Source organism: Acinetobacter lwoffii (assembly GCF_024129355.1).
GTDB classification, from domain to species: domain Bacteria; phylum Pseudomonadota; class Gammaproteobacteria; order Pseudomonadales; family Moraxellaceae; genus Acinetobacter; species Acinetobacter lwoffii_I.
This window is the reverse complement of sequence record NZ_JAMXXP010000002.1, coordinates 1-230,686: the sequence shown is the minus strand read 5'-3', so window position 1 is coordinate 230,686 and position 230,686 is coordinate 1. Positions and strand designations below refer to the sequence as shown.

General features: G+C 42.7%; 223 protein-coding genes, 1 tRNA gene, 1 other RNA gene and 4 pseudogenes. 136 read left to right on the top strand and 93 right to left on the bottom strand.

The annotated features are described in order from the left end of the window. Positions 1-144: 144 nt before the first annotated feature. Positions 145-834: a hypothetical protein gene (locus tag NI468_RS02570; RefSeq protein ID WP_253099653.1), complete on the bottom strand. Its 690-nt coding sequence runs from the start codon at positions 832-834 to the stop codon at positions 145-147. Between the two features lie 233 nt (positions 835-1,067). Between NI468_RS02570 and NI468_RS02565 the strand changes: the two genes are divergently transcribed. The 5 genes from NI468_RS02565 (at position 1,068) to NI468_RS02545 (ending at position 6,883) form a co-directional block, all read left to right on the top strand. Then, positions 1,068-1,775: a phosphopantetheine-binding protein gene (locus tag NI468_RS02565; protein ID WP_253099649.1), complete on the top strand. Its 708-nt coding sequence runs from the start codon at positions 1,068-1,070 to the stop codon at positions 1,773-1,775. Positions 1,776-1,908: 133 nt separating this feature from the next. After that, on the top strand, positions 1,909-2,553 hold the full coding sequence (locus NI468_RS02560; protein ID WP_253099646.1) for an RluA family pseudouridine synthase: 645 nt from the start codon (positions 1,909-1,911) through the stop codon (positions 2,551-2,553). Positions 2,554-2,696: 143 nt separating this feature from the next. Continuing rightward, the gene (rapA, locus tag NI468_RS02555) at positions 2,697-5,534 is read left to right on the top strand and encodes an RNA polymerase-associated protein RapA (protein WP_253099643.1); all 2,838 of its coding nucleotides are present in this window, start codon (positions 2,697-2,699) and stop codon (positions 5,532-5,534) included. 145 nt (positions 5,535-5,679) lie between these two features. Beyond that, on the top strand, positions 5,680-5,946 hold the full coding sequence (locus tag NI468_RS02550; RefSeq protein ID WP_004646645.1) for a PAAR domain-containing protein: 267 nt from the start codon (positions 5,680-5,682) through the stop codon (positions 5,944-5,946). A 136-nt stretch (positions 5,947-6,082) separates the two neighbouring features. After that, on the top strand, positions 6,083-6,883 hold the full coding sequence (locus tag NI468_RS02545; protein WP_253099640.1) for an alpha/beta fold hydrolase: 801 nt from the start codon (positions 6,083-6,085) through the stop codon (positions 6,881-6,883). A 62-nt stretch (positions 6,884-6,945) separates the two neighbouring features. Here the strand turns inward: NI468_RS02545 and fabR are convergent, their stop codons facing one another. Continuing rightward, complete coding sequence (fabR, locus tag NI468_RS02540) at positions 6,946-7,626, bottom strand: HTH-type transcriptional repressor FabR (protein WP_004729898.1); 681 nt, start codon at positions 7,624-7,626, stop codon at positions 6,946-6,948. 152 nt (positions 7,627-7,778) lie between these two features. Here fabR and NI468_RS02535 point away from each other — a divergent pair, with 152 nt between their 5' ends. Together NI468_RS02535 and NI468_RS02530 are read left to right on the top strand one after the other, a co-directional pair. Further along, positions 7,779-8,843, top strand: coding sequence for a flavin reductase family protein (locus tag NI468_RS02535; protein WP_253099703.1), 1,065 nt, complete (start codon positions 7,779-7,781; stop codon positions 8,841-8,843). Positions 8,844-8,857: 14 nt separating this feature from the next. Beyond that, entirely contained in the window at positions 8,858-9,952 is a 1,095-nt protein-coding gene (locus NI468_RS02530) for a fatty acid desaturase family protein (protein ID WP_004646650.1), read from the top strand. A 193-nt stretch (positions 9,953-10,145) separates the two neighbouring features. Here NI468_RS02530 and NI468_RS02525 read toward each other — a convergent pair whose 3' ends face one another. Continuing rightward, a complete protein-coding gene (locus NI468_RS02525) occupies positions 10,146-10,799 on the bottom strand; it encodes an HAD-IB family hydrolase (RefSeq protein WP_004729896.1) in 654 nt (217 codons plus the stop codon). Beyond that, positions 10,766-11,974 (bottom strand): DUF1615 family protein, encoded by a 1,209-nt coding sequence (locus NI468_RS02520; RefSeq protein WP_004646653.1) that lies wholly within the window; start codon positions 11,972-11,974, stop codon positions 10,766-10,768. Before NI468_RS02520 ends, NI468_RS02525 begins: the two co-directional genes overlap by 34 nt. A gap of 80 nt (positions 11,975-12,054) precedes the next feature. On the opposite strand from NI468_RS02520, the gene dusB reads away from it, so the two are divergent. After that, positions 12,055-13,080 (top strand): tRNA dihydrouridine synthase DusB, encoded by a 1,026-nt coding sequence (gene dusB, locus NI468_RS02515; protein ID WP_253099637.1) that lies wholly within the window; start codon positions 12,055-12,057, stop codon positions 13,078-13,080. 249 nt (positions 13,081-13,329) lie between these two features. Then, positions 13,330-14,007: a hypothetical protein gene (locus NI468_RS02510; RefSeq protein ID WP_253099633.1), complete on the top strand. Its 678-nt coding sequence runs from the start codon at positions 13,330-13,332 to the stop codon at positions 14,005-14,007. A gap of 54 nt (positions 14,008-14,061) precedes the next feature. Here the strand turns inward: NI468_RS02510 and NI468_RS02505 are convergent, their stop codons facing one another. Beyond that, complete coding sequence (locus tag NI468_RS02505) at positions 14,062-15,105, bottom strand: NAD(P)H-dependent flavin oxidoreductase (protein ID WP_253099620.1); 1,044 nt, start codon at positions 15,103-15,105, stop codon at positions 14,062-14,064. 207 nt (positions 15,106-15,312) lie between these two features. On the opposite strand from NI468_RS02505, the gene NI468_RS02500 reads away from it, so the two are divergent. The 3 genes from NI468_RS02500 (at position 15,313) to NI468_RS02490 (ending at position 17,924) form a co-directional block, all read left to right on the top strand. Then, on the top strand, positions 15,313-16,572 hold the full coding sequence (locus NI468_RS02500) for a putative DNA modification/repair radical SAM protein (RefSeq protein ID WP_253099618.1): 1,260 nt from the start codon (positions 15,313-15,315) through the stop codon (positions 16,570-16,572). Continuing rightward, on the top strand, positions 16,572-17,351 hold the full coding sequence (locus tag NI468_RS02495; protein ID WP_004279976.1) for a TIGR03915 family putative DNA repair protein: 780 nt from the start codon (positions 16,572-16,574) through the stop codon (positions 17,349-17,351). Before NI468_RS02500 ends, NI468_RS02495 begins: the two co-directional genes overlap by 1 nt. Before the next feature lie 63 nt (positions 17,352-17,414). After that, positions 17,415-17,924: a hypothetical protein gene (locus NI468_RS02490; protein ID WP_253099615.1), complete on the top strand. Its 510-nt coding sequence runs from the start codon at positions 17,415-17,417 to the stop codon at positions 17,922-17,924. A gap of 53 nt (positions 17,925-17,977) precedes the next feature. On the opposite strand, the gene NI468_RS02485 is transcribed toward NI468_RS02490, so the two are convergent. The 3 genes from NI468_RS02485 to metK form a co-directional block, all read right to left on the bottom strand. Continuing rightward, entirely contained in the window at positions 17,978-19,189 is a 1,212-nt protein-coding gene (locus tag NI468_RS02485) for a YeeE/YedE family protein (protein ID WP_253099612.1), read from the bottom strand. Between the two features lie 267 nt (positions 19,190-19,456). After that, a complete protein-coding gene (locus tag NI468_RS02480; RefSeq protein WP_005104359.1) occupies positions 19,457-19,801 on the bottom strand; it encodes a hypothetical protein in 345 nt (114 codons plus the stop codon). A 331-nt stretch (positions 19,802-20,132) separates the two neighbouring features. Continuing rightward, entirely contained in the window at positions 20,133-21,299 is a 1,167-nt protein-coding gene (metK, locus tag NI468_RS02475; RefSeq protein ID WP_004646663.1) for a methionine adenosyltransferase, read from the bottom strand. A gap of 472 nt (positions 21,300-21,771) precedes the next feature. On the opposite strand from metK, the gene NI468_RS02470 reads away from it, so the two are divergent. The 5 genes from NI468_RS02470 (at position 21,772) to NI468_RS02450 (ending at position 26,275) form a co-directional block, all read left to right on the top strand. Continuing rightward, positions 21,772-22,155 (top strand): pilin, encoded by a 384-nt coding sequence (locus tag NI468_RS02470; RefSeq protein ID WP_253099609.1) that lies wholly within the window; start codon positions 21,772-21,774, stop codon positions 22,153-22,155. Positions 22,156-22,588: 433 nt separating this feature from the next. After that, the gene (gene tkt / locus NI468_RS02465; protein ID WP_253099606.1) at positions 22,589-24,577 is read left to right on the top strand and encodes a transketolase; all 1,989 of its coding nucleotides are present in this window, start codon (positions 22,589-22,591) and stop codon (positions 24,575-24,577) included. 134 nt (positions 24,578-24,711) lie between these two features. Continuing rightward, a complete protein-coding gene (locus NI468_RS02460) occupies positions 24,712-24,927 on the top strand; it encodes a hypothetical protein (RefSeq protein WP_004729883.1) in 216 nt (71 codons plus the stop codon). A 175-nt stretch (positions 24,928-25,102) separates the two neighbouring features. Next, positions 25,103-25,558, top strand: a complete 456-nt coding sequence (locus NI468_RS02455) for a GNAT family N-acetyltransferase (protein ID WP_253099603.1) — start codon at positions 25,103-25,105, stop codon at positions 25,556-25,558. 129 nt (positions 25,559-25,687) lie between these two features. Next, the gene (locus tag NI468_RS02450) at positions 25,688-26,275 is read left to right on the top strand and encodes a YceI family protein (RefSeq protein WP_004646669.1); all 588 of its coding nucleotides are present in this window, start codon (positions 25,688-25,690) and stop codon (positions 26,273-26,275) included. A gap of 47 nt (positions 26,276-26,322) precedes the next feature. On the opposite strand, the gene NI468_RS02445 is transcribed toward NI468_RS02450, so the two are convergent. Next, positions 26,323-27,039, bottom strand: a complete 717-nt coding sequence (locus NI468_RS02445) for a glutamine amidotransferase (protein ID WP_253099600.1) — start codon at positions 27,037-27,039, stop codon at positions 26,323-26,325. A 241-nt stretch (positions 27,040-27,280) separates the two neighbouring features. On the opposite strand from NI468_RS02445, the gene yfcF reads away from it, so the two are divergent. Together yfcF and NI468_RS02435 are read left to right on the top strand one after the other, a co-directional pair. Then, the gene (gene yfcF / locus NI468_RS02440; protein ID WP_253099597.1) at positions 27,281-27,922 is read left to right on the top strand and encodes a glutathione transferase; all 642 of its coding nucleotides are present in this window, start codon (positions 27,281-27,283) and stop codon (positions 27,920-27,922) included. 131 nt (positions 27,923-28,053) lie between these two features. Next, entirely contained in the window at positions 28,054-28,995 is a 942-nt protein-coding gene (locus NI468_RS02435; RefSeq protein ID WP_253099594.1) for a cation diffusion facilitator family transporter, read from the top strand. Positions 28,996-29,013: 18 nt separating this feature from the next. Here the strand turns inward: NI468_RS02435 and NI468_RS02430 are convergent, their stop codons facing one another. From NI468_RS02430 to cysS, 4 genes are all read right to left on the bottom strand, one after another. Then, positions 29,014-30,003, bottom strand: a complete 990-nt coding sequence (locus tag NI468_RS02430; protein ID WP_005107238.1) for a fatty acid desaturase family protein — start codon at positions 30,001-30,003, stop codon at positions 29,014-29,016. 93 nt (positions 30,004-30,096) lie between these two features. Next, positions 30,097-30,885: a hypothetical protein gene (locus tag NI468_RS02425; RefSeq protein WP_004279961.1), complete on the bottom strand. Its 789-nt coding sequence runs from the start codon at positions 30,883-30,885 to the stop codon at positions 30,097-30,099. A gap of 190 nt (positions 30,886-31,075) precedes the next feature. Continuing rightward, a tRNA-Gly gene (locus NI468_RS02420) sits at positions 31,076-31,151 on the bottom strand. A gap of 62 nt (positions 31,152-31,213) precedes the next feature. Then, positions 31,214-32,635 (bottom strand): cysteine--tRNA ligase, encoded by a 1,422-nt coding sequence (gene cysS, locus NI468_RS02415; protein WP_253099591.1) that lies wholly within the window; start codon positions 32,633-32,635, stop codon positions 31,214-31,216. Between the two features lie 433 nt (positions 32,636-33,068). Here cysS and NI468_RS02410 point away from each other — a divergent pair, with 433 nt between their 5' ends. The 11 genes and pseudogenes from NI468_RS02410 (at position 33,069) to NI468_RS02360 (ending at position 43,903) form a co-directional block, all read left to right on the top strand. Further along, positions 33,069-34,112 carry a KpsF/GutQ family sugar-phosphate isomerase gene (locus NI468_RS02410; RefSeq protein ID WP_004279959.1) on the top strand — a complete coding sequence of 348 codons (1,044 nt, stop codon included), beginning with the start codon at positions 33,069-33,071 and terminating at the stop codon, positions 34,110-34,112. A gap of 3 nt (positions 34,113-34,115) precedes the next feature. Beyond that, positions 34,116-34,655 (top strand): KdsC family phosphatase, encoded by a 540-nt coding sequence (locus NI468_RS02405; protein WP_004279958.1) that lies wholly within the window; start codon positions 34,116-34,118, stop codon positions 34,653-34,655. Positions 34,656-34,688: 33 nt separating this feature from the next. Beyond that, positions 34,689-35,237: an LPS export ABC transporter periplasmic protein LptC gene (gene lptC, locus NI468_RS02400; protein ID WP_004646678.1), complete on the top strand. Its 549-nt coding sequence runs from the start codon at positions 34,689-34,691 to the stop codon at positions 35,235-35,237. Beyond that, on the top strand, positions 35,221-35,787 hold the full coding sequence (gene lptA, locus NI468_RS02395; RefSeq protein WP_195724842.1) for a lipopolysaccharide transport periplasmic protein LptA: 567 nt from the start codon (positions 35,221-35,223) through the stop codon (positions 35,785-35,787). The genes lptC and lptA overlap by 17 nt, the downstream gene beginning before the upstream one ends. Continuing rightward, complete coding sequence (gene lptB, locus NI468_RS02390) at positions 35,787-36,530, top strand: LPS export ABC transporter ATP-binding protein (protein ID WP_005107230.1); 744 nt, start codon at positions 35,787-35,789, stop codon at positions 36,528-36,530. The genes lptA and lptB overlap by 1 nt, the downstream gene beginning before the upstream one ends. Before the next feature lie 220 nt (positions 36,531-36,750). Beyond that, positions 36,751-38,217 (top strand): annotated as a pseudogene (locus NI468_RS02385) (TolC family outer membrane protein). Next, positions 38,214-40,355: a type I secretion system permease/ATPase gene (locus NI468_RS02380; protein WP_253099588.1), complete on the top strand. Its 2,142-nt coding sequence runs from the start codon at positions 38,214-38,216 to the stop codon at positions 40,353-40,355. The pseudogene NI468_RS02385 and the gene NI468_RS02380 overlap by 4 nt, the downstream one beginning before the upstream one ends. After that, positions 40,352-41,538 (top strand): annotated as a pseudogene (locus NI468_RS02375) (beta-barrel domain-containing protein). The gene NI468_RS02380 and the pseudogene NI468_RS02375 overlap by 4 nt, the downstream one beginning before the upstream one ends. A 119-nt stretch (positions 41,539-41,657) precedes the next feature. Further along, on the top strand, positions 41,658-42,257 hold the full coding sequence (locus NI468_RS02370) for an IMPACT family protein (protein WP_253099586.1): 600 nt from the start codon (positions 41,658-41,660) through the stop codon (positions 42,255-42,257). Continuing rightward, a complete protein-coding gene (locus NI468_RS02365) occupies positions 42,250-42,867 on the top strand; it encodes a DapH/DapD/GlmU-related protein (protein ID WP_253099584.1) in 618 nt (205 codons plus the stop codon). The genes NI468_RS02370 and NI468_RS02365 overlap by 8 nt, the downstream gene beginning before the upstream one ends. A gap of 193 nt (positions 42,868-43,060) precedes the next feature. Further along, positions 43,061-43,903 (top strand): universal stress protein, encoded by an 843-nt coding sequence (locus tag NI468_RS02360; RefSeq protein WP_004279943.1) that lies wholly within the window; start codon positions 43,061-43,063, stop codon positions 43,901-43,903. A 168-nt stretch (positions 43,904-44,071) separates the two neighbouring features. Here the strand turns inward: NI468_RS02360 and NI468_RS02355 are convergent, their stop codons facing one another. From NI468_RS02355 to mutS, 4 genes are all read right to left on the bottom strand, one after another. Beyond that, positions 44,072-44,737, bottom strand: a complete 666-nt coding sequence (locus tag NI468_RS02355; protein ID WP_004646686.1) for an O-methyltransferase — start codon at positions 44,735-44,737, stop codon at positions 44,072-44,074. Between the two features lie 132 nt (positions 44,738-44,869). Further along, complete coding sequence (locus tag NI468_RS02350) at positions 44,870-45,589, bottom strand: D-Ala-D-Ala carboxypeptidase family metallohydrolase (RefSeq protein ID WP_004279938.1); 720 nt, start codon at positions 45,587-45,589, stop codon at positions 44,870-44,872. Positions 45,590-45,726: 137 nt separating this feature from the next. Then, on the bottom strand, positions 45,727-46,050 hold the full coding sequence (gene fdxA, locus NI468_RS02345) for a ferredoxin FdxA (RefSeq protein WP_004279936.1): 324 nt from the start codon (positions 46,048-46,050) through the stop codon (positions 45,727-45,729). A 204-nt stretch (positions 46,051-46,254) separates the two neighbouring features. Then, a complete protein-coding gene (mutS, locus tag NI468_RS02340) occupies positions 46,255-48,888 on the bottom strand; it encodes a DNA mismatch repair protein MutS (protein ID WP_253099581.1) in 2,634 nt (877 codons plus the stop codon). A 233-nt stretch (positions 48,889-49,121) separates the two neighbouring features. On the opposite strand from mutS, the gene NI468_RS02335 reads away from it, so the two are divergent. Beyond that, positions 49,122-50,459 carry a tyrosine-type recombinase/integrase gene (locus NI468_RS02335; protein WP_253099576.1) on the top strand — a complete coding sequence of 446 codons (1,338 nt, stop codon included), beginning with the start codon at positions 49,122-49,124 and terminating at the stop codon, positions 50,457-50,459. Between the two features lie 45 nt (positions 50,460-50,504). Here the strand turns inward: NI468_RS02335 and NI468_RS02330 are convergent, their stop codons facing one another. Further along, positions 50,505-50,921: a hypothetical protein gene (locus tag NI468_RS02330; RefSeq protein WP_253099574.1), complete on the bottom strand. Its 417-nt coding sequence runs from the start codon at positions 50,919-50,921 to the stop codon at positions 50,505-50,507. 111 nt (positions 50,922-51,032) lie between these two features. On the opposite strand from NI468_RS02330, the gene NI468_RS02325 reads away from it, so the two are divergent. Continuing rightward, positions 51,033-51,977, top strand: coding sequence for a hypothetical protein (locus NI468_RS02325; RefSeq protein ID WP_253099571.1), 945 nt, complete (start codon positions 51,033-51,035; stop codon positions 51,975-51,977). Positions 51,978-52,048: 71 nt separating this feature from the next. Here NI468_RS02325 and NI468_RS02320 read toward each other — a convergent pair whose 3' ends face one another. The 5 genes from NI468_RS02320 to NI468_RS02300 all read right to left on the bottom strand — a co-directional run bounded on the left by NI468_RS02320 (position 52,049) and on the right by NI468_RS02300 (position 57,176). Next, positions 52,049-52,930: a recombination directionality factor gene (locus tag NI468_RS02320; RefSeq protein ID WP_253099568.1), complete on the bottom strand. Its 882-nt coding sequence runs from the start codon at positions 52,928-52,930 to the stop codon at positions 52,049-52,051. 176 nt (positions 52,931-53,106) lie between these two features. Beyond that, positions 53,107-54,171, bottom strand: coding sequence for a YqaJ viral recombinase family nuclease (locus NI468_RS02315; protein WP_253099565.1), 1,065 nt, complete (start codon positions 54,169-54,171; stop codon positions 53,107-53,109). A gap of 150 nt (positions 54,172-54,321) precedes the next feature. After that, the gene (locus NI468_RS02310) at positions 54,322-55,356 is read right to left on the bottom strand and encodes a DUF932 domain-containing protein (RefSeq protein WP_253099562.1); all 1,035 of its coding nucleotides are present in this window, start codon (positions 55,354-55,356) and stop codon (positions 54,322-54,324) included. 11 nt (positions 55,357-55,367) lie between these two features. Then, on the bottom strand, positions 55,368-55,661 hold the full coding sequence (locus NI468_RS02305) for a hypothetical protein (protein ID WP_253099559.1): 294 nt from the start codon (positions 55,659-55,661) through the stop codon (positions 55,368-55,370). Positions 55,662-55,751: 90 nt separating this feature from the next. Next, positions 55,752-57,176 (bottom strand): hypothetical protein, encoded by a 1,425-nt coding sequence (locus NI468_RS02300; RefSeq protein ID WP_253099556.1) that lies wholly within the window; start codon positions 57,174-57,176, stop codon positions 55,752-55,754. A gap of 107 nt (positions 57,177-57,283) precedes the next feature. Here NI468_RS02300 and NI468_RS02295 point away from each other — a divergent pair, with 107 nt between their 5' ends. From NI468_RS02295 to NI468_RS02240, 12 genes are all read left to right on the top strand, one after another. Beyond that, complete coding sequence (locus tag NI468_RS02295) at positions 57,284-57,499, top strand: AlpA family phage regulatory protein (RefSeq protein ID WP_253099553.1); 216 nt, start codon at positions 57,284-57,286, stop codon at positions 57,497-57,499. A gap of 228 nt (positions 57,500-57,727) precedes the next feature. Beyond that, positions 57,728-58,765 carry a YagK/YfjJ domain-containing protein gene (locus tag NI468_RS02290; protein WP_253099550.1) on the top strand — a complete coding sequence of 346 codons (1,038 nt, stop codon included), beginning with the start codon at positions 57,728-57,730 and terminating at the stop codon, positions 58,763-58,765. A gap of 79 nt (positions 58,766-58,844) precedes the next feature. Next, the gene (locus NI468_RS02285; RefSeq protein ID WP_253099547.1) at positions 58,845-59,849 is read left to right on the top strand and encodes a hypothetical protein; all 1,005 of its coding nucleotides are present in this window, start codon (positions 58,845-58,847) and stop codon (positions 59,847-59,849) included. A 191-nt stretch (positions 59,850-60,040) separates the two neighbouring features. Beyond that, positions 60,041-61,609, top strand: coding sequence for a type I restriction-modification system subunit M (locus tag NI468_RS02280; protein WP_253099545.1), 1,569 nt, complete (start codon positions 60,041-60,043; stop codon positions 61,607-61,609). After that, entirely contained in the window at positions 61,609-62,853 is a 1,245-nt protein-coding gene (locus NI468_RS02275; RefSeq protein ID WP_253099542.1) for a restriction endonuclease subunit S, read from the top strand. Before NI468_RS02280 ends, NI468_RS02275 begins: the two co-directional genes overlap by 1 nt. A 9-nt stretch (positions 62,854-62,862) precedes the next feature. Further along, positions 62,863-63,714 (top strand): HNH endonuclease, encoded by an 852-nt coding sequence (locus NI468_RS02270; RefSeq protein ID WP_253099539.1) that lies wholly within the window; start codon positions 62,863-62,865, stop codon positions 63,712-63,714. 17 nt (positions 63,715-63,731) lie between these two features. Beyond that, positions 63,732-64,643 carry a DUF5655 domain-containing protein gene (locus NI468_RS02265; RefSeq protein ID WP_100329890.1) on the top strand — a complete coding sequence of 304 codons (912 nt, stop codon included), beginning with the start codon at positions 63,732-63,734 and terminating at the stop codon, positions 64,641-64,643. A gap of 29 nt (positions 64,644-64,672) precedes the next feature. Continuing rightward, a complete protein-coding gene (locus tag NI468_RS02260; RefSeq protein WP_253099536.1) occupies positions 64,673-67,549 on the top strand; it encodes a type I restriction endonuclease subunit R in 2,877 nt (958 codons plus the stop codon). Positions 67,550-67,731: 182 nt separating this feature from the next. Next, the gene (gene zorA / locus NI468_RS02255; RefSeq protein ID WP_253099532.1) at positions 67,732-69,798 is read left to right on the top strand and encodes an anti-phage ZorAB system protein ZorA; all 2,067 of its coding nucleotides are present in this window, start codon (positions 67,732-67,734) and stop codon (positions 69,796-69,798) included. An 18-nt stretch (positions 69,799-69,816) separates the two neighbouring features. Then, a complete protein-coding gene (gene zorB1 / locus NI468_RS02250) occupies positions 69,817-70,548 on the top strand; it encodes a type I Zorya anti-phage system protein ZorB1 (RefSeq protein ID WP_253099529.1) in 732 nt (243 codons plus the stop codon). Positions 70,549-70,553: 5 nt separating this feature from the next. Further along, positions 70,554-71,957 (top strand): EH signature domain-containing protein, encoded by a 1,404-nt coding sequence (locus NI468_RS02245; protein ID WP_253099512.1) that lies wholly within the window; start codon positions 70,554-70,556, stop codon positions 71,955-71,957. A gap of 9 nt (positions 71,958-71,966) precedes the next feature. Then, the gene (locus NI468_RS02240; RefSeq protein ID WP_253099509.1) at positions 71,967-75,173 is read left to right on the top strand and encodes an SNF2-related protein; all 3,207 of its coding nucleotides are present in this window, start codon (positions 71,967-71,969) and stop codon (positions 75,171-75,173) included. 859 nt (positions 75,174-76,032) lie between these two features. Here NI468_RS02240 and NI468_RS02235 read toward each other — a convergent pair. The 9 genes from NI468_RS02235 to NI468_RS02195 all read right to left on the bottom strand — a co-directional run bounded on the left by NI468_RS02235 (position 76,033) and on the right by NI468_RS02195 (position 88,684). Then, a complete protein-coding gene (locus tag NI468_RS02235) occupies positions 76,033-78,039 on the bottom strand; it encodes an esterase/lipase family protein (protein WP_253099506.1) in 2,007 nt (668 codons plus the stop codon). A 120-nt stretch (positions 78,040-78,159) separates the two neighbouring features. Beyond that, the gene (locus tag NI468_RS02230) at positions 78,160-79,110 is read right to left on the bottom strand and encodes an ABUW_2363 family tetratricopeptide repeat lipoprotein (RefSeq protein WP_004646689.1); all 951 of its coding nucleotides are present in this window, start codon (positions 79,108-79,110) and stop codon (positions 78,160-78,162) included. 117 nt (positions 79,111-79,227) lie between these two features. After that, the gene (gene cysE / locus NI468_RS02225) at positions 79,228-80,037 is read right to left on the bottom strand and encodes a serine O-acetyltransferase (protein ID WP_004279928.1); all 810 of its coding nucleotides are present in this window, start codon (positions 80,035-80,037) and stop codon (positions 79,228-79,230) included. Next, the gene (locus NI468_RS02220) at positions 80,037-80,885 is read right to left on the bottom strand and encodes an RNA methyltransferase (protein ID WP_253099503.1); all 849 of its coding nucleotides are present in this window, start codon (positions 80,883-80,885) and stop codon (positions 80,037-80,039) included. The genes cysE and NI468_RS02220 overlap by 1 nt, the downstream gene beginning before the upstream one ends. Before the next feature lie 37 nt (positions 80,886-80,922). Further along, positions 80,923-84,495: a DNA polymerase III subunit alpha gene (dnaE, locus tag NI468_RS02215; RefSeq protein WP_253099499.1), complete on the bottom strand. Its 3,573-nt coding sequence runs from the start codon at positions 84,493-84,495 to the stop codon at positions 80,923-80,925. 357 nt (positions 84,496-84,852) lie between these two features. Beyond that, complete coding sequence (locus NI468_RS02210; RefSeq protein ID WP_004279923.1) at positions 84,853-85,548, bottom strand: methionine ABC transporter permease; 696 nt, start codon at positions 85,546-85,548, stop codon at positions 84,853-84,855. Continuing rightward, positions 85,545-86,570 (bottom strand): methionine ABC transporter ATP-binding protein, encoded by a 1,026-nt coding sequence (locus NI468_RS02205; protein ID WP_222112111.1) that lies wholly within the window; start codon positions 86,568-86,570, stop codon positions 85,545-85,547. The genes NI468_RS02210 and NI468_RS02205 overlap by 4 nt, the downstream gene beginning before the upstream one ends. A 76-nt stretch (positions 86,571-86,646) precedes the next feature. Next, positions 86,647-87,522: a MetQ/NlpA family ABC transporter substrate-binding protein gene (locus tag NI468_RS02200; protein ID WP_005100876.1), complete on the bottom strand. Its 876-nt coding sequence runs from the start codon at positions 87,520-87,522 to the stop codon at positions 86,647-86,649. 601 nt (positions 87,523-88,123) lie between these two features. Continuing rightward, positions 88,124-88,684, bottom strand: a complete 561-nt coding sequence (locus NI468_RS02195) for a GNAT family N-acetyltransferase (RefSeq protein WP_253099496.1) — start codon at positions 88,682-88,684, stop codon at positions 88,124-88,126. 67 nt (positions 88,685-88,751) lie between these two features. Between NI468_RS02195 and NI468_RS02190 the strand changes: the two genes are divergently transcribed. Next, on the top strand, positions 88,752-89,792 hold the full coding sequence (locus tag NI468_RS02190) for a hypothetical protein (protein WP_005246647.1): 1,041 nt from the start codon (positions 88,752-88,754) through the stop codon (positions 89,790-89,792). 57 nt (positions 89,793-89,849) lie between these two features. On the opposite strand, the gene purD is transcribed toward NI468_RS02190, so the two are convergent. From purD to NI468_RS02150, 8 genes are all read right to left on the bottom strand, one after another. Next, positions 89,850-91,133 carry a phosphoribosylamine--glycine ligase gene (gene purD / locus NI468_RS02185; RefSeq protein ID WP_253099492.1) on the bottom strand — a complete coding sequence of 428 codons (1,284 nt, stop codon included), beginning with the start codon at positions 91,131-91,133 and terminating at the stop codon, positions 89,850-89,852. Between the two features lie 127 nt (positions 91,134-91,260). Continuing rightward, positions 91,261-92,835, bottom strand: a complete 1,575-nt coding sequence (gene purH / locus NI468_RS02180; protein ID WP_004646700.1) for a bifunctional phosphoribosylaminoimidazolecarboxamide formyltransferase/IMP cyclohydrolase — start codon at positions 92,833-92,835, stop codon at positions 91,261-91,263. A 95-nt stretch (positions 92,836-92,930) separates the two neighbouring features. Further along, entirely contained in the window at positions 92,931-93,200 is a 270-nt protein-coding gene (fis, locus tag NI468_RS02175; protein ID WP_001086304.1) for a DNA-binding transcriptional regulator Fis, read from the bottom strand. A gap of 398 nt (positions 93,201-93,598) precedes the next feature. After that, a complete protein-coding gene (locus NI468_RS02170) occupies positions 93,599-94,474 on the bottom strand; it encodes a DUF3426 domain-containing protein (RefSeq protein WP_253099489.1) in 876 nt (291 codons plus the stop codon). Positions 94,475-94,489: 15 nt separating this feature from the next. Further along, entirely contained in the window at positions 94,490-95,395 is a 906-nt protein-coding gene (gene prmA / locus NI468_RS02165; RefSeq protein ID WP_004646702.1) for a 50S ribosomal protein L11 methyltransferase, read from the bottom strand. A gap of 131 nt (positions 95,396-95,526) precedes the next feature. Next, positions 95,527-96,414 carry a bile acid:sodium symporter family protein gene (locus tag NI468_RS02160; RefSeq protein WP_004646703.1) on the bottom strand — a complete coding sequence of 296 codons (888 nt, stop codon included), beginning with the start codon at positions 96,412-96,414 and terminating at the stop codon, positions 95,527-95,529. Positions 96,415-96,501: 87 nt separating this feature from the next. Further along, positions 96,502-97,389, bottom strand: coding sequence for a bile acid:sodium symporter family protein (locus NI468_RS02155; RefSeq protein ID WP_253099486.1), 888 nt, complete (start codon positions 97,387-97,389; stop codon positions 96,502-96,504). 144 nt (positions 97,390-97,533) lie between these two features. Beyond that, positions 97,534-98,001 carry a hypothetical protein gene (locus NI468_RS02150; RefSeq protein WP_253099483.1) on the bottom strand — a complete coding sequence of 156 codons (468 nt, stop codon included), beginning with the start codon at positions 97,999-98,001 and terminating at the stop codon, positions 97,534-97,536. Between the two features lie 254 nt (positions 98,002-98,255). Between NI468_RS02150 and mnmG the strand changes: the two genes are divergently transcribed. From mnmG to NI468_RS02130, 3 genes and pseudogenes are all read left to right on the top strand, one after another. Next, a complete protein-coding gene (gene mnmG, locus NI468_RS02145) occupies positions 98,256-100,136 on the top strand; it encodes a tRNA uridine-5-carboxymethylaminomethyl(34) synthesis enzyme MnmG (RefSeq protein WP_044110212.1) in 1,881 nt (626 codons plus the stop codon). A gap of 314 nt (positions 100,137-100,450) precedes the next feature. Then, positions 100,451-101,657 (top strand): annotated as a pseudogene (gene mhpT, locus NI468_RS16380) (3-(3-hydroxy-phenyl)propionate transporter MhpT). Positions 101,658-101,790: 133 nt separating this feature from the next. Continuing rightward, positions 101,791-102,117 (top strand): hypothetical protein, encoded by a 327-nt coding sequence (locus NI468_RS02130; RefSeq protein WP_005100855.1) that lies wholly within the window; start codon positions 101,791-101,793, stop codon positions 102,115-102,117. 49 nt (positions 102,118-102,166) lie between these two features. On the opposite strand, the gene glnG is transcribed toward NI468_RS02130, so the two are convergent. Then, the gene (gene glnG / locus NI468_RS02125; RefSeq protein WP_004279889.1) at positions 102,167-103,642 is read right to left on the bottom strand and encodes a nitrogen regulation protein NR(I); all 1,476 of its coding nucleotides are present in this window, start codon (positions 103,640-103,642) and stop codon (positions 102,167-102,169) included. Next, positions 103,629-104,738 (bottom strand): nitrogen regulation protein NR(II), encoded by a 1,110-nt coding sequence (gene glnL / locus NI468_RS02120; protein ID WP_253099465.1) that lies wholly within the window; start codon positions 104,736-104,738, stop codon positions 103,629-103,631. Before glnL ends, glnG begins: the two co-directional genes overlap by 14 nt. 341 nt (positions 104,739-105,079) lie before the next feature. Here glnL and rimO point away from each other — a divergent pair, with 341 nt between their 5' ends. The 12 genes from rimO to lpxA all read left to right on the top strand — a co-directional run bounded on the left by rimO (position 105,080) and on the right by lpxA (position 117,449). Continuing rightward, positions 105,080-106,423 carry a 30S ribosomal protein S12 methylthiotransferase RimO gene (gene rimO, locus NI468_RS02115; protein ID WP_253099463.1) on the top strand — a complete coding sequence of 448 codons (1,344 nt, stop codon included), beginning with the start codon at positions 105,080-105,082 and terminating at the stop codon, positions 106,421-106,423. Positions 106,424-106,469: 46 nt separating this feature from the next. Beyond that, positions 106,470-107,198 carry a UMP kinase gene (pyrH, locus tag NI468_RS02110; protein ID WP_004279886.1) on the top strand — a complete coding sequence of 243 codons (729 nt, stop codon included), beginning with the start codon at positions 106,470-106,472 and terminating at the stop codon, positions 107,196-107,198. Between the two features lie 80 nt (positions 107,199-107,278). Beyond that, complete coding sequence (gene frr / locus NI468_RS02105) at positions 107,279-107,833, top strand: ribosome recycling factor (protein WP_004279885.1); 555 nt, start codon at positions 107,279-107,281, stop codon at positions 107,831-107,833. A gap of 7 nt (positions 107,834-107,840) precedes the next feature. After that, complete coding sequence (gene uppS / locus NI468_RS02100) at positions 107,841-108,593, top strand: polyprenyl diphosphate synthase (protein WP_005107199.1); 753 nt, start codon at positions 107,841-107,843, stop codon at positions 108,591-108,593. Positions 108,594-108,596: 3 nt separating this feature from the next. Continuing rightward, positions 108,597-109,421, top strand: a complete 825-nt coding sequence (locus NI468_RS02095) for a phosphatidate cytidylyltransferase (RefSeq protein WP_004646715.1) — start codon at positions 108,597-108,599, stop codon at positions 109,419-109,421. Further along, positions 109,422-110,618, top strand: a complete 1,197-nt coding sequence (gene ispC, locus NI468_RS02090) for a 1-deoxy-D-xylulose-5-phosphate reductoisomerase (protein WP_253099459.1) — start codon at positions 109,422-109,424, stop codon at positions 110,616-110,618. A 3-nt stretch (positions 110,619-110,621) separates the two neighbouring features. Beyond that, positions 110,622-111,977, top strand: coding sequence for an RIP metalloprotease RseP (gene rseP / locus NI468_RS02085; protein WP_195724819.1), 1,356 nt, complete (start codon positions 110,622-110,624; stop codon positions 111,975-111,977). Positions 111,978-112,016: 39 nt separating this feature from the next. After that, positions 112,017-114,521, top strand: coding sequence for an outer membrane protein assembly factor BamA (gene bamA, locus NI468_RS02080; RefSeq protein WP_253099455.1), 2,505 nt, complete (start codon positions 112,017-112,019; stop codon positions 114,519-114,521). Positions 114,522-114,601: 80 nt separating this feature from the next. Next, positions 114,602-115,099 carry an OmpH/Skp family outer membrane protein gene (locus tag NI468_RS02075; RefSeq protein WP_253099452.1) on the top strand — a complete coding sequence of 166 codons (498 nt, stop codon included), beginning with the start codon at positions 114,602-114,604 and terminating at the stop codon, positions 115,097-115,099. Positions 115,100-115,102: 3 nt separating this feature from the next. Further along, complete coding sequence (gene lpxD / locus NI468_RS02070; protein WP_253099449.1) at positions 115,103-116,173, top strand: UDP-3-O-(3-hydroxymyristoyl)glucosamine N-acyltransferase; 1,071 nt, start codon at positions 115,103-115,105, stop codon at positions 116,171-116,173. A gap of 5 nt (positions 116,174-116,178) precedes the next feature. Next, complete coding sequence (fabZ, locus tag NI468_RS02065) at positions 116,179-116,664, top strand: 3-hydroxyacyl-ACP dehydratase FabZ (RefSeq protein ID WP_026055766.1); 486 nt, start codon at positions 116,179-116,181, stop codon at positions 116,662-116,664. After that, positions 116,661-117,449 (top strand): acyl-ACP--UDP-N-acetylglucosamine O-acyltransferase, encoded by a 789-nt coding sequence (gene lpxA / locus NI468_RS02060; protein WP_253099446.1) that lies wholly within the window; start codon positions 116,661-116,663, stop codon positions 117,447-117,449. The genes fabZ and lpxA overlap by 4 nt, the downstream gene beginning before the upstream one ends. 60 nt (positions 117,450-117,509) lie before the next feature. Here lpxA and NI468_RS02055 read toward each other — a convergent pair whose 3' ends face one another. Next, entirely contained in the window at positions 117,510-118,307 is a 798-nt protein-coding gene (locus tag NI468_RS02055; RefSeq protein WP_253099443.1) for a YbgF trimerization domain-containing protein, read from the bottom strand. Positions 118,308-118,600: 293 nt separating this feature from the next. Here NI468_RS02055 and ffs point away from each other — a divergent pair. After that, positions 118,601-118,697: signal recognition particle sRNA small type (ffs, locus tag NI468_RS02050), an RNA gene on the top strand. A gap of 192 nt (positions 118,698-118,889) precedes the next feature. Here ffs and NI468_RS02045 read toward each other — a convergent pair. From NI468_RS02045 to NI468_RS02030, 4 genes are all read right to left on the bottom strand, one after another. Then, positions 118,890-119,501, bottom strand: a complete 612-nt coding sequence (locus NI468_RS02045) for a regulatory protein RecX (protein WP_159138162.1) — start codon at positions 119,499-119,501, stop codon at positions 118,890-118,892. A 93-nt stretch (positions 119,502-119,594) separates the two neighbouring features. Next, positions 119,595-120,635, bottom strand: coding sequence for a recombinase RecA (recA, locus tag NI468_RS02040; RefSeq protein ID WP_005096717.1), 1,041 nt, complete (start codon positions 120,633-120,635; stop codon positions 119,595-119,597). A gap of 145 nt (positions 120,636-120,780) precedes the next feature. Beyond that, positions 120,781-121,221 (bottom strand): RNA-binding S4 domain-containing protein, encoded by a 441-nt coding sequence (locus tag NI468_RS02035; RefSeq protein WP_005096718.1) that lies wholly within the window; start codon positions 121,219-121,221, stop codon positions 120,781-120,783. Continuing rightward, the gene (locus NI468_RS02030) at positions 121,214-121,888 is read right to left on the bottom strand and encodes an HAD-IA family hydrolase (RefSeq protein ID WP_253099441.1); all 675 of its coding nucleotides are present in this window, start codon (positions 121,886-121,888) and stop codon (positions 121,214-121,216) included. Before NI468_RS02030 ends, NI468_RS02035 begins: the two co-directional genes overlap by 8 nt. Before the next feature lie 221 nt (positions 121,889-122,109). On the opposite strand from NI468_RS02030, the gene NI468_RS02025 reads away from it, so the two are divergent. Next, positions 122,110-123,411 (top strand): tyrosine-type recombinase/integrase, encoded by a 1,302-nt coding sequence (locus tag NI468_RS02025; protein WP_044110199.1) that lies wholly within the window; start codon positions 122,110-122,112, stop codon positions 123,409-123,411. Here NI468_RS02025 and NI468_RS02020 read toward each other — a convergent pair. From NI468_RS02020 to NI468_RS01975, 11 genes are all read right to left on the bottom strand, one after another. Further along, positions 123,321-123,542 carry a hypothetical protein gene (locus NI468_RS02020; protein WP_044110197.1) on the bottom strand — a complete coding sequence of 74 codons (222 nt, stop codon included), beginning with the start codon at positions 123,540-123,542 and terminating at the stop codon, positions 123,321-123,323. The two genes, NI468_RS02025 and NI468_RS02020, sit on opposite strands and share 91 nt — an antisense overlap. Continuing rightward, positions 123,542-123,673, bottom strand: a complete 132-nt coding sequence (locus NI468_RS16250) for a hypothetical protein (RefSeq protein WP_276534233.1) — start codon at positions 123,671-123,673, stop codon at positions 123,542-123,544. Before NI468_RS16250 ends, NI468_RS02020 begins: the two co-directional genes overlap by 1 nt. After that, positions 123,663-123,863, bottom strand: a complete 201-nt coding sequence (locus NI468_RS02015) for a hypothetical protein (protein WP_253099438.1) — start codon at positions 123,861-123,863, stop codon at positions 123,663-123,665. The genes NI468_RS16250 and NI468_RS02015 overlap by 11 nt, the downstream gene beginning before the upstream one ends. Beyond that, positions 123,860-124,249, bottom strand: coding sequence for a hypothetical protein (locus NI468_RS02010; RefSeq protein ID WP_253099435.1), 390 nt, complete (start codon positions 124,247-124,249; stop codon positions 123,860-123,862). Before NI468_RS02010 ends, NI468_RS02015 begins: the two co-directional genes overlap by 4 nt. After that, a complete protein-coding gene (locus NI468_RS02005) occupies positions 124,249-124,473 on the bottom strand; it encodes a hypothetical protein (protein ID WP_253099432.1) in 225 nt (74 codons plus the stop codon). Before NI468_RS02005 ends, NI468_RS02010 begins: the two co-directional genes overlap by 1 nt. Positions 124,474-124,518: 45 nt before the next feature. Continuing rightward, on the bottom strand, positions 124,519-125,928 hold the full coding sequence (locus tag NI468_RS02000; RefSeq protein WP_253099429.1) for a recombinase RecT: 1,410 nt from the start codon (positions 125,926-125,928) through the stop codon (positions 124,519-124,521). 28 nt (positions 125,929-125,956) lie between these two features. Beyond that, positions 125,957-126,775, bottom strand: a complete 819-nt coding sequence (locus NI468_RS01995) for a RecB family exonuclease (protein ID WP_253099425.1) — start codon at positions 126,773-126,775, stop codon at positions 125,957-125,959. A gap of 4 nt (positions 126,776-126,779) precedes the next feature. Further along, positions 126,780-127,055 carry a hypothetical protein gene (locus NI468_RS01990; RefSeq protein ID WP_253099422.1) on the bottom strand — a complete coding sequence of 92 codons (276 nt, stop codon included), beginning with the start codon at positions 127,053-127,055 and terminating at the stop codon, positions 126,780-126,782. Further along, the gene (locus NI468_RS01985) at positions 127,052-127,294 is read right to left on the bottom strand and encodes a hypothetical protein (RefSeq protein WP_253099411.1); all 243 of its coding nucleotides are present in this window, start codon (positions 127,292-127,294) and stop codon (positions 127,052-127,054) included. Before NI468_RS01985 ends, NI468_RS01990 begins: the two co-directional genes overlap by 4 nt. A gap of 319 nt (positions 127,295-127,613) precedes the next feature. Continuing rightward, positions 127,614-127,979, bottom strand: coding sequence for a hypothetical protein (locus NI468_RS01980; protein WP_253099409.1), 366 nt, complete (start codon positions 127,977-127,979; stop codon positions 127,614-127,616). A 193-nt stretch (positions 127,980-128,172) separates the two neighbouring features. Then, complete coding sequence (locus NI468_RS01975) at positions 128,173-128,853, bottom strand: LexA family protein (protein ID WP_253099407.1); 681 nt, start codon at positions 128,851-128,853, stop codon at positions 128,173-128,175. A 90-nt stretch (positions 128,854-128,943) separates the two neighbouring features. On the opposite strand from NI468_RS01975, the gene NI468_RS01970 reads away from it, so the two are divergent. The 34 genes from NI468_RS01970 (at position 128,944) to NI468_RS01805 (ending at position 156,264) form a co-directional block, all read left to right on the top strand. After that, a complete protein-coding gene (locus NI468_RS01970) occupies positions 128,944-129,165 on the top strand; it encodes a Cro/CI family transcriptional regulator (protein ID WP_064096023.1) in 222 nt (73 codons plus the stop codon). 10 nt (positions 129,166-129,175) lie between these two features. Continuing rightward, on the top strand, positions 129,176-129,502 hold the full coding sequence (locus tag NI468_RS01965) for a hypothetical protein (RefSeq protein ID WP_253099405.1): 327 nt from the start codon (positions 129,176-129,178) through the stop codon (positions 129,500-129,502). Continuing rightward, complete coding sequence (locus NI468_RS01960; protein WP_253099403.1) at positions 129,496-130,431, top strand: hypothetical protein; 936 nt, start codon at positions 129,496-129,498, stop codon at positions 130,429-130,431. The genes NI468_RS01965 and NI468_RS01960 overlap by 7 nt, the downstream gene beginning before the upstream one ends. Further along, positions 130,428-131,033, top strand: coding sequence for a restriction endonuclease (locus NI468_RS01955; RefSeq protein ID WP_253099401.1), 606 nt, complete (start codon positions 130,428-130,430; stop codon positions 131,031-131,033). Before NI468_RS01960 ends, NI468_RS01955 begins: the two co-directional genes overlap by 4 nt. Beyond that, positions 131,030-131,278, top strand: coding sequence for a hypothetical protein (locus NI468_RS01950; protein WP_253099399.1), 249 nt, complete (start codon positions 131,030-131,032; stop codon positions 131,276-131,278). Before NI468_RS01955 ends, NI468_RS01950 begins: the two co-directional genes overlap by 4 nt. After that, a complete protein-coding gene (locus NI468_RS01945) occupies positions 131,275-131,790 on the top strand; it encodes a RusA family crossover junction endodeoxyribonuclease (protein ID WP_253099396.1) in 516 nt (171 codons plus the stop codon). Before NI468_RS01950 ends, NI468_RS01945 begins: the two co-directional genes overlap by 4 nt. Before the next feature lie 19 nt (positions 131,791-131,809). Next, positions 131,810-132,262 (top strand): hypothetical protein, encoded by a 453-nt coding sequence (locus NI468_RS01940; protein WP_253099394.1) that lies wholly within the window; start codon positions 131,810-131,812, stop codon positions 132,260-132,262. After that, entirely contained in the window at positions 132,259-132,537 is a 279-nt protein-coding gene (locus tag NI468_RS01935; protein ID WP_253099392.1) for a hypothetical protein, read from the top strand. The genes NI468_RS01940 and NI468_RS01935 overlap by 4 nt, the downstream gene beginning before the upstream one ends. Positions 132,538-132,626: 89 nt before the next feature. After that, positions 132,627-132,806 carry a hypothetical protein gene (locus NI468_RS01930; RefSeq protein WP_017397829.1) on the top strand — a complete coding sequence of 60 codons (180 nt, stop codon included), beginning with the start codon at positions 132,627-132,629 and terminating at the stop codon, positions 132,804-132,806. 17 nt (positions 132,807-132,823) lie between these two features. Beyond that, entirely contained in the window at positions 132,824-133,231 is a 408-nt protein-coding gene (locus NI468_RS01925) for a hypothetical protein (protein ID WP_253099390.1), read from the top strand. An 87-nt stretch (positions 133,232-133,318) separates the two neighbouring features. After that, on the top strand, positions 133,319-133,669 hold the full coding sequence (locus NI468_RS01920) for a hypothetical protein (protein ID WP_253099388.1): 351 nt from the start codon (positions 133,319-133,321) through the stop codon (positions 133,667-133,669). Positions 133,670-133,671: 2 nt separating this feature from the next. Beyond that, positions 133,672-133,902, top strand: coding sequence for a hypothetical protein (locus NI468_RS01915; protein ID WP_253099386.1), 231 nt, complete (start codon positions 133,672-133,674; stop codon positions 133,900-133,902). Position 133,903: 1 nt separating this feature from the next. Beyond that, on the top strand, positions 133,904-134,116 hold the full coding sequence (locus tag NI468_RS01910; protein WP_174893646.1) for a hypothetical protein: 213 nt from the start codon (positions 133,904-133,906) through the stop codon (positions 134,114-134,116). Between the two features lie 3 nt (positions 134,117-134,119). Further along, complete coding sequence (locus NI468_RS01905) at positions 134,120-135,778, top strand: portal protein (RefSeq protein WP_253099384.1); 1,659 nt, start codon at positions 134,120-134,122, stop codon at positions 135,776-135,778. A 110-nt stretch (positions 135,779-135,888) separates the two neighbouring features. Continuing rightward, positions 135,889-136,278 carry a Bbp19 family protein gene (locus NI468_RS01900; RefSeq protein WP_253099382.1) on the top strand — a complete coding sequence of 130 codons (390 nt, stop codon included), beginning with the start codon at positions 135,889-135,891 and terminating at the stop codon, positions 136,276-136,278. Next, entirely contained in the window at positions 136,271-136,909 is a 639-nt protein-coding gene (locus NI468_RS01895; RefSeq protein WP_253099380.1) for a hypothetical protein, read from the top strand. The genes NI468_RS01900 and NI468_RS01895 overlap by 8 nt, the downstream gene beginning before the upstream one ends. Positions 136,910-136,923: 14 nt before the next feature. Further along, a complete protein-coding gene (locus NI468_RS01890) occupies positions 136,924-137,823 on the top strand; it encodes a phage capsid protein (protein WP_253099378.1) in 900 nt (299 codons plus the stop codon). A gap of 179 nt (positions 137,824-138,002) precedes the next feature. Continuing rightward, positions 138,003-138,395: an Acb2/Tad1 domain-containing protein gene (locus NI468_RS01885; protein WP_253099376.1), complete on the top strand. Its 393-nt coding sequence runs from the start codon at positions 138,003-138,005 to the stop codon at positions 138,393-138,395. 58 nt (positions 138,396-138,453) lie between these two features. Then, positions 138,454-139,017, top strand: coding sequence for a phage connector family protein (locus NI468_RS01880; RefSeq protein ID WP_253099374.1), 564 nt, complete (start codon positions 138,454-138,456; stop codon positions 139,015-139,017). Further along, positions 139,017-141,041, top strand: coding sequence for a phage tail protein (locus NI468_RS01875; protein WP_253099372.1), 2,025 nt, complete (start codon positions 139,017-139,019; stop codon positions 141,039-141,041). Before NI468_RS01880 ends, NI468_RS01875 begins: the two co-directional genes overlap by 1 nt. A 2-nt stretch (positions 141,042-141,043) precedes the next feature. After that, entirely contained in the window at positions 141,044-141,496 is a 453-nt protein-coding gene (locus NI468_RS01870) for a GNAT family N-acetyltransferase (protein ID WP_253099371.1), read from the top strand. Positions 141,497-141,498: 2 nt separating this feature from the next. Further along, on the top strand, positions 141,499-141,882 hold the full coding sequence (locus tag NI468_RS01865; RefSeq protein WP_253099369.1) for a hypothetical protein: 384 nt from the start codon (positions 141,499-141,501) through the stop codon (positions 141,880-141,882). Then, positions 141,882-143,897 carry a methyl-coenzyme M reductase gene (locus tag NI468_RS01860; RefSeq protein ID WP_253099361.1) on the top strand — a complete coding sequence of 672 codons (2,016 nt, stop codon included), beginning with the start codon at positions 141,882-141,884 and terminating at the stop codon, positions 143,895-143,897. The genes NI468_RS01865 and NI468_RS01860 overlap by 1 nt, the downstream gene beginning before the upstream one ends. Continuing rightward, entirely contained in the window at positions 143,897-146,722 is a 2,826-nt protein-coding gene (locus tag NI468_RS01855) for a lytic transglycosylase domain-containing protein (protein WP_253099359.1), read from the top strand. The genes NI468_RS01860 and NI468_RS01855 overlap by 1 nt, the downstream gene beginning before the upstream one ends. A gap of 102 nt (positions 146,723-146,824) precedes the next feature. Further along, positions 146,825-147,085, top strand: a complete 261-nt coding sequence (locus tag NI468_RS01850) for a hypothetical protein (protein WP_253099356.1) — start codon at positions 146,825-146,827, stop codon at positions 147,083-147,085. Between the two features lie 66 nt (positions 147,086-147,151). Then, positions 147,152-149,692 (top strand): hypothetical protein, encoded by a 2,541-nt coding sequence (locus tag NI468_RS01845; RefSeq protein WP_253099355.1) that lies wholly within the window; start codon positions 147,152-147,154, stop codon positions 149,690-149,692. Continuing rightward, a complete protein-coding gene (locus NI468_RS01840; RefSeq protein WP_253099352.1) occupies positions 149,689-149,961 on the top strand; it encodes a hypothetical protein in 273 nt (90 codons plus the stop codon). The genes NI468_RS01845 and NI468_RS01840 overlap by 4 nt, the downstream gene beginning before the upstream one ends. Further along, the gene (locus NI468_RS01835; RefSeq protein ID WP_253099350.1) at positions 149,958-150,254 is read left to right on the top strand and encodes a DUF6804 family protein; all 297 of its coding nucleotides are present in this window, start codon (positions 149,958-149,960) and stop codon (positions 150,252-150,254) included. The genes NI468_RS01840 and NI468_RS01835 overlap by 4 nt, the downstream gene beginning before the upstream one ends. Positions 150,255-150,320: 66 nt before the next feature. Then, a complete protein-coding gene (locus tag NI468_RS01830; protein WP_253099347.1) occupies positions 150,321-150,656 on the top strand; it encodes a hypothetical protein in 336 nt (111 codons plus the stop codon). 3 nt (positions 150,657-150,659) lie between these two features. Continuing rightward, positions 150,660-152,309: a phage terminase large subunit gene (gene terL, locus NI468_RS01825; RefSeq protein WP_253099345.1), complete on the top strand. Its 1,650-nt coding sequence runs from the start codon at positions 150,660-150,662 to the stop codon at positions 152,307-152,309. A gap of 9 nt (positions 152,310-152,318) precedes the next feature. Then, positions 152,319-155,003 carry a hypothetical protein gene (locus NI468_RS01820; protein ID WP_253099343.1) on the top strand — a complete coding sequence of 895 codons (2,685 nt, stop codon included), beginning with the start codon at positions 152,319-152,321 and terminating at the stop codon, positions 155,001-155,003. A gap of 99 nt (positions 155,004-155,102) precedes the next feature. After that, positions 155,103-155,366, top strand: a complete 264-nt coding sequence (locus NI468_RS01815) for a holin (protein WP_253099341.1) — start codon at positions 155,103-155,105, stop codon at positions 155,364-155,366. Beyond that, entirely contained in the window at positions 155,350-155,892 is a 543-nt protein-coding gene (locus tag NI468_RS01810; RefSeq protein WP_253099338.1) for a glycoside hydrolase family protein, read from the top strand. Before NI468_RS01815 ends, NI468_RS01810 begins: the two co-directional genes overlap by 17 nt. Then, positions 155,893-156,264 (top strand): hypothetical protein, encoded by a 372-nt coding sequence (locus NI468_RS01805; protein WP_253099330.1) that lies wholly within the window; start codon positions 155,893-155,895, stop codon positions 156,262-156,264. A 155-nt stretch (positions 156,265-156,419) separates the two neighbouring features. Here NI468_RS01805 and NI468_RS01800 read toward each other — a convergent pair whose 3' ends face one another. Then, entirely contained in the window at positions 156,420-156,665 is a 246-nt protein-coding gene (locus NI468_RS01800; RefSeq protein ID WP_253099328.1) for a hypothetical protein, read from the bottom strand. 202 nt (positions 156,666-156,867) lie between these two features. On the opposite strand from NI468_RS01800, the gene NI468_RS01795 reads away from it, so the two are divergent. The 3 genes from NI468_RS01795 to NI468_RS16245 all read left to right on the top strand — a co-directional run bounded on the left by NI468_RS01795 (position 156,868) and on the right by NI468_RS16245 (position 158,887). Next, a complete protein-coding gene (locus NI468_RS01795) occupies positions 156,868-157,719 on the top strand; it encodes a 3'(2'),5'-bisphosphate nucleotidase CysQ family protein (protein WP_005246616.1) in 852 nt (283 codons plus the stop codon). 63 nt (positions 157,720-157,782) lie between these two features. Next, complete coding sequence (locus NI468_RS01790; RefSeq protein ID WP_004646730.1) at positions 157,783-158,523, top strand: histidine phosphatase family protein; 741 nt, start codon at positions 157,783-157,785, stop codon at positions 158,521-158,523. Between the two features lie 238 nt (positions 158,524-158,761). Continuing rightward, positions 158,762-158,887 carry a hypothetical protein gene (locus tag NI468_RS16245; protein WP_004646731.1) on the top strand — a complete coding sequence of 42 codons (126 nt, stop codon included), beginning with the start codon at positions 158,762-158,764 and terminating at the stop codon, positions 158,885-158,887. 161 nt (positions 158,888-159,048) lie between these two features. Here NI468_RS16245 and rpsT read toward each other — a convergent pair whose 3' ends face one another. After that, the gene (gene rpsT / locus NI468_RS01785; RefSeq protein WP_004279868.1) at positions 159,049-159,318 is read right to left on the bottom strand and encodes a 30S ribosomal protein S20; all 270 of its coding nucleotides are present in this window, start codon (positions 159,316-159,318) and stop codon (positions 159,049-159,051) included. Between the two features lie 214 nt (positions 159,319-159,532). On the opposite strand from rpsT, the gene NI468_RS01780 reads away from it, so the two are divergent. From NI468_RS01780 to NI468_RS01760, 5 genes are all read left to right on the top strand, one after another. Further along, positions 159,533-160,198 carry an NAD(P)H-binding protein gene (locus NI468_RS01780; RefSeq protein WP_213687187.1) on the top strand — a complete coding sequence of 222 codons (666 nt, stop codon included), beginning with the start codon at positions 159,533-159,535 and terminating at the stop codon, positions 160,196-160,198. A 12-nt stretch (positions 160,199-160,210) separates the two neighbouring features. Next, positions 160,211-160,720, top strand: a complete 510-nt coding sequence (gene rraA, locus NI468_RS01775; protein WP_253099326.1) for a ribonuclease E activity regulator RraA — start codon at positions 160,211-160,213, stop codon at positions 160,718-160,720. 117 nt (positions 160,721-160,837) lie between these two features. Further along, the gene (locus NI468_RS01770) at positions 160,838-161,620 is read left to right on the top strand and encodes a glutathione S-transferase N-terminal domain-containing protein (RefSeq protein ID WP_253099324.1); all 783 of its coding nucleotides are present in this window, start codon (positions 160,838-160,840) and stop codon (positions 161,618-161,620) included. A 221-nt stretch (positions 161,621-161,841) separates the two neighbouring features. Then, on the top strand, positions 161,842-162,525 hold the full coding sequence (locus NI468_RS01765; protein WP_253099322.1) for a response regulator: 684 nt from the start codon (positions 161,842-161,844) through the stop codon (positions 162,523-162,525). Beyond that, positions 162,525-164,447 (top strand): sensor histidine kinase, encoded by a 1,923-nt coding sequence (locus NI468_RS01760; RefSeq protein ID WP_338149768.1) that lies wholly within the window; start codon positions 162,525-162,527, stop codon positions 164,445-164,447. The genes NI468_RS01765 and NI468_RS01760 overlap by 1 nt, the downstream gene beginning before the upstream one ends. A gap of 85 nt (positions 164,448-164,532) precedes the next feature. On the opposite strand, the gene NI468_RS01755 is transcribed toward NI468_RS01760, so the two are convergent. From NI468_RS01755 to NI468_RS01745, 3 genes are read right to left on the bottom strand one after another with little or no spacing between them, the layout of a single operon-like run. Further along, on the bottom strand, positions 164,533-165,702 hold the full coding sequence (locus tag NI468_RS01755) for a ribosomal protein uL16 3-hydroxylase (RefSeq protein ID WP_253099319.1): 1,170 nt from the start codon (positions 165,700-165,702) through the stop codon (positions 164,533-164,535). A 29-nt stretch (positions 165,703-165,731) separates the two neighbouring features. Next, on the bottom strand, positions 165,732-166,325 hold the full coding sequence (locus NI468_RS01750; RefSeq protein WP_247143560.1) for a Maf family protein: 594 nt from the start codon (positions 166,323-166,325) through the stop codon (positions 165,732-165,734). After that, positions 166,325-166,708 carry a DUF2237 family protein gene (locus NI468_RS01745; RefSeq protein ID WP_004279857.1) on the bottom strand — a complete coding sequence of 128 codons (384 nt, stop codon included), beginning with the start codon at positions 166,706-166,708 and terminating at the stop codon, positions 166,325-166,327. Before NI468_RS01745 ends, NI468_RS01750 begins: the two co-directional genes overlap by 1 nt. 139 nt (positions 166,709-166,847) lie before the next feature. On the opposite strand from NI468_RS01745, the gene NI468_RS01740 reads away from it, so the two are divergent. The 4 genes from NI468_RS01740 to NI468_RS01725 all read left to right on the top strand — a co-directional run bounded on the left by NI468_RS01740 (position 166,848) and on the right by NI468_RS01725 (position 170,566). After that, entirely contained in the window at positions 166,848-168,035 is a 1,188-nt protein-coding gene (locus tag NI468_RS01740) for a phosphoglycerate kinase (RefSeq protein WP_253099316.1), read from the top strand. Positions 168,036-168,190: 155 nt separating this feature from the next. Next, positions 168,191-168,469: a hypothetical protein gene (locus NI468_RS01735; protein ID WP_085064666.1), complete on the top strand. Its 279-nt coding sequence runs from the start codon at positions 168,191-168,193 to the stop codon at positions 168,467-168,469. Between the two features lie 119 nt (positions 168,470-168,588). Next, positions 168,589-169,626 (top strand): class II fructose-bisphosphate aldolase, encoded by a 1,038-nt coding sequence (gene fba / locus NI468_RS01730; protein ID WP_253099314.1) that lies wholly within the window; start codon positions 168,589-168,591, stop codon positions 169,624-169,626. An 85-nt stretch (positions 169,627-169,711) separates the two neighbouring features. After that, entirely contained in the window at positions 169,712-170,566 is an 855-nt protein-coding gene (locus tag NI468_RS01725; protein ID WP_253099312.1) for a DMT family transporter, read from the top strand. On the opposite strand, the gene NI468_RS01720 is transcribed toward NI468_RS01725, so the two are convergent. Together NI468_RS01720 and nfsB are read right to left on the bottom strand one after the other, a co-directional pair. Beyond that, on the bottom strand, positions 170,529-170,756 hold the full coding sequence (locus NI468_RS01720; protein ID WP_004646744.1) for a hypothetical protein: 228 nt from the start codon (positions 170,754-170,756) through the stop codon (positions 170,529-170,531). The genes NI468_RS01725 and NI468_RS01720 overlap by 38 nt on opposite strands. A gap of 106 nt (positions 170,757-170,862) precedes the next feature. After that, a complete protein-coding gene (gene nfsB / locus NI468_RS01715) occupies positions 170,863-171,516 on the bottom strand; it encodes an oxygen-insensitive NAD(P)H nitroreductase (protein WP_253099310.1) in 654 nt (217 codons plus the stop codon). A 243-nt stretch (positions 171,517-171,759) separates the two neighbouring features. Here nfsB and hpaI point away from each other — a divergent pair, with 243 nt between their 5' ends. Continuing rightward, positions 171,760-172,554, top strand: a complete 795-nt coding sequence (gene hpaI, locus NI468_RS01710; RefSeq protein WP_004279848.1) for a 4-hydroxy-2-oxoheptanedioate aldolase — start codon at positions 171,760-171,762, stop codon at positions 172,552-172,554. A gap of 681 nt (positions 172,555-173,235) precedes the next feature. Continuing rightward, a complete protein-coding gene (locus tag NI468_RS01705; protein WP_004279847.1) occupies positions 173,236-173,454 on the top strand; it encodes a hypothetical protein in 219 nt (72 codons plus the stop codon). Positions 173,455-173,482: 28 nt separating this feature from the next. Here NI468_RS01705 and NI468_RS01700 read toward each other — a convergent pair whose 3' ends face one another. Together NI468_RS01700 and NI468_RS01695 are read right to left on the bottom strand one after the other, a co-directional pair. Continuing rightward, complete coding sequence (locus tag NI468_RS01700; protein ID WP_253099308.1) at positions 173,483-174,202, bottom strand: UDP-2,3-diacylglucosamine diphosphatase; 720 nt, start codon at positions 174,200-174,202, stop codon at positions 173,483-173,485. Between the two features lie 120 nt (positions 174,203-174,322). Next, positions 174,323-174,832, bottom strand: a complete 510-nt coding sequence (locus tag NI468_RS01695; protein WP_004279844.1) for a peptidylprolyl isomerase — start codon at positions 174,830-174,832, stop codon at positions 174,323-174,325. 423 nt (positions 174,833-175,255) lie between these two features. Here NI468_RS01695 and NI468_RS01690 point away from each other — a divergent pair, with 423 nt between their 5' ends. Together NI468_RS01690 and NI468_RS01685 are read left to right on the top strand one after the other, a co-directional pair. Next, the gene (locus NI468_RS01690) at positions 175,256-176,983 is read left to right on the top strand and encodes a glutamine--tRNA ligase/YqeY domain fusion protein (RefSeq protein ID WP_253099306.1); all 1,728 of its coding nucleotides are present in this window, start codon (positions 175,256-175,258) and stop codon (positions 176,981-176,983) included. 69 nt (positions 176,984-177,052) lie between these two features. Further along, complete coding sequence (locus tag NI468_RS01685; protein WP_253099304.1) at positions 177,053-177,964, top strand: bestrophin family protein; 912 nt, start codon at positions 177,053-177,055, stop codon at positions 177,962-177,964. A gap of 79 nt (positions 177,965-178,043) precedes the next feature. Here the strand turns inward: NI468_RS01685 and NI468_RS01680 are convergent, their stop codons facing one another. The 4 genes from NI468_RS01680 to putA all read right to left on the bottom strand — a co-directional run bounded on the left by NI468_RS01680 (position 178,044) and on the right by putA (position 184,483). Further along, positions 178,044-178,604 (bottom strand): lecithin retinol acyltransferase family protein, encoded by a 561-nt coding sequence (locus NI468_RS01680; protein ID WP_004279839.1) that lies wholly within the window; start codon positions 178,602-178,604, stop codon positions 178,044-178,046. A 388-nt stretch (positions 178,605-178,992) separates the two neighbouring features. Continuing rightward, positions 178,993-179,217, bottom strand: a complete 225-nt coding sequence (locus NI468_RS01675) for a hypothetical protein (protein WP_034436106.1) — start codon at positions 179,215-179,217, stop codon at positions 178,993-178,995. A 243-nt stretch (positions 179,218-179,460) separates the two neighbouring features. Then, positions 179,461-180,543, bottom strand: coding sequence for a tRNA (uridine(54)-C5)-methyltransferase TrmA (gene trmA, locus NI468_RS01670; RefSeq protein WP_253099302.1), 1,083 nt, complete (start codon positions 180,541-180,543; stop codon positions 179,461-179,463). 184 nt (positions 180,544-180,727) lie between these two features. After that, positions 180,728-184,483, bottom strand: coding sequence for a trifunctional transcriptional regulator/proline dehydrogenase/L-glutamate gamma-semialdehyde dehydrogenase (gene putA, locus NI468_RS01665; RefSeq protein WP_253099299.1), 3,756 nt, complete (start codon positions 184,481-184,483; stop codon positions 180,728-180,730). Positions 184,484-184,601: 118 nt separating this feature from the next. Between putA and NI468_RS01660 the strand changes: the two genes are divergently transcribed. Beyond that, positions 184,602-185,096: an Lrp/AsnC ligand binding domain-containing protein gene (locus tag NI468_RS01660; protein WP_253099297.1), complete on the top strand. Its 495-nt coding sequence runs from the start codon at positions 184,602-184,604 to the stop codon at positions 185,094-185,096. 78 nt (positions 185,097-185,174) lie between these two features. Here NI468_RS01660 and putP read toward each other — a convergent pair whose 3' ends face one another. Next, positions 185,175-186,683, bottom strand: a complete 1,509-nt coding sequence (gene putP, locus NI468_RS01655; RefSeq protein ID WP_253099295.1) for a sodium/proline symporter PutP — start codon at positions 186,681-186,683, stop codon at positions 185,175-185,177. Between the two features lie 421 nt (positions 186,684-187,104). On the opposite strand from putP, the gene NI468_RS01650 reads away from it, so the two are divergent. The 5 genes from NI468_RS01650 to NI468_RS01630 all read left to right on the top strand — a co-directional run bounded on the left by NI468_RS01650 (position 187,105) and on the right by NI468_RS01630 (position 194,789). Continuing rightward, positions 187,105-188,547, top strand: a complete 1,443-nt coding sequence (locus tag NI468_RS01650) for an aspartate ammonia-lyase (RefSeq protein WP_253099700.1) — start codon at positions 187,105-187,107, stop codon at positions 188,545-188,547. Positions 188,548-188,676: 129 nt separating this feature from the next. Then, positions 188,677-189,042 (top strand): hypothetical protein, encoded by a 366-nt coding sequence (locus tag NI468_RS01645; protein ID WP_253099293.1) that lies wholly within the window; start codon positions 188,677-188,679, stop codon positions 189,040-189,042. Positions 189,043-189,165: 123 nt separating this feature from the next. Beyond that, positions 189,166-192,624, top strand: a complete 3,459-nt coding sequence (gene mfd, locus NI468_RS01640) for a transcription-repair coupling factor (protein ID WP_253099292.1) — start codon at positions 189,166-189,168, stop codon at positions 192,622-192,624. Between the two features lie 229 nt (positions 192,625-192,853). Beyond that, positions 192,854-193,288 carry an HIT domain-containing protein gene (locus NI468_RS01635; RefSeq protein WP_004646760.1) on the top strand — a complete coding sequence of 145 codons (435 nt, stop codon included), beginning with the start codon at positions 192,854-192,856 and terminating at the stop codon, positions 193,286-193,288. A 55-nt stretch (positions 193,289-193,343) separates the two neighbouring features. Then, positions 193,344-194,789, top strand: coding sequence for an adenylate/guanylate cyclase domain-containing protein (locus NI468_RS01630; RefSeq protein ID WP_253099282.1), 1,446 nt, complete (start codon positions 193,344-193,346; stop codon positions 194,787-194,789). A 90-nt stretch (positions 194,790-194,879) separates the two neighbouring features. Here the strand turns inward: NI468_RS01630 and fdx are convergent, their stop codons facing one another. From fdx to NI468_RS01590, 8 genes are all read right to left on the bottom strand, one after another. Continuing rightward, entirely contained in the window at positions 194,880-195,218 is a 339-nt protein-coding gene (gene fdx / locus NI468_RS01625; RefSeq protein ID WP_004279821.1) for an ISC system 2Fe-2S type ferredoxin, read from the bottom strand. A gap of 15 nt (positions 195,219-195,233) precedes the next feature. Further along, the gene (gene hscA, locus NI468_RS01620; RefSeq protein WP_253099280.1) at positions 195,234-197,093 is read right to left on the bottom strand and encodes a Fe-S protein assembly chaperone HscA; all 1,860 of its coding nucleotides are present in this window, start codon (positions 197,091-197,093) and stop codon (positions 195,234-195,236) included. Positions 197,094-197,134: 41 nt separating this feature from the next. Then, positions 197,135-197,650 (bottom strand): Fe-S protein assembly co-chaperone HscB, encoded by a 516-nt coding sequence (hscB, locus tag NI468_RS01615; protein ID WP_004646764.1) that lies wholly within the window; start codon positions 197,648-197,650, stop codon positions 197,135-197,137. A gap of 103 nt (positions 197,651-197,753) precedes the next feature. Then, positions 197,754-198,074 carry an iron-sulfur cluster assembly protein IscA gene (iscA, locus tag NI468_RS01610; protein WP_004279817.1) on the bottom strand — a complete coding sequence of 107 codons (321 nt, stop codon included), beginning with the start codon at positions 198,072-198,074 and terminating at the stop codon, positions 197,754-197,756. A 34-nt stretch (positions 198,075-198,108) separates the two neighbouring features. Continuing rightward, positions 198,109-198,495, bottom strand: coding sequence for a Fe-S cluster assembly scaffold IscU (iscU, locus tag NI468_RS01605; RefSeq protein ID WP_004279815.1), 387 nt, complete (start codon positions 198,493-198,495; stop codon positions 198,109-198,111). 104 nt (positions 198,496-198,599) lie between these two features. After that, positions 198,600-199,817, bottom strand: a complete 1,218-nt coding sequence (locus NI468_RS01600; RefSeq protein WP_004279813.1) for an IscS subfamily cysteine desulfurase — start codon at positions 199,815-199,817, stop codon at positions 198,600-198,602. A 1-nt stretch (position 199,818) separates the two neighbouring features. After that, positions 199,819-200,292 carry an Rrf2 family transcriptional regulator gene (locus NI468_RS01595; RefSeq protein WP_004279811.1) on the bottom strand — a complete coding sequence of 158 codons (474 nt, stop codon included), beginning with the start codon at positions 200,290-200,292 and terminating at the stop codon, positions 199,819-199,821. Positions 200,293-200,404: 112 nt separating this feature from the next. Further along, positions 200,405-201,055, bottom strand: coding sequence for a hypothetical protein (locus NI468_RS01590; protein WP_253099278.1), 651 nt, complete (start codon positions 201,053-201,055; stop codon positions 200,405-200,407). A gap of 203 nt (positions 201,056-201,258) precedes the next feature. On the opposite strand from NI468_RS01590, the gene NI468_RS01585 reads away from it, so the two are divergent. The 3 genes from NI468_RS01585 (at position 201,259) to NI468_RS01575 (ending at position 204,163) form a co-directional block, all read left to right on the top strand. Beyond that, the gene (locus tag NI468_RS01585) at positions 201,259-201,732 is read left to right on the top strand and encodes a phasin family protein (protein WP_184413218.1); all 474 of its coding nucleotides are present in this window, start codon (positions 201,259-201,261) and stop codon (positions 201,730-201,732) included. Positions 201,733-201,894: 162 nt separating this feature from the next. Continuing rightward, positions 201,895-202,167 (top strand): HU family DNA-binding protein, encoded by a 273-nt coding sequence (locus NI468_RS01580; RefSeq protein WP_004279807.1) that lies wholly within the window; start codon positions 201,895-201,897, stop codon positions 202,165-202,167. 130 nt (positions 202,168-202,297) lie between these two features. Then, positions 202,298-204,163 carry a SurA N-terminal domain-containing protein gene (locus NI468_RS01575; protein ID WP_253099276.1) on the top strand — a complete coding sequence of 622 codons (1,866 nt, stop codon included), beginning with the start codon at positions 202,298-202,300 and terminating at the stop codon, positions 204,161-204,163. 62 nt (positions 204,164-204,225) lie between these two features. On the opposite strand, the gene NI468_RS01570 is transcribed toward NI468_RS01575, so the two are convergent. Continuing rightward, positions 204,226-205,095 (bottom strand): DUF2797 domain-containing protein, encoded by an 870-nt coding sequence (locus NI468_RS01570; RefSeq protein ID WP_213687207.1) that lies wholly within the window; start codon positions 205,093-205,095, stop codon positions 204,226-204,228. A gap of 34 nt (positions 205,096-205,129) precedes the next feature. Here NI468_RS01570 and NI468_RS01565 point away from each other — a divergent pair, with 34 nt between their 5' ends. Together NI468_RS01565 and NI468_RS01560 are read left to right on the top strand one after the other, a co-directional pair. Continuing rightward, positions 205,130-205,600, top strand: a complete 471-nt coding sequence (locus tag NI468_RS01565; protein ID WP_213687208.1) for a DUF6231 family protein — start codon at positions 205,130-205,132, stop codon at positions 205,598-205,600. A 105-nt stretch (positions 205,601-205,705) separates the two neighbouring features. Next, on the top strand, positions 205,706-206,377 hold the full coding sequence (locus NI468_RS01560; protein WP_184413211.1) for a YidB family protein: 672 nt from the start codon (positions 205,706-205,708) through the stop codon (positions 206,375-206,377). A gap of 66 nt (positions 206,378-206,443) precedes the next feature. On the opposite strand, the gene NI468_RS01555 is transcribed toward NI468_RS01560, so the two are convergent. From NI468_RS01555 to NI468_RS01545, 3 genes are read right to left on the bottom strand one after another with little or no spacing between them, the layout of a single operon-like run. Beyond that, entirely contained in the window at positions 206,444-207,058 is a 615-nt protein-coding gene (locus tag NI468_RS01555; protein ID WP_004279798.1) for an OB-fold-containig protein, read from the bottom strand. 19 nt (positions 207,059-207,077) lie between these two features. Then, positions 207,078-207,386, bottom strand: a complete 309-nt coding sequence (locus NI468_RS01550; RefSeq protein ID WP_004279797.1) for a Rieske (2Fe-2S) protein — start codon at positions 207,384-207,386, stop codon at positions 207,078-207,080. 14 nt (positions 207,387-207,400) lie between these two features. Continuing rightward, positions 207,401-208,405 (bottom strand): adenosine kinase, encoded by a 1,005-nt coding sequence (locus tag NI468_RS01545; RefSeq protein WP_004646774.1) that lies wholly within the window; start codon positions 208,403-208,405, stop codon positions 207,401-207,403. Between the two features lie 276 nt (positions 208,406-208,681). On the opposite strand from NI468_RS01545, the gene NI468_RS01540 reads away from it, so the two are divergent. The 3 genes from NI468_RS01540 (at position 208,682) to NI468_RS01530 (ending at position 213,400) form a co-directional block, all read left to right on the top strand. Next, positions 208,682-209,134 carry a GNAT family N-acetyltransferase gene (locus tag NI468_RS01540; protein WP_005107150.1) on the top strand — a complete coding sequence of 151 codons (453 nt, stop codon included), beginning with the start codon at positions 208,682-208,684 and terminating at the stop codon, positions 209,132-209,134. A 165-nt stretch (positions 209,135-209,299) separates the two neighbouring features. Further along, the gene (locus tag NI468_RS01535) at positions 209,300-212,239 is read left to right on the top strand and encodes an insulinase family protein (protein WP_253099274.1); all 2,940 of its coding nucleotides are present in this window, start codon (positions 209,300-209,302) and stop codon (positions 212,237-212,239) included. A gap of 21 nt (positions 212,240-212,260) precedes the next feature. Next, the gene (locus tag NI468_RS01530) at positions 212,261-213,400 is read left to right on the top strand and encodes a phospholipase A (protein WP_253099272.1); all 1,140 of its coding nucleotides are present in this window, start codon (positions 212,261-212,263) and stop codon (positions 213,398-213,400) included. Positions 213,401-213,469: 69 nt separating this feature from the next. Here NI468_RS01530 and NI468_RS01525 read toward each other — a convergent pair whose 3' ends face one another. From NI468_RS01525 to ilvA, 4 genes are all read right to left on the bottom strand, one after another. Further along, positions 213,470-214,810: a TrkH family potassium uptake protein gene (locus tag NI468_RS01525; RefSeq protein WP_253099270.1), complete on the bottom strand. Its 1,341-nt coding sequence runs from the start codon at positions 214,808-214,810 to the stop codon at positions 213,470-213,472. Continuing rightward, positions 214,807-215,463, bottom strand: coding sequence for a potassium channel family protein (locus NI468_RS01520; RefSeq protein ID WP_253099268.1), 657 nt, complete (start codon positions 215,461-215,463; stop codon positions 214,807-214,809). Before NI468_RS01520 ends, NI468_RS01525 begins: the two co-directional genes overlap by 4 nt. 109 nt (positions 215,464-215,572) lie before the next feature. Further along, complete coding sequence (locus tag NI468_RS01515) at positions 215,573-216,040, bottom strand: hypothetical protein (protein WP_253099266.1); 468 nt, start codon at positions 216,038-216,040, stop codon at positions 215,573-215,575. A 151-nt stretch (positions 216,041-216,191) separates the two neighbouring features. Then, the gene (ilvA, locus tag NI468_RS01510) at positions 216,192-217,730 is read right to left on the bottom strand and encodes a threonine ammonia-lyase, biosynthetic (protein ID WP_253099264.1); all 1,539 of its coding nucleotides are present in this window, start codon (positions 217,728-217,730) and stop codon (positions 216,192-216,194) included. A 104-nt stretch (positions 217,731-217,834) separates the two neighbouring features. On the opposite strand from ilvA, the gene rpiA reads away from it, so the two are divergent. The 7 genes from rpiA (at position 217,835) to NI468_RS01475 (ending at position 224,526) form a co-directional block, all read left to right on the top strand. Continuing rightward, positions 217,835-218,506 carry a ribose-5-phosphate isomerase RpiA gene (gene rpiA / locus NI468_RS01505; protein ID WP_004279784.1) on the top strand — a complete coding sequence of 224 codons (672 nt, stop codon included), beginning with the start codon at positions 217,835-217,837 and terminating at the stop codon, positions 218,504-218,506. Positions 218,507-218,616: 110 nt separating this feature from the next. Beyond that, a complete protein-coding gene (locus NI468_RS01500; protein WP_253099262.1) occupies positions 218,617-219,297 on the top strand; it encodes a M48 family metallopeptidase in 681 nt (226 codons plus the stop codon). A 183-nt stretch (positions 219,298-219,480) separates the two neighbouring features. Next, positions 219,481-220,536: an N-acetyl-gamma-glutamyl-phosphate reductase gene (gene argC / locus NI468_RS01495; RefSeq protein ID WP_253099684.1), complete on the top strand. Its 1,056-nt coding sequence runs from the start codon at positions 219,481-219,483 to the stop codon at positions 220,534-220,536. A 77-nt stretch (positions 220,537-220,613) separates the two neighbouring features. Then, the gene (locus NI468_RS01490) at positions 220,614-221,363 is read left to right on the top strand and encodes a DUF6776 family protein (RefSeq protein ID WP_004279781.1); all 750 of its coding nucleotides are present in this window, start codon (positions 220,614-220,616) and stop codon (positions 221,361-221,363) included. A gap of 18 nt (positions 221,364-221,381) precedes the next feature. Further along, positions 221,382-221,795, top strand: coding sequence for an ATP-dependent Clp protease adapter ClpS (gene clpS, locus NI468_RS01485; RefSeq protein ID WP_253099260.1), 414 nt, complete (start codon positions 221,382-221,384; stop codon positions 221,793-221,795). A 9-nt stretch (positions 221,796-221,804) separates the two neighbouring features. Next, complete coding sequence (gene clpA / locus NI468_RS01480) at positions 221,805-224,081, top strand: ATP-dependent Clp protease ATP-binding subunit ClpA (RefSeq protein WP_253099258.1); 2,277 nt, start codon at positions 221,805-221,807, stop codon at positions 224,079-224,081. Between the two features lie 91 nt (positions 224,082-224,172). Continuing rightward, positions 224,173-224,526 carry a YnfA family protein gene (locus NI468_RS01475; protein ID WP_004646786.1) on the top strand — a complete coding sequence of 118 codons (354 nt, stop codon included), beginning with the start codon at positions 224,173-224,175 and terminating at the stop codon, positions 224,524-224,526. 104 nt (positions 224,527-224,630) lie between these two features. Here the strand turns inward: NI468_RS01475 and NI468_RS01470 are convergent, their stop codons facing one another. From NI468_RS01470 to NI468_RS01460, 3 genes are all read right to left on the bottom strand, one after another. Then, a complete protein-coding gene (locus tag NI468_RS01470; protein ID WP_253099256.1) occupies positions 224,631-225,104 on the bottom strand; it encodes a hypothetical protein in 474 nt (157 codons plus the stop codon). 102 nt (positions 225,105-225,206) lie between these two features. Next, a complete protein-coding gene (gene argF / locus NI468_RS01465; protein WP_004280178.1) occupies positions 225,207-226,127 on the bottom strand; it encodes an ornithine carbamoyltransferase in 921 nt (306 codons plus the stop codon). Between the two features lie 113 nt (positions 226,128-226,240). Further along, positions 226,241-226,888, bottom strand: coding sequence for a TetR/AcrR family transcriptional regulator (locus tag NI468_RS01460; protein ID WP_004646788.1), 648 nt, complete (start codon positions 226,886-226,888; stop codon positions 226,241-226,243). Between the two features lie 231 nt (positions 226,889-227,119). Here NI468_RS01460 and prpB point away from each other — a divergent pair, with 231 nt between their 5' ends. Both prpB and prpC read left to right on the top strand, forming a co-directional pair. Next, entirely contained in the window at positions 227,120-228,004 is an 885-nt protein-coding gene (gene prpB / locus NI468_RS01455; protein WP_004280180.1) for a methylisocitrate lyase, read from the top strand. Positions 228,005-228,008: 4 nt separating this feature from the next. After that, a complete protein-coding gene (prpC, locus tag NI468_RS01450; RefSeq protein ID WP_044110021.1) occupies positions 228,009-229,148 on the top strand; it encodes a bifunctional 2-methylcitrate synthase/citrate synthase in 1,140 nt (379 codons plus the stop codon). A 65-nt stretch (positions 229,149-229,213) separates the two neighbouring features. On the opposite strand, the gene NI468_RS01445 is transcribed toward prpC, so the two are convergent. Both NI468_RS01445 and NI468_RS01440 read right to left on the bottom strand, forming a co-directional pair. Then, the gene (locus NI468_RS01445) at positions 229,214-229,834 is read right to left on the bottom strand and encodes an aminotransferase (protein ID WP_253099682.1); all 621 of its coding nucleotides are present in this window, start codon (positions 229,832-229,834) and stop codon (positions 229,214-229,216) included. A 102-nt stretch (positions 229,835-229,936) separates the two neighbouring features. Then, positions 229,937-230,413, bottom strand: coding sequence for a CinA family protein (locus NI468_RS01440; RefSeq protein WP_253099254.1), 477 nt, complete (start codon positions 230,411-230,413; stop codon positions 229,937-229,939). A 195-nt stretch (positions 230,414-230,608) separates the two neighbouring features. Here NI468_RS01440 and NI468_RS01435 point away from each other — a divergent pair. Further along, positions 230,609-230,686, top strand: a pseudogene (locus NI468_RS01435) (IS5/IS1182 family transposase); the annotation flags it as partial.

Here is a 230,686-nt window from a genome sequence, read left to right as displayed (position 1 = left end):
ATAAAGTTATGATTTAAAAAGGAAATCAAAATAATTTCGTATAACGTGTATTATGTTAATTTTAGATAGACTTACAGCTATAATCCAAAAATAAAATTCAAGGGTATAGAGTTAACCTCTTAACAAATTCGTATAACAGTAATTCTAATTGTTAACTAAATTACATACTTCATTTTTTGTTGTGTTCAAAATAAGGCTAAAATCACTACTAGAACCACCTGAACCTGTACTCATTGAATGAATAGCATAAGTTGGTTTTTTCCCATTTGCTGTTAACAAATAAGCTTTTTTATAATTTGAACCACTTCCAGTATCATCTCGGCAAATCATTTTACTATTAACACCAACATTTTTTAATGATCTTATTGGATTGAAATCACAATTGTCGTAACTTATTCCAAAGCATTGGTATGAATCGATAATATCAATATCTGGTAAGTTTGGATGAAATTGTATTTCTGTTACACCAAATTTAGCCATTTTACCTAAGTAAATAACTGACCAAGGCAATTCATATTTTCTATCTTGTAAATAGGTTGTTTGTACCCCTAACACATTTGATCTAAAAACACCTTTACGTACAGTCTCAATAGAGCCATCTTCAAATTGTTTTTCGGTATAGGGTTTATGAAGCCAAATTATAGATGGATTGTTAGATTTATAGTCCCACCATATCGCAGATATATTTGAGTTAGGTAAAAAGCTCTTTATAACAGATCCAATTTCTTGCATTTTCAATTTTTCTAACCCTTTATGAGTTAGTGGTAAATTATCTATTGCAAATGCAGAACTAGAACTACACAGTGTCATTAGGAAAATATATTGCTGTTTCATTATTATCTAAAACCTAAGGAGTAGAAAACTATTATATCCTTTAAAAATTAATACTCAGCTGTTTTATATAAATAATTATTTGAAATTTCATCAAACTCTAAGCCTATTTAACATACTGGCCATTATGCGGAATTGACACGATAAACATTGGTGAAATCAAAGTGTTTTTCAAATCGATGCTAAACTAAAATAGCATGAATCATCATGCTATTTTGTATTTATAAGAGCCTCCCATGCTGTACTCTATGCCCAAAAAAATCCAACTCGCACCCTCCCAAGCCAAATGGCAGCTTGCATCAAATGAATCTGTTTTGGTTTTAGTGGGATTACAAAATTTAAGGATGATGGCAGGAATACAAGACAGCGACCTAATGAGTCATCTGATCCAGATCAACAATAAAGCCAAAGCACTCGATATTCCGATTGTTGACTTATATGGTGATGACCTGATGCAAGGCATGCAGCAATTGGGAGAATATGCCTCAACGCATCCGCAGCTAATTTTTGCCGGGCAGGTCACACCAATGCTGAAACAGATTTTACCGCATCTGCAAAGTGTCACCGAGCAAATCTGTGTAGTTGATGATGCAATTTTATTATCAAATCAAGATCAGCATATTCAGTGGATTGAAAATATTTCGGCACAGGGGATACATCACTTAAATACCTATAGCCTGACTCGCTTATGGGATTTAAGCGCACCTTCCGAATATGTCTTATCGAGCAAAGGTATCATGCTGGCGGTCGCTGAACAGCTGGATATGGATGCCTTGGAAATTGATCCCTATGTCGACTTAAAAAACTATGGATTGGACTCCGTAGCCGTAGTGAGTCTAGTCGGTATATGGCGTGCACATGGTGCCAATATCCGTTATGAAGATGTGCTAAAACATCCGTCTTTGCACGAATTGGCAAGCTTCATTTTAAAATCCTCAGGTTGATGCGCTGCGATTGAGCAATTTTATGCGCTAAATCGGAAATTTCATCGTCATTTACATAAATGCGCATTGTAATTATTGGCTAAGCTTTTTATCATTGCCGCCTTGTTTTTCACGATCAGCCTGGGATTGAACTTTGAGTAATTTTCTAACCGAACATCTGATACATCGTGATGACGATTTCATGGTCATCCACAAACCTGCAGGTTTACTCACAGTTCCCGGTAAAACAGAAGACTTACAAGATTGCCTGATCAACCGTCTGGTCAAATTAGAACCCAAAACTTTACTGATTCATCGACTGGATCGCGATACATCCGGCATTTTGGCCTTTGGTCTGAGCAAATGGGGACAAAAAACCATTTCCCGTCAGTTTCAGGAGCGCCAGACCGATAAAACCTATCAGGCTGTGGTTGCCGGTACACTCGAAGGTGAAGGTACTATTGAAGTGCCAGTCGTGTATGATCCAAGCCGTCCCCCCTTACATATCGCAGATCCCGCACATAATAAGCCGGCCATCACGCATTGGCAGGCGATCGAACATTTTAATATTCAGGGACAGCCTGTGACTCGGGTAAAACTGACCCCAATTACCGGCCGTTCACATCAGCTACGGGTGCATATGCAATATCTCGGACATCCGATTATTGGCGATACCTTATATGCGACATCCGAACAGCAACAGCTCAGCTCGCGTTTATGTTTACACGCGGAACGTTTGAGTTTTTATCATCCTCAAACAGAGCAGTTGGTCGAATTTTATTGTCCGGCGCCGTTCTAGGAAATACTTCTTTAATCGGCGTGAACTATGCTCACTTTTTAGTGGGCTTTATGTCAAAATACATTGCTTGAAGGTGTGGAATTTTGCTCCAATGACGTTTCGTGATTGAGCCTAATATTCATAATCTTGTACTTAAGATAAAGGTGGAAAAATTGCAGCAATTTGCTATTGGTCAACGTTGGTTATCAGATACTGAAACAGAACTCGGTTTAGGCGTTCTTATTGATGTTGATGAGCGGTCGGTCAGCATTTTATTCCCGAAAAGCGATGAAACCCGCGTCTATGCACGCAGCAATGCACCCTTATCTCGTATCGTATTTAATGTGAAAGATGAATTACAGGATCAGGAAGGGACCAAGTGGATTGTAGAATCCGTTGAAGACCGGAATGGCGTGGTGCGTTATCATGTTGTTCGTACTCTGGAAGATAGAACTGAAGAACGTAAATCGCTGAATGAAACCCGTATTGGTGCAACCATCCAGCTGTCTAAGCCTTTAGACCGTTTATTGGCCAGTCAGGTCGATTATAAAGAATGGTATGACCTGCGTATTGAAGCACTGCTGATGCAGGCCAATATGCAAAGCAGTCCACTGCGTGGTCTGGTGGGTTCACGTGTCGGTCTGATTCCGCATCAGCTTTATATTGCGCATGAAGTTGGTCAGCGTTTTGCACCGCGTGTATTACTGGCCGATGAAGTGGGTCTAGGTAAAACTATTGAAGCGGGTCTGATCATCCATCAACAGCTGAAAACCGGCCGTTCTGAACGCATCCTGATTTTAGTACCGGATTCACTGCAATATCAGTGGATGATCGAAATGCGCCGTCGTTTTAATCTTGAGTTTTCGCTGTTTGACTTGACCCGTACTGCATCGATCAAAGAACATGATCCTGAACAAAACCCATTCCTGACCGAACAAAAAATTATTGCCTCTGTCGATTTGATGGTCGACCATGAAGATCTGCGTGAACAGGCACTTGAAGCAGGTTTCGACTTGCTGGTGGTCGATGAAGCACATCATTTGATGTGGAGCGAAGAAGATGGCGGCAATGACCGTTATGATCTGGTCGAAGAGCTGGCTGAACATACGTCGGGTGTATTGTTATTGACGGCGACACCTGAACAGCTCGGTGTAGAAAGTCACTTTGCACGCCTGCGTTTGCTTGATCCGCAACGTTTTAATTCACTGGATCGTTTCCTCGATGAAGAAGCGCAATATCAGCATACGGCTAAAATTGCAGAAGTGCTGATGTCAGACATGCCGCTAGAAGCTGAACATTTCACTGCGATTGAGGGCTTGTTAGGTCATCCGATTGAAGACCATCCTGAGCAGCGTTTCCGTGCCATTCATGAGCTTTTAGACCGTCATGGTACAGGCCGTATCCTGTTCCGTAATACGCGTGAAGCGATTCAAGGTTTCCCGGGCCGTGACTGTCAGCCAGCGCCATTACCGGCACCAGAACATTGGTCGAAAGACGGTAAATTACGTGAGCAAATGTGGCCTGAAGAAGCTCAGCTCGATGGCGCATGGATGGAAACTGATCCACGCGTGATGTGGCTGATGGAACGTTTGCGTACCGATCTCAAACACAAAAAAGTCCTACTGATTGCGCGTAGCGGGCCAGTAGTAGAAGCACTGGAAAATGTACTTCGCTTACATGCCGGTATTCGTACCGCAATGTTCCATGAAGGCATGAGCTTATTAGAACGTGACCAGGCCGCAGCTTATTTTGCTGAAGATTCGTATGGCGCGCAGATTCTGCTTTGTTCGGAAATCGGTTCAGAAGGACGTAACTTCCAGTTTGCCTCTGATCTGATTCTGTTCGATTTACCTGCGAACCCGGATGTGCTGGAACAGCGTATTGGTCGTCTGGATCGTATCGGTCAGGAAAACCGCATTCAGATTCACGTGCCTTATCTGGTGGGAACTGCACAAGAACGTATGTTCCGCTGGTATAACGAAGCTTTGAATATTTTCAGCAATATTTCTCCAACTGCACAGACCTTGCAAGAAAATTTTATTGTTCGCTTAAAAGACTGTCTATTGGCAGACAAAGGTCAAGAGTTTGAAGACCTGCTGGAAGAAGTCAGCGTGCAACGTGAAGCGCTGGAAGCTGAATTGCAGGAAGGTCGAGACCGTTTGCTTGAGTACAACTCTTGTCGTCCGGTGGTGGCACAGGAAATTGTTAACGCGCTTGAAGACTATGATGACAATACCACTTTGCCAATGTTCATGAAGCGCTTTATGGCGTCTACGAATATCGACTTTGATGAGCAAAGTAACGGTACAGTGATCATCAAGCCAACCGATCAAATGCAGGTTCAAGGTTTGACGTTGGATGAAGAAGGGATTACAGCGACTTTCTATCGTGATCAGGCACAAATCCGCGAAGATGCGCAATACCTGACACTGGAACATCCATTCACTGAAAGTGTGATGGAAATGATCAATACGCAAGGCTTTGGTAGCACTAACGTTGCGGTACTAAAATCTGCAGCACTGCCACAGGGTTCGGTATTACTTGAAGTATGGTTCAAGGTCGATGTGGTGGCTCCGAAAGCATTGAACTTGCCGTCTAGCTTGCCGCAACAGTTGATTCGTGTCTTGCTCAGTGAAAAAGGTCAGGATCTATCACAAAAGATTGCACCAGAAATCCTGAAACCGTACTTGCATCATTTAGATGGCAATAGTTGCCGTCAGGTGGTGAAAGCACGTCGTGATGTGATTGAAGCACGTTATCAGCAAGCGCTTGAACTGGCACGCAGTGCATTGCCTGGCTTCAAGCAGCAAGCCAAAGAAGTGTATGGCAATAAATGGCAATATGAAATTGATCGCCTGACCTATCTGAAACAGTTCAATCCAAGTATCCGTGAAGATGAAATTGCACGTTTACAAAAGTTGCAGAAAGAAGGTTTAAGCCTGCTGGATGGTCTATCGGTAACACCGGAAGCAATTCAGGTGATGGTCGTGGTCAAGCCTTAAGCTTTAAATCATTAAAAAATGCAGCTTTCGGGCTGCTTTTTTTATGGGCAAAATCCGGGTTTATTATTTTTTTGGTCGGAGAATGCTGGTCTGTTATTTTCCTCCTGTTTAAAATTAGGCTACTGAATAATAAGAATGACAAAGTATGTCAAAAGCACTGATTACCCTTGGCACAAAGACCAGTCATGGCGGCATGGTGACTGAATGTGAACTCTCTTTTTTGATCAATGGTATTGCCGTGCATTTAAATGGTATGAAGCATTATTGTCCCAAATGTCAGACTATGGTCACCGCAATTTCCAGCAATTTGTCTATTACTGTCAAAGGACGGGCAGTGGTCATCGCGGGGGATAAGGCCAGTTGCGGCGCGACTTTTCTACCGATGCAACATTTGACTGTATCGCAGAAATAGACTTTAAATTCTGAAGGAATACAGAGAAATGACTTTGAGGTCATGCTTTGAGCATTTTTGCGCTGCCGAATAAATCTTTAAAGCGGTAAGCTCATCTTACGATTTCAGGATGAATACGCACTGCGTTTAAAAAATAGTGAAGCAAGCCTTACATTTTACTCATGCCAATGGTATCCCTTCGGCAACTTATCAAAAGTTTTTGCATTGTTTTCAGCAAGATTATGAGGTCAAAGCGATTCCATTTATCGGCATGAATCAGCAATATCCAATTACGCGAGACTGGCGCTATCTGGTCGATGAAGTTATTGCAGATATCGAGCAGCAGTTTCCTCAGCAACAGGTGATTGGTTTAGGGCATTCCTTTGGTGGTCTGGTGACCCTTATGGCGGCGTATCGACGTCCCGAACTGTTTTCCAAGCTGATCATTATGGATCCACCGTTTGTGATTGGAAAAAACAGCGCCATGTTCGAACTGATTAAAAAGCTGAATCTAAAAAGTGTCGATCGTTATACACCCGCAGGAATTACGCTAAAACGCAAAGATTATTGGTCATCAAAACAGGTCGCTATTGAAGCACTCCGGTTTAACCGCTTATTTAAAAATTTCGATGAGCAGTGTTTTGCTGATTATATCGAGAGCGGTATTCAGCCAGAACCTGAACGCGGTGGGGTGACGTTAACTATTCCAAAACAGATAGAAGCGGAAATCTTCCGGACTGTACCCGCGTGGTGGTGGAGAACACCACGCCGACCGCCTGAAGTGCCGATGCATCTGATGACTGCAGAGCAAAGCCAGTTTTATCAGCAGGGTTTGCCACAAGGTATGCAGAAGATTTATCGGATTAATTATTCTGTGGTTGAGGGCGGGCATATGTTCCCGCTTGAGTATCCGGAAGCCACTGCAAAGGCGGTCAAAGCCCAACTCGCACTTTTGTAATCATCATAAAAAAGAGACGTTGATTACGTCTCTTTTTATACTACTTCATACAGGTCGGAAAATTAACGTAGCTGAGAATCTTCCAGATGACGTGCACCTTCCAGAATCATCCGGATCATGATCATGGTCTGTTCGGCAATTTCTTTGCGGTCTTCGGCAGGCATATCAATCACATTGGCGCCCATGTTGAAGACCAGTTGGGTAATGGCTTTGGCGGCAATATCCGGATGAAATAACTTCTTGTTGTTTAGGCGTTCTAGACGAATCAAATCATCCTGAAGTTCTTGCTGAAAATAATTTAACTGGCGTTCTACCGCCTGTTTATAAGACTTGGAGCCAGTATAGCCTTCACGTAATAACAGGCTCAGATTGCCTTCATCGGCATCCAGCTGGGCAATAAAGACTTCTACAGAACTGCGGATGATGCTGTTCTGGCGAGAAGCTTGCAGACGTGCTTCATGCAAAATCTGACGCAATACAATTCCGGCACGATCAATCAGCTCAATGGCCAGTTCATCAATATCTTTAAAATGACGATAGAAGCTGTTCGGTGCAATACCAGCTTCACGCGCGACTTCACGTAGACTTAATGAGGAAATACTTTTTTGTGGCCCAATCAGATTCAACGCAGCCTGAAACAGTTCTTCCTTGGTAATGGTGGCCTTGCGACCGACACTCCGTACGATAATCGGCTCATCAATGCTTTTCGATTGTAATAAAGATGCGTCACTGCTTATTTTCATTGAAGGCTCGTTCATCGATAGGTTCATGCATGAATCATTTTATTATAACCGAGCCAGTCAAGCTTGTGAAATGATTAGAAACAATACGGTTGTATATACAAATATATATACATGTGTATAATAATTAAAAACCCAAGGTGATGTCACAAACGATGCATGTACTGCAAAAACTTAAAATGCCATTGAATGCACTGTCTGATAGTGTAGTTGATCAGCATGCAATTAATTTCTGGATTCAGAAACTCAATCCTGTATGGTCGTTGAATCAGCCATTAGGCAAGATCGTGCATATAGAAAATGCAGCACAGGATATGCTGAGTCTGAAAATTCAGGTGAATCGCTTATTTAAGTTTGGTGAAGCAGGGCAGCATCATCCGGTCTATGTGGTAGTGAATGGCATTCGTTATGAACGTAGCTATAGCTTGACTCGTGTCGATTCTCAGCATGTATTGCTGAGCGTGAAAAAAGTCGATGCTGGTAAAGTCAGCACATGGTTTGCAGAACAGGCACAAGTGGGTGATGTGATCGAATTTGGTCACCCTTATGGTGATATGACCTTGCCTGCGCAGACGAGTCCATTGATTTTGCTTGCAGCAGGGAGTGGTATTACCCCAATGCTCAGTATGCTGGAAAGCTTGAGCAAAAAAGGTGAACTATCTGCACCGGTTACTCTCTGGTACTGGGTTAAAAAAGATCAGGATGCCGTATTTAAAGCACGGTTTGAAGAACTTGCTCAAAAACATGCAAATTTCTCATTTCATGTGTATGCCACTCAAGAACAGCCAGCTGCTGCACGTCTTGATGAAACCTATCTGACCGATCTGCAAAATCTGGAAAATAGCATCGTATATTGCTGTGGCCCTTCAGGTTTTGTATCTAAAGCAGAACAGCTTTTTGCTCAGGCAAAACAGTTTAAAGGTGAAGCATTTAGCATGAGCTTGGCGGATCAATCGGATACCGGCTTTATTAATGTCACCCTGACCCAGTCGAAAAAAATTGTCAGCATTCCAAAAGGCCAGTCCATTCTGGTGAGTCTGGAACAGCAAAATATTAAACCGACCCATGGTTGCCGTATGGGCATTTGTAATAAATGTGCCTGCAATAAAGTAGAAGGTTCGACCAAGAATTTGGTCAACGGTGCGCAAAATACCGAACCCGGTAACCTGCTCAAAATTTGTATTAACTCAGCGCAGACTGACCTTGTCATCGACTTATAAGCGAGTTTTATCCTATGAATATGCCAGTAAAATTACAGTATTTTAAAAATCCTAAAAACCGTGAATTAACCCAGTTTGAACTTGATGAACTTGCACGTGAACTTGATGCAATTAAACAAGAAGTGCTAGATGATCTGGGTGAAAAAGACGCCAAATATATCCGCCGTGTCTATTCAACTATTCGTTATTCGTCGATTGCCGGTCGCGCCTTATTGTTTGCAGGCTGGTTCCCGCCAGCATGGTTATTGGGTACAGGCTTATTAGGCTTTGCCAAAATTATGGAAAATATGGAACTGGGTCATAATGTCATGCATGGTCAGTATGACTGGATGAATGATCCTAAACTCAATGGTCAGACCTATGAATGGGATATCGTAGGGACTTCAGACAACTGGCGTCAAACCCATAACTTCAAGCATCATACTTATACCAATATTAAAGGTATGGATGATGATATCGGTTATGGTTTATTACGCCTCTTCCCGGAACAGCGCTGGAAACCGGGTTATTTACTACAACCAATTTATGCAGTGCCATTCTGTTTATTGTTCCAGTGGGGTGTTGCGATTCAGAATCTTGAATTGGGTAAATACTTCAAAGGCCGTAAAAGCAAAGAGCAGACCAAAGAAGAATGGCGTCCAATGCAGAGCAAAATTGGTAAACAGTTGTTTAAGGATTATGTATTCTTTCCATTGATAGCAGGTCCTGCGGCTTTACCGGTTTTGACCGGCAATATGGTGGCCAATGGTCTGCGTAATATCTGGACATTCAGTATCATTTTCTGTGGTCACTTTACCAAAGATGTGGAAGTATTCCCGAAATCGGTACTGCAAAATGAAAGTCGTGGTCACTGGTATATGCGCCAGATTCGTGGTTCATCCAATCTGACTGGTTCTGAGGCTTTCCATATTTTAACCGGCCATTTAAGTCATCAGATTGAACATCATCTGTATCCTGATGTGCCTGCACGTCGCTATCGTCAAATGGCACCAAAAGTCCAAGCTGTTTGTGAAAAATATGGTTTGAACTATAACAATGCCAGCTTGGTAAAACAGTACGGTAGTGTGATCAAACGTATTGTGAAATATGCATTTCCGTTTAAGAAATAATTTTTCTTAAAGCTAAAAAAACCACTTCAAATGAAGTGGTTTTTTTAGCTAGGAGGCGAATACTTCAGGAAGTAAAAATCCTGATTACGAAGCTATTTAAGATGATTTCAAGGCATAAAGTAAAAAAGTTAATCTGCCATTTATAGCGTTGTCTAAAGGTGTTTAGTAGGTTAACCCGATAGAATGGAAAGGACTAATATGGCATCGAATGAGCTGAAATATTAATTTTTGGAAGCTGTTGATCTTGACCCTCAAAATAGCTTTGCTGCGCCAGACTGAGCATTTCTATATCTTCCTTGCTATTCCCATAAGCATAAATTTCAGCATAATTATCCAGATTATATTTTTCTAGAATTCTAATTTTCTTTTGTGTGTTACTACAGTCAGGAGTTTGATAAAACCCTGTCAATTTCCCAGCTTTGATTTCAACTTCGCTACAGATTAAATCGATATTTAAATAACTGCACACCGGTTTAAGATACAAATCCAATGAGGCTGATACCAGCACGACTTCATGTCCTAATTGTTGATGCTGTTTAAGTTGTTCTAATAATTTCGGATTCAACTTGAATATTAGTTGTTGTGCATAATCCTGAGCTAATTGCAGAATTTCCTCTGCATCACTGTTTTTAAACATGCTGGCATACAATTTGGGTCGCATGCGGTGTGCCGGATAGAAATTTAAATAATAGGCCTGTATCCATGGCAAAATTTGCATGCCGCGTTTCACAATATGCCGTTTTCTTAAGGCATGGAAAATGAACCCGGTAAAGCTATCATGTAGATACAGGGTTCCATCAAAATCAAATAAGGCTAGAGTTTTAGATTTTTGATTTTGCGCATGCATGTTTGATATCGACCATCGACGCGGGTAGCAAACCAGTTAGTATTATAATCACGACTTAATTTTGGTCCGGAAATGACCACTTCAGGCATAATGGCATAGATAGGATCTTTACCCGTTTTTTCCTGATAAAGCTTGCTGACACCACGATAAGTCATCGTATCTTCAAAGTCTTTATCTTTTTCTTTCTTTAAATCAGCTCGGATTTGACGTTCAGTGATAATAAAATTATTTTTGGCAAAAACACTGATTAACTCACGCTCAGATTGACTCTTCTGCGAACGGATCGCGCCATCTTTAGTATAGAGCAATAAGTCGCCATCCAGATCAAGTTCGGCTTCAGTTAAATCATTTAACATGCTCTGAAAAGCGGCATTTCGACTGGAATACATGCCCGAGTTATAGTCCGCAAAACGATAAATTGGCTTGTCATAATCCGCCGGATACATCATCAGGCGATGAATCCCATAATACAGACCGCCATATTGACTGTAGAGATCGGTACGTAACTCTGCGATATTGCCGCCTTGGCGTTTATGTTCTTTCGCATAGCTGATATGTACCTGCATTGAACCCAAGGTGGTAATTGGATTCATTTTCTCGCCAATATTCTGGCCGACCAGTTTGGCAGCACCAGTCAGGGCGCTAACATGATAATGCTTTGACATATAATCAAATATTTCACGATATAATTCGTCGAGTTCACGTTCGGTTTTGACCCGGCGCATCTGGCTTAAGTAGTTGTCTTCAGGACTCGGATGGTTCTTGAGAACTTCCTGGAAATATCCTGCAACTGTGCCACCAATTGCTTGACCAAGCTTATCTTTGAATTTTTCATCAAGGCGACCTTGGACTTCCTTAACCGCCTTTTCACCCAAACCCGGAACAGTAGGATCTGCAACAAAGTTAGATTCCTGATCAACCACTGCCACAATCGTACAAACATTTTCCTTGGTCTGAGGAATGCCGAGCTGTTCGGTAATGTCATAAATATCTTGTGCCCAAGACTCACGTTGGTTGACACGGTTTGGAATAGCTTTGCGAATATGTTCAACTTCAAGTGTCGGTTCATCATCTTTTGACCACCATGAACCATTGCCACAACCGGCAAGACCCAGAGAAAGTACAAGTACAGACAATGACTTAAAAGAAAAACAAGAAGCGAAAGTTTTATTCATGGTGTCGTAAATTAATTGAAAAGATGAGCGAATAAGGCAGATGCAGTATACTATGCCCATCAAAAAAGTGATGAATTTATATGTATATTGGTCCATATCAACTGTCAAACAATTTGATTGTCGCTCCCATGGCAGGTGTGACCGATCGTCCGTTTAGAACCTTGTGCAAATACTTTGGTGCAGGCCATGCGGTCAGTGAAATGATGACATCTGACAAAACTTTGCGCATGAGTAAAAAGAGCTTATATCGTGCCAATTTTGATGGAGAGCTGGCACCGATTTCAGCGCAGATTGCTGGTTCAGATCCCCATGATCTGGCTGAAGCGGCACGTTATCAGGTGGCCAATGGTGCGCAAATTGTTGATATTAATATGGGCTGCCCAGCCAAAAAGGTCTGTAACCGACTCGCCGGTTCTGCTTTATTGCAGGATGAAGATCTAGTTGCGCGTATTCTGGATGCAGTTGTGGCTGCAGTTGATGTGCCAGTGACCTTAAAAACCCGTCTTGGTTATTTGAACGGCCAGGAAAATATTATACGGGTCGCCAAACGTGCTGAACAAGCCGGAATTGCGGCACTGGCTTTACATGGCCGTACCCGTGAAGATATGTACCTGAATACCGCGCGTTATTCTTTAATCAAAGACGTAAAGGAAATGTTGAAGATTCCCGTGATTGCTAACGGTGATATCGACAGTCCGGAAAAAGCCAAATATGTGCTGGATTATACTGGTGCAGACGCAATTATGATTGGTCGTGCAGCACAAGGTCGGCCCTGGATTTTTCGTGAAATTGCTCATTATTTGAAAACCGGTCAACATCTTGATACACCGAGTATTACAGAAGTTAAAGATGTGCTACTGGGACATTTGACAGAATTATACGAATTTTACGGCGAGTATTCCGGCTGCCGGATTTCCCGTAAACATATTGCCTGGTACACCAAAGGACTGCGTTCCAGTAACGAGTTTCGTCAAAGCATGTATCAGGTAGAAAATACCGCTGACCAGTATCGTGTGGTAGAAGATTATTTTAATGCACTGCTAGAACATGGTTTAACCATGAATGATGTACAGGTCGAGCAGGTGAATTTACTGGAAACCAAGTAATGGCGGGTAAAATTCAGCGAATCATGTAATATTTTTTGCATGAAATCCCTACCTTTTTTATCTTGAGCAGGCGGATTTTTGCATTCTGTTTACACTTCAGCCTGTCTAATACATAGCAGCACAGTTTGTTCACTTAAACTGGACAGGACTTGGACATTGCTTACTCAAGCTTCCTCTATGATGAACCTATCCAGATATAAACCAGATGTGATCCATCTTGTTTATCGTCATCATTGAGGGAGATCTGTAATGACAAATACCAATCGTCCAGTCACAGAGTTTAGCCATAAAACGTCAACGGAATTGCCACAAGAACGCAGTGAAGGCCTGAATATCAATCCGACTGATACTAACGCGCGTCCAGATTTGAATACACCCGTGAAAGATAATCCTCGTGTTCCAAACATGAATGAAGGTGAGGATAATCTGGCTGCGACCAGTGCCGGTACTTTGGGTGGAGCTGCGGTAGGCGCAGTTGCAGGTCTGGTAGGTGGCCCTCCAGGTGCAGTGGTGGGTGGTATTATCGGTGGTGTCGTTGGTGGAATTGCAGGTAATGACATTGCAACACCTGATCATGAGAAACAGGTAGATAATTACCAGCATCCAGAGAACTTGCCTGAGGCAGATAATTATCGACATCCAGATCATTTGAGTGCAGAAGATAATTACTGGAGAGATGAGTATCATAATCGCCCGTATTTCAATGAAACGCGTAGCACATATGGCGATCTAGATTATGATCGTGATTATCGCGGTGCTTATCGGGTCGGTTATGAAAACCGTCCGATGTATGAGCATGATACGGATTTTGATCGTGCCGAACCTGAACTGCGTACCAAGTGGGAACAGTTAAAAGGTGAGTCCCGCCTCAATTGGGAAGAAGCTAAATTTGCAGTTAAAGATGCCTGGCATCGTGTCACACGCTAATTCTAAATAAACTAAAAACCTCTCCATGTGAGAGGTTTTCTTATGATTCAATGATTAAAGATGCTTCATTTCCAGTACGAGCTGGTTAATCAAATCGGAAGCTTCCATTTCACGAATCTGCGCCACATTTGAACCTGCCCAGAATGCGCCATACCCTTGATCCCCATGTTTGGCAGCAGCAGCATGTAATTGCTTGGCCAGATCATAAGTATATGGATAGGCTGGCACGTCCCGACGGTCTGGAGTATCGACCTCCATATGCCAGTGATTGATGATGCCACGTGCAGGACGACCAGAAATACTGGCACTCACTTGAGTGAGTGGCTTTGAAAATAGTGCTTTACGATAGGCATCATTGGCATTGGAGGATTTGCATTGCACAAATGCAGTCCCAAGTTGCACGGCATCTGCACCGAAATCCATCATTTGACGGGCTTGTTCACCCGTCATAATCCCGCCGGCCGCTACAATCGGCAGGGAAGAATGCTGTTTGATTAGCTTGACCAGATTGGAGGTTTTGACTGAAGCATCAAACTTGGTCGAGAAAATCCCGCGATGGCCACCAGCCTCAATACCTTGTGCAATAATAATATCGATTCCGGCTGCTTCAATGGCTTTAGCTTCGGCAAAATTGGTGGCAGACACCATGGTCAGAATCCCGGCCTGTTTTAGGGCTTGAATCTGATGTGGATGCGGAATCCCAAAATGAAAGCTGACTGCTCGCGGTTTGGTTTCCAATACCAGATTCAGGAAGTCATCATTGTCTTTAAAACTCGGATAAATACATTCCAAATGATCCGGTGCCTGAGCGCCATATTCGGCAAATTTATCTTTAAACTGGGCGATCCATGCCTGCGCTACAGCTTCATCTACAGGAACAGTGTCATGACAGAAAAAATTAACCTGAAAAGGGCAATCTGTCAGTTCTTGAGTCTTTAAAATCTGTTGCCGAGCTGCATCAATACTGCTGGCCCCCAGACCCAGTGAACCCAAGCCGCCCTGATTGGACACTTCGGCAGCAAGCTCGGGCGTAGAGACACCTGCCATCGGTGCCAAGAAAATAGGATGTTTAATTCCGAGATTTTCTAATAAAGACATAGATTTGCTCCTTGTTATGCTTTTACTTTGCCTTTGAGCACAAAATTAAGCAAATCATATTGGTTATTTTATTTTGAAATACTGCAGCATGGGTTACGTATTATTTACATTTCTTGCGACACGCTACGTCGCCAAGAAGATATAACTCTTATTAGCCTAGAATTGAACACTTTATAATAGCTTTTTGGTCACATATTCTCTGAGCTCATGTCTGATCGTATCCGTGAAAAACTGCAAATTTTAGCCGATGCTGCCAAGTATGATGTGTCTTGTTCATCTAGTGGTAGCACCCGTAAAAATAAAGACAAGGGCGTGGGCAATACCGGGAATGGTATCTGTCATAGTTATACCGAAGATGGCCGCTGTGTGTCCTTATTGAAAATTCTGTTCTCTAATGTCTGTATTTTTGACTGTTCCTATTGTGTTTCGCGCCGTTCCAATGATGTCCAGCGTGCAGCATTTACCGTGCAGGAAGTCGTCGATCTGACCATGAACTTTTATCGGCGTAATTATATTGAGGGTTTGTTTCTCAGTTCGGGGATTTTTAAATCGGCCGATCACACCATGGAACGGATGCTACAGGTGGTCAAAAAACTTAGACTCGAAGAAAACTTTAATGGCTATATCCATCTGAAAACCATTCCGGGTGCGTCACAGGAGATCATTACCGAAGCCGGACTGTATGTCGACCGTATGAGTATTAATCTGGAAATGCCGACGGAAGCGGGACTGCAAAAATTTGCGCCTGAAAAAACCCATGCTGAAGTACAAAAAGACTTAGGCATTGTGCGTGATCGGTTGATCCAGCTCAAAGATGAACGCAAGCTGATCAAGTCAGTCCCCAAGTTTGTACCTGCCGGACAAACTACACAGATGGTGGTGGGCGCGCATAGTGAAACCGATCAGGACATTATTTTGATGGCTGACCAGCATTACAAGGAATTCAAATTGAAAAGGGTGTATTTCTCTGGTTATATTCCGATTAACCCTGAAGAGAAAGCCTTACCCGCCATCGGCTCAGCACCACCATTATTAAGAGAAAATCGTCTGTATCAATCCGACTGGCTAATGCGTTTTTATGGCTTTGCTGCTGATGAAATTGTCGATGAGCAGCATCCGAATCTGGAGCTGGATATTGATCCCAAACTCAGTTGGGCCTTGCGTCATTCTGAAGCCTTTCCAGTCGATATTAACCGTGCCGACTATAAAATGATTCTACGGGTACCCGGCATAGGCGTGCGTTCTGCCCAGAAAATTGTACAGGCACGCCGTTTTGGACAGATTCATATTGACCAGCTAAGGCGCATGGGCGTGGCTTATAACCGGGCGCAGCATTTTATCCGCTGTGCAGATACACCGAAATTTAAGAAAGATCAGCACGCCCATCAGATTCGCCAGCAAATTTTGATGTCAGGGCAATCCAAATATCAGCAGCAACTTTCACCTCAATTAGGATTTGGTTTCTAGTGGCAAGTTACTGTTTTGATGGCAGCATGACTGGTCTGCTCAGTTGTGTATTTCGTGCTTTCGAGTTTAAAGAATTTAACGTGATAGTGACGGCCAATCCTCAAGCACAAACAGGTTTATTTGATGAATTTATCCATGTGGCCTCTAATGATCAGCATGGGCAGCGGGTGTGGCAGGGATTAAAGCAGAAAGTATCTTCCAGCAGTTTGCGTGCTTTTTACTATACGTTTTTGTCAGAGCAGGAAGCAGCGTTCCAGACTCTTTTTGATTTTGCAGTCTATGTCTTTCAAAACCAGCGTCCAGTCGATAAAGATTATGGTCATACTGCGGTGATCGGCATGTCGCAATGGGCCAAGCAAGTGGGGCGGGAAAAGCATCGTATGGAGGCTTTTGTACGCTTTAAAAAAGCCAAAGATGGTTTGTTTCTTAGTCTGGTCAGACCGGATTTTAATGTCTTGCCGATTATTTCCCGACATTTTCAGGAGCGTTATCAGGATCAAAGCTGGCTGATTTATGACGAGCAGCGTAATTACGGTATTTATTATGATTTAAGGCAGATGCATCAGGTCGAGATGAACGCTGAAATAATCGATCCACAAATCCGGATTGGTCATAGTCAATCATTCAGTATTGAACTGGATGATCAAGAGCTGCTATATGATCAGCTCTGGAAAGACTATTTTAACAGTGTGAATATTCAGGCGCGCAAGAACATGAAATTGCATATTCAATATGTGCCAAAGCGCTACTGGCGTTATATGAATGAGAAATTACTTTAAACAGTACATCAAGCTGCTTTCAGGCATAATAAGCATTGGTATATTTAAATTGAGTGTATAAACATGAAGGTATGGCTAACGTCATTAGCGCTGCTCACTGGATTAACTGCATGTTCGGAACAACCACAAAAACCGGTCGTAGATCCAGCCAAATATCAGGTTCAGACCGCACAGGAACTGCAGCAACGTTTTGATGCACTCAATGTCCAGTTAGCCCAAGACTTTCAGGAATTTAAGAAAGTCGAAAGCATTGCTTTCGCACACCAGTTTCCTTTAGATGTCAATAATCTGCAAAGCTTGAACCAGCATCTCGTTAGCAGTACCGCATTAAAACCTAGTAAAATCGCCTATTGCGATATGATGAATAGTTATTTTGCCGATATGTTCCGTTTGGGACATTACAATCTGGAACTGGTCGATGACATTAAATTGCCCAATGCCAAGAATGAAAATTTAAAAGCTAATTTCTCTGATGCTGATCATTTTTATACCTTTATTCTGGATCGTTATACGACTTATCGTCAGGTTCAGCAGACCATGGGTTATGGCTGTAATTTAAAAGCTGCGCTGTAAATCCTAAAGCCAGAAAAAAGCCCATCACAGATGGGCTTTTTTGATTTTAAGCATTAGCAACCGGTCAGTTTTTCAGACTGCGGTTTTTCATCCGAGAAGAAAATCGGACGAAGTTTTACCCCGATCCCGTTACCAATAAAAGCGAAGACCAGCCATAACCAGCCATGCAGACTACCCGACGCAATTCCACTGAAATATGCACCGATATTACAACCATAAGCTAAGCGTGCGCCGTAGCCCAGCATTATGCCACCTACAACAGCAGCAATCAGTGAACGTTTTGGAATATTGAAATTCGGCGCAAATTTACCTGCCAAACTCGCCGCCAACAAAGCACCTAGCATAATGCCGAAGTTCATCATTGAGGTAATATCAAACCATAATGATTCTGCCAGCGCTTTTGCATTACCCGCCTGTTGCCAATAATCCCATGATGCAACGTCTATACCTACAAGACTTGCACCTTTGGCCCCCCACACAGCCAGTGCAGAGGTCACGCCCCAAGGACGACCTGCCAATGCCAGAGTTGCAAAGTTGAGTAAGGTCAGGATAATACCACCCCAAATAAGAGGCCATGGACCACGGATAAAGCGCTTCCAGCCTTGATGTTTACTACTAGGCTCAATTTCGAGACTACCGTGACGTTTCTTTTCGAAATAAACTGTTGCTGCAGCAATGATGGCAAAAACGATAAAGCTCAACAGCAATCCAGGGAGAACGCCTAAACTTTCTACCAGTGAAATCGGTTCAAGATGTGGCAGGGCAAACCACCAGTCAAGGTGCGAGGTGGCAATCACAGACCCGATACAGAAGAACAAGAGCGTCACCAGCATACGTGCGCTACCGCCACCTACAGTATACAACGTACCTGATGCACAGCCGCCACCAAGTTGCATGCCGATACCGAAAATAAAGGCACCAATCATGACTGACATGGAAACAGGATTAACGTTACCTTTAACTGGGTTGCCGAATAATTCACCTGCACCTAAAGCCGGGAAGAACAGCAAGACCGCCAGAGCGAGCATAATCATTTGTGCACGTAAACCACGGCCGCGACGTTCCTTGATAAAGACACGCCAGCTCGAAGTAAAACCAAATGAAGCATGGTACAGGGTCATGCCTAGTGCACCACCAATCAAGAATAATAGAGCCTGATTTAAGCCTACGATTTGATAGGCACCGATTGTACCTATGATAAGCAAGATAAAAGCTGCCCAGACCGAAATATTCGACCGTTGGGAAGCAGCAACAATGACTGACATGGGAGATTAAATTTTAAAAATAAAGGCTGGTATTCTACTGAATTTCAGTTTAAATGCAGCCCATTTTACCGAGTGAATTACAATTAAGTCATTCTAATACTTGATAAGTTTTATCAGTTTATCTGATTTTATCCACTCACTTAGATAAAAAATTGATCCTATCAAGAAATAATGCAATTTCAATTTAGATCATTCGCTATTTAAAATCATCTCTGATAAAAAAAGCCTGCAATCGCAGGCTTTTAAACGTCAAACTGAATGCTAAAATCAGTTTTCAGCTTTTTCCCGAACTTCTCCGGCACCTTCTTCAACTGCCGCAGCAGTTGCTGCAGTTGCTTTACGTGCTGCTTCCGCAGTGGCATCTGCTGCTCTAGACGTTGCAGCAGCAGCTTCGTCCGCTGCCTGAGCAGTATTTTCTGCGGCATTATCCATTGCTCGTTCGGTTTCTACCGCAGCCTCACGGCTGGCATCTTCCATATCATGACCGGCTTGATTGGCTGCATTTTCTAAATGCTCACCTGTGGTTGCACCAGTTTCAGGCGCTTCTTCTTTACTACAGCCGACTAAGGCAACAGTGGTCGCCAAACCTAAAGCAATTAGTAATTTATTCATCGAGTAATATCCTTTTGTTGTTGTAGAGCTGCAATCTAATTTAGCAGCCATTTATTTAGATTTATGCTAGCAAATAGATCAACATTTGTTGATTAACTGTAACTTTTTTCGATACTTATACTGTAATGGCTTAGTCTGAAGTTATTTTAAGTTTCATGGAATAGCGATATTCAAAGAGAGGGGAGTTTCAAAAGTATCATTCTAAAGGCAGGTTATAGTATGAAGCTTGGCATTTAAATATTTGTCATCAGGACCTAGAGATAATTCTAAAAATGAAAAAATAAAAGACATAAAAAAAGCCTGCATGATGCAGGCTTTTTTTAAGAAAAACTTATAGACCAGCAGAGGCTTTAAGCGCTTCCACTTTGTCAGTTTTTTCCCAGGTAAAGGCAGTATCAGAACCTTCACGACCGAAGTGACCATAAGCAGCAGTTTGCTTATACATCGGCTGGATCAGGTCAAGCATACGGGTAATGCCATATGGACGTAAGTCGAAATGTTCACGAACCAGTGCAATAATCAATTCTTCAGAGACTTTTGCAGTATTGAAGGTATTGATTGAAATTGAAGTTGGCTCAGCAACACCAATTGCATAAGACACCTGAATTTCACACTTGTCAGCCAGGCCAGCAGCAACGATGTTTTTCGCCACATAACGACCTGCGTACGCAGCAGAACGGTCAACTTTAGATGGATCTTTACCAGAGAAAGCACCACCACCGTGACGTGCCATACCACCGTAGGTATCTACGATAATTTTACGGCCAGTCAAACCACAGTCACCCACAGGACCACCGATCACAAACATACCCGTTGGGTTGATGTGGAATTTGGTGTCTGCATGGAACATGTCAGCAGGAATGATTTTCTTCACAATCTCTTCAATCACAGCTTCTTTCAGGTTCGCTTGAGTGATCTCAGGATCATGTTGAGTCGAAAGAACGACTGCATCTAAACGAACTGGTACGCCATTTTCATAAGCAAACGTTACCTGGCTTTTTGCATCTGGGCGTAACCATGGCAAGGTGCCATTACGGCGTAATTCAGCCTGCTTTTCCATCAAGCGATGCGCATATGAAATCGGCGCAGGCATTAATACATCAGTCTCGCGGCTGGCGTAACCGAACATTAAACCTTGGTCGCCGGCACCCTGATCTTCAGGTTTCTGGCGGTCGACACCTTGAGCAATTTCAGGTGACTGTTTACCAATCATGTTGATCACGGCACAGGTTGAACCATCAAAACCAAGATCAGAATGGTGATAACCAATTCCGTTTACGGTATGACGTACAATTGCCTCAAAATCAACATTTGCTGTCGTTGTGATTTCACCGGCAAGTACAACCGCACCTGTTTTTACAAGCGTTTCACAAGCAACCCGTGCATATGGGTCTTCTTTTAAGATTGCATCCAAAATAGCGTCACTGATTTGGTCAGCCATTTTATCTGGATGGCCTTCGCTTACAGATTCCGAAGTAAATACAGCGTACTCGCGCATAGTCCTATCACAGTTAATTTTAAAGACACGATATGTTACATCGAGTTGCGCTCTAGGACTAGCTTAACACGACAAAATTGGTCGAAATTGTTTCAAATTATTGTGTTTTTAATTGATTAATAGAATTAAAAAAATTGATATGTCTATTTAGGCAGCATTATTGATTGGGGAATAGGAAGCAATAATATTTTAATCCCTCAGACTGTCATAAAATTAAATGCTTAGATTTCCGATTAAATCTTAAAAAAATAGATGATAGAAAAAATACAAAGCTCAAAATTCAAAATTTACTTAAGCAAGTGATCATTACATCAATAAAGCAGATTCAGACAGTGCGCCTTACGACCAACTGTCTTGTCGATGTTCGGGTATATCTTCATATTAGCCTAAGTCTTTCACATTAGCTGGTTAGGAATGTCGACATCTTTTGCTATGGACTTCTTGGAGCAAGACTATACGGAGATCAGAAATCATGTATCAAAAGGCATTTACCCTGATTGAAGTGCTGATCGTGTTCATCATCATCGCGATTTTAGTGACGATGGTTTTTATGAGTTATCAAGCTTATGTCGTGCGGAATCAATTGGCCGAAGTGTTTGAACAGGCTGGAGCATATCGAACCCAGTTTATTGCTTCGGATCAGCACTGTGATGCCGGACGCCAGATTGGTGGGCATGGTCAATATATCGAAAAAGTCATTATTAATGCCGCTTGCCGGATAGAGTTCAAGATACGAGAGCAGGGAGTCGATATGGCCATTCGCGGGAAATCAGTCGCTTTTGATGTTCATAGTGACAAATGTTATTCCACTGATATTCAGCAACGCTATTTGCCTAAAGATTGTCAAGGGCAATAAGTCTGCCGAGGTTGGAAATTAGCCTAAGCAAATTAAATTTCACCTGTATATCAAACAATCCTGCCAATATTTTATAAAATTTAATACAAATTACATTATGAATAGATCAGAGAATTGTATAGATTTTTTTTAAAAATAATGATGTGAGACATATAAAATAGAAATAAAATCAGCATAAATTCAATCCTGTTTATCAGCTTAGAATCCAGATACAGACAAGAAAGTTAATTAGAAAATGCGGGATAATTCAATCTGAAGAACCGAAGCCGAAGAAGAAATGTGGAATAATTGTACGATAAGGCAAGAGACACTCAATAAACTGATAAATATTGTTGGTTAGTCTTTACCCCTCGCTGTTTTTTTAAGACAATAGACAACAGTTTTGAAAGTCTTTTCATCATTTCCTATTTCTGAATATTTTGGACTCTGATTTATGACAACCCCGCTTAATGAACGTCGTATTGCAAACGCAATTCGTGTATTGGCAATGGATGCTGTGCAAAAAGCAAACTCAGGACATCCAGGTGCTCCAATGGGGATGGCAGATATCGCTGATGTGGTTTGGCGTGAATTCATGAACCACAACCCGACCAACCCGAATTGGGCAAACCGTGACCGTTTTGTATTGTCAAATGGCCATGGCTCTATGCTTCAATATGCGCTTCTTCATTTAACGGGCTACGATCTTTCGATTGAGGATCTTAAAGCATTCCGTCAACTTCATTCTAAAACACCTGGCCACCCGGAATTGGGTTATGCACCAGGGATTGAAACGACGACTGGTCCTTTAGGTCAAGGCATCGCGAATGCTGTTGGTTTTGCACTGGCTGAAAAAACCCTAGCTGCACAATTTAACAAAGACGACATCCAAGTTGTAGATCACTTCACTTACTGCTTCCTTGGCGATGGCTGTTTGATGGAAGGTGTTTCTCACGAAGCATGTTCTTTGGCAGGAACATTGGGTCTAGGCAAACTGATTGCTTACTATGATGACAATGGCATCTCGATTGATGGCGAAGTGGAAGGCTGGTTCTCTGACGATACAGAACAACGTTTCCTGGCATACGGCTGGCAAGTGATTAAAGTTGATGGCCACGATGCAGATGCAATCCGTCAGGCAACTTTAGAAGCTAAAGCTGAAACTGCTAAACCAACCATCATTATTTGTAAAACTGTGATTGGTCTAGGTTCACCAAACAAGCAAGGTAAAGAAGACAGTCATGGTGCACCACTCGGTCATGACGAAATCGTCTTGACTCGTGAAGCACTAGGCTGGACTGATGAAGCATTTGTAATTCCTGAAGATGTTTACGCAGCTTGGGATGCGAAAGCTAAAGGTGCTGAATCAGAAGCAGCTTGGAACGAAACATTTGCTGCTTATGCTGCAAAATATCCAACTGAAGCCGCTGAATTTAAACGTCGTTTATCTGGTGAATTACCGGCTGACTTCGTTGCAAAAGCGGATGCCTATATTGCAGAAGTGAATGCCAAAGCTGAAACAATTGCAACGCGTAAAGCCAGCCAAAATGCATTGCAAGCACTTGTTCCATTATTGCCAGAAGTTCTAGGTGGTTCTGCGGATCTTGCAGGTTCTAACCTGACCCTTTGGAAAGGCGCGCAAGGCGTACAGGACAATCCGGCAGGTAACTACGTACACTATGGCGTACGTGAATTCGGTATGACTGCAATCGCGAATGGTGTTGCACTGCATGGCGGGTTCATCCCTTATGTAGCAACATTCCTGATGTTTATGGAATATGCACGTAATGCGGTACGTATGTCTGCATTAATGAAACAGCGCGTGATCCATGTGTATACGCATGACTCAATTGGTCTGGGTGAAGATGGCCCAACGCATCAACCTGTTGAGCAGATCGCATCACTTCGTGGTACACCAAACCTGAATACATGGCGTCCATGTGACACCGTTGAAGCAGCAATTTCCTGGAAATCTGCATTAACGCGTGCTGAAGGTCCGACCGCATTGATTTTCTCTCGTCAGAACTTGCCATTCCAAACCCGTACTCAAGCTCAAATTGAGAACGCTGCGAAAGGTGGTTATGTACTGGCTGAAGAAAAAGGCGAATTGAAAGCCATCATTATCGCAACTGGTTCTGAAGTATCTCTGGCAATGGAAGCTTATGCACAGCTTGAAGGCGTGCGTGTAGTATCTATGCCATGTGCTGAAGAATTCATGAAGCAGGATGCAGCTTATCGTGAAGCGGTTCTGCCATCAAATATTCGTGCACGTGTTGCTGTTGAAGCTGCACATGTAGATTACTGGTGGAAATTTGTGGGTCTTGATGGTCGCGTCATCGGTATGACCACTTATGGTGAATCTGCACCTGCAAAAGATCTGTTCCAGTTCTTCGGGATTACCACTGAAGCAGTGGTTGCAGCTGTAAAAGAGATTACTGCATAATCAACTGATTAGGCGGTTTATTAAAAGGCGCTCCAATTTTGGGGCGTCTTTTATTTTTTCGCTTTTTAGCGTTGTTTTCATGTGGCAATCGTTAGAAAGTTCTCCCATAGTCGAAATGAAAGAGTGAGATGAACATGAGCTTGTATGAACAAATTAACGATGAAATTACTTTAATGGATGCAGGCGAACTCAAGTGGATCGGACAGGAATTACCTCTTGAAGCGATGGTTGCAGTTGATTTAATGCTGCAAGAATTAGCCGAAGAAAAGGTCATTAAAGTGCGTCGTAAAAATCATGAAAAGACGACTGGCCTAAAACAGGTTGATCGTATTCTGGTTGAAAAACTTTAAACATAATGCATGAAAAGTCCCTGATTGGGACTTTTTTTATGCCGGATGATTTTCATCTGACAGGTTGCTTATGAGCACCAGATGAGATAAAGCTAAGTTTAGGCCGCTATAAAAATTCAGCGACCACTATTGAAACGACTTAAATTAAAGAAATAAGCCAAAGAAGCAGTTAAACATGAATATACAGTGCCAGATCCAGATCAAATCTCTAGAGCAAATATCACAGCCGGAATGGCTATTTTTATGGCAAGACTATCAACGCTTTTATCAGACCCAAATTTCGGATGAGGTAAGTAAAAATACCTGGGATAAATTAACTAATTATGAGTTAGATTCAATGTACGGTTTTGCGGCCTTGATTGATGGAGAGGTCGTAGGGATTGTGCATGTCATCGAACATAACAGTAGCTGGACAGTAAGACCCTATGCCTATTTGCAGGATCTATTTACCCATCCTGATTATCGCGGACAGGGCGTGGCGCGCAAGCTGATTCAGCATGTCTATCAGGTCGCGCAGCAGCGTAATTGCGACCGGGTTTACTGGCTGACTCATGAATTAAACCATCAGGCACAAGCGTTGTATAACAAAGTCGCCAAGAAAACTGGATTCATCCAGTACCGTATGGATTAAAGCTCAAAAATTAAAAAAATAACTTACAATTTTATCGTTTCATCGCTGCAACAAAACGTTTTATCTTTAGGGCTGTAAACGGTTCCAGATTCTATACACTTAATAACATCCAAAACGTGAGATAAAAACATGAATTTCAAAACATTAGCATTAGGCTTGGCGGTCGCATCTGTAGCAACAGTTTCTATGGCAAAACCAGTGGCCTATACGATTGACCCGACTCATTCAGCAACGGTGTTCTCTTGGAGCCACTTTGGTTTCTCTACACCATCTGCAAACTTCAGTGACATCCAGGGTACGATTAATGTTGATAATGCAAAACCTGCGAATTCTTCGGTCAATGTGAATATCCCGGTTGCAAGCATTAATACGAATGTGAAAGCGCTGGATGACCATATTAAGACAGCAGAATTTTTTGATGCTGCCAAATATCCGAATATCACTTTTAAAAGTACTAAAGTTCAGGCTTTAGGCAAAAACAAATACAAAATCACCGGTAACTTAACCGTAAAAGATGTCACTAAACCTGTGGTACTGGACGCAGTTTTAAATAAACAAGGCGTGCACCCAATGACAAAATTACAAACGATTGGTTTCAATGCAACCACTTCATTTAACCGTTCAGCCTTTGGGGTAGGCGGTTATGTTCCAAATGTGGGCGATAAAATTACAGTGAACATTACTACCGAGGCTTCTGTTCCTGCTCCGAAAAAATAAGCATGACAAATTAAAAAAGCACCCAACTGGGTGCTTTTTTATTACGGTTATTTAAGTTGCAAGTTTTCTAAATAATGCAGCAATACCGAACTGGCGGCCTGTTCAAGCGCGGGTGCATAGCTTTGATGATCTGCCCGCAGTGCAGGGATATTGATCTGGGCTTTGCGTAACTCACAGGTATGTCCAATCAGCCATTTCTCTAAACTTTCACTGACCACTTCAGCATGGAATTGTAGTGCTAGAATATTCTGTCCTACCTGAAAGGCCTGATTTGGATAAAGGTCAGAGCTGGCCAGTAACTCTGCCTGTTCAGGTAGATCAAAGGTATCACCATGCCAATGCAGGACGTCGATATCTTCGAGAGCTTGCAGCGGATTATTTTCAACAGAAGCAAGACTGAGTTTAGACCAGCCAATTTCCTTCACATCTCCTGAATACACTTTAGCATTCAATGCAGCAGCAATTAACTGCGCACCTAAACAGATGCCTAAAGTCGGTAAATTCTTTTCCAGTCGAACTTTAAGTAAGTCTATTTCTTGTTGTAAGAAAGGGTAATCCTCAGTTTCATAGACTGCAATCGGGCCACCGAGAATAATTGTTAATCCAGGATGTTTAAAAGCCTTGGTAAGATCATCGATGCCAGCTTCGAAATAACGCACACGTAAGCCGAGCTGATAAAAAATATCTTCCCAAGCACCTAAGTCTTCAAAAGCCAAATGTTGAATGGCATACACGGTATCGGAGAGGTGGGCTAAGTTCAGCATAGTTTTTTGATATCAAGAGAATGATTTAATTTAACGTGAATCAAAAGCAAAATAAAAGGCTTTATGCCCCACATCATGTGCAAAATAGAAAATAATGAACATCGCTGCGCTATCGGCAACTGTGTAAACATTTTCGTGTGATCGCTACATGAAGCAGTTCATTTTTCCTTTTATATAGGAAAGGGAGTAGAGTAAGGCTGCCGTACTGAATAAAAATAACAAGACCATCAGGATCAAGGATATGCAAAATATACGTTTATATGTCGATAAAAATAGAATCAGCTCTTATGCCATGTCGGTCTATGTTGCCTTAAAAGAAAAGGGTTTAGATTTTCAGGAAATCGTGATTGATTTAGATCAGCAGCAACAGAAATCTGCGGCTTATCAAGCCATTTGTCCAAGTGCTAAAGTTCCGTGTTTAATAGTAGATAACTTTAGCCTGTTTGAATCATGGGCGATCACTGAATACTTGGAAGATGCCTTTCCGGCTCCAAGTTATCCGGCCTTATATCCTAAGGAAGTTCAGGCCAGAGCCAAATGTCGCGCCATACAAGCTTTGGTCAAAACCGATTTTATGCAAATCCGCCAGCAGATGCCTTCCGATTCGGTATTTCACCCAGCAAAAATATCTACACCTCTTACAGCTCCGATCACTGAAGAAATTCAGCGCTTGGTGAATGTGGCAGAATATATGCTGGAGGACATATGGTTGACTGAACACTGGTCCATTGCAGACTTTGATCTGGCCTTTATGTTGCATCGTTTGCTGAGCCATCAGGTGAAACTTCCTGTGAAAATAATAGAATATGTCGAGCGTAATTTTAAGTGTGCTTCGGTACAGGCCTGGCTGGCAGAACATGAAAAAGCTAAAACTTTAATCTAATGTCGACTGATAAAACAGTTCATAAAAAACCTACTTAAATAGGTAAAATTCAAGCGTAATATGAATCAGAACAAAACTTGAAAAGATGCTGAGGATACAGTCCTCGTTGAATAAGAAGGAGGGAGGGGCCGGTGGGGAATTCACATCATCATGAACATAGTCATGTCGCCGTGACTGCAAAAAATGCCAGAAAATTATCAATAGCGCTGGGATTAACCACCACTTTTTTAATTGTGGAAGTGATTGCTGGTTTTCTAACTCAAAGTTTGGCCTTACTTTCTGATGCTGCGCATATGTTTACCGATGCTGCTGCACTGGCTATCGCTTTAGTCGCTATCAAAATTGGACAAAAACCGGCAGACAATAAACGGACATTTGGTTATCAGCGCTTTGAGATTTTGGCTGCCCTGTTTAATGCCGTGATGCTGTTTGTGGTTGCGATTTATATTTTGTTTGAAGCTTATCAGCGTTTGAGTTATCCGCCAGAAATCCAGAGCTTGGGCATGATGATCGTGGCCACCTTGGGGCTGTTCATTAACCTGATTTCCATGAAAATTCTGGTGTCTAGCAGTCAAGAAAGTCTCAATGTCAAAGGCGCTTATCTGGAAGTGCTCAGTGATGCACTGGGATCAGTCGGGGTGATCATTGGGGCGCTGGTGATTTATTTGACTGGCTGGATGTGGGTGGATACGCTGATTGCGGTATTGATCGGATTTTGGGTGTTGCCAAGAACCTGGATTTTGCTGAAACAGAGCATCAATATTCTGCTTGAAGGTGTGCCGGATGAAATTGATATTGAAAAATTACGCCACGATCTTTTGGCGCTCGAAGGGGTTCAGGACATTCATCAGCTCAAGGTTTGGGCAATTACCTCCAAAAAAGTCATGCTGACTGTGCATCTGGTTGCACCGAATGTGGATTATCAGAAACTGCGTCATCAGGCCTTTGAGATGCTCCACCATGAGCATCATATTACCGAGATGACCTTGCAGATCGAAGCGGAAGATTGTCCGCCGGAACATCGGGGACAATCCTCACATCCGCATTCACATGCCGAAAACCATCAGCATTGAAATTGAATAATCTAAGCATCAGGAAAATTGATTATTTTTTAAAAGTGAGCGAATCACATCCAGATAACTTGGCGGAGCATCGACATACTGACGCTCTCTTAACATCTGGTGCATTTTTGCCAGCTTTTGATGCGGAACAGAGGCCATTAAATGATGTTCAATATGATAGTTCACATGAATTGGTGCAACAAAAGCACGTGCCAGCCAGCCTGCACGGGTAGTTCGAGTATTGCTCAGGGCAGAATGACTGGTTTCTAGGCCCGCATGCTCAGCCATGGCGCGGATGCGGATGAACAAGGGGAATGGAGTGATATAGGCAAGAGGCCATAATAAATATAGTTTAGGATGTCCGCTGGCCCACAGTGCAGAAAAAATTGCTGCATTTGAGATGAGCATACCGGAACTATTTTTCAGCAAGTTTTTCGCTAACTCTAGATTGCTGCGATCACCACGCGGAATTGGCTTGGGGTCGTTGGAAACACTCCATTCCAGTAATTCAAGATCCATTAATACTCGACCTGCAAGGAACTTAAGTCCAGATTGCCCATTCAGATCACGAAAGAATTTCCTGAATAGTGAGCTTTGAGTAATGGGAAAATTTTTTACCAACCCCAAGTCAGGATCATCTGGCTGCGAGGTTTTAGCATGATGTTTCAGATGATAGGGACGATACTTGCCGACATCATTCCAGATCGGGCGTGCACAGAGCCAGTCAGTCAAATGAGTGTTCAACCATTTGGTTTTAAAAAGACTATGGTGCGAGGCATCATGCATCAAAATAGCCATGGCAAGCTGGCGTCCAGCAAGAATGGCCAATGCCAGCGCGCACATCAGGACTTTCCCCCACGTAGGTAAATATTCCCAGCTATAGGCTACCGTGCCAAAGGTCATGACAATTACGGTCCATGTCGAACCTACTGCCCAGGCACCGTGCAAGTCTGAGGTCGTGGTGAGTTCTTTAATTTCATCACGACTAAAAAGTTCTGTGACACTAACCTTGCTGTTCATTCTTCTGCCTATATTTAGTTCTTATTGCTGTATTCAATATATTTGGATGAAATATTACAGTCAATTTATTTTTGTGTATAAAATAGAAATAAATTAGACCCCTTGGTCTTTAAAATAATGTTGCCATAAAAGTTGACCCTGTTTTTCTATTTTGCGGACTGCGAGCTCAAATTGTTGTCGGGCATCGGTGTCTATCCATTCTGCAGGAAGCAAAGGATCAGCACGTAAACTAAACAGGGCAGATTTACCTAGATAAAAGGCACTTTTTGCAGCATCTGCTAAAGTCAGATTTTGGTAATTCTCAAACCAGTCATTGATATCATGCTGTACTGCATGATAGGTCTGATGTAGCGCTTCGATATCCCATAAATCACGAACTTCGGTTTCACTTTCCAGTTGACTGATTTGGAAAAAACGTGCGTCAGGATCTAATCCAAACTGGATTACAGCTGTTTTTAATGGACTTAGGTTTAGTGTTAAATTATCGGGACGAATAAAAACATTTTGCTCTAGTTCCTGAAAACCATAATAACGTAGCGCTTTTTCTCTTTTAGATAAGGCAGTACGGTCTACACGTCCCAAAGTGCCGGTATAGACCAATACATATTTTCCGTTCCATGTGGTCGCCGTTTGCATATCAGGGTGTTTGTTTAAGCTGATAAAAGAAGTATCGAATTTTTTCTCTAGCAATTGATATACGCCGCGCTCTACAGCTTGAATCACATTTTCCTGATTTAATCGGGCCACAGCGACACGGATCCCATTGTCAGATATACCCAATAATTCAGCAGCAGTTAATATCCGCTTAATAGACAGGGTGGAGTTTTTAGAGGCATATAAAAGATCTAGAATTAGATGACGAGCATTTAATTTATAAGTCATAAAACGATATCGTTATGAAAGGGATTGAAGTTTTAAAGTTTATCCACAATAGCACTTTGTCATAAATAACCCAAAAAAATTGTCAGGGTAAAAGAGGATGAATAAGTGATTTGAGATATGCATTTTATTAATAAATTTTTTTCAAACACAATAAAAAACCCTTATCTTTCGATAAGGGTTTTTCGTATTCTGGAGCGGGAAAGGAGACTCGAACTCCCGACCCCAACCTTGGCAAGGTTATGCTCTACCAACTGAGCTATTCCCGCAATGAGGTGAATTATAGAGAATTCCACAGCAGTGTCAACTCTCTATAAATCTGTTTGATTAATTAATCAGCACGGCGCCAAACCGTACCTTGACGGGTATCCTCAAGAACAACACCTTGATCAAGTAAAGATTGACGAATCTCATCCGCACGTGCGAATTCTTTGGCTTTCTTGGCATCCTGACGCTGTTGAATTAAATCTTCAATTTGTTCAGGTGACAACCCTAGAGCTTCCTGACCAATGTCAGACTTGAGGAACTCTTCTACATCCTGCTGTACCAGACCGAGAATATTGGTCAGGTGACGTAAAGTTGCATAATAAATCGCTGCCTGTTCCGCATTTTCTTCTTTCACGGCACGATTCAGTTCTTTATTGATTTCGAACAATACCGCAATCGCTTCAGGCGTATTGAAATCATCACACATAGCGGTATTAAAACGTTCAACCAAAGCCTCATCCAGAGTTTCAATCAGATGATCACCATAAACCGCCTGATAGGTTTTAAACGAGTGATAGAAACGAGACAAGGTATTTTTTGCTTCTTTTAAGGCAACATCCGAGTAATTCACCGGGCTACGATAATGGGAAGAGACAATGAAATAACGCACCACTTCCGGATGGAATTTTTCAATCACGTCGCGAATAGTGAAGAAATTGCCTAAAGACTTCGACATTTTCTCGCCATCGACATTAATAAATCCGGCATGCATCCAGTAATTGACATACTGTTCGCCAGTAGAAGCTTCAGATTGTGCAATTTCATTTTCATGGTGCGGGAAGGTTAAATCGGCACCGCCGCCATGAATATCGAAATGATTACCCAGGCAGCAGGTCGACATTGCTGAACATTCAATATGCCAGCCTGGACGACCATTACCCCAAGGAGATGCCCATGACGGTTCATTTTCTTTGGCGTGTTTCCAGAGGACAAAGTCAAACGGATGTTTCTTTTCGACTTCAACATCGACACGTTCAGAGGCACCGGCTTGCATATCTTCTAGTTTACGGCCAGAAAGACGACCATATTTGGCAAACTTCTCGACCTCAAAGTAGACATCACCATTATTGGATGGATAAGCCGTACCTTTGTCGACCAGGTTGCTGATCATATCCTGCATCTGATCGATGTAATCTGTGGCTTTAGGTGCTACATCAGGTGCAAGGCAGCCCAGTTTGGCAAAATCCTCATTCATCGCATCAATAAAGCGGCTGGTTAGCTCTGAGATACTTTCGCCATTTTCATTGGCACGTTTAATAATTTTGTCGTCAATATCCGTAATATTACGCACATATTTGACTTTCCAGCCTTGGCTACGCAGGAAACGGATAATATAGTCAAATGCAACCACTGTACGTGCATGTCCAATATGACAGTAGTCATAAACCGTCATACCACAGACATACAGATCAATTTGACCTTCAACACGAGGTACGAATTCTACTTTTTTGCGTTGCTCTGAGTTATATAGAACAAATGGTTGCATAGCTGTTCAAAAGACTTCAAATAAAAGGATGAATCATCTTAACCTAAGCATAATTATTCATAAAGATAAAAGCGTAAAAAGCCTCAGTTATTTAGGGTAGTTAGGTGATGAGAGTGATTTATAAAAAAGAGGTTTAGGAAGTGAAATGGGGGGATATTAGGTTCACATTTTTAGAGATAATGTCTGCCAGTGTGCTTAAGTTGTATTTGGATGAGTAAGATTTTATTTGAACCCAACCTATTTCGAATAGTGTAATTATATTTCTATAAAAATAAAAACAAGCGCATTTAACCAATTTAAAAATGGAGCGAATGTAGAGATGGAGATACCAGATTGTGCAAGTTGAATACAATCTGAATATATTAAAAATCCGTCGAATCTTCTATATTTAGAAAGCTTACAATTGCATAGCTATGCTAAAATTGCGAAAATTATGCCCATCAAACCAGAGTTTTTCTCTGTCCTTAGCGTAGGTAAACAGGCTTTGAATCCACAAAAAACAGCGAATCAACTAGATTTCCAGAAAGTCGCACTTGAAACACTGCGCATTGAAGAAAATGCACTACAGATTTTAGCAACACAGATTGATGACCGTTTTAGCCGGGCATGTGAAATTATTCTACAGTGTACTGGTCGTCTGGTGATTACCGGAATGGGCAAGTCAGGTCATATTGGCCGTAAAATGGCGGCGACCTTTGCTTCGACCGGAACTCCCTCATTCTTTATGCATCCAGGTGAAGCCGGTCATGGTGACTTAGGGATGCTGGTGGCTGGTGATGTGCTGATTGCAATTTCAAACTCGGGCAAGAGTGATGAAATCATGATGCTGATGCCGCTGATCAAGCATCTGGAAATTCCGCTGATTACCATCAGTGGTGATGATCGTGGTCCAATGCCACAAAATGCTGATGTAGCTTTAACGCTGGGTAATATTCAGGAGGCTTGTCCACTGGGTTTAGCGCCGACATCGTCAACGACGGCAACATTGGCTTTGGGCGATGCTTTGGCGGTAGCTTTATTGGATGCTCGCGGCTTTACCTCGGATGATTTTGCACGCTCACATCCTGCAGGTGCGCTGGGTAAGCGTCTGTTATTGCATGTGAAGCATCTGATGCGTACTGGCGCAGATTTACCTAAAGTCTCGCCAGATACCGCCATGAATAAAGTATTGTACGAAATTTCCAACAAGCGCTTGGGCTTAACCACAGTCGTCGATGAAAATGATGTGTTGCTGGGGATTTTTACCGATGGTGACTTGCGTCGCTTGATTGATAAGCAGCAAGGTTTTGATGTCAATCTGGCTATTCAGGACGTGATGACCAAAAATCCGTTGACCATTTCTCAGGAAGCACGTGCAGTGGTGGCACTGGAACGTATGAATGAGCATAAAATTAATCAATTTGTAGTTGTTGATGATGCCAATAAAGTCATTGGTGTGATTAGTATGCATGACCTGATTCAGGCTGGGGTAAATTAATAAATGGCATCTTATGTATTATTAGAGCAGGCACGTCATATTGCAGCACTGGTGCTTGATGTAGATGGTATTTTAAGTGATGGCTTTGTAACGCTGACTAATACTGGCGATGAGATCAAATCCTTTGATATTCGTGACGGTCTGGGCATGAAACTGGTTCAGCAAGCAGGGATCAAGGTGATTATTATCACCGGACGTAAAAGCAATATCGTAGAAAAGCGTATGTCGGATCTGGGTGTTGATCTGGTCTATCAGGGCCGTGAAGACAAAGGTACAGCACTTCGTGAAGCCTGCGCACAGCTCAACATTGATCCTGAAGATTGCCTGTACATGGGCGATGACTGGCCTGATCTGTCTGCTTTTGCCATTGCCGGCATGAAAGTGACCGTGCCTAATGGTCATGTTGAAGTTCGCCGCCGTGCCGATCTGGTGACTCAGGCGCAGGGTGGACGTGGTGCGGTGCGTGAAATCTGCGATATGTTGTTAATGTCCAAAGGCATGTACCAAGAGTTACTTGAAAAATATACTCGTGCGCCTTATTAATAAGTCATATCTTTTGGATTAAGTACACCGCTTATGGATACTAAAGTTTTATATATTACGGCTGTGATTATTGCCGCAATAAGTGGTGGTTATTACTATTACAGCGGCAAGGGCAACAAGCTGCAGGCAGACTCTGCGCGCAGCATGACCTATTCCGCTCAAAATATTAACTTAACCCAGACGGATGAAGCAGGCCAGGTGTCGGTTCGTGCCCAAGTGGACCGACTCGAGCAGAACCTGCAGCTAGAAACCTCAAAGCTGGAAAATCTGCGAGCATCGACCTATGACAATGGTAAAGTCGATGCGACTTTCTTTGCCAAAATGGCGCATGGTTATGATGACAATACAAAAGTTGTACTCTCTCAAGAAGTGCTCGCCACCAAAATCATGCAAAATGGAAAAATGCAGTTTCGTACTGAAGAACTGACTGCTTTTCCGAAAACACGTGAAATTGAAACAGACAAGACAGTGATTGTGGAATCTCCACAGGCTGAATTTGTCAGCCAGGGTCTTAAAGCCAATCTTAATGATGGTCAATACGAATTCTTTAATATTCGAGGAAAGTATGAACCAAACTCCTAAAGCCAAAATGATGCACACTTTCCTGAAGCGTATGACGCTGGCGACTGTGGTTGGACTCGGTTCAATCACTGCTTTTGCCCTGCCATCTGACCGTAACCAGCCAATTACCTTGCTGGCTGACCGGGCGACTTTCAATGAGCGGACGGGTGTGACGACGTATTCGGGCAATGTCATCATTGAACAGGGCACTATGAAGCTGCAAGCCAATTCAATTGTGGCCAATCTGAACAATAAGCGTCAGATCAGCCTGATTACAGCGACAGGCAGCCCGGCACAGTTCCAGCAAAAAGTGGATCCGGCCAAAGGTCTTGCCAAAGGCCAGGCGCAGAAAATTGTCTATAATGCTGAAACTGGCATTATTACCCTGTCAGGTAATGCACTGTTGCAGCAGAATGGTGCCAGTATTCGTGGTGCGACTTTAAAATACAGCATGAATAAGGGTGATGTTGAAGCCATCGGTACACCGAATAAAACCGGTTCAGCTGAAGGTCGCGTAAAAATTGTGATTCCACCATCTAGTTCAACATCCTTCCCGGGAGCGCGTGATTAATGGAGCAATCGCAGCAGGTTCAAACCCTCACCATTAAACATCTGGCGAAAAATTATAATAAACGCTGGGTAGTGAAAGATGTGTCGTTCAGCATGGAAAGTGGTCAGATTGTCGGGTTGCTGGGACCGAATGGCGCCGGTAAAACCACCAGTTTCTATATGGTGGTCGGTCTGGTGCGGATGGATAAGGGGGAAATCTATCTGGATGATCTGGATCTTTCCGACCTCGCAATGCATGAGCGGGCACGTAAGGGAATTGGTTATTTGCCGCAGGAAGCTTCGATTTTCCGAAAACTGACGATTTCTGAAAATATTATGGCGATTCTGGAAACCCGTAAAGATATGACCAAGGCACAACGTCAGCAACGTCTGGCGGAGCTATTGGCAGACTTTAAAATCACCCATATCAAAGATTCTTTGGGCATGAGCGTATCTGGTGGGGAACGACGTCGTGCTGAGATTGCGCGTGCACTTGCGGCTGACCCAAAATTTATGCTACTCGATGAGCCTTTTGCCGGTGTCGATCCGATTTCGGTTGGAGATATTAAGGATATTATTACGAACTTGAAAGATCGCGGAATTGGGGTACTGATTACCGATCATAACGTGCGTGAAACGCTGGCGATTTGTGAGCATGCCTATATTGTCAGTGAAGGCGCATTGCTTGCTGAAGGCACACCAGAAGAAATTCTGGCAAATGAGACTGTGAGAAAAGTTTATCTGGGTGATGATTTCACTGTTTAAATAATCCTGCTTTCTATAAAAACCCTGCATCAGGCGCCAGTTGTCGGATGCAGGGTTTTTTTTGCTCAAATCAAAGTGAAAAAGATTTCTTTTAAAAGGATTTGTTATATTGTTAGGCTAAAACAAGAAACATTACATAATTATGCGATTTAGGGCAGAACACTTTAAAAAAAATCAGGGGAAAACAGATCAAAAAAGAAAGAGATTGATACTTCTTCTTTTGCCTTTATCTGTGTCTTTGGGGCATGCAGAAAACTCACCCCATTATTTTTCCAATCTCAAGAATGGCTTGGGCCAGCTGATTGCACCCAAACCGACACGGTCAGCGCATAGCATTGATATCACGTCGCTTGGTCATTATTCATTAGATACATCAAAAGTAGCTGAGCTGCCGTAAATTACCCGACCACAGTCAGGACAGTCAGCTTTAAGTCCTACGATCACAGGTGGCATTCCACAAAAAATGAATCTGGTGGAAGCCGTACACCGGGCAGTGCAACGACGTCCTGAAATCACCCAGAGTATTTCGACATTATCTGCGCAGGCAGCCAATATTGATGTAGCGAGAGCGGGTTATTATCCGCAGGTGTCCGGTGGTATCGGGACAGGGGATCTCACTTCCGGTGAACGTGGACGACAAATGGTTTCTTTGAATGCCACCCAGATGCTGTATGACTTTGGCAAAATTAAAACCAATATCAGTGTGGAAGAAGCCCGCTTGGCAGAAGAACAGGCAAGAGTGCTGGTTAGTTTGGATCAGATTGCATTTGAAGTAGCAGATGCAATAGTGAATATCAAACGTTATCAGCAAATCACCCAGATTGCCCAACAGCAGATTCAGGGCATTGGACGGATTGCAGAAATTGCCAATTTGCGTGCCCGCGCCGGAATCAGCAGTCAGGCCGACCCGATTCAGGCCCAGTCCAATCTGGAAGCAGCGCAATCGAATCTGATTGTTCAGCAGACCCAACTCAGACAATATCAACAACGCTTGCGTACCTTGCTAGGATTTGATGTATCAGCTATTGAATGGGATATTCCTGATCGTATTGTGGCACAGGCCGATCTTTATCAGGATCCGGAATTTACCCAGATTCCGAACATGATTCTGGCCCATGCCGGGGTCAATGTTGCCCGTTTGCAAAAAGATCAGGCGCGGCTAAGCCCTTATCCGACCATTAGTGTTAAAGGTAGTCTAAGTCAGGCGATGAATGGACGGAATCCAAATAATAATGAAGATGATGGCTTTTATAATTCAGTCATGATTGAAGCCAGCAGTAATTTGTATCAGGGTGGTGCAACGCGTTCACAGACCCGTGCCGCAAGCTATGCCGAAGAAGCTGCACGCGCACAGGTTAATACGGTCTATCTGGATGTGCTAGATCAGGTGCGCTTGATCCGCGAGCAAATTGAAAATAAACAAAAACAAATGGGGGTTTTATCCCAGCGCCGCGCAACCACGGTACGCACCAAAGAGCTGTATCAAGAACAATATAAATTGGGTACCCGAACCGTAGTGGATTTGCTGAATGCAGAGCAAGCCATTCATAGTGCCGCGCAGGAAATTGAATCGGCACGCTATGACATTTACTCGGCGATCGTACAGTACATTCAGGTCACGGGCCGTACACGGGATATTTACGCGCTTAACAGCATTTCTATTCAGGGGTTTGAAGTTCAGCCATGAGTACTACAATAATAAATTATCAACCTTGGCTTCAGGCAGTTTTAAATATTGCCCGGCATTACCGGATCGAGCCTTCTGAGGAGCGGATACGCCTGCAACTGGACTGGAACCAGCATCATGACATCGATGACATGCTCAAAATTGTCAGTCGTCAGATGGGTTTAAATGTCCGTAAAAATAAATTTGAGCGCAGCCTGCTGAATCCATGGCGTTTACCTTTACTGGTTGAATTCGATAGTGGTGATGTGGGGGTGATTGAACGCATCGACACACAGGGCAATGTCAGCATCCAGCTCAGTGGTGATGAAGGTTTATCTCAAAGTTTCACGATTGAACAGTTAGAGGTTGGCATAAAGCATCTTTATGTGCTGCGTCCTGAATCTTCAGTTCCAGATGCGCGGGTGGATGAATATATCAAACCCTTTGAGAAAAACTGGTTCTGGTCAATTGTCCTGAATGACTGGAAGCGCTATATCGATGTGATGTTTGCGTCTTTAATTGCCAATATTCTGGCACTGGCCACGATAGTTTTCTCGATGAATGTCTATGACCGTGTCATTCCATCGCAATCTATTCCGACGTTATGGGTGTTGGCCGGTGGCGTGCTGATCGCTGCGATTTTTGAATTTGTATTACGTGTCTCGCGGATCTATCTATCAGACATTATTGGTAAACGCGCGGATTTAAAAATTTCTGACCGGGTTTTTGGTCATTCCTTGCGGATTAAAAACAGTGAACGTTCCAAATCAACAGGAACCTTCATTTCACAAATTCGTGAGCTGGAAGGCGTCCGCGAACTGGTGACTTCAACCACAGTTACGGCCATTGCCGATCTGCCATTCTTCTTCCTGTTCTTAGGGATATTCTGGGTCATTGGGGGAAATCTGTTCTGGGTCATGTTACTCGTTGTGCCTTTAATGATTCTTCCGGGAATTCTGGCGCAGAAAAAACTGGCACAACTGGCCCAGTTGGGGATGCGTGAATCTGCCATCCGCAATGCCTTGCTGGTAGAAGCCGTACAAGGCATTGGAGACATCAAGCTGTTAAGGGCTGAAACGCGCTTCCAGAATCAGTGGAATCATATGAATGAAGTGTCAGCCGATGTCAGCATGCAGCAACGTAAAATTGTCGGCTTGATGACCGCCTGGACCCAAAAAATTCAGGGACTAACCTTTGCGATTGTGGTTTTAGTCGGGGCTTTTGCGGTGATGGAAGGTGACATGACCACGGGTGCTTTGGTGGCCTGTTCGATTCTTTCTTCACGCATGCTGGCACCAATTTCACAAATTACGGGTGTGCTGGGGCGCTTGCAACAGGCTAAAGTCGCGAAATCCGGTCTGGATGAACTCATGAAAAAACCGGTGGACCAGCCGGACTATTCGCACCTGATTCATCGTCCGGCACTAGATGGGCATTATGAGCTCAACGGTGTGGTGTTTAAATATGGCGATGATGATCCGAAACCGAGTTTGATGATTCCCAAGCTAGAGATCAAGCCCGGGGAGAAAATTGCAATTCTGGGCCGTAATGGTGCAGGAAAATCGACCTTGTTGCAGCTCTTGTCTGGGATGCAGACACCGTTACAGGGCAAGGTCAAGCTGGATGGGATTGATCTGACCCTGATTGATCCGTCAGATGTGCGGCGTGATATGAGTTTGCTAAATCAGAACTCGCAGTTATTTTATGGTTCAATTCGTGAAAACCTGACTTTGGGTGCACCTTTGGCCACCGATCAGCAAATTCTGGAAGCCTTACAAATTACCGGTGCACTGGGATTTGTACAGGAGAAAAAAGAAGGGCTGGATCATATCATTTTAGAGGGTGGTGTCGGCTTTTCTGGTGGACAGCGCCAAGCCTTGTTATTGGCGCGGTTGTTGATTCGTCAACCAAAGATTTTGCTACTGGATGAACCGACCGCTGCCATTGATGATGTGTCAGAAAAACAGTTGATTGATCATCTTAAAGGGTATTTAACCCATCGTACGATGATCGTCGCCACTCATCGCCGTGCGGTATTGGAACTGGTGGATCGTATTCTGGTGGTCAATGATGGCAAGATTGTGATGGATGGGCCACGGGATCAGATCCTGAATCAGTCGCAGGGTGGTAATAAGCGGGTTGTGGGAGCAAGTGCATGAGTGAACTACAGCAACTAAAACGTTCCAGCAAGGTCAGCTTTCAGGAACCGCCATTACCGAAATCAAGTGTCATCATCTGGATTATCGGCATTGGCCTATTGGTATTACTGACCTGGGCCTGGTTATTCAAATTGGAAGAAGTGTCTACCGGTACCGGGAAAATAATTCCATCATCCAAAGAGCAGGTGATTCAGTCTCTGGATGGCGGTATTCTGACCACACTCAACGTCAAAGAAGGTGAAATTGTCGAGCGTGGGCAAGTATTGGCCCAGCTTGATCCGACCCGCTTTGAATCCAATGTCGGTGAATCAGAATCCTTGCTGGTGTCGTCACGTGCCACTTCAGCCCGTTTACGTGCGGAAGTCACCGGCGCACCGTTGGTCTTTCCTGAAGAAGTGTTGAAATACCCCAAATTGGTTAAAGAAGAAACGGCCCTGTATCAGTCGCGTCGAGCCAATTTGCAAGAATCTGTTGCAGGCCTGGAACAGGCTTTGTTACTGGTGCAGCAAGAACTAGAAATGACCGCACCATTAGTTGCCAAAGGGGCAGCCAGTGAAGTTGAAGTGTTGCGTCTAAAACGTGAAGCCAACGATTTGCGTAATCAAATGAATGATATCCGTAATCAATATTATGTAAATGCGCGGCAAGAGCTGTCCAAAGCCAATACCGATGTGGAAACTCAGCAACAGGTGGTACGTGGCAAGTCGGATACTTTGAGCCGAACTGTTTTTAAATCACCGGTTCGCGGTGTAGTCAAAGAGATTGATGTGATGACGCTGGGCGGCGTGATTCCACAAAATGGCAAGTTGATAACCATCGTGCCACTGGATGAAAAATTACTGGTTGAAGCACGAATCTCGCCGCGTGATATTGCCTTTATTCGCCCTGATCAGGAAGCATTGGTTAAAATTACAGCTTATGATTATTCGATCTATGATGGGTTGAATGGTAAAGTTGCGATGATTTCACCGGATACCTTGCGTGATGAAGTCAAGCAGGATCAATTTTATTATCGGGTGTATATCCGTACCGATAGCGACAAGCTCAGCAATAATGCCGGGCAGGAGTTCAATATTACTCCGGGGATGGTGGCCACCGTGGATATTCGCACAGGTTCAAAAACCGTGATGGATTATCTGATCAAGCCATTTAACAAGCCAAAGAAGCCTTGCGTGAACGATAATATTTGCCAAGAAGTTGAGTAAAACAATCGATTAAAATCAGGCCTCTCCGTGGAGAGGCTTTTTATTTGTCTGTGCAAAGCAGGTATACTGCAGCAGTGAGAGTTTAAAGTCTGAAGTTATGCCATTTACCATTGCCAGCCTGGTCAGTTTTGAGGAAGACATCAAAAAAAGCCGCTTTCAGGCCTTTGCCACCCCTGTTGAAAATGAGCAGGACGTCAAAGATTTTCTGGAGGCTTATCGCGATCCAAGTACCACCCATCAATGCTGGGCCTGGAAAATTGGCCATCAGGTACGCTTTAATGATGATGGTGAACCTTCAGGCACAGCGGGACGCCCGATTCTGGCGACCATTGAAGGCAATGAGCTGACCAATGTGCTGGTACTGGTCAATCGCTGGTATGGCGGGATCAAGCTGGGAACAGGGGGCTTGGTACGTGCCTATGGCGGTTGCGCTGGACAATGTTTGTTGTTGGCAGAAAAAATTGAACTGATTGAAAAGAAGAAGGTGCAATTTTCCTGTCAATTCAATGAATGGGCCATCTTTCAATATGAATTGAATCAGCAGCAAATCGATTATCAGGAAGAATATACAGCCGAAGGGGTGCAGATCAGCGCCTTATTTCACTTACATCAAATTCAACCTTTTGCCTTAAAAATTCAAGATGTGACCCGCGGCCGTGAACAGCTCAAAATCATAGAAGAAGCGACAGATGACTGACGTAGATCCATTACTGAAATATCGTGAGCAGCATAAACATCGCCTGAATTACATGCCTTGGCTGTACTGGTCTTTAAAGCCAAAAAATCGCGGTTGGGCAGAAGCGTGGCAAAAGGACTATCAGGCTTACTTGATGGAAATGGAAACCGTCGAGATTGGTGAAAACTGTTTTATTTCACCTCTTGCACATATTTTCGCGGAGCCGGGACGCAAAATCATTATTGGTGATAATAGCTTTATTGCTGCAGATTGCACCTTACATGGCCCCCTAGAGATCGGTAATGAAGTGGCGATCAATCATCACTGTATTCTGGATGGTGGCCGGGTGGGGATTAAACTGCATGATCAGGTGCGTATCGCCGCTTATTGTCATCTTTATGCCTTTGATCATGGCATGGATCTGGAGCAGCCGATTTATCAGCAGCCAGTACGATCGCAAGGCATCGAGATCGGTCGGGATGTATGGCTAGGTGCGCATGTCGGTATCAAGGATGGAATTAAAATCGCAGATCAGGCCGTGGTGGGAATGAACAGTATGGTGACCAAGAATGTTGAGGAACGCGCGATTGTCGCCGGTAATCCGGCTCAATTCATTCGCTATCGTGAATAAGCTTTTGGAAGTCAATTGCTTGATACAACAGCCTGACTCAGCAAATAGATCGATATGTTGATCTATATTTGTTCACATAAAAGTTAACATATTTCAATTCAAGCCTTACAGATTTTGCTGCACATTTTTGAATGCTTATGCTAAGTTAAAAATAACTAAGAAATTTTTATCATAAATAGAAGAGAGGCTAAACATGAAACGTGTCATTGCCTGCATCGACTCATCACCATGTATAAACGCGCTGGCAGACGCGGCGGCATGGATTGCCAAACAGACTGGGCGTGAACTGGTCCTGTTACAGGTTTTGGATTATTACCCGGCCAGTTATCATCTGGGGGAAATCAGCGGAGTGATCGGCTTTGAAAGCAATGCCATGTTACTCAAAGAACTGGCTGAGCTTGAACAAAAACAAAGTGAAATTGCGCTGGATTATAGCAATAACCTGCTGCAACACATTTCCGAGCGGATTCTGGCAGAACACGGTATTCAAACCACACATATTCAGGAAAAGGGTGATTTTCTGGAGCAAAGCTTCCAGATCCTGCAGCCTGATGATATTGCAGTGATTGGATTACTCGGTGAACGCTCGGCTGAAAAAAACAAACCGATTGGTACCAATGTCGAAAATTTTATTCGTGGGGCAAACTGTACCGTGATGACAGTCGGGGAACAGTTTAAGCCACCGACACGATTTATTTTTGCCTATGAATATTCACCAACCTGTATCAAGATGATGAAACGGATTGCGGAAAGTGATCTGCTGCGCTTATTGCAATGCCATCTGTTATATATCGGTGATCATGCTGAGATTCTGAATGAGCCTTTGCAATATTTAAATCAGGCTGGTTTAGATGTGGTGCCACAATACCGCTATGGCGATGTCGCAGAAAATATTTTGACCTATCAGCAGGAACTCGGAATTCAGCTGATCGTGTTGGGTGCATTTAGTCACAGTAAAATTCACCAGTTCTTTTTGGGCAGTATTGCGACTACGATTTTCCGGAATTCAAAAGTGCCTTTACTGGTTGCGAAGTGAGAATTGCATATAATAGCCAAGCGCGAAGTCTAATCGTAAATTGTTACAGCTTGATTTAAAAATGACCAGAGTTATCCTCATATATTGTGGATAACTCTGTGGTTAATATTTATAAGTTAATGTTATTTATGGTAAATATGTCATTGGGTGATTTTTGTTCTTCTTGTTTTATTTCACAATCGCGAGTGCAAAACCATCATGTCCTTTGCTGCCAACCGTTTGTAAAGCAGTGCATGACAAGATACGTGGATGATTTTGAAGCGCTTTAAACATGTCACGAATGCCTTCAATACTTGGTTTATTATTGTCCGGGTTAATGATTTCGCCAGCACGAATCACATTGTCCAGAAAAATAAGTGTACCTGAGTGCGACAGGTTTAAACTGAGTTCCAGATATTCCGGATAACTCTGTTTGTCTGCATCAATAAAGATGAAATCGAAAGCTTCCGTATCTTCAGGCAGGGCTTTAAGCACATCTGCTGCACGGCCGCATTTCAGTTCAACGGTCTGTTTAAGCTGCGCGCGATCAATATTTTCCTGACCCATCGCTGCATGGGTATCACGTCCTTCAATGGTCAGGATATAGCCATCATCCGGCAAAGCACGTGCCAGCCACATGGTGCTATATGCTGCAAATGTGCCGAGTTCCAGTATACGTTTACATTGGTTCATCTGGATTAGCATCTGCAACAACATGCCTTGGTTCGGTGCTACAGCCAGATGATCAGGAAAACCGTGCGCTGCGGTATTCTCAAGAGTTTGATTCAGAATAGGGTCTTCAGGAATTAAATGTGAATCAATGTAGTGATCAATGTCTGTCCACATTTGTTGCATAGTCTTAGCACCTCGATTGCGATGCGTGCATTTTAAACTTTTCGCGGCAGAGCGCAATTTATTGTTCTATAGGTGATGATTTTTTAGGCTCTACAATGTCCTGAATGAACTTTGTAGAGTGGTTGTCATGACTTAGTAATTACACATTGAGGAATTACGGCCTAAACTCGGTCCCCAAGTACGATAACCTTGGGTATCGATGTGGATCTGGCCAGAAGCATACATGCCGAGTCCCATATTCAGGCTTTGACCATGCTGCACCCAGAACTGGCACAATTTAAACTTGGTATTTTCAATATAACTATAATCTTGTGCTTGGGGATATTCAGGCCCAATCCGGAAATCGATGGCAGAGTTGTACAGATGGCGTGAAGAATTGGCACCGCCGGCACACTGGTTTAAAGGCAAGTCACGATAGACTGATGTGACTTCAAAATCAGTCAGTACATTGGCTGCAACCAGATATTTAAAGACTTTTAAAGTGGGGATCTGATTGGCCCATAATTCACGGCTCGGAATCATGTATTGGGAACGACCACACTTGGCCCAATCACGTGCAGTACGCATCAACTCGAAACTCGGAATGATATTGCCAACCCCATGACGTTCCAGAAAAACCTCATATTCACGCACGCGTGACAAATTATCCAGTGCCGATACCCAGTGAGTATACACATAAGGCACAGTTTTCGGGTGGGCTTTACGATCGTATTGAACACGTTCTTGTGGAATGTAAATCCGTTTTCCAGCAGGTGTGGTGGCCTGTCCAGGTTGTTTTGTGGTCGTGGTACAGCCCACAAAAACAAGAGGAATTATACAAAGACTCAATAATCCCTTTAACAAGTTCTTCATTTATAGAAATCAGATATTTACAAAATAGCGCTATTTTAGACTAAATATAGGGAGAAATTTGGAGAATATTGCAATGAAATGTGTGCGTTGAGTATAAAAAAGATCAGCATTTGCTGATCTTTTAAAGTTTAAACTAATTACTTTTCAAGGTATTGTAATTTGTCTGCTTTGCCATTCCATTCTTCACGGTCTGCTGGCTGGTCACCAATTTGTGTGATATTTGGCCATTTTTGTGACAGGTCAGCATTCAGTTCAATAAAGACTTCCTGACCTTCTGGTAATTCGTCTTCAGAGAAAATTGCATTTGCCGGGCATTCAGGTTCGCATAACGCACAGTCGATACATTCGTCCGGGTTAATCACAAGGAAGTTAGGACCTTCATAGAAACAGTCTACAGGGCAAACTTCAACACAGTCTTGATATTTACATTTAATACAATTTTCAGTGACAACGAAGGTCATGGCGACAGCTACCTAAAAAATATGGTTCTAATTACGAATGCTGTATTTTAGGCAAAAACAGGGGGAACTAACAATTCCTTTTATTGATATTTGTTATATATAGGGCTGTTAAATTTGAAAAAAGGTCGCATACCGATGAATTACAGCATTCATCGGTATGTTCAGGACATCGACCCTATGCCAGATGAGGTCTAGGACCGAGAATTAACTTGACTGTTTGATCAGGTCTTTGAGCGCATATAACTGCTGCAAGGCTTCACGTGGCGTTAAACTATCTACATCAATATCTTCGAGTAAGTCCAGTGCAGGCGATTCTTTTTCAATTTCGATGATACGTTCTATAGGCTCCATAACTTCAGGCATTGCAAAAAGATCATGCTGCGGGCTCAGTGGCTTGGCCTGATGCTGTTTTTCCAGAATCTTTAAGCGGTTTTGCGCTTCTTTAATCACCGCAGCCGGAATGCCTGCCAATTTCGCGACTTGCAAGCCATGACTTTGACTGGCCGGGCCATGTTGCACCTTATGCAATAAAATCAGATTACCATTCAGCTCTTTGGCCGTGACATGGTAGTTATTAATGCCACTTTCCTTATCCAGTTCAGTCAGTTCGAAATAATGGGTAGCAAATAGACATAAACATTGAATGCGTTTGGTCAGATCCAGCACACAGGCCCAAGCCAAAGACAAGCCATCATAGGTACTGGTTCCACGGCCAACTTCATCCATGAGTACCAAAGACTGGCTGGTGGCATGATGCAGGATTTGCGAGGTTTCGGTCATTTCCACCATAAAGGTTGATTTGCCGGTCGATAAATCATCGGCAGAACCAATACGGGTAAAGACACGGTCAACCGGACCTAAGGTTGCAGCTTGTGCCGGAACATAGGCACCACAATAAGCCAGTAATACAATCAATGCAGTCTGGCGCATAAAGGTCGATTTACCGCCCATATTCGGACCGGTAATAATCGCCATCCGATGGGAAAAATCCAGTCGCGTATCGTTCGGCGTAAAGGCGGTTTTACTCAGGGCTTCTACCACCGGATGTCGACCGGCAGTGATACTTACACCGATTTCAGGGCTAAATTTTGGACGCGACCAGTTGCGTAAACGCGCCTGATGGGCAAAATTAGCAATCAGATCAATCTGGGCAATGGCGCTGCTCATCATCTGTAAACTGCCGATATCCTGACGCAGTTCATCCAGCAGCATTTCAAACAGCATTTTTTCACGGGCCAAGGCACGCGATTCGCTTGATAAGACTTTATCTTCAAATGCTTTCAGTTCAGGTGTGATGTAGCGTTCGGCATTTTTCAGGGTTTGCCTACGAATATAGTGCTCGGGTGCCTGTTCAGCCTGTGCGCGGGTCAGCTCAATATAATATCCACTGACGCGGTTGTAGCCAATTTTCAGTCCCGGAATGCCGCTTTGTTCACGCTCTTTAATTTCCAGATCAATCAGGAACTGGCTGGCATGATCACGAATCTGACGTAGTTCATCGAGTTCACTGTCAAAACCTTCTGCAATGACATTCCCATCACGCAGCAGGACGGGTGGATTTTCCACAATGGCGGACATCAGACGTTGATGCAGACCATGGAAGTCGCCTAGCTCTTCATTGAGTTGTACTAAAAGTTTGGACTGTTGCTGACTGACAATCGGTTGCAGGGCATGGCGTAAAAATGGAATTTGCGCACAGGCCTGACGCAGTTGCACCAGATCACGTGGACGGGCACTGCCAAGCGCAATACGGCTCAGCACGCGTTCAATATCGCTAATTTCTTTTAGTACCAAACGTACAGGTACTTCGTGGAAACCTTGCAGCAGGGCTTGAATGGCATCCAGGCGCTCATCCAGCAAGGCGGTATCGCGTAAAGGTTGCATCAGGGTGCGACTGAGCAAGCGCCCCCCCATGGCAGTCTGGCAATCATTGATCAGCTGAAATAAGGATGTCCCATGTTCAAATAAAGGCTCAATCAGTTCAAGATTACGGCGTGTCACCGGATCCAAAGCAATAAAATCTGAACTCTGTTCTAGCTGAATCGTGCGGATATGCGGTAACGCAGTTTTCTGGGTTTCTTTGGCGTAGTGAATCAGTGCCGCTGCGGCTGCTTTAGCCAAAGGTAAATGATCAATTCCGAAACCTGAAAGCGTGCTGACGGCAAACTGGTCACATAAGGTTTTTTGTGCATTATTCAGGTTGAAATCAACATTTGGACGTTTGGTGACCGAGATATCCAGTTGCTGTTTGAGTTGTTCGGTCAATGTCGGATCAGCGATATTTTCATCCAGCAGAATTTCGCTTGGCATCAAACGTGCCAGTTCAATCATGAGCTGGTTAAGATCATAATCCTGCTGCTGTACTTTAAATAAGCCAGCGCTGAGATCGAGAAGTGCAATGCCAATCTGACTCTGCTGAATACATAAAGCCACCAGATTCGAGCTTTGATGTGCACCGAGCATGGCATCATCGGTCAGGGTGCCCGGCGTAATAATCCGAACTACACCACGCTCAACCGGTCCTTTCCCAGTAACCTCGCCGATCTGCTCGCAGATCACCACGGTTTCGCCCTTTTTGACCAGACGTGCCAGATAGCCCTCGGCTGCATGATAAGGCACGCCCGCCATAGGAATCGGCTGACCATTGGCTTTACCACGATGGGTCAGGGTAATGCCTAAAATCTTGGCTGCCTTGTGTGCATCTTCAAAGAACAGTTCATAAAAATCACCCATACGATAAAACATCAAAGAATGCGGATGCTGCATTTTCACCGACATGTATTGCTGCATCATAGGTGTAAGTGATGATAGATCAATACTTGAATTTTCTATGTTCATCTAATAAAAATACCTTTAAAAATAATAAGTTCTTCAATGATAATCATCTGCTTACATTCCTATTGCTGCTTAGGGGTAACGAGCAAGTCCTAAGGAATCCAGTGAATAAGTATACCTTTTAGTATACCTTTTATTGGTGTATCTTATTTAAAATCCTATCAGCATATGCATGCTGAAAAATCTGAGGGTGATTTTAGCAAAATTACCGAGTGCGAAAAGGTTAGAAAAACTATATGACTGTAAAAGATCCTACTTATACAAAAAAAGTAGCGTTAACTGCTCGAGCTATTGAAAAAATGAAACCTGAAACTTTCTTAGTAGATATTGGTGAAAATGAAGGGTTAAGAGTTAATAAGGGGAAAACAGGTCTGACTTCATTTTCTTATCGCTTCAGAAGTCCTATTGATAACTCGTTAAAGAAAGTAAAAATTGGTACTTATCCAGATATGTCATTGGCTGAAGCTAGAGTAGAGCTTCAAAAGATGAAGATCAAACGCAGAGCAGGTATTTGCCCAAGTCAGGAGCTAAAAGATCAGAAGGAACAAAAAAAGATTGAGCAAGAAAAACGAGATGAAACAAATGCCCAATTTACAGTCAAAGAATTGATTGATTTATATTTAACTAATGTAATTGAAGACCGTTATGTTTTAGATAGTAAAACAGGCAGTAAGAAGTTGATTCCAGGAGCGAGAAAACGTAAAGGACAAGATGAAGCTAGAAGAACACTATACGGCGATGCGGTTAGAGTGTTAGGGCATATAGCAGCTGATCAAGTGACGCGAAAAGATGTCGTAAATATGATTTCTAAAATTATTGAGCGTGGGGCAAATGTTCAAGCTGGGCGTGTGCTAGCAGAATTAACGTTGGCTTATGACTACAGTATAGGATTGGAAAAATTTAAGGATGATTTTGCAAATCCGGCACTTTTGGCTAAATCGAGTTTAAAGCAAAGCAGGGTGAAATTAACACACAAAAAGGGTAGCCGAGTACTATCAGATAAAGAAATTAAGAAAGTATTGGAATGGCTTCCAACATCAGGTTTCTCAGAAAAACTTAGGCATATTATTAGAATTACGTTATGGACTGGGTGCCGTACTGGAGAAGTTTGTGAGTTGAAATGGGCGGACATTGATTTTGAAAAAAGTACGTGGCATTTAAAAGGAAGCAAGAATGGTACGGATAGGTATGTCCAACTTTCTAAACAATGCCTTGAATATATAAAAGCATTATCTCGTGAGTCAGACTTTCTTTTTGAATCAAGAATTAAAGGCAGGTCAATTACCCAAAAAATTCTTACAGTGTATAAATGGCAAATGCGACATCCTGAAAAACTTTCATATGCATTGCAGCCTGAACAATTGTGGTTGTCCGAAATTGAGGATTGGAGTCCGCACGATTTAAGGCGGACTGTACGTACTGGTCTATCTAGGTTAAGTTGTCCTGCAGAAATTGCAGAAGCTGTATTAGGGCATTCAAAAAAAGGAATACAAGGTACTTATAATTTGCATGCGTATGAAAAAGAATGTGCGGAATGGTTACAAAAGTGGGCCGATCATTTAGATGCTTTATAAAATAAATAAAAAGAGAACCTCTGGAAGATGCTCTCTTTTTATATGTTACAAAAATCTTTTGAAATATTGTTCAATAGAGTTTTCATTGCACAATATTTCTTTAGTGAGTAAATTTTCGACCATACTAATATTATTTACCTTAATAGTTTTTGGTGCGCTTTGCCCTAAACTGATCAACTTAATCCAAAGCTGTTGATGTTCTTCATAGCATTTTACAAGATGACCAGACAGGGTTGTGATTTTATTAAGAGTAGGATCAAAAAACTGAATTTCATGATCATTTTCCGCACTTCTTATCAAAGAGTTGTGTGATTCAATTTGATTTTTATATCGAGGGAGTTTCTGCTCAGTCTGTGAGGTCTTCATGAAATTGAGTATTGATTGAAAAATAAAACGAATTCCTAGAAAGAGTACACTCACAAAAAAGAAGAAAATTATAATTCCAAAAATCGCTTTAAGCATAGTTGTAATTCCAAGTGATTTAATACTTCTCTTAATAACTATATATTGGTATAAATACATGAATCAATTACAAAACATCCTTTATTTAGTTAAGTTAAGAAGAACATTAAAATGAGAGTAATTTTAGTCGCAAGACCAGAAACGGTTGATATGTTAATCAATCAGTCTGAAAGCGGATTTAGTGGTGGGGCGAAAAAAGTAGCATTTGGAGCAGCAGCTGTTGCTGCAGGCGCTACGGCTCCAGCTTGGGCAGGAGCAACATTGTTAGGTGCTAGTGCCTTAGCTGCGAAAAAATATGGTTTATCTAAAGAAGGAGTTAAAGAGGGTTTGCGTGATGCTACAACACTTGCAAACAGCCTGTTATCTATTAAAGATAAGCCAGAATTAGATTTAGAGGGAAAACTTAACAAACTTTCCCTTAATCTAAATTTACCGGTATCTCTTACTTATGTCCCTCTGGATCAAGCTGGTTCGTTAGAGCTTGGTATTGGTGATATGCCTGTTGATGGTAGTTTTTACATTAGCCATCCAATTCTTGAAAACGTTTTCATTAGACCTGCTGAATATACAGCTGTTTTGGCTAAGGAAAAAGAAGCGGCATTTATGAATTTGGCTTCAGCTCTAGGTGCTAAGACTATCCGTTTGGAAAGTTTTTATATCAAAGAGTCTGGAGGTTTTTTTGGATCTAAAGTTAAGCCGAATATTCTTGCTCAACAAATTGGAATTAATGCCCGGTTTGACTCAAAGGGCCAATTAGAAAAAAATATTTATAAAGAATTTAATAAGCCAAAATTTTCGCCACATGTTCCTAATGAAATACAACAATGGACTAAAATTGATCCGGATCTTCGCCAATTGGCAAAAGACAGACTCACAAATAACTTGTCAAATATTAATGTTAAGTTAAGTTTTAAAGAAGTAAATACTGGTGGTGCTCAAGTAGCCTTAGCACTTGCAGGGAAAAAATTAAATATTGGTGGAGAGTACCAAACTATCAATGAATCAAGCTGGGACTTTAGCGTGGAATTCTACGAAGATGAATTAATCGTTTCATAAGTTTCGCCTTTGAATGAACCGTACTGGTTTTGTCGGAGAATTAAAAAGACCCATCATTGATGGGTCTTTTTTTATGCCACTTTTTCTACAGTTTGCCTGAGAGTGTTTGATATGGCGTAACCATTTTCTGGATCTGCCGAGTTTTCATCTAGAGGGTAAAACTCATCGATGACGTCTGAATCTTCTTCAGAATTAATCTCAAATACAGCATTGGCAAAACCTTTCCTTGCTGTAAAGTCCAAAGCCTCCTGATAAAACCCAGCTTGCTTGCTCTGCTCATCAATTTTCTTGGCTTGAGCAATCGCATCATTCAGGTTAATTCCTTCCCTTAAAGTCAGATCTACGTAGTACACCGGCTGCCGATAGCTTTGTGTGGTGCTTTTCCCTCTTAAAGTGAGTTGCAATGGTAGGCACGATAGTAAGCCTCCTGAAGCTGCATGGTAATAACTCAGTCGTGCAGCCAAAGTCCGAATACTGTTAAAGCCTGTGGTTCTAAAGATAAAGGTGCCAAATTCATCCGAATCATCCAAATTCACATGCAGGCGACCGTAGGGCTTGCAGTTCCCTCCTTGAGCCAATGGGCATAAATCAGGGGATGGACATGGATGTTGCTCGATTCCTTGACTGGTTAAACGCTGGCAGGTTTCACCATTGCCGACACAGACTGGCCGTCCAGTCTGGCGGTCAAACAAGCTATACTCCGCGCGTAAGTTCAGATCAGGATCATTAAAGATCATTCGGACGGGTATAGTTCTGAGTTTTTGATTAGGCGTATTGGCTCGAAGCTGTTCATCCAGAGGATGCTTTATCCAGCCATTCTCTTTGCTTTGGATCTGGGAAGTAATGGTGAACTGATCATCTTTTTCAGGTAGGCGTTTACCATTCTTTTCCACCATCCGGCCAATACTGATACGCCCCAATGCAGGAGGTGTAATCGCTAAACCTTTAATCATTCTATTTTCCTCAATTTGGTTTTTTACAGATCATCCACCTTTATGTAGATCACCTGATTCAATAAATATGTATATAGCTAGCTACAAAAGCCGCGACCGTATTGCCCTCTATTCCTAGCGAATGGAGGGCGGAGAACGTTTTTTGTGCATCGCTATTTGAATGGGCTGAAATAGACTTAGTCGGTATAGATGTTGAATCGACGACTGCCTTGCTTCTGAAGTGGATAAAGCTCAATGAGTTCAGGCTGATGCTGAAGTAATGATTTGGTATTCAGACTGATGGAGTCCTTGGCTTTCTTCCAGACCACAGAGCCATTGGCAAAGGTGGCTCTTTCAGCATCTTTCATCAGCATTTGGATGTGATGCTTCAGCTGGTCAAAGCGTTCCTGCTTGTGCTGAATTTCTTCTTTCATTTTGATGAGTTGATCGAACATCAAATTGGCATTTTCATTTTGCGAAAGATCTTCAACGCTTAGTGGGATATGCGCTGGATAGAGTTGCTGAATCGCTTTGGCTGCGGATTCACTGGCATCTACAGATGGCGGAGTATCCGTTTCCACACATTCCCAGAAATAACGCTCTGCCTGAATGATGTGTTGAATCACTGATTCAGAACGGCTGACTTTAAAGATCTTGGTTTCATGCCCACAGATCAGGACACAGACATGTGCTGCCTGTTTGCCTGTTACCGCAAGTTGGTGTTGCACCTGACACAGCACGTATAAAGGCACACCATCTCGCCATAGCCTGGCACCATGTTCCCCAGCTGTTTTGCATTCCAGAATCTGCACGTCATCGCTACCCACGACCGCATAGTCCAGATTTGCCAACATAAAGGATTTATCCGGATCGGGATGCTGAAGCACGGCATTGACTCGTCTAACTTTATTATTGGTGTGCAGACTGTAATACTCCGCCACAAGTGGTTCTAGCTGCTTGCCCCAATACAACGGTGCAACGCCCGAGCTGTCATCGTCAACGTTCTGCTGAGTTCGACCGGTCTTGATCATCCATAGTTCCAGCATCGACATGTAAGGGTTGAGGCCGCAGGCGGTTGCGGCATCACTACTGCCAATGCCTTGTTTACGCACTTCTAACCATTCCTGGTAATCCATATTTTTAGTATTGGCTAAACGCTTGGCTGTCGCTGTTCTTTTAGCTGCTGTATTTAATTCATTTATCTCATTCGGAATTGGGAAATGAGGGAGTTGATGGGTATTTATCGGTGCAATCTGATTCATGCTCTTATCCTTATAAATAGATAGGTCTGTAAAAATTTTCGGCATAAAAAAAGCCACATCTGGAGATGTGGCAAAAGGGGTTTTCACTGGAGAAGGATCATCTACATGACCCCTTGACCATTATTGTAATAGCACTGGCTTAAATGAAACTTAAACCACTAAGCGAAGTGCCTGTTCTAGTCCACGCTGCTTTAACGCAGCACCTGCACCGAACCATGCAGAATCAAGTCGGTGATCAGTACTCATGGCACGACGTTCATGATCGGCAAACTCTGTAATACTGCACAGCAAACCGTAGGCGGTGTCTTTCGCCGAACTGAGTTCTGCACCACGACCCTGTCCATTGAACATGTCCATGACTTTAGCCATGGCACGTCCATTCGGTTCAAGCTTTTCTTTGGCTGGAGTTGGAGTAGCCATATTCCGATAGAATTGAATGATGTTCTCCTCCTGATCAGCAGCACTCATGCTGGTATTGTTAAACACTGCATCAAAATAGGCAGCCGCTTCTCCTTGAGTGACTTTACGTTGAGTCAGCTGTTTCATCTCATACATATGCTCATCCCAGGCACGAACTGAAATGCCCAGCTGCTGTTTCACCTTTTCCGCATCGAACTTGGTGCTGTGCGGGACTTTGACTACACCTGCACTAATGTTTTGTCCACGTAAGGCAATCGCTAAGGTGTTATTACAGACCACACGAATATTGGTGAATTGTGCGGTGGTGGCTAAGGTTCCATCACAAGCGGTTGCCAGTAAAATATAACCATTACTGACATCCTTACCTTTTAAAGCCGTGCTTTGTCCAGTACGTGCCAATGCCCAGAACTTCTTTCCGCCTTTCAGTACCCCTGCGGTTTCCAGTTCAAATCCTGATTGTTCAGTCAGATCACGATAAAACTCCAAGATCTGCTTCGGTTGCACTTCCTGATAACGCTGACTGACTACAGACAGAGGCGCATGAGTATCGGAACGATACAGCACCCGCTGTTCTTGATAGGGCATGATGATGCTCTGCCCGCGTTCATTCTTTGCCATGTAGCTGACATCGGAAGATTCAATTCGCCAGTCCATCCCTGCTTGCTGGGCCCAGAGTTCAATCGGCTGATTCTGAGTGAGTTGATTGCCTAGACCATGCCAAGGGGTTTCACCGATATACGCCATTTGTTCAAGTTGATGTGCCATATTTATACCTATTATTGTTGATTGATTTGAAAAGTTAAATTGCAGTCATTACAGGTGTAAGACTTCTCGTTTTGTACGAAAGGAGATCCAGAATGCTTATATAAATAATAATTAAGTACATAGCCTAAGCTGGCTCCTGTAACCTCTCCAATTACAGGAGGAATTCTGTAAGCTTTGGCTAATTCTTTGCCAATGAAGATAAGTGTTGGTTGTGACCAGATTTGGCTTGGGGCTTGGTTAGATCTTTTTGGAGCTAATCCAAGAAAAGTTATTCCTTCACTATGACAAGCAGGGCAAGTCGTCATATGGACACCTCTAAAATTAAAAAAGGTCTGCTAAGCAGACCTGATGGGTAATTATCGTTTTTGTGATATATATTTGAAATATATTGGGTTTTAATTAAATTGTTTATCCTGTGATTTATTTAACTTTGCTACCGCTAGTTGTTCTTGAAGAACAGTGCGATCGAGATAGTTATTCCTAAAATTGACAATATTTTGTTGTTGAGCCTTTTTTTCAATAGTTTTTACCTCATATTTCATATACTTACAGACTAAATTTTCAATGGTTTTCTTATCTTCTGGAGTTGTATAATTTAATTTGGATTCGAATGGACTTATAAAAGATATAATTTGATGGAAAAAAAGTTCAGGTACGGTCTTTTCTAAAATAGGGTATTCAGGTTTTTTTTCTAGGATCTTAGCTAAATTTTTCATATGATCATCGTAATCATAAGATTTGTAAATATCATTAAATTTGAAATTTGGTTTTCTAATTATTTGTTTAAAAAAATTTAAACATATCAATCTATTAAGTAAAGCGTCTAGTCTGTTGATTTTACTTTTATTTTTCTTCCCTATAGAGTCTAAATTTTCAATTATATTTTGTATATTAGCATAAGCCTTTAATTCTTCGTCTGTTTTTTTTTGATAGGGGGTATTGAACTGACTGTCAAAGCTTTCTCTTTTCAAAAGGTATTCTGTAAGGTATTCGATGAGAATGTTTGAGATATTATTTGGCGTTTCTGTGAAGTGTAAATTAAGAGAGAGATAGTCATTTTGATAATTATTTTTTTGTATAGTGAGATTAACTTTATGTACATTGGAAAAATATGCAGATGTAGAGGTGAGGTTAGGTAATTCATATTTTGTCAAAAGATCATGTTTTAGTTTAGATATTTCATGTATGAGTTTAATTTTTTGCTCAGCCTCATCTTGATGATTGAAAGCTTCTGGTAAATAATTATTGTAATTTTCATAAAAGTGCTTTGTTGGTTTTTTGCTACCTCTTTTTTCTAAAAAATGAATTCCATCGATTGCATATTGGATGTCAAACACATCGCGAATGAAAGAAGTAAGGTCAAATTCAGTTGTAAGCTCCCGTAAAGAAAATTTAGAAATGAGCAACTCGAAATCGATATCTTTTTTCTTGGCTATTTCATAGGGAATTTTTAAAAGTGGGCGCAATTTATTAAAAAAAATTATGATTTCTTCTTTATCAATTAGGTTGTCAAAAAAATCAGCAGGTTGATTTAAGTTAGAGGTTTGAAAAAAATCAAAGAACATATTACCTATATCTGATCTTGATACAGTTTCCATAATTTGATCGTCCGTAGGAACAGTACCAAAGTTATTTACTAATAAAAGATCATGTATGAAATTGTATGATTTTTCTTCAACCTTTTTTTTAGTATATTTTAATGCTCTTATCAGATCAGGATACATTAATTCGAATTGTAGCTTCCTAATTTCTCTTGTTGTTATTTTTCTAATGGTAGGAATTGTTAAGCTGTGCAGGTTTGAATAGTGAATATTTGGCATAATTTAATAAACAAGAAATAGATTTGATAAACAAGAAATAGACATGAGGTGCACTTTTCTCTCAATAATTTGCATTCTGTTCCTACCAGTTATTAACGGAGCTTAGCATGACTGCACCTTTTGATTTAACGATTTTAAAACGTAAACAAGTTGAATATAAAACTGGCTTAAGCCGGTCAACAATTTACGACAAAATGAATCCAAAGTCACCTCGGTATGATAAAGACTTTCCCAAGCCAGTCAAACTAAGTTTGAATGCGGTGGGATGGTTTGAACAGGATATCCTTACTTGGTTAAAAACAAGAAGTGTAGCCAACTACTAAAAGGATAACTTTCCAACGAGTTAACTATATAAATCCCCAGCTGTCCAAGCAGTTAAGTCCACCTATGCCTTGTTCAGCCAATGAGCAGACTTTAGGTACTTAATAATATTAAGTAATTAAGGATTAAGGGTTTATATATCTTCTATTAATTATACACATGAGCCTTCTAAGAAATAGGTATAGCCCACAAGCTATACCTTCAGGGAGAACTCATGTCTGGAAAAAGTAATGACTATGAGTAAAAGTGACAAAATCATATCGCAATTTGAAACATCAGACACTGCTTCCTATCTTTTAGAACAAGCGGATAAGGACTACTCTAAACTTGAGACGTTAATTGATCTTATTGTTGACAATAAGATTTCTAGTGCTTTTCCTAAATTACAGACAGGGCGGTTTAAAAAAGCGGATCCCTTGGTTAGAAATCTGTTATCTCAATGTCCAGATCCCGATGATTTGACTGAATTAGCGATTAATAATGAATATACTCAAGTGTATATGCGAGCATATGAAGAAATATTAAAACCTATAAATTTTGAACCACGCTATTTTAAAAATTTTCAAGCAAATGATGTTCTCCCTATCGCGGGAGAACCTATTATATTTGCAGATCTAGCAAATGCTTTTGTTTCTAAAATTTATTCAGGCACCCTGGAAGATGAATTTATTCAGGCACAGAGCAATCGATCTGAAAGATTAAAACATCAAGAAGCGCGTGCTATTCAGTTGCTAAACAAGCTTAGAGTTAAATATTCAAAGTTACTAGTCTTGCGTCTTGATTTTGCAATTGCGAAAAAATGTAGAAATCTTTCTGAAGATTTGAATCTGATCAGAAAGATGTTTAAGAAATTTTTGAAATCAAGATTTTCAATACATCAGCGACCTATTGGTTATATTTGGAAACTAGAATACGGCGTTGATAAAGGCTATCACTATCATACTATTTTCTTCTTAGATGGTAATAAACATCAAAAAGACGAGATTATAGCTGACCAGTTCGGCAAGGAATGGGTACAACTTACTGAGGCTAAGGGAAGTTACTACAGCTGTAATGGTTCAAAAGAACGCTATAAATATTTAGCTATTGGAATGTTACATCATGATGATGAAAAAGCTCATAGCGCATTAGAGTCACTAGTTATCAAATATTTCACTAAAGATAAGCAACACGCGTTTATACCCAGTGGTAGTAGGCTCAAAACATTTGGTACAAGTCAGATGCCAGCAAGTAAACGTAAATCAGGCCGCCCTCGTAGAGGGACATAAATCTACATATCACCGAAGTTATACCTGCTCATTCACCTGATGAGCAGGGCACTAAAAAAATACATATCAGAGCCTATATATGAATACATACGCAGCACTATCGCCACAGACCAAAGTAATTCCAGTTCCTGTAAATTATGTTTTACCACAACAAGCTTTGGTGCTTACAGAAGCACTCAAGTTATTTAAAAAAATTACCTCACCCGCTGCTAGAATTTTGAGTTTAAATTCGAATACTAACAATGATGTAGGATATCTTTCCACTGATCTATTGAATCATTTTTTGCACGTAGCCTCGAACTACTTTGACTACTTTGATCAACAGTTAGGGGAAGGGTTTGTTTTTGATCCACAAATACAAAAAGTATTTCAATGTTTCAAAGAATGCTCTGGGATAATTAGAATTTTGCCGCTATCGGTTGACTGTCAAAAAGATGATCTGCATTTCAGAAATACCATGCTGATTGAGCGATGTTGGAATGAGTTACGTGGTAGGGCATTAGTTGACGAAAAAACGATGACCAAAGCAATTTTAAAAACTTCTCAACAGGTAAAAGATCAACAAAACACGGTTAATCGATTTGTTGCAAAACTTTTACGTGAGCATCAACAGATCGACATTCATCAGGTAGATTTCAAATTTGATGCCATTTACCGACGTATGAGTATTCCATTACAGCTTAAAGATGAGCAGCAGTTTGCAGCAGTTGTACGTAAGTTTATCAATATGCTGAAAAAGGAAAATTTAAATAATTTACATGGATTTGCCTATCAAATATCTAAAGATCTCAATGGACAATATTGCGGTAGAGTATTTGCATTTACTGATGTGGGGCATCTTCTGAAGCACCCTACTTTAAATGAACTTTTAAGGTTTAATCTTCTTAGTCAAGAACTATGGGTGGATCTGAAAATAGCTCTTATCTGTGAGCAAGCATTTTTGGTTGAGACCAATCAAGTGGTGGGCGCTTCATGGAGCTATCAAGATTGGTCCAAGTATTTTAAGTCTATTATTGAGCCTATGAAAAGGCATCATTACTCTTCGAAAGCAATTAGACCTGACTATAAACTTATGATTTTTTAATTGTTCATCAAAAGTACGATCATTATAAAACTCCCATCTCTAGTATGGGAGTTTTATTTTTATGGCTTTCTGTCCATAAGTTGAAGTAAAGCGACAATTCATGTCCTTTTCCACCTTTTTGTTGCTGCATGATTTAGAATTTTAGGTAAAATCATTGGATTAATGATTCACTTAATTGGACTTCTATAACAATGACCCAGGTGCAACTACAACAGCTACAAAAACAACTCTGGAATATTGCCAATACTTTGCGCGGCACCATGGGCGCCGATGAATTCCGTGATTACATTCTGGGTTTTATTTTCTTTAAATATTTATCGGAAAAGTCGGTGAACTTTGCCAATGAATTGCTGGATGGCGAAGAGGTCAGCTTTCTTGAGCTGGATGAACAAAATCCTGAGCATGTACCGTATATCGAAGAAATCAAAAAGAATGCCATTGCCGAAGTCGGTTATGCGCTCACGCCGAAACAGCTATTTCATAGCTTAGCTGAGCGTGGCCGTCAGGGCGAATTCATTCTGGATGATTTAACTGCGACATTAAAATCGATTGAACAAAGCACTTTGGGCACCGACTCTGCCGATGACTTTGCGAATCTGTTTGAAGATCTGGATCTGAACTCAACCAAGCTCGGCAACAATGCCAGCGACCGTAATGCACTGGTGGCCAAAGTCCTGAGTCATTTAGATGATATTGATTTTGATATTAGTAATACCGAAGCCGATGTACTGGGTGATGCCTACGAGTACCTGATTGGCGAGTTTGCATCAGGCGCGGGTAAGAAAGCCGGTGAGTTCTATACCCCGCAAACAGTATCAACCTTACTGGCCAAAATTGTCACCCAAGGCAAAGAGCGTTTACGTTCGGTCTATGACCCGACTTGTGGTTCAGGTTCGTTGTTGCTGCGGGTGAAGCGTGAAGTTAAAGATGTGGACATGATTTACGGTCAGGAGATGAACCGTACCACTTACAACTTGGCACGTATGAACATGATTCTGCATGATGTTCATTTTGCCAAGTTCGATATCAAGCAGGAAAACACTTTAACCCGTCCGCAGCATCTGGATAAAAAGTTTGATGCAGTAGTGGCTAATCCTCCATTCTCTGCTAACTGGTCAGCCGATCCGTTATTTCTACAAGATGAACGCTTTGCCGCTTATGGCAAACTGGCGCCAAGTTCCAAAGCGGATATGGCCTTTGTACAGCACATGCTGTATCAACTAGATGAGCATGGCACCATGGCGGTGGTATTGCCACATGGCGTGTTGTTCCGTGGTTCCAGTGAAGGTGTGATTCGCCAATACCTGATTGAGCAGATGAACGTGGTGGATACCATCATCGGTCTGCCTGCCAATATCTTCTATGGCACCTCGATTCCGACCTGTATTCTGGTACTGAAGAAAAACCGTGAGCATAGCGGCAACATTCTGTTTATTGATGCCAGTAACGATTTTGAAAAGCAGAAGAATCAAAACAAGCTTTTGCCTGAGCATTTAGACAATATTATTTCGGCATTTGAAAAGCGTCAGGACATCGAAAAATACGCGCATGTAGCAACTTTACAGGAAGTGAAAGACAACGATTACAACCTGAATATTCCGCGTTATGTGGATACCTTTGAAGCGGAAGCCGAGATTGATCTGGATGCGATTGCCCAACAGCTGCAAGACTTGGAACAAGATAGTCAAAAAACCGATGCGGTGATTGCAGAGTTTTGCAAAGAGCTTGGGATTGCTTCGCCTTTTGCGGAGGTGAAGTGATGGTTGCGCCTAAGTTACGGTTTAAAGAGTTTGATGGGGATTGGAAGGAAGACACACTAAAAAATTGCATTACTTCAATTGATTCAGGTTGGAGTCCTCAATGTGAAAGCTATCCTGCGAATTCAAACGAATGGGGGGTTTTAAAAACAACTTCAGTGGATTGGAGTGGCTTTAATTCTTCTTTTAATAAAAAACTGCCTTTAGAGCTGACTCCTCGAAATGAAATAGAAGTCAAACCTTTGGATATTTTGGTTACACGAGCAGGGCCGACGGAACGAGTTGGGGTTATTTCAGTTGTTCCTCATTCAGTTCGTTCAAAACTGATGATTTCAGATAAATTAATTCGCTTGAAAGCTAATGAACAAAACAATCCTCTATTTTTAGGTATTAGTTTATCTTCAGTAAAATGTCAGAATCAGTTGCAGTCTAAAACTTCAGGACTAGCAAAGTCACAAACTAATATTTCCCAAAAAATATTGGGTGAAGTTCTTTTAAAACTACCTTCAAAAGAAGAACAAACCAAAATCGCTTCTTTTCTTTCCGCAGTAGATGAAAAGATTAGCCAGCTCACGAAAAAAAATCAGCTACTCAGCCAATATAAGCAAGGCATGATGCAAAAGCTGTTTAGTCAGCAGCTTCGTTTTAAAGCGGATGATGGCAGTGAGTTTGGGGAGTGGAAGGAAAAAAAGCTTTCTGAGATTTGTTTAAAAATTAAAGATGGAACTCATTTCTCTCCTAAAACATTTGAAGTTGGTGAATATAAATACTTAACCTCTAAAAATGTCAAAAATGGATACTTAGATTTTTCTAACCTTGAGTTTGTAAGTGCTGATGACCATAAAAAAATCTATTCGAGTTGTGATGTAAAATTTGGTGATGTCCTTTTAACTAAGGATGGAACTATTGGGCAATGTTGCGTTAATACATTGACTGAAGAATTCAGCTTATTATCAAGTGTGGCATTTTTACGCCTAAAGTCAGAATTCAACAATTATTTTTTATATCACATACTGTTATCTGATTTAGGACAAAAGGAAATCAATGGTGTAATTGCTGGTCAAGCACTTAAGCGTATTACATTAACGAAGATCAATGATTTTAAGTTTATGTTTCCTTGCCTAGAAGAACAAACCAAAATCGCTAATTTCCTGTCTGCGATTGACCAAAAAATTGACGTAGTAGTACAGCAAATTGAACAGGCCAAAACTTGGAAGAAAGGCTTGTTGCAGCAGATGTTTGTGTAGGGGGAAATTATGGCAAATTGGCTAGTAACCGTGAATTATGCTGAGTTTGATTTAGAAGCAGCTTATGATGCTTTGCCGCAGATTTATTGGAAGAATTCAGCCACTAGTGAAGGTAAAGGGTTACAGCTCAATGATATTGTTCATGTATATGTGACCCAACCCATCTCAAAGGTGATGTATCAATTCAAAGTTATTGGGCATGCGGAAAACTCAGAATACCCAGTATCACAGAAAGTATTTTGGTCGGATAAAAAGAAAATTGAAAGTTATCTAGGTGGATACTCTGTTTTTGAAAAGTTAAACAAAGTGGATAAATCCACTTTGTCTTTTGAATATTTCAGACAGGAAAACTTAATTCCTGATGCTCCTATTCAAGGTCGTCGCACAGATCGAGATAAAGCCTCAAATGATCCAATTCGCATTTTTTTAACTCATATTTTTAATGAGTTTAAAACTGATAGTGTGAATACCAACTATCCCGATGAAGCAAATTTAGAAAATTCATTATTTCCTGAAGGTGCGAAAAAAACAGTCCAAGTCAACAGATATGAACGAAACCCGGAAGCAAGAGCGAAGTGCATTGAGATTCATGGTACACGTTGCAAGATATGTGAAATGAGCTTTGCAGAAACTTATGGAACATTCGCTAAAGATTTTATTCATGTCCATCATATTACGTCATTGAGTGAAATTTCAGATAGCTATGAAGTAAACCCTGAAACTGATTTACTACCTGTATGCCCAAATTGCCATGCAATGTTACATAGACAGGAAAATGGTATTCCAATGACAATTAAGAGATTAAAACTCTTATATAGCGTTTCTTTGAGTAATCCGCTTAGACAAACATTTGAAGAATAAATAATTCGAGATTCTTAATGCAGCTTTATCAAACCCAAGCACAGTCATTAGTAGAACTTACAGAAGATCCTTTTCGTTTGGAAAGAGAAATTCAAAGTCTGTTTGAAAACAATCTTTACAGTTTTACAGGTCTGGAATTCATCAAGTCTGAATTCACCATTAAAAACAACCGTATTGATACACTGGCTTTCGATCCCGAAAGTCAGGCCTTTGTAATTATCGAATACAAGCGTGAACGCAATTATAGCGTGATCGACCAAGGCGTTTCTTATCTAAATCTGATGCTCGACTACAAAGCAGATTTTATCGTTGAGTACAACGAAAGCCAGAGTAAACAGCTTAAACGTCAGGACGTGGATTGGTCACAAAGCAGAATCATCTTCGTTTCCCCCAGCTTTACCGACTTTCAAAAGCAGTCCACTAACTTTAAAGACTTAGGCATTGAGCTGTGGGAAATCAAACGCTATCAGGGTGGAATTGTTTCAGTCAATCCATTGCAAAAAGCCAAATCAGCGCCTTCAATCAAGCAAGTGCAAAAGGTTGAGTCTGAAGATATTCAAAAGATTGCCAAAGAGATCCAGCAATATGATGAAGCCTATCACTTGGTGGATAAGTCCGATGACATCAAAGAGCTATATGAGCAATTCAGGGACTCAATTCTGGGCTTAACCACCGATTTAGATGTTCATCCCAAGAAAATGTATATCGCCTTCCGTAAGGGTAAGCGTAACTATGTCTATATGAGTATTGGGACAAAGCAAATTCGCATCTGGCTAAATATGCCTTTTAATCAACTGGATGATCCGAAGCAGATCGCGAAGGATGTGACTAATGTTGGACATTGGGGGAATGGCGATTGTGAAGTGATCGTGTCAGATACAGAAAATTTAGAATATATCTTGAGTTTAATTAAACAAACATTGAAGTGAATAATTTAAGATTTTAGAGGGAAAAGGGAATGACAGTACAAAGCGAATACCAACTTGAAAACGAACTGATCGGCCAGCTACAGCAATTGGGTTATGCCTCAGTCACGCTCAAGGATGAAAGCCAACTACTGTCAAACCTAAAAACCCAGATTGAACAGGCCAATGGCCTAGCACCACTGTCAGAAACTGAATGGAAACAGGTCATCAGCTTTTTAAATACTGGTACAGTATTTGAACGGGCCAAGAATCTGCGTGATCTGTTCCCGGTCAAATTTGATGATGGCAGCAGCAGGCACATCTTTTTTCTGTCTGATGATCCAAGCAAAAATATCTATCAGGTGACTAATCAAATCACTATTGACCATCGTGATTACAATGGTCGCACCAGTCGTTTTGATGTGACTCTGCTGGTCAATGGTCTGCCACTGGTACAGATCGAGCTGAAAAAGCGCGGCATGGAAATCGCTGAAGCCTTTAACCAGACTCAGCGTTATACTCGTGAAGCGTATTGGGCTGGACAGGGCTTGTTTGGTTTTATTCAGCTTTTTGTCATCAGTAATGGCGCCAATACCCGTTACTACTCCAACGGCACGACCGGCATTGAATTTGCCTTTCCCTGGGCCGATGTCAGCAACAAACACATCAATGAAATTGTCGACTTTGCCGATACGTTTTTAAATCAGCAGCATCTGACCCAAATGCTGACCCAGTATATGGTACTGCTGGAAACCACCAAAAGCCTGATGGTGCTGCGTCCCTATCAGATCTATGCAGTACAGAAAATCGTGCAGCATGTACAAACATCCAACAGCAATGGCTATATCTGGCACACTACCGGTTCAGGCAAGACCCTGACTTCATTTAAAGCCAGCCAGATCATCATGCAGATGCCGGATGTGGAAAAAGTTCTGTTTGTGGTAGACCGCAATGATCTAGATACGCAAACCTCAAGAGAATTTAATGCCTTTAAAGCTGAAAGCGTCGACAGTACCGACAGCACCCATACCCTGGTCAAACAGCTGGATCAACGCCATGACAAACTGATTGTCACCACCATTCAAAAGCTGAACCGTGCCATCAGCAATGACCGCTATCTGGAATATATCGATTATCTCAAAGACCAGAAAGTGGTGTTTATCTTTGATGAGTGTCATCGCAGCCAGTTTGGTGAAACCCATCAGAACATCAAGAAGTTCTTTAGCAATGCCCAAATGTTTGGCTTTACTGGAACCCCGATCTTTGAAGAAAACAGTCAATCCAAAGCAGGTTTGAAACTCACTACAGATTACCTGTTCAATGAATGCCTGCACCAATATGTGATTGTAGATGCCATCCGTGATCGTAACGTACTACAGTTCCAGATTGATTACCGAGGTAAATTTACGGCCAAGGGCATGCAAAATAACCTTGGCTATGATGATGAAGTCGAGGGCATCGATACCAAAGAACTGTATGACAACCCGCAACGTCTGGAAATGATTGCGCGTTATATTGTCGAGACCCATGACACCAAAACCCGTAATCGTGAATTTACCGCGATGTTCTGTGTTAGCTCGGTCGATACCCTGACCCAGTACTATGAACTGTTTGAAAAGGTTCAGGCGGAGAATCAGCAACAGGACGAAGAGCAGGGTAGACTATTTAAACCGCTGACGATTGCGACGATTTTCTCCTATGCAGCCAATGAAGCTGTGCCTGTAGATGAACAGAACGGGCTGATCCATGAAGAAGCGGCAGATATCCCGAGCCAGATCAATCCGTCCAGCCGTGACAAGCTGGATCGCTATATTGCCCAGTACAACCAGCAGTTTAAAACCAATTACAACTCTGGTGATCAGTTCTATGCCTATTATCGTGACATTGCCGATCGGGTCAAAAAGAAGCAGATTGATATCCTGCTCGTCGTGAACATGTTCCTGACCGGCTTTGACTCTAAGCCGTTAAATACGTTGTATGTCGATAAAAATCTAAAATATCATGGATTGATTCAAGCATTCTCTCGTACCAACCGTGTCTATAATGATAAAAAACCATTTGGCAATATCATCTGTTTCCGTAACCTGAAACGTGCCACAGATGAAGCTCTAGCTCTGTTTTCCAATAAAGAAGCGCAAAAAGTGGTACTAGTACCAAGCTATGAGGAAATTAAACAGGATTATGAGTCTGCTGTTCGGAAGCTACTTAATATCACGCCTGATTATCAAAGTGTAGATGATCTCATTACGGAAGATCAGCAGCTGGAGTTTATTAAAGCCTTCCGTGAAGTGATGCGTTACAACGCCCAACTACAGACCTTTATTGAATACGACCAGAATCAGACCGCACTGGATAAACAGCACTTTGCCAATTTTGCTTCCAAGTATGCCGACCTGTGCCGTGATGTACGTAAGACCACTAAAAAAGAAAAAGTGTCGGTACTGGACGATGTCGATTTTCAGCTGGACTTGCTGCACAGTGACCGGATCAATGTCGGCTATATCATCAACCTGTTGCAATTGGCAATTGATGCCGGGGATGATGAAAAGCGTAAGAAGTACGAAGCTCAGGTGCATGACCTGATCGGCAATGAAATTACCTTGTATGACAAGCAGGCGCTGATTAAGAAATTCATTGAAGAAAACATGCCTAAGATGATCAATGGACAGAGCGTACAAACGGCCTTTGCCCAGTTCTGGGATGCCGAGAAGGAACAGGCCTATCAGCATCTCTGTGCCGAGGAAAACCTGAAACCTGAGGCGATGCAGCAGGTCCTGGAACACTATGAATTCACCAAGCGTTTGCCACGTAAGGAAGAGCTGAAAGACTTGCCAAAATATAAGGTTAAGCTGTTTGAACGGGAGAATGTATTTACCAATTTGCTGGTCAAGACCCGGAAACTGATTGAAAAGTTTTATGTAGGCATATGATTTTGTTTTTATTTATTAAGAATTTACTTTTCATGAAAATATACTTGAAAGTAACATATAAATATTTTTTAAAAATCAATATTCTAGAGCGGTTCTAAAGTATAGTTTGTAATAGTAGAGCTGGTATAAGTTCAGGGATTTTTAAAGAATTAATAGCATATTTTCAACGATTCGGGGGATAAATGAATACCTTAGCTATTGCACAATTTTTACAAGAGTTTTATGTAATTCCGTTATTGATGGCAGTCTTTGTGATAGTCGTGAGCATAAGATTTTTCATCAATTACATTAAACCAGCTCGTTTGCTTTATGATCAAATAAATACTGCAATTTCTAATCTAAGTAAGATTAAGTCTAATCAAAGGTTTGATAAAAACTTTTTAAATGAAGTGTTTGAGGCTAATGAGACACTAAGTCATGCATGGTTGAATTATAAAAGCTCTCTACATGATTTAAATCAAGAAGTAGATGGGGAGTCAGTGGTTGTCGCATCTAAATCTACAGTGTCGAGTGAAGTGTTTTTTTCTCAGTCGGTAATAATTGATACCCCACTCAGAGTGGAGTTTTATAAGCATTTACCTGGAATGATTACAGGCTTTGGTATTATTGCAACATTCTCAGGTCTATTGTTTGGATTGTTAGCATTTGATCCAGCAGGAGATCCTAGTAAAGTTCAAGACAGCTTAACATTATTATTAAAAGGGGTGGGTGAGGCCTTTTTGGCATCAGGCTTAGCTATTACTGCTGCAATGATTATTACATGGAGAGAGAAGTCTTGGTTAAGAAAGTGTTATGCAGGATTGGAAGGTTTAACTACAGCGATTGATACAAAATTTGATCCTGATGAGACTGGTGAGGAGTATTTATCTCAATTACTTAAGTCGTCCCAAGCAAATGAAACTAACGCTCGTCAGTTGAAAGATAGTCTAGTTAATGAACTAAAAGTTATGATGACGAACTTGGTTGATGAAAATAAAAAGAATCAAATAGCTTTTGCATCACAATTAACAGATAGCTATGCCAAAACAAGTAAAGATATGGCTGATCAAATAGGCCAGTCTATTTCTGATAATTTACAAGCACCACTAGAGAAAATTGCATCAAGTGTACAACAAGTTAGTGGTGATCAAAGTTCTGCTGTCCAAGAGTTAATGACCGATGTACTCACTGCATTTATGAGTAAATTAGAATCAACCTTTGGTACTCAAATGAATGGTATGAGTGAGATGATGACTCAATCAGTATCTGCAATGAGAGAGATGCAATTAGGATTCACTAAATTAATTACTGATATGAAAGTGAATAGTGAAAGTTCGACAAAAAGCTTAGAAAACCAAATGTCTAAAATGATTGAGGATATTCAACAAAAGCAAAATGCGATGTCCGATCAAATGAATTCAATGGTCGAGCACTTATCTAAAGGTGCAGAAAAAATTGGAGAGCAGGGACAATATGCGATTGAACAATTAAATGGGAAGGTTTCTGAGCTGATTGGACATATGGGCGGAACTATGTCTGGTGTGATAGCAGATATTGCTAAACAACGTATAGAGCAAGATCGTACAATTGCAGATAATCAGCATAAGCTGCATGAACAATCTTCAATCCTAATTGACAGCCTTGGGGCTGAGGTCAAAGAATTAATTGTGCATAGTCAAAATGCAGTTGAATCTTATAAAAATAACATTCAAAAGCTCACTCAGGTGACGACTGATAGTATTACAGGAATGAACAATGGCGCAGAAAAAATGCGTCTAGCTTCAGAACAATTTAATATGGCGGGTACATCTCTTATTAGCGTCACAGATAAAACATCACAATTGATCTCTGAAGTAACCACTACATCTACTCATTTGACTAGTGCAAGCAGTAATCTTATTTCGTTATTGAGTGATTATAAAAATTCTCAGGATAGCGTCAATAAGGCGATCAGTACGCTTGAGGGGCTAATTAAACAAGCGCAATCTGAAGCCGGCATGAGTACTAAAATGCTTGAGGATATGAATCAAATTACAACAGCATTGAATCAAGTGAAAAAAGAGATGCAAGACTATCTTGAACAAGTCAGTGATGTGTTAGTAAAAAGTTTTGATAGTTTTGGAGCTTCAGTTGAAACGAGTCTGAATCATTCATTAGGTATTTATGATAATACGCTTGACCAAGCAGTTAAACGTCTCTCAAGTGGTGTCGAAGGCTTAGGCAGCTTTGTTGAAGATCTTGAAGATATCGTTAGACAAAAGAAAAACTAGGTCTGGAGTACATGAGCAATGCTAGGTAATCGGTACTCTAAAAAACCAAGTCCTAAAGATGAAGGTGAAAAGCCTTTTTGGATTTCTTTTGCTGACTTGATGACAGCTTTAATGACTTTATTTCTTGTCGTTATGGCAGTATCACTGATGATCGTAACAAAAAAAATTAATGAGGCGACTCAAGCTGAAGATCAAAGAAGTGCGGAAATTTTAAATATTTGTCAAAGCATCAAGCATAGTGCGAAGTTGAAAGATGCAGGTATTGAAGTCGATTGTAAAAATAATCGTATAAACTTTGGTGAAGCTGGGCGATTTTCACACAATGATTATCGATTGAATGAGGTAGGTCGAAACCGATTAAATACCATTGTCCCGATTATTCTTGAAGAGGCAAATAATCCGCAAGGTGAAAAATGGTTTAAGCAAATAGTGATCGAAGGTTTTACAGATACAGATGGCTCATATTTGTATAACTTAAATTTAAGTTTGCGCCGTTCGGAATGGGTCATGTGCAGTTTACTTGATCCTAAATTTAGTTCTGGTCTTTCTTTAACTGAACAGCAAAAAAACCAGGTTAAGCAACTATTCTTGGCTGGGGGAGTATCTTTTAACTCCGCTAAAGATAGCAAAGAAGCATCTCGCCGTGTTGAATTGAGAATGCAGTTTTATGGCTTAAAAGAAAAAGACAGTGCAGACCCTCAACCAAATTTTGTTTCAGCGCCGATTGAAACATGCCAATTGACTCGGTGATATCTATGAGCATAGAAAATTTGAAACATCGTTTGGAGGAAAAAGTAAGTGGTCATTCAGTTGTAGAGGTTACATATACGAAATTTGTGAAGCCTCAACGACTACTTAAAACACTTTCTGTGATTGAACAGAAATTTGATGATTTAGAAAATGGCATTCCTTTAGATGAAAAAATTTTTAGATCAATTTCCAAATTAGAAAATTCAGGTTTTGAGGATCTCACAAGAAGAGATTGGAAAAATTTGGCTTGGTCATTGAGCAAAATACTACCAGGTGAACAAGAAAAATTTATCTTTAGTGATATTGGTAAAAGAATTGTTCAGAATTTTCAACAATCAGACAAGGATATTATTGGACTCGTTTATTTTCCATTGTTGTACAGCTATTTTTCCTTAGAAAATAAAGATGTGAAAAGTAAGCCAGTAGTATGGATTCAATTGAGAGATATATTGAATACAAATAGGTCTGGTGTTTATAAAGACCTAAAGCGTCCTAAAAAATGGATGAATACTCTCGTTGATTATTCTGAAATTTTATCTAATTCACCAACAAAATTACTTGTTAAAAAATTTCTACAAGAACAAGATACAAGTAGTCTTGCAAGTGAATTAGAAAGCTTAAAGATGGCACCTAATAGTTGGTTTTGGGATGATTTAATTCAGTCTTCCATTCAATCTATTAATGGTATGAATGAGCAGGATTATTTGAAAATTATCTCCCGATTTTTAGACTTAGCTGAACAAAATGTTTTATACATGACTGATATTCTTGTTGCTTTATTAGAGCGCTATGCTCGTACTTCTGAGCGAGCAAAAGTTCATGAAGTCCTAAAATATTTAGCCTTAAACCAATGGGGAAATCCACAGTACGACTCATCCGCTGGTTGGAATAATGTCAATGCTGATACAAAAAAAATGGTCATTCAATGGTTCGTAAGGGCTGATTTAGAAGCATTCTTTAAGTTGTTTAGTGCATCTGCAGATGTAAATCGTTTTAATTATTGGATTAAATTTATCGATAAAATTTCTTTTTCTCAAATTTTTCTTGGTCCATCAGCATTTCAATCCCAACAGCCTCAACATAAAAAATTTCGTGATTTAAATCGTGGACGTTTGAAAAAATTAGTTGGATCTACTCCTACCAATAATGCTTTTATGTTAAAAATTGAAAATTTGTATGTTATTGATTTTTCAGATACTGGTAATGCATGCTTCATTGTTAATAAGATTCCATACAATGCAAATAAGCTAGAAGTACATCGAGATATTTTAAAACCATGGAATAATTTACTTAAGCTAAGTCATACACCTGGTTGGCAATCTCGTTTTGATTCCAAAATGGCAGAATTGGGTGTGTTTTCTGATTATGCCCGAGTGAATAACTACAATTCAGGCTATAGAAAATATTAAGGAAAAATCATGAAACTTGCATTTTGGAAAAAAAAGAAAAGTATTGAGGCAGAGCAGGCAGAATCTTTTCAATCGAACTCCAAATATTTTACGTATGATGAAGTAGGTGTAATTTATTCATATACACAAAATGCTAAAACAGATGCTGATTTCTATTGGGAAAGCTTGGAAGAGGAAGAGCTTGCATACCTTATGGATGACAACTTTGTGTTACCTTGGGAAGAGCTTTTTCAACTTCAGCAAGACTTAGAACATAGTAATGTGATTCACTTGCTAAACTTACCGGCACAAACTTCTTTTCGGCCAATAATTAGAAGTGAAGGAGGGTTAAGTGACCCAGATTTCAAAATTATCTTAGATGGTTGGTTTAACGAAAATAACATTAAAGTTAAAAGTTCTATTCAACGAGTTGGAGCTATTTTAACGATTGATGGCACAGAACATTTATTAAGTGAACCAAGTTTTCAATTGGTCGAAAAATTAAAAGAGTTTTCACGTATAGAGAATAAAGATACGAAACAGAACCAGAAATATTGGGCGAAAATCAGAAATTTGGCCAATAAGTCTAATGCAAATCTAGATGATTTTTTACGAAAGACAGTGGTTTTAGCACCTGAGAAATTACAGTTAAATCTTCGAAAAAATTTGATCAGTCAAGAATCTGTTGTAGAAGTCCAGCCTGAATTTGATGAAGCTCCATCAAATTGGCTGAAGACGTTTGATCAATATAATAATGTTCAAGATCAGTATAGTATTAGCTTAGCTGATGGTGGAATTGCACATGTAGTGATTGAGCCTCAAGTGAAGCAGGTACTAAATGAAATTAAAAGAATGCCGAATAGACGTATTTCTGGTGAGCGCGCGCAAGCTTTTTTACACAATCCATTTGCTCAACTAGGTGATGATGCTATTGACGTTATTTCACCTGAGAGTTTTGAGCAGTCAAAACAGCAAGCACAAATTTATACTTATTCTTTACAAATAGAAAAAAATTATAATGAGTCAAATCATTATGATTCTGCGAAATTAGAGCTACATGAGAATTCTGAAAGAGAACAAAATCCAATTTTTTTAGAACTATATAATGTGGATCAGACTTCTTATTTTATTCAAGCGTATGACAAAAAATCCCCTGTTTTTGTATGGGCAGGGTATGAAATTGACCGAAGTAGCTATTTAGATGATCAAATCGAAGAATTAAAAAATGACCTAAATCAAATTCAAAAATATCAAGATGAACTACAAGCTCAAAAAGTATTGGATTTATCGAATTATAGCGGTCGTGTTATTGGTATTGGAGAAGCAGAAAAGCTGAACTCTGAATTTATTAAAAGAGACAGCGGGGAATTTGAATGGTTGCCACAGCATTTAATGGATTTAGAGCAGCAACTGCAATATGAAAATTTTGATGAAACCATTGAATTGCTTGAGCAGCGGATTAAGCAGGCGGAGCAAAACAGTCAAGATGAAGTTGAAATTCCATATACAGATAAAGAAGTGTCATTAGATGATGCCAAAAATTTATTAGACCGTTTATATGCTTCTAAGAAAGAAGAGCCAAAAGAGATTTTAGAAGAATCTAACGCTAATTCACAGAAAAAGAAAAAAGATACATTGTTAATCGCGAATAATATTGATGAAGCAGAGTTTACAAAACAGCGAGTCAATCGCTTACTTTTTGATGAGAAGAATCCTCCATCAGCTAGATTGCCCGCTAGTTTTAGAAACCAAGAATTTAGTTTAAAGCAGCATCAAGAATATGGAATAGCATGGTTGCAGAATCTGCATCAGCATGCGCCTGAACAAGTCAGTGGCTGTCTTTTAGCTGACGATATGGGCTTAGGTAAAACACTTCAGCTCTTATGCTTTATTGGTGAGTATCTTGAAAATGCTGAAGATAAGAAACCAGTGTTAATTGTGGCTCCAGTTTCACTGTTAGAGAATTGGGAAGCCGAAGCAAATCGATTCTTTAGTGGTAAATTTGCCAAAATATTAAGTCTATATGGTGATAATTTAAAAGATAGAAAAATTCCCAAACATTTTATCTCGGCACAGTTAAGAGAAAATCATGGTATTACCCACCTTTTAGAAGATCATTGGCGTGGTGATGCTGACATTGTTTTAACAACCTATGAGACAATGCGTGATCTAGAATTTTCTCTAGCTAGAGAAGACTGGAGCATAATGGTTTGCGATGAAGCCCAAAAGATTAAAGTTCCTACAGCAATGGTGACGAAGGCTGCAAAAGCACAAAAAGCAGATTTTAAAATTGCGTGTACAGGTACTCCAGTAGAGAACTCTTTAACCGATCTTTGGTGTCTATTTGATTTTATTCAGGAAAATTTGTTAGGCCCCTTAAATGAATTTGGTAAAAATTATCGAAAACCCATTGAAAATACTGAAAATAATGATGAAGCAGCACTATTAAGGCTTCGTGAGTTGATAGCCCCTCAAGTCTTACGAAGAATGAAACATGATGTCGCAGATTTACCTGCTAAAATTGAAGTAGATGACTGTAAAAATATTGAAATTTCATTATTGCAAAGACAATTATATATTGATGTGGTTAACCGCTTTAAAAAATTGTCAGCTCAAGGTAATCAGGGAGCGATGTTAACTTCTTTGCATAGTATGAGAATGATCTGTGCTCATCCATTACAGTTTCAGCCAAGTGCTAATTTAAATGATTCTCCAAAAGTAAACTGGTTAATCAAAACTTTAGAATCTATCAAGCAAAAAAATGAAAAAGTCATTATTTTTACCGAATTTAGAGACATACAAGTATTTCTTAAGCGAATTCTTTTGGAGAGATTCGGCTTAAACGTTACAACAGTCAATGGTGATTCAAATACCAGCAGTAAAAAAGGCTTAACACGGCAAAACTTGATTGATAAATTTCAAGAAAAATCAGGGTTTAATATCATTATCTTATCGACTACTGCGGTAGGATTTGGTGTTAACATTCAACGTGCTAATCATGTCATTCATTATACACGTAGTTGGAATCCAGCTAAGGAAGATCAAGCAACTGACCGTGCGTATCGTATTGGGCAAGATAAAGAAGTTTTTGTTTACTATCCAACAGTAGTGGCAGAAGAGTTCAGCACGTTTGAAATAAAATTAGACAAGCTCTTGTCAAGTAAGAGGGAGCTTGCTGACGATATGCTAAAACCTAATATAGATTTAACTAAAGAGCTATTTAATTTAATAGACTAATATCTGACTGCAGTCGGACCAAGATGGTTGGATGGTCATCTCATAATTATGCAGATTTATTGTGGGTGGTGTTTCAAAAAGCATGCTGACTATATTTTAACCATAATTTAAATCTCATAAAGCATTAAAAATATAATGAATTTAATTTACTTCTTTTCAATTTTTGTATTGACAGAATTAACTAGCATACTTTTTGAAACACCATCTTATTGTGTATCGCTTAAGAAAGAATATCAAAGCACTAATCAGTTTGATACTTGAACTTATGATGGAATTTGTTGAGAGTAGAAGACGTGAATGGAATACCGAAAGTATAGAAAAACATCAGCATGATATGATAGAGTTACTGATAGAAGATTTAAACGGAAAAGCATGCTCTTAGGGGCATGCTTTTTTATTATGTATACCTTTTAGTATGCTAAATGTTAAATATTGATAGAAAATTTAATAAAATCAATAATAAAATACTAATGCATCATAGGTGTTAAGGTAGAAAGATCAGCCATAATTTCTGAACTGGTCATTAAAAATAAATCCTTTCAACAAGAGATAAATGCAAATACTGCTCAATAGGCTATGCAGGAAAATTTAAAGCACATTTTCAATCAGGCCAATCCAATATGGTTGAGCACAGGAGATCGAAAATGTGAAATGAATCTGCTGATTCAATTCAGCTTTAAAGCTGTATTGCAGCAAGTCTATCAAATTTAATTTTTAGAAAGAAATGAAATTCCAGATGAATCTTTAAGTCAGCGCTCAGATCTGTCGCTATGGCTTCTTATTCAGCATTATTTGCAATTTTAAAAAATAAACCACCGGATGCGAACATGCGGTGGCAAGTCTCAATCAAGACGATAGTTTATTCCGGATCATAAAGACCAAGATCGGTCAGATGTAATCTGAGAATCCGGCGTAATTCCAGTACGGCTTCAGGCGTTTCCTGAATCGAGTGGCCGCCCTTAATCACTTTGCTAGATACTGCACCTTCCAAGTAAGCACTTTCGTATGAAACGATATCATCACTCATGAGCTTGGTATCTTGAGTATCTACCGTATTGCCGATAATAGAATGAAATTTGATATTTTTAGAAGGCTGAATATCCTTTGTTAATGCAGTAAATTTCGAATTTTCACTCAGATCGCTTGGGCCATTCTGAATCAGGTCATGTCCCAGTTCTTTGACAAACTCGTTTAACCCGATCTCACCTTGCAGGGTATCGGCAAAGGCACCCAAAAATGCGCCTGGTATGCGGATAATTTTACGGGCCAGTTTAGTATGCCAGCGATCGGCATATTCCGTCCCACGATGCGGTGTCGCTAAGAAAATGGCCCGGGTGAAATTCGGAATAGGTTGCATTTGCAGGCGTGCTTTAAAGAGCGGGTTATCCTTAAATTGTGCAATGCGGGTATTTTGTACCAGCTTGAATGCATCTTGGGTAATATCGGCCTGACTGACCATTAAACGGGCAATTACACCTCCCATACTGTGTCCGACCAGTACCGCATCTTTTTTGGCTGGCGCATTGTTCGCACCCCGGGCAAAGCCTTGCTGAACCAGTGCATTAATTTGAAAACGGCTTTCCAGAATCGGCATATTAGTAGAATAAAATACCTGCCAGACCTGGAAATTTTCTCTTAATACCGGATCACCCATAATGTCGTTGGTCAGACGAATCCAGGCTTCAGGACTACTGGCCAGGCCATGAATCAATACCAGCACTTTCTTGTCCGGATTATAAGGTTCCAGCATGTACAGGTGCGGCATGCTCAGACTGTCTTCGCGATTAATCAGCGTCAGATAGGCTAAACGCCCCAGATTGTTCTCGGCCAGCCATAAACCGTAAGGTGCGGAAAAGTTGGCGGCTAGCGCATATTCTTTCGAAGCCACCTTAATCTTTTCATGCTTATAAGGATCATACAGTTTCAGGTGAAACTCTGAAGTAGATAAAATCTGTTCCGTCGAATTCGCGGATTTGGGTACAGCGGTAATGGTGGTCGCCAGATAGCGGGCTGAATGAATGTTTGGATTGATACCATTTGGATAGTTGTGCTTGAGCGGATCGACAATATATTTTTTATCCTGCTCGGTTTGCTGTGCTTCAGGTAAGACCACTAAAAATTCTGAACCAAAACCATCACGGCGGGTGATAGAACGCAGGCCGGAAAAGTTCATGTTATAGGTGGACATCAGCTGTTCAATGGTCTGGTTTTTCAGCTGCGGAAAATTTTCCAGATCAATGGTGTATACACTGTCACCGACCTGAATGCGCTGGCCGGACTGTTTGGCTTCATAACGTTCAGCATAGCGTTGAATCAGATGGGCAATCGCCAGGTTATAAAAGTCACGAATCTGAACCTGGCGGTTATCAAAAATACGCTCTTGCGGCGCACGCTCGGTTTTAAATAGATAGGCATAGCTATAACGAATGCTTTTATCCAGCATAGTGAGCTGCTGATCCAGACATTTCTGGATGTTCTGCTTGTGTTGTTGCTGTTTTTCCGGTGATCGGGTTTTGTTTAAAATTCCGGTGTTACATTCAGCAGACTTGGCATTTTGTAAGGAGTTGGCTAGATATAATTCACTTGCTGTAGAAAGCAATTGTTCATCTAAAATTTGGGGAATACTTTTCAGATCTTCCACACATTCTTCGGGCTGATCAATACAGATCTGGGCTTCACGACCTGTCATGGACAACACATTCAGACTGGCTTCACTGAGCTTGTCGCGGGTCAAGATGCTGTCACGCTCATTGTTCAGCGTGACATTAATCGCCTGTTCCTTAACACTGACCACCTGACAGCCGCTGAGTACGCTGGTGATGAGTAAAGTGCACAGCATTAATCTTTTATTTATTTTTTCGTGCATAAAACTTTTCACTGAATTCAAGTTATAAAGCGGGATAATGTTTTGTATTTTACTAATTTTTTCCCATAAAAATAGACCGCCGTAGCAGTCTATTTGTAATCAAATTGAAGCGAATCTTGATTATGGGGTTACCGGTGCTGTTGCTGGGTCTGTAGCCGGAGCGGGTGTTGATGTTTGCAGAATTTGCCAAACATTCCAGCGGCCATTTTTTTCAATTTCCTGAATCAGACGGTCGGCTACTTCAGCTTCTTGCGGATATTTCACCTTATAGTTCGCCAAGGTTTGAGTGGCATTTTTTTTCTGTTCTAATGCAATATAGTTATTGGCTGCAGAAAGATAAGCCTCCTGAACGCCAGCTTTCATGGCTTTGTCCAGATAAGCGATGGCTTCTCGTTGACCACCGCCTTCAGACAGACCAAAACCAAACCAGAAGTTGACTTCAGGATCATCCGGGTTAATTTTGAGAATACGCTGGGCATAGGTCAGGGAATTGGTGGTATAAACTGAACCCAGATCCAAGTTACGTGCCATCACGCTGGCTTTAAAAGCACGCATCAACACATCAAAAGAGGCATTTGGACGGGCCGCTAAAGTATCCAGTTGTCGGGTGACTTCACGCAATTTGGCTTCAAAACCACGGCGTTCCTGACGATCGCTGAAACGTGGTGGATAATGACGTGCCTTACCTTCGACCATTTGCAGGAAATCGTCAATTTCGGTGATATCGATTTCATTTGAATTGGCAAGTGCTGCATAACGCATTGCACGTGTATTGCTATCTACCACTGGAATAATCAGTTTATTCACATCCAGGGTCAGTTGCTTGGATGGATCATTAGGATCCGTCACCACCATCTTGGTTACAGGCTGCGCTGCAGCTTTTTTCAAATGCACTTCAAATTCAGGTGGTTCATTATAATTGAATGGATTTAAAGCATAAAATGGTGGGCTCAGTTCAGGCTCTACAAAAACCACTTGATCTACAGGTTTCTCAGCAGATTTCTGAGGAGTGGTTGAACACGCAGTAATTGTGAATGCTAAGCAAGCAAGTGCCAAGGGCTTAAAGGTCATAATAGTCATCCATTCTGTTATTTTTAAAACATCTATTCAAAAATTGCATGATCGTCAGTCTATGAAAACTATAACGATCATGCAAGTAAACCCGTGTTACAGAGTGAAGTGTGATATTCAGGCCTTGGATTGGCTGGTTTGCGCTTCACATTCACGGCGCGCTTCTTCCAGAATCTCCAACTCTTTTTTGCTCAAAGGCTGGCCATCCTGTTGCTGCTTGTTAAAGGTCGGATCTAACAAAGAAAGACGATTGCACAAGTTGTTCATGCGTTTTTCATTTTGCTGAATGCGATCCAGCAGAATCCGCATACCTTCTAAAATCGGATCAGACTGATCTTCAGTCGCGGCATAGGGCTGGAAACCGATACTTTCGGCATAGTCACGACGACGGGCTTCAGCATCATCTTTGGGTTTGTCTTTGGTAATAAAACGTGCCGGGTTGCCCACAGCTGTGGCGTTTTCAGGAACCGCTTTGGTAACGACCGCATTAGAACCGACTTTGGCATTTTTACCTACGGTAAATGGCCCAAGAATCTTGGCACCAGCACCGACTACCACGCCATCTTCTAGCGTTGGATGACGTTTACCTTTATTCCAGGTCGTTCCACCCAAAGTCACACCGTGATAAAGGGTGACATCATCGCCAATTTCAGCAGTTTCGCCAATGACTACACCCATACCGTGATCGATAAAGAAACGGCGGCCAATTTTTGCACCCGGATGGATTTCAATGCCCGTGGCAAACCGGCTAAACGAAGACAACGCACGCGCAGTTCCTTTACAGTCTTTGTTCCATAGCTCATGTGCCATGCGATGCATGATCAGCGCATGAATGCCAGGGTAAGTGGTTAAGACTTCTAAGGTATTGCGTGCTGCAGGATCGCGCGCAAAGACAGCTTGTATATCTTCTTTGAGCTGTTTTAGCATTAGATTTGATCCTCGTCCTGTGATGATGTGTGTGAAGATTTTTTCCAGGTACCGTTATTCAATGCCTGAACACGGCTGAAAATACCACGAAGTAAGTGATATTCCATACGATCTAATTGTATACGTCCGAAGAGACGACGCAAGCGTAAAGGCAATAATCTTGGATTTTTTGGATCCATAAATTCAATTTCTGCCAGCATTTTTTCCAAGTGCGGATAGAACTGTTCCATCTGCGCATGATTGACCAAGGGTTCATCCCATTCCATTTCAATGCCATCAATGACTTGCATGGTCGCTTTAGCATTACGTGGCTGTTCAATTTGACTCATCGTCGCCATGCGCATTTCATAGCAGATCACCTGAATCGCCTGAGCTACATTCAGTACGCCATAATCAGTATTCACAGGAATAGTCAGGTGATAGTTGGCCATCGCCAGTTCTTCATTGGTCAGACCACGGTCTTCACGGCCAAATAGAATCGCGACTTCCTGCTGATCTTGTACCACGGCGGTCATGGCTTTTTCAGCGGCAGGGCGCACATCTAACAGCGGCCAGGGAATGGTACGGCTACGTGCGCTGGTACCGAATACAATCTGACAGTCTTTAATGGCATCTTCAAGGGTTTCTACAATCTCGATCTGCTCGATCAGGTCAGTTGCACCCGCGGCCAGCGCGTCAATATCCGGATGTGGATAGGTTTTAGGTGCCACCAGAACCAGCTTGGACAAGCCCATGGTTTTCATGGCACGTAAGGCACTGCCGATATTGGCAGGTAAAGTGGTATTGACCATGACAATACGCACATGGGAGAGATGTGCTGAAACAGCAGCATTGTCAATTTGACTCATGAGGATTCCAATTTTAAGGTGTTTTAAAGATCAGGATTTATGAATATTGCGGCTGGGATTCAGCCTGATACAGCTCCAGTGCATCATCCATGCTCATGTCCGCAGGCGGCGGAGGAATATCCACCGGCTTGGCCTGTTCATAGGACACGGCTTTGGCAGCTTTGGACTTGACCTGATACTCAATATGCAAGGCTTCTTTACCAAAATAATCACGCAATTTGGCTAGGAGCTCATCCAGTGGGGCGACTTTCCAGTTGAGACCCAGATGCAGTTCAGTCGTGGCATACGGGTAATCCAGATATAGAATCACCGGAATATGTGCGGACATATCAACATTGCAATAAGGAGTCAGAATCTGCTGCAAGTCACGGCTCAAGCTCTTGCTGAAATGCTCGGCTGTGAGAGTGATCTTGATGCTATTGGCACGTTTCTGGCGAATTTCATTCAGGCTGAATGCTTTGGTGAGGCGTCCCATCGGACGGTCAAAGCCTTCACGCTCATAGATTTCGCCTTCAATCACCACCACTTTATCGAGCTGGATAATCTCTTTAAAGCGGTTGAAGCGTTCGTGATTGGCTGAAATTTCAATCCGTGCCGTACCATCATCCAGTGTCATCATCATCCGGTTCGGGAAATTGGCAATATCCACCACCAGTCCTGCAAACACGGTGGTCACGCCACGGCGGGTCGGCGTCAGCTCATTGATCTGACAAGGCACAAAGGCTTTCAGCTCATTGCGATACACATCAATCGGGTGGCCAGTCAGATACAGGCCAAGCGTGTCTTTTTCACCTTTCAGGCGAACTTCATCCGCCCATGGCTTGACCGGTTTAGATGGCTTGCGCTGAACTTCTTCCACTTCGCCAAACAGGTCCATGATGCCGGTTTCACGATTGGAACGTGCCTGTTCCGCAGCTTGAACCGCTTCAGGCAGTTGCGCCATCAGGTCGGCGCGGTCAATGCCTAAGCAATCCAATGCACCTGAACGAATCAGTGCTTCCAGAGTACGCTTATTGATTTTTTTCAGGTCAATACGATGACAGAAATCAAACAAGTCACGGAATGAACCTTCTTGCGCACGCGAGTCAATCACTGACTGCATCGCCGCTTCACCGACGCCTTTGATCGCACCCAGACCATAGACAATGGTTTGCTCATCGATAGCATGGAATTGATACAGCGACATATTCACTGACGGCGGTAAAACTTCCAGATTATTTTTGCGACAGTCATCAATCAGGAATACCACGTTGTCGGTGTTCTGCATCTCCGAGGTCAATACTGCCGACAGGAATTCAGCCGGATAATGCGCTTTCAGCCATGCAGTTTGGTAGGCAACCAAAGCATAGGCAGCCGCATGCGATTTGTTAAAACCATAGCCGGCAAACTTTTCCATATAGTCAAAGATATGGTTGGCCGTAGCTTCATCAATGTCTTTTTTCGATGCACCTTCAATAAAGATCTGGCGCTGTTTGACCATTTCTTCCGGTTTTTTCTTACCCATGGCCCGACGTAACAAGTCCGCGCCACCGAGGGTATAGCCGGCACAATACTGTGCAGCCTGCATTACCTGTTCCTGATACACCATAATCCCGTAGGTGGGTTCTAGTACGCCTTCAAGCAAGGGATGCAGATATTCAAAATCGCCACCATGCATCCGGTGGATAAAGTCAGGAATCAGATCCATCGGGCCTGGACGGTACAGCGATACGAAGGCAATAATTTCTTCAAACTTGCTCGGGCGTGCCTCTTTCAGCATCTTCTTCATGCCCACGGATTCAAACTGGAATACCGCGGTGGTGTTGGCATTGGCAAAGACCAGATATGCGTCTTTATCTTCAAGCGGGATATAAGCAATATCTAAAGGTTTATCCGCTTTGATGCGTTTATTGATATTTTTAACCGCATCTTCAATCACCGTCAGGTTACGCAAACCCAAGAAGTCAAACTTCACCAGACCTGCAGATTCGACATCGTCTTTATCGAACTGTGCCACGCGTCCGGTACCATCGGCATCACACATGACCGCAGAGAAATCGGTAATTTTGGTTGGCGAGATCACCACACCACCGGCGTGTTTACCGGTGTTTCGGGTAATACCTTCCAGTTTCAGTGCCATTTCCCAGATTTCGGCTGCATCGTCATGGTCTGGATTGGATGGATTGGTGACGATATCTTTAAGCTGGGGTTCAGCTTCTAGTGACTCAAGCAGGCTTAGACCTAAAGGCTTGGTCGGAATCATTTTCGAGATACGATCCGCCAAGCCATAAGATTTACCCAAAACGCGGGCAACATCACGAATCGCACCTTTGGCCGCCATAGTGCCGAATGTTGCAATCTGGGAGACTGCATCACGGCCATAGGTACGTGCTACATAGTCAATCACGCGGTCACGGCCTGCGATACAGAAATCGACGTCGAAGTCGGGCATCGAAACACGTTCCGGGTTCAGGAAACGTTCGAACAGCAGTTCATAACGCAGCGGGTCAAGATCGGTAATTTTTAAGCTATAGGCGACCAGTGAACCTGCACCCGAACCACGGCCCGGACCGACCGGAACGCCGTTACTTTTCGACCACTGAATGAAGTCCATCACGATCAGGAAGTAGCCCGGGAATCCCATCGAGTTAATGATGTTAATCTCGTATTCGATACGCTCATCATAAGGCTTGCGGATTTCTGGCCAGTCTTCATCACGTTGTTCAGGCGGATACAGGAAATTCAGGCGTTCTTCCAAACCTTCTTTGGACAAGTGTGCAAAGAAGGTATCAATGGTATGACCTTCAGGAATCGGATAATCAGGCAGGAAGTATTTGCCCAGTTGCAGCGTCACATTACAGCGTTTGGCAATGTGATAGGTGTTCTCAATCGCAGATGGAATATCCGAGAACAGCGCCGTCATTTCTTCAGCAGATTTGAAATATTGTTCAGGTGAATAGGTTTTAGGGCGGCGGTTGTCACCAAGCACATAACCATCTGCAATACATACCCGTGCTTCATGCGCTTCATAATCTTCACGGGTCATGAAATGCACATCATTATGTGCGACCACACCGATATTGTATTTTTTTGCCAGCTTAACGGCTTCCAGAATAAAGTTATCTTCATCCGGACGATTGGTACGGGTCAGGGCAAGATAAACACGATTACCAAATTTTTCGACCCATTCTTCCAGCAGCGGTTCGGCTTTTTGCGGATTTGAACTCATCAGCATTTTGCCGACATCGGAATGCATGCCGAGCAGGGCAATCATGTCCTCAGGCTGATTTAAAATCCATTGTTTTTGAACGCAGGGAATATCCAGTTGTTGACCACTGATAAAGCCTTCAGACACCAGTTCAGTCAAGTTGCGCCAGCCGGTATTGGTCATGGCCAATAAGGTCATGCGATGTTCGGCATCATTCAGGCGAATTTCAGAACCCAGAATCGGCTTGATGCCTTTGCTCAGACATTTGCCATAGAACTTGACGGCAGCATGCAGGTTAGAAAGATCCGTGAGCGCAAGGGCAGGCATCTGTTCTTCTTCGGCAGCTTTGACCAAGTCAGGTATCCGTACGATGGATTCAGTAATCGAAAATTCTGTATGAATACCAAGATGAACAAAGTGCATAGATGAGTCCCTGCTAAAACCATTGAATAGTTTAACATGGGATTTATTGTTTCAGTTTGAAATTGAGGGGAAATGGCTAACTTTTAGGTCAAGTTTGAATTTGATTTTTTAAGCTGATTATTTAGTTAGTTGTTAGAAGATATTTTCTTTTACTTTTGACGGGACAAAAGTAACAAAATCCCTTTGTTGATCTGATGGCACTTCCATGTGCCACAAATCAACGGGCGACTTCCTGTCGCCGTGGCACGTATCAAATAGTTGCAGGACTTTACTTTGAAATAATGAGAAAGGGATCGTAAGTATTAAAAACAATAAAACCCTCTTTTTAGAGGGCCTTATTCATACATAAAAACTAGCTTAACGAAGTCGGGATAACCAGTCACCGAGGCTTTGTACAATCTGCACTAGAATCAGTAATACAATTACCGTCATGATGACTACAGAGGTATCAAAACGCTGATAACCATAAGAAATCGCTAAGTCACCAATACCCCCGGCACCGACAGCACCGGCCATTGCCGTTGCACCAATCAAACTGATGGTAGCAGTAGTCAAGTTTAGAATCAGGGAACTACGCGCTTCCGGCAGAATAAACTTAAAGATAATCTGCATTGGCGTCGCGCCCATGGCTTGGGCAGATTCGATAATACCCTCATTCACTTCGAGTAAAGATGTTTCAATCAGGCGACCAATGTATGGACCGACATAAATGGTTAATGGAACAATCGCTGCCCATGTACCAATCGATGTGCCGACAATTAACTTGGTCAGTGGAATGACTGCGATTAGCAGGATAATAAACGGCAGCGAACGTAGCGCATTCACAATCGGATTGAGACCGTGATAAATCACACGATTCGGCAGAATTCCATTCGGACGTGTTACCAACAGGGTAATCGCCTGAATAAAGCCCCAGATACAGCCAAATAGCATCGCGAAGAACACCATATGAAAGGTTTCTTGCAGCGCTGTCACAAACTGATCTATCGACAGGGAGCTTTTCCAGAACGGCGCCGTGATCGTTGTTAGCCACTGTACAATCAAATCTCTCATGCCTGTACTCCCGCCTGATCGACTTGTACGCCGTGTTGTTCAAGGAATTTTATTGCTGCTTGAATTTCTTGTGCATCACCCAGTAGCTGAATAAACATCTGGCCAATCACCGTGCCATTAATTTCGGTCATATTGGCAAATAGAATATTTAAACTGATATTAAATTGTTTAATCACCGCTTGAATCACGGTTTCCTGAGCCGAACTGCCGAGGAATTTCAGGCAATAAATACTGTTGTGATTCTGGTTTTCCAGATTGGTCAGAATATTGACTGGTAAATGCTGCTGTAATACGGTCTGAATGAAATTCTTGGTGGTCGGGTGCTGTGGTTGACTAAATATTTGTAAGGTACTACCGGTCTCAATTACGTCACCTTTTTCCATCACGGAGACATAATCACATACAGTTTCAATCACATCCATTTCATGGGTAACCATAACAATGGTGATGCCTTGTTCTTCGTTAATTTTTTTAAGTAGCTGTAGAACAGATTTGGTGGTTTGTGGGTCCAGTGCAGAAGTCGCTTCATCACAGAGTAAAATTTTTGGATGATTGGCAAGGGCACGAGCAATACCAACACGCTGCTTTTGACCGCCAGACAATTCATCTGGAAATGCATGACGTTTATGTTTCAGGTCAATAAAGTCTAATAATTCTTCGAGGCGTTTTTCTCGTTCTGCCTTGCTCCAGCCCAGGAGTTTCATTGGCATTTCAATATTGGCTGCCACGGTTTTGGTTTGCATTAAATTGAAATGCTGGAAAATCATGCCGATGCTGGCACGTTCTTGACGCAATGCTTTGGCATCGAGTGCGGTAAAATCTGTTCCGTTAATGATAATCCGGCCTGAGCTTGGGCGCTCAAGCAGGTTGATCAGACGGATGAGGGTGCTTTTACCAGCACCACTATAACCGATGATGCCAAAAATACTGCCGGTTGGAATCTGAAGATTAATCTGATTCAAGGCATGCAAGGTTTGACCCTTAAGCTCATACTGTTTTGAAATATCTTTAAATTCAATCATAGTGTCAAAAACTGCATCACGGATAAAAAAACAGGCAAGAAATCGTCCTTGCCTGTTCTAAAAGTCTATTATAGTACTATTTTGATTCAGTTAAATACGTCACCGGTTTGTTTACCGCAACTTTCGTACCACCAAAATGTTCATCAACATATGCTTTTACTGCTGGCGTATGATACAACGCACCTACTTTTTGCAGGACTGGATCGTTTTGACGGTCTGCTGCAACCGCTAATACGTTGACGTTCATTTTTGTGCTTTGATCAATTGGCTCATAGTAAATCGCATCTTTTAATACGTTTAAACCACCTTCCATTGCCAGGGTATTGCCCAGCACAATCGCATCCACTTCGTCTTTTACGCGTACTGCAGTCGCCATTTGAATCGGCTTAATCACGATTTGTTTTGCATTTTCGGTCACATCAGACGTTGTGCCTTTGACATTGTCAAAACCAGCTTTTAACTTAACCAGACCTGCCGATTGTAAAAGCAATAATGCACGTGATTCGTTTGCGCCGTCATTCGGAATGGCAATGGTCGCACCGGTTTTAAACTCATTCAAAGATTTTACTTTGCTTGAGTAAATGCCCATTGGCTCTAAATAAGTGGTAGATAGAGGCGCAATTTTGGCTGTGTTGGCATCGTTATAAGCCACCATATAGGCATAAGACTGGAATGCATTCACATCAATTTCTTTGTTGGCTACTGCCGTGTTCATTGACACATAGTCAGTGAAATTTTTCACATCAAGTTTGATGCCAGCTGCTTTGGTTTCAGGCAGGGTCGCGATATAACGCCATACGTCTGCATCTGAACCGGTCGAAGCCATAGTTACAGTTTGAAGACCATTTGCATCTTTAGTTTGCGCTGCATCAGTGGCAGGCGCTTCCTGTTTACCACACCCAGTTAAAGTCAATACAGAGGCACTCAAGATAACGCCAAGTAACTTTTTCATGAAATTGTCCTAATTCTATTCTTGCCTAGAGTATAAGCATTTTTAAATCGTGTTAAATAAGAGTTTTATTACGATCTAAGTAGGTGGCTTGATCATTGCTAAGGAGGGCTTGAGATCAGAAGATGCAAGCGTGCAGCAACAGTTCTGATGAACTTGATCAAGTCAGAGGCAGCCCAAATCTGATGTACTTGATCTATTTTGGAGAGAGAAAATAGATATTTTATAAGTACATGGAAAGGTTTAGGGGCTCTGAAGTTGTGGATATCATAGCAATAAATCTATATTCGATATACTGGATAGAAAAGCCTTGCTTATCTCTTTAGTCGAATAAAAAAAAGATCTTTTAAACAAAATGTTAATTAAAACAATATATTATTTATATTGAAAATATAGTTTTAATGGATGTGTTTAAATAGTGATCTTTATAAGATTTTGTAAGATAGAAATATAAAAAATGCATATAGATAAATATAAAAAATGTCTGATTTTTGGGAAATGAAGAAAATTCGATCATTAACGAGATAAATCTTTCCTTTATATTAACTTAAGCGAGTCAGTATCTGATCTTGGTTTCCTCAGGTCATGATACTGCAAGCTTGTTTTAACAAAAGGGAATATACAGATAATCCGAACGCTGTTTTTCATAGAGTACGTGTCTACACAAGATATGATCGGCAGGTACAAGCGGATGATCAAACTCTCCCACTTTTTCTAAGCCAATGTTTTGCATGACACGTTCTGATGGCGTGTTAACGCATGCAGTAAAAGAAATGACTTTCTCGAGTCGTAGAGTTCTAAAAGCATATTTCAGTACCGCTTTGGCTCCTTCAGTGGCATAGCCTTGGTTCCAATATTGCGGTAGCAAGCGCCAGCCAATTTCAGGTGCATCGGCAATTTCAAATTCAGATGGATGCACGTGTAAGCCAATAAAACCGATGAATTCGCCTGTAGCTTTGAGTTCTACGGCAAAGAGTCCCCATCCACGTGTTTCTATGGCAGTACGAATACGTTCAAGAAATGCAGTTGCTTCAGTCGCATCGATTTTTTTAGGGAAGTAGCGCATGACCTCGTCATCTGCACACATTTGGATAAATGGGGCAGTGTCGGAATCTTGCCATTGGCGTAGGATGAGGCGAGGGGTGGTAATTGAAGCTGATGACATATACTTAGACCAAGATATAAGATGTTATCTATTAATCATTAAAATTTAATATAACATGGATGAAATTATGTTGGATGATCAACAGATTCAGAATCAAGAAACGCAAGTTTGTAGTAATCCTGCTTGGATGGTTCATCTAAAACCTTTTTCAGCAATCATTAGTGAACAACAACCTAGGATTAATTTTTCATTAGATCAGATCAATAACAATGATTATGAGGGAATGCAACTATCAAAAGTAATCGGAATTCTTTCTTTAGAAAGTGATGATAGTTTAGGTGCTTTAATTAGTTATGACGGAGCAATTGCAATCCCTCAAAGCGAAAATTTTCCAACACGCATTGATGGTATTACTAAATTAAATGAGATTTTGTGTTGCCTGTTATTAGGTGGGATCCATGCAGAGGTCTTGCATCCTCATGAGTTAGATGTAGGTACATTATATGAAAAGCGAAGTTTATTTTCTAATTTGCCATCGCTTCATAATCAATTAAGGTGCAATTGGGCATCTATATCTGAACGATATCTACCGTTGATGCATCCTAGAGTTTTACATTTTAATGATCTAAGACTCGCTTATAATGCTGGGCAGGAAATAATTAAGTCAATTCCATCTTTTACACCATTCTTTCTATTAAATGGTTATACATCTTTAATTAATCAAAACAATAATGATGCGCTTAATAATTTGTGGATTGTAGTTGAGCAAATTACAGAAATTTTATGGAAGAAAATTTATATTAAATGTAAGGATAGCTATCCAAGACAAGTAAGATGTTTACATACAACATGGGAAGAAGCTAAGTTTTTAAAAAATATAGCAACTAAGCATAAACTTTTAAGGTTAGCCAAAATTATCTCAAGACAAAATTATAAGATATTAGAGAGTGCTCGAAAATCTCGAAATAAACTAGTGCATAGTGGAAGACGTCCAGAATATGAAGTAATTTTTGAATTGTGGGGAATATTATCCGAGTTGCTTGAGCTAGCTACTTGTAGAAGAAATATAGGTCTTAGAAAAATAAAAGTCGGGAAAGAATTAAACTGGAGTAATCCACAAGATACTAATTTTGATGAATGGAAAGAATTAGTAGCTCAAATGAAATAAAAATTACTAATTAAAAACCCCGCACTTAGCGGGGTTTTTACTTAACCAAAATTTAGATTAAGCATTTTCACGCGCAATCGCACGGTAACCAATATCTTTACGGTATTGAACGCCGTCGAATGTCACTTTTTTGCAAAGTTCTAAAGCTTTTGCTTGTGCTTCACCAATGGTATTACCCAGTGCAGTCACGCAAAGTACACGACCACCAGCAGTCACGATCTCACCATTTTCATTGGCTTTAGTACCTGCATGGAACACTTTCGCATCTGCCATTTCAGTGTCTAAACCTGAAATCACATCACCATTGCTAGACGTTTCAGGGTAGCCACGTGACGCAAGTACGATACCGACAGTCTTGCGCTCATCCCATTCAGCTTCCGCAGGTAAGTTACCAGCAATACCAGCTTCAACCAAATCAACTAAAGATGATTTTAAACGCATCATGATTGGTTGAGTTTCAGGGTCACCAAAACGGCAGTTAAACTCGATCACTTTAGGTTGACCTTGTTCATCAATCATCAAGCCTGCGTATAAGAAACCTGTGTAAACATGACCATCTGCTTTCATGCCGTCAACAGTCGGACGCATCACTTCTTTCATGGTTTTTTCAAATACGTCAGCCGTCACAACAGGAGCAGGAGAGTAAGCACCCATACCGCCAGTGTTCGGACCTTGGTCGCCTTCAAAAATACGTTTATGGTCTTGAGAAGTTGCCATCGGCAAGATGTTGTCGCCATCAATCATACAAATGAAAGATGCTTCTTCACCCGCAAGGAATTCTTCGATCACAACACGAGAACCTGCATCACCAAATTTATTGCCTGCAAGCATGTCATCAATCGCATCAAATGCTTCTTGATTGGTCATCGCAACGATTACGCCTTTACCCGCAGCAAGACCGTCAGCCTTGATCACAATTGGCGCGCCATTTTTCTCAACAAATGCTTTAGCCGCATCTACTTCAGTAAATACGTCATAGAAAGCAGTTGGAATGTTGTGACGTTTTAAGAAGTGCTTTGCAAATGCTTTAGAGCCTTCAAGCTGTGCAGCAAATTGAGTAGGACCCCAAATTTTTACACCTGCTTCACGGCAAGCATCAACGACACCATTCACAAGTGGTGCTTCAGGGCCGACAATGACAAGTTCAACTGCATTGCTTTTTGCAAAGTCGATAATCGCAGCATTGTCTAAAATATTTAAGGCAACATTTTCGCATTTATTTTCTGTTGCAGTACCTGCATTACCCGGTGCTACAAATACTTTTGCGACTTTATCATCTTGCGCGATTTTCCATGCAAGTGCATGTTCACGACCACCATTACCCAAAACTAAAATATTCATTAAAAAAAATCCTTCTGAAATAGAATCCCCCTAAATCCCCCTTTGATAAAAGGGGGACTCCCTTCGCTCTACTATGATATAGAAAACCCTCCTTTATTAAGGAGGGCTAGGGAGGATTTAAAATTAATTAGTGACGGAAGTGACGCATACCAGTGAACACCATTGCAATACCAGCTTCGTCAGCCGCAGCAATCGTTTCTTCATCACGCATAGAACCACCCGGTTGGATAATGCATTTGATACCCGCTTTCGCAGCGTTATCAATACCATCACGGAATGGGAAGAATGCGTCAGATGCCATTACAGCACCTTCAACTACTAAGCCAGCATGTTCAGCTTTGATTGCAGCAATACGAGCTGAGTTTACACGGCTCATTTGGCCAGCGCCGACACCAATGGTTTGACGGTTTTTAGCATACACAATCGCGTTAGATTTTACGTATTTCGCTACTTTCCAAGCGAAGATCATGTCATCGATTTCTTGTTCAGTCGGCGCACGTTTGGTGACTACTTTAAGATCATCTTTAGTGATCATGCCCAAGTCTTGATCTTGAACTAACAAACCACCGTTTACGCGTTTGTAGTCAAGTTGCGATTGACGCGCATCGATTGCTGGAAGTTCGCCACATACAAGTACGCGTACGTTTTTCTTCGCGCCTGTTACTTCAAGAACGCCTTCAGCAACGCTCGGTGCAATGATCACTTCAACGAATTGACGATCTACAATCGCTTGTGCAGTTGCAACGTCTAATTCACGGTTGAATGCAATGATGCCACCGAAAGCAGATTCAGGATCTGTTGCATACGCAAGATCATAAGCTGCTTGAATACCGTCTAAAGATACTGCAACGCCACATGGGTTAGCGTGTTTAACGATCACACAAGCAGGCTTCGCAAATGATTTCACACATTCAAGTGCTGCATCAGTATCTGCGATGTTGTTATAAGAGAGTTCTTTACCTTGAAGCTGTTTCGCTGTTGAAACAGAAGCTTCAGTCGCTGTGTCTTCTACATAGAATGCAGCAGCTTGATGCGGGTTCTCACCGTAACGAAGGTCTTGAACTTTGTTCAATTGAGTATTGAAAGTACGTGCAAATTTGTCTGCCTGACCTTCTTCTTTACCTACGCGAGCGCCTAAGTAAGATGCGATCATGCCGTCATATTGAGCAGTATGTTCAAATGCTTTTACTGCTAGGTCAAAACGAGTTGCATGAGATAAAGCACCCTCAGCTTTAAGCTCGGCAACGACAGTTGCATAGTCAGAAGCATTTACGATGATACCTACAGATGCATGGTTTTTTGCTGCAGCACGAACCATGGTAGGACCACCGATGTCGATGTTTTCGATAGCATCAGCAAGTGAACAGTTTGGTTTGGCTACCGTTGCAGCAAATGGATAAAGGTTTACAACGACTAAATCAATAGCATCAATGTTGTGTTCAGCCATCACAGCTTCGTCTAGACCACGACGAGCCAGGATACCCCCATGAATTTTTGGATGTAGTGTTTTTACACGGCCGTCCATCATCTCTGGAAAACCTGTATGCTCCGAAACTTCAACTACAGCCACATTATTGTCTTTCAACAATTTGTAGGTACCACCTGTAGATAAAATTTCTACCCCTAGAGCAGCAAGTTCTTGTGCAAATTCAACAATACCAGTCTTGTCAGACACAGAGATTAAAGCGCGTTTAATAGTCATGATCTTCGTCACAGTTTTCAAGGAACAGAATAAAACAAAATCAGCAATTTACAGGTTAAAAAAAATGCCTGCGGAAGCCGCAAGCATTTTATCATTTATTCACTCATTAAACCGTGAGCTTTTAACTTTTTACGTAAAGTACCACGGTTGAGTCCGAGGATCTCGGCAGCACGTGTTTGGTTACCACGTGTATATTCTAGAACTACAGATAGAAGAGGTTTCTCCATTTCTGCTAGCACCATGTCGTATACCTGAGATGGTTGCTCGCCCTGCAGTTGTGCAAAATAGTGGCGAACTGCGCGATCTACGTGGATACGTAAAGCAACATCAGATTGTGCAGTAAAAATAGGAGATTTGCTATTCATGCGAATTAATCCGAAAAACAAATATCACTTGGGTAAAGTGATATATAAAAGTGGTCTAGAAATTGAAATGAACTCCATTTTAGATCCTAAAACGGAAGTTCTAAAACTTAGTCATTACATTGAGCCTGTAGCTTGACACATCTCTGCGATTTGGTCGAAAAATAAGCGTAACAATAGTTAAAGTTTTGTTACTGACCAAAATCAAAACAAAAAAATCTGCACGATACGCAATAAATTTTATAGCGCATTAGGCAAGACTGTATTTGTTGTGAAAAAGTCGCGAGGAGTTGCAGCACATAGCTTTCGTGGCGCGTATCATACCATTGTCTAAGCAAAAGTGAGCAAGAAAACTGCATTTTTTTTAACTTTTTTTAATTTTTTAATGCTTTCTCAGCAGATTAGGGGCGAATTATTTCCAAAGTATAGCGATCAAAGCTTTTACGATCGACTGGAAGCTTAAATTTGAATTTAAACGGGCTGTTTTTTGGGATGCGCTGAATATTGACCAGACTTTCAATCAGGTACTCTTCGGAGGACAGGTTATAAGTTGCAATCACTTCACCGCGATGTTCCAGATTGATTCTTAAAATTGGTAAAGCCAGACTACGGTCATGAAAATTAATCAGCTCACCGCTAAACTCAGCTTCATTATTACCGGTTGCCTTGATTTTGACTTTATTAACCTGAATTAGTGTGTAGTATTTTTCCAGATTGGAACAATTAAACACTTCACAAGCACTGTTAAAGGCCAGACTCATGACGTGACTGTTTTTGATGTATTGCGGATTGAACCAGAAAAATTGAAACAGCAGCAGGCTGAACAGCGACAGATTAAGTAAACTCCAGCCTATATAGTACATTGGCCCGCGTTTGGTTTGTTTTTCTGCCTGATCTTCCCAATTCATGCTCGGCAGGACTGAAATCGGCTCGGTACTGAAATAATTCAGGTTATTTAAATAGGTTTCCAGGTCAATATTGGAATGTTCAACTTTTTGGTCAAAAATCTGTAGCAGGCTATGACGATGCTGCTGATCCGTGTGATAAACACCTGGTCTATTTTGAGCATCAGTTTTGCTGAATTCGCTGGAGCTCGACTGAGCGTGAGACATTGAGGCGGTGACCGAATTCCGGGTTTCGGTCACCAAATGCGATAAGGCATTAAATGAGGTGGTACATTTGGGACAGCAAACCATACCCTGCGCAACGGTGAGTTGAGCAACTGTGACCTTATAGGTGGTGGAACAGGTAGGGCAATGGGTTCTTTTGTCACTCATGGATTATTTATAGGCTCATTCGTTCTTATGGCGTTTACCCGAGATACGGCACCAGTGCTCGTCTCGTTTTTCTACTTCTAATATATCAAAATAATTTGAGTAAATGCTAGTAACATCAGCAACTTGCTCTTCAATTACTCCGGCAAGTGCGAACTGTCCCTCAGATTTAATTAAAGTTGCGAACTCAGGAGCCAGCATCATCAGTGGTGCTGCCAGAATATTGGCAACAAATACGTCAGCTTTGGTATTGCCGAGCTCATCTCTAAATTCTTCTGGCAGTCCGACATAAAGTTTGTCCAGTACGCCATTCAGTTCAGCGTTTTGCTGAGTCGCCAGTACAGCTTGTGGGTCGATATCCGTGGCATATGCTTTTTTCGCACCTAATAAGAGTGCAGCTACCGCGAGAATGCCTGAGCCACAGCCATAATCGATGACAATTTTATCTTTCACATCAATCTTGCCGAGCCATTGTAAGCACAGGAAAGTTGAAGCGTGGTTGCCTGTTCCGAAAGCCAGCCCTGGATCAAGCTTGATGTTTACCGCATCGGCATCAGGTGCTTCCATCCATTCGGGTACGATCCAGTATTTATCAGCAATCTGAATTGGCTCATAGGCATCCATCCAGGTGCGTTCCCAAGCCTGATCTTCAATCAGTTCATGACGGATCGGAGCATCTGGCATTTGTGCACGAATAAAGGTTTCTAGTGCGGTAACATCAATTTCTTCGCCTTCTTCCTGCGCATAAATACCGGTCACAATCACTTTATTCCAGAGTGGTGTTTCACCTGGAAGTGGTTCCAGCAAATCCTGGTTTTCAGCATCATCCAAAGTCACACTCACTGCGCCTAGCGAGCTGAGTAATGTCTCAGTAAAATCAACCTGAGCCTGTTCAACCGTAATATGAATTTGTAACCACTTCACAGAAATAACCTTTATACATTTTTCAAAAAGCTATTGTAACGGAAGTTCAGACTCAACGCTGCTATCTTCTTGATCCATTCCCAAAATAAAAAGGATGCCTGAGGCATCCTTTGAACAGTTCCAGAGCTTATCTAATCCAGATTCGTTAAAGGTGTTTGCGCCGGGAGTGGTGCAAGCCGGTTCAACAGACTGCCAAAAATTGCAGCAAAGATATACATAAAGATAGAATAAACCGCGGCTGGCATCGCCACAGCAGCACTGCCAATCACGGTCAGGGCAATGGTCATGGCGAGGGTGCTGTTATGAATGCCAATTTCAAATGCACTGGCACGGGCTTGAGCGCTATTAATATTCAGTAGTCGCGGAATCAGATAACCAATACTCAGGCTCAGGATGCAGAACAAGGCAGTCGCCAGACCCACCTGGGTCAAGTATTCACCGATATTGCTGCGCTCTTTGATGAGTGTGGCAATAATAATCAGCACCAAAAAGCCAATCGAAAAAATCCGCAGCGGCCGATTCAGTTTTGCTGTCACGCCTGGTGCATAGCGCCGAATCAACATGCCAATTCCCACCGGAATCAGGATGATCGCAAAGACTTGCAGAATCTTGCCGAATTGCAGGCCAACTTGCTGGCTATCCTGCATAAAATGCATGATCGAAAAATTAATAATTAAAGGTAAGGTAATCGCTGCGATGACTGAGTTGATAGCAGTCAAAGTGATATTGAGGGCTAAGTCACCTTTAAACAGATAGCTAAACAGGTTGGCTGTTGCACCCCCGGGCGAAGCCGCCAAGAGCATCAACCCGACTGAGAGTAATGGGGTTAAAGCGAATAGCTTGCAGAGTAAAAAGGCAATGCCAACCAGAATAACCAGTTGGCAGAACAATGCTATAAATACGGCTTTGGGGTGGCGAGTGACACGGCTAAAGTCCCGAGGCGTCAGTTCAAGGCCAAGCCCCATCATGATGATTGCAAGTGCCAGCGGCAGTAATATCGTTATAAGGCCAGAATCCATCTGTATGCTCCTTGTCGAAAATTGTTTTAATACTTCTGATTTTCTTTGGAAAAGCATACAGCCTTATAGCAGAATCAGCCAAATAAATTACAAATCTGATAAACGACTTTTATTGCTATACACCACTTGCTGGCGACTAATCAGCACACCGAAAATAGTGGCGAAACTGTACATGAAAATTGTATAAATGCCTGCAGGAATAGCCATCGTGACATTATTCAGAACTGATATCGCAATCGTCAGGGCAATGGCAGTGTTGTGAATGCCGATTTCAAAAGTACAGGCGCGTGCCATTTTCTCTGGAATGCCCATGAGTAGAGGAATGCAATAGCCAATAAACAGGCTGGAAAAACATAAAATCGCAGTTGCTGTACCAATACTGGCAAAGTATTCGACCAAATTCGAACGTTCTCTGAAAATGGCGAATATCAATAGGATGGTTAGAAAACCGATAGAGAGTAAGCGCATGGGCCTGCTGACTGTAATCGACAGGTTTGGAAATTTGGCTCGAAGCAGCATACCCATGATCACGGGAATCAAGGTAATTAAAAAGACCTGCACAATCTTTTCAACTGGAAAAGTCACGTTTGAGTCATGACTCATAAAGTAGTGTAAGGACAGATTGATAATAAAGGGCAGGGTAAAAATAGAGATGATGGTATTAATGGCGGTTAGAGTAATATTCAGTGCTACATCACCTTTATATATGTAGCTAAACAGGTTTGCGGTTGGGCCACCAGGTGAGGCGGCTAGCAACATCAGACCTACAGCAAGCAAAGCGGGCAAGTCCAAAATCAGACAAATAAAAAAAGCAATACTGGGTAACAGCACTAACTGCGCAAATAAAGTAATAAAAATGACTTTAGGATAGCGACTTAAGCGCAGGAAATCTTTGATAGTGAGTTCTAGCCCCAGCCCCATCATCATAATTGCCAATGTAATTGGCAAAAAAACGCTAAAAAACCCCGAATCCATGAATTTGCCTTTTTATTATACATTTATAGATATATTTCGAGTTTAGCCTAGATGAATAAATAAGCAATAAAAAACGGGCAAAATGCAGTCACTTTGCCCGTCAAAGCTTTTACTTGAAATCTAAACTATTTAGATATATATCGGCTACATACCTGGCTGGCCTTGCATTGGTGAGTCAGGCTGTGCTGGCTGGTTCATCTGATGCTGCATAGGCTGGTTTTGCATATGTGGCTGCATAGGCTGACTTTGCATCTGAGATTGTCCCTGAGGGCGTGGTGGCATAAAGCCTAATGCACATTTACCTTTGACTTCGGCACCATTGATGGTGGCAGTAGTCGCACCACTGTTGCCGCTACAGGTACTCATGAGTTCGGCTTCATCGCCTTTGATTGAAGCATTTTTGGATGAAGCGAAAAACTGCGGCTCACAGGTACCATTCCAGATAATGCCGCGATGGGCAAAACTGACTTGTGCACCTTGGGATTTGCCTTTACAAACCTGTTGGTACTTTTGTGCATTATAAATGGTTTCGACCTTATCATTCGCTGATGCAGCAAATGGCGCAAAACATAAACCACATAGAACGGTTGAGAGGAAAATATTCTTATTCATCTTTTATACCTTTGTTTGTAATGTAACCAACATATAGATTAAAAAATGCGCGAGATTAAACAATGCAAATCGAGTAAATTTCTCAGCTTATATGTTTAATTTATATAGTTCCTCTGCAAAGTTAAATTACAGTGCTTTATTGTTATGCGAGTTAAGTGCGATTTATCTGAGGATAAATTCAACTGAATTTGTCTACTTTAGAGTGAAATTTGCTATAATGCTCAGCTATTCTTTTTTATCTCTCAATTACCACTATGCATTATCCTAAAGTATACGATGTCATTGTTATCGGTGGCGGTCACGCCGGTACGGAAGCGGCTCTGGCTGCAGCGCGTATGGGTCGACAGACTTTACTCTTAACTCATAACATTGAGACTTTAGGGCAGATGAGCTGTAACCCGGCCATCGGTGGTATTGGTAAATCGCATTTGGTGCGTGAAATTGATGCCTTGGGCGGTGCGATGGCACTGGCTGCCGATAAAGGCGGTATTCAATTCCGTATTTTGAACTCGCGTAAAGGTGCTGCAGTACGTGCAACACGTGCGCAGGCTGACCGTGTGCGTTATAAAGCGGCTATTCGCGAAACATTGGAAAATCAGGCGAACCTGGATATTTTCCAGCAAGCAGCAGACGACCTGATTGTTGAAGGCGATACCGTTAAAGGTGTGGTTACCCAAATGGGTATCCGTTTTGATGCGAAAACTGTGGTGCTGACAGCAGGTACTTTCCTAGGTGGTGTCATCCACGTTGGTCTGGAGAAATCTAGCGGTGGTCGTGCTGGTGATCCACCTTCAATTTCGCTTGCACATCGTTTACGTGAACTTCAACTTCCGGTAGGTCGTTTAAAAACTGGTACACCACCACGTATTGATGCGCGTTCGGTTGATTTCTCTGTGATGACGCCACAGCCGGGTGATTTCCCGTCTCCGACCATGTCATTCATGGGTGATGCTTCGATGCATCCTGAGCAGGTAAATTGCTATATCACGCATACCAATGAACGCACGCATGAGATTATTCGTGGCGGTTTAGACCGTTCACCAATGTATACAGGTGTGATCGAAGGTGTGGGGCCACGTTACTGCCCATCAATCGAAGATAAGATTCACCGTTTTGCCGATAAAGACTCACACCAAGTCTTCCTCGAGCCTGAAGGCCTGGATACACATGAGCTTTATCCAAATGGTATTTCGACTTCTTTACCGTTCGACGTTCAGTTTGAACTGGTTCGCTCGATCCGTGGTATGGAAAATGCGCACATTCTTCGTCCGGGCTATGCCATTGAATACGATTACTTCAACCCACAAGCGTTAAAGTTCACGCTTGAGACTAAAGCCATCAATAACCTGTATTTCGCCGGTCAAATCAACGGCACAACCGGTTATGAAGAAGCGGGTGCGCAGGGTTTGCTTGCAGGCTTGAACGCTGCACGCCGTGCTTGGGATCAGGAGCAATGGACGCCAAAACGTGATGAAGCATACATGGGTGTTCTGGTCGATGACCTGATCACATTAGGTACCAAAGAACCATACCGTATGTTCACCTCACGTGCCGAATACCGTTTGATGCTGCGTGAAGATAACGCAGATCAGCGTTTAACAGCCATTGGTCGTGAAATGGGTCTGGTGGATGACGCGCGTTGGGCAGTGTACTGTGAGAAAATGGAAGCAGTGGAAAAAGAAACAGGCCGTTTGCAACACTTGTGGGCCGCACCAAATAACCCAATGGGCAAGAAATTCGTTGAGATGACCGGTGCAGACCTGTCTAAAGAATGTTCGGCGATTGATTTGTTGAAACGTCCAAACATTTCATTTGCTCAAATTGCAGAGTTAACCAATTCTGAAGTATCACCATTTGTCGGTGAGCAAATTGAAATTGCAGTGAAATATGCGGGTTATATTAATCGTCAGCATGAAGACGTCGCACAAATGAAACGTCTTGAAGAAACCCGTATTCCTGCGGATTTCGATTATGACATCGTGTCAGGTCTGTCCCGTGAAATTACCCTGAAACTGAAAGATGTTCGTCCTGAAACATTGGCGCAAGCCAGTCGTATTCCAGGTGTAACCCCTGCAGCAGTTCAACTGGTGATGATTACAATTCGTAAGAATGCACAAGCAAAGAAATCTGCTTAAGATTTTGAGCTAAAAAAGCCCGCGTTAAGCGGGCTTTTTATCGGCTTGTAGTTTTGTATAAGTTTTGACTATCGTTGAATTAAAAATAACTACAATTAAATTAAGTCTTTGATAAATATATATAATAAATATTATTAAGATGTGTTAAGTCTATAAATACAATCTTTTAGGTCTAATTTGGAGGGTATTTACACATGTTGATGTGCTTAAACCCGACTATTGTCGTGCTATTTCTCTATCAAGATTAGGTTAAGAATAATGCAACGGATCGTCAGACTATCAAACGGTTTGTGAATTATTGATGGAGATCAGTCATGGCACAGCCATATAGCGGAAAAGCCCAAAAAATATTAACGATATTCTTATGTTTCTGGGTCGCATTTTTTGAAGGTTTTGACCTTCAAGCTCCCGGGATTGCAGCGAAAGAAATTGCAACAAGCTTTGGTTTAGATCAAATCCAAATGGGCTATGTATTTAGTCTGGGTGTCTTTGGAATGCTGTTTGGTGCATTCTTTGGCGGACGTATCGCAGATTATCTAGGACAAAAGAAAGTCCTGATGCTCTCTGTGACTATTTTTGGTCTGTTCATTTCGTTGACTGCAATTGCGCCCAGCATCGAAGTTTTATATGCAGCGCGTTTCTTTACTGGTCTGGGTTTAGGTGCGGCAATGCCAACCATGATTTCAGTCGTCGGTGATGAAGCAACCGAAGCCAACCGTGGCAAGCTAAATAGTCTAATGTATTGTGGTTTACCGGTAGGTGCGATCTTTGTTGCCGGTCTGGCCATGTTGCTTCCAGAGATTCAATGGCAAACCTTATTTCTGATTGGGGGATTAACACCTTTAGTATTGATTCCATTAATGGCATTTATTCTTAAAGATAAGCCTAAAGTGAATGCGGGAAGTACCGGTTTCTGGCGAAGCTGTGCCGGGAATGGCTGAGGTGTTGTTCAAGCAGCAACAGTATAAAAATACAGTGCCTCTTTGGGTTGGTTTCTTTTTTACCTTGATGATCAATTATATTTTGATCAGCTGGTTACCTAACTTGCTTATGGAACAAGGTTTGCAGAAACAACAGGCATTTCTGGTGATGTTGGTGTTCCAGGTGGGCGCGGTTATTGGAACCCTGAGCCTAGGTTATTTACTGGATCGTTTAAAGCTTTGGCAAATGGCGACCATCATTTATAGTGGCTTGTTTGTTGCCTTGGTATTGTTATTCACCACAACTTCTATTCCGTTATTAATTTTGGCGGGAGTCATGGGTGGCATTTTCTCTACGGGTGGTCAATCTATTCTATATGGGATCTCACCGATTTTTTACTCAGGCGCAGGCAAAGTGACAGGCGTGGGCAGTGCGATCTCTTTAGGGCGTTTAGGGGCGATGACTGGACCATTATTAACTGGAAAAATTCTGGCATTAGGTTTGGGCACCACAGGTATTCTTGTGGCAAGTTTACCAGCAGTGGTCGTATCGGCAGTAGCCGTCACTGCACTATCACGTTATAAGGCTGCTCATAAGTAATTAATCATTGAGATCTATCAATACAAAAAGGGAATCTGAAAATTCCCTTTTTTATCGTCGAGACTTTTAATTGAATAAAGTCAGTCCATAAAATTTGCTAAAATATACGAATAGCAAACAGATTGATTTTTATATGGCTTATCAACTTATTCCACTCTCGATTCAGGCCACTGATAATATTGCCTGTCCACATTGTCAGCACAACGTGATTGATTGGGCAGAAGAGCAATATGTGCAACCTTGTGAGCATACCCTGTTTATTGCCATGGATATCGGCTTTGAATATATGACCGATGAATTCGAGCACAGCATGCCGCGTTCTGTAGATGATCTGCATGCCAATGATGATCAGGTGAATATGCTGGATGAAATCACCCAGGCGACTTATCCAGATTATCTGATATATAAGTCTGATCTGGGCATAGATGGGTATTTCCGCTATGTGGGTTTTACTGCATAAATCATCATCAATAAAAAAGCGCCAATCGGCGCTTTTTTATATGGAAAGATTAACTTTCTATTTCTTCTTCGATTTCATCATCCGTAGTATCCATGCCCAGTTCTTTAAGCTTGCGCGTTAAAGTATTACGACCCCAACCTAAAAGTTCTGCGGCATGACGTTTACGGCCACGGGTTTGTTGCAAGGCTGCATTAATCAAGGTGCGTTCAAACATCGGCGTCGCAACATCCAGAAGTTTCATTTCACCGTTTTTGAGTTTCTGCATCGCCCATTGACCCAGTAATTCATCCCAGTGATGCGGTGCGATCTGGTTCAGCGTTGGAATTGGTGCGCCCGGATCCTGCTGATGAATTGGAATCTGTTTCAGCTCAGGTGGCAAGTCTTCAGGATAGACTTCACGACCTGTGATCATGACAGTCAGCCAGCGACAGGTATTCTCAAGTTGACGCACGTTACCTTGCCATGGCAGTTTCTGCATATATTCCTGGGTTTCAGGACGCAGAATCTTTGGATTGACCCCAAGTTCCTTCCCGGCACGTGCCAGAAAATGCTGCGCCAGCATCGGAATATCTTCACTGCGATGTGCCAGTTTTGGAATATGAATACGAATTACATTCAGGCGATGATACAAGTCTTCACGGAAGCGACCATCATGAACCAGTTTTTCCAGATCCTGATGGGTCGCTGCCACGATACGTACATCAACCTTAACCGGAATATGACCGCCAACACGGTAGAACTCACCGTCTGCCAAAACGCGCAGTAAACGTGTTTGCGTTTCAAATGGCATATCGCCAATTTCATCTAAAAACAGCGTGCCGCCATTGGCCTGTTCAAAACGACCTTGGCGCTGGGTATTAGCACCGGTAAATGCACCTTTCTCATGGCCGAACAGTTCAGTTTCGATCAGGTCTTTTGGAATCGCCGCCATATTCAATGCAATAAAAGGTTTTGAACTGCGTGGTGAATGACGATGCAGGGCATGCGCCACCAGTTCTTTACCTGTACCAGACTCACCATTAATCAACACGGTAATATGTGATTGTGATAAACGGCCAATGGCACGAAACACTTCCTGCATTGCAGGAGACTCACCAATAATCTCGGTGGATTGAATTGGTGGAGCCGCTTTTGCTGATTCTTGTTGCTGTAGCTTGGTGATATGTAAAATTGCACGATTTACCAGCGCCAGTGCTTCATCAATATCAAAAGGCTTAGGCAGATATTCAAAAGCACCAGTTTGATAGCTAGAAACAGCCGATTCTAAGTCTGAATGCGCCGTCATAATAATGACAGGTAGGTCAGGATAACTGTGTTTAACCTTGCCCAGGAAGGTAAGTCCATCAATACCCGGCATGCGGATATCGGTCAAAATCACATCGGGTGCTTCCAGACTCAGTTGGTCTAGTGCAGATTGTGCTTCTTCAAAACTGGTAACGTCCAGACCTTCCTCTTTAAAGGTCTTTTCCAGTACCCAGCGCATGGCGCGATCGTCATCAATTACCCATATTTTATTTCGCGACATGATTCGACTCCCAAGGTAAATATAAGCTAAAGACGGTTTTTCCAGCCACGGACTGACACTCAATCATGCCGTTGTGCTGATGAATAATATTTTGAGCAATACTGAGGCCCAGTCCGGTACCTTTTGCGCGACTGGTGACCAGCGGATAAAACACCGATTCGATAATCTCTTCCGGAACCCCTGGGCCATTGTCTTCAATATCAATCCTTACTACAGAGCGGTGAATCACCCCGTTAATGGTAAAGAGACGCTGAATCCGGGTTCTTAAAATCAGTTCCGGTTGATGTTCGACAAAGAACTCCTTGTTCTCGGTCATGGCCTGTACGGCATTGGCGCAAATATTCAAAATGACCTGAATCAATTGGTCACGGTCTGCCAGCACTTCAGGCAAGGACAGGTCGTAATCCCGGGTAATCTTGATTTTCTTTTTGGTCTGATTGGCAATCAGTGAGCGTACTCGTTCCAGAGGTTCATGCACATTGACCAGCTCATAGCTCGGAAGCTGGCGTGAACCGAGCATGGTATCGGCCAGATTTCTCAGTCGATCCACTTCACTAATAATAATGTCGGTAAATTCTTTGTATTGTGGATCATTCAAACTACGTGCCAGGAGTTGAGTCGCCCCGCGAATGCCACCGAGTGGATTCTTGATTTCATGCGCAACACCGCGAATCAGCTGACGCGCTACCTGATGCTGTTGCAGCAGATTTTCTTCACGCGAGATTTTTAACATGCGATCACGAGGATTGAGTTCAATGAGCAGCAATGGGTGATAAGGTTTGCCAAGATTTAGCTGAGAAACAGTGTAGTCGACATGAATGTCTTTAAAGTTGACCAGAATAGTGGCTTCGCGGCGTGTATAAGGCTGTCCCGTAGTTAAAGTATTATTCAGGGCTTCTTCGGTATTGAACTCATCTGTCGGGTTTTGCAGAATATTGAGCACGGATGCGCCGCTCGCGCGGAATAAGCTCACATCAAATAAGGCTTCACAGGCAGAATTCAGATAATAAATATTAAGATCGCGGTCTATCAATAAGATACACGTGGTCATGTTGTCCACTAAAGCACGATAGTCGATCGGAATAATTTGATCCATTCGCGGGTTTGTTCCTGTATTAAAATGGCGCAATGGCATCTTCATAAAGCAATTTAATCAATTTTAAGTTCTGATTTGATGCAAGATGCACGCCAACTTTTCTGACTAGAGATTATTTATTGCGATGAAATGCAGAAATGTGACAGAGCAACACAATTCATCTTAGATATAGCGGATTAAATTGAGGCTGTAAATCTAAAATGATTCATTTTGGTGCATTGGTGGGTATGTTGAATATTTTATGGCAATATTTTAGTGCATGATGCAAAGAGTCAGGTTTTCAACTATTTTTATGATGCGAAAAGACATACAATACGCGCATTCTAGTAGAGCGAAAATTCATGAAGTCCCCCAAAGTCGGTTTTGTATCTTTAGGTTGTCCTAAGGCATTGGTAGATTCTGAACGTATTTTAACCCAGTTGAAGACTGAAGGTTATGACGTCGCTTCGGATTATGACGGTGCTGATTTAGTTGTAGTAAATACCTGTGGTTTCATTGAATCCGCAGTGCAAGAATCGCTAGATGCGATTGGTGAGGCGATGAGCGCGAATGGTCGCGTGATCGTAACAGGTTGTCTAGGTAAAGACGAAGACAAGATTCGCCAAATGCATCCCAATGTCCTGAAAGTGACAGGTGCAGCGGCATATAAAGAAGTTATGGATGCGGTTCATCAATACGTGCCTGAGCCGCCAAAACACAATCCATTTATTGATCTGGTTCCAGAACAAGGCATCCGCCTGACGCCAAAACACTATGCTTATCTGAAAATATCTGAAGGCTGCAACCATCGTTGTACCTTCTGTATTATTCCAAGCATGCGTGGCGATCTGGTTTCACGTCCAGTCGGTTCTGTGCTTGATGAAGCTGCAGCGCTGAAACGTGCCGGTGTAAAAGAAGTACTCGTCATCTCCCAGGATACTTCTGCTTATGGCCTGGACACGAAATACAAGCTGGATTTCTGGAATGGCCAGCCGGTTAAAACCAAATTCTATGACATGTGTGAAGCATTAGGTCAGTTGGGAATCTGGGTGCGTTTGCACTATGTTTACCCGTATCCGCATGTAGATGCAGTAATTGACCTGATGGCACAAGGCAAAATCCTGCCTTATCTGGATATTCCATTCCAGCACGCAAGTCCAAAAATTCTCAAACTGATGAAACGACCTGCGCACAGTGAAAATACACTGGAGCGTTTGAAAATCTGGCGTGAGAAATGTCCTGATTTGGTACTCCGTTCAACATTTGTGGTGGGCTTCCCGGGTGAAACCGAAGAAGACTTCCAGATGCTATTGGACTGGTTGAAAGAAGCCCAGCTGGATCGTGTGGGATGTTTCACCTATTCGCCAGTTGAAGGTGCGACCGCAAATGATTTGCCAGATCACGTTCCTGAAGAAATTAAACAGGAGCGTTATGAGCGTTTCATGCAGGTTCAGCAAGAAATCTCGGCAGCCAAACTCCAAAAACGTATCGGTCAGACCATGACTGTGCTGGTAGATGACCTGGAAGATGAATTCCCGGTAGCGGTTGCGCGTTCTTATGCAGATGCACCTGAAATTGATGGCAATGTTTTTGTTGAAGATATCGATAAAAGTGTCATCAAGGCAGGGGATTTGCTTGAAGTTGAGATTACTGATGCAGATGAATACGATCTGTATGCAAAACTCATTTCACTCAAGTCTGCTTAAGATTTTGAATTAAAAAAATTTAAATTGAATACTTTGGAGTTTGATGATGTTGGATTCTAAAAAGCCACGCTTTGGTCGCATCCTGTTAAAGCTTTCTGGTGAAGCGCTGGCAGGCAATAAAGACATGGGGATCGATGCACAAGTGCTCGATCAGATGTCACTTTCTATTGCGCACCTCGTGGGTTTAGGCGTACAAGTAGGTATTGTTGTGGGTGGTGGTAACCTGTATCGCGGTAGCCAACTACAAAAAGATGGTCTGGTTGGCCGTGTAACTGGCGATCAGATGGGTATGCTGGCAACAGTCATGAATGGTTTGGCACTTCGCGACGCTTTGGTGCGCCGTAATATTAAAACCCGTTTAATGTCTGCATTGCCAATTGGTGCCGTGGTTGAGTCTTACTCAAGCCGTGATGCAATCCGTCACCTGACTCAGGGTGAAGTGTGTGTATTCGTGGCAGGTACAGGTAATCCGTTCTTTACGACAGATACTGCTGCCTGTTTACGTGGTATCGAAATCGAATCAGACTTGATCTTGAAAGCGACCAAAGTTGATGGCGTATATAATAAAGATCCAAGCAAATATGATGATGCGGTTAAATATGACACATTGACTTTTGACCAAGTTCTGGACGAAAAGCTGGGTGTGATGGACTTAACTGCAATCTGTTTATGTCGTGATCACAATGTGCCGCTACAAGTATTCGATATGAATAAATCTGGCGCATTGCTTTCCGTTGTGATGGGTGAAAAAGAAGGGACTCACGTTACCAATTAATGACGTCAGCACCAAAGCACTTTATACTACACGCTAATTTAGTAATAACCTCTTTTCAAGAATTAAGTAAGGAAGATCATATGATTAACGATCTTAAAAAAGACAGCGAAGACCGTATGAACAAAACTCTAGAATCTCTAGAGCATGGTTTTGCAAAAGTTCGTACCGGTCGTGCGCATCCATCAATTTTAAATAACGTGATGGTTTCTTACTATGGTTCAGACGTTCCATTGAACCAGGTGGCAAACGTAGGTGTTGAAGATTCACGTACTTTGTTAATCCAGCCTTTCGAACGTTCAATGGTTTCTGCAATTGATAAAGCGATTCGTGAATCTGATTTGGGTCTAAACCCAATTACAGCAGATGCGATTCGTGTACCGATGGCTGCGTTGACTGAAGAAACGCGTCGTGACATGCAGAAAGTGGCGCGTAATGAAGCAGAAAATGCCAAAGTGGCGATCCGTAACATTCGCCGTGATGTATTGGGCGATATCAAGGCTTTGTTGAAAGAAAAAGAAATTTCTGAAGATGAAGAGCGTCGTGCTGCTGACGAAATCCAGAAAATTACTGACAAATTTGTTGCTGAAGTTGACAAGCGCTTGGCTGCGAAAGAAGCTGAATTGATGAAGGTCTAATTCATCGATGACCGTTGCTGAAGAAAATCCCCGTCTTCCGAAACATGTTGCCATCATCATGGATGGCAACAATCGTTTTGCCAAAAAAAATCAGATGCAGAAAGGTGATGGACACCGTGAAGGAAAAACGGTTCTGGATCCGATTGTTGAACACTGTAAAAAAAGAAATATCCAGGCTTTAACTGTATTTGCCTTTTCCAGTGAAAACTGGAATCGTCCACAGTTTGAAGTTGAATTGCTCATGAAATTGCTGGTTGACACCATTCATGAACAATTACCCCGCATGGAAAAATTCAATATTGCCTTACGCTTTATCGGTGATCGCAGCCGTTTGTCCTCAGAATTACAGGGGCTTATGTTGCATGCCGAAGAAAGGACTGCTAATTTCAATAGTATGACACTCACTATTGCAATCAGTTATGGTGGTATGTGGGATATGGCACAAGCTGCACAGCGAATTGCTAGCGATGTTTTAACAAATAAATTAGATCTTGATGCAATTAATACTGATGTATTTGGTCAATATGTCAGCCTCGGTGATTTACCTGCAGTTGATCTGCTGATTCGTACCGGTGGAGATTTCCGTCTGTCGAATTTCCTGTTATGGCAGGCAGCCTATGCAGAGCTTTATTTCACTGAGACGCTATGGCCAGAATTTACCGTTGAAGAACTTGATGATGCACTTGCCGTATTTGGTGGGCGTGAACGTCGTTTTGGTAAAACATCAGAACAGATTCATCAGGAAAAACTTGAGAATTAATACATGTTTGAGCGGATTATAACCGCATTGGTGTTGGTAGCAGTTGTACTGAGCTGTATGTTTGCTACTGAATCACATTATCCAATGTTTGTATTGATGGTTCTTGCTGCTGGGGTGGCCGGTTATGAGTGGTTTAAACTCATGCCGCGAAAATTTAAATATGTCATCAAACCTGTTGCTTGGGGATATGGAGTGCTCACTGCAGCACTTTCAGCTTTGGCATTGTATTTTGCCGAAGTTGCCTTATTGTTATGGGTAGCTTCTATAATTACTTGGTTGCTCAGCATTTACTGGGTTAAAACCTATCCTGAATATGATGGCTGGTACAACGCCAGCCTGCACGGAATCGGCGTAGTTCTGATCTCTGCTGCGGTTACTGCAATTTTCTCTGTCTGGCAAAGTTCACCGTGGTGGCTGATGTACCTGTTTTTACTGGTATGGGGCGCAGATAGCGGTGCGTATTTTGTGGGTCGTAAATTCGGCAAGAAAAAGTTGGCGCCGAATGTTAGTCCCAACAAATCGGTAGAAGGGTTGTATGGCGGTATCGTTACCTCAATGCTGATTGTAACGGCAGTCGCCTTGCTTTATCTGGATATGACCTGGCCAGAACTAATTTTATTCCTGATTTTATCTGTCGTTACAGTATTTAGTTCGGTACTGGGTGACCTGTTTGAATCCATGATCAAACGTCGTGCCGGTATTAAGGATTCAGGTCGCATTTTGCCAGGACATGGCGGAGTACTGGATCGTATCGATTCTTTGCTTGCTGCAGCTCCAATCTTTGCAGCAGGTATGGCTGTTTTAAAACTTATTGGTGTAGATTTATAAATGTCACAAGCAGTTTGTATACTGGGTGCTACAGGTTCCATTGGTCAAAGTACTTTAAAAATCTTGCAGCGACATCCTGAAGCATACTCGGTTTTTGCTGTGACCGCGCAAAGTCGTATCGAGGAGCTGATCGAAATTTGCCAGCAATACCGTCCTAAAGTGGCGGTGGTACCGGCTGAAAAAGTAGATGAACTTTCAAAACTACTTCAGCAACATCATTTATCTGATATTGAAATTCTGCAAGATGAAGCCGGTTTAATTGCTGTGGCTGAACACGCGGATGTTGATATCGTCATGGCGGCAATCGTTGGTGCCGCAGGATTGTTGCCGACATTGGCTGCGGTGAAAGCGGGTAAACGCGTACTGTTGGCCAATAAAGAAGCTTTGGTGATGTCGGGTGACATCATGATGCAGGCAGCGCGCGATCATGGGGCATTACTGCTTCCCGTTGACTCTGAACATAACGCGATTTTCCAATGTCTGCCACAGCATTATTTTGAGGCAGAGCGTCATGGCAAGCCTAAACTGGGTGTATCCCAGATTCTGCTGACCGCGTCGGGTGGGCCGTTTCTGAACCACAGCATGCAGCAACTTGAAGAGGTTACACCTGCTCAAGCCTGCAAGCATCCTAACTGGTCCATGGGGCAAAAAATTTCAGTCGATTCTGCTACCTTAATGAATAAAGGTTTAGAATTGATCGAAGCCTGTCATTTGTTTGCAGTTCAAGAACAATTTGTTACAGTTGTTGTGCATCCACAGAGTATTATTCACTCCATGGTTCAATACGTTGATGGTTCGACTTTGGCACAAATGGGTAATCCGGATATGGGCACGCCTATTGCACATGCATTGGCATGGCCTGAGCGTATTAGTACGCATGTGGCGCCACTGGATCTGTTTATGCATTCACAACTTAATTTTCAAGAACCGGATATGCTCCGTTTCCCTGCATTAAAATTGGCCCGTCAGGCCATGCAGAGTGGCGGAATTGCACCGACAATTTTAAATGCGGCCAATGAAATTGCAGTTGCTGCATTTTTAAATCAACAGATCAGATTTACCCAAATTCCTCAGGTAGTTGAGCACGTCCTAAATCAGATGGACAATCAACCCGCACATGATCTGGAGGCTATCTTGCAAGCAGATCAAATGGCGCGAGGTTTATCACAGCAATATGTTGTGAATAAAGGAAGTTAAGATATGAATGCCTTGTTTATGATTGCCGCTGCAATTCTCTTACTCGGTCCCTTAATTGCGATTCACGAGTTCGGTCACTATATTGTGGCGCGTAAACTGGGCGTTAAAGTCTTGGTCTATTCGATTGGATTTGGGCCAACATTATTAAAATGGACCTCGAAAAAATCCGGAATTCAGTATCAATTGTCTGCCTTGCCTTTGGGTGGCTATGTCAAGATGCTGGATGAACGTGAAGGTAATGTCGCTGAAGAAGACTTACCCAAAGCCTTCAATCGTCAGCATCCTTGGAAGCGGATTGCCATCGTGGCAGCGGGACCGTTGATCAACCTGATTTTTGCAGTCCTTCTGTTCTGGGTGTTGTTTTTACCGGCACAAGAACAGCTCAATACCCGGGTAGGCAAAGTTTTACCAAATACACCTGCTGCAACAGTACAAATGCAGCCGGGCGACAAAATTATAGCTGTGGATGGTACTCAGGTAGAAACTTGGGAAAAACTCAGTTATGCCTTGGTGGATCGTGTTGGTGAAACTGGCGTGGTTTCTATTCAGGCAGATCGTGCTGGTGAAAACAAACTGTTCCAGTTGCCGATTCAAAACTATTTAAAAGATCAAAGTCAATCGCCACTTGAAAGTTTGGGTTTCTTGCCTTATCGGCCAGAAATTCCGGCTGTAATTAGCAAACTGAGTGAAGATGGTGCAGCCATCCGTCAAGGTTTGAAAGAAGGCGACAAGATTCTGGCTATTGACGGCGTTCAGATGAAAGACTGGTTTGATGTGGTGCAGGTGGTACAGGCATCTCCAGAAAAACTACTCAAAATGGATGTACTACGCGAAAATCAGGTGGTTCAGCTGGAAGTCATGCCACAAGGTAAACGTGACAATATGGGCAATGTGACTGGTATGCTGGGCGTACAAAGCGATCCGGGTAAACTGAACATTCCTGCAGAATATAAACAGACCATTCATTACTCGCCAGGCGAAGCACTGGTAATGGCATTTGATAAAACAGCACATTTATCTTCGATGATTCTGAACTCGATTGTCAAAATGGTACGCGGTCTGATTGGTCTGGATAATTTATCAGGTCCAATTACCATTGCCAAAGTGGCAGGACAAAGCGCAGAAATGGGCTGGGAAACTTTTATTTCCTTTATGGCGCTAATGAGTGTAAGTTTAGGAATATTAAATCTACTACCCATTCCAATGCTTGATGGCGGACATCTGGTTTACTATTTTGTTGAATTAATTCGTGGTAAACCTGTTTCCGAACAAATACAATTGGTTGGACTAAAAATTGGTATGGTACTGCTCGGCAGTATGATGCTTCTGGCATTATTTAATGATTTTATGCGTTTATAACAACGTAAATGGAATAAATTAACAGCGGAAAAGACTGGCATGCAGCACACACATTTATTTATGCCTCTGGCACTCGTTAGTGCAATGGCAGTAGCACAACAAGTATATGCAGCAGATGAATTCATTGTACAAGATATAAAATTTGATGGATTAGTACGTTTAACTCCTGACAATGTGTATGGCCTAGTGCCAATTAACAGTGGTGATCGGGTCAATGATCCAATCATTGCCAATGCAATTCGTAGCATGTATGCATCAGGCCTGTTTGATGACATTAAAGCCGTTCAGCAGGACAATACCTTGGTTTTCCAAGTGGTTGAACGCCCGGTTATTTCGAAAATCGAATTGAAAGGCAATAAGCTGATTCCTAAGGAAGCGCTTGAAGAAGGCCTGAAAAAAATGGGTCTGGCTGAAGGCGAAGTGCTGAAAAAATCAGCGCTGCAAACTATTGAAACTGAACTTGAACAGCAATACATGCAGCAAGGTCGTTATGATGCCGATATTACGGTCACTACGACGCCTCGACCAAATAACCGTGTTGAATTGCTAATTGATTTTATTGAAGGTAAAGCAGCCAAAGTTTTTGATATTAATATTATCGGGAATACCGTATTTAAAGAGTCTGATATCAAGCAGGCCTTTGCCGTAAAAGAAAGTGGCTGGAGTTCGGTCATTTCGCGTAATGACCGTTATGCACGTGAAAAGATGGCGGCGAGCCTAGAAGCTTTGCGTGCCATGTATCTGAATCGCGGTTATATCAACTTTAATATTACCAATTCCAGCCTGAACTTGAGTGAAGATAAAAAGAATGTTTTCATCGAAGTTTCTGTGGATGAAGGCGAGCAATTTAAATTTGGTCAAACCAAATATTTAGGTGATGCACTTTACAAGACTGAGGAATTGCAGGCTTTACAAATCTTCAAAGAAGGCGAAACTTATTCGCAGGAAAAAGTTAACGCAGTTAAGCAATTATTACAGCGTAAGTATGGTAATGCAGGTTATTACTATGCAGAAGTCAACATCGTTCCTCAAATTAACAACGAAACCAAACTGGTTGATCTAAATTACTATATCAATCCAGGTCAGCAAGTCACGGTACGACGTATTAATTTCACTGGTAATACGAAAACTGCAGATGAAGTATTACGTCGTGAAATGCGCCAAATGGAAGGTGCGCTTGCCAGTAATGAAAAAATTGACCTGTCTAAGGTTCGTCTGGAACGTACCGGTTTCTTTAAAACTGTCGATATCAAACCTGCACGTATTCCAGGTGCACCAGATCAGGTGGACTTGAATGTTGCCGTTGAAGAGCAGCATTCAGGGACCAGTACTCTTGCAGTTGGCTTCTCGCAAAGCGGTGGTGTAACTTTCCAGGCTGGTTTAAGCCAGACCAACTTCCTGGGCACTGGTAATAGCGTCTCAATCGATTTGTCGCGTTCTGAAACTCAAGATTATTATAACTTGAGCGTGATGGACCCGTATTTCACCATTGATGGTGTGCGTCGCGGCTATAACATGTATTACCGTAAAACCAAGCTGGATGATGATTATAACGTCAATAACTATGTGACAGACAGTTTCGGTGGTGGGATTAACTTTGGTTATCCAATTGATGAAAACCAGAGTGTTAGCCTAGGCCTGAACATTGATCAGACCGATGTGACCACTGGTCCATATGTTTCTACGTATGTTGCGGATTATCTAGAACGCAATGGTGGTAAAGAGACACGAAGCGGTGAATATTGCCCGGCTCAAATTGAGACACAGACAGGTAATTGTGTTGATGAAAATGGTAATCCAGTTAATACAACCCCCTATGGTCAAGAATTTAAAGGTGAGTTTTTTACCTATAACCTGAACTTAGGCTGGTCATATAATACTTTAAACCGCCCAATGTTCCCTACAAATGGTATGTCACATCGAATCAATGGTGAAATTGCATTGCCAGGCAGTGATGTGGAGTATCAGAAAGTCACTTATGATGCTCAGGCATTCTTCCCATTAGGCAAGGATTTTGTTCTGCGTGGTTATGGTAAGTTGGGTTATGGTAATGACCTACCATTCTACAAGAATTTCTATGCCGGTGGTTTTGGCTCAGTTCGTGGTTATGAAAACAGTACATTGGGGCCTAAATATCCGGGTGTATATTTCTCTGATATTAGCCAAACTGATCCGTCTCCTGAAGAGGTAGGTGGTAATGCACTGGTTCAATTTGGTACCGAACTAGTACTTCCGGTACCATTCAAAGGGGATTGGGCACGTCAGGTTCGTCCAGTCATCTTTGCTGAAGGTGCGCAAGTGTTTGATACCCAGTGTGATGTATCAAATGAAAATATTTTCGTTAATGGCACTTCGGTAAATGGAAAGCAGTACTGTAAAGATAACTTCGGTTTCGATGCAGATAATATGCGCTATAGCGTGGGTGCGGGTTTCACCTGGATCACCATGATTGGCCCATTATCACTTAGCTATGCTTATCCGTTGAATAAAAAAGACGGAGATGATACTAAAAACATCCAGTTCGAAATTGGACGTACTTTCTAAAATCGTTTTGACCTAGAAACTAAATTTTGCTCATAAAGCCTTCAGGTTTTGTGAGCAAATTTTTTTGAATGAGTAAGAATATGAAAAAAATGATGATGGCAATGAGCCTGGCTTTGGCAAGTGTTGCACCTTTAACTCAAGCGGCCAGTATGGGGATAATTGACTTGGAGCGTGTGGTTGAAGGTAGTACTTATCTGAAACAACAAAACACGGCGTTTCAGCAAAAAATTCAGCCACAAACCACCAAAATTGAGCAACTCAGCAAAGAGCTGGAAGCTTTGCAGCAACGTGCTCAATCCAATACCAAGCTCAGTGAGACTGAAAAACAGAAAATGTCTGCGCAATATCAGACTAAGCTTCAAGAATTAAATCAGTTACAACAATCTGTACAGACGAATGTTCAAAGCTCGATTCAGCAGATCCGAATTGTATTTGATGCACGTGTAAAGCAAATTGCTGAACAATTGCGTAGAGAAAACAACCTGGATGTGGTTTTAAATAAAAATTCAGCGCTTGCTTATGATGCTAAATATGATTTAACTGATAAAATGATTCAAAAGGTTAATGCAATTAAATAATCAATGAATCATCAACAGCTTCAGTTAGCTGATCTCGCTCGCCTGGTTCAGGGCGAGTGCATAGGTCAGACAGATTTACGTTTGAGTGCTTTGGCCAGTCTTGAACAGGCAACTTCACACGATCTGGCATTTGTGAATGCCGATAAATATGTAGAGCAGGCCAATCAAAGTCAGGCAGGTGCTTTAATTGTCACGGCTGAACTAAAACAACAGATAACTTCACATCAAAACTTTATTGTTGTGGCAAATCCCTATCTGGCTTTCGCGATTCTGACGCATGTCTTTGAGAAAAAACATCGCCAGCGCGGCATTGAGAGTACTGCTCAAATTCACCCGTCGGCAGTGATTGCGGACGATGCTTATATTGGTCATTATGTGGTGATTGGTGAGCATTGTGTCGTGGGTGCGAATACGATTGTTCAGGCGCATGTGCAGATCGATGATGATGTCGAGATCGGTCAGGACTGTTTTATTGACTCACATGTGACCCTCACCGGCGCAGCAAAAATTGGTAATCGGGTACGTATTCATGCCAATAGCGTGATTGGCAGCGAAGGGTTTGGTTTTGCACCTTATCAAGGGAAATGGCACCGTATTGCGCAATTAGGTTCTGTACGCATTGAAGATGATGTGCGTATTGGGTCAAATTGTAGCGTAGACCGTGGTGCGCTGGATGATACGATTTTGCAACAGGGTGTTATTATTGATAATCTTGTGCAAATCGCGCATAACGTTAAAATTGGTGCACATACCGCAATTGCTGCAAAAACTGCCGTTGCAGGAAGTGTTTCAATTGGCAAAAACTGTATCATTGGTGGAGCCTCTGCGATTTCTGGACACTTGAATATTGCCGATAATGTGATGTTGACCGGAATGTCAATGGTGACAAATAATATTTCTGAAGCTGGAAAATATTCATCCGGGATTGGTCTGTTTGAAAACCAGAAATGGAAACGTACCGTGGTTCGCCTCAGACAATTAGCAGATGTGCCATTGACCCAGGTGATCAAACGACTAGATCATATGCAATCTCAGATTGAGTCCATTGAATCAACATTTAAGTTGCGTAAATAATTATGATGACAGAGTCGAATTTGCCTACATTCACGAAGCCTGAATTGCCAATGAATATTCAAAAGATTCGTGAATATTTGCCCCATCGCTATCCATTTTTATTGGTTGATCGCGTCGTCGAAATTACCGATAATGGCATTGTTGGTTATAAAAACGTCTCAATTAATGAAGAGTTTTTACAAGGCCATTTTCCGAATTATCCAATTATGCCAGGTGTACTGATTGTTGAGGCACTGGCACAAATCTCTGGAATTCTGGGTTTTGTGATGAATAACGAAGTGCCAAGTGAGGGTTCTTTGTTTCTGTTTGCCGGTGCGGAAAAAGTTAGATTTAAAAAACAGGTGGTTGCAGGTGACCAATTGGTTTTAAAATCTGAATTAGTGATGCAAAAGCGGGGCATTTACAAATATAATTGTATTGCCACTGTAGATGGCGTCGTCGCAACAACCGCGGAAATTATGGTTTCGCATCAAAAAGTCGAGCAGGCATGAGCAATAATCCCCTTATTCATCCAACTGCCATTATTGACCCGTCAGCAGTCATTGCTGCTGATGTAGAAATTGGCCCATATTGTATTATCGGGCCAAATGTCACTATTGGTGCGGGTAGCAAACTTCATTCACACGTAGTGGTGGGTGGCTATACGCGTATAGGTGAATATAATGAAATTTTCCAGTTCGCCAGTGTAGGTGAGGTGTGTCAGGATCTTAAGTATGCCGGTGAAGAAACCTGGCTTGAGATTGGCGATCACAACAAGATTCGTGAACACTGCAGTCTGCATCGTGGTACAGTTCAGGACAATAGCATTACCAAAATCGGTAGTCATAACCTGCTCATGGTAAATACGCATATTGCACATGACTGTATGGTCGGGGATTATAATATCTTTGCCAATAATGTCGGTGTGGCTGGACATGTCCATGTCGGGGACTACGTCGTCATTGGCGGAAACTCGGGCATTCATCAGTTCTGTAAGATTGATTCTTATAGCATGATTGGTGGTGCATCACTGATTCTAAAAGATGTACCGGCTTATGTGATGGTTTCAGGTAATCCTGCGCATGCATTTGCCATGAATATTGAAGGTATGCGTCGTAAAGGCTGGTCAAAGACAGTGATTAGCGGTTTACGTGATGCCTTTAAACTGATTTATAAATCAGGTTTAACAACTCAGGAAGCAATCGAGCAGATCCGTACAGGAATTTTGCCGGAAGTGGCTGAAGTACAACGTCTAATTGACTCTCTTGAACAGTCGAAGCGCGGCATTGTGCGCTAAATGTTTGAGGTAATAAAAAAGACACCTGAAGGTGTCTTTTTTATTTTGGGAATTTCTATTTTACTTAAGAAATTTAATTTCCTCAGCTTTCGGATAATTCTTCAGTAGCTTTGTTTTATATTGTGAAGCAAGCGTAGCATTCTTTTCGACATCTTTGCTGATGTTATAAAGCTGATACAGGGCAGTGGAGGCTTTCGCGGAATTTGGGTAACGGTCAACGACAATCAGATAATTACGTTTCGCTTCAGCAAATTTTGGTGGGTCAATCGCCAGATTGAATTCCGCTAACCAGAAATAAGCATTGCTGATATAAACGCTATTCGGATTGTTTTTAATAAAGTTTTGCATCGGGGCAATGGCTTTGGCTGCACCGCCATTTTTATAAGCATCTAAAGCCACGGTATAAGCTGCTTTTTCCAGCTCAGCAGGTTGCTGTCCGCTGCTCGCTGTATTGACCTTATTTGTATTTAGGCTGGGTGCAGTATCCTGTGGGTTTTCCTCCGTTGGATTGTCTTCAGCAGGTTCAATTTTTTGCTGCAACAGTTCAAGACGCTGATCGAGATCGGCATAGCGATTGGTCAGTTCGCTTTTCAGTTGGGCAATTTCATTTTCCTGTTCTTCCATTTTGCCGCGCAAGATCCGCAGATCACTTTCCAGTTGCTGGTTTTTTTGCATAATCTGCCAGCTGGTATTGGTTTGCACAGGTGTCGATACGCCGGCAGAACTCGCAGACTGGGTATTCATTGACGCTTGATTGGCAGTCTGGCTCAAGCCACGCGATTCAATTGGAATATTGGCAAATAGCGGTGTGGTAAAGAGTGCTGTCACTGCACACAATACGGTCTTTTTAAACATCATAAAATTTCCATAATTCTTTGTGAGATACGTATCCGCTGCTCATCTTTTAAAGAAGATCATTCATATACATTGCACACATTAAAAACGGCATTTTTAGAAATTGCAACAAGGTTTTACAAAGATCATGCGAATCTGGGTGTTGATGGATTGATTGTGAAGATCGCTTGAAAATCAGCAGAAATATTAATATTGTTTTTAAAATAATCAAACGGATAGCTTGATGGATTATTTTAAGGAACAAAGCTTGCAACTTGATTAAAAATCTCTATACTCTGTTTTTGTAATGGTAGCCCTGCTGGTTACTTCGCAATTGTACTCTATGAACCCCGCCAGGACCGGAAGGTAGCAACGGTAATAGAACTATGATGTGCCGGAGCTTTGCTGGTAGGGTTGCCACCATATTTTTCAATAATAAAAACATTTTATCCCAGCCTATTAATCTCAAAGCTCACTTCTAATATCAGCTAATTTTTAATATTTTATTATCCCGATAATTCGTTCTGCTAGCGAACTGATTTTCTCATTTTAAGATCAATCTGCAAACACTTTTGTAGTGGGTCTATTAATGAATCTGAATACAAATTAATCTTCCACTTTACGGTTAATCGCCTTAATAATCGTATCCATTTCAAAACCACGGTACATCAGAAAACGGATCTGTTTGGCCTTGAGCTTCGGATCTTTAGTAACTTCCGCCCCATATTTTTTGACTTTCAGCGCATAGGCTTGCTGCACCCAGTCAGTTTCTTTCAGTTCTTCTGCGATTAAAGCCGTATCAACTTTCTTGTTTTTTAATTTCATTTTAATCTGATTGGGGCCTTTGCCTTTACGCTTTTGGCTCGACAGCATGGTTTCTGCGACACGCTGATCACTCTGATAATTCTCTCGTGATAATTCTTCAACTAATTCTAGTACTTCATCGCGATCCTCTGCATATAGGCATAGCTTCTCGATCAGTTCGGCTTTGGCATATTCCTTGCGGGTCAGTACGGCAAAGGCATAAGAACGCAAACGGGAGCCAGTTAAGCCCGGTTTTTTCTTTTCATCACTAGAAGTATCAAACAGGCGCTCTTCCGGATCGAAAGCCGGTGCTGGTTTTGCGGTATTGTGCTGGGTCGATTGATCGTCAGCATCGCCAAATTGCTGTTTTAAAGTTTCATAATCGAGCAGTTTGCTGAATTTTGCCTCTGACATCTTTCTCTCGCATTTTATCATCTACCCATAATAACAAAACGCCCCGTAGGGCGCTGTGTCGTGATGTTTAAAGACTAGGCAGATAATAATAGATTAGGCATCTAAAAGATCTGCTTCTTCTTTATTATCTTCTTCAGTGATCACGGCTTTGGTCAGCAGTTGCTCGCGAATCAGCTTTTCAATGGTTTGCGCCATTTCTTTATGCTCTTCCAGATAACGGATGGTATTGTTCTTACCTTGGCCAATTTTGTCGCCTTGATAAGAATACCACGCACCGGCTTTCTGCACGATTTCTTGCTGTACAGCCAGATCGATCAATTCACCCAGATGGTTCACGCCTTTGCCGTACAGAATCTGGAACAGGGCTTCTCTAAATGGAGGTGCCATTTTGTTTTTCACGACTTTGACTTTGGTTTCAGAACCAACGATCTCGTCACCTTCTTTCACCTGACCAATACGACGGATGTCTAGACGTACAGATGCATAGAACTTCAATGCGTTACCGCCAGTCGTGGTTTCCGGGCTACCGAACATGACACCAATCTTCATACGAATCTGGTTAATGAAGATCACCATACAGTTGGAACGCTTGGCATTACCGGTGATTTTACGCAGTGCCTGGCTCATCAAACGGGCTTGCAGACCCATATGCGAGTCACCCATTTCGCCTTCAATTTCCGCACGTGGCGTTAGAGCAGCTACAGAATCGACCACGATCATGTCAATTGCACCAGAGCGTACCAGCATATCTGCGATTTCAAGTGCCTGTTCACCGTGATCGGGCTGCGATACCAGCAGGTTATCAATATCTACGCCAAGTTTACGCGCATATTGCGGATCAAGTGCATGTTCGGCATCGATAAATGCACATGTACCACCGGCTTTTTGACATTCTGCAATTGCTTGCAGGGTCATCGTGGTTTTACCTGATGATTCAGGACCATAAATCTCGACGATACGGCCCTTCGGTAGGCCACCAATACCGAGTGCGATATCCAGGGTTAAAGAACCTGTAGATACTGCTTCAACAGCCTGAACGGTATTGTCACCAAGACGCATGACTGTATTTTTACCAAACTGTTTTTCAATCTGGCTTAAGGCAGCATTAAGCGCCTTGTTTTTATTCTCATCCATCTTACAACCTCAATACGATGTCACTCAGTTAGTACTCAAGTGGATGTCTTAAATTAGAGCTTTGTTCCACAGGCGTATAGTGACAGAATTTTCCCTAGTGTTCTATCAATGTCAGCGCATGTACGACACATTCTGACGCTTGAATTTAATCGTCATTATACGACCATGACTGATCAAAACTCTGACTATTTTCATTTTTAAATTTACTGATATCCCGGCGATCTTTCTTGCTTGGACGATGATCGGGACGAGCTAGATTATGCAACTTTCTTTGTGAGGTAATCAATTCCCGTCGAGCAATACTGACTTCGGTTTCTTCATACAGTTTTTGTGCCACAGGTGCAGGGCCGCGAACATCAGAAAGTTCTTTAACCAGGACAGTTTTCTTGTCGATGCCTTGCTGAATCGTCAGTTCCATGCCAACACGGACTTCGCGTGATACTTTGACACGTTCACCATTGTGGTGGACTTTACCACCTTCAATTGCATGTTTGGCAATGGAACGGGTCTTGAAAAACCGTGCTGCCCAAAGCCATTTGTCTATACGCATGCCTACCGCATCTTCGGGTAAAGACGATTTACGCATATTTTTTCTCTACCTCAGCCTGATTTAAATAAGTGATTAAATCTGTTAATTGGTGCAGCATCGGATAATTGCAAGTCTCGCGTGCGACTTTGGCCGAAGAGGGCTGCTGGATGCTGAACAGGTTCTGAATGCCATAGGCTTGAGCCCCATTCAGGACTTTTTCAGTATCATCAATAAAATAAGCATGTGCAGGATCAAATGGATGCAGTTCATTCAGGCCTTGCCAGAACTCGATAAATTCTTTGGCATGTCCGATCGTTTCTGAACTGACGATGACATCGAAATAATCTCTTAAATTCAAATGATCCAGTTTAAATGCTAGACCCGCACAGTCAGCATTGGTGGCCAGCCAGATGGGATAGCCATTATTTTTAAGATAATCGAGTAATTCAAGACAATGAGGGCGCAAGGCGACTTTATCTTTATGTTCAATTTGCATCGCCAGAACATCGACTTCGACTTTAGCCGTCCAGAAGCGTGAAGAGTACCAGTTTAAGGTATGATTATGTTCCTGATAGAATGCATAGAGTGTCGCCTGGCTGTGTTCCAAGCTACAGCCATGTGTGGCAGCATAACGCACAGGCAATAACTCGTTCCAGATGAAATCGTCGTAGGCAAGATCAAGTAAAGTGCCATCCATATCGAAAATTATAGTCGGCTTTTGCATTCAAGATTCTCCAAAGTTTTTCAAAGTTCAACAAAGCATATAGAAAAGCTTTAGATTCAATAGAATTACTCAATTTTCGCGTTCTTTAACGACAATCAAATAATTTCAAAGTTCAACAAAGTCATTTACCTTTCAAGAAAAAATATGTACATATGTGTGTACATAATTTCGCTCTGCCTGAATATGTACAGAGTATAGAACATTTGGACTGGAAAATTTAAATGGCTTTAAGTGATAGTTGGCTCAAATCCAACAATGGGAAACCGCGTGAAAAAGTTGAGGTGGTGACGGATCGGGATGGCCTGTCAGTTCGAATTACACCTAAAGGCAAGATCGTCTTTCAATATCGCTATCGTTTTGGCGGTAAGGCAAAAAGACTGGACTTAGGGACCTATCCTTTACTCAGTCTAAAAGATGCCCGGATACAGGTGCATAAATATAAAGCTGAGCTAGACCAGGGCAAGGATCCGATGCAGCTTAAACTGAAAGGGGAAAGCGACTATCTGAAGCAGCTCACCGTTAAAGACATTTGTGATCTTTGGTTTAATACGGTTGCCATTCATAAAGTCTCATACAAGGATGATTATCGAGCCTTTGAATTGCACGTTTATCCGCGTATAGGTAGACGGATCTGTGATGATGTGTCGCTGCAGGAGTGGTCGCAATTGCTCTTTGATATTGCTGCGGATGCTAAAACCGTATCGATCAAGGTGCTGGGCAATTTAAGAATGATCATGCGCTGGGGATGTATTCACGGAAAATTACAGCATCAGCCTATTCAGCACTTGAGAGCAGCAGATCTAAACGTAAAGAAAGTAAAGCGGTCACGCTATCTTTCAGAACAGGAAATATTCTGGGTGGTACATGCTTCACTGCGATCCAATGCCATCTCACCAAAAAACAAAGCCATTATCATTATGCTGCTGTTCTTTGGTTGTCGTGTTTCAGAATTAAGACTGGCCAAGAAGTCTGACTTCGATTTTCAGGAAATGATCTGGCACGTACCACCTGAGAATCACAAGATGGGGGATCGTACGCATAAACCGATTATCCGGCCGATCATTCCGCAAATTGTGCCATTTATTAAGTATGTGTTTTCACTCTCACCAGACAGTTGTGAGTATGCTTTTCCGAACTTAAAGGGCAAAGCCTATACCATGCTGGCCAAAAGCTTTCAGACCACTATACCTGTATATGTGAATGAGAATGTGCGTAAGCGTTTTGGGGTGGAGATCCAGCATTGGACCACGCATGATTTACGCAGAACCATGAGAACGCATATATCAGAACTGGCACCACCGCATATCTGTGAAATTATGCTTGGCCATGGTTTGCCTGCAGTATGGGGAACTTATGACTTGCACGAGTATTTAGATGATCAGGCGCAGGCGTATGAAAAGTGGTTCTTCAAGCTCTGCGCCATATTGGACAATTACGAGCGCTTTGATATCAAAGGTTGTATTTCAAGTGATTCAAGCAATCCGTTGTCTCTTTCCCAGGCATCCACGGCTTTGATCCCGTAACGGCTGCTTGAGCGCCCATGTGCTTTGATCACTGGTTCAGGGAAATCCTTTTTATTGCGCCAGTTGATCAAAGTGCCTTTTGTTACCCCATAACGCTTCAGTAACTCAGGCGTTGAGATATATAAACCCATCAAGACACCTCCTTTGAAACCTTCAAATATTCCGCTTTAGCAGCTGCCCAATTTTTTGCGTCATATGGGCTTAAACCTTGTTCTTTGCACCAGTTGGTACACCATAAAAACTGAGCATCATCAAATTCCATCGCTTGAATCCTGTGCTTCGATCATGGCTTTTATTTCTTCATCTGTTGCGTGTCTTACATTGTGTTTAAGGTATCTTCCGAATACCTTACCTTGATAAGTTACCGTAACCATGCAGTCAGTAACCCGGGCAACCTTTAACAATCCAGAAAAGGATTTTGCTATAACAAAAGCCCCAACATTAAAGCTCATGACTGCGATCCACCTAACGCCATTAGTCTGATTGCAACCTGCTGCCACATTTCACGCACTTCATTTGTTTTACTTTCAGTATGTGTTGCTAGGTCAACTGCATTTATAGCAATGGTTAGTTCGAGTAGGTCTTTCTGACTAACAAGTGCAAACCCTTCCGGCACCGATTGGGCTTTGGCTTCCTGAGCTTTCACACCTAAACAGTAGGCATAGAATAAGTGAGGCTTCATTACTTCCCACTGACATTTGATAGAATTAGCTACCATAAACCCAAGTGTTTTGACATCTTCTTTAAATGCTCCTTCGATTGTATTGTCGATAGCTTTGTCAAATTCTGGTCTTAATGCACTATCCATTTGAGCCAATATTTCTTCTTTAATATCCATCACGCCAAATCCTCTAAAAATTCTTTTCCGTGTTCCAGGTACTGGCCTAAGAACGTTTTAAATACCGGCTGACAAGGTTTATTCATTTGCAGTCCGATGATCTCAATCTGTTTGTGCTTCGGCTTCCAGGCTGTTAGATGGTCGCCACGATTCACGCCACGGTATCCGTTTTTAACCAGCCAGTTTCTAAACGGAATCAATAAATTTAATGGGATAACTTTCATAATTTATTCCTGTAGACCACACCCGAAGGTGTGGCCATATCCGTATTATTTATTTGGGAACATATCCATCTGATCTTCGATCAATTTCTTTTTTTGCTGGTAGGCTTGCAGTAATTCCTGTTGATGCTCACTGGTCAAGTTCGGCTTCGCTGCATTCATTTGCTGGGCGACTTGTCGAAGATCTTCACCGTTCTTGGCATCAGAGATCAGTAGGATAAGACCGCTTTTAACTGACCCACTTTTGAGAGGATCTACAGCTGGCGCTTGTGATGCCTCAAACTTGCCGCGTACTTGCTCAATGTTTGCTTGAAGGTACTGGAAGTCTGCCTGAGTCAAAGCATTGTCATTTTCAATCTGTTCTTCGATATCCAGAACATCGGCCAGTGATTTCGCCGTATTTAAGGCTTTGGCATATTCCTTTTTCATTTCCATAGAGCTAGGTTGTTTCTTTTGCTGTACCAATGCTTCGGCTTCTTGCTGCAGGCGCTTCAACTCATCAACGCTTAGTTCGCCATCAACCGCCGCATTTGATGTTTGATTTTGGACATTTTCAACTGGTGCTTCTTCCACAGCCTTAGGTTGACGTGAGCGTTTTGGCTTTTCTTCTGCAGGTGCATCTGCAGCAACTTCTTTCACAACATTCTGCTTAATGCTGTCCAAAGTTTGCGGTGCTGTATTCACTGGCTCAGGCGTTACATCAATGATTGATTCAAGTTCTTCTTCCTGTGTACGGATACCCATCAACACTTCTGGTGCATAGATCCGGCCAAAGAATGATGCAGCACGATAGCGAAGCATCTGCTCAGGCATGGTTTGCCATTTAGATCCGTTCTTCTGGTACCAGCCTTCTTTAACTGCCATTTCCATCGATATTTCTGCAGATTCAAGACGCTCACCTGTACCGGCTTCAATTGCCCAGGCTTTACATACGATGTTGCGCAGTTTAATCGTGTGAACTTTTTCCTCTGGCAAGCTCTTGCGAGCACGCTCATTCCATTTCCAGTCTTTAGTGGTATAGGTCACTTCAATTTCACCACGATCTTCCATTTCAAAGCGAAGCGGTGAATATTTGCCAGAAGTATTAATAGCACCAATAACAAACTGAGATGACCAGGCTGGACGACCTTCAACAATGTAAAGGTTTTGCATAATCATCAGCGGATCTGCACCCATGCGATTAGCCATGTTCAGTGCAATTACACAGTTGGCCAAGCCGTTTGGATTTGGTTCTGAACGATATAGCCAGTTGCCGTTCTGGTCTTTACCATCTTTGATTTTCAATGTATCGCGGTAAACTTCCGGCACCATGGTTGAGGCTGCAAGCATCTTGGCAATACGCTGTGCCAGTTCAAAGCCTTCAAGTGAAGTAAGGCCCACTTCAACCGGTTTAGGTGCAGCATGAGCAGCTTGGCGAGAAGTACGAAGTTGTTCAGTTGTCATTACTTGAGAAGTCATTGTGTTATTCCTTATTTCTAAAAATTAATTACTTACGAAATTTGCAGGTAGCGTACGCAGGGCAGAACTTTTCATTGCAGAGCATTGATTTAGAGTTGCCGTAAAACGTACCGTGTTTAATGATTTTGGCTGCGTGGTGCAGTAGTCCTGGATCTTCTTCAGTACCCAGCAGTACTTCTGCAGGTGATTCAATTTCACCGATACCCACGTGTTGACCTTTATCTGTTTTGCCAGTCGTCAGGCCATAAATACGGGCAGGGGCTGTTACCGGTTCCTGTAATGCATGTGCAGCAAGTACGGTATAAATTCCCATCTGTGGCGCATGGCCAACGGTTTTCACTACGCCGTCACTGCTTACAGCAGCCTTACCGGTTTTGATATCAGAGATACCTAATTCACCATCTTTATTTTCATAAATGCGGTCGATGGTTCCGGTGAGTTCAATGCCTAGATCTGCAAGAATCAAAGATTCACAGCGCACTTCTATACCGATAAATTTCTGAGTAGGTGCAATGTGGGTGATGTACTTGTGCATCAATGACTGGCCAATTGACTCAGCAGAGTTTTGATCCAGATCAGACCAGTCCACTTCTTCATTTGGTTGCCAGATCTGGTGATGCAAAATTTCTTCACATTCTTCCAGGCTAACTTCTTCACCGAGTAAGTTCAGGTGATCCCATTGAGTTACGGCCTCATGAATTGCGGTACCCAAGCGAGTGCGTGCACCAGCTGGATTACGTTTGTTTAAAAGGTTCTTGGCTTCCCAACGTGCAGGGCAATCAAACAGATCGCTTAACGATGAAGCACGGATCGGAATAATCCGGGTAGGGTTAACATAAGCGTTCATGAAGTTACCCCGCAGTAATCCGGCCAGTTCTTAAAATAAAGATCAGATGACCAGTTGTTAAAAAATGAAGATTACTTACATCAAGCCCATGCTGTTCTTTAATAGCTTTGATGAGTTCCTGCTTGGTGCTGTACACACTATCGACTGAACCTTTTTCACGCTCAGCAATCATTGCATCGGCTTGCTTGTAAGCTAGTTCAGCCACTTTATCTTCAGTGCGACCCATCATTATTAGGGCTGGCATCGCAGCCATGGCGAATTGATCGCGTAGATCTATCACTTAGCACCCCCTACAGACTTGGCAATCGCTTCCGCCTGGTATGCAGACTGCTTTTCAGCTGCATGCATAATCATGACTGACAGACCAAAGAAGATTGAGAAAAGGAGCATCCAGGCAGCTACATTTGAAGCGACTTCTTTCGCTACTGATTTCGGTTCAGGGTGCTGATACAAACGCTCGGACGTTTGGCGTGATTGGCCGAACTCTGGCAGGTTGCTTTGAATAGGATTTTGTTTCATACTTATCTCGCTTTAATGCAAGCCCGCTAGATTTCCAGTCCCTGCGGGCTTTTTTGTTTTTACCAGTTGGTGATAACCGCAATAACTTCACCACAATGAACAACCTTAAGTTCTCCATCACACACGATCAGGCTTGTGTGATTGGTGCCAGTTGCTAAGGTTTTAAATTGATTCATGGGCGTTCTCGGTTTATTAGGTACAAGACAAATATTAGGCAATCCTAATAAATAAGTAAATAGGTATTCCTAATTTTTTTAGATTTATTTTTCGGTAGGTGTAAAAAAACCGCCCTAATGGCGGTTTAAATATTTAGTGTCTTTTATCGAGATCTACACATATCTCCTCTGTATCTATAGCTCTCAACAACATCATCTACGAGTTTAAACTCCAAACTACACCACATGGTATGGGGAACTGAAGTTCTAGTGTTAATCAAATACCCATTCACTACTGACGTATCTGATTTAGAGCTTGATACTGTTTGACTTTGATTGTACTCAAGGATTTCAAAGTTACTAATAGTATATTCTCTATCTGGGATTCCCATTTCCTCAATCAGCTGTGCTTTGTTTAAACCTTTCTTTACATCCATTCTTGCTTCAAACTTGGCAACTGTTACGCAAGCCGTTAGGAGAGAGAAAAAGGCGAGTACAATAGGTAAAATTAATAGTTTTCTTAATTTCATTAAACAAACCCTATCCACTCAAGAAGCCAATAAAGAGGCCATATTTGAGCTAAAAAAATATTAAGTGGAATTAAGATGATCCAATTCCACCAATTGTAATTCGTATCAAAGAACATCAAGTAAATTAGTGTTGGAATGCTTCCAGCCTGCCAAATCCAAAAAAATAACTTGCCCTTGTCCATTTTATTCCCTTTTATTTATAACTCCGCTCATGGCGCACCATCACACCAATGATCGATATTTTATGGTCTCTTGAGGATATTGTTGGATAGTCTGGATTTAATGGAACTAGCTCAAATTCTTCACGTCCATATTCATCATACCCAATTACCCGGTATTTTTTGAAAGTGGCTTCATAGGATCCATTCTGAGCAATAACAAATGAACCGGGTTGTGGTGCTAAAGATGCATCAATTACAAGTGAATCACCTGGTAAAAATTCAGGTGCCATACTCATTCCTTCAACCGTCAAACCAAAGACATCAGAAGGTTTTGCACTTTGATAAGTCGTATAGGTTCTATCTTTAGGATTGATTCCGTCATATTCAACGGTTCCAAATAGACCAGCTTGAACAAAGTCCAAAACAGGAATTTCCATAACTGGCAGGTTATTAAAACTTACGTTACTGAACTCAGATTTTATTTCTTCATCAGTAGGTTTGCCGATACCAGTAGCTAACCATTTTGAATTTACCTTTAGGAATTGGGCTGCACGAATCAGGTTCGGGCCTTCCATATTTTTCGATTTACCAGAAAGCCAATCACTAACAGATGGTGGCTTTACCCCAACGGCGCGTGCAAGTTCGACCCCCTTAATTTTCTTAGGTGGTAAAACTTCCATGGCATATTTAAGACGTTCAGCAAGTGTTTTCATTAGGAAATCCTAACACGAAATAAATTAGGTATTCCTATTGAATAAAAATAAGGAATGCCTAATAATTGGATAATTATTTAGGAGAACAACATGAATGATGCACAGCTTATAGAAGCTCTTGGTGGACCAGCTGCCGTTGCTCGATTACTTGGGATCAGAGTTCCATCAGTGAGCGGATGGAAGAAAATCCCTACTGAAAGAAAAATCAGACTTGCTGTTATTGCTGAGGATCGTGGCCTTTCGACCAGAAAAGAACTTTTCCCAGATACCTATCAAGATATTTGGATTGAACTGCGTGATAAGGCTGTGTGAGGTAAATGGCATGTCTGAAAAATTAACTGAAAGTATCACGTTCAAATGCACGTATGACGAAAAGCGCGACTTGGAAGCAATTGCTAGATCTGAAAACAAAACTCTGTCTGAGCATATAAGAAGCTTGGGCATATCAAATATTTCTGAAGTTCGGGAACGTTTAAATAATCTCGCATCTCTTATGCGTCTGACCACAGATACCGTAGACACGCCTATTTTTGAATTAACACCTGAACCGCTACCAAAACCTACAGGCACAAAAAAAGCCCAACTGCTCGAACAGATGGACTTTCTTGCCGTTCACTCGAAAGTAAACGAGGCATGTAACGAATGTTGAATTTAGCACAAAGCATGTTCCAAAAGAAAGATCAAAGTGGGGAAATTGCTCCAGTTATCAATTTCCCAAAGCCTTCATTAATTCAAGAGGCGATTGTGGATACTCGTAAAGAAGACGGCTTCACGCCGTTGCCTAATTTTATTTGTGATGAAGGCTATTTGGCTGTTCTTGATGGGGATGCCCTCAAGTGCCTGGTGTTCTTAAACCGTTATGTTCGCGGCTTTCATCTAGATAGTAAAGGAATGCCTGAAACTTTAATCAAGAAGATTACTGGCATTAAAGACGGGCGTACTGTTCAAAAATATATGTCTCATTTGGCCAAGTATCAGCTAATCAAGATCCAAAAGGAAAAGGGTAAAAGCAACATCTACTTTCTTACTTTTGAAGACCGACTACCTACACAGCATGTGGGTACTTTGGATGTACCTACACAGCAAGTACCTACATCCGATGTGGGTAGTCTACCTACACATGATGTGGGTAGTAGTACCTACATGGCATGTGGGTCTTATAAAGAAATATATTTAAAAGAAAATATTAAAGAAAATAATAATTATAAAGCGCCGTCCGATTTTGTTCCTCAGGATCGTGGTGCTTTGAATTTTATTGACTACCACTCTGACGATCCAAAGCTGTACACGCTGAAAGATCTATCTGGGACCTACCCAATCAAACAGGATTTCATGGCTCAAGCAGCTGTGAGTTTTCCAAAGCTGTCACAAGCCATCGTACTTGAACAACTCAAAGAGCTGGCGCAATGGTCAGTTGGTCAACCTGAACGTATTTCTCAAAAATGGATGACCACCTGGTTGAACTGGTTACGCAATTACCAACCTGCAAAACCGAAGACAGAGTCAAAACAACCTAAGGCTGAACAACCAAAACGCCATCGCTATGGCCAAGGAGTAGTTGCACGAGGTGAATCATGAGCAATATTCAATTATTCCAGGACGCATTCGTTGTTGATTTTCCAGCTGAGATTGCAGATCAGGTCTTAGGTCGGATGCAAGCGCTGTACGGTGAAATGTTCGATAAGAAATTCGGAAATATCAATCCAGCAGAGCTGCAATTCACTGTTTGCACAGTGTTGAACGGTTTAAAACCTGCAGAGTTACGCCGTGGTTTAGAGCGTATGAATTCTGAAAAATGGTGTCCATCACTTCCTGAATTTCGTTCTTGGTGTGTGCATGACGGCGACTGGTGGACAGCTGAACAAGCATGGGCCAAAGCTTTAAATTTTGAAGCAGATCCGACCAATAAGATCACGACATTGGCCAAGCGTGCACTGGATGAAGTACGCCACATACTCAAAACCGAAGGCCAGAAAGCAGCTCATGCAGCATTCAGAGATATTTACAGCGATTACCTGGACAAAGCTAAGAAATCCGGCCGTATTCAAGTGATGTATGTACCACCAGCAAAATCAGTAGCGATTGAGCATAACGAAAAGAATCGTAAAGGCGTGCCATGTCCACCTGAATTGGCGGCAAAAGTGAAAGGTGTTTTTAATCGTACAGGGGGTGCAGCATGATTAGTAAATCTCATAGCCATATGTTTGAGCAAACCCTTGAAATTATGCTGTTCATCACGTTCCGGACAAATAAAACCTATGTGATAGATGTTCTGGAGCAAGTGGTTTCAGGTGTAAGCGAAAGAACTGTGTGTAGGTATTTATCCTCGCTTGAGGATCTTGGCTATGTCACAGGCGATAAAAAGAGCCCACAAGGCTTCCTGCCAACTGAAAAATCAAAACAACTGTTTGGGGCTGGTACATGACTGGAACCTGTTGGAGTGAAAAACAGTTAGAAGTTCATTTGAATAAGCATAATTTGCGCAAGGAATGCGCGTCAGTGCAATTTAAAAACAAAATTGAAGCAAAGATACATGAAGCAGAACAAAACGCCGTAGAAGCGAAACTAGAGCGAAATAGCGTAGGGGGTGAAAAAGTTATTTTAGATTTTAATTTGCCGGCTATTCCTCCATCAGTAAACCACTATTGGAAGAAATCTGGACGCGGTTTCAAGTTGAGTGACGAGGCAAGAGATTTTCACGATCTGGTCAGCATGTTGGTACCGCCAACCAGAACAGCAGCACGGTTAAAACTGGAGGTGACGTTTCATTTTCCAAATCGGTTAAGACGGGATATCGATAATTACTTGAAAGCAACGATTGATAGCCTGGTGAAGTGTGAATTTTGCGTAGATGACGAACAGTTTGATGAGCTGATAGTACGCCGGGGTAATGTGGTTAAAGGCGGATTACTCAAAATAAAAGTGATGGAAATTTAAAGTGAATATAGGGGTTGCTATGGGAAGTTCTATGGGGCTGCAACTAGTGGGCGGAGAGTGTGGAGAGGGGGTATATACGAACGACCCTCGCGCGCGCGCGCGTTTTATCAATCTGCATACCAAAAAGAAGGTCAAAGAGTTCAAGTTAAAACTTCGAAATTACAAACGTCCGGACTTCAATCGAATGATCCTGGACTTAGGCAAATGCGGCTGGACACACGAAAAGATTGCAGACGTTCTGCCTGTGTCTGGTGCTTCTACAGTGTCTGAATGGGCGCGTGGTGGCGTTCCAAATTATGACAACGGCCATGCATTTATTCTGCTATGGCAAACAGAGACAGGCATTGATCGTTACCCACTGGTAGGTGAATGGATGACATACAAGTACAAGATTGGCCAGATGGATATTTTTGATGACGGCGGCCTGTGTGATCAGGTCATTGATGAGTTGGATCGGGAGTTAGGATTGTGAAGAATTATAAAAGCTTTAACCAATGGATGGGTGAGCAAGGCTTTAATGCTCTGCGTCATGCCAATTGCTGCCGTATCGCTTATGAGGGTGGTCAGGAGTCTATGAAAATTCGTATTGATGAAGTGCAAGAATCAAACCTAAATCTTGAGGGGGAGTGCGTACATCTGCAAAAGCGGATTGATGAGGCATTAGTCATTATTGAAAAACACAGTAGATACATTCCTTTTTCTGCTGAACAGGCTATCAGGGAAGCCCTGCGAGGTGGCCATGAGTAGCGATTCGGTTTTTTATATTTGCGGAACAATCCTAATTTTGGCTTGGTGGTTTAAAGAGCCAATCAGCAAGTTTATAGGGGGTTAGGATTGTGAGAGATTTTAAGGTTGGCCAAACAGTAACGCACGACAGTCCATGCTGGAAACCACAAGGCAAGCTAACCATTGTAAAAGTAGATATTGGCCGTCGTAGTGGATTAAAAATTATTACTGCGACGGATGAAAGCGGAAAGGAGTTCACTGCTGTAGAGGGGGTATTTCATGCCACCTGACTACACCCATATCGAACATGACGGCACGCCGTGGAAGGAATCCAACGGCGATTGGTTTTACTGGCGTGAATTATGGGGATGGTGTCAGTACGTCGGGCCGAAGAATAGTAATTTTTTTAATAAGTTTAGGTGATGGAATGAGCAGAGCAAAAACAGCAGAAGAAATGCGAGACATGTTATTGGCGCATTTTAGAAATTTAACCTACTACTGGTCACATCAGGAAATGTCGGATAAAGAGAAACTTGACGGGTTACTGCATTCTATTCTAGTTGCACTAGATGGACATGCTGGTGGTTTCCCTTGTTCATTGGATCTGGTTTGCCGACCACATTCAGATGATAAGCAGTTTTATATTGATGAAGGTGAGGATTGGATCGAAGATGGAATGGTTATTAATGATGATGTTCTTTTGCATGACCAATAAGCTTTTACTTAAATAACACCCAACAAACCCCAACACCCATACCCCCACAGTAACCCTATTCAATCAACCACTGAATAGGGTTTTTTTATGGCAGCTCGCAAAGTAAATACACCAGGTGCACCAGAGAAAGCACCGGAACCAGTCAGCACAGCAGAACAGGCTGATGCAGCGTTAGAGCACATCACAGGTCAGGATGCTGAATCACAAGACCAGCCTACTAATGAAACTAGTTCAGTTGGTGAACCAGTCGAACCAACTGCAGAAGAACAGGCCGCCAAAAAGGAATATGAAGAATTCCTCCAATGGCGCAAAACCAAAGGTGAATCAGTACAACCACCTACACAGCATGCACCTACATCCAATGCATCTACCGACCCAACAGCAAAGCGCACGCGCCAAGTTGTGGGCCCTAATGGTTGGATCACCGAGGAGTACTAACCATGTGTGGTGGATTCATAGGTAAGGCTATTAGCACTGTAACGGATGCCATTGGCCTGACAGATACCAAGGCAGCATCCAAGGGCTATGACGCTCAGGCAGCGGAAGCCAAAGCCCGAGCAGAAGCGCAGACAGCGGAAAACGAACAGGTGGCACAGCGTAAAAAGCGTAAGGCATCTGAAGTGCTTTCATCATCTTCTCAGGACGAGAAGAAAAGCACCTTAGGAGGCTGATATGTGTGGTGGAAAGTTAAGAGGCTTATTTGGCGGTAGCATCAAGGACTTTGGTAAAAACCTTCAGAACTACTCCAAAGACCAGGCTGCTGAAAACTCACCAGAGGCCAAGCAATCGAAACAGGACAATGCACAGGCTGCCATGAAAAAGCGTCGCGCATCGGAAGTTCTGAGTGCTGGTGATAGCAATAAAAAATCAACACTAGGCGGATAAGGCATGAGTGATCGAGCAAGTCAAATTTGCAAACGGTTAGGTGAGCTTCGGGCAGAACGTGCCAAATATGAAGCGCATTGGACTGAATGCTACAAGTACGGAGCACCTGAGCGCCAACAGTGTTTTAGCGGTAGTTCAGGTACCGAAGGCACCAGAGAGAAACAGCGTGCTGATTTGCTGGATTCTACTGCTGCCGAATCAATCCTGATCTTTGTATCTAACCTGATTGCAGGTACCACACCTGCAAACGCGATCTGGTTTAAAGCTGTGCCTGATGGTATGGACGATCAAGCAGAACTTACACCAGGTGAACACTGGCTTGAACAGGTCGCACAATTCTTATTTCGTAATATCCACGGCGCAAACTTTGACAGTGAAATCTACGACATGATCATTGATTTCGCCGTTGCTGGTTGGGGTGTGATCTATCAAGACATTGACCGTGAAAAAGGCGGTGGCTTCACATACCAGTGCTGGCCAATTGGTGAATGCTTTATTGCTTCTACACGTTCAGATGGGCAAGTAGATACGATTTATCGCGAATACACCAAAACCGCTGCACAGCTGGTCAATGAATTTGGTGAACACAAGGTAAGTGATGCAGTGCGTAACACCTACCTGACACGGCCAGATGACCGTTTCAAGATTGTGCATGTGATTGAGCCGCGTAAGGTCAAAGCATCAATGAACAATCGTGTATTGCTGCCAAAGAATATGCCGTTTGCTTCATATCATGTGGAAGTGGATGGGAAAAATATCCTGAAGGAATCAGGCTATAACGAATTTCCTTGTGCGGTACCACGTTTTAGAAAGATCCCGGGCAGCGTGTACGGAATCGGCATCATGTCTACGGCGTTACCAGATGCTAAATCAGCCAATGCTTTGATGCGTGACACCTTACGCAGTGCTGAGATTGATGTGCTTGGTTTTTGGATTGCTGAAGATGACGGCATTTTAAACCCACGTACTGTACGTATCGGTGGCGGCAAGATCGTTACTGCAGGAAAAGTGGATGCAATGAAACGTCTTGATAGTGGTCGGGGCTTTCAGGTCGCAGATCCATTGCTAGATCGTATTCAGTCCAGCATCCGCCGTAAGTTGATGGCGGACAGCCTGCAGCAACACTACAACACACCTCCGACAGCAGCAGAGATTTATGCACGTGTCGATATGATCCGGCAGCAGCTCGGGCCGTTATATGGCCGTGCACAAGCTGAATTACTGGTTCCTATCCTTGATCGTGCTTTTGGTCTGGCATATCGGGCAGAAGCATTAGGCGAAGCACCAGAGGATCTACAAGGTCGTAACCTTTCATTCAAGTTTATTTCACCACTGGCACGTGCTCAGAAGCTTGAGGAAGTGGCCAGTATTGAACGTCTAATGGCTTCACTTGGCTCAATTATTGAAGTCGCTCCGGATGCACTGGACAACATCAATCTTGATGCGGTACCGCAAGTACTGGCAGCTGGTCTAGGTGCACCAACTTCAATCATGCGTACCACTGATGAACTTCAGGCGTACCGTGAACAGAAAGCACAGGCACAACAGCAGGCAGCAGCACAGGAACAAGAAGCTGCTATGGCACAGCAAGTAACAGGAGCTGTAGCAAATGCAGCAGGCAAAGGTCTGGAAGCACAAATGGTTAGTGAGGTGATGCAGTAATGGAATATTTAGTTGGAGCGCTATGTTTCTTGTTGGTGATCTTTATTTGGCTACTTGTCAATCATGAACAAAAAGTGGCTGATGCAATTACCTATAAACGAAAGATTGAAGTGTTAAAGGACACAGAAGCCAAGCTGCGTGCACGTCTTGCTGAGGCTGAAGCCAAAGTTAAACAGCCTGAATCTGATTTCAGTGAACTCATTGCCGAACAAGAGGACGAATTGGGCTTTGGCCATCACGTTAAATGGCGTTCACACCGAAAGCCAACGGCGCTGACCTATCAGATGCATTTCGATATGGACGTTAATGGCCAACGAATTTTAGAAGAACTCACCGTGCGGTTTAAACGCAATGCTTTCACTGACAACGAACGTGAGACATGCCGCCGTTTAGGCCGTGCCGAAGTCGTGGACTTCATTATCAACCGAATTAACACAGCAAATGACCCTCGCTATGACGAGAGCTTAGAACTAGCACACATGGAGCAAGACAATGGATAAACAACAAACAGCAAACACACCAGACGTTCAAACAAATGAACAAACTCAGACTGCAACACCACCTGCAGCAACAGAAGCGCAAACGGTGCCAGGTACTGAGACAACACAGCAGAATCCTGGTGAACAAGAAACGCAAACAACTGAAACAGATCCAGCTACGGCGGTACCAGAATCTGCCGATGCTTATTCAGTTGAAATTGATGGCTTCGATTTTGATGCATTTAAAGCGGATAACGCTGAAGTGCTGCAATCATTCCATGCTGAAGGCATGACCAACAAGCAAGTTGAAGCAGTTGTTAAGGCCTATGAACAGCATCAATCCGTGCAAATGGAAGCCCTGCAGCAAGAATGGGGCAATGACTTTGGTGTGAATGTGAATCTGGCTAAACAGGCCATTGAAGCACTAGGTTTTCAGGCTTCAGATCTGGACTCACCGATTGGTGCGTTAAAGCTGGCAGCTGCTATTGGCAAGCATATTCAGGAAGATTTACCACCTTCTAACACACAGCAAAACGTTGGTGAATCAGTTCAACAATTAATGATGTCGGAAGCCTACTTGAACGACAAGCATCCAGACCATAAACGCGTCTATGCACAGGTTGAACAGGCTTATGCGAAGCAATATCAATAAGGGGGATTTAGCCAATGGCTAACCAAAACAAAATCACAGCGGCGTTTGTTCAACAGTTCCATGACACATACGACGTTGCGGCACAGCAAAACGAATCACGACTGCTTAAAACCGTTGTGAACCGTGGAAAAATTGAAGGTGAGTCATTCACCATCAATGACATGGGCACAGTGGAAATGCAGGCTTCTGGTGCTCGCTATGGCGACACTCAGTGGACGCATCCGGATGTGGGTGTGCGTACCGCGTTAATGTCTGATTGGGATCTATTCATTCCAATTGAACCGCGTGACCTGCCTAAGCTAAAAGCAATGCCACAAGACAAATATATGAAGTTATTGATCAGCGCACGTGAACGCAAGATTGACGACATTATTTATACAGCGCTTGTTGGTCCAGTGACTCGCAAAGTAGTAGACGATGCCGGTACAGCAACTGTTTCGACGGTAAATCTGCCAGCAGGTCAAATCATTGCACCGGCTTTCGGTACGCTGAAGCAGCAAATCACCAAAGCAAAATCACTATTCCGTGCGAACGAATGTGATGAGCAGAACGGTGAAGAAATCTTTATCACGTACACATCGGATGTTCTTAACGCATTCTTGAACGACACCGTTTTGACCAACTCGGATCACGTCAACGTTCAGATGTTGCAGAACGGTGCAGTAGGTCACAAGTGGTTAGGTGTGACTTGGGTTGCTTATGAAAAAGTAGGTCAAGGCGCTACAGCTGGAACCAAGCGTTTGGCAATGTACTGTAAGTCTGCCGTTCATTTCGGTGATGCAGATATTACTAGCTTCGATATCTCGACTCGTCCGGATAAGAAGAACGTAAAACAGGTTGGTGGTGTTCATTCATTTGGTGCTGGTCGTGCCAATGAGAAGAAAGTCGTAGCGATTGACTACACACCGGCTTAACTAAAGGGGCTTTGGCTCGGCATCTTGGGCATGGGGTGTCGGGTCTTTTTTATAAGGAGCAGCCAAAATGATTCAACTTCTGATGTGTCTTTTTGGTTTTCATGGTGCGACTGAGATTGGTACTGATGCCAAGCCAGAGTGCCGCAATTGTTTGAAAGAAGTTAAATAGGATAAAAATCATGACTGAAGAACTAGGCAATAGCGTTTGGGGTGCTGAGATTCACACTGACCATAATGGCGTATCAGTAACTCATCAATTATTCGTTGACCCTGAAAAAGAAGGTGATGAGCCAACTAAACTTCCTGCTGGCCACTTTTATGACGTGATTGCCGGTGAAACCATTACCCCTATTCATTTCCAGAATGGGCCCGTGAAAGAAAACGGTGTGAATGGCGCAACCAGTGAAGCATTGCTTGCTATCCTGATCCACCGCACAAAAGTTTTGAATGATAACTTTCCATGTGATGAAAATAAGCGTGCTATTTCATATATGGAAAATGCATTGGCTTTGTTTGAGCAGCGTACGCGCGATCGTCAAAAACGTGGTGTGGAAGGATTTAACAAAGTCTAACACCCAACAAACCTAATCAAAGAAGCCTTCAAGATCATTAAAACTTGAGGGCTTTTTTATGTCTATTACAACCAGAACATCTATCGTCAATCATGCTTTAAGCCTGATCGGGGATAGCAACATTGCATCTTTTGATGAGAACACAGCACGTGCTGAACGCTGCCGCAGTATCTATGACCAGGTGCGGAAATCAATTCTCCGTGATCATCCTTGGTCATGTGCAAAAAAACGTACCATTCTTGCACCGGTCACCACATATCCGGCCTTTGGTTATACCCATTCTTTCCCATTACCGCGTGATTTCATCCGGATCATTAGTGCCAATACAGAAAAATATGAGGTCGAGAATCGCTACATTCTAGCCAATACCAACCGGATCAACCTTGAATATATTTTTGACAACGATAACGAAGATTCTTGGGATTCAATGCTGGTGGAAGCTATGTCACTCAAGATGGCCGCTAAGCTATGCAAACCGAATACCGGTAGTGATGCAGCAGGACAATCGGCAGAAGCGCAGTACCGTGATCTGATCAAGCGTGCACGTACGATCAATGCACAAGAACGACCTTCTGAAGACATGGTGTATGAGGAATCACGCTATATTGGGAGTCGCTACTAATGAAGCAATGGCTACTTAAAAATAACCTGTCCAGTGGCGAGCTGTCACCGTTACTGCATACGCGAACTGATGTGCAGCAATATGCCAACGGCGCTAAAAAACTATTGAATGCAATTCCATTGGTAGAGGGTGGAGCAAAGAAACGACCAGGTACTAAATATCGGGGTATCTTCGCTGGTGCATTGCGCCTGATCCCTTTTGTACCGAACTCGGATAATCCATTTCTATTGATCTTGGGCATTAATACACTGCAGGTGTATGACCCTTTAACGCAATCTGTAGTCCATACAGGAAGTACGCCGTACAACACAATGGCCAAAGTTGCACAGATCCAGGTGGCACACTCACGCTATCGCATGTTCTTTGTTCAGGGTGATCATCCGGTGCATCGCCTGGTCTGTAGTAAGGACTTTGACAACTGGAACTTTGATCAATTTACCTTTGTTACAGCACCGGTGGATGAGATTAATACCACACCCAACGTGGCATTGAAGCCAAATGGCACAGATGTTGGTAAAACCATTACCTTAACCGCTTCATCATATCCAAACTGGAAAAATACTGAAAACTACATCATTGGTGAGCGTGTTATTCATCTGCTTAAAACATGGGAAGCGGTCGCAGACAACTCTGCATCCGAGCCGACGGATCTGAATGATAAGTGGCAGGAAGTCGCCTGGTATGACATTCCAGTCTTTAATGCTTCTCACATTGGCGCAATTGTAAATATCAACGGTGGTCAAGTCCGTATTACCACAATCACATCGGGCACAGTGGCTTCAGGTGAGGTGCTAGTAAAACTGAATGCAGACGTTCAAGCTATTGCCAAATCATGGACCTTAAATACTGCAGCATTTACGGCAGCGACCGGCTACCCATCCACGGTGACATTCTTCAAACAGCGCCTGGTCTTTGCCAACACCAAAAACAACCCGAACCAGTTATGGGTTAGTGCAATTGGTAACGATGGTGATTTTCTGGAAGCAACGGACGATGCCAGTGCATTTTCTATGGCTTCATCTTCTGCGCAGGCAGACAATATTTTGCACCTGGCACAACGTGGTGGTGTAGTCGCACTCACTGGCGGTTCTGAGTTCCTGATCAGTTCAGCCGGTGCATTTACACCAGCATCAGCACAGATCGAACAGCACACAACCTATGGCGCACAATCCAACGTCCGTCCGTGTCTGGTCGGTAATGAGCTGCTATTTGTTCAGCGTGGCGGTAACCGTTTACGTGCGCTGTCTTATCGTTATGAGGTGGATGGTCTGGTCAGTCCGGAACTATCAGCCATTGCACCACACATTGCAGAGGATCATGGCGGTATCAAGGAACTGACCTATCAGCAAACGCCGTATAGCTTGGTGTGGATGGTACTCAATGATGGCATGGTGGCTAGCATTACTTTAAACCGTGATCAGGAAATGAATGCCTGGGCACAGCATGATTTTGGTGGATCTGTACGCTCTATCTGTGCCTTGCCTCAAGCTGCCGGCAATGATCTGTGTTTCATGCTGATTCAGCGTAAAGCATCCGTGGTACTTGAGCAGCTGGACGAAACATCATTCATGGATTGTGAGATTGCGCATAACGGCGCATTGGCAAACAGAAACCTGCATAACAGCACACAGTACCGTTTCAATAATTCAGATGGCTATTTCTACGATGACAACCAGCCAACATCAGGCACATGGTTCGCCGGTCAGCCGTTCAATATGGAAGTGGAGTTCTTGCCACCAGATCACAGCCAAGTACCAAGCACTGCAATGCTTCATAAGATTCAGGCACATGAAACGGTTTTGTATGTGCGTAATTCAATTGGTGGCCAGTGCAACCAATACGATCTGGAACACAAGTCATTTAATCAGTCTGCATTCCAGAACCTGACCTATACAGGGCCGGTCAGCGTCAGCATGAATGGCTGGTCAACCTTGCACGAAATGGAATTAAAAATAACACACAACAAACCGCTACCTTTCCACGTCCAAAGTGTAGCTATGTTGGTATCAATGAATGAGAGATAAAGATGCTTGTACGTGCAGCAACACTAGAAGATTTAGACACGCTTGTTGACTGGGGCAAGCGTCTGACCAATGAATCACCACGGTTTAAGAAACAGGGCTTTGATGAGAAACGGGCTAGAAATGTATTTGCTTATCTGATTGATAAGCACGGATCAATCCTGATGGTGACAGATGAATACTCGAATCCGGTCGGCACATTAATTGGCGCATTAGATACTGACTGGCGCACAGGGCAAACACTGGCGTATGAACAGGGGCTTTATGTCCTGCCTGAATATCGCAAATCGGGTGCAGCCAGTGATCTGATTGAAACATTCAAAGTATGGGCAGAGATGAACAAAGCAGATCGCATTCAAGTCGGTACAACCACCGGCATTTATGCTGAACGCACTGTGAAGCTGTATGAATCTCTAGGCTTTGAACTGGTCGGCTATGTTCTGGAAATGGAGGTCTAATCATGTGCAATCCAGGCGGAATCATGCAAGGCGTTCAAAACATGGCAAATGCTCAAATGGCAGATGCTGTGTCCAAAGGCAATGCCAAAACTATCAATTCAGTCGCGCGTGCAGAAGCCGAAAAGATGAAGCGGCAAGGTAAGAGCAATGCTTCAACGGCGCGTGCACAGGCTGCGGAAAATGGTGTGAATGTTGATGTAGGTGCAGCAGCAATGCTTCAGGATGAGCATATTTCTGATGCAGCCTATAACGCTTCTCTCAATATCTCCGATGCTGGATATCAATCCAAGCAGGTTCGCATGCAGGGCAAGATGCAACGTAATAATTATGCGATGCAAGCCGCTTCTGACTTCATGGGTGCGGCATCAACAGGAGGGTGGAAGTAATGGCGTTAATTCCAAAATCTCAAGGTCGCAATACATCCCAACCAGTTATGCAGCAGCACACCCCAATGACCGGACTCGGAAGTATTGGTAAGACAATCGACGGCATCATGGATGAACGCAGACGAAAATCCGATGAGGCCGATGTATCTGCCAAACGTGCAGAGCTTTATCACAATGATCTGGCAGAGAAAGAAGCCAAGGTTAAGCTGGATGATGTGCTGACCACCGAGCTATCAGAGCAAGTTACATTGCTTAAAAACGATGTGGCCAATGGTGCAATGAATGCTGATGTGGCCAATAAAACATTGCAGCAATGGTCTGAAAAGCGTTTCAAGGATATGGAAGGTGAGCTGCCCGGGCATGCACACCAGGCATTAAGTCAGCATTGGTCTAGTAATGTAACTCGTAATGCTACTGCTTTCCTGCCATTGCAGTTGAGTGCGGATAACAAAAAAGGTGAAGTGCTGGCTGATCGTTATCTTGAGATCGGCACGCGTATGGATCGTGAGGCAGGTGCGGAATACGTCAAATCCAATATTCAAAGCTTGAACATCCCGGAAGCACAAAAACAGGCACTGATTTATAAATACCAAGGCGCACGTGATCTGCAAGATATTGACGGACGTATCACCAGTGCCATTGAAAACAAGGACACGGCCAGCCTGCAGCAGCTTGTCACTGAAATGGATAACGGTGGTTTTGGTTATACAGACGGCCCAACGCTGCAACAGAAAAAAGCGCAGGTACTCAGCCGGATCGATGCACTCAATAAACAGGTTGAAGTCGAAGAAAATAAACGTCTGCAGTTAGCCGGCAAAGTTTTGAATGATTTTAAATCTCAGGTGCTGACTGGTCGTGCCTTGGATGATAGCTATCTGGCAAGTGTAGGCGGTGCAGTTGCTGGTACTGAACATGAAGGCGAATATAACTTCTACAAATCACAGTCTAATAACTTTCAAAGCTTTTCCAAGTTGTCGACACCTGAGCAGCTGAAACGTATCAATCAACAGAAAGCAGCTATGGCCAACAACAAATCAGCAGATCCAGCGACTGAGGAAAAGATTTTAGGTGTGTACGAGTCTATTCATAAGTCAAAAATGGAGATCAATAAGAACAACCCAAATCAGGCAGTACGTGAAGCAGGTTTAGAAACACATAGCCTGAATGCTGGTGAATTAAAAGCCAATCCAAAATCATTTGCGGCCAAAGCGATTGATAACGGCGTGAGTCAGTTGGCGCTTAAAGATCCAAACATTGTGGTAAAGCCAATTGCTGCAGAAGATCTACCAGAAGCCAAACAAGCGTTTGAAGCCAAGTCTGTGAATGACAAACTGGATTTTATTGGCGAACTCATCAACCAGTCTAAAGGCGTACCCAATGGCAGCAAGATCTGGTCTGCTACCATGGGCCAGCTAGGGGGTGGCGATCTATCTTATTTAATGGCTGGTGTAGCACGTGCCAATAACTATCGCTCACGTGATGGCGAGGATGTAGCGGCTGCAATCATTTCTGGTACTCAGGCGCTTAAGAATAAATCCTTGATTGTTCCAAAGGATGATTTACTGCGTTCTGAGTTCAATAAGTACGTGGGTAATTCTGTCTCCGGAGAAACGGCAAATATGTCTTATTCGGCATTTAAGTCGATCTATGTGCATCTATCTGAGCGCAATGGCTACCAGCACAAAGACAAGGACGATATGAGCAAGGATCTGGCCAAGACTGCATTAAGCATGGCGACTGGTGGCGTATATGAACAAGGCGTGAAGTACGGCAATCAAAAGACATGGAAGGTATCGAAGCCATACGGCATGGATGATGACCGTTTTGAACAGATACTGGATACACGCTATGCGGCTATATCCCAGAAATACCAGATTTCAGAAGCTGCACTCAAGGATTTGCGTTTACGTCGTGAGCGTAAAAGCGGGCCAAAAGGTCAGATCCGTTATGGCCTGATCAATGAACGTGGTGAAGCGCTGTTTTATATGAACATGCCTGATGGAGTGACCAAGTAATGAGTAACTGGTTATCTGAATACTCGCCTGAAGAACAAAAACAGGTTGATGAAGTCAATGCCAAAGGACTGGCACACAAGCCAACCGAAACAACGGAAGATTCCAGCGGCCTGTTTAGTCTGGCTGCACCGGTGCGCGGTATGGGTGCAGGCTTTGCCAAGGTAGGTGATGCGATTGCTGCGCCTATTGATGCTGTAGTGGATCGTGTGGGCTATTCATTCAAGGATGTAGGCACGGAAGAATTTATCGAGCCATATTCTGCCTATAAGGAGCGTAAGCAGAAGGCGCGTGATGATCTGGTATATGAATCGATTGATTATCTGCAAGACAAAGAGAATACCGGCACGATTGGCAACATTGCATTTAGCCTGGGCGACTATGCTACACGTGCAGCATTGGGTAGCGCCGTTGGTGGTATCGCTGGTGCTGCGGCTGTAACCGGTGGATCTGAGACCAACTATGTCTATGGTGACTTAACCCGTGACGGTGTGGATGAAGAAACCGCTTTAAAAGTCGCTTTGACTGATGGTGCGGTGGCTGCCGTATCAACTGCATTGCCTATGTCCTATGGTTTTAAAGGCACAGGTGGAGTCGTTAAAGATGGTCTGCTTTCCGTTGGTGGTGCATCTGGCCTATCCATTGGTGGCCAAGCTATATCGGGTGCAATTCTTAAATCTGAAGGCTACGACAAACAGGCGAAAAAATACGAAATCACAAACGAATCAGTCACCACAGATATTGGGCTAAATATTCTATTTTTTGGTGCAGCACGTGGTGCAGGTAAGTATTTCAATAATCCCGATGTCACACCAGAACAGCAGCAGGCAGCATTGGTTTTAAATGAATTGGAGTTTGAGGAAACACTGGCACCAGTGAAGCCAGCCAATCCGATTCAGGCCAATAATCATTATAAAAATATGGATGATGCAACTGAAGCAATTCGCATGGGTCGGCCGGTAAACGTGGTGCATCCGGTGAGGGGTGAGGAAAAGCAGAAGCCTGTTAATTACGACACCATGGCTCTACCAACCAATGCCAAAACGATTGCACGTAAAGCACAACAGGCCGGGATTCCTCCAAATGTAGCTTTAACCATTGCCCATATTGAAACAGGCGGTTCATTCAGCCATACAGCCAAGAATCCAACATCATCCGCACATGGTCTGTTTCAGGTGCTGGATAAGTCGTGGAGTAACTTGGGCGGTGGTGATCGATCTAATATTGATGAGCAGATTCGCATTGGCTTCAAGCACATGAAGCAGGCAGAAAGCCATATCAAGAAAAGTATTGGCCGTGAGCTGCAACCGCATGAGCATTATTTAGGGCATTTACTGGGACCAGGTGGAGCGTCTGCAGTATTAAAAGCAGATCCGAATGCAAAGCTGATCGATGTTGTACGTAAATACGATCCAAAGAATGCTGATGCAGTTGTGGCCAATAATGCCATGCAAGGCATGACAGTCGGGCAGGCAATCGGCAAATGGCGTAACAAGTGGAACAGTCTAAGCGCTCGATATGGTGGCAATGGTACCAGCACTGCAATCGGCATGGATGGCTCAAGCTATGACATGGCTTATGAGGTCAAATCACTGGATGAACTGATTGCATCAAATGATCTGGCCTATGGGGTGAATCCGCTTTATCCATCTGAACTACAACCACGTGACCGTACCCGGGAAGCATCACGTCAACAGATTGAACGTATGGCAGAGGATCTGCGACCTGAGTTGCTTGGCGAATCTCCAAAGCTGTCTGATGGTGCGCCGATTATCGGCATGGATAATGTGGTGGAGTCTGGCAACGGTCGTACACTGGCCATTGCAAAGGCTTATGAATCTGGCCGTGCTGAAGAATATCGGGCATTTCTGGAACAATATGCAGCAGAGCGCGGCATTGATATTGCTGGTATCAATAATCCTGTTTTAGTCCGGACACGCTTAACCGATACCGACCGTACGCAATTCGCGAAACTGGCCAATGAATCGGACATTGCGCAGTACTCCGCAACCGAACGTGCTGTGAGTGACTCGGATCGTCTGCCTGATGCCTCTTTGTTAAAGATCAACAATGATGGCTCAATTAATTTAGATGGCTCTATGGACTTTGTACGCGGTTTTGTGGGGTCATTGCCAAAGTCAGAACAGGGCACAGTGATTACCGGTGACGGACGATTAAGCCAGGAAGGGAAACGCCGTATTGAATCTGCGATTATGCAGCGTGCTTATGATGATTCTTCACTGATTGGCCGTATGGCTGAGAATCTGGATGATGACAGTAAGACTGTATTGAATGCCTTGTTACGTGCTGCACCGCAATTGGCACAGCTTGATAGTTTAGTGAAACAAGGTGGCCGTCATCAAAACACTTTGGCCAAAGATCTGGCACAGGCAGCGCAAAAGCTCAGTGATCTGAAAGCCAATGGCCAGACCGTACCGGATTATCTAAACCAAGGTCAGCTTCTCGATGATGGACTTTCACCTGGTGCGCGTGATTTCCTGAATGTCTTTGACCAGAACAAGCGTAGTACAAAAGCTATTGGTGAGAATATTCAATCTAGGATTGATGAAATTGATGCAATGGGCGATCCGCGACAAGGTTCGCTGTTTGGTGATGGTCCAGAAGAATCAGCCGCTTTAGACATTATCATGCAGAATCCAGATCAGCAGATTTCTGTTAGCCGTATGCGACCGGATGGAGAAATGGAAGAAATTACCATGTCTTTACGTGAACGACTGGATGAGCTGGAAGCGGAAGCACGTCAGGCGCAAGAGGATACTTTGGCAGCTCAGACAGCGATTAGCTGTGCTTTACAGTTTGGGGAATAATTTTATTTTTCAAACTTTAAAGACATGTTTTGTTCACTTTATAATTTATATATGGGATAGTTCGAAATTAATTTTCTAAATTTAAATTTTGGAGAGACTCGAATGTCAGTTGCTCAAAAGTTACATCATTATCTTTGTCATGCCTCTTTTAAAGATAAAAAATCTGGACATGAATTTAATCAAGATATTCGTTTAAATTTTACTATTCCAACGAATAAAATTACAAAATCTTTTCTAAAGGATTTCACCCAAAAAATTCAAACTGAAACGCAGAAGAAACACCCTGAAATGGAAATTTATGACGTGTATATTAATTCAGTTTCTTATCTGGGTGAAATGACAGAAGCAGAGTTTAATTCCTAATTCATACCCAACAAACCACACTCTAATTAATGCTCAGATGATGAAAATTATCTGGGCATTTTTATTATGAAAGACCAATGCAAGGCCGCCGTAGCAAAAGCACTCGGCAAGGCAACTTTAAACCAGCAAGAAGCCACCGACATTGAAAACCGGATCAAGGACGCAATGAAGTCTTTGGCCAAAAAAGATATTCAGACTTGGCGCAATCTATCTGATGCTGAAAAACTGGTGAAAGCTGGTGAGTTTGTGGCACAGGATATTCAGGCACAATTAAAACGAAAGCATGCTATTGCCGCACGTGACATTCTCACTCAAAACAAAAACCTTGCCCTGCTGGATCATCCAACCTTAACCGCCAGTGAAGTTGTAGATCGTATGGTTGCAGCACATGGTGATATGTCCGGCATCCAATCAATTGATACTAAAGCGCGTGCGATTGCATCCGTAAACCGCGGTGAGCTGGTGGACTTCTATACCAACATCAAAGGCGGTTTAGGTGTATTTACTGATGCTGAACTGGTGCAAAAAATTGTCCGTGAACGATTCAATGATAATACCGGCGATCCATTGGCCAAGAAGATCAGCGACAAAATGGGCGAAGTCTTTGAAGGTATGCGTGAGCGCTTTAACCGTGCCGGCGGTGATATTGGAAAACTGGATGATTGGGGCCTACCGCAGACGCATAGCCTTGAAAAGATTGTATTAGCCGGCAAACAGGCTTGGGTGCAAAAAGCAGAAGGCTTAATCGACACTTCAAAATATGTGCATGAGGATGGCACGTATTATTCACAGCAAGAGATCCGCGAGCTGCTTGAATATTCATTTGACACATTGAGCAGCAACGGTGCCAATAAAACTGAAATTGGCCGTCAGTCATTCGGGGGGAATTCCAAAGTCACCAGCCGACATTCTGAAAGCCGAGTACTACATTTTAAAGATGCTGAATCATGGATGGAATACCAGGCAGAGTTTGGCGGTATGCCGTTTGTAGACTTAGTGGAAGCACATATTAACGGCTTATCCAAAGATATTGCTATGGTGGAGAATCTTGGCAGTAGTCCTAGAAATTCCATGCGCATATTGATGGATGCAGCAGAGCAAAAGGACTGGCAAAAGGGTATTGATGCAAACGATACAGGTAAATCACGTAAACGCGCACAGACCATGTTTGATGAGTTCTCAGGGCAGAATACACCGCAATCCGAAGTGCTGGCCAATATGGGTTTAACGTACCGGTCAATGAATGTGGCATCCATGCTGGGCGGCACCACAATTTCATCCGTCACCGATCAGGCCATGATTGCAAAAACTGCATCGATCCATGGTATTGCTTACCGTAAAACTTTTGGTGAACTGATTTCACAGCTTAATCCGAAAAATAAAGAAGATCGGGAGCTGGCGCACAGCTTAGGTCTGGCCACAGAAGAAATGCTCGGCTCTATCGCACGTTGGTCTGATGATGGATTGACCTCAGTACATGGCAAGTCACAGAAACTGGCTCGGGTATCCAGTGGGATTGCTTCACAGGTTATGCGCATATCTGGCCTGAATGCACTCACAGCAGCTTCAAAAGTCGGTTTTACCAAGATGCTTATGCATAAATACGGCACTTTAACCCGCTCTAAAGCATGGTCTGATCTGGACGCAATGGATCGTGAGCTCATGGAAAAAACCGGGCTAAACGAACGAGCATGGGAAGTCATGCGCCTGGCTGATCCGGTGGTGGATCGTAAAGGTAATCAGTTAATGTCAGCACGTTCAATCTATGAAATTCCAGATAGTGATTTAACTAGGTTTGGCGACCCGCAAAAGGTACGTGATGAAGTAGCCACACAGTTTCAGGCACATTTACTGGATGAACAGGGAATGGCCGTGGTTGAAGCCGGATTGCGTGAACGTACATGGATGGCACCAGGTACAAGAAAGGGAACAGCCATGGGTGAGATATTTAAATCCATGCTGCAATTTAAGTCGTTCTCAGCATCATTCCTCATGCGTCACGGTAGTCGGACAATGGCACAGCAAGGTGTGCAAGGAAAGGCTGCTTATGCAATCCCATTGGTAGCTATGACAACTATTTTAGGTGGCTTGGTAGTGCAGCTTAAAGAGCTGGCCAACGGTAATGATCCGGCTACGATGTGGGATAGTGAAGATCCGGACAAGACAATTGACTTCATGAAGCGTTCATTTGTTGCTGGTGGCGGCTTGCCAGTGTTAGGCGATATTTTAGTTGCAGGAACTGATACTAGTGGTCGTGATACTGGTGATTTTATTGCTGGTCCTTTTGGTAGTGACTTTAAAACTATAATGAGCCTGACAATAGGTAATGCGACTCAGGCGGCGAATGGAATAGAAAGTAACGCAGGTAATGAAGCCTTTAGATTCTTGAAAGGGAAAATACCCGGTCAAAACCTCTGGTACACAAAAGCTGCGACTAATCGCATGATTTTTGATAACTTCCAAGATATGATTGCACCTGATTACCGTGAAAAATTATTACGTAAAGCTGAGCGTGAACATGATCGTACTCGTTGGCTTGGTGACTTTGATTGGGGTTCTGGTTTTGATGAAGCAAGAGCGCCAGATTTTGAGAGGGTTGTAGAATGATAAAAATATTGGGCTTTATTGCCTACTGGGCTTTAGCTATCACACAGTTTTTAGGAACTTATACCTATTTTTCTGATGTATTAGAGTGGAATGGAGTTATCTCTGTCATTCTTGCTTTAGCAGTTGGGGGTATACCAGTAGTAGGTACTATCTTCGGAGTACTTGGCGCAACCCAAGGCTGGGGGTGGGGAATCATTCCAGCTTTATGTTTGTATTTATGGCCCTTTATTTTATTTGGGTTAGTTGCTTTGGTAGGTAGTCGACGATGAAGCAGCATCATTTATTTTACATAGCATCATTTGCGATGGTGATAGCTGTATTGGATTTCCCTTACGGCTATTATCAATTACTCCGGTTTATTGGTTTTTTTGCATTTGGCATAGCTGCATATATTTCATATTCATCTGGGCAAAAAATAATACCTTTCGTATTGGGGTTTATGGCCATAGTCTTTAATCCATTTATTAAAGTGTATTTAGATCGTGAGGTATGGGCGGTGATTGATGTTCTATCTGGTATGGGCTTATCAATATGGACTTTTTATTTTTTTAAAAATAAGTAATTAAATACACCCAATTAAGCCCAACCGAACCCCCTGTATATATGGCTTATATACGGGGGATTTTTTATGTCGGATGTAAAGAAGTTACGTTTTCTAAAGCCTGAAACAGTAGAGAAATTAAAACTCTGTATGGATATGGCCGGCACGGATGCGGTCGATCTAATGACTGAAGCTTATGGTCAGGATGTTTTTGATAAAAAAGGCCGTGGTGACAAAGTCTGGTTATATAAGGGCGCAAAGGAAGCGCTGACCTGCATGGAGAAATTAAACCGCGTCTTGCTGGATGATGAATTGTCAGCTGGCGATGGAAGTGATCGAAAGGTATCACCAGAAGCTCAGGCGGCAGCCATTCTGGAAAGTGTGGCCAAAAAACTGGAAGCGCGTAAACAGCGCCCGAGCTAAGTTATGCAAGTTAGCTTTGCGGCTTTCTTCCTGGTCTATGCGGAAGCCATGAATTGGGATGTACCTGACTTTCATTTAGATGTCTGTGATTTCTTGGAAAATTACGGCCCACTTGGTTTATTGATGATGCCGCGTGGTCACGGCAAGTCTACGATTCTAGATATCTATAACGCATGGAAGCTATTCATTGATCGCAATCGATTGATTCTGCACCAGGGCGCAACTGATGGAGATGCTTCAAAGTGTAGCCGTGGTACTCAGCAAGTCATTGAAAAGCATCCGCTGTGTCAATTGTTTGGCGTGTTTAAAGAACGGGGTGAGCTGCAAAAATGGTGGGTGACTGGATCGGAAGATGTACGGCATGGCTCACTGCATGCACGTGGCGTATTGTCCAACGTGACTGGTGCACGTGCGCATGAGATTCAAAACGATGATGTGGAAATGCCGGCAAACATCGGCACACCTGAAGCACGTGAAAAGCTGCGCTATCGATTGTCTGAACAGACGCACATTCTCATACCAGGTGGACAAAAGCTATTTGTCGGAACACCGCATACCCATGACTCACTTTATACCCAAGTACAAAAACAGGGTGCAAAATGTATGATCCTTAAAATGTTTGAAAAAGAAAAACGCTTTGAAAATATCAGCGAGTGTTTATCTGACTTCGATCCGGTTTATGTGTTTAGTGGGATCAGTCATACAGCCAAGCTGCTCACACGTGATGAAGATTATGCAGTTTATAAGATTGGCAGCACCTTTAAAATTGTTCTAAAGGAAACGCACTACCTGATCGACTTATACAGTGAATCGCTATGGCCTGAACGTTTTACGCCGCAGGTTATGGGAGAGCGCCGTAGAGAATGCCGGACATTAAATGAATGGGATTCACAGTACCAGATGCATGCCAAGCCGGTTGGTGAAGTGCGTCTTGATCCGGACAAAATGATTCCTTATGACTGCGAACCAGTTTTGAGACGTGCCAATGGCCAGTACATCATGATGCTTGGGGATCGTCAGATTGTCGGTATTACCATGCGTTGGGACCCATCATCTGGAAAGCTGAAATCCGATATTTCCTCAACTGCATTAGTGCTGCATGATGATTTTGGTGCCAAGTATTGGCATAGATCCGTTGCACTGACTGGTGATGTCGTCACTCATGACGCACAAGGAAATATCATTGGTGGTCAGGTATGGCAGCTTTGCGACCTGATTGAGCAATTCAATGTACCGAGTCTAACGATTGAGACTAATGGTATTGGTAATTTTGCACCGGCAGCATTAAAAGGTGCGTTAAAAGCACGCCGTATTCGTTGCGGGGTAAAAGAAGAACACAGTGTGGGGAATAAAAACAAACGTATTCTTGAGGCATTAGAGGGCCCACTTATGTCAGGTTTACTTTGGGTACATACATCTGTGATTGATACACCAGAAGAAGGTGAGAATAGCTCAAGACAGTACAAAAATATGCGTATGTTCAACCCTGCAATTACTGAACAGCCCGATGATGACCTAGATTCTTTAGCAGGTGCTGTCACTGATTCACCGGAACGCGTAGGTAAAATACACAGAAATAATGAGGTCAATGAAGGCCCTAATTGGAGAGGGAATAGTGGCGTGGTTGAGGCCACTCTAGACTTTGAGAATTAGGGGCAGATCATGGCAGTTTCAGAACAAACGCCGTATATCGAACACATAGGAAATGGTGTTACAACCAGCTTCGCACTAAAGTTTCAGTGTGAATCAAAAGATCATTTAATTGTATTGGTGGATGAAATTGAACCACCGATTGCATCTTGGAGCCTAGTCGATGGCAATGTGGTATTCACCACTGCACCCGCATCTGGCAAAAAGATTACCTTGCAGCGAAATACACCATTTAATCGGAATGCAGAATACCAGTCTTTTAATAATTCATTCCGCCCACAAACTGTAAATATTGATTTTGACCGGATTTGGTGGAAGTTGCAGGAGCTAGGTGTAGCAGACTGGCTCATGAAGCTTTATGTTGATCGACTACATCAACAACAAGAGCAAAAAATCAATGATTTAAAAGGCTATGTAGATGACCGAGATGATGAGCTTAGGGCTTATCTTTTGGAAGAGATCCGCAAGCAGGGTGTAGCTTTAGATCAGCTTGATGAATACTACAATTACTTGATGGAGCGACTAGCTCAGATTGCGGTTGATAAGGGGTGGGATGCGAGTTTTGTAGTTGATGCGAGTGGGAAAACGCAACAGCAGATCAATACAGGTCTTTTTAATCTGTACAACCCTTTGAGTTTACACCACACGCCTACCGAGTTGAGTGCGAATTTCGCGTCACCACTTAATGCCTTAATTGACAAGGTATCAGCTGCTGGTGGTGGAACTATCTCTGTCCCAGATGGGGAATATCGGGTAAACCCTACAGCAGCTATTGTCATGAAAGACAACGTGCATTTAAAGCTTGGTCACGAAACGGTGATTAAAGCACTACCAACGCGATCAGGTGGCTATGACCTGATCCGTGTTCAGGATGTTGAGAATACAAAGGTTTCAGGTGGTCGATTGGTTGGGGATCGTTATACGCATCTCGCACCAAACGGAAGCTACTACAAAGACTGGAAACCCAACACATATTATGAAGCTGGTGAATATATTTGTCAGCAGTATCACGGCTGTTTAGTAACCGTATCAGGTACAACAGGCGCAACAAGACCTGACTTACAAGCAACAGGCTCGACCTATGTGGACGGTACTTGTCAGTATCAGTACAAAGAGAATGTAGGGGAGTGGGGTTACGGAATCATGATTCGTGGTGGTAAAAATAATACCATTGAAGACGTTGAAGCAAATGACTTCTGGGGAGATTCTCTATTAATATCTCGGTCAAATACCAAAGATTATGCTGAAAAGGTAACTGTTAAAAACTTTAAAGCAGACGGCAGTCGCAGACAGGGGATTACAATCGGCTCTGTAAAAGGACTGCGGATGACAAACCTCGACCTTAGCAATATCAGTGGTACGCTACCAATGGCAGGGATAGATTTTGAACCTGATCTTGGTGTCCAGTGGTTGCAGGATATTGTTGTTGACGGAGTAAGAACTACCAATTGTGAGGGTGAGGGTATCGCAGTTGGCTTTGTTACGCTCGGCTGGAGAGACTGGTCATCTACTATTGCGTATAAGGCCAATCGTGATGTTGTTCGTTATCAAGGTGTAATGTACCAAGCAACACAAGACAACACATACGCAGTACCGTCTGCATCAAGTACAGCTTGGAAAGTTTTACCAGATTACGACATAACACAGGATCGCGTTAGCATTGAGGTTAGAAATCACACAGATCGTGGGTCTAGACGAGGAGTCTGGGCACTCGGAACTCAAGCGAATCAGAATGTAACAGGTTATGTAAAGTTTATTAACCCATCCTATGAGAATAAGAATAATAACAATGTATTTATTCAGAACAATCGTGGTGATGGTGTTCAGTTCTATTTTGAAGACCCTGAGTTCATAAATAATACACAGAACTCATCAGATTATCACGTTCGACTATCCAACGCGCCTGCTGATTATTCGCTCGGTGGTGTGCATTTAATTCGACCCAAGTTTAAATGTAAAGGAATAGATACTGAGTGTTTTTATATTTATGCTAACAATAACAACGGTTTACCGAACATAAATATCAGTATTATAGATATTGTTGAGCGACCTGCCAGTATTATCAGCCCTGTAAATATGATTACTAGAGATACGGCTAATGTATTCACTAGCGACAAGTTTAATAAGTTACGCTTGAGTAGCAGCATTTCTCGGATTATTCAAAACGTTGCTATACAGCATGAATACTATATTGCTGGCGATCCTACTTCATTCGAGATAAACTCATTCCGAAAAGGACAAATTATCCGTGTTGTCAATGAATCCACATCTGTAGCAACCATTAACTTTAATGTAGCAGATGGAAATATTGCTGAAGTAACCAATGCTTCTAATCGAAAATTCAATCTTGCGGCAGGCGGAAGCGTCGAAATGTTCGGGATCACAAATAAATTGCTACGGGTAATTAGAAGCGAGGGTCTTATCAACTTATCAAGATTAGCGCGTGGTACTGTTCCATTCCCAGCCACAACATTCGCCGCTAACGAGTCGAAATTAATCGCAACTGTAGCTACTTTGACTGCCGATCGCTACACCGACACCGTATCAGTATCTTCCACTATGGATCTGGTTGGTAATATTGCATTATCTGCAACTATTAATAATAACGGTACGATAAGCATATACGGTACAAACTTAAAGTCATCACAAGTGTCTTACGGTGCTGCTGGGCAGTACCTAAATGTAGTCGTGCATTAAACAAAAGCCCTTCGGGGCTTTCGATACTCAATAAACTGCCACCAACCCTGATCTTTAATGAGATCAGGGTTTTTTAATGTCAAAAATTGGGGGGGCGGCATGTCCGATCAGAAAGCAGCAGTAATGGAAATGGCAGCGACTGTTTCATCCGCTGCATCAAAAACAACGTATGCAGGGGCCGCTTCTGGTTTCGTGGCATGGCTTGCTTCAGTCGATGTCCTGGCTTGGATGGGTATCGCACTTGCTTTAGCTGGCTTCGTTGTGAACTGGTATTACAAGCGACTTGAGAACCAACGAGCTGATGAGATCCACAAACTAAAAGTAGAGCAATGGGAGAAATACTACGATGTCAAACAAGACTAAATACTATGTGATTGGTTCTTCTCTGGTGCTTGCTGCAGGGATGTGGATCACTGGTCCAAGTGATGAGCAGGTGCAAGCCACAGCTGTGAAAGAAGGCTATACCTCCAAGCCGGTGATTCCTGTTAAAGGTGATGTACCAACAATTGGCCACGGCACCACGGTCTATCCAAATGGTGTGCGCGTCAAAATGACAGATCCGTCAATTGATCGCAAACAGGCATTTGAATATCTCAAGTTGCACATGGATAAAGATGCTCAGCGCTTCAATAAAACCATTCTGAATATTCCGGTTTCTCAAGGTGAATACGATCTGTATCTGGATTTCACATACCAGTACGGTACAAGTGCCTGGTCTGGATCTTCAATGCTTCGCCACCTGAAAGCGCGTGAATATGTCCAGGCGTGTAAGTCACTTTTGAAATGGAAATACGTAGCCAAGCGCGACTGCAGTATTCGTTCTAACAATTGCTATGGCGTATGGACTCGACAGGTTGAGCGCTACAACAAATGCATGGGAGTGAACTAGATGCCACTTTTATTGCTGATCTGGAATAACAAACGCTGGTCTCTGATTTTGGTGCTGTGCATTGTAATTGTCTGCCAGCTATTTCAGGCCAATCGTTTAGCCGGTGATTTACGCAAAGCTGAAACGACATGCCAGGACAAAATCAATAAAAAGCTAAAGCCATATATCGATGCTGAAAAGGAAGCACAGGAGCTGGCCAACAAAGCGGGTGAAGAATATGAAGAATCAAAAGAAGTTGAGCGCGTCAAAACCGAAGTTATTACACGTGAAGTGCAAAAGATCGTTGAGCGTCCTGTTTATATCCACACTAATTGCTTTGATGACGACGGGGTGTCAGCAGTCAATACCGCTGGTAATTCCAGCCAATCTTAAAACGCCTTGTCCGGATTTATTGGAATTGAAGTCTGGCCAGGCAAAAGAAGTGCTGCAGGTAATGGTTGATGACCGAAGGAAATATATTGATTGTCAGTCCAGGCATAAGGCCGTTATTTCAATTATAGAAAAGCCCTCCAAGTGAGGGCTTTAATTTATCCTATTGTTCCCAATACTGGCACCATTCTAGGTCCTGCCTTTCTCGCCTTGCCCACGATCTCGACCAATTCATCATAAGTTAAATTGAATGAGTCCGAGCTATCGAAAACATAGACTACATTCTTATCCTTAAGCTCCTCTGGCTTTTCGGGAATAAAGCGAGCAGGAATTAATTGCTGTGTTAGTTTTTCATCAGTTAGTGGTTTAGGCAGATTATTTAAATCGAAGTCCGAAAATTTCATTAACTCTTTCCTCTCTACTGGATTTTTTGCTTATACTGAAACAAGGCATATATTTGAATGTGTACAAGAATGTGTACATAAAAATATGATTTAAATAATTTTTAAAATAAATATTATTTAAATTAGTGGCTTATAAGACTCGCCATCCATATCGAAAATTATGGTAGGTTTTTCAGAGCATTTTGACATATTTAGGTTTTCTATGTTTAAAGCAACAGCAGCACCACAAGATCCAATGATTTTGCAGTTTGTGCCCATTTTGACACAAGCCTGTGAAATTTTGCGAGAAGAATATCAGCGTTATTGTTCTGGTGCGGCTTTTGATGTCATCAAAAAAAATGATAATTCTCCGGTGACTCAGGCAGATTTTCGGGTCAATACTTATCTGACCCAGGCTTTGGCAGAGATTTCCAGCTTGCCTTTACTGTCTGAAGAAGGACAGGAACATGAACGCCGCTCATGGTCAGAATTCTGGTTACTGGATCCGCTAGATGGTACCAAGGAATTTCTGCACCAGCGCCCCGAATTTACCATTAATTTGAGTCTGGTCAGAGGCAGTTTGACCACTTTTGCCATATTGGCGGTTCCGGAGCAGCAACTGATTTATTTCTGTCCTGAGCAGGGCTTGCCTTATAAATATGATATCCAAAAGATGACATGGTTTGCTTATGAAATGCTTGAAACTACTAAAATGATTGCTGTGGGATTGAGCCAAAGTAGCCAGCAGAAACCGAAATATACCGAGTATTTGCAAAGTCTGGCTAAGCTCACTGACTACACCGAATTTAAAGCGGGCAGCGCTTATAAATTTTGCATGATGCTGGAAGATCAGGTAGACATCTATCCACGTTTTCATCCGACCTCGGAATGGGATACCAGCGCTGGTCAATGTATGCTCGAACGGATTGGTGGTGGTCTGGTTGATTTAGAAGGTCGTCCATTTATTTATAATCATCGGGATACTTTGCTGAATGGCGGATTCATTGCTTATAAGAATAATGATATGAAAATTATTGCATTGCAGGCGGTTTCTGACATGCAGGCCGAGCATTGAGCAAAATTCTGAGCGTGTTATAGTGGTGCTTAACCTATTACCAAATCCAGAGTTGGCTGTAACGTGTCCCTGAAACTGCTTCCACCGAGTATGTTGAGTGCAATTGATTTATTGCCCGATGTACAGACGCCTGTCACCTTATTTACACGGCATTCGATTCGTGAAGAGGTTCCGGGTCAAGGTTTGGCAGGCTATGATCTGCAACTGACCAATCAGGGGCGGGATCTGGCGCAGGAATGGGGTGCTTATCTGGCTGATCAAACTGATCGTGTGATTCATCACTGTATTTCAAGTCCGATCCAGCGGTGTATTGATACCGCTGCATTGATGATTGAAGGGGCAGATGCGGTTACCCCTGAGCAGAATACCCATCGTATTGAAATTATTGAACAGGGACTTCTGATGGAGCCTGGCAGCTTTGTGCTGGATATTCAAAAAGCTGGGCCTTATTTTGCCAAGCAGGGTGCACTCGGTTTTATTAACAGTTTTGTCAATAATGCCTTGCCTGGGATGAAACAGCCGATTCATGGCGTGGTGGATGTACTGGAACTGATTTACAACACCCATCCACAAAATAAATATGGGCTGAGTTTGGCTGTCAGCCACGATACTATTCTCGCAGCGATGATTGCAGTGATGTCAGGGCGTCAAGACGTCAGTCGGGAAGACTGGCCAAAAATGATGGAAGGTCTGTTTGTCTGGTTTGAAGGTGATGTGTTTTTGGAGTCCAAACTGAAATGGATCTGGCGCGGTCAGGTACATGAACTGGATATTGCTGATTTTAAACGTTCCCAACTTTCTTAAATTAAATTGATCTATTCAAAACTCAATTGTTCACAGCAATTGAGTTTTTTATTGGGGAGTTAGAAATTATAAAGATGGTGGGGCGTTTCATATTGATCATTCAATAAAGTTCAGGCTAAAACGATAAAAATAAATTTTAAACTGCACCTTTTACATTTATAGGGTGAAAATTCAATAATGTAAGTATAAAAATTATCTATGCTTAATAAATATAGAAATATTCATCTTGAGGAAAATTATGAAAGTTATCACAATTTTTAGCCTGATCGCGATTTTGGGTTTAACCGCATGTCAAAAGCGGGACACTGACAATACGAAACAGGATAAAACCACTTCGCCATCCTCTATGGATAAAGATCAATAATCTAAAAGAGAGGGAGATTCAGGTTTTTATCTCACAGTATCGCATTGACTGGATGAGTGCTGTCTAAACAAATTATTTTTCTGAATGAGTCATTATATTTTTTAGTTTCTTCAAATTCCAGACACAAAAAAAGCCCTAAAAAGGGCTTTTTTCATTTGCGATTAGTTAGAAGCTAGTGCTTTAACTTGCGCGTTCAAGCGGCTCTTATGACGAGCTGCTTTGTTTTTATGGATGATGCCTTTGTCAGCCATACGGTCGATTACTGGAACAAGCGATTTGTACGCTTCAGTAGCAACTGCATAGTCATTAGTGCTGATAGCAGCTAATGTACGTTTAAGATAGGTACGAACCATAGAACGCAAGCTTGCGTTGTGTTTGCGTGCTTTAACGTTTTGACGAGCACGTTTTTTAGCTTGAGCAGAGTTTGCCACTCGTGCACTCCTTGAAATAGATTGGTCTGGGCGGGCTGAAACTCAACTGAAAACCAACATCAGAGGAATTATCACCAGCCCGTAAACAAGTGCCATATTTTGATTAAACTAAGCACCGAAGTCAAGTCTTGACATGCTTTGACAACATTTTAGATGCAGAAAAATTCTAAAGAAAACGTTAGATTAGTATTCCACCCAGGAGATCGTATAAAAAATGACTAAATCACTGACTCATCCCATCGTGATAGGTGCCACTGGCTTGGTGGGAAAACAACTGATAAAACGTTTGCAAGATGAGCCGACTTGCCAGCAGATTACTGCAGTGGTCAGAAAACATCAAAATGATCTGGATGCTTTGGATAAAGTTCAACAACTGGTACTGGAAGATTTCCTGATGTTGAATGATCAGGATGTCAGCAAGCATAGCCATGGTTTTAGCTGCCTGGGCAGCACCATGAAAAAAGCCGGATCCAAACAGGCATTTTATAGTATTGACTATACCATAAATGCTCACTTTGCAGAGCTGTTACAGCAAACCTCAGCCCATTATCTTTTGCTAAGCGCAATGGGTGCCGATTCCCAATCGCATTTTTACTATAATCGGGTCAAAGGTGAACTGGAAGAATATGTGCAAACATTGACTCTGGATAGAATCAGTCTGATTCGACCTTCATTGCTCATTGGTGAACGTCCAGAGCAGCGTTTTTTGGAAGATATCGCGCAGCAGGTTTACCACAAAGTATCGCGTTTTATTCCAGATAGTTTTGCGTATAAGCCAGTGACAGCCGATCAGGTGGCTCATACTATGGTCGAGGCCGCGCTAACTCAGACGGTAAAATTTGAAATTTATGATAATTTACGCATACAAAAAATGAAATGAGGGGAAAACACCGTGTCTACAGCAGCATTTGTCACCTGTGACTTGTTAGATGATCATCCAGAATTAGAGCTTCAGGTAGTTACACCTTGCCTGGACGGTAAATTTTTCAAGAGTTATGGGGCGCGCAAAACCTTTGGCGGTCAGATTGTGACAGTAAAATGTTTTGAAGATAACTCGCGGGTGAAAGAGTTGTTGGCCACAGATGGAACAGGCAAGGTCCTGGTCGTAGATGGCGGTGCATCCATGCGCTGTGCCTTGATGGGTGACCTGATTGCCGAATCAGCTGTCAAAAATCACTGGAATGGCGTGATTATTTACGGTTGTGTCCGTGATGTCGATGCGATTGCTGAACTTGATCTTGGTGTGCATGCATTGGCGGCTATTCCACAGAAAAGCAATCGCAAGGGTGTGGGTGAAGTTGATATCTCTCTCTGTTTTGGTAGTGTCACGTTTAATGCCAGCGAATATGTCTATGCAGACAATAATGGTATTGTGGTGTCCAAAACAGCCTTAGTGGCTTAATCGGCCGGAATCTGCATTTCTGCATGCAAGAATAACAACAAAACTCATCTGTACCCTGAAAGACAGGATGCTTAGATTCTGTCTTTCATTCATATAAAACAAAAATAGGAAAATACTATGTTGAGTCATCAGATCAAAGTCGCACAAGCCTTAGCCTCTTCAATCGCCCAAGGGGGACGTGGCATGGTCGGAACGCCATTTCCGAATCAGCCTGAAAAATCAATTAAGCTCTATGAATTTGAAGGTTCACCTTTTTGTCGTCGGGTGCGTGAAGTGCTGACCTTACTCAATCTGGATTATGAAGTTTATCCATGCCCTAAGGGCGGTACGAAATATCGTCCGATCGTAAAACAGTTGGGCGGCAAGACCCGCTTTCCATTTTTGGTGGATGAAAATACAGGCGATCAGATGTATGAATCGCAGGAGATCATCCATCATCTATTCAAGCATTATGGTAAAATTGGCAAAACGCCAAAAAAATATGCAACTTATCCGAAAATTCCAGTTGCTGCTTTTGCCGGAACGATTATTAATGGCGCACGCGGAGTCTGGATCAATAAACAGGTGCTTGATCGTCCGGCACCGGAACAGCTATTGGAATTATGGGGTTTTGAAGCCAGTCCTTTTGTCCGGGTGGTACGTGGTATTCTCTCAGAGCTTGAAATTCCCTTTGTTTTTCATAATGTGGCCAAAGAACGTTGGCAGGATTATGGGCCAGCCAAGTTACGTTTAAAGCCGGGGAAATATGAACCGCTTGCGGGTGGCAAGCGTGAACAGTTGTTTGAAATGATGGGAAATACGATTCAGCTGCCTTATCTGGTCGATCCAAATACAGGGGTAAGCATGTTTGAATCAGCGGAGATTGTGAAATATTTAAAACAGCAATACGGTACTGCTTAAAGTAGGAAGCTTGTATAACTTCAAATATTTTCTATCTAGAACTGCCATCTTATCAACAGATGGCATTTTTTATCTGTGTTTAGTGTGAGAGATATTATGTGTCTCTAATGATCATAAAACCAAATCTTATAAATAAATGAAAAAAATCATGATTTTTAGAGCTTTTTTGTTTATATTTTAATCTTCAATGGGGCATAACAATAAATATAAGGGGCGTGCTTATGACAGCACCAGAGGCAGTCTTGCCAGTACCTGTATTAATCGTTGAAGATGAATATGTCATTCAGCGCCGTTTAAAAATTATATTAACCAATCTGGGTTATAACGAAGACGTTCTGCTATTTGCCAATACGGTTAAAGAAGCATATTCCATAGTTCAGCAACAGCCGATTGCACTGGCCTTAGTAGATCTGGGGTTGCCAGATGGAAGTGGGATTTCAATTATTGAAAAAATCCGCGAACAGGACGCACAAGCATTGATTCTGGTGGTGTCTGCCTGGAGTACCCAAGATAGTCTGTTTAGCGCAATTCAGGCCGGTGCAACCGGTTATGTGCTGAAAGAACGGGATGATGTTGAAGTCGCCTTGGCTATTCGCAGTATTTTGCGTGGCGGTGCACCAATTGATCCCTTTGTTGCCCGTGAAATTTTAAAACAGATTTCTATTCCTGCCATTTCAGCAACAGTAGAGCAGAACAGGTCAGCTGCGGATCAAGAAACGCTCACACACCGGGAGCAGGAAATCCTGTCCTTGGTTGCGCAAGGTCTGAGTAATCGTGAAATTGCCGAGCAGCTCTGTGTGTCACGCTATACCGTCGAAAGTCATATCAAGCATATTTACCGCAAACTCTCGGTCAGTAAACGTACTAAGGCGGTCAGTACCGCACGGCACTTGGGAATTCTGTAATGTCATCTGCCTGTTCCAGAAGCAGCGAACGGCAGCGACTGAAATGGATCTGCATTTTTGTCCTATTTAGCTGGCTTTGCTTGTTCTGTAGGATGAGTCAGGCACAAAGCCATTTTCAGATTAATGATCTTTGTCAGGTGAAGATCGACTATATTCAGAAGGTTCAGGCTCAGGGTCCTACCGAGATGCCGAAATCGGGCTGGCAAAGCGTACGTTTGCCGGATAACTGGCAGAACAACTGGAAGAATTATCATGGAGGTGCCTGGTACAAGATTGTCTGGCGCTGGTCATGCCAAGACAACATCCGCCTTGCAGAACCAGTTGCCTTTTCTATTGATTATATTAATTCGGCAGGTGCCGTATTCCTGAATGGTGACTTGCTTTGGTCTGACCGGAACTTGCAAGAACCCTTGTCGAAAAGCTGGAATATGCCGCGTTACTGGGTTTTCCCGATTAGCGGTTTGCGTAAAGACAGTAATGAAATCCTGATTTATGTAAATGGCTACAGTTTCCAAAGCGCGGGCCTGGGCAACATTCAATTTAATAATGTGCTGGTGAATAGCCAGCAGTATCTAGGCAAAATCTGGGATCGCCGTACTGTATTCCAGATTAATATGATTTTCTCTGCCACGATTGGGCTGATCTGTTTCATTATCTGGTTATTCCGGCGTTCAGAAACCACTTTTGGCTGGCTGGCACTCAGTTCACTGTTGTGGATTCTGTTTATTTCCAATGTCTTGACTACAGAAAATTTTCCATTTCGCTCCACGATTTCGGCAGCTAAAGCCAATATGCTTTTTTTTATTGCTTATATCCATTGTTTCTGTCTGTATCTGATCCGCTTTGTAAAACAGAAATTTAAGCAGTTGGAGCGAGGATTTATTCTGGTCAGCGTTCTGTCCAGCCTACTGGTGATGATCAGTCCCTTGAATTATCTGGAGCATGTGCTAGGTGGAGTGTTTATCTTCTATGTATTGTTCTTTGTTAGTTGTACTGTGTATATCAGCTATCAGGCCATCAGAACCCGAAATGGAGAATATCTCTTCCTGACCTTGTGTCTCTGGGGGATTCTGCTGTGTGTAATCATTGACCTGATCATGTTGAACCAAACCAAGGTCAATGAGTTTTCACCTTTATCTCCCTATACCTCACCAATTATTACCTTGTTTGTCGTGCTGATTATGGGCACACGCCTGAATCGTAATGTCAGGAAAATCGAAAAATTTAATACCCAGTTAGAACGTAAAGTCCAGCAGGTCAGTGCTGACCTGAATAAAAGCCTGAGCGATAAACATCAATTGGAGCTGACGAATGTTCGTCTGCAAGAGCGGATTAATCTGTCACATGAACTGCATGACGGGTTGGGAGGGTCTATTGTCCGTTCCATGATTCTGGTGGATCAAAGTAGCGAAACAGTTTCTAAACAGCAGTTTCTTTCCATGCTGAAACTGCTCAGAGATGATCTCAGACAAATCATTGACAGTGGTTCATCTATTGAAAATAAAGTCCCACAAACGCCGGTACTCTGGATCGCACCGGTACGTTATCGTTTTACCCAGTTGATGGAAGAAATGGGGATTGTAGTTGAATGGTCATTTCCAAAAGTCTGGCAGCGTGAACCGACGGCATTACAGTGTTTGACCTTGATCCGAGTAGTCGAAGAAAGTCTGACCAATATCATTAAGCATAGTCAGGCCAGTCAGGTAAAAGTCAGTCTGGAATATTCCCAGCCACATCAGCTTACTTTAAGCATTCAGGATAATGGCATCGGTTTCGATGCTGACATGGTGCAAAAAAATGGTCTGAGTATTGGAATGCGCAGCATGAAAATGCGGGTTGAGCGCATGGGAGGATTGTTCCAGATTGAATCTGAACAAGGAGATACGCTGATTCGTGTTGTATTAGAGCTGTATCAGCCTTAATTAGTTAGAATTCTAGACTCTAAAAATAAAAAAGAGGATCATGTGATCCTCTTAAAATTATTGCCTAAATAGAACCGTGGAAAGATTACTCGTCTTCTGGCGGTGGAACCAGCATCAACACGGCTTCATTTAATAATGCAGCAACATCTTCCAGAATTTCTTCATCAGCGAAGTCTTCACCGAATAACAGCGCTTCACCATCTGCAAGCTGTTTGAGTTTTGCGGTAAATGTCTCAGAGATGCACACACCCTCACCATTTGCCCAGAACAGAACGTCGCCGTCCGTTTCAGTATAAAGCAGGCGTGACGCAGGTTCGAGCATCAGGCTATAGCCCTGATCGAGTGCTTCTTCCAGATCACCTGTACCGATTTCTTCTGCTTCAGGCAGGTTTTCAGGATATTTAGGTTCGGACATCAAGCTCATGATGGCATCTTCGAGAACATTGGAATTATGCAGTTGCTGCATGATGTGTTCTTTCAGATATTCCAGCTCATTGCTGCTCACTTCACCGATAGCACCGACTTGATCACGGATGATATCCAGCAATGGGTTACGCAGCGTTTCATTTTCAGAGAATTTATCCCCGACACGATCCATCATGTCACTGATATTTGGCATGCGGAAACCGAATGAATAAGTCAGGCAGTCATCTTCAGCCACGCCGTAATGAGCCAGACCAGGCGGCACATAGAGCAAGTCGCCAGGTGCCAGCACTTCATCAAAGTTCACTTCTATTTCAGGTAATAATTTAAGTGGTTGACCTGGAACGAATGCCGTTTCGGCATCACACATTTGCCCAAGCTGCCAGCGACGGTGGCCATGGCCTTGTACCAGAAATACATCATAGAAGTCGAAATGTTTGCCGACTGAACCGCCTTGTGGAGCATAAGACACCATAATGTCATCGCGACGCCATTGTGGAATAAACGGGAATTTTTTCCAAAGCGCCGACAGGTCAAATGAATAGTGATCTACAGCCTGAACCAAAAGTGTCCAGAGTTTTGGCATTTTCTGGAAATCTGCTTTGAGTAAAGGCGAAGATTTCACGTTCCATTGATTCGGATCACGATCTTTCTGCTTGATGAGACGGGCAGTGACATGTTCTTCAAGCGCAAGTTCCATCACATCATTGGGTTCAAGCAAACTGGCGATTTCAGGCATTGCATTACGCACCAGTAAAGGTTTCTTTTGCCAGTATTCGCTAAGGAATTGTTCAGCGGTAATACCGCCTAGTACGTCTAAAGGTTGAGACATAGAGTAAAGCCTGAATTTAAAGGGAGAGATTAAGGAACCAAAATTTTTAATTCACGAAGAATATGACAGAGCTTGATCATTGGCATGCCCATCAGCGTGGTCTGATCTTGTCCGATCATTTCTTCAAACAAGCTGATACCGAGGCTTTCACATTTGAAACTGCCTGCACAATGCAAAGGTTGTTCAATTTCGACATAACGCTCGATTTCGACCTGAGACAGTTTGCGGAACTTGACTTTATAGTGTTCAAGCAGACTTTGTTCAAAACCGGTCGATAGCTGCTGCACACTGAGCGCAGTACTAAAATAGACAATCTTGTCCGAGTTGGCTTGTAGCTGGCGAATAGCTTTTTCAGTCGTTAATGGTTTACCGATAAAAATATCCGGTGCACCTTCACGCCATGCCACCTGATCTGAACCAATCACAATCGCTTCTGGATTCTGTTCGGCAATATATCTGGCTTTCTCGAAAGCCAGTCGTTGTGCCAGATCATCTGCGTGATTTTCCCCGCGAGGAGATTCATCAATATCCGGTACCATGGAAATATAATCAATATGCAGACGATCCATCAGCGCTTTGCGGGTTTGACTGGACGATGCCAAGATAATCTGTGCAGAATTCATTAGACAGCATATTCCTCAAGAATATTTAACGGTACATACGCCAGAACAGCTTTGTGACAGGCTTGTAGCTTGATCGGTGGAGCTTGACCCGCTTCATAGGCTTCGACCCAGCGCGTTACGCAGATACACCAGAAATCGCCAGGTTGCAGGCCCGGGAAATCCAGTTCGGGCAAAGGCGTAATCAGGTCATTACCGACTTTTTGAGAAAAATTCAGAAATTCTGAGGTCATTTGCGCGCAAACCGTATGCTGGCCCAGATCGGTGGTCGCAGTATGGCAAAAGCCATTGCGGAAATATCCGGTAATCGGATCGAAGCAACAGCTGGACAAAGGCTCACCTAACACGTTCAAACGGTTAAGATTTGGATCAGGATGTATCGACATAGGGACTGAATCTAAAAGAGGCTTTTTTCTATCATAACAAAACTTTGGCATTCATAATGATTTCTGCAAAAGATGCTAACCTTTTTCTGCATAATCATTTAAAATCGCCTGGTTTTAATATCTATAAAGTGAGCTCTACATGAACTTTCAGCGTATGACTGACCTCGATTTAGCAGGTAAACGTGTTCTGATCCGTGAAGATTTAAACGTTCCTGTTAAAAATGGTGTGATCACCAGCGATGCGCGTCTTCGTGCAGCATTGCCAACGATTAAAGCAGCACTAGAAAAAGGCGCTGCAGTCATGGTGTATTCTCATCTGGGTCGTCCGGTTGAAGGTGAGCCTAAAGCTGAACAGTCACTTGCTCCTGTAGCGGCTTACTTGACTGAAGCTTTGGGTCAGGACGTGAAACTGTTCACTGACTATTTAAATGGTGTTGAAGTTCAGCCAGGCCAGGTGGTTCTACTTGAAAACTGCCGTTTTAACGTCGGTGAAAAGAAAAACAATCCAGAGCTTGCAGCAAAATATGCAGCACTTTGTGATGTATTCGTGATGGATGCCTTTGGTACAGCGCACCGTGCAGAAGCGTCTACTGAAGGTGTAGCACGTTTAGCAAAAGTTGCAGCAGCAGGTCCTTTATTGGCAGCTGAACTGGATGCACTTGGTCGTGCACTGAAAACTCCAGAAAAACCAATGGTGGCGATTGTTGCAGGTTCTAAAGTTTCAACCAAACTTGATGTTTTGACCTCACTTTCTGACATTTGTGATCAATTGATTGTTGGTGGCGGTATTGCCAACACTTTCCTTGCTGCGGCAGGCTATAACGTGGGCAAATCACTGTGTGAAAAGGATCTGATCGATACAGCAAAAGCCATTGCTGCAAAAGTATCAGTTCCACTTCCAACTGACGTAGTCGTTACAGATGCCTCTGAAATTAACTTTGAAGATTTCTTGGGTTCATTGGCTGCTGCGAAAGCGACGGTGAAAAACGTTGCAGATGTTGCTGACAACGACATGATCCTAGATGTAGGTCCAGAAACTGCGAAAGCATTTGCAGAAATCCTGAAAACCTCTAAAACCATTCTTTGGAATGGGCCAGTCGGCGTATTTGAAGTAGATCAATTCGGTGAAGGGACTAAAACTTTATCTTTAGCAATTGCTGAATCGGAAGGTTTCTCGATTGCAGGCGGTGGGGACACACTTGCTGCGATTGATAAATATGAAGTGGCTGACAAAATTGGTTATATCTCGACGGGTGGCGGTGCATTCCTTGAATTCGTTGAAGGTAAAACCCTTCCTGCAGTTGCGGTATTGTTAGAACGTGCTTAATGGCATGTCCTAAGCTAAAAAGCTGGCCAAGTGCCAGCTTTTTTTTATGTCATTTTTTTGACAGTGAAAACTTACCCTTCATGGCTTCGTCATTAAAATGCAATAAATCTGTCATAAGATGCAGTCATTAAATCACCAAATGACGAGAATACGTGATGAAAAAACAGTTAACTACGGCAGTATTATTAGCAGCATCTCTGGCACTGACTGCATGTGCAAAACAGGAAAGCGCACCAGAAGCTGAAGCAGAAAGCTCGGCAGCAGTGGCGGATCAGACTGTAACTCCAGAACAGCAAGCCGCCATTGACGCCATTGATCAGCCAATTTTAGATGAAAAAAATACCGATATTCCAGCTGAAGTTGCCAATGCGCCAGCCGATGAAGCGACTGCAGACGAGTCAGTTACTGCGACTTCAGAGCCTGTAGCACCTTAATCTGGCTGATGTGACACAAAATCCCTGCAAATGCAGGGATTTTTTTTAAATAGTGTTATTTGTTGCTGAATTGAAACCTTTGAACATGTAGAATATGGGGCATTCACTGGGAGGATATTATGGCTCTTATTTCATTGCGCCAGCTCTTGGATCACGCCGGCGAACATGCTTACGGCGTACCAGCATTTAACGTAAACAACTTAGAACAAATGCGTGCAATTATGCTTGCAGCAGATGCAACCAATTCACCTGTTATCGTACAAGCATCTGCGGGTGCGCGTAAATATGCAGGCGCTCCGTTCTTGCGTCACCTAATTTTGGCTGCAATTGAAGAATGGCCACATATTCCAGTGGTAATGCATCAAGACCACGGTACGAGCCCTGACATTTGTCAACGTTCAATCCAGTTAGGCTTTTCATCAGTAATGATGGACGGTTCACTGGGTGAAGACGGTAAAACACCAACTTCATATGAATATAACGTTGATGTGACTCGCCGTACAGTTCAAATGGCACATGCGTGTGGCGTATCTGTTGAAGGTGAAATCGGTTGTTTGGGTAGCCTTGAAACAGGTATGGCGGGTGAAGAAGATGGCGTAGGCGCAGAAGGCGTACTGGATCATTCTCAACTCCTGACTTCAGTTGAAGAAGCGTGTAGCTTCGTTGCTGATACCAATGTTGATGCGCTTGCAATTGCAGTAGGTACTTCACACGGTGCGTACAAGTTCACGCGTCCACCTACAGGTGATATTCTTGCGATTGACCGCATTAAAGAAATTCACGCAGCACTTCCAAACACACATCTTGTCATGCACGGTTCAAGCTCTGTGCCACAAGAATGGTTGGCAGTGATTAACCAGTATGGCGGCGACATCAAGGAAACTTACGGTGTTCCGGTTGAACAGCTGGTTGAAGCGATCAAACACGGCGTGCGCAAGATTAACATCGATACTGACTTGCGTTTAGCATCTACCGGTGCAATGCGTCGTATGATGGCAGAAAAACCAAGCGAATTCGATCCTCGTAAATTCTTCAGCGCAACTGTAGATGCAATGAAGCAAATCTGTATCGATCGTTATGAAGCTTTCGGTACTGCAGGTAATGCAGACAAGATTCGCCCAATTTCTTTAGAGAAAATGGTGTCACACTATAAATAATTCCCAGTGAATCATTTATAAAAAAAGCCCACTGCAAATGTGGGCTTTTTTGTAGACTCATAAATATCAAGAATAAGAGCAGCATATGGAACTGATTTTCGCAGCAGCGCTATGCAGCGTTGCGGTCTCAATATTATTAAAAGTCGCCAAAAATAAGGGCTTGAGTCCGATACACATGATTAGCTGGAACTATATGACAGCCAGTCTCTTGTGTTTTTTCTGGTTTAAGCCTGATATTCAGCATATTTCAATGTCTCAGACGCCTTGGTTGCTTATTCTGGCTCTGGGTATTTTACTTCCAAGTGTATTTTTGTTTTTGGCTAAAGCCTTACAAACGGCTGGAATTTTAAAAACCGAAATTGCCCAGCGACTTTCTGTAGTCTTATCACTGGCTGCGGCCTATTTTATTTTTCAGGAACAGTTTAATCAGCTGAAAATACTCGGGATCGCTTTAGGTATTGGCGCAGTGCTGTGCATTCTGTTTTCACATCGACAAAGTACAGGACAGGGCAGTCAGGGAATGTTATATCTGGGCTTGGTCTGGGTCGGTTATGCACTGATAGATGTATTGTTGAAATATACAACCAGTCTTGGCCTGCAATTCGCGGTGGTGCTGAATCTGATGTTTGTTTGCGCTCTGATCATTTCGATGGGCTATCTGTTACTCAAATATAAAAGCTTGGGCTCGATGCAGAATATCGGCGCTGGTCTGTTATTGGGTATCCTGAATTTTGCCAATATTGCTTTCTATGTCAAAGCCCATATGCTGCTCAAGGATTCACCGGCGATCGTCTTTGCCGGCATGAATATTCTGGTGGTGGTATTTGGTGTGATAGCAGGTCTGGTATTCTTTAAAGAGCGGCTCAAACCTGCAAGTACTGTAGGGTTTCTGCTAGGCTTGACTAGTGTGATTTGCCTAGCTTATGCAATGTCTGTTTGACATAAGAAGATGCAAATTCAATCGGATGTCGGAGCAGGTCGCCTGCTTCGGCCAGTCCAAGCAATAAACCGGACTGTTGGCAGTCTGGACAGTGCGGATAACGATGCTGTTGCTCTTTATAGTGCTGGAGATAAATTTTATCGCAATGATGGCATTCAAATTTCAGGGATTTGGATGTAAGGAGCGACATAGATGACCTCTATTGTTATTCTATTAGATGTAAATTAAATAAAGCAAAAAATAGGCCCGAATTGACATGGAAAGGGGCGCTTGACCCCTTTTATAGCATAAATTCCTTACAGTTTGGTGAAAATATCTTCAGCGGCAAGACGTGATTTAGGGAGTTTGGCATTGAAATCATTTTCACTGCGATAGCCTAAAGTCAGCAATACAGAAGGGATCAAACCCTGTTCTGCAAGTTGTAATTCTTCACTAATCATCTCTTCGTCAAAGCCGCCAATTGGTGTGGCATCAACCCCTTCAATTCCGGCAGCCAAGAGCATTTGACCGAGTGCAATAAAGGTCTGGTTTTCAGCCCAACGCTGAATATCACCTTTTTCATTACGATAATAATGAATATAACCTGCACGGGTATTTTTCTGACCTTCTTTGGTGGATTCATCTTTAAATCGGCCACTGAGATCATCGCGGTTCAATAAGTTTTCCAGATGCAACTCATTAATATCGGCTTTGGTGCAGAATAAAATGGTATGGGATGAATCCAGAACTTTGGGTGCATTGTAGGCATAAGTACCAACCAACGCTTTGGCAATGCGCTGTTTGGCTGCATCATGATCGGCAATAAAAAAATGCCAAGGCTGAATATTGATTGAAGAGGGTGTCAGACGCAAAATTTCTAACAAGCGTTCAAACTGTTCTGCTGGGATTTTCTTGCTAGGATCATAGGCTTTAGTGGTATAGCGGGTCTGTGTGATCTTGAGTAAATCCATCAATGGACTCCAATCTTTTTAAATAAACAGCGAGTAGAAGTTTTAAATATATACATTTTTCACATCCCCTGATTATTATAATAAAAAAGCATCAGGCAAAGCCTGTTTTGAGATGATCTTGAGCTGGATTCAAGCAAAACTTAGAGTTAAATCAGATTAAAATCCAGTTTTTGTCTATTGGCACTTTTAAGCGAGAAGCGTTTAATAAGAGGCATCGCCAGCAACATGCAAATAGGTTAGCGGATGCAAGTGACCAATTACTTTAAACACAAACTGAAAACCCAGCAGCAAATCGGCTTATGGATTGGATTGGCAGATGCCTATGGAACCGAGATTGCGGCAAATGCAGGTTATGACTGGCTGCTGATTGATGGTGAGCATGCACCCAGTGATTTGAGAACGACTTTGTCGCAACTGCAAAGTATTGCTGCTTATCCCTCGCAAGCAGTGGTACGACCACCCATTGGTAGCGTACAACTGATCAAGCAACTCCTTGATATCGGTGCACAAACGCTGTTGATTCCGATGGTAGAAACCGTGGAACAGGCCGAACTCATGGTCAGGGCAGTCCGTTATCCGCCTGAAGGAATTCGTGGCGTTGGTGCTGCACTGGCACGTGCCACCCGCTGGAACAGCATTCCAAATTATTATCAGACGGCACATGAAGAAATCTGTTTATTAATCCAGATTGAATCGGTCACAGGACTGGAAAATCTGGATGCTATTCTTCAGATCGACGGGATTGATGGCGTGTTTATTGGCGCCGTTGATCTATCTGCCACTATGGGTTATCAAGGTGATCCGAATCATCCTGAAGTACAAAAAGCTGTAATTGATGCAATCCAGCGGATTCGTTCTGCAGGCAAAGCTGCAGGAATTCTGTCAACCCAGCATGAAGTGACGCAAAAATATATCGAACTTGGCACTGAGTTTGTAGCAGTGGGCGTAGATACCAGTGTTTTGATGAATTCCTTGCGTGATCTATTGGGGAAATATAAAAAGGATATCAATGTGATTAATCCGACTAGCGGTTATTAATCAACAAGAGATTCTGAATGAATAGCTTAACTGGATATTTGGTTTATTTTTAACCGGAAATTCTTTAGATGAGCTATTCATTCAGCCATAAGAAAATCATAATGAACCTTCAAGATGCAGAACAATTTTTACAAGAACAGCAGAACATCTTAGAGAACCAACGTCAGCAAAAAACTAGACGAGTGCAACAAGCCTTTTTTATGATTCACGTACTGTTTGTAGCCTTAAATGCTATTCTCTTGATCCTAAATTATCAAAAGACGGGAGAGTGGAACTTGCTGTACCTCGGGCTGAGTTTCATGTCTCTAATATTGATTTTAAGGTATTTAAAGACAGGTTTTGTTTATCAACGGAAATGAAATAACGTTAAAATGAATTTTAGATCATAAAAATCAAAAGCCTAATAATTAACAAAGCATGAAAAAAGTTCTTAAAAATCCCATTCTATTGTCATTACAATGTAATTTTGCTTTTGCTGGATAAATAGCTTACACTGGTTGCACTTCAAGCAAGTACTGTTCTTGCTTCTATTATTATTTTAAGCTGATTGTGATGTACTTTTTAGTTCAAGTATTTGAACTCAAATAAGATCTACTAACCATAGAACTATTATGTAAACTAGGTTGTTATTAATCTCTCTCCATATAGTCACAAAAAGCTCATATCGTGTGAGTAAATATTTTGATCAAAATCAATGAATGGCATATTGCCACTGCCGCTGATGGCAATGAAATTAACGTGAAACTGGTTCCATTAAAGCGCAAGCAAAATACAATGGACGGTTTTATCTGGGTTGAGGTCGGTAAAATGATTCAATTGCCAACGGGTGAGGAATTTCAGTTCAATCTCGATGGTAAAAGTTTCTATACTGGGGTAAACCAGCTTTATCGTCTGTGTTAAGCAGATCAATATCGTAAAAAGTGGCTGATTAATATCGCCACTTTTTTAGTTTTAGGGTGTCAAAACTTTGATTTTCCTGAATTTCTAGAATCTCTGCACTGTCTTCTTTCCAGTCGCCCAGCACAATTCTTCTCTTTTGACCCAGTTGATGAATAGCTGCGCGATGTGTATGACCATGGATCAGTACATCTACGTCCTGTAATACCAGCTCAACTGCATGCGGGTTGACATCCATCACTTCATAGCTTTTAAACTGTTGTGCCTGATGGCTTTGCTGACGAAAGCGGTTGGCCAGTCTGGTTCGAAATGAAAGCGGGGTTTTTCTTAAGAAACCCAGTAGCCAGGGATGACGAATAATCTTTTTAAAACGCTGATAGGAGACGTCATCGGTACATAATGCATCGCCATGTTCCAGGCGAAAACGTGTTCCAGCAATAATAAGCTGATCGATTTCAGGAAGAAGCTGCCCGCCAAATCGAGCTAAAAATTTGCTTCCCAAGACAAAATCCCGGTTGCCGGCCTGAAAATAGACTTGATTCCCAGCCTGAGTAAACTGTTTTAACGCAGTGACAATCTCGTCCAGCCACGTAGACCTATAGTCATCGCCAATCCAGGCATTGAACCAGTCACCCAAAATATACAGTTGGGTATTTTGATCTTGATACTCAGTTAATAAATCTAAAAACCCCCGAACAAGTCGAGGGTGATCAGGTGACAAATGTAAATCTGAGATAAACAGATAGATCACGAATCTTTTCCTTGTTTAATTTAATCCCTCCCGACCTCCCTTTGAAAAAGGGAGGAAAACCTTATTTTGATAAAAGGTGATTCCCTCCTTTATTAAAGGAGGGTTAGGGAGGATTTAAACTTATTCAGAAATGATTTTTGCAGATTCGATTACTACATTTTCTAGAGGAACGTCAGCGTGGTAGCCACGGTTGCCAGTACGTACGTTTTTGATTTCGTTCACAACGTCCATACCTTCAACCACTTTACCAAATACCGCATAACCCCAACCTTGAGCAGTTTTGCCAGAGTGGTTAAGGAATGAGTTGTTTTTCACGTTAATGAAGAACTGAGCAGAAGCAGAGTGCGGTGCCTGAGTACGCGCCATTGCAATCGTACCTTCGTCATTGGTCAAGCCGTTGTCTGCTTCGTTTTCGATTGCATCACGTGTTGCTTTTTCCTTGAAGTTTTCATCCATGCCGCCGCCTTGGATCATGAAACCATCAATAACACGGTGGAAAATTACGCCGTCATAAAAACCGTCACGTACGTATTCTAAAAAGTTAGCTACGGTTTTAGGTGCTTTTTCAGCATTGAGTTCTAGAACAATACGACCTTTATTGGTGTTTAATTCGACTTGAGGAAAACTCATTGTGTAATCTCCTGATCATGGACGAGTGCCATGGTTTTTTCTGAATGAGTGAAGCATAAGCAAACTACATTCGACAAGGCAAGTAAAAACATTATTTTCTTTGTTAAAAGCATAAAAATAATACCTTATTTATACGTTGATTTATCAAGGCATTTCAAATGCTGCCAGACAGGGCGTTATATTCCAGACAGGCGCGAATTGAATCATTTTCTGATTCCGTAAAGCGTTGATATTTTAGTTTTGGGCAGCTTACTGTATTTTCAATTTTTAAAATGAGTGAATTGAAATCAAATACCGTAGTTAGCGGTTGAGAGATTAAGCACCTATAGTTAAACTAAGGAACTTTGATAATGAATATACGTACAACTTGTACGATGAAATATTCGTTAATCCCTTTTTAACTTTAGAAGTGAATGATTGATCATGAAGCCAAATGATGTTGTGACATCTCTGCCCGAGAACCCGACCCAGAAGAACAATGCAGTCGATTCAGTGCAGCAGCAAGAACAACAACCAGGCTTGGACTTTGTACGTCAGGTCATTACCGATGATTTAGCCGCTGGTCGTACTCAACAGGTGGTGACGCGTTTTCCGCCTGAGCCGAATGGCTATTTACATATTGGCCATGTGAAAGCAATTTGCTTGAACTTCGGAATTGCTGAAGAATTTAAAGGTGTGTGTAACCTGCGTTTTGACGATACCAACCCGGATGCCGAAGAGCAGGAATATGTGGATGGTATTGCCAATGATGTGAAATGGCTGGGTTTCCAATGGGAAGGCGAGCCGCGTTATGCATCAAGCTATTTCGATCAACTTTATACCTGGGCAGTTCAGCTGATTGAGCAGGGCGATGCCTATGTGGATTTGCAAAGCCCTGAAGAGATCCGTTTAAACCGCGGTAATTTCGTTGAGCCAGGCAAGAACTCGCCACAACGCGATGCAAGGGTTGCAGAAAACCTGGAGCGTTTTGAGAAAATGCGCAGCGGTGAATATGCAGAAGGTCAGGCCGTTTTACGTGCCAAGATCGATATGACTTCACCGAACGTGCATATGCGTGATCCAATTTTATACCGTATCTTGCATTCTGAACACCATCAGACTGGCGATAAATGGAAAATTTATCCAATGTATGACTATGCGCATCCACTTTCTGATGCAATTGAAGGTATTACCCATTCACTCTGTACCCTGGAATTCCAGGATCACCGTCCGTTCTATGATTGGGTAGTGGCAAAAGTTAAATCACCATCCGTGCCACGTCAGTACGAATCTAGCCGTTTAAATGTGGACTATACCATCACCTCAAAACGAAAATTGCGTAAGCTGGTTGAAGGTGGTCATGTAAATGGTTGGGATGATCCACGTATGCCAACCGTAGTCGGTATGCGTCGTCGTGGTTTCACGCCTGAAGGTCTACGTGATTTCTGTCAACGTGTTGGTGTATCGAAGGTTGATGGCAGTATTGTCGATGTGGCCATGCTGGAATACTGTATTCGCCAGTCTCTGGAAAATACTGCCGCTCGTGGTATGGCGGTGTTAAATCCATTAAAAGTGACTTTAACCAACTTGCCAGCCGATATGGACCTGACCCATTCACGTCATCCGAATGTCGATATGGGTGAGCGTGTTATTCCACTGACGACCGAGCTGTTTATTGACCGTAAAGACTTTGAAGAAGAGCCACCAAAAGGCTTTAAACGTCTGATTCCAGGCGGTGAAGTCCGTTTACGTCATGCCTATGTCATCAAATGTGACGAAGTCATTAAAGATGAAAATGGTGAAGTGGTTGAGCTGAAATGTTCGATTGATCCTGAAACTTTAGGTAAAAATCCTGAAGGTCGTAAGGTGAAAGGCGTGATTCACTGGGTATCTGCGACAAAAGGCGTTCCTGCAGAAGTGCGTATTTACGACCGTCTGTTTACGGAGTCTGATCCAGAAGTGGGTGATGACTTCTTGGCAAACCTGAACCCTGAATCATTGAAGGTGGTTCAGGCCGTGATTGAGCCTGCTTTGGCGCAAGCTCAGCCGGAGGATCGTTTCCAGTTTGAGCGTGAAGGTTATTTCGTGGCAGATCAATATGATCATTCCAGCGAAAAACCGGTATTTAACCGTATTCTGGATCTTAAGGACAGCTTTAAACCAGGCAAATAAGCTGGTTTAAGTCAGAATGTAAAAAGCCCAACTCTGGTTGGGCTTTTTCAATACAGCAGGGAAAATTGCATGATTGTGCGTGATAAGAATAATAGTTTGGGGTTACTGTTTGCCTGGCAGGGAACGATTCTGCCCAAGGTGCTGCCCGCATTAATCTTGGTGGTTTTTATTTCCGCTTTGCTGGTGTATTTGAGTCAGGCGCATTTCGTGAGCCTTCCTGCTGTCCCGGCAATTGGCTTTACCATCTTTGGTGTCATTCTCTCGATTTTTTTAAGTTTTAGAAATACAGCCTGCTATGATCGCTGGTGGGAAGGTCGTAAGCTTTGGGGCGCGCTGATTGCCACCACGCGTCATTTATGCCGCGACAGCCATGTGCTAGATAATCAAACCCGTGAAATGTTGCTGTATCGCATGATGCTGTTTACCCATTTGTTACGTGACCGGTTGAGACAGCAAACGCCCAGTATTCAGGATTATCAGGCGACTACCGGTTTTGAACCTAAATCATTTGAGCAATTGCCCATGCAAATCAATCCATCACAATGGGTGCTGGAACAGATGCAAAAAGAGCTGGTACAGCAATATAAACAGGGTAAGATCAGCGATATTATTTATAACAACCTGAATCAGCATACTGTGGCCTTGGGAGATATTCAGGCTGGTTGTGACCGAATTTTGTCAACGCCATTACCATTTTCTTATTCGGTATTATTACATCGTGCGGTTTATTCTTTTTGCTTTATCCTGCCTTTCAGTTTGCAGGCAAATTTAGGCCTGTGGACGCCGATCCTGGTCGGATTAATTGCTTATATGCTACTCGGGCTGGATGAGCTTAGTGCGGAGCTGGAAGAACCCTTTGGTCTACAAGACAATGATCTGCCGCTAGATTCAATTGTACGACTGGTAGAGCGGGAAACCCTAAGCTCTTTAGGCAAAGCACTACCTGAAGCGATTCAAGCCAAAAAAGGCTATTTAACCTAATTCCTTATCGACATCATCAAAATGTAAACACGGCCTCAACCTTTCCTGCTCATCATTTATCGGTAGACTAGGCTTTGAATTAACGATGTTTAAAATTAGTCAGGTCTGACACTTTAGTTTTAGCCTGATCTTGCAATTCACGGTATTGTTGCAAACGCAGATTGGCTTTATCTCTGAGCTTCTTCTTGATGTACAGCGCCAATGCGAAACTGGTGGTGGTCAGGGTCAGGAACATGCTGTTCATAAAACTCATCATCGAGCTGATATAACCAATCGTGGTCAGACGATTCATCATATAAATCACTTGCGGGCTGCTTTCTACGCCGGTAATGGCCCAGGTACACAAATGTTCGCAATTATTAATAATCAGATGATAGTTATTTTCATGCATTCTGGACCGCATGCGGCGCACCACTTTACGACCTTTATATTTTGCCGAGTCATAATGCTGCATATGAATCGGTTTGCCATGACTGAATTTTTCAATCGAGGTGATTTCAATGGGGCGTTTCTTGAATAAATGCGCAAAGCCGGAATAATGAATGACACGACCACGTCCGGCGTAAATCCCATGATGGGTATAACCGAAATGTTTAACCATAAGGTGTGCGCCTATGGGAAACCGTTTAGTCTGTTGCATATCAGAATTAAGCCATTTAAAAAGCATTGTCGTTTAATAAGAAGTGTACTGTGTTTTGCTAAATTAATCGATGCCTTGCCTGAGTTTCAGATCAGAATTGAAGAGTTATTAAGCCAAATTTAAAGGGATTTAAAGAAAGCAGAATTTAGAACATATTCTTCTGATAAAGGTTTTAAATAGCCTAAGCAAGCCTTAACATTTCTTCAAATCAAAGGGGATCAAATGAGTTGTTTAGAGTTTTCCTGCCTGATCTCTGAAGTTTTAAAGTTGGAGTTAATAAACTATGCTGAAATAGAGAAGACCAAACCCTTCAACTATAAACTTTCAAGCATAAAAAAAGCACCTGACTACGCAAGTGCTTTCTTTATACGGCTGTAACCTTGGCCGATTACTGCAATGGCAAGTGCTGAAGTTCATTCAGTTCTTTACGGCTATAGCCGCGAGATACCAGAACCTTTTTAATTCCGATGATGATTTCTTCATCAGTGGCTTTAGAAAGTGCTTCAAGAAGCTGTTCATTTGTCTTGCAAGAGCAATCATTTTCAACACAAGCAATTTGATTCTTGTGTTCATTGTGTTGTTCATTAGAAAACAACTTTTGCCAAAAACTCATAGAGCCTTCATACAACAACCTAACATAGAGTGAAATATAGCCAATTAAATAAATAAAGCAATAGGACCTATGTGATAAAAGCAGCAGTTGATCTCGAAAATTTCCGATTGAAGCCCGAAGGTCTAACGATATTTCTTGCTGTACAAGTCAATATTTATTATTAAATACATGATTTATAATATAAAAAATGGAGCTTCAGAAAGCTCCATTATTGTAACAATATAATAAATTGAAACAAACTCTTTATACTTTTTCCAATAAGACACCCGTCTCAACATGGTGCGTATACGGGAACTGGTCAAACATGGCGAACTTGCTGATTCTATGCGTTTGAGACAACTGTTTCAGATTGTCATATAAGGTATCTGGATTACAAGAAATGTAAATAATACGCTGGAAACGCTGTAACAGTTTCAGCGTTTCATCATCAATACCAGCACGCGGTGGATCGACAAATACCGTATCAAAATCATAAGTCGAAATGTCAATTTGTGCTTCCTGCAAACGACGGAAAACACGCTCGCCATTATACGCTTGAGTGAATTCTTCGGCAGACAGACGCGCAACCTGAATATTTTCAATCTGGTTCTGCTCAATATTCCACTCAGCTGCATAAACTGAAGATTTGGCTAATTCAGTGGCCAATACACGGCGGAACTTGGTTGAAAGTGGAAGTGTGAAGTTGCCATTGCCACAGTAGAGTTCCAGCAAATCTTTATCTGATTGTTCCGCTGCATCACATGCCCATTCCAGCATTTTTTGACAAACTTGTGCATTGGGCTGGGTAAAGCTGCTTTCGATCTGCTTATATTTATAGTCACGATCAAAAATAGACAGTTCTTCCACCACATATTCATCAGTCAGGACAAATTTCTGGCCACGGCTGCGACCAATCAGTTTGATGTTGAGTTTTTCCGCCAGCGCTTTTGCTGCAGGTTCCCAGCTTTCATCCAGTTTACGGTGATAAATTAGGGATACCAGAACCTGACCACTTAAAGTCGCCAGAAAATGGACTTCAAACAGGCGATTACCCAGATTGGCATCTGCCTTGAATGCTGCCAGTAGTTGCGGCATCAAGTCATTAATACTGCGGTCTGCAATTGGAAACTCATCAATACGAATCACTTTTTTATTGTTGTTTTCGTCACGTTCGAACATGGCATAAAACAGATCATCTTCAGTATGCCAGATCCGGAATTCAGCACGCATGCGGAAATATTTTTCAGGAGACTGGAATACTTCTAAAGCAGGTGGTTGATATTCGGCAAACTGAGCGCTGATGCGTTCAATTTTGGCTTCAAGTTGTTGCTGATAAGATGAAGTCATATGCAGTAAGAAATCGCAAATATTTTAAAGCGCAAATGGTAGCAAAAAATTGCCGATCTGCCTAAGCCTATTGTAGTCAAGCCGCTTTAAAAGCTGCATAAAAAAGACCAAACCTTCTGAGGAGAGAGGTTTGGCCATAAAGAGGAAAGATTTAAGCTAAAAATACTGAGATGATTGGACTGATTTAGAGATTATCCATCGTCATCAAGCTGGCATTGCCGCCTGCCGCCGCCGTATTGATACTGATCGCGCGTTCAATCACAAATCGCTCGACCGGAATATCATAGTTGCCCGAACTTAAATGGGTGATACCAATAATTGCACCTTTTCGGCCTGCAATGCGTTTTTGCAAATCAATCAGTTCAGAAGAATCACCATGATGCAGGACGGCATCAAACGCGCCTGTTTCAATATCCCGGACCACTTTAAATTGCTTGCTGATCGCGGCTGGCATGGTTGGTAAATATTTCAGAATAAAAGTATTGTCAGCTAGGAATGCAGGACGACTGCCGACCGATAAAATTGCCAGAATTTGCTGAATCTGGTCTTGCTCCGTGTGTGCCAAAGATAGAACACTTTCTCGTGGCAAGATTAGGTACTGATTTTCCTCACCGGTTGGACCTTGCAGGCTAAAGCTTTGACCAGTCGCAATTTGCATAGGTGCTTTTAAAGATAAAGTTGGGAAAGTTTTAGCTACCCAGACTTTAAACTCCTGAACAAGTTTATTTTCAACAAGTGCTGGATCCGCTTGAACTGCATAAGGCTGCGCCAGTTTTTTCTCGGATACTTGATGCATTAAACGGTAGATATACAACGGGCCACCTGCTTTCGGGCCGGTGCCAGACAGACCTTCGCCACCAAAGGGCTGGACGCCCACGACCGCACCAACGATATTGCGGTTGATATACAGGTTGCCGACTTCCGCTCGTGCAATCACGGTTTGCATGGTTTCATCAATACGCGTGTGCAAGCCCATGGTCAGACCATAACCCTTGCTGTTGATCTGATCTAACAACTGTTCCAGTTCGCCATATTTATAGCTGATCAGATGCAGTACCGGGCCAAACACTTCACGTTCCAGATCATCCAGATTTGGCAGTTCAATCAGGGTTGGTGCAATGAATGTTCCTGGAGTTAATTCAGTCTGGTCCTGATTAAACATCAACTGATGAACTGTATGACCTTTGCTGCGCATCTGCTCAATATGCTTTTGGATATTTTGCTGGGCTTCTGCATCAATCACTGGACCAATATCGGTTTTCAGCAAGACCGGATTGCCAACGCGCAACTGTTGCATGGCACCTTTGAGCATGTTGCGAACAGCCTCCAGATTATCCTCTTGCACACAAAGGACACGCAGGGCAGAACAGCGCTGACCGGCACTGTCATAGGCAGAGCTCACAACATCCAACACCACCTGTTCAGTCAATGCAGATGAATCCACAATCATGGCATTTTGACCACCAGTTTCAGCAATCAGGGTGACGCTTTCTCCAAACTGGTTTATTCGTTCTGCCACGGTTTTTTGTAGAATTTGGGCGACCTCGGTGGAACCGGTAAACATGATGCCCTGAATACGTGGATCTGCACTGAGCTGTGCACCAATGGTTTCACCACGGCCCGGCAATAGCTGTAACACATCCTGCGGAATGCCGGCTTCCCATAAAATCTGTACGGCTTGTGCTGCAATGAGCGGTGTTTGTTCAGCCGGTTTGGCAATCACGGTATTGCCAGCGACCAGCGCTGCTGAAATCTGACCGGTAAAAATCGCCAGCGGGAAGTTCCATGGACTGATACATAGTACAGTACCTAAAGGCTGGATCTGTACATTGTCACTGAGATCCAAAACTTGAGCTGCATAGTAACGCAAGAAATCTACCGCCTCACGTACTTCGGCAATCGCATTGGCATAGGTTTTACCTGCTTCGCGAGAAAGAAGAACCATGAGCGGAAGCAAACGCTGTTCCATCAGTTCTGCGGCTTTATTCAGGCAGGCAGCACGCTCATTTTTTGGCAGATTGGCCCAGAAACTTTGTGCATTAACTGCTTGAGTGAGTGCAATTTCGGCCTGTTCAGAAGTTGCTTCATAGACTGTGCCGACCACATCCTGATGGTGTGCTGGATTGATCACTGGAACTGCATGGGGCGTATCCACGCTGCTAAATGCCGTTCCCATAGCAGCTGACTGAAATTGCGTATTTGCCAGACTGGATGCGACTTCATTTAAAATACTGAGTTCAGCATCATTGGCCAAATCGAGTCCTGAAGAGTTCAATCGTGCATCGGTATAAAGATCTTGCGGATAGGGAATCTGGGGATGCTTGGCACCCATCACGCCTTCTTGTTTTGATGCCTTTAAAATGGTTTGCTGTGGATTTTCAATCAAATCTTCAATTTTCAAGGTTTTGTCAGCAATACGATTGACGAAGGAGGTATTGGCACCATTTTCCAGTAAACGACGCACCAGATAAGCCAGCAAGGTTTCATGATTGCCGACGGGCGCATAGATCCGGCAGGGAACACCCAGTTTATTTTTCGATGGATCGCCCACGACATTTTCATATAGCGGTTCGCCCATGCCATGCAGACATTGGAACTCATATTGGCCAGCATAATACTGCTCAGGTTGCGCCAGTTGATAGATCGTCGCTACCGTTTGTGCATTGTGTGTGGCAAATTGCGGGTAGATATAATCCGGTTCAGCCAACAGCTTACGCGCACAGGCGATATAAGATAGATCGGTATGAACCTTGCGGGTAAATACTGGATAATCCGACATTCCATCAATCTGGGCTTTTTTGATTTCGCTGTCCCAATATGCGCCTTTGACCAGACGAATCATTAAGCGTTTCTGGCTGCGTTTTGCCAGATCAATGATATAATCCACCACATAGAAGCAGCGTTTCTGATAAGCCTGAATCACAAAGCCAATGCCTTTCCAGTCCTGCAATTGTGGTTCAAAACACAGGCGTTCTAACAATTCTAGCGAAATCTCAAGGCGATCGCTTTCTTCAGCATCGATATTTAAACCAATGTTGTACTGCTTGGCCAAGACCGCGAGTTTAAGTACTTTTGCATAGAGCTCATCATGCACGCGATCCATTTGCGAGCGCTGATAACGTGGATGCAGCGCAGAGAGTTTGATAGAAATGCCAGGCCCGTCATAAACATCTTTATCCTGTGATGCTTGGCCAATGGCATGAATGGCTTGCTGGTAATCCTGATAATAACGCTCAGCATCCGGATCGGTCAGTGCTGCTTCACCGAGCATGTCATAGGAATAGCGGAAGCCTTTTTCTTCCAGCGGCTCCGCATTTTTTAATGCTTCGTCAATGGTTTCACCCGTAACAAACTGCTCGCCCATCATGCGCATGGCAACATCGACAGCCTTGCGAATAATTCCTCGGCCACTGCGTGCCAAAAGACCGGTCAACAAGCTAGACAGGCTTTTTTGCTGCGGGGTTTCCATTAGCTTGCCGGTCAGCATCAATCCCCAAGCGGCTGCATTCACAAACATCAGTTGGCTCTGGCCCAAATGTTCTTTCCAGTTACCTTGATTGATTTTGTCTCGAATCAGCAGGTCACGTGTGGCTTTGTCCGGAATCCGCAGCAAGGCTTCTGCCAGACACATCAGGGCAATGCCTTCCTGAGAAGATAAAGAAAATTCCTGCAATAAGCCTTGCACAATACCGGCTTTCCCAGTGGAACTTTTGCGTTCACGTAAGGAATGTGCGAGATCAAAGGCAAGCGCCTGAATCTTGTCACTCATCTCGGAAGAAATTTCACTATGGGCCAATAACTCTTCGACGCATTCAGTTTCAGCACGACGCCATGCCGTATTAATACGTTCTTCGTATTGGTTTTTGTGTTTAAATTCAGCAATATAATTCGAGTGCTGGGCCGCATCTAAAATTGAATCTGGGCGGAGAGTGGTTGGCATAGTGACTTCCTGTACTGCGTCAATCAGTTCTTTGAGGTGAATGAGTTTTAATCTATAATCACAGAATATTTGACGAATATCTCACTATAGTTTTCGCTTTTTTTAGAGAATAATTCTAATGCCAAATCCTTATTTGAACCTTGACCGTATAGATATTCGTATACTGGGTTTATTGCAATCCGATGCCAAGCTGTCCAATATCAAACTGGCTGAACTGGTCAATCTGTCGCCTACAGCAGCCTTGGCGCGTGTACAAAAGCTGACCCGGGAAGGTTTTATTGTGGGCTATGAAGCGCACCTCAATCCAGTCATGTTGAATAATGGTTTTGTGGTCTTTGTTGAAATTTTACTGGATAAAACCACGCCGAATGTTTTAGATGAATTTTCCCATGCTGTGCGGCAGATTCCTGAAATTATCGAATGTCATATGATCAGTGGCGGTTTTGATTTCGTGGTAAAAATCCGCTGTGCCAATATGGATGAGTTTCGGAAAATCTCAGGTCAGATCTTGTGGCAATTGCCCGGAATTAAAGAAACGCGCAGTTATCCGGTGATGGAAGTGATTAAAGAAAGTCAGCGGATCCATCTGAAAATGCCGGGAAAAGCCAAGTAATTCGCAAGCACTTTATCTATGCACTAAGAAATATAAAAAGGACTTAAAAGTCCCTTTTATATTCAAGTAAGAAGATGATTATTTTTCCATTTCAGCCATTTCTTTTTGATATTCGGCTTTAGCCATTTCAAAACGTTCGACTACATCGGCGCTCGGTGCTTTATCCAGCAGGCTGACGATGATAATGCTGAGCGTGGCCAGAATAAAGCCTGGAATAATCTCATAAAGTCCGGTATCACCCATATAATTTTTCCAGACAATTACAGTCACGGCACCGACCACCATACCCAAAATTGCGCCGTTGAGGGTCATACGTTTCCAGAATAGCGACAGGATAATCAGCGGGCCGAATGCGGCACCAAAACCTGCCCAGGCATAAGCCACCAGTCCTAAAACCTTACTATTCGGATTAATCGCCAGTGAAATGGCAATCAGGGCAATCACCAAGACCATGCCGCGACCGACCCAGATCAGTTCTTTTTGTGAAGCATTTTTGCGCAGGAAACTCTTGTATAAATCTTCGGTCAGGGTGGTTGAGCAGACCAAAAGCTGACAGCTTAAGGTACTCATAATTGCCGCCAAGATAGCAGCCAGAATGATTCCGGCAATCCAAGGATTAAACAGAATTTTGGTCAACTCCATAAATACCGTTTCAGGGTTTTGATTCACCACCGAAGCCAGTGTCGGATTGACACTGAAGTAGGCAATACCGATATAACCGGCAGCCACTGCACCGCCTAGGCATAGAATCATCCAAGTCATGCCAATGCGGCGTGCAGCAGGAATGATTTTGACCGAATCTGCCGCCATGAAACGCACCAGAATATGCGGCTGGCCAAAATAACCCAAACCCCATGCCAGGCTGGAAATAATCGCGACGGTGCTTAAACCTTCAAGCATGCTGGAGGCATGTGGGCGAGCTGATTCAAGGATGACATTCACTTGCTGGCTGTTGTCACCCAAGGCCAAGAAGGTAATGATCGGAGTCAGCAATAAGGCAAAAATCATCAAACCGGCCTGGAATGTATCGGTCCAGCTGATCGCCAAAAAGCCACCAATACAGACATAAAGAATCGTCGCCATCGCACCAATCACAAGCGCTGTAGTGTAATCCCAGCCAAACAGGCTTTCAAACAGACGCGCACCTGCGACCATGCCCGAAGCACAATAAATCGCAAAGAACACCAGAATCACTAGGGCAGACAAGACTCGTAAAATGCGTTTACGGTCGGAAAAACGGCTGGTGAAATAATCCGGCAAGGTTAGGGCATTGTTCTGATATTCAGTATGGGCACGCAGTCGACCTGCCACGAGTAACCAGTTCAGCCATGCACCGATAATCAAACCGATCGCAATCCAGACTTCTGACAGACCAGACAGGTAAATGGCTCCTGGAAGACCCATCAACAGCCAGCCACTCATATCCGATGCGCCCGCCGAAAGTGCAGTAACGACACTGCCCAAACTCCGTCCACCTAGAATATATTCGTCAAAATTGGAGGTGGCACGATAAGCATATAAACCGATTGCAATCATGGCGATAATATAAAACATGAAGGTAATCAGGGTGGGGTTTAAATAAGTCATAGGCAGGTCATCCTGTAAATATGGAAATCATCGTCCAAGATGATTTTTTGTACTGAGATCGCAAGGAGGTGATTCAAGCATGGTTTAAAAATTACACTCTGTAACAATTACACAGCTTTTATGTATACCTATTGTAAATAGAGTAGTAATTCACTGAAATTGAATTAGGAATAACTTGAGCGGATAAAAGGTGATACGACGTCGAATTCAGGGGAAAAGTGGAAATTTTGAATAAATAATTAAAATATTTGAATTTTAGCCAGTTACTTACACAATCTTACAAAACTCACAGCTTTAGCGTATTGGTAATAAATCGTAGCAAATCTAGGTTAAAGTCTTCCTATTAGGCCTGTATTTGTTTGCTCATATTAATGTCACACCAAATACGGTGCATCGCCAAGAGTATTTTTTAGTGGACAATATGCTTCAAATCGAACTGACCCGCATTGAACGTGATTTATTGGGGGAAAAACAAATCCCGTTGCATAGCTATTATGGGATTCATACCTTACGTGCCATCGAAAATTTTAAGATTTCCGGATTGGCGGTGGGGCAACAAACGCATTTTATTCGTGCTTTGGCTCAAGTGAAAAAAGCTTCGGCACAGGCCAATCTGTATTTCCAGAAACTGTCCGAGCAGACCAGTACTGCCATTCAGAAAGCTTGTGATGAATTGATTCAGCATCCGGAAGCGTGGCAAGCGGCATTTCCACTCGATCCTTATCAGGGCGGTGCCGGAACCTCCATCAATATGAATGCCAATGAGGTGATTGCCAATATTGCACTTGAAATGTCGGGCCATCAGAAAGGTGATTATCACATTCTGCATCCGAATGATCATGTGAATACTTCGCAATCGACCAATGATGTCTATCCAACGGCTTTGCGTCTGGCGACCTATAGCAGTCTGGATGAATTGTTGAGCGTGCTTAAAGCATTGATTGACTGTATCGATCATAAAGCTGCCGAATTTGAATATGTCATCAAAATGGGACGTACCCAGTTACAAGATGCCGTGCCGATGACCATGGAACAGGAGTTCCGGGCATTTGCCACCTTATTAAAAGAAGATCTGAAGCTGATTGGGCAGATGCGACAGTTATTGCTGGAAGTCAATTTAGGCGCCACCGCCATTGGGACTGGGGTCAATACACCGCCGGGCTATGCCAAGCGGGTGGTGGAAATCTTGGCGCATCTGACGGGTTTGCCTTTAAAAGGTGCGGCAGATTATGTCGAGGCGACCAGCGATTGTGGCGTCTTTATTATTTTGTCGAGCAGTTTAAAACGTCTGGCGGTAAAACTGTCCAAAATCTGTAATGATCTGCGCCTGCTCAGTTCGGGACCGCGTACAGGTCTGGCTGAAATTCGTTTACCCGAATTACAGGCAGGTTCTTCGATCATGCCGGCAAAAATCAATCCGGTAATTCCAGAAGTGGTCAATCAGATTGCCTTCCGGGTGATTGGTAATGATTTAACTATTACTATGGCTGCGGAAGCCGGGCAGCTACAATTGAATGTCATGGAACCTGTGATTGCCGTGGCGATGAATGAATCAATTCAGTTGTTGACCCAAGGTATGCAAACCCTAAATCAGAAATGTATTGCTGGTATTCAGGCCAATGAACAGATTTGTTTAAGTTCCGTCATGCGCAGTGTCGGGATTGTGACCTTGCTTGAACCGATTCTGGGACATGCCAAGTGCGATGAAATCGGCAAACAATGTATGCGCGAAAATAAAACTGTGCCGCAAGTGGTGTTGGAGCTGGGCTTATTAAGTGCAACGCAATTAGAAGAAATCTTTGCGTTTGAAAATCTGGTGTCTGAAATTCCTTCAGCAGAGAATCAGCTCGAACAGGTTTCTTAACAGAACCGGAGCTGTTAAATCATCTGAAACAGCGAATCGCTGCTATTTTGATAATTTGCCTCAAGTTCAGGATGTGGATTTGAGGCATTTTCATCTAGACTAGAGCAAGAACTATATTTGGCTAGGTAAATGGCAATGTTTGATAAAATCAGTGCATTATTTAAAAGTAATAAACCGACTGCTGCACAGCTATATCTAGAAGAGCAGAATATTCAGTATGTAGAAGGTACAGGTTATATTGTCGATGATATTCAACTCAATCAGGAGTGGGGTGCACGATTAGAGTATTTGTCGAATCGGCGTTTAAAACAGTTTGATGATTTAAAAGCGTTATATGATACCGCAATGCTGATCAATGAAAAAATTGATCTGGAAATTGCCCATCAGCGTTTTAATACGACTTTAGACAATACTGAAGAGAATCTGCTGCAATTTAAAATGATCCTTAAGAAGTTAAATGATTATTATCGTAACTTTCTGCGCGATCAAAAATAAGCTGCAAAAGTGGCTTAAAATCGAAGTATATGGATGTGGCAAGACTGCATAAAAATAACAAAATATCCTGAGATCATCGTGCTAGTATAAGCCTCAGGTTATTTAGACTTTAAAGCTATATCCATGTTCCAACAAGAAATTTCCCAACTCAATTTACCACAGCTCAAAGCAGGCGAGAAACGCTGGTTAGGCAATCTGCAAGGTTCCTCAACTGCATTATTGCTTAAAGAAATCGTGCAGCAGCAATCGCGTTTATTTATCGTGATTGCACGTAATAATCAGCATTTGGGTCAACTGGAAAGTGAACTGGAATTTTATGGGGTTAAACCCACGATTTTTCCAGATTGGGAAATCTTGCCTTATGACCGTCTCTCCCCCCATCAGGATATTGTCTCGGAACGTCTGGCAATCTTATCCAATATGCCAAAAACTGGCGTACTGTTGCTGTCCGCCTCAACTTTGGCACAACGTGTGGCGCCGACCTCATGGATTCTGGGTGAGCATTTCGATATTCATGTCGGTCAGAAATTTGATCTGGAACAACAAAAGAAAAAGCTGATTCAGGCCGGTTATCATCTGGTCGAAACCGTTTATGATCCGGGTGAATTCGCGGTACGCGGCAGTATCATGGATATTTATGCCTCGGGGCAGGAAGCACCGATTCGGATTGACCTGTTTGATGATGAAATTGAAAGCCTGAAATTTTTCGATGCCGAAACTCAGCGCACCACGCAAAGTTTGCAGCAGTTTACCGTATTGCCGGCACAGGAATTTCCGCTCAAGGAAGGTCGTGCCACTTTCCGTGACCGCTATGCCGAATTTTTCCCGACCGCGAATCCAAAGAAAAACCCGATCTATCAGGATGTGATGGATGGCATAGTCTCTCCTGGAATCGAGTTTTATTTGCCCTTGTTTTTCAGCGCGGAAGCCATGCAAGGCCAAAGTTCACTGATTTCGTACCTACCGAAGAATGGCATTGTCATTACAGATAAGGCTCTGGACGAAAGTCTCAGCCAGTTTTGGCAAGATGTGGTGCGCCGTTATGAAGATCGTCGCCACAATGTCGACCAACCGATCATGCCGCCTGAAAGCCTGTTTTTTCAGACCAATCAGGTGCTGGAGCAGCTGAACCAGTTTGCACGCATCATTGCCGCACAAACATCTTTTGATCAAAAAGCTGGGGTATTGAATCTTGAGACCCAGTTGCCACCGCGTCTGCCCGTAGATCCGAAACGTGAAAAACCGTTTCATGAAGTCAAAAAATATATTGATCAGGCTAATCATCCGGTATTGCTAGTGGCTGAAAGTGCTGGACGCCGGGAAAGTCTTAAAGATGCCTTAAGGCCAAGTCTGGGTGATATCCCCACGGTTGAAAATTTTGATAGTTTTATTCAATCTCTGTATGCAATTGCCATTACCAATGCGCCTTTAGAGCGTGGTCTGGTATTGACCGATCGTGTCAGCGTAATTTCTGAAAATCAGCTGTATGAACATCGCGTGGTACAGCGCCGTAGAAAACGTCAGCAGGAAGTTTCGGAAGAGTTTCTGATTCGCAGCTTGACCGAGCTGACCATGGGCGCGCCTGTGGTACATATCGATTATGGGGTCGGACGTTATGCCGGTCTGGTCACCCTAAGTATTGATGATCAGGATCACGAATTTTTGCAGCTGGATTATGCGGATGCCGCCAAAGTCTACGTGCCGGTGACCAATCTGCACTTAATCAGCCGGTATAGTGGTGGTGATCCGGATCTGGCACCTTTGCATAAACTGGGTACAGATGCGTGGAATAAAGCCAAACGTAAAGCGCTGGAACAGATTCACGATGTCGCGGCCGAATTGCTGCATATTCAGGCACGTCGTGCTTCCAAGCCCGGGATCAGTTTTGAAGTCGATCAAAGCCTGTATATGCAATTTGCCAGTGGCTTTGCTTATGAAGAAACACCGGATCAGGCCAATGCCATTGAAGCTACGCTGCAGGATATGCAGCAGGCCAAACCGATGGATCGACTGGTGTGTGGTGATGTCGGTTTCGGCAAGACAGAAGTCGCGATGCGTGCCGCATTTGTTGCAGTGCAGAATAATCGGCAGGTCGCGATTCTGGTACCAACCACCTTGCTGGCACAGCAGCATTATGATTCATTCAAAGACCGCTTTGCCGACTGGCCGGTCCGGATTGAAGTGCTGTCACGTTTCGGTTCTTCCAAAGCACATACCAAGACCATTGATGACCTGATCGAAGGGAAAGTCGATATTGTGATTGGTACACATAAGATTTTGCAGGAAAATGTCCAGTTTAAGAATCTCGGTCTGATGATTGTCGATGAAGAGCATCGTTTCGGTGTGCGCGACAAGGAACGGATTAAGGCCATGCGTGCCGATGTCGACATGCTGACACTGACTGCGACTCCAATTCCACGTACGCTGAATATGGCCTTTAGTGGCATGCGTGATCTGTCGATTATCGCCACACCGCCGGCACGCCGTCTTGCGGTGAAAACCTTTGTGCAAGAACATACCGATGACACCATTAAAGAAGCGATTCTGCGTGAATTGCTGCGCGGTGGTCAGGTCTATTTTCTGCATAATGAAGTTGATACAATCGATCGTGCCGCCGAGCATATCCGTAAACTGGTGCCGGAAGCGCGGGTGATTGTGGCCCACGGACAGATGCGTGAACGTGAACTGGAGCAGGTGATGCAGCAGTTCTATCACAAGGAATACAATGTTCTGGTATGTTCGACCATTATTGAAACCGGGATTGATGTTCCGAATGCCAACACCATTCTGATTGAACGTGCCGACAAACTGGGCCTGGCGCAATTACATCAGCTACGCGGACGTGTAGGGCGCTCACATCATCAGGCTTATGCATATTTGATGGTACCGTCATTAAAAGCCTTAAAAGGTGATGCAGAAAAACGTCTGGATGCCATTCAGCGTGCTTCAACTTTGGGTGCCGGTTTTATGCTGGCAACTGAAGATCTGGAAATTCGCGGCGCAGGTGAATTACTCGGTGAACAGCAGAGTGGTTCGATGCAGGCGATTGGTTATAGCCTGTATATGGAAATGCTGGAAAAAGCCACCAAAGCCATTCAAAAAGGTAAAACGCCAAACTTCGACGCACCCTTGTCATTGACTGCCGAAATTACCCTGCATATGCCAGCACTGATTCCGGATGAATATCTGGGTGATGTGCATCAACGTCTGTTGTTCTATAAACGCATCAGTAATACCGATACCCAGGAAAAGCTGGATAATATCCGGATGGAATTGATTGATCGTTTTGGTATACCGCCGCAACCGGTCAAACAGCTCTTTGCTGTACATCAGATTCGATTGAAAGCCGAGCAGCTTGGTATTACTAAAATTGATATCAGCAGTCAGGGTGGGCATATTGAATTTGCACCGGATACTCCGGTTCAAGCCATGACGATTATCCAGATGATGCAGAAACATCCGAGCTATTTCCGGATGGATGGCGGTCAACGTCTAAAAGTCATGGTCATGCTGGAAGACTATCAAAAGCGGATTCAGTTTATACAGGATTTACTGGACAGTCTGCTTAAAGAATTGCACTGATTTTATTCGATTAAATCAGCCTGAAAATTCAGTTTGGATTTCATTTTCCAATGAAGTTTGCAGGAACAACAGGCTTGATTTTTTTAATGAATTGTTTACAGTAATTGTTGTGATGTGCTTCGCAACAAATCATGAGAATTTGTCTTTAAACACATTGCTTTCAATATTCAGCTTCAGTTGGATATGTTAGTATTAGCCATCATTCTAATTTTGCATCATTTATAAAGATATGTTTAGTTTGCATCCACAACTTGCTCAAGATACGTTTTTTGTAGGCGACTTTCCTTTGTCAACATGTCGTTTGATGAATGATATGCAATTTCCCTGGCTCATTCTGATTCCACGTGTGCCGGGTGTCTCTGAATTATATGAATTGAGTCAAGCTGACCAAGAGCAGTTTTTAAGAGAGTCAAGCTGGTTATCAAGCCAGCTGGCACGTGTTTTCCGTGCAGATAAAATGAATGTAGCAGCGCTGGGTAATATGGTGCCGCAATTGCATTTTCATCATGTAGTTCGTTATCAGAACGACGTTGCATGGCCGAAGCCTGTTTGGGGTACACCTGCTGTTCCTTATAGCAGTGAAGTATTGGCACATATGCGTCAAACCTTAATGCTGGCTTTACGTGGTCAGGGCGACATGCCATTTGACTGGCGCATGGACTAATCAGCCAAGGCATTCCGAGAACCATGAAAAGTTGCGGACTTCAGGGAGTGAGTGAGTGCAATTAGACGACTGGATTCAAAAAGAACCCCATCAGTTTGAGTATTTCCATCGCATGATGGGATACATCATGCTGTCTGTGGTTCTGGTCGTCTTTCATTACACTGAACCAGATACCCAGTATCAGCTTTTTGTTCCATTTTTTTTGTTTCTGGTTTTGCTAATTACACCGAAACTATCTCGCTGGCTGATCTATCGTCATGATTATCACATCCGGCGTAATATTCTTTTCCTGATTGATGTCATTGTCATTTCGGTGGTTTTGGCGGCCGTGCATCTGGACTTGGTCTTGTCCTTGCTGGGTCTGGTCGCAGTGCTCTATACCGCGATCAGCAATAAAATTTCATTTATGATGGCATCTCTAGCCAGCCTGATCGGGATTACGCTTTTTTATCTGGCCAATATTCTGGTCTTTGGGTTTAATAATTATTTCGAACCGACCAGCAGTGAGTTGACCGTTTTAGGCTTTATCTGTCTGATTACCTATTTTGGTGTCGGAAGTTTTTATCAAAGTGGTCGTGTGCAATACATGACCCAGAAAAAAGACCATTATTTCGAACAGATGAACCGTTATATGGAATTTGCCAATCAGCTGAGTCGCTATGCGCCCGTGCAGTTATGGCAATCCATTATGAAAGGTGAATCTGAAGCCAAAATTGAATATAAACGTAAAAAGTTGACGATCTTTTTCTCTGATATTCAAGGCTTTACAGAGCTATCTGAAACTCTGATTCCAGATGATTTAGCATTCCTGTTGAATGACTATCTTCGGCATATGACCGAAATCGCTAAAAATTATGAAGCGACTGTCGATAAATTCATGGGTGATGCCATCCTGATTTTCTTTGGTGATCCGAACTCTGAAGGTGTGGAACGGGATGCCAAGAACTGTATGGAAATGGCATTGGCGATGCGTCAGCAAATGAAATTGCTGCGTGAACGCTGGATTAAAATGGGTTATCCGCCACTCCATATCCGCATGGGAATTTCGACCGGTTATTGCCACGTAGGGAATTATGGGGCAACGCATCGTATGGCTTATACCATTGTAGGGCGTGATGCTAACCTGGCAGCGCGTTTGCAAAGTGCAGCGGAAGTCGATGAAATCCTGATTTCGGAAGATACTCATAATTTGATCAAAGATGATTATCTTTGCGCACCGAAAAAGCCGATTTTCCTGAAGGGCATTAAAGCACCTGTAAGAACCTGGCAGGTCATGGAAAAATACGCGTCTCAGAAAGTCGAGTATCAGCGCTGGTTCGATTATGAATATAAGGGCTTCCATTTATTGCTGAATCTGGATGAAGTGCAAAACTTTGAATATCCTGAGCTGATTCATGTGTTAGAAAAAATGATTAAACGCATTGAAACTCAGCAGAAAATGACCAATTCACAAGGCATTGTCAAACTGAAGCTTGAAGATGAAGTGATTGAACACATTTAAAGTTCATGTAAATTTACTTTAATTGTTTCTTATAAAGAGAAAAAAACCACGCCTGAGCGTGGTTTTTTATTTAACTATGAAACGAAAGTATTAGTGATTTTCTGAAGCATGGTTAATGGTGTATTTTGGAATTTCAATTTCCAGATCTTCATCGTCCAGTTTAACCTGACAAGAAAGACGTGAGTCTGGTTCTAGACCCCAAGCACGATCGAGTAAGTCAGCTTCAACATCATCCATTTCTTCCAAGCTGTCAAAACCTTTGCGTACCACCACATGACAGGTGGTACATGCTGCTGACATATCGCAAGCATGTTCGATTTTAATGCCATTTTTCAGTAGGCTTTCGCAAAGATTGGCATTTTGTTCGACTTCAAACTCAGCACCTTCGGGGCAAATCTGCGCATGTGGAAGAACTTTAATACGTGGCATAGTCGTTACCTTAAATTAGTTTGAGTTTGACCAGTCGTCGAGTTTAGTGCCCTTAAGAGCTGCATCAATATGTTGATTCATACGTGCTGCTGCAAAAGCATCACTATGTATTTTAAGCTGTTCAACGGCAGATTCAATTGCTTTGATATCTGAACCCTGAAGCTGAGTTTCAAGTTGTGCTTGCGCAGTTTGCAGGGCTGCGAGCTGTTCCTCAGTCAAAAGACCGGCATCCGCTTTGAGTGCCTGAACCAGTGCTTCCAGCTCACGCTGTGCTTCAACTTTGGTTTCATTCAAATGACGAAGATTTTTATCTTCTTCAGCGAACTTATAACCGTCTAGCAACAGGCGTTCAGTATCTTCACCCGACAAACCATAAGATGGCTTGATATCGATTTGAGCTGTCACACCAGAAGTGGTTTCTTTCGCAGAGACAGTCAGTAAGCCATCAGCATCGACCTGGAACGTCACTTCAATACGTGCCTGACCGGCAGTCATTGGTGGAATACCATGCAGAACAAAACGGCCCAAGCTACGGCAATGTTCAACCAGATCACGTTCACCTTGAACCACATGAATCAACATGGCAGTCTGGCCATCTTGATAAGTCGTAAATTCCTGACGACGAGCGACTGGAATCGCAGTATTACGCGAAATTAATCGTTCAACCAGTCCGCCCATGGTTTCAAGACCAAGAGACAGAGGCGTCACGTCTAATAGTAATGAGCCATCAGTTGAGTTGCCAATCAATTGGTTCGCAGTAATTGATGCGCCAATCGCAACCACTTCATCCGGATTAATAGTGCAAAGCGGTTCTTGGTTGAACACTTCACGCACGGCTTTTTGTACTGCATAAGAACGGGTTGAGCCACCGACCAAAACGACATTTTGAATGTCATCCAGTTCAAGCTTAGCATCACGCATCACACGCTTACATACGCTGATGGTTTTATCCAAAGCAACTTTAATGATCTCTTCAAATGTCGGACGGTCAAGCGTCAATACCTGATCAAGCAATTTGAGTTGAACTGAATCTGCATCCGACAAAGCTTCTTTGGCTTTACGTGCCGCAACCACAAAATGTGCATATTCTGCATCATTCAAAGTGTCAATATTCAGTTGTTTCTTGGCCCATTTCAGGATCAAACGATCCAGGTCATCACCACCGAGAGCAGTGTGGCCACCGGTTGCCAGAACTTCAAACACACCTTGACTAAAACGCAGAATCGAAACGTCAAAGGTACCGCCACCCAAGTCATAAATCACATAGTTGCGATCTGTACTCAGATTACTTTCCTGATCAAGACCATAAGCCACAGCAGCAGCAGTTGGCTCATTCAACAAACGTAAAACATTCAAGCCGGCAAGCTGGGCAGCATCACGGGTTGCCTGACGTTGGGCTTCATCAAAGTATGCCGGAACAGTAATCACTGCACCATTGACCGGGTTTTGCAGACTGGCTTCAGCGCGGTCTTTCAACTGCTTTAAAATTTCTGCAGAAATCTCAACCGGCGTCTTACGGCCTTGCGCGGTTTCAAAAGCCGGCATTTCATTCGCTTCACCAACCAACGCATAAGGGTGCTGGAATTTGATGTCAGCTTTCGAACGACCCATAAAACGTTTTACAGAAACGATGGTGTTTTTAGGGTCAGAAGTAATGAAAGGCGCAGCTTCATTGCCGTATTGAGTCTGTTGTTCTGCATAATGCACGATAGAAGGAAGTAGCACACGACCTTGTTCGTCATTAAGTACTTTGGCTTTACCTGAAAGAACCGTGGCAACCAAAGAGTGGGTGGTGCCTAAATCGATACCAATCGCAATGCGGTGTTCATGTGGTGCACTTGATTGACCTGGTTCTGCAATTTGCAAGAGAGCCATAGTGTTACATCCTTTGCACGTTAAATATTAAATACTAAAAATTAGAAATCATCATCAAGATCAAAGCTGTCATCGTCCAAGAAGCGGTCTTCCGCTTTGTCGATATCGGCCATGACTTTAACGAAGAAGCGTAGTTTGCGCACTGTATCGCGTGCTTCGGCCCAGTCTTCATCCGCATAATCAATTTTGAACTCGCGAACCAAGCCCTCAATCCATTGCTGGACTTCGACTTTCAGTGAAGTTAAATCTTCAGCAGAAGTTGCATCGTCAAGTTGTTCACGAATTTCCAGAGCGTCCTGCAAGAATTCAAAATCACTGATCGACTGATCTAAGTGATAATCCTGTTTCTTGAGAGACAGTAAATACGCTGCACGGCTATCGACCGCTGACAAGGTTTTAAATGCCTGATTGATATCACTTGATTTAATCAGAGCCTGATCTTTGTCTTCAGCTTTATCTGGGTGATATTGTTGCTGCAACTTTAAAAATTCAGTCTTTAAAGCCGCTAAATCAATATCGAGTGCTACAGGAAGGTTGAACAACTCAAAATGATTCATGGGAGATGGGATCCGCGATTAATGTGCAAAAATAACTGTATAAATGCAATTAAAACAGTGTGAAACACACTGTTTTAATGTCAAAAGAGAATAACTGCCGGGTTTATACAGTGAAGGATTCACCACAACCGCATTCGCCTTTTTTGTTGGGGTTGTTAAATTCGAAGCCTTCGTTCAAGCCGTTTTTAACATAGTCCATCTCCATACCTTCAAGATAAACCAGACTTTTCGGGTCAACGAATACTTTAACCCCAAACTGCTCAAAGGCTTGGTCATGTGTATCGACTTCATCGACGAACTCGAGCACATAGGCCAGACCAGAACAGCCTGAAGTTTTCACACCAACGCGAATGCCTTCACCCTTACCGCGATTTTTTAAATAATTGCTGATATGAGTTGCAGCATTTTCAGTTAAATGGATCATGAAAACTCCGTTAAAATTTCAAAACGTGGAACAATTAAGCTTTAACTTTCTTGCTACGGTAGTCTTCTACAGCTGCTTTGATTGCATCTTCAGCAAGAACAGAGCAGTGTACTTTTACTGGTGGAAGTGCAAGTTCAGTTGCAATATCAATGTTCTTGATCGCTTGAGCTTGATCCAAAGTTTTACCTTTGAGCCATTCGGTCACAAGTGAACTTGATGCAATGGCAGAACCACAACCATAAGTTTTGAAACGTGCTTCTTCAATCACGCCTTCATCGTTTACCTGAATCTGTAAACGCATCACGTCACCACATGCTGGCGCACCAACCATACCAGTACCAACGTTTTCAGCATTTTTGTCTAAAACGCCAACATTACGAGGGTTTTCGTAATGATCAATTACTTTTTCGCTATAAGCCATGTTGCTTCTCCAAACCTCGGGGTCAGCCTTAGTATTAAATATGGGGGTAAAAAAACTTTTCTCAATGAGATAGCAACGGATTTGTCACTATCTCAGAATGAAAATTAGTGCTCAGCCCACTCAACTTTAGAAAGGTCAATACCTTCCTTATACATATCCCAAAGCGGAGAAAGTTCACGTAACTTCTCAACAGCAGCTTTAGTGATAGTCAATACGTGATCGATATCTTCTTCAGTAGTGTATTTACCAAAGCTGAAGCGGATCGAACTGTGTGCAAGTTCGTCTGAAAGACCCAATGCACGAAGTACATAAGATGGTTCAAGTGTTGCAGATGTACATGCCGAACCTGAAGATACCGCAGCATCTTTCAATGCCATCATCAATGATTCGCCTTCAACGAAGTTGAAGCTAATGTTTAAGTAGTTCGCAACGTTTTGTGTTGGATGGCCGTTCAGGAACACTTGTTCAAGACCTTGTAAACCATTCCATAGCTTGTCGCGAAGTACACGTAAACGAGTCTGTTCAGCTTCCAGGTTTTTGCCTGCAAGTTCAAAGGCTTCACCCATACCTACAATCTGGTGAGTCGCAAGGGTACCTGAACGCATACCCCGTTCATGGCCGCCACCGTGCATTTCAGCTTTAAGGCGTACACGTGGGCTACGACGTACAAACAGTGCGCCAATACCTTTAGGGCCATAGATTTTGTGCGCAGAGAAGCTCATCAAGTCTACTTTTAAAGTTGAAAGATCAATTTCAACTTTACCTGCTGCCTGAGCCGCATCCACGTGGAAGAAAATCTTGTTGGCGCGAGTGATTTCGCCAATCGCTGCAACATCAGTCACAGTGCCGATTTCATTGTTTACCATCATCAGGGAAACAAGAATCGTGTCTGGACGAATCGCTGCTTGTACCATTTCTGGAGTAATTAAACCGGTTTGAGGTTGCGGCTCAATATAGGTAATTTCAAAACCTTCTGACTCAAGTTCACGACAGGTATCTAAAACTGCCTTATGTTCGATTTTAGAGGTAACGATATGTTTACCTTTAGATGCATAGAAATGAGCCACACCTTTAAGCGCAAGGTTGTCTGACTCGGTTGCACCTGAAGTCCATACGATTTCACGTGGATCAGCTTTAATTAAATTCGCAACTTGTTCACGTGCATATTCAACTTTTTCTTCTGCTTGCCAACCATACGCGTGTGAACGAGATGCCGCATTACCAAAGGTACCATCGAATGTTAAGCATTCCATCATACGTTCAGCAACCTGAGGATCTACAGGAGTTGTAGCTGCATAATCAAGATAAATCGGACGTTTCATGTCAAATACCTGTAACCGATAAAAGGGCTGAATCTAAAGGTGCTGATTTTTGGCGTAATGACACAGTCTGGACGTTGTCACGTGCAACCAGATCAGCAAGCGAGATTTTTTCTAAATAATCGGCGATGTGATGGGAGAGTTCCTGCCATAAATCATGAGTCAAGCACATCGCGCCATTCTGGCAATTGCCTTTATGGTCACAGCGAGTCGCATCAACTGTTTCGTTTACAGCTTCAATAATTGCTAACACAGTAATTTCATCTGCATTACGTGCTAAATGGTAACCACCATTTGCGCCACGAACACTAGAAACTAAACCATGACGCTTGAGCTTCGCAAATAACTGCTCAAGATAAGCAACAGAAATAGTTTGACGTGCTGCAATTTCAGCGAGCGTTATCGTTTTTTCAGAAGGCTGCAAAGCTAGATCAAGCAGAGCAGTCACAGCGTAGCGACCGCGAGTGGTTAGGCGCATGATTCGATACACATGGTTAGACTAGATGTGTAGATTTTATGAATCCCGACTAAATTAGTCAAGTTATTTTTAGTAGACCTTAGTGGGATTTAATTTTTGGAGAATGAAAGATTTACATGCTCAGCCAATTATACACTAATAACGTAATCAAAAGTACGCTGCTCAGGCCAAAAATGATATTAATACGCTTTTGACGGCGTTCGATCCGTTTCAGGCGGTTTTTATACTGTTTGACTTCCACTTGCAGGGTATTGATCTTGGAGCGCTGTTCTTCAATTTTCTTTAAAAGCGGTGCAATACGCTTTTTAGAAGCAATAATTTCCGCTTCATCCGTCGGCGCATCAGACAGCCAGTGTTTCCAGTCGGCTAGTACTTTTGGCAAGCTGAATACGGTTAACAGATCACGAAACTCATCTTTTAAAACCTGATTGCCATCAATGCGCATGCTGCGAATGCTACGACGATTGCCAAAAATGAAAATTTTAATCAGATCGGGAAGTGTAGTGCGCACATCCAGGTCGACAATGCGGCCCGGTGCTTTGTGGTCAAATAATAGTCCATTGGAGGTGAATTGCACATAAAAGTCGAAATATGGAATATAGCTATTGATTTTAATCGAGATGTTTTCATCTACAAACTTTTTGGCCTGTAATGCAACGACACGATCATGCTTGAGAATGAAAGTAAATATTGTCTCTAAAACAATTAACGTCATCGTAAGCAACAAATGCGGTTGATTTTGACTTTGTTGCGATTCGCTCATATACAACCAATCCTTACCTGAAATATAAAGTGAAAAAGCTTCCTGCTTGTGAAGAGATTTCAGGGTTAAATCAAATTAGACTTGAAATAAATTGCTTTGTAGAACAGTTTATCAAATCTATCAAGTACTAAATTTGCTATTATGCAGTGGTTTTGTAGAATAATTTATAATAATTGCGCAGAAAACAAACAGGAGCCGTGCACATGGACAAGTCAAAAACAGCACAAGACTCAGCTGAAGCTTCGAATGAGAAAATGCTGAAACCCAAGTCTAAATCTGCCTCGGAGCGCAAATCGGTTCTTGATTTTCGTAAATACACCAAACAGATCTGGTTGGCTGGACTCGGGGCATTTTCACGTGCAGAAGAAGAAGGCAATAAACTGTTTGACTCGCTGGTCAAGGTCGGGGAAGAACTTGAATCTAAAACTGCAGATATTGCCGATCAAACTGTAGAGAAGGTTTCAGAAAAAGCCAAAGAGTCGGTCACAGACACCAAAGACAAAGTGGAAAAATTAATCGACAACTCTATTCATCACTCATTGAATCGTATAGGATTAGTCACACTGAAGGATGTACAGTATTTGGAACGTTTAATTCTCCAGTTGCATGCCAAGGTTGATCAGTTGACTGCGGAACAAGAAAAAATGAAAGAAGAATTGCCGAAAAAACTTAAATAAAATGACTTTATTTATTATTCAATGTTTTTTTCGCATATTTTTTGAAAAAAAAGAGGTTCTTAAGTATTGCGTTTATACCTAAAGCATTGCTATAAAGGCGTTATGGCATGTTAAACCAATTCTTGAACCTTAAATAAACGATATTAAGAGGACGTAATCTTCATGAATAAATCAGAATTAATTGATGCAATTGCAGAAAAAGGGGGATTATCTAAGGCTGACGCAGGTAAAGCTTTAGATGCTACAATTGCTTCTGTTACTGAAGCTTTAAAATCGGGTGATACAGTAACTTTAGTGGGTTTTGGTACTTTCGGTGTGAAAGAACGCGCTGCACGTACTGGCCGTAACCCACAAACTGGTGCTACTCTTGAGATCAAAGCAAGCAAAGTACCTAGCTTCAAAGCAGGTAAAGGCTTAAAAGACGCTGTAGCTTAAGCTTACCCAGCGACGAAACGCGCCTTCTTTGGCGCGTTTTTTATTGATAAATTTAATTGTGATGATTAACACATTCATTCAATGGGTATTTTCGGTTAAAATCCTTTGCAAATAAAATATTGGAATACTTATGGAAGCTTTTCGTAAAGTTATTAAGGGTTGGTTGGGCAAAGTCTTGCTCGTTCTGTTTTTGACCCCGTTAGCACTTGTAGGTATTGAAGGATATTTTAGCAGCGGAAACTCTGATGCGGCAAAATCAGTGAACGGGACTGAAATATCTCAAAAAGAATTAGAGTCACTGACCAAATCATTTAAAGAACAATATCTCAGTTATGCCAATGGGGATGAAACTTTACTGAATCAAAGCTTCATTGACCAAAAAGCCATGGATACTCTGGTTGCACGTACTTTATTGCTGCAACAGGCTGAAGAATTAGGGATCAGTCTGAGTGACCAGCAAATTGAACAGATGATTGCTCAGCAGCCTACTTTCCAGCAAGATGGAAAGTTCTCGAATGCTTTATATGAAAATTATCTAAAATCAATTGGCATGACCAATCGCGCTTTGATTGAAAGTTTACGTAAAGATCATGCGCTGAAGATGCTGTCATCGACTTTCCTGGATTATCCATTGGTAAGCCCAGTCGAAATGCAGCAGATTGCTGATTTACAAACTGAACAACGTCATATTCATATTTCCAGCATTAATCTGGACAGCTATAAAAAAGATGTCAAAGTGACGGATGCAGATATTGCTGCTTATTATGAAAAACACAAAACGCTATTTAAACAGCCGACCAGTGTAGATGTCGACTATGTGGTGTTAAAGCCAAGCGATATTCAGGTGCAGAGTTTGGCGGTTACCGATGCTGAACTTCAAGAAGCGTACACGGCTTTTGTCGCGACACAAAAACAGGCAGTTAAACCAGATGTGAAGCATATTTTAATTACGGCGGACAGTCGTAGTGATGCTGAAGCAAAAAAACTGGCGACCGATATTGCAGCCAAAATTAAAGCCGGTACTACTTTTGCTCAGGCAGCAGCACAATATTCTGAAGACCCTGAATCTAAGTCTAAAGGTGGCGCGCTTGCCGTTTATGAAGAAGGTGTATTTGGTACTGCATTTGATCAGACGGTTAGTTCTTTAAAATCGGGTCAGGTGTCTGCACCAGTGAAAACAGATTATGGTTACCACATCATTTCTGTGCAAACGCCAGATGTTGCAGTTCCTTCTTTTGAATCACAAAAAGCACGTTTGTCTGAAGAAGCCTTGGCTGCTAAAAAATCCAATGCATTCTCTGATACGGTCAATACGCTAAATGATATGGTGGTAGGAAGTGATTCTCTGGATGTCGTTACACAGGAAGTTAAAGGTGTACAAGTCCAGAAAGCCCAAGGTGTAACACTTTCGACCCGTGATCCTGTGCTGAGCGATGCTAACCTCAAAGTCAAATTGTTTAATGACGATGTTAAAAATGGTGATCGTAATGCTTCATCAAGCATTCAGTTGGCCAATGGTGATGTAGCCTGGATCAAGGTGCGTAATTATCATGCTGCTGGCGAACAAACACTGGCAGAAGCAAAACCGCGTGTTAAGGCTCAGTTGATTGAAGACAAAGCAGCTGCTTTGGCAAAAGCAAAAATTCAGAAAGCTTTGGATGAGTTCAAAACCAAACCGGCTGCGGCAGTGGCGAAAGGTGATTTGATCTTTGAAGATGCTGGTGTTTACACACGTGCTGAAGGTTTGCTAAAACGTGATGTACAGCGTGCGGCTTTTAGTCTTCCGACACCAAAAGCAGGCCATTGGTCAGTGACGACAGCGAAAATGCCGAATGAGCTGGTTGTGGTTGCGGTATCAGAAGTGAAGAAGAACCCGGTAGATGTATTGAGTGCAGAACAACGCAGTGAGTTGGTGAAGTTATATCAACAACTTCGTGGTCAGCAGGAATTTGATGACTATACGCGTTACCTGAAATCTCAGGCAAAAATCAAATAAAATTGTTGTATAAAAAAACCAGCCTGCGGGCTGGTTTTTTTATGCTCTAAGCAAATAATGGATTAAGCACGAATAATCAGTTCATAACCAGTATATTTGCGCATATTAATTACGCCAGTATCCAGAATTAAGTACTGCCCCTTGATGCCTTGTAACTTGCCACGAATTAAGGGAGTTTTATCAAGATTATGCGATTTAATCTTTTCCGGATATTGTTCTACCGGATAAATAAACTCTCGTGCGAATTCATCTTCCAATACTTCAATATTTTCATTAAATTCTAGATTCTGATTAAATTCTTCGCGAATGCTTTGAATTTTAGGCGCAAATTCTTCCAGCAGTTGTTCACGCACTTCAATCAGGTTCAATGGTTCTGCTTCACCTTTCAGTAGCTTGCGCCAGTCAGTTTTATCAGCAACCTGCGTACCAAACATGACCTCAAGCTTTCCGGAAAGACGACGTGAGCCCACTTTCATAATCGGCAGGGCCTGGGTGGCACCCTGATCAAGCCAGCGAGTCGGCATTTGGCTGGTACGGGTAATGCCGACCTTTAATGCACTGGAATTGGCCAGATAGACAATATGTGGTTGGAAGCAGACATTCTGTGCAAATTCATCTTCGCGGCAAGTGCCCAAATGATAATGGCACGTCTCTGGCTTCATGATGCACATATCACATGAAGCATTGGTTTTAAAACATTTAAAACAGTGACCTTGCGAAAATGATTTGGAAGTTTTGTTGCCACAGGACACGCAGTAAATATTACCGGTCCATTCAATCTCGATTTCCTGGCCTAAATTAAACGGAAGATCAATTTCTGCACGATCTAAAATTAATTTATATTCAACATTTGCCCGCTGTATCTGTTGATCAGTTACACTAAGGTCCTTGAGGCCGACGTGCATTTTATGACAAATGCCCTGAAGTTCCATAAAAATTACTCACTTAAATCATAAGGATGCAGTTATGGCTGAGCAGAATGTCATTACCTCGATGCTAGACGATTTCGCACAGGAACAGCCAATTCATACTGCTATTTGTATTGGGCAGGACTTGAGCCAAGTCCAGTTTCAGCCAGCTATTCAATGGTCCTATTTTAGCGTATCTGACTTTTTAAATCTGCCTTTTCAGCAACGTTATGACTTGGCTGTGGTGATGCTGGATACTGTAGAAACAGAACATTTGTCTGAACAGATCATGAGTCAAATTCTGGTGAAATTACGTGATTTGTTTGCCAAACGGCTAGTGGTGATCAGCCGGATGCAAAATGAAAAGTTATTGAGAGCTTTAGGATTTACCCAGCTGATTGACAAAACTATACATGAGGCCGATTTTGCGCTGTGGCAGTTTAATATTTTAACCTATAAGCACGTGCCAGACTGGTTTAACTCCAAATTTTGGGCCAATCCGGAAAACTGGGATAAATTTCGCTGGTAAGCTAAAAACTAGCTTAACTAAGATTGCAAATATTAACACAATCTTGCCTAGACAATATGAGGGCAGGCCGTATTCTGTAATTAAGATGCACATAGGATATAGGATATGACAAACCTGAGTAGTATTGTGGAAATATTAGCAAAGCAGGCATTGGGTGGCGGGCAGTCGCAGCAGAAATCCTCACAACAAGGTGGCTTGGCAGATATCCTAGGGTCTGTGCTAGGGCATTTAAACCAGTCAAATCCTCAGCAAAATCAAAATACTCAAAACCAGCAAAATCAAACCGGCCAGCAGAATCGACAAAATGGTCTGGGGGCAATTTTAGGTTCAGTACTAAGTCAGCTCGGTGGTGGTAGTACTCAAAGTACTGCTCAGTCTCGTTCAGGACTAGGTGGTTCTACCGGTAAAACCCTATTGATTGCTGTATTGCCTTTAGTGTTGGCCTGGATTCAAAAACAAGGCGGTTTGCAAGGTGCGTTGGACAAGCTAAAAGGACAGGGACTCAACAGCCAGGTCGATGATTGGGTATCGACTGGTCCCGGTGAAAATGCCAATGTTGATCCGCAGCAGATGCAAAACCTGTTTGATGATCAGGAAGTTGAAGAAGTAGCACAGCAAACGCATGCACCGAAGCAGGATGTTTATAGTGCGATTTCACAGGTCTTGCCGCAGATTATTGATTCGCTTACTCCACAAGGTGAGCAGACCAGTAAGCAAGAAGCCAATAATGATATTCAAAATGTATTGAATATGGTTTCAGGACTTCTTAAAAAATAAATCTAAACATTAAAAAAATCCCGATATCTGTCGGGATTTTTTAATAACTATTAAATGATTTAGAATTTAATCTAGATTCATGCTAAACAGCTGATTAGATTTACAAATTTTCTTGGCAACATAATGAGATTTTCTCATGCGAATCAGGATAATCTGCGACTGAAACCCGAGTTCACCAAACTCAGGTTCTACCTGTACATAATGTAGTTGTCCATACTCATCCCGTACCCGTGCTTGAGCAGAAAAACCGGGACGGGCATTGCCACTGGAAATCGTCGCCAGACGACCAAGTAGATTGACATTGTTCTTTTTATATTTAGGGGGAATGACCTGATCCAGACAGTGAATCATAAAAATAGTAAAAAAAGTCGCAATGATTAAAGCCGGAATAATCAGGTAATAAGCAGGCAGAAATTTAAATTCCTGAGAATAGATCAGGAACTGTAAAACATAGCCGGCAAAACTAAAATTCATCAGGAAGAAAAACACAATCAAGGTTTTGGAGAATTTGACGTTTAGTAGATCCATCTGCTGAAAGTCATAAGGTGAAATTTTTTGCAGAAACTTGCTGGGTCTGAGTCCAAAATAGAAACCAATGGTTTTCACCACACCGAACAGAATAATCGCCAATAAACTCAGATGAAAAGGCATCAGGTTATAGTCTAGAAAAAATGCAGGCATGGTGAAGTCCGTTTTAGTCTTATTCTGAGAGGTAAATTCCACCATCAGAATGCACGGTAATCTCTACTTTTTCAAGTGCTTGACCTTGGCAAGGGCCAGAAATGCATTCACCGCTTTCTACCAGAAACAAGGCACCATGCGTGGAGCATTCAATAAATTCCTGATCGCGATCCAGAAACTGGTTTTCCAGAAATTCCAGTTCGACCTGCAAATGCGGACACAGGTTTTGATAGGCATAGAAGGCACCGTCACGCTGTGTGATAAAGATATTATCTCCATCGGGAAGCTCAAAAGAGCGTGCTTCGCGTTCTGGAACGTCTTCGGTCATGCAAATTTTAAACATTAAGCACATTCCTTTTGAAAGTCTTGTAATAATGCCGCATAGTCTTCAACTGCCAGGCGTGGACCAAATTGTGAAACCACCTGGCTCGAAATGAGAATCGCCAGTTCAGCCGCAGCTTGAAGACCCAAATTAGCATTCAATCCGTACAGGAAAGCCCCGGCAAAAGCATCACCGGCACCGTTGGCATCTACTGCAGGCACTTTACGGCCAGGAACAGTAAATGTATTTTGATAATCCGAAATCAGTGCGCCTTCAGCTGACAATGTAATGACAACGTGCTGACTGATTGTTTTTAATTTAAGCAGGGCTGCCTCAAGATTATCTGTTTCTGTATACATCAGCGCTTCTTGCTGGTTACATAACAGCAAGTCTACACCATCTGCAATCATTTCATCCAAACCGGCACGCGCGTATTGCACCATGGCAGGATCAGATAAAGTTAGGGCAATTTTAACGCCATTGGCACGGGCAATATCACGTGCTTGTTGTACGGCATGACGTGCTGTGTCAGAAGTTGATAAATAACCTTCGAGATATAGCCATTTCGCGCTATTTAGTGCGCTGAAATCAATTTGTTGATCAGTCAGTTCGGCCGTAATACCCAGATAGGTATGCATGGTACGTTCAGAATCAGGGCTGACCAGAACCATACATGTCCCTGTTACGCCTTCACTGATCGATTGGGTGGTGGTCTTAATACCTGCATCATTCAAACCCTTCAGGTAGATGTGCCCCAGTTCGTCATTTCCGACACGACAGCCATAAAATGCAGAACCACCGAGCGCAGAAAATGCCACGGTAGTGTTGGCTGCTGAACCGCCTGAAGCCTGACCCTTATACACTTGAGTCGCTTGAAGATTTTGATAAAGAGTGGCCTGAGTCTCACCATCTGCAAGTTGCATGGTGCCTTTTTGCAAGTGATGTGCAGTTAAAAAGTCATCAGAAACTTTAAATTCTTGGTCAATCAGCGCATTACCAATCGCAAAAAGATCAACAGTTGCCATGTTCAAATATCACATTAAAAATGAAAGTCCTAAGTTTACACGATTGCTTGGGATTGCTGTAGTTTGCTGAATCATTTTCAAATATTTTTCAAAAATGCTGTATTTTGTTCAGCAGCTATCTTTGGTCTAAAAACTGACTTATTTTTGTGCACTGGTGCGCTGCAGCATTGATTTAAGGATCACATTTTATTTATAAAGAGATATCGCTCCTGGCATGATACTTTAAGTCGCTTGGCAACTGTCATTCTTCACAACAATTTCAAATAGTGTGCGTATATGAATATTAAAATTGTAACAGCCGAACAACTCCCGGATCAGATCGAAACACTGGCAACTCTGGCACGTAAAGAAGGCTATAATTTGGTAGATAAGTTAATAGAAGAATATCGCACCGGGAAAAACTGCTTTAGCCACGCCAATGAATATCTGGTGGTGGCGCATGATGGCAAGAAACTGGTTGCCTGTGGCGGCTTAAACCAGCAATGGGGAGATAACGGCATTGAAGACCGCATTGGTCGTGTACGCCGTTTCTATGTGCATCCGAAATATCGTCAGCATGGCGTAGGCAAACAGCTTTTGGCTTACCTGGAGCAATTGGCACGTCCGCATTATTCAGCTTTGTGCCTGCAAACAGATACCCGACTGGCCGCCAGTTTTTATCAAAAGCAGAATTATGTATTTGTAGAAAATAATCCAAGCTATAACTATTTTAAATATCTGATTTCTTAAGCTTGTAAATACTCATCTAGAGGCAGGAAGTAAATTTGATGATTTAATTTTCAAATGATCAAGTTTACTTAATTCGATCAAAATCCTCGGTTTTCAACGTGAATAATTCAGATAACTAAAGCTATAATGTGCTTAGTTATTTTAATTAAAGCATTAGGAGATCGCATGACTGTAGATGTCACTGAAACCATTTCTCAAACTGTACATCCTGCGTTTCAGTTGGTACGTCAACAACATGTTGAAGCTTTAGACATTTTCGTGTCTGAATATAAACATAAAGTGACTGGCGCCACGCATTATCATCTGGCGACCAAGCACGACGAAAATGTCTTTCTGGTGGCGTTTCGTACCCAGCCGATGGATTCTAAAGGCGAGGCACATATTCTGGAACATACTGCGCTGTGTGGTTCAGAAAAATTCCCGGTGCGTGATCCATTCTTCCTGATGATTCGCCGTTCACTGAATACTTTCATGAATGCCTTTACTGCGGCGGACTGGACTGCGTATCCATTTGCGACGCAGAATAGCAAGGATTTCCAGAACCTGCTCGAAGTGTATATGGATGCAGCATTTGCTGCGAACCTGAACCCATTGGATTTTGCCCAGGAAGGCATTCGCATTGAGCTGGAAAATGGCGAGCCTGTCTATAAAGGCGTGGTCTTTAATGAAATGAAAGGGGCGATGAGTTCGCCTTCAGATCAGCTTTATCACACGCTGGCGCATCATTTATTCCCAAATACGACTTATCACTATAATTCTGGCGGTGATCCCAAAGATATTCCTGATCTGACTTACCAAGAGTTAGTTGATTTCTATAAGTCACATTACCATCCAAGCAATGCAGTCTTCATGACCTTTGGCAATAAAACGGCATTTGAACTGCAAGAGCAGTTTGAAAATCTGGCATTGTCCAAATTTGAAAAAGGTCAGACGCTCTATCCAACACCTGAAACCCGTTTGACTGCACCATTGACGGTTACCGACAGCTATGCGGTTGATGCTGAAGATTTACAGGACAAGACCTATCATGTGCTGTCATGGTTATTGCCAGAAGCTAGTGACATTAAACTGCGTTTGGGCATGCGTTTAGTTGAAGGAATTCTGCTCGAAGATTCAGCATCACCACTGCGTCATTATCTGGAAACTTGTGGTTATGCAGATGCAACAGGTCCATTCATGGGCGTGGATGATTCTAATTTTGAAATGACTTTCTACTGCGCGGTACAGGGTTCAAATCCTGAACATGCAGAAGAATTTAAAAATGGTGTGTTTAAGGTTCTGGAAGATGTTGCCTCTAAACCAGTTGATCAGAGCATGGTCGATGCGATCCTGCATCAAATTGAATTGCATCAGCGTGAAATCAATGGCGATGGTACGCCGTATGGTTTGAGCTTGATTCTGAGCGGTCTGGGTAGCGCGATTCATCATCGTGATCCGGTCGAAGTTTGGGATGTGGACTCTGCGATTGCCGCAGTCAAAGAAGAACTGCAAGATCCAATGTGGCTTTCCAATCTGATCAAAGAGCATTTGCTGGATAATCCGCATCGTGTCCAATTGACACTGGTTCCGGATGCGACTAAATCTGCTAAAGAAGCAGCGGATGAAAAAGCGCGTTTGGCTGAAATTGGCAAGAATCTGACTGAAGAACAGAAAGCTGAAATTATTGCGCAGACTGAAGCATTGAATGTGCGTCAGGACACGCCGGATGACTTGAATTTATTGCCGAAAGTCGGTCTGGAAGATGTCCCTGCGGAATTGCAAATTGTTCAAGGCCAGTTGCGTGAGATTATCTGTAACCGTGTTGATACGCCGTTGAACCTGTATCATGCCGGCACCAATGGGATTTATTATCAACAGGTTCTGGTCAATATTCCGGATGAAGTGGTGCAGTCGCCTTACTTTAACCTACTGTCGATCCTGATGGGTGAAGTCGGTGCGGGTGAGTATGATTATCTTGAGTTCCAGCAACTGCAAACAGCGGTAAGTGGCGGTCTGGGCATGGGCGCATCTTTGCGTTCTAAAGTCGATGACAAAAACAAGATTACTGCCTGGTTGACGCTAACGACCAAATCTTTGGTGAATCATCTCGATGCGATCCGTCTGTTAAAGATTGGTTTTGAACAGCTTCGTTTTGATGAAAAAGACCGTATTATCGAGCTGTTACAACAGCGTAAAACGCGCTGGCAGTCACGTATTTCCGGTTCTGGACATAGCTATGCAATGCAAACGGCTTCACGCCAGCATAGTGCATTGGCTTTGCGTGATTATCACAATACCGGTTTGGGTGCATTGAACTGGCTGATCGAACTGGTGTCTAAGATCGAAAAAGATCCGGCTGAATATGATCTTCTGATTGATGAATTAAAACGGATTCATCGGGTCTTGTTGCAAGCACCAAAGCAATTCCTGTTAGTCTGTGAAGAGCCGCAGTCTGAGCATCTGATCGAAGAAATTCAGAATGTCTGGGATAAACTTGAAGTTGATTCTGCACCAGTTTCATTAACTCAAGTCGAAAAAGTAACCCATGACCAGCACGAAGCCTGGTTGATTCAAGCCAATGTCCAGTTCTGTGCGGCTGCTTATGCAGCTGTTGAAGTTTCACATCCTGATGCTGCTGCATTGATGGTACTGGCGGGTTATTTGCGTAATGGCTTCCTGCACAGTGCCATCCGTGAAAAAGGCGGTGCCTATGGTGGTGGTGCCAGCTATGACGGGAATGCCTGTTCATTCCGTTTCTACAGCTATCGTGACCCACGTCTGGCAGAAACTTTCCAGGATTTTGATGCGAGTATTCAGTGGTTACTTAATGCACCACAACAGCCACACCAGTTGGAAGAAGCCATTCTGGGTCTGATTGCCAGCATGGATAAACCGGGTTCACCGGCAGGCGAAGCCATTACTGCATGTTATTCTTACTTGCATCAACGTACGCCAGCGTTCCGTAAAAAATTACGTGAACGTTTATTGAATGTCACACTGGATGATTTGCAGCGTGTTGCACAGACCTATCTGGTCGAGCAGCAGGCGACGAAAGCAGTTGTGGCACCAGTGGCAAAACGTGAAATGCTGGAGCAGCTTGGTTTTGTAATTCAACAAGTTCTATAAATAAAAAAAAGAGGATAAGGGATGGCGCTTAATTCGTTTAAGCGCTCAACTCTACAGCTGAGCGTTTTGCTGGGCTGTGTAGTTGGGACGCAAGTGAATGCGGAAGAAACAGTAGTCAACAGTCCCATGCCGGCAACGGCTGAAGCCTGTGCTGCACTGGAAATTAGTGCAGAGCGTCTAGCCTGTTATGATACTTTATTTAAAATCCCGGTCACTGATAAGCCAGCAATCGTTTCTGAGCGTCGTGCAGCAGCAGAAATTGCGCCTGAACCCGATAATTTAAAAGCGAAAATTGGTCAAACTGTTTCCAATATTTATGCTTCTGAAGGATCAAAGTTGACGCCGAATCTGTCTTTGCTGGATAGCCGATGGGAGCTCTCTCAGGAAAGTAAACTGGGTACCTGGAATATCCGTTCCTATCAGCCGATTTATCTGATGCCAGGATTCTGGACTTCAAAGAAAAACGAGTTTCCGCAAAGCGAAAACCCAAATAACACAGTTAAAGAAGACCAGAATTTGACCTCGATTGAAGGGAAATTCCAGTTATCTTTAAAAACCAAGGCGGTTGAAAATATTCTGGGTGATAACGGGGATCTCTGGCTGGGTTATACCCAGTCTTCACGCTGGCAGGTATATAACTCGGAAGAGTCACGTCCGTTTCGTGAGACCAACTATGAACCCGAAGCCAGTTTGATTTTCCGTACCAATTATGATCTTTTGGGTCTGAATTGGCGTATGTTGGGACTGACCATCAATCATCAGTCCAATGGCCGTTCTGATCCGTTATCACGTAGCTGGAACCGAGTGATGCTGAATCTCGGTTTTGAAAAAGACAATTTTGCCTTGATGGTTCGTCCTTGGTATCGCTTTGAAGAGAAGCGAGAAGATGATAACAATCCAGAAATCAAAAACTATATCGGCCGTGGAGACATGACCGCATTTTATCGTTATAAGGAGCATGATTTTTCATTAATGCTGCGACATACCTTAAAAGGTGGAGATGAAAATCGTGGAGCCGTACAGTTCGATTGGTCATTCCCGATCAGTGGGCGTTTGCGTGGCCAATTCCAGCTATTTGATGGCTACGGAGAAAGTCTGATTGATTATAATCACCGTGCCACGTATGTCGGTTTAGGTGTCTCATTGATGAACTGGTTCTAAGATTCCAAGTTTCATGACCTTATAATGAAAATAAAAAACCATGCCGCTGCATGGTTTTTTCTAGGTAGATTAACCAATCTGGATTTCTGAAGGCGGATGTTTGAGACGACTCTTTTTGGGAGTCGCAATAAAATAAGCAAGCGTCAGTGGCCCTAGACGCCCTGCGAACATTAACAGCATCAGAATGATCAAACTGGCAGGTTGTAGCTCCTCAGTTACCCCTCGGGACAAACCGACGGTACAGGCCGCAGACACGGCTTCAAACAACAGATCCAGAAAATCCTGCTCAGGTTCCAGGATTAATAAGCTCATAAAACCCATCATGATCAACGCTGCAGTAATACACACGACGGCCAATGCTTTAAACGTAGTTTTTTCAGGAATAGAGTGATTAAACAGCCGGATCTCATCTTCGCGTCTTAAAAAACTGATTACGCTGATGACCACAATAATAAACGTACCGACCTTAATGCCGCCCGCTGTACTTAAGGAACCTCCACCAATAAACATTAGAAATATGGTAACTAGAGTGGATGCATCACTCATTTGTTCCATTGGCAAGCTATGAAAACCTGAAGAGCGGGGAACGGTGGCATGGAACCAGGCATTCACGGCCTGATCGCCCAAACTCATGAGACCTAAGGTCTGTGGATTGGAAGCCTCCAATAGCCAAAGTACGATAAAAGCACTTAGGTTCAGACCCAGAATCGTTGAGAGGATTAGCTTGCTGTTGGTACTCAACTTACGCCAGCGCTTATGTTCTTTGACGTCCATCAGCACCAGAAAACCGATACCGCCAATGATATACAGCATACTGATGGTAAAAGTAATCAGATACTGCCCTGAAAAACTCATCAAACTATTTGGAAAAAGTGAAAATCCACCATTATTAAAAGCGGAGACGCTATAAAAAGCCGCATAAAATAGTGCATCGCTAAACTGGTATTCTTTGAGCCAGGATAAGGTCAGAATCAGCGTACCGATCGCTTCAAAGAACAGGGAATATAAAAAAACGGCTTTAATGGTAAAACTGACTTTTTTCAGACTGGTTTGTCCGATCGACTCCTGTGCCATGACTTGTTGTTTTAGCCCCAGTTGCGGTGCCAAGCTCATCACTGCCAGAATGGCAAACGTCATAAAACCCAAGCCGCCGCATTGCAACAAAAACATAATCACGATTTGGCCGAATACCGTATAGGCTTCACCGACATTTACCACCGATAGCCCGGTAATGGTCACAGCAGAAGTTGCTGTAAATATCGCCTCCAGCCAGCTGATTTCCCCATGATGTGCAATAGGCAGCATCAGCAGCAGTGAGCCGATCAGAATTAACCCGAGAAAACCCAAGGCTAGTAAGCTCGGAGGACTGAGGTTGATCGTCCTGTGTTGCTTTAAATCAGAACTTTTCATAGATGTTTAAAGTATTTAGCAAGACGGCGCAAAGGTTCCAGCAATCCTTCAACCAGTAAAATATCGCCTTCTTGGAGAATCTGATTGACATCTACGTGATATTGCAGTGTAGATCCGCGTTTATGTAATAAGGTAGTGATTTCAGGAGCATGCTTCATCAACTGATTCAGTGGCGTACCATGATGATCTGCATGAATTTCAATTTTGACAATATAATGATCATCTTCAAGCGCCATATAGCGACTAACCATCGGATAGCTTAATGACTGTGCCACCCGAACGCCCATATCTTCTTCAGGATGAATAATTTTTTCAACATTGAGATGGGTTAGAATCATGTGATGGGATTTGGATTTGGCCTTCACCCAGATTTTCTTCACGCCCATATTTTTTAAGTGCAATACACACAGAATGCTGGCTTCAATATCCTCTCCAATCGCAACGACAACGGCATCACAGCGCTGAATATTCAGCTCATCGAGTACATGTTCATCGGTTGCATCGGCAATCACAGCATGGGTTAGTTGATCGGAAATGTTTTCTACATATTTTTTATTCAGATCGATCCCGATCACTTCATGCTTCAGACTGATGAGCTGTGTGGCCACGGTTGCACCGAAACTGCCAAGCCCGATGACTGCAAATAATGCCATGGATTGTCCTTCGTTATCTTTATGTCATTCGTTATATCCGCTATGGTAATGAGAAGGCAATTCCTCAGCTATAGTTTTTAGGTAAAAATAGTACAGATCTTTGAAGTCTTTACGCTTCTTTCATCTGAAGTATAGATTGAAAATTTGGACAGTCAGACATAACCTGACGATGTGTATATAAGATTCCATAACTGTTTTGGATGATGTATTCGAATTCATGATGATCATCTTTCATGATATTGAGTGTGGCTTGGCGTTTGAGTTGAGGATAAGTTTTTAAATTATCAATTGAGGCACAAGAAAAGCTTTTTACAAAAGCTGAAATTTTAGGATCTAATTTCACTTCTTTATAATGATCTAGAAAAATATAAACAACGAATTTGGGATACTGGTTGAGTATTTCTGAATGTGCCTCTATGCCAGCGATGTTGCTGAGGTTATTTGCGGTTGCATTACTGGGAATATTTTTCATACTTGTTCGAACACGATCTTCTTCTTGATTTAATTTGTATGCTGGATAGCCGTATAAATAGACAAATAAAGTGGTGAGCAAAATAATAATAAAAGTGATATTCATATCTTAAGGTTCTGTTTTTGTAATTTCTTTTATTGTAACAAGATTAGAAATTAATGGATAATTGGTGTTTTTATTCATGATGCATTTTTAAATCTGGATAGAATATTATCCTAAAAAAACCGCCTCAAAAGGCGGTTTGTGTTTGAAAGAATTACTTCAAGAAACGTTGATAACCGAGATTATTGGTAATTTCCTGATAAGGATAGGTAATGGTTTCGAGGGTTTCGATCAAGCCGTCCGGATTCTGTTGTGCATCGGTTGCTTCAAGACCCACCAGAACACGTCCTTCAGCAGCGCCGTGGTTACGGTAGTGGAACAGGGTGATATTATGGGTTGGGCCAAGACGTTCCAGGAACATCAGTAAAGCGCCAGGACGCTCCGGGAATTCCACGCGGAACAGGCGCTCATTTTCAATATCGGCATGACCACCGATCAGGTAACGGATATGCAGTTTGGCCACTTCGTCATCAGACAGATCGTCAACGTCATACTGGAACTTTAAGGTTTCATAAATTTCCTGACGTTCTTTCTCGCCATTTTTCAGACTGATGCCGACAAAGACTTGCGCAGCAGAAGCATCGCTGGCACGGTAGTTAAATTCAGTAATATTACGGCCTTGTAATGCACGGCAGAAACTCAGGAATGAACCTTTCTGTTCCGGAATGGTCACGGCAAAAATCGCTTCTTTGCGTTCACCCAATTCGGTACGTTCAGCGATATAGCGTAAACGGTCGAAGTTCATGTTGGCGCCGCAGACAATCGACACCATGTTTTTCCCTTCGATGCCATGTTCAGCCACGTATTTTTTGATGCCAGCCAGTGCCATTGCACCAGATGGTTCGACAATGCTACGGCATTCGTCATAAGTGTCTTTAATCGCTGCACAGACTTCATCCGTATTCACCAGCACTACATTCGGTTCCACGATCGGGCCTGAATTGTCCGACTTTTGCAGACGAATCACATCAAATGGTTTTTCGCCAATTTGGGCTACGGCTGTACCATCAGCAAATAAACCTACAGATGGAAGAATCACACGTTCATTTGCTTCTAAAGCAGCTTTTAAACAGGCAGATTCGTCGTATTCCACTGGAATGACTTTAACGTGTGGTGCGACATCACCTAAATAGGCTGCAACACCTGCGATCAGGCCGCCACCGCCAACTGCGACAAACACATAGTCGACATCACGCCATTGACGTAGAATTTCATTGGCAATGGTGCCTTGGCCAGCAATCACCAATTCATCATCATAAGGTGGAATGAAAGTCATGCCATCTTCTTGGGCACGTTGAATTGCATATTTATTGGCAACATCAAATGAATCGCCATGCAAAACCACTTCGCCACCGAGACGCTTAACTGCCTGTACCTTGATATCCGGTGTGGTTTTAGGCATCACAATAATCGCGCGAACACCCAGCTTTTTCCCTGAGAGTGCCACGCCTTGTGCATGGTTGCCCGCTGAAGCAGTAATAACGCCACGTTCCATTTGTGATTTCGGTAATTGACTAATACGGTTATAGGCACCGCGTAGCTTGAATGAAAAAACCGGTTGTAAATCTTCACGTTTAAAGCGGATATTATTATTGAGTCGTTCGCTAATTCGTGGCGCTGCTTCGAGTGGAGTTTCGATTGCAACATCGTAGACCGTTGCTTGTAAAATTTGTCGAACCAAACGAGACAGCATGTTAATTTTCCATCTAACAGTTTAAAATAGGGGCTTATTGTAACAAACCACACGGCTTTGCGGTTTAAAAAAGCTGCAAAAGTCCAAAATAGTTGAGTGAAGCCATGAGTCTATATGCAACCCAAGATGAGAAAAAACAAGCAGCAGCCAAAGCCGCTTTAAAACACTTGCCAAAAGGGGGCATTTTAGGCGTAGGTACAGGCAGTACTGTAAACTTTTTAATTGACTTATTACCTGAGCTGCAATTGGAAGCTGCGGTAGCCAGTTCAGAAGCAACTGCACAGCGTTTGAAAAAGCTCGGCATTGAAGTGGTGGATATGAACTCTGTCAGTGGTCTGGATGCTTATGTTGATGGCGCAGATGAAATTGATCGTCATATGCATATGATCAAAGGTGGCGGCGCAGCGCTCACACGTGAAAAAATTGTTGCCTCTATCGCGAAAAAATTCGTGTGTATCGTGGATGATTCTAAATGGGTTGGACAATTAGGGCGTGAGTTCCCGCTTCCTGTAGAAGTGATTCCAATGGCACGTTCTGCGGTTGCACGTAAAATTGTATCTTTGGGTGGCGATCCTGCTTATCGTGAAGGTGTGGTAACTGACAATGGTAACGTGATTTTAGACGTGTACAACCTGAATATTCTAAATGCACTTGAGCTTGAAAAAACCTTAAATGATATTCCGGGCGTGGTATGTAACGGCATCTTTGCGATTAATAAAGCAGATATCGCCATTGTCGCAACTGATAATGGAATTGAAGAGCGTACCGCGGTTTAATTTTAAAATCTCCCCCAAACCCCTCTTTGAAAAAGAGGGGGCTTATTCCCTCCTTTGTTAAAGGTGAGTAGTACTGCTACGCAAGGGGAGGATTCAACAAAAGAATAAAAATGACCTTATCTGACCTACCTGAAATTCAAATCACCCGAAATGTCCGCTCAACCCGGCTGCGTTTACGTGTCGATGCGACCCAGATTCGCCTGACAGCCCCAGTTTTTTGTAGCAAAAAACAGATACGGCATTTTATTGAACAATCTGAAAGCTGGCTAATTAAAACCTGGCAATCCCAGCAAGAAAAAATCGCAAATATTGACCGGACGCTACCGAGTGAGCTGCGGTTATTCAATCTAAAAGCACCTGTACAAATCTCTTATCACAGCCAGAAAAACAACTTCATTTTTAATGATGAGAATTTGCAGCTTTGGATCAGTGACCGACATCCTGAAGAATATTTAAAAGCTTTCGTGATTGCCTATGCAAAAGAACAGCTTCCTTCATATTTAAATCTTGTCTCACAGCAATGTCATCTGCCTTTTAAAAACTGCAACATTCGACAGCCTAAAACCCGGTGGGGCAGTTGTTCGGCCAAGCATGACATTATGTTGAACAGTGCGCTGGTATTATTTCCTGAACAAGTCACGCGTTATGTCGCTGTCCATGAGCTGGTACATACAAAGCATTTTGATCATAGCCCACGCTTTTGGGCAGAAGTTGCCAAGCATGATCAGCATTTCCAGCAGCATCGTATAACGCTGAAAAATACGCCGTTGCCATATTGGTGGGGTGCCTAAAAGCATAATTAATAAGTCCATATAACTCTATTAAAATAGCCTAAGCAATCTATGCATTTAATCCTCTAAACCGGCCTTATCCTACTGATCAATTAAAAAACCAGCAAACCCCAGTGAAATGGTTTAGAAAACCTCAACTTCCTGTCATACTAGGCCTTATAAAGGAAACATTTATTTGAGGTAATCATCGTGATTTCAGTGGGTATTGTGGGTGGTACGGGTTATACAGGCGTTGAACTTTTACGTCTTTTGCTACGACATTCAGATGTAAATGTAACAGCACTGACATCACGTACTGAAGCAGGTCGTCGTGTAGATGACATGTTCCCAAGCTTGCGCGGGCATACCGATCTTAAATTCTCTGATTTAAGTCTGGATTTATTAAAATCATGCGATGTGGTGTTCTTTGCAACACCGCATGGTGTCGCAATGAAACATGCCGAAGAGCTGGTCGCTGCAAATACCAAAGTGATCGACCTAGCTGCCGATTTCCGTTTACAAGATCTTGCACAGTTTGAAAAATGGTATGGCATGCAACATGCATGTCCAGAACTGTTAAAAGATTCTGTTTACGGTTTATCTGAATTGAATCGTGAAGACATTAAAAAAGCCAATGTGATCGGGAATCCGGGGTGTTACCCAACCACAGTTCAGCTGGGTCTGGCGCCAGTTTTAAAAGCGGCTGAAGCATTGGTGAAACCTGAAAGCATTATTATTGATGCCAAATCGGGTGTATCAGGTGCAGGTCGTAAAGCCAGTATGGGCATGATTTATTCTGAAAATGCCGATAATTTTAAGGCCTATGGTGTAGCGGGTCATCGTCATCACCCTGAAATTGTCGAAGCACTGGAAAATATTTCAGGTCAAAAAAATGTGTTTGATCATATTTTATTTGTACCGCATTTGGTGCCGATGATTCGTGGTATGTTGTCGACCATCTATATCGATTTAACTGAAGCAGGGCAAACCGCAGATTTACAAGCGCTATATGAGCAGTTCTATGCCAATGAAGCATTTGTCGATGTCATGCCGGCAGGCAGTTCACCAGAAACGCGTTCAGTGCGTGGAGCGAATCAGTTGCGTATTGCCTTGTACAAGCCACAGCCAACGAAACTGGTGATCCTGGTTGTACAAGACAATCTGGTAAAAGGCGCAGCAGGTCAGGCTGTGCAAAACATGAACCTGATGTTTGGTTTTGCTGAAGATGCTGGGTTAAATAATATTGGTTTATTACCATAAAAAACGTATTAGAACTTCACACACATTTAGATTTGCATTTAAATGTGTGTCTTGATTAAAGCAAACAAGAGATCAAAATGCCGAATAACGAGTCAAATACGACGCTTCCTCAGGAACCCGGTACTAAGAAACCATTCATGAAAGGCAATACGCCCTTAGCCATTGGTGCGGCTGTATTGATCTTAAGCAGTGGCGTACTCGGATATACCGTAGGACATCGTCAGGGTTTGACTGCGGCGGGTTATGATGCAGATGCAGAGCAACTGGTGGATGTGGTACAGACTCAGAAAGCCAGTCTGGAAACACTGAACAAGACACTGAATACTGCGGTTCAGGAGCGTGATCTGGCGGTTAGCAATGCCAATGATCTGTATCTGGCCATGACCAAGGCACGTGATGAACAGGTGCAGGCCGAAAGTGTGGGAACCATTTATCGCGAAATTTTGCGTCAGCGTGGTGGTTTGGCATTGGCGGTTCAAAACCTGTCGATTAAACCATTACCCGAAAATGCCTTTGAATACCAGATTGATCTGGTTCAGGTCAGTCCAGGCAAAAGTCGTGCTTCAGGTAGTGTGGAACTGCGCCTGATTAAAGGGACTGAAATTCTGGTGGTACCACTGGAAGATAAAAACTTTAATTTTGAAAATTATGAGCGACTCACTGGCCGCTGGACCATGCCGAAAGGCTTTAAACCAGAATTTATTGAAGTGCGTCTTACTGGTGCCAAGCCTGTGATTCGTCGTTTTAGTTGGGAACAGGGCAAAGCAGTAGAAAATCAGTCTGCTACCTTGTCAGAAATTCCGAAAACCGAAGCAAATGCAAATTAAGTGTGAAATATAAATCTTATGCCAAGCAATAAACGTCAAATGTGTTTAAGTGATATTAAAAATTCTTTTAATGAGTCTGGAATCGTTGATTGGCATATCAGCCCACGTTTAGCAAATGAACCCTCTGAAGACGGTGATTCTGACTTAGCTGTACAGACCGCACCGCCAGAACTGAAACGTCCACCGTTGTATGCCGTTGTTTTATTAAATGACGACTATACGCCGATGGAGTTTGTAATTGAAATTTTACAACAATACTTTGCAATGAATCTTGACCAAGCTACACAAGTAATGCTAACTGTACATTATGAAGGAAAGGGTGTAGCTGGGGTGTATCCTCGAGACATTGCGGAGACCAAAGCGAACCAAGTCACTAATTATGCTCGATCACAAGGTCATCCATTACTTTGCCAAATAGAGCCTAAAGATTAAGGGGGTTACATGCTCAGTCGTCAATTAGAAGTATCACTACGTTTGGCTGTCAGCATGGCTCGTCAAAAGAGACATGAGTTCCTGACTGTAGAACATTTATTGTTAGCCTTGCTCGACAATGATTCCGCCGTAAATGCCCTGAAAGCATGTGGCGCAGATATTATCGTGTTGCGTAAGGAATTAGAAGAGTACGTCGAACAACATACCCCTAAACTTGGTGAAAATAGTGATCAGGCACCACACCCGACAGAAAGCTTCGACCGGATCTTGCAACGCGCGATTTTTCACGTGCAATCAAGTGGTGGCGATCGTACTGTAGAAGGTGCCGATATTCTGGTTGCCATGTATTCTGAGCGTGACTCATTTGCGGTCTATCTGCTGAAACGTCATCAAATTAACCGTCTGACCCTGACTCAATACCTATCTCATGGTACACGTAAAGAAGACGTACAATCTGAAGAAGAAATTGAAGATCTAGATGGCGAATCTGCATCTTCAGCGAGTTCAGGTCCACTTGAGCTTTATACCACTAACCTCAATGTTGAAGCACAAAAGGGCAAGACCGATCCGCTGATTGGTCGTGAAAAAGAAATTGAGCGTGCAGCGCAAATTCTTTGCCGCCGTCGTAAAAATAACCCACTGCTTGTCGGTGATCCAGGGGTCGGTAAAACCTCGATTGCTGAAGGTCTGGCTTGGTTGATCGTCAATGGTAAAGCGCCAAAACCGCTGGAAAGTGCTGAAATCTTTAGTCTGGATATTGGTGCTTTGGTGGCAGGAACCAAATACCGCGGTGATTTTGAAAAACGCTTGAAACAGCTTTTAAATGCGCTGAAAAAGAAACCTGAAGCCGTGCTGTTTATTGATGAAATTCACATGATTATTGGTGCAGGCTCGAGTATGGGCAGTACTATGGATGCATCGAATTTGATCAAGCCAGCATTAGCCAATGGCACTTTACGTTGCATCGGTTCAACCACTTTCCAGGAATACCGTCAGGTCTTTGAGAAAGATCATGCTTTATCGCGCCGTTTTCAGAAAATTGATGTGAATGAACCATCTATTTCTGAAACTATTGATATCCTACGTGGTCTGAAATCGAAGTTTGAAGATTTCCATCATGTGGAATATGACGATCAAGCCTTGGTGTCTGCGGTAGAACTTTCTGCAAAATTTATCAACGACCGTTTCTTGCCAGATAAGGCGATTGACGTCATTGATGAAGCCGGTGCTCAGCGCCGTCTGAAAGCTGAACAAGATGACAGTTTGATCACCGTAGAAAATATTGAAGATATCGTCTCTAAAATTGCGCGTATTCCACCAAAAACTGTCTCGAAAGATGACAAGAGCGTGCTGGAAAATCTTGAGCGCGATCTGAAACGTGTGGTCTTTGGACAGGATGAAGCCATTGAAGCTTTGGCATCTGCAATTAAACTGTCACGTGCCGGTTTGAAATCTCCAGACAAGCCTGTAGGTAGTTTTGTCTTTGCAGGTCCAACTGGTGTCGGTAAAACTGAAGTGACCAAGCAGCTGGCGAAACAGATGGGTGTAGAACTGGTTCGCTTTGATATGTCGGAATATATGGAACGCCATGCGGTGTCTCGTTTAATCGGTGCACCTCCGGGCTATGTCGGTTTTGATCAGGGTGGGTTATTGACCGATGCGATTCATAAAAATCCGCATTGTGTACTGTTGCTCGATGAGATCGAAAAAGCGCATCCAGATGTGTTTAACCTGTTATTGCAGATTATGGATCATGGTTCATTGACTGATAACAACGGGCGTAAATCTGATTTCCGTAACGTGGTCTTGGTACTCACCACCAATATTGGTGCGGAAAGTATTTCTCGTGTCAGCATTGGTTTTATGGAACAGGATAATAGTAACGATAATCAGGAAGCGATGAAGAAAGCCTTCTCACCAGAATTCCGTAACCGCCTCGACGGCGTGATTCAGTTCAAGGCATTGCCAAGCAGCATTATTGAAAATGTCGTGGATAAATTCCTGACTGAACTTCAAGCACAACTGGATGACAAAAAAGTCATGCTGGAAGTGGATCAAAGTGCACGTGAATGGATGTCAGAACATGGCTATGACCGTTTAATGGGCGCACGTCCAATGCAACGTTTGATTCAGGAACACCTGAAAAAACCGCTGGCTGAGATGATCCTGTTTGGTGAACTGGCTGAAAATGGCGGCAATGTTGCAGTATCGGTGAAAAAAGAAAATGGTAAAGCGGTTGGCTTAAAACTTGAAGTTTTTGAAGACCAGACTGCTGAACCGGCCTAATGAACGAAAAAGATTAAACCCGTGCCTGCACGGGTTTTTTTATGCACTCATATTTTAAATTATCAAATTCATATCATTTAAAAGATAAATTATGGATATTCAAGTTACCAAGCTGTTCACGACATTTTTACTGTTTTTAGTCACGGCATTGATGGAAATTTTAGGTTGTTATTTTCCCTATCTGATTTTAAATCAGGGGAGAAGCCACTGGTTATGGATTCCGACAGCTCTGGCTTTGGCGGCTTTTGTCTGGCTGTTAACCTTGCATCCAGCTGCTTCAGGACGGATCTATGCCGCTTATGGCGGTATCTATATTTTTTCAGCACTGATGTGGTTGCGCTTCGTTGATCAAGTGACTCTATCGCGTTGGGATCTACTTGGTGGCATGGTGGTAATACTGGGCGCGTTGATTATTATTTTGCAGCCGCAAGGCTTGGTGCGTTAGCAAGATATAACAGTAAACCTTATTAAAAAAGGCAGCCACAGCTACCTTTTTTTGTTTTTGGATTTTTTAATTTCAAATCAAACTTGATGTCTTATTTAGTTAGATTATTTTAATTTACAATCTTTCTGAGAAATATCAGTTTTATAGGTTTGTGTCTGCGAGTTCAGGCTGAGTTCAACCTTGTATGGGTTCTCAATCTGATAGCGATGTTCAAAGAAAATTTCACAATTATTGAGCAGATTATTGCGAATGACTTTCATCACTTCTTTGCGCCCCAGGTCTTTTTCAAACTGGCTAAAATCGGGCGTGATGATCATGCCTTTCAGTGTGGTTTTATTGGCACTTAACTGTAATTGTTCAATAATCGTATTTTGATCAATCTGCAACGGTAAAGTTCTGGAATCTTCTGCACTGAGCACTGCGAGTAATTCATTCAGTTCAGCTTTTTTCTGAATTTTAAATTTGCTGTCAATAATATTTTTTTCTTGAAGATATTGGTCAAATTCAGAAGCATGCACCGCTAAGGCAGCACTGCTAAAACCAGTCAAGAGTGCCAAAGCCCAATATTTTTTTTGCATTGTATAAAATCACTTTTATTCCATTTCAACAATGATTATAAGAGCTGAGACAAAAAAAGCACCAGAGATTGGTGCTTAATTTGTGAAGATTCATCTTAAAAATTAGTCTTTTTTCAGATTTTCATTAATCAGGAATTCAACTAAGGCTTTTTGCGCGTGTAAGCGATTTTCCGCTTCATCCCAAACCACAGCATTTTTATGGTCAAGCAGATTTTCTGAAATCTCTTCGCCACGATGCGCAGGCAAGCAGTGCATAAACAAGCAATCCGGATGTGCAAGATCCATCAGACGTTCATTCACCTGATAATCTGCAAAGGCTTTTTCACGGATCTTCTGTTCTTCTTCCTGGCCCATGCTTGCCCAAACGTCAGTCACGATCAGATCAGCATTCACCGCTGCATCTTCAGCAGAAGGAACCAGTTCCACACAATGGGCAAATTCAGACAGGAATTTTTCTTGTGGCTCATAGCCTTTTGGCGCTGCAATTTTCAGATTAAAGCCCCACATATGCGCAGCTTCAATATAAGAGTTACACATATTGTTGCCATCACCAATCCAGGCAACAGTTTTCCCTTCGATTGAGCCACGTTGCTCTACATAGGTCTGCATGTCAGCAAGTAACTGGCAAGGGTGGTGATCATCTGTTAAAGCATTAATCACTGGAACTTTTGAATAAGATGCAAAACGCTCCACGATATCATGACCGAAAGTACGGATCATTACGATATCCAGCATGCTTGAAATCACACGTGCAGAATCTTCAATCGGTTCACCACGACCTAACTGGGTATCGCGTGAAGACAGGAAAATTGCGCTGCCACCAAATTGGCTCATGCCAGCTTCAAACGAAACACGCGTACGGGTACTCGATTTTTCAAAAATCATGCCCATCACTTTACCAACAAATGGTTGGAACACTTCATTGTTATGCTGTTTGCGCTTAAGCTCAATTGCGCGTTGCAAAATCTGGTTAAGTTCTAAAGTTGATAAATCGCGTAAGGTGAGAAAGTGACGGAGAGCCATTCGTTACTCCACAATAATTGCCGAAAAACTCGATCAACAATCAGTTGTTGGTTAGTTTAAGAAAAAATACGGAATCGGCTAATATACTATAAGCAATGAAAAATGCAAAAAAACTAGACTTTTTGATGACCGTCTAAAAAGCGATCCACACAATAACTGATGTATTTGTCGATTTCCTGATCATCTTCCTGTACCGGAATTCCCATCAGAATACGCCATTCCAGATTGCGCAAAATACCAAAATACAGCTGCGCCGAATATTGCGGATTCTCGCAATGTAATAAACCTTGCGCATCTGCCTGTTCTAAGGCCGTGGCAATGGCACTTTGCACATGCACCGGGCCTCGCTCATGAATATGCTGAGCAAGTTCTGGATTGCGCTGACTCTGTTCCAGTACCAGACGCATAAAGGCCGAATTTTCAGGTTGCATGATCTGGTGATAAAAATTAAGCAACGTGTGTACTAAATAACTACGAAAATCCAGTGCCATCAGTTCGATCGGAATACTGATATCTTCAAAAAACTTGATACGGCGATAATCGCAAATGGCTTTAAACAAGCCTTCTTTATTGCCAAAGTACTTATAAATAGAGGCTTTGGAGCCACCGGCATGCTGGACGATATCATCCAGAGAGACAGCGTCATAACCCCGTTCCAGAAATAGCTCGGTTGCGCTGATCAGCAGCGCAATACAACGCTCATGACCACGTTTGGTCTGTGGCAGATCTTTGGCGAGCGGTTCTAGGGCGAGGTCTTGCATAGGAGATAGTACATCAACATGTCAATAGAGATTGAAACGCCATCATAGCAAATATATGCACATATTTCATAATTGCGCCGGATAAGTGCAGTATTTGCTGGATTAGGTAAAGCAAAACTTAAAAATTTGACTAAAGTTTTAGAGTATTTGTTTTATCAGGTTATGGAATGAGCAAGCCAAATGAGTATACTCGAATTTCAATAATTATAGCCAAGACTGTGGAAAAGGAAGATGACAGAACAAATGTCTGCAGGTTTAAGATTTAGACAAGCGCTTGAAGTCGAGAAACCATTGCAAATTATGGGCACAGTAAATGCCTATGCTGCCATGATGGCCAAACAGGTCGGTTATAAAGCCATTTATTTATCAGGTGCGGGTGTCGCGAATTATTCTTATGGTTTGCCTGATCTGGGCATGACCAGCCTGGATAATGTTCTTGAAGATGTACGCCGGATCACTGAGCGTGTGGATACACCTTTACTGGTTGATATTGATACCGGTTGGGGCGGTGCATTAAATATTGCCCGCACGATTAAGCAGATGATTGCAGCAGGAGCCGCTGCGGTTCATATTGAAGATCAGGTGGCACAGAAGCGTTGTGGTCATCGTCCAAATAAAGAAATCGTATCGCAGCAGGAAATGGTCGATCGTATCAAAGCGGCTGTAGATGCGAAAACCGATTCAAACTTCGTGGTGATGGCGCGTACCGATGCGCTACAAAAAGAAGGCTTGCAAGCCGTGATTGATCGTGCTTCTGCCTGTGTTGAAGCGGGTGCAGATGCGATCTTTGCTGAGGCGATGACCGATATCACCATGTACCGTACAGTGTGTGATGCGGTCGGTGTGCCAGTCTTGGCAAATATTACCGAATTTGGTGATACACCGTATTATACGGTTGATGAACTGGCGGAGCAGGGCATTGGCATGGTGCTGTATCCGTTATCAGCGACACGTGCAATGCAAAAAGCCGCACTTGAAGTGATGCGTTCAGTACGCGAACATGGTACTCAGGTAAATGTGCTGGATATTATGCAACAACGAAAAGAACTCTACGAATTTTTAGATTATCACAGCTTCGAAGACACATTAGATAAACTGTTTAAACAGGAGAATTAAAAAAATGGCTGAAGGAAAAGTACTCACTGGCGCAGGATTGCGCGGACAAGTGGCAGGTAAAACCTCACTTTCAACAGTAGGCAAAAGTGGCGCAGGCCTGACCTATCGCGGTTATGACGTACAGGATCTGGCTGAACATTGCCAGTTTGAAGAAGTCGCTTACCTGATTTTCTTCGGAGAATTGCCGACAGCAGAGCAATTGGCAGCCTACAAAGCCAAACTGAAATCCTTACGCACTTTACCTCAGGCATTAAAAGAAGTCCTTGAGCGTATTCCTGCCGACTCACATCCAATGGATGTGATGCGTACTGGCGTTTCCATGCTGGGCAATCTTGAAACTGAGCAATCTTTTGAGCAGCAACAGGATATCGCAGACCGCATTTTGGCAACTTTGCCGGCAATCATTTGTTACTGGTATCGTTATAGTCATGACGGCGTACGTATTGAAGAAAATACTGACGATGATTCGATTGGTGCACAGTTCCTGCATCTTCTGCATGGTGAAAAACCAAATGAGCTACATGAACAAGTAATGAATGTTTCCTTGATTCTGTATGCAGAGCATGAATTCAATGCTTCGACTTTTACCGCTCGTGTGTGTGCATCAACGCTGTCCGATATGCATTCCTGTATTACCGGTGCAATCGGTTCCTTGCGTGGCCCTCTACATGGCGGTGCCAACGAAGCTGCGATGGACATGATCGAAAACTGGAAGTCGCCTGAAGAAGCTGAACGTGAAATGCTGGGCATGCTGGAACGTAAAGAAAAAATCATGGGCTTCGGTCATGCGATCTATAAGGACAATGATCCGCGTAATGGCATTATTAAAGTCTGGTCGGAGCGTTTAGCCAAAGATGTCGGTGATACCGTACTTTATCCAGTGTCAGTGCGCTGCGAAGAAGTCATGTGGCGTGAGAAGAAATTATTCTGTAATGCCGATTTCTTCCATGCGTCTGCTTATCACTTTATGGGCATTCCAACCAAGTTGTTTACCCCGATCTTTGTTATGTCACGTGTGACAGGCTGGGCAGCGCATGTGATGGAACAGCGTGCTGACAACCGTATTATCCGTCCAAGCGCGGACTATACCGGTCCTGAACTGCGTAAAGTAGTGCCAATCGCTGAACGTTCTACCGCAGCTTAATCTGTTTCTGTAGTAAAAATAAAAAATAAGGTCTCAATTGAGACCTTATTTTTTTATCGGTTTAGTTATCGACTTAACAGTGCTGGATCTTCAATGCTATAACCTGTTTCAAAAGGAATACCCAGATACTTTACTATTACTAGGGTCTTATTCTGTCGCGGAACTTTATAGGCTTGGCTAATTTTTAAGCCTTGCTGATAACTGACGGCTTGCTGAACCGGGCTTTTTTGTAAGCCGGATTTCACTTGATATTGATAGGTCCATTTTGGCACTTTTTCCTGAGGGTCATGCCAGGCAGGTGCGCTACCTTTTCTTGTCTTTAAGACCTTAAGCTGTGGCTTTGATTTTTGAACCGGATTTAATGGAACTAAACGTTTTTTGATTTTGGCAATGTCCTGATCAAACTTGCGACTGTCTTGATCATAATCGATGCGCTTGGTTTTAGGATTGATATATAAGGAATTGACCTGAACCAGCTGATTTGATTTTTGGGATTTAAAATTATAATAATATAGTTGAGGCAAGCGTCCACGACCATCAAGATAATGACGCATGATATAAAGCTTCTGTTCTTTGACTTCATAGCCTAGAACTTCAATATTTTGTGGACCGCCTACGGTAGCGAAAGCCAGAGTGGGCAAGCTCAGAGGGAGCAGAAGCAGTGCAGTTTTAATATTCATGGTCATTCCACCCTCAAAAAAATAGATTGGCATTTGATCATGCCAATCTATCTTAAAATACGGTAGAAATAATGAAGCTTATTCAGGCTATACAGTAACTTTGAAAGCTTAGCTGTTATTCAACAGATTGATCATGTCATGTGCAACCACAGCTGACAGTTTGTTGAGGCGTTCAAGTGGCGAGCCTTTGAGATAATACTGGAACTGATGGATTTGCGTGGCGTCATTAATGGCCACAAAAAATGTTCCTTCCGGTTTCTCTGGTGTCGCGCTACCACCTGGTTTAAGTAACCCTGTACAGGCGATAATCCAGTCAGCATCACGGAACATTTTTTTACCTGCTTCCGCCAGAGCAACTGTTACCGGCATAGATTCCGCAGTATGACTATTGATCAGATTCTTGGAAATGCCCAATACTGAAGTCTTGACACTTACATCGTAACAGATCAAACCACCAATCAGAATTTCGGCACCTTCTCCTTTACAAATGGAGAACTGGCTACTGAGATATCCAGAACTTGCGCTTTCGATAAAGGCAATTTTTATGTTTTTCTCTTCGAGTAAGCCGCAACAGGTTTTTATCATAGTCTCTATATTTTCTTTGTGGGAGTGATTTTAGATCAATTTAGACAGATTTTTTCTGTCGATCAACTCCAAGTATATTTATATTTTTATGAAAGTTAAAATTTTTTTCATAGATTAGGGTGTGTTGACACTTTTAGCTTAAAAAAATAGCGAAGTAGTAAAATCAAATCGCCAAACCCAATTTTACTATTCGCTATGCCTCGTACCATGCTGACAGATCAACACTGGCAAAAGTTGAAAGTTATTCTGCGTAATTTATCCATTCACCACAAC

Excerpts from the sequence above, each read along its gene's own strand:
- NI468_RS02570 (WP_253099653.1), bottom strand. The coding sequence starts at position 834 with ATGAAACAGCAATATATTTTCCTAATGACACTGTGTAGTTCTAGTTCT.
- NI468_RS02565 (WP_253099649.1), top strand. The coding sequence starts at position 1,068 with ATGCTGTACTCTATGCCCAAAAAAATCCAACTCGCACCCTCCCAAGCC.
- NI468_RS02550 (WP_004646645.1), top strand. The coding sequence starts at position 5,680 with ATGTCAAAAGCACTGATTACCCTTGGCACAAAGACCAGTCATGGCGGC.
- fabR (WP_004729898.1), bottom strand. The coding sequence starts at position 7,626 with ATGAAAATAAGCAGTGACGCATCTTTATTACAATCGAAAAGCATTGAT.
- NI468_RS02535 (WP_253099703.1), top strand. The coding sequence starts at position 7,779 with ATGCATGTACTGCAAAAACTTAAAATGCCATTGAATGCACTGTCTGAT.
- NI468_RS02530 (WP_004646650.1), top strand. The coding sequence starts at position 8,858 with ATGAATATGCCAGTAAAATTACAGTATTTTAAAAATCCTAAAAACCGT.
- NI468_RS02525 (WP_004729896.1), bottom strand. The coding sequence starts at position 10,799 with ATGCATGCGCAAAATCAAAAATCTAAAACTCTAGCCTTATTTGATTTT.
- NI468_RS02520 (WP_004646653.1), bottom strand. The coding sequence starts at position 11,974 with ATGAATAAAACTTTCGCTTCTTGTTTTTCTTTTAAGTCATTGTCTGTA.
- dusB (WP_253099637.1), top strand. The coding sequence starts at position 12,055 with ATGTATATTGGTCCATATCAACTGTCAAACAATTTGATTGTCGCTCCC.
- NI468_RS02510 (WP_253099633.1), top strand. The coding sequence starts at position 13,330 with ATGACAAATACCAATCGTCCAGTCACAGAGTTTAGCCATAAAACGTCA.
- NI468_RS02505 (WP_253099620.1), bottom strand. The coding sequence starts at position 15,105 with ATGTCTTTATTAGAAAATCTCGGAATTAAACATCCTATTTTCTTGGCA.
- NI468_RS02500 (WP_253099618.1), top strand. The coding sequence starts at position 15,313 with ATGTCTGATCGTATCCGTGAAAAACTGCAAATTTTAGCCGATGCTGCC.
- NI468_RS02490 (WP_253099615.1), top strand. The coding sequence starts at position 17,415 with ATGAAGGTATGGCTAACGTCATTAGCGCTGCTCACTGGATTAACTGCA.
- NI468_RS02485 (WP_253099612.1), bottom strand. The coding sequence starts at position 19,189 with ATGTCAGTCATTGTTGCTGCTTCCCAACGGTCGAATATTTCGGTCTGG.
- NI468_RS02480 (WP_005104359.1), bottom strand. The coding sequence starts at position 19,801 with ATGAATAAATTACTAATTGCTTTAGGTTTGGCGACCACTGTTGCCTTA.
- metK (WP_004646663.1), bottom strand. The coding sequence starts at position 21,299 with ATGCGCGAGTACGCTGTATTTACTTCGGAATCTGTAAGCGAAGGCCAT.
- NI468_RS02470 (WP_253099609.1), top strand. The coding sequence starts at position 21,772 with ATGTATCAAAAGGCATTTACCCTGATTGAAGTGCTGATCGTGTTCATC.
- tkt (WP_253099606.1), top strand. The coding sequence starts at position 22,589 with ATGACAACCCCGCTTAATGAACGTCGTATTGCAAACGCAATTCGTGTA.
- NI468_RS02460 (WP_004729883.1), top strand. The coding sequence starts at position 24,712 with ATGAGCTTGTATGAACAAATTAACGATGAAATTACTTTAATGGATGCA.
- NI468_RS02455 (WP_253099603.1), top strand. The coding sequence starts at position 25,103 with ATGAATATACAGTGCCAGATCCAGATCAAATCTCTAGAGCAAATATCA.
- NI468_RS02450 (WP_004646669.1), top strand. The coding sequence starts at position 25,688 with ATGAATTTCAAAACATTAGCATTAGGCTTGGCGGTCGCATCTGTAGCA.
- NI468_RS02445 (WP_253099600.1), bottom strand. The coding sequence starts at position 27,039 with ATGCTGAACTTAGCCCACCTCTCCGATACCGTGTATGCCATTCAACAT.
- yfcF (WP_253099597.1), top strand. The coding sequence starts at position 27,281 with ATGCAAAATATACGTTTATATGTCGATAAAAATAGAATCAGCTCTTAT.
- NI468_RS02430 (WP_005107238.1), bottom strand. The coding sequence starts at position 30,003 with ATGAACAGCAAGGTTAGTGTCACAGAACTTTTTAGTCGTGATGAAATT.
- NI468_RS02425 (WP_004279961.1), bottom strand. The coding sequence starts at position 30,885 with ATGACTTATAAATTAAATGCTCGTCATCTAATTCTAGATCTTTTATAT.
- cysS (WP_253099591.1), bottom strand. The coding sequence starts at position 32,635 with ATGCAACCATTTGTTCTATATAACTCAGAGCAACGCAAAAAAGTAGAA.
- NI468_RS02410 (WP_004279959.1), top strand. The coding sequence starts at position 33,069 with ATGCCCATCAAACCAGAGTTTTTCTCTGTCCTTAGCGTAGGTAAACAG.
- NI468_RS02405 (WP_004279958.1), top strand. The coding sequence starts at position 34,116 with ATGGCATCTTATGTATTATTAGAGCAGGCACGTCATATTGCAGCACTG.
- lptC (WP_004646678.1), top strand. The coding sequence starts at position 34,689 with ATGGATACTAAAGTTTTATATATTACGGCTGTGATTATTGCCGCAATA.
- lptA (WP_195724842.1), top strand. The coding sequence starts at position 35,221 with ATGAACCAAACTCCTAAAGCCAAAATGATGCACACTTTCCTGAAGCGT.
- lptB (WP_005107230.1), top strand. The coding sequence starts at position 35,787 with ATGGAGCAATCGCAGCAGGTTCAAACCCTCACCATTAAACATCTGGCG.
- NI468_RS02380 (WP_253099588.1), top strand. The coding sequence starts at position 38,214 with ATGAGTACTACAATAATAAATTATCAACCTTGGCTTCAGGCAGTTTTA.
- NI468_RS02370 (WP_253099586.1), top strand. The coding sequence starts at position 41,658 with ATGCCATTTACCATTGCCAGCCTGGTCAGTTTTGAGGAAGACATCAAA.
- NI468_RS02365 (WP_253099584.1), top strand. The coding sequence starts at position 42,250 with ATGACTGACGTAGATCCATTACTGAAATATCGTGAGCAGCATAAACAT.
- NI468_RS02360 (WP_004279943.1), top strand. The coding sequence starts at position 43,061 with ATGAAACGTGTCATTGCCTGCATCGACTCATCACCATGTATAAACGCG.
- NI468_RS02355 (WP_004646686.1), bottom strand. The coding sequence starts at position 44,737 with ATGCAACAAATGTGGACAGACATTGATCACTACATTGATTCACATTTA.
- NI468_RS02350 (WP_004279938.1), bottom strand. The coding sequence starts at position 45,589 with ATGAAGAACTTGTTAAAGGGATTATTGAGTCTTTGTATAATTCCTCTT.
- fdxA (WP_004279936.1), bottom strand. The coding sequence starts at position 46,050 with ATGACCTTCGTTGTCACTGAAAATTGTATTAAATGTAAATATCAAGAC.
- mutS (WP_253099581.1), bottom strand. The coding sequence starts at position 48,888 with ATGAACATAGAAAATTCAAGTATTGATCTATCATCACTTACACCTATG.
- NI468_RS02335 (WP_253099576.1), top strand. The coding sequence starts at position 49,122 with ATGACTGTAAAAGATCCTACTTATACAAAAAAAGTAGCGTTAACTGCT.
- NI468_RS02330 (WP_253099574.1), bottom strand. The coding sequence starts at position 50,921 with ATGCTTAAAGCGATTTTTGGAATTATAATTTTCTTCTTTTTTGTGAGT.
- NI468_RS02325 (WP_253099571.1), top strand. The coding sequence starts at position 51,033 with ATGAGAGTAATTTTAGTCGCAAGACCAGAAACGGTTGATATGTTAATC.
- NI468_RS02320 (WP_253099568.1), bottom strand. The coding sequence starts at position 52,930 with ATGATTAAAGGTTTAGCGATTACACCTCCTGCATTGGGGCGTATCAGT.
- NI468_RS02315 (WP_253099565.1), bottom strand. The coding sequence starts at position 54,171 with ATGAATCAGATTGCACCGATAAATACCCATCAACTCCCTCATTTCCCA.
- NI468_RS02310 (WP_253099562.1), bottom strand. The coding sequence starts at position 55,356 with ATGGCACATCAACTTGAACAAATGGCGTATATCGGTGAAACCCCTTGG.
- NI468_RS02305 (WP_253099559.1), bottom strand. The coding sequence starts at position 55,661 with ATGACGACTTGCCCTGCTTGTCATAGTGAAGGAATAACTTTTCTTGGA.
- NI468_RS02300 (WP_253099556.1), bottom strand. The coding sequence starts at position 57,176 with ATGCCAAATATTCACTATTCAAACCTGCACAGCTTAACAATTCCTACC.
- NI468_RS02295 (WP_253099553.1), top strand. The coding sequence starts at position 57,284 with ATGACTGCACCTTTTGATTTAACGATTTTAAAACGTAAACAAGTTGAA.
- NI468_RS02290 (WP_253099550.1), top strand. The coding sequence starts at position 57,728 with ATGACTATGAGTAAAAGTGACAAAATCATATCGCAATTTGAAACATCA.
- NI468_RS02285 (WP_253099547.1), top strand. The coding sequence starts at position 58,845 with ATGAATACATACGCAGCACTATCGCCACAGACCAAAGTAATTCCAGTT.
- NI468_RS02280 (WP_253099545.1), top strand. The coding sequence starts at position 60,041 with ATGACCCAGGTGCAACTACAACAGCTACAAAAACAACTCTGGAATATT.
- NI468_RS02275 (WP_253099542.1), top strand. The coding sequence starts at position 61,609 with ATGGTTGCGCCTAAGTTACGGTTTAAAGAGTTTGATGGGGATTGGAAG.
- NI468_RS02270 (WP_253099539.1), top strand. The coding sequence starts at position 62,863 with ATGGCAAATTGGCTAGTAACCGTGAATTATGCTGAGTTTGATTTAGAA.
- NI468_RS02265 (WP_100329890.1), top strand. The coding sequence starts at position 63,732 with ATGCAGCTTTATCAAACCCAAGCACAGTCATTAGTAGAACTTACAGAA.
- NI468_RS02260 (WP_253099536.1), top strand. The coding sequence starts at position 64,673 with ATGACAGTACAAAGCGAATACCAACTTGAAAACGAACTGATCGGCCAG.
- zorA (WP_253099532.1), top strand. The coding sequence starts at position 67,732 with ATGAATACCTTAGCTATTGCACAATTTTTACAAGAGTTTTATGTAATT.
- zorB1 (WP_253099529.1), top strand. The coding sequence starts at position 69,817 with ATGCTAGGTAATCGGTACTCTAAAAAACCAAGTCCTAAAGATGAAGGT.
- NI468_RS02245 (WP_253099512.1), top strand. The coding sequence starts at position 70,554 with ATGAGCATAGAAAATTTGAAACATCGTTTGGAGGAAAAAGTAAGTGGT.
- NI468_RS02240 (WP_253099509.1), top strand. The coding sequence starts at position 71,967 with ATGAAACTTGCATTTTGGAAAAAAAAGAAAAGTATTGAGGCAGAGCAG.
- NI468_RS02235 (WP_253099506.1), bottom strand. The coding sequence starts at position 78,039 with ATGCACGAAAAAATAAATAAAAGATTAATGCTGTGCACTTTACTCATC.
- NI468_RS02230 (WP_004646689.1), bottom strand. The coding sequence starts at position 79,110 with ATGACCTTTAAGCCCTTGGCACTTGCTTGCTTAGCATTCACAATTACT.
- cysE (WP_004279928.1), bottom strand. The coding sequence starts at position 80,037 with ATGCTAAAACAGCTCAAAGAAGATATACAAGCTGTCTTTGCGCGCGAT.
- NI468_RS02220 (WP_253099503.1), bottom strand. The coding sequence starts at position 80,885 with ATGAGTCAAATTGACAATGCTGCTGTTTCAGCACATCTCTCCCATGTG.
- dnaE (WP_253099499.1), bottom strand. The coding sequence starts at position 84,495 with ATGCACTTTGTTCATCTTGGTATTCATACAGAATTTTCGATTACTGAA.
- NI468_RS02210 (WP_004279923.1), bottom strand. The coding sequence starts at position 85,548 with ATGAGAGATTTGATTGTACAGTGGCTAACAACGATCACGGCGCCGTTC.
- NI468_RS02205 (WP_222112111.1), bottom strand. The coding sequence starts at position 86,570 with ATGATTGAATTTAAAGATATTTCAAAACAGTATGAGCTTAAGGGTCAA.
- NI468_RS02200 (WP_005100876.1), bottom strand. The coding sequence starts at position 87,522 with ATGAAAAAGTTACTTGGCGTTATCTTGAGTGCCTCTGTATTGACTTTA.
- NI468_RS02195 (WP_253099496.1), bottom strand. The coding sequence starts at position 88,684 with ATGTCATCAGCTTCAATTACCACCCCTCGCCTCATCCTACGCCAATGG.
- NI468_RS02190 (WP_005246647.1), top strand. The coding sequence starts at position 88,752 with ATGTTGGATGATCAACAGATTCAGAATCAAGAAACGCAAGTTTGTAGT.
- purD (WP_253099492.1), bottom strand. The coding sequence starts at position 91,133 with ATGAATATTTTAGTTTTGGGTAATGGTGGTCGTGAACATGCACTTGCA.
- purH (WP_004646700.1), bottom strand. The coding sequence starts at position 92,835 with ATGACTATTAAACGCGCTTTAATCTCTGTGTCTGACAAGACTGGTATT.
- fis (WP_001086304.1), bottom strand. The coding sequence starts at position 93,200 with ATGAATAGCAAATCTCCTATTTTTACTGCACAATCTGATGTTGCTTTA.
- NI468_RS02170 (WP_253099489.1), bottom strand. The coding sequence starts at position 94,474 with ATGAGTGACAAAAGAACCCATTGCCCTACCTGTTCCACCACCTATAAG.
- NI468_RS02160 (WP_004646703.1), bottom strand. The coding sequence starts at position 96,414 with ATGGATTCTGGCCTTATAACGATATTACTGCCGCTGGCACTTGCAATC.
- NI468_RS02155 (WP_253099486.1), bottom strand. The coding sequence starts at position 97,389 with ATGGATTCGGGGTTTTTTAGCGTTTTTTTGCCAATTACATTGGCAATT.
- NI468_RS02150 (WP_253099483.1), bottom strand. The coding sequence starts at position 98,001 with ATGAATAAGAATATTTTCCTCTCAACCGTTCTATGTGGTTTATGTTTT.
- mnmG (WP_044110212.1), top strand. The coding sequence starts at position 98,256 with ATGCATTATCCTAAAGTATACGATGTCATTGTTATCGGTGGCGGTCAC.
- NI468_RS02130 (WP_005100855.1), top strand. The coding sequence starts at position 101,791 with ATGGCTTATCAACTTATTCCACTCTCGATTCAGGCCACTGATAATATT.
- glnG (WP_004279889.1), bottom strand. The coding sequence starts at position 103,642 with ATGTCGCGAAATAAAATATGGGTAATTGATGACGATCGCGCCATGCGC.
- glnL (WP_253099465.1), bottom strand. The coding sequence starts at position 104,738 with ATGGATCAAATTATTCCGATCGACTATCGTGCTTTAGTGGACAACATG.
- rimO (WP_253099463.1), top strand. The coding sequence starts at position 105,080 with ATGAAGTCCCCCAAAGTCGGTTTTGTATCTTTAGGTTGTCCTAAGGCA.
- pyrH (WP_004279886.1), top strand. The coding sequence starts at position 106,470 with ATGTTGGATTCTAAAAAGCCACGCTTTGGTCGCATCCTGTTAAAGCTT.
- frr (WP_004279885.1), top strand. The coding sequence starts at position 107,279 with ATGATTAACGATCTTAAAAAAGACAGCGAAGACCGTATGAACAAAACT.
- uppS (WP_005107199.1), top strand. The coding sequence starts at position 107,841 with ATGACCGTTGCTGAAGAAAATCCCCGTCTTCCGAAACATGTTGCCATC.
- NI468_RS02095 (WP_004646715.1), top strand. The coding sequence starts at position 108,597 with ATGTTTGAGCGGATTATAACCGCATTGGTGTTGGTAGCAGTTGTACTG.
- ispC (WP_253099459.1), top strand. The coding sequence starts at position 109,422 with ATGTCACAAGCAGTTTGTATACTGGGTGCTACAGGTTCCATTGGTCAA.
- rseP (WP_195724819.1), top strand. The coding sequence starts at position 110,622 with ATGAATGCCTTGTTTATGATTGCCGCTGCAATTCTCTTACTCGGTCCC.
- bamA (WP_253099455.1), top strand. The coding sequence starts at position 112,017 with ATGCAGCACACACATTTATTTATGCCTCTGGCACTCGTTAGTGCAATG.
- NI468_RS02075 (WP_253099452.1), top strand. The coding sequence starts at position 114,602 with ATGAAAAAAATGATGATGGCAATGAGCCTGGCTTTGGCAAGTGTTGCA.
- lpxD (WP_253099449.1), top strand. The coding sequence starts at position 115,103 with ATGAATCATCAACAGCTTCAGTTAGCTGATCTCGCTCGCCTGGTTCAG.
- fabZ (WP_026055766.1), top strand. The coding sequence starts at position 116,179 with ATGACAGAGTCGAATTTGCCTACATTCACGAAGCCTGAATTGCCAATG.
- lpxA (WP_253099446.1), top strand. The coding sequence starts at position 116,661 with ATGAGCAATAATCCCCTTATTCATCCAACTGCCATTATTGACCCGTCA.
- NI468_RS02055 (WP_253099443.1), bottom strand. The coding sequence starts at position 118,307 with ATGATGTTTAAAAAGACCGTATTGTGTGCAGTGACAGCACTCTTTACC.
- NI468_RS02045 (WP_159138162.1), bottom strand. The coding sequence starts at position 119,501 with ATGTCAGAGGCAAAATTCAGCAAACTGCTCGATTATGAAACTTTAAAA.
- recA (WP_005096717.1), bottom strand. The coding sequence starts at position 120,635 with ATGGATGAGAATAAAAACAAGGCGCTTAATGCTGCCTTAAGCCAGATT.
- NI468_RS02035 (WP_005096718.1), bottom strand. The coding sequence starts at position 121,221 with ATGCGTAAATCGTCTTTACCCGAAGATGCGGTAGGCATGCGTATAGAC.
- NI468_RS02030 (WP_253099441.1), bottom strand. The coding sequence starts at position 121,888 with ATGCAAAAGCCGACTATAATTTTCGATATGGATGGCACTTTACTTGAT.
- NI468_RS02025 (WP_044110199.1), top strand. The coding sequence starts at position 122,110 with ATGGCTTTAAGTGATAGTTGGCTCAAATCCAACAATGGGAAACCGCGT.
- NI468_RS02020 (WP_044110197.1), bottom strand. The coding sequence starts at position 123,542 with ATGGGTTTATATATCTCAACGCCTGAGTTACTGAAGCGTTATGGGGTA.
- NI468_RS16250 (WP_276534233.1), bottom strand. The coding sequence starts at position 123,673 with ATGGAATTTGATGATGCTCAGTTTTTATGGTGTACCAACTGGTGCAAA.
- NI468_RS02015 (WP_253099438.1), bottom strand. The coding sequence starts at position 123,863 with ATGAGCTTTAATGTTGGGGCTTTTGTTATAGCAAAATCCTTTTCTGGA.
- NI468_RS02010 (WP_253099435.1), bottom strand. The coding sequence starts at position 124,249 with ATGGATATTAAAGAAGAAATATTGGCTCAAATGGATAGTGCATTAAGA.
- NI468_RS02005 (WP_253099432.1), bottom strand. The coding sequence starts at position 124,473 with ATGAAAGTTATCCCATTAAATTTATTGATTCCGTTTAGAAACTGGCTG.
- NI468_RS02000 (WP_253099429.1), bottom strand. The coding sequence starts at position 125,928 with ATGACTTCTCAAGTAATGACAACTGAACAACTTCGTACTTCTCGCCAA.
- NI468_RS01995 (WP_253099425.1), bottom strand. The coding sequence starts at position 126,775 with ATGAACGCTTATGTTAACCCTACCCGGATTATTCCGATCCGTGCTTCA.
- NI468_RS01985 (WP_253099411.1), bottom strand. The coding sequence starts at position 127,294 with ATGAAACAAAATCCTATTCAAAGCAACCTGCCAGAGTTCGGCCAATCA.
- NI468_RS01980 (WP_253099409.1), bottom strand. The coding sequence starts at position 127,979 with ATGAAATTAAGAAAACTATTAATTTTACCTATTGTACTCGCCTTTTTC.
- NI468_RS01975 (WP_253099407.1), bottom strand. The coding sequence starts at position 128,853 with ATGAAAACACTTGCTGAACGTCTTAAATATGCCATGGAAGTTTTACCA.
- NI468_RS01970 (WP_064096023.1), top strand. The coding sequence starts at position 128,944 with ATGAATGATGCACAGCTTATAGAAGCTCTTGGTGGACCAGCTGCCGTT.
- NI468_RS01965 (WP_253099405.1), top strand. The coding sequence starts at position 129,176 with ATGTCTGAAAAATTAACTGAAAGTATCACGTTCAAATGCACGTATGAC.
- NI468_RS01960 (WP_253099403.1), top strand. The coding sequence starts at position 129,496 with ATGTTGAATTTAGCACAAAGCATGTTCCAAAAGAAAGATCAAAGTGGG.
- NI468_RS01955 (WP_253099401.1), top strand. The coding sequence starts at position 130,428 with ATGAGCAATATTCAATTATTCCAGGACGCATTCGTTGTTGATTTTCCA.
- NI468_RS01950 (WP_253099399.1), top strand. The coding sequence starts at position 131,030 with ATGATTAGTAAATCTCATAGCCATATGTTTGAGCAAACCCTTGAAATT.
- NI468_RS01945 (WP_253099396.1), top strand. The coding sequence starts at position 131,275 with ATGACTGGAACCTGTTGGAGTGAAAAACAGTTAGAAGTTCATTTGAAT.
- NI468_RS01940 (WP_253099394.1), top strand. The coding sequence starts at position 131,810 with ATGGGAAGTTCTATGGGGCTGCAACTAGTGGGCGGAGAGTGTGGAGAG.
- NI468_RS01925 (WP_253099390.1), top strand. The coding sequence starts at position 132,824 with ATGACGGCACGCCGTGGAAGGAATCCAACGGCGATTGGTTTTACTGGC.
- NI468_RS01920 (WP_253099388.1), top strand. The coding sequence starts at position 133,319 with ATGGCAGCTCGCAAAGTAAATACACCAGGTGCACCAGAGAAAGCACCG.
- NI468_RS01915 (WP_253099386.1), top strand. The coding sequence starts at position 133,672 with ATGTGTGGTGGATTCATAGGTAAGGCTATTAGCACTGTAACGGATGCC.
- NI468_RS01910 (WP_174893646.1), top strand. The coding sequence starts at position 133,904 with ATGTGTGGTGGAAAGTTAAGAGGCTTATTTGGCGGTAGCATCAAGGAC.
- NI468_RS01905 (WP_253099384.1), top strand. The coding sequence starts at position 134,120 with ATGAGTGATCGAGCAAGTCAAATTTGCAAACGGTTAGGTGAGCTTCGG.
- NI468_RS01895 (WP_253099380.1), top strand. The coding sequence starts at position 136,271 with ATGGATAAACAACAAACAGCAAACACACCAGACGTTCAAACAAATGAA.
- NI468_RS01890 (WP_253099378.1), top strand. The coding sequence starts at position 136,924 with ATGGCTAACCAAAACAAAATCACAGCGGCGTTTGTTCAACAGTTCCAT.
- NI468_RS01885 (WP_253099376.1), top strand. The coding sequence starts at position 138,003 with ATGACTGAAGAACTAGGCAATAGCGTTTGGGGTGCTGAGATTCACACT.
- NI468_RS01880 (WP_253099374.1), top strand. The coding sequence starts at position 138,454 with ATGTCTATTACAACCAGAACATCTATCGTCAATCATGCTTTAAGCCTG.
- NI468_RS01875 (WP_253099372.1), top strand. The coding sequence starts at position 139,017 with ATGAAGCAATGGCTACTTAAAAATAACCTGTCCAGTGGCGAGCTGTCA.
- NI468_RS01870 (WP_253099371.1), top strand. The coding sequence starts at position 141,044 with ATGCTTGTACGTGCAGCAACACTAGAAGATTTAGACACGCTTGTTGAC.
- NI468_RS01865 (WP_253099369.1), top strand. The coding sequence starts at position 141,499 with ATGTGCAATCCAGGCGGAATCATGCAAGGCGTTCAAAACATGGCAAAT.
- NI468_RS01860 (WP_253099361.1), top strand. The coding sequence starts at position 141,882 with ATGGCGTTAATTCCAAAATCTCAAGGTCGCAATACATCCCAACCAGTT.
- NI468_RS01855 (WP_253099359.1), top strand. The coding sequence starts at position 143,897 with ATGAGTAACTGGTTATCTGAATACTCGCCTGAAGAACAAAAACAGGTT.
- NI468_RS01850 (WP_253099356.1), top strand. The coding sequence starts at position 146,825 with ATGTCAGTTGCTCAAAAGTTACATCATTATCTTTGTCATGCCTCTTTT.
- NI468_RS01845 (WP_253099355.1), top strand. The coding sequence starts at position 147,152 with ATGAAAGACCAATGCAAGGCCGCCGTAGCAAAAGCACTCGGCAAGGCA.
- NI468_RS01840 (WP_253099352.1), top strand. The coding sequence starts at position 149,689 with ATGATAAAAATATTGGGCTTTATTGCCTACTGGGCTTTAGCTATCACA.
- NI468_RS01835 (WP_253099350.1), top strand. The coding sequence starts at position 149,958 with ATGAAGCAGCATCATTTATTTTACATAGCATCATTTGCGATGGTGATA.
- NI468_RS01830 (WP_253099347.1), top strand. The coding sequence starts at position 150,321 with ATGTCGGATGTAAAGAAGTTACGTTTTCTAAAGCCTGAAACAGTAGAG.
- terL (WP_253099345.1), top strand. The coding sequence starts at position 150,660 with ATGCAAGTTAGCTTTGCGGCTTTCTTCCTGGTCTATGCGGAAGCCATG.
- NI468_RS01820 (WP_253099343.1), top strand. The coding sequence starts at position 152,319 with ATGGCAGTTTCAGAACAAACGCCGTATATCGAACACATAGGAAATGGT.
- NI468_RS01815 (WP_253099341.1), top strand. The coding sequence starts at position 155,103 with ATGTCCGATCAGAAAGCAGCAGTAATGGAAATGGCAGCGACTGTTTCA.
- NI468_RS01810 (WP_253099338.1), top strand. The coding sequence starts at position 155,350 with ATGTCAAACAAGACTAAATACTATGTGATTGGTTCTTCTCTGGTGCTT.
- NI468_RS01805 (WP_253099330.1), top strand. The coding sequence starts at position 155,893 with ATGCCACTTTTATTGCTGATCTGGAATAACAAACGCTGGTCTCTGATT.
- NI468_RS01800 (WP_253099328.1), bottom strand. The coding sequence starts at position 156,665 with ATGAAATTTTCGGACTTCGATTTAAATAATCTGCCTAAACCACTAACT.
- NI468_RS01795 (WP_005246616.1), top strand. The coding sequence starts at position 156,868 with ATGTTTAAAGCAACAGCAGCACCACAAGATCCAATGATTTTGCAGTTT.
- NI468_RS16245 (WP_004646731.1), top strand. The coding sequence starts at position 158,762 with ATGAAAGTTATCACAATTTTTAGCCTGATCGCGATTTTGGGTTTAACC.
- NI468_RS01780 (WP_213687187.1), top strand. The coding sequence starts at position 159,533 with ATGACTAAATCACTGACTCATCCCATCGTGATAGGTGCCACTGGCTTG.
- NI468_RS01770 (WP_253099324.1), top strand. The coding sequence starts at position 160,838 with ATGTTGAGTCATCAGATCAAAGTCGCACAAGCCTTAGCCTCTTCAATC.
- NI468_RS01765 (WP_253099322.1), top strand. The coding sequence starts at position 161,842 with ATGACAGCACCAGAGGCAGTCTTGCCAGTACCTGTATTAATCGTTGAA.
- NI468_RS01760 (WP_338149768.1), top strand. The coding sequence starts at position 162,525 with ATGTCATCTGCCTGTTCCAGAAGCAGCGAACGGCAGCGACTGAAATGG.
- NI468_RS01755 (WP_253099319.1), bottom strand. The coding sequence starts at position 165,702 with ATGTCTCAACCTTTAGACGTACTAGGCGGTATTACCGCTGAACAATTC.
- NI468_RS01750 (WP_247143560.1), bottom strand. The coding sequence starts at position 166,325 with ATGAATTCTGCACAGATTATCTTGGCATCGTCCAGTCAAACCCGCAAA.
- NI468_RS01745 (WP_004279857.1), bottom strand. The coding sequence starts at position 166,708 with ATGTCGATACATCCTGATCCAAATCTTAACCGTTTGAACGTGTTAGGT.
- NI468_RS01740 (WP_253099316.1), top strand. The coding sequence starts at position 166,848 with ATGAACTTTCAGCGTATGACTGACCTCGATTTAGCAGGTAAACGTGTT.
- NI468_RS01735 (WP_085064666.1), top strand. The coding sequence starts at position 168,191 with ATGAAAAAACAGTTAACTACGGCAGTATTATTAGCAGCATCTCTGGCA.
- fba (WP_253099314.1), top strand. The coding sequence starts at position 168,589 with ATGGCTCTTATTTCATTGCGCCAGCTCTTGGATCACGCCGGCGAACAT.
- NI468_RS01725 (WP_253099312.1), top strand. The coding sequence starts at position 169,712 with ATGGAACTGATTTTCGCAGCAGCGCTATGCAGCGTTGCGGTCTCAATA.
- NI468_RS01720 (WP_004646744.1), bottom strand. The coding sequence starts at position 170,756 with ATGTCGCTCCTTACATCCAAATCCCTGAAATTTGAATGCCATCATTGC.
- nfsB (WP_253099310.1), bottom strand. The coding sequence starts at position 171,516 with ATGGATTTACTCAAGATCACACAGACCCGCTATACCACTAAAGCCTAT.
- hpaI (WP_004279848.1), top strand. The coding sequence starts at position 171,760 with ATGCAAGTGACCAATTACTTTAAACACAAACTGAAAACCCAGCAGCAA.
- NI468_RS01695 (WP_004279844.1), bottom strand. The coding sequence starts at position 174,832 with ATGAGTTTTCCTCAAGTCGAATTAAACACCAATAAAGGTCGTATTGTT.
- NI468_RS01690 (WP_253099306.1), top strand. The coding sequence starts at position 175,256 with ATGAAGCCAAATGATGTTGTGACATCTCTGCCCGAGAACCCGACCCAG.
- NI468_RS01685 (WP_253099304.1), top strand. The coding sequence starts at position 177,053 with ATGATTGTGCGTGATAAGAATAATAGTTTGGGGTTACTGTTTGCCTGG.
- NI468_RS01680 (WP_004279839.1), bottom strand. The coding sequence starts at position 178,604 with ATGCAACAGACTAAACGGTTTCCCATAGGCGCACACCTTATGGTTAAA.
- NI468_RS01675 (WP_034436106.1), bottom strand. The coding sequence starts at position 179,217 with ATGAGTTTTTGGCAAAAGTTGTTTTCTAATGAACAACACAATGAACAC.
- trmA (WP_253099302.1), bottom strand. The coding sequence starts at position 180,543 with ATGACTTCATCTTATCAGCAACAACTTGAAGCCAAAATTGAACGCATC.
- putA (WP_253099299.1), bottom strand. The coding sequence starts at position 184,483 with ATGCCAACCACTCTCCGCCCAGATTCAATTTTAGATGCGGCCCAGCAC.
- NI468_RS01660 (WP_253099297.1), top strand. The coding sequence starts at position 184,602 with ATGCCAAATCCTTATTTGAACCTTGACCGTATAGATATTCGTATACTG.
- putP (WP_253099295.1), bottom strand. The coding sequence starts at position 186,683 with ATGACTTATTTAAACCCCACCCTGATTACCTTCATGTTTTATATTATC.
- NI468_RS01650 (WP_253099700.1), top strand. The coding sequence starts at position 187,105 with ATGCTTCAAATCGAACTGACCCGCATTGAACGTGATTTATTGGGGGAA.
- NI468_RS01645 (WP_253099293.1), top strand. The coding sequence starts at position 188,677 with ATGGCAATGTTTGATAAAATCAGTGCATTATTTAAAAGTAATAAACCG.
- mfd (WP_253099292.1), top strand. The coding sequence starts at position 189,166 with ATGTTCCAACAAGAAATTTCCCAACTCAATTTACCACAGCTCAAAGCA.
- NI468_RS01635 (WP_004646760.1), top strand. The coding sequence starts at position 192,854 with ATGTTTAGTTTGCATCCACAACTTGCTCAAGATACGTTTTTTGTAGGC.
- fdx (WP_004279821.1), bottom strand. The coding sequence starts at position 195,218 with ATGCCACGTATTAAAGTTCTTCCACATGCGCAGATTTGCCCCGAAGGT.
- hscA (WP_253099280.1), bottom strand. The coding sequence starts at position 197,093 with ATGGCTCTCTTGCAAATTGCAGAACCAGGTCAATCAAGTGCACCACAT.
- hscB (WP_004646764.1), bottom strand. The coding sequence starts at position 197,650 with ATGAATCATTTTGAGTTGTTCAACCTTCCTGTAGCACTCGATATTGAT.
- iscA (WP_004279817.1), bottom strand. The coding sequence starts at position 198,074 with ATGATCCATTTAACTGAAAATGCTGCAACTCATATCAGCAATTATTTA.
- iscU (WP_004279815.1), bottom strand. The coding sequence starts at position 198,495 with ATGGCTTATAGCGAAAAAGTAATTGATCATTACGAAAACCCTCGTAAT.
- NI468_RS01600 (WP_004279813.1), bottom strand. The coding sequence starts at position 199,817 with ATGAAACGTCCGATTTATCTTGATTATGCAGCTACAACTCCTGTAGAT.
- NI468_RS01595 (WP_004279811.1), bottom strand. The coding sequence starts at position 200,292 with ATGCGCCTAACCACTCGCGGTCGCTACGCTGTGACTGCTCTGCTTGAT.
- NI468_RS01590 (WP_253099278.1), bottom strand. The coding sequence starts at position 201,055 with ATGAGCGAATCGCAACAAAGTCAAAATCAACCGCATTTGTTGCTTACG.
- NI468_RS01585 (WP_184413218.1), top strand. The coding sequence starts at position 201,259 with ATGGACAAGTCAAAAACAGCACAAGACTCAGCTGAAGCTTCGAATGAG.
- NI468_RS01580 (WP_004279807.1), top strand. The coding sequence starts at position 201,895 with ATGAATAAATCAGAATTAATTGATGCAATTGCAGAAAAAGGGGGATTA.
- NI468_RS01575 (WP_253099276.1), top strand. The coding sequence starts at position 202,298 with ATGGAAGCTTTTCGTAAAGTTATTAAGGGTTGGTTGGGCAAAGTCTTG.
- NI468_RS01570 (WP_213687207.1), bottom strand. The coding sequence starts at position 205,095 with ATGGAACTTCAGGGCATTTGTCATAAAATGCACGTCGGCCTCAAGGAC.
- NI468_RS01565 (WP_213687208.1), top strand. The coding sequence starts at position 205,130 with ATGGCTGAGCAGAATGTCATTACCTCGATGCTAGACGATTTCGCACAG.
- NI468_RS01560 (WP_184413211.1), top strand. The coding sequence starts at position 205,706 with ATGACAAACCTGAGTAGTATTGTGGAAATATTAGCAAAGCAGGCATTG.
- NI468_RS01555 (WP_004279798.1), bottom strand. The coding sequence starts at position 207,058 with ATGCCTGCATTTTTTCTAGACTATAACCTGATGCCTTTTCATCTGAGT.
- NI468_RS01550 (WP_004279797.1), bottom strand. The coding sequence starts at position 207,386 with ATGACCGAAGACGTTCCAGAACGCGAAGCACGCTCTTTTGAGCTTCCC.
- NI468_RS01545 (WP_004646774.1), bottom strand. The coding sequence starts at position 208,405 with ATGGCAACTGTTGATCTTTTTGCGATTGGTAATGCGCTGATTGACCAA.
- NI468_RS01540 (WP_005107150.1), top strand. The coding sequence starts at position 208,682 with ATGAATATTAAAATTGTAACAGCCGAACAACTCCCGGATCAGATCGAA.
- NI468_RS01535 (WP_253099274.1), top strand. The coding sequence starts at position 209,300 with ATGACTGTAGATGTCACTGAAACCATTTCTCAAACTGTACATCCTGCG.
- NI468_RS01530 (WP_253099272.1), top strand. The coding sequence starts at position 212,261 with ATGGCGCTTAATTCGTTTAAGCGCTCAACTCTACAGCTGAGCGTTTTG.
- NI468_RS01525 (WP_253099270.1), bottom strand. The coding sequence starts at position 214,810 with ATGAAAAGTTCTGATTTAAAGCAACACAGGACGATCAACCTCAGTCCT.
- NI468_RS01520 (WP_253099268.1), bottom strand. The coding sequence starts at position 215,463 with ATGGCATTATTTGCAGTCATCGGGCTTGGCAGTTTCGGTGCAACCGTG.
- NI468_RS01515 (WP_253099266.1), bottom strand. The coding sequence starts at position 216,040 with ATGAATATCACTTTTATTATTATTTTGCTCACCACTTTATTTGTCTAT.
- ilvA (WP_253099264.1), bottom strand. The coding sequence starts at position 217,730 with ATGCTGTCTCGTTTGGTTCGACAAATTTTACAAGCAACGGTCTACGAT.
- rpiA (WP_004279784.1), top strand. The coding sequence starts at position 217,835 with ATGAGTCTATATGCAACCCAAGATGAGAAAAAACAAGCAGCAGCCAAA.
- NI468_RS01500 (WP_253099262.1), top strand. The coding sequence starts at position 218,617 with ATGACCTTATCTGACCTACCTGAAATTCAAATCACCCGAAATGTCCGC.
- NI468_RS01490 (WP_004279781.1), top strand. The coding sequence starts at position 220,614 with ATGCCGAATAACGAGTCAAATACGACGCTTCCTCAGGAACCCGGTACT.
- clpS (WP_253099260.1), top strand. The coding sequence starts at position 221,382 with ATGCCAAGCAATAAACGTCAAATGTGTTTAAGTGATATTAAAAATTCT.
- clpA (WP_253099258.1), top strand. The coding sequence starts at position 221,805 with ATGCTCAGTCGTCAATTAGAAGTATCACTACGTTTGGCTGTCAGCATG.
- NI468_RS01475 (WP_004646786.1), top strand. The coding sequence starts at position 224,173 with ATGGATATTCAAGTTACCAAGCTGTTCACGACATTTTTACTGTTTTTA.
- NI468_RS01470 (WP_253099256.1), bottom strand. The coding sequence starts at position 225,104 with ATGCAAAAAAAATATTGGGCTTTGGCACTCTTGACTGGTTTTAGCAGT.
- argF (WP_004280178.1), bottom strand. The coding sequence starts at position 226,127 with ATGGCTCTCCGTCACTTTCTCACCTTACGCGATTTATCAACTTTAGAA.
- NI468_RS01460 (WP_004646788.1), bottom strand. The coding sequence starts at position 226,888 with ATGCAAGACCTCGCCCTAGAACCGCTCGCCAAAGATCTGCCACAGACC.
- prpB (WP_004280180.1), top strand. The coding sequence starts at position 227,120 with ATGACAGAACAAATGTCTGCAGGTTTAAGATTTAGACAAGCGCTTGAA.
- prpC (WP_044110021.1), top strand. The coding sequence starts at position 228,009 with ATGGCTGAAGGAAAAGTACTCACTGGCGCAGGATTGCGCGGACAAGTG.
- NI468_RS01445 (WP_253099682.1), bottom strand. The coding sequence starts at position 229,834 with ATGACCATGAATATTAAAACTGCACTGCTTCTGCTCCCTCTGAGCTTG.
- NI468_RS01440 (WP_253099254.1), bottom strand. The coding sequence starts at position 230,413 with ATGATAAAAACCTGTTGCGGCTTACTCGAAGAGAAAAACATAAAAATT.